This window comes from Streptomyces sp. NPDC001843, assembly GCF_042891955.1.
GTDB lineage: Bacteria > Actinomycetota > Actinomycetes > Streptomycetales > Streptomycetaceae > Streptomyces.
In genome coordinates, this window is sequence record NZ_JBIATQ010000007.1 from 1 (window position 1) to 225633 (window position 225633).

Consider the following 225633-nt stretch of genomic DNA (forward strand, 5'->3'; position numbering starts at 1 on the left):
ACGCCCGGTTACATTCCGAACCCGGAAGCTAAGCCTCACAGCGCCGATGGTACTGCAGGGGGGACCCTGTGGGAGAGTAGGACACCGCCGAACAAATATTGAGAGGGTTGGTCCCTGAACTTCGGTTCGGGGACCAACCCTTTTTTGGTGTCCGTCACTTGAAGTTAACGTTCCGCAACCAGCATCCTTGTCATGGGTACTGCTGCAATGCTCAGGGCCGCCGGCGTCGGAGTCGGTGACGAGGTCGTCGTACCGGCGTTCGGAAACGTCGAGGTCGCCGAGGCCGTGACCCTGGCGGGTGCGCTTCCGGTGTTCGCCGACATAGACCCGGCGACGTACTGCCTCGATCCCTCGGCCGTCGAGGCGTCCACAACTCCCCGCACCGCGGCGGTCGTTGTCGTCCATCGCTTCGGGCGACGGGCGGACGTGGCAAGGTTGCACACGGTCGGTCAGCGACATGGGCTGCTCGTGCTGGAGCAGGCTGAGTCCGAGGCGCCGTACGACGAAGTGGCCCAGCGCAGGGAGCGGGCCGCCTACCTCGACGCCAAGCTCAGGGGCGTACGCACGCCCGACGGCGGTGACGGGCACACCTACCAGCAGTACGTGGTGCGGGTCCCCGGCAACGGCCGGCCGGACCGGGACGCCTTCGCTCGGGCCATACGGGCCAAGGGCGTTGACTGCCGGCTTCCCGTGAAGACGCCCGTGCACCGGCTGCCGGAGTTCCGGCGGTGCGTGGCCCTGCCGGAGACCGAGCGGGCCTCGGACGAGACTCTCGCGCTGCCCGTGGACGCCTCGTTGACCAAGCGGGACATGCAGCGGATCGTGTCCGCCTGCAACGCTCTCGGAGGACTGCTTCAGCCTGCCTTCTGAGCGGGCCCTGAGCAGGCGGTGAGCGAGTTTGGGAACTCAGGTCTGTCCGGGGTATGATCTATTCCGTTGCCGCGAGGGAAACCTCGCAAGCGACAGGCCCCTATAGCTCAGTCGGCAGAGCGTCTCCATGGTAAGGAGAAGGTCAACGGTTCGATTCCGTTTGGGGGCTCCACAAAAGCACTCGAAAAACCCCGCCCTCTCGGGCGGGGTTTTTTCATGCCTACTCCGGGTGAATGCCCGGAACCCGCATCGCCAGGATGGCCATGTCGTCCGATGGCGCGTCGGACGCGAAGCGCTCCACCGCGCGCATGATCCGTGCGGCCACCGCACCCGCCGTGAGACCCGTGCACGTGGTGAGGACCTCGGCGAGGCCGTCGTCACCCAGCATGCGGGTGCCCTCGCGGCGTTCCGTCACGCCGTCGGTCACGCACAGCAGCACATCACCCGGATCCAGGGTGAACGTCTGCTCGTACAGCTCCAGTTCCTCGATGACGCCGAGGAGAGGCTGGGGCTCGGCCGCCGCCTCCACCGAGCCGTCCTGGCGCAGGCGCAATGGGAGCGGGTGGCCGGCGCACACCACCTTCAGCTCCGCGCTGCCGTCCTCCCGTGGCCGCAACTCGCCGTACAGCAACGTCAGGAAGCGGCTGCGGTCGCCCTCGTCGAGGATCGCCGAGTTCAGGCGCTCCAGGACCGCGGGACCGCTCAGCCCCTCCCGCGCCAGCAGGCGCAGCGCGTGCCGGGCCAGGCCGGTGACGGCCGCCGCGTTCGGTCCCGTACCGCAGACGTCGCCGATGGCGAAGCCGTACGTGTCGTCGTCGATCGGGAAGACGTCGTAGAAGTCGCCGCCGACCTCGTTGCCCTCGCCGGCCGCGCGGTAGATGACCTCGACCTCGACGCCTTCGATGTGCGGTTGTCCCGGCGGCAGGAGGCTGCGCTGGAGGGCCTGGCTGATGGCCGTGCGCTCCGAGTACAGGCGGGCGTTGTCCAGCGCCAGGGCTGCACGGCGGGACAGGTCCTCGGCGAGTTCCAGGATCTCCTGGCGGAAGTGCTCGTCGGTGGGCTTGCCCAGCGTGAGCATGCCGATGACGCGGTTGCGGGCGACCAGCGGCAGGACGACCGTCTCACCGCCGACCGCGGAGGCCGTGGCCAGCGTCGGGCCGATACCCGAGGACATGCGGTACGCGGAACCGCCGGTCAGGCCGAGGCTGCGCATGGAACTGCGCAGCGCCGCCTGGTGGGCCACCTCGCCGGGGGCCGACCAGACACGGGCGCCCGGCGTCGGCACCGGGTCGGGCGGGGAGATCTTCGACAGCAGGGACTTGATGCCGTCGATGAGTTCCTCGTCCTCGTGCAGCACATACGACAGGTACGGATCGGAGGCCTGGTCGGCGATGGTGTAGACGGCGCACCAGGTGGCCAGCGTGGGTACCGTCATCTGCGCCATCAGGGCGAGTGTCTGGTCGCGGTCGAGAGTGCCGGCGAGCAGGTCGGAGGCCTCCACAAGGAAGCTCAGGGAACCGCGGCGCAGCCGCTCCAGCTCGCCCAGGCGGGCCGACTCGACGGCCAGGGCGATCCGGTCGGCGGCGAACTGCAGCCGCAGCGCCTCCTCGTTGGAGTATCTGCCCGGCGCCTCCGCCGCGACGCCCAGGGAGCCGGTGAGGCGGCCCTCGACCTTCAGCGGGACCGTGACGACCGAGCGCATGCCCGTGTGGTTCAGGAGGGGCACGGCGCCGGGGACCGCCGTCAGGTCGTCGTGGACGGCCGGCATGCGGGCCGAGCCGTAGCGGCCCGGGCCCGCCTCCACGGGGACGCGGGCGAAGCGCTGGCGGGCGGAGGGCAGGCCGGTGGAGGCGCGCACCTCCAGCTCCGTCTCGTCGTCGGTGGCGAGCAGCAGGAAGGCCGCGTCGCCGTCGAGCATGTCGCGGGCGCGTTCCACAGTGCGCTGCAGGAGGCCGTCGAGGTCGTCAGGCGCGGGGGAGCCGATGAACACCTCGAAGGGGTCGGTGTTCTGGCCGTCGGCGGACGGGGCGGGGTCGGAGGAGGGCAGTCGGGATGGCGTCTGCAGGACGGCGCGCTCGTGGTCCCGTACCAGCAGGCAGACCGTGGAGGGTTCGCCGCCCGTGTCGCGGACCCGGAGATGGGAGGCGTACACCGGGGTCACCCGGCCGTCGGCGCAACGGATGCCGTAACTGCCCTCCCAGCGTGAGAGCTGGAGGGCCTCGGCGATGCCGGTGCCGGTGCCCGGGGTGTGCGGCCAGGCCGCGAAGTCGGTCAGCGGCCTGCCGGTGACCTGGCCGGCGGGGTGGCCGAAGAGTTCCTCGGCGTCCTCGTTCCAGGCCGAGATGGAGCCCTTGCGGTCGATCTGGACGACCGCGACGCGGACCCGGCCGTCGGCCAGCGGGAGCAGGTCCGCGGGCAGGGGAGGGCCGGCGGTACGGGTGCCGACCGGGCGTTCGGGCAGGTCGAGCTGGAACCAGACGTTCTTGTGCGTGGGCGTGTACTCCACGCCCCAGCGGGCGGCGAGGGCCGCGCACAGCTGGAGTCCGCGGCCGCCCTCCCGGTCGGGGCTGCCCATGGTGGCGGCCGGTCCCTGGAGGGGTACCTCGCGCTCCGGATAGCGGTCGGCGACCTCGATGCGCACACCGTCCTCGGTGCGCAGGCACAGCACGTCCGCGGCGGTACCGGCGTGCACCACCGCGTTGGTCACCAGTTCACTGGTGAGGACCACCGCGTCGTCAACGATGTCGGCGAAACCCCACCCCTGGAGGGTGTCGCGGACGAAGGACCGGGCGGTCGCGACCGATCGCCCGACGGGCTCGAAGCTGGCGGCCGCGCGCGCGGTGATCACAGAACTCCTCGACCTGTTGTCGACGTGCAGGGGTGCGGGACCGTCCGGCTCGCGGCGCTGATGCGGCATCCGCGTGCCCGTCGGCCGGGGGTCCGGGGGCTGTCCCCCAGGGATCAGTCCGGTGGTCATGGTCTGCGGTCGCCCCTCCGATGCCCGCTCGTTCTCGTGCCACCGCCCAGGCCGGACGAAACCGGCGCGGCTGGACAGCCGCATGCAAGGTTACTTACCTTCGCGGTCCGTGCGGATGCCGGTCGGCGGTGATTACGCCCCCAGAGTGTGCGGACGATGTGCGAAGCTGCCGAACTGTTATGGCCTGGTTCGGCCGGGGTGAAACACTGGGCAAGCTTCTGGTGAAGGTCCGGTCAGTCTGAGTGCGTTCCGTGCACGGAGGGCAGCAGCCCCTGGTGCGGGCTGATCTCGTCTGGCAGAAATACGCATCAGTAACCGCCATGCGGTACAGAAGCACCCGAGCACAGCAGTAACGGTCGATCCCTGCGGGAGGGACACAGTGGAGTCTGGCACAGCGACGCGGAGCACGAACACGCGCGCGAAGGGCGGACCGTCCCAGGGCAGGCGGCGGAGTGGGACCACTCAGGTGGACACCGCCGCCCTGGACCGGCTGCTGGTGGCTCTCGTGGCCATGCGGGACGGGAACTTCCGCAAGCGGCTCACGGTGTCCGGGGACGGCGTGATGTCCGAGATCGCGGCCGTGTTCAACGAGGTGGCCGACCGGAACATGCACCTGACGGGGGAGCTGTCCCGGGTGCGGCGCGTGGTGGGCCGTGAGGGGAAGCTCACCGAACGGCTGGAGGCGGGGGCCTGCGAGGGCTCCTGGGCGGTCGCCATCGACGCCTCGAACGCGCTGGTGGACGACCTCGTACGGCCTGTCTCCGAGGTGAGCCGGGTACTGACGGCGGTGGCCGAGGGTGACCTGTCGCCGCGGATGGAGCTCAGGACGCAGGCGCCGGAGGGCACCGGGCATCCGCTGCGGGGCGAGTTCCTGAAGGTCGGGCGGACGGTCAACAACCTGGTCGACCAGCTGTCGACGTTCACCGACGAGGTCACGCGGGTGGCCAGTGAGGTCGGTACCGAGGGCAAGCTGGGCGGTCAGGCCCGGGTCCGCGGTATGTCGGGTTCGTGGAAGGACCTGACGGAGTCCGTCAATACGATGGCGAACCGGCTCACCGCCCAGGTGCGCGACATCGCGCTGGTGACCACGGCGGTCGCGCGCGGTGACCTGTCCCGCAAGGTCACGGTGCACGTGGCCGGCGAGATGCTGGAGCTGAAGAACACCGTCAACACGATGGTGGAGCAGTTGTCCTCCTTCTCCTCCGAGGTGACCCGGGTCGCCCGTGAGGTGGGCACCGAGGGCATCCTGGGCGGTCAGGCGCAGGTGCCCGGGGTCGCCGGCGTGTGGAAGGAGCTCACCGACTCCGTCAACACCATGGCGGGCAGCCTCACCGCCCAGGTACGGGGGATCTCCCAGGTCACCACGGCCGTGGCCAACGGTGACCTGTCGCAGAAGGTGACCGTTCCGGCGCGCGGCGAGGTGGCGCAGCTGGCCGAGACGATCAACCAGATGACCGAGATGCTGCGGATCTTCGCCGATGAGGTCACCCGGGTGGCCAACGAGGTCGGGGCCGAGGGGCAGCTCGGCGGGCAGGCGAACGTGCCGGGCGCGGCGGGCACCTGGAAGGACCTGACGGACTCCGTCAACACCGTGTTCCGGAATCTCACCACGCAGGTGAGGGACATCGCCGCCGTGACGACGGCCGTGGCCAACGGTGACCTGTCGCAGAAGGTCACCGTCGACGTGGCCGGCGAGATGCTGGAGCTGAAGAACACCGTCAACGGGATGGTCGACCAGCTGTCGGCGTTCGGTGCCGAGGTCACGCGAGTGGCCCGGGAGATCGGCGTCGAGGGCGAGCTGGGCGGCCAGGCGCAGGTGCCGGGGGCGGCGGGTACGTGGAAGGACCTGACGGACTCCGTCAACACGGCGTTCCGCAACCTCACCGGTCAGGTCCGGAACATCGCCCAGGTGACGACGGCGGTGGCCAACGGCGACCTGTCGCAGAAGGTCACCGTGGACGTCTCCGGCGAGATGCTCAAGCTGAAGAACACCGTGAACACGATGGTGGACCAGCTCTCCAGCTTCGCCGACCAGGTGACGCGGATGGCGCGGGACGTGGGCACCGAGGGCCGTCTGGGCGGTCAGGCGCGGGTGGACGGCGTCTCGGGCACGTGGAAGGAGCTCACCGACTCCGTCAACTCCATGGCCGGGAACCTCACGTCGCAGGTGCGCAACATCGCCCAGGTGACGACTGCGGTGGCCCGGGGTGACCTGTCGCAGAAGATCGACGTCGACGCGCGCGGGGAGATCCTGGAGCTGAAGAACACCATCAACACGATGGTCGACCAGCTCTCTGCCTTTGCCGACCAGGTCACCAAGGTGGCGCGGGAGGTGGGTACCGACGGGCGTCTCGGTGGTCAGGCGCAGGTGCCCGGTGTGGCGGGTGTGTGGCGTGACCTGACGGACTCGGTGAACGGCATGGCCGGCAACCTCACGGCCCAGGTGCGCAACATCGCGCAGGTCGCGACCGCGGTGGCCCGGGGTGACCTGTCGCAGAAGATCACCGTGGACGCGCGCGGGGAGATCCTAGAGCTGAAGAACACGCTGAACACGATGGTGGACCAGCTGTCGTCGTTCGCCCAGGAGGTCACGCGCGTCGCCCGCGAGGTGGGTACCGAGGGCATGCTCGGCGGCCAGGCCGAGGTGCAGGGGGTCGCGGGCACCTGGAAGGACCTCACGCAGTCCGTGAACTTCATGGCGAACAACCTGACCATCCAGGTCCGCAACATCGCCGAGGTCACGACGGCGGTCGCCAAGGGCGACCTGTCGAAGAAGATCACCGTTGACGCCAAGGGCGAGATCCTCGAGCTGGTCACGACCGTCAACACCATGGTCGACCAGCTGTCCAGCTTCGCCGAGCAGGTGACCCGGGTGGCCCGTGAGGTGGGCACGGAGGGCATCCTCGGCGGTCAGGCGCACGTACCGGGCGTCACGGGCATCTGGAAGGACCTCAGCGACAACGTCAACCTGATGGCCAACAACCTGACCATGCAGGTGCGCAACATCTCCCAGGTGTCTGCGGCGGTCGCCAACGGCGATCTGACCCGGCAGGTCACGATCGAGGCGCGCGGCGAGGTCGCGCAGCTCGCCGACACCATCAACACGATGGTCAAGACGCTCAGCTCGTTCGCCGACCAGGTCACCAAGGTGGCCCGCGAGGTGGGCACGGACGGCATCCTCGGCGGTCAGGCGCGCGTGCCGGGTGTGGCCGGCACGTGGAAGGACCTGACCGAGTCCGTGAACGGGATGGCGTCCAACCTGACCGGCCAGGTCCGCAACATCGCCATGGTCACCACCGCCATCGCCAAGGGTGACCTGACGAAGAAGATCGACATCGACGCCCGCGGCGAGATCCTCGAGCTGAAGACGACGATCAACACCATGGTCGACCAGCTGTCCAGCTTCGCCGAGGAGGTCACCCGGGTGGCCCGCGAGGTGGGTACGGAGGGCCAGCTCGGCGGCCAGGCACGCGTGCGTGACGTCGACGGCACCTGGCGGGACCTGACGGAGTCCGTGAACGAGATGGCCGGGAACCTGACCCGGCAGGTGCGCGCCATCGCGCGCGTGGCGACCGCGGTGACTCGGGGCGACCTGAACCTGAAGATCGACGTCGACGCCTCCGGCGAGATCCAGGAGCTGCAGGACTACATCAACAAGATGATCGCCAACCTGCGCGACACCACCATCGCGAACAAGGAGCAGGACTGGCTGAAGGGCAACCTGGCCCGGATCTCCGCGCTGATGCAGGGCCGCCGGGACCTCGAGGACGTGGCCTCGCTGATCATGAGCGAGCTGACGCCGGTGGTCTCCGCGCAGCACGGGGCGTTCTTCCTGGCGATGCCGTTGGTGGACGGCAAGGACATGAGCGCCGAGAGTGAAGAGGCGTACGAGCTGCGGATGCTCGGGTCGTACGGCTATTCGATGGGCTCCATGCCGACGTCGTTCCGGCCGGGCGAGGCGCTCATCGGTACGGCGGCGGAGGAGAAGCGCACGATCCTCGTGGAGAACGCGCCCAGCGGCTACCTGAAGATCTCCTCCGGTCTCGGCGAGGCGCCGCCCGCCCAGGTGATCGTGCTCCCGGTGCTGTTCGAGGGCAAGGTGCTCGGCATCATCGAGCTGGCGTCCTTCACGCCGTTCACGCAGATCCAGAAGGACTTCCTCAACCAGATCGCCGAGATGATCGCGACCAGCGTCAACACCATCTCCGTCAACACCAAGACGGAGGTGCTGCTGCGGCAGTCGCAGGAGCTGACCGAGCAACTCCGGCTGCGGTCGGAGGAGCTGGAACAGCGTCAGAAGGCGCTGCAGGCCTCCAACGCCGAACTCGAGGAGAAGGCCGAACTGCTGGCCCAGCAGAACCGCGACATCGAGGTGAAGAACACCGAGATCGAGGAGGCGCGACAGGTCCTCGAGGAGCGCGCCGAGCAGCTCGCGGTGTCCATGCGCTACAAGAGCGAGTTCCTGGCCAACATGTCGCACGAGCTGCGTACGCCGCTGAACTCGCTGCTGATCCTGGCCAAGCTGCTCGCCGACAACGCCGAAGGCAACCTCTCCCCGAAGCAGGTGGAGTTCGCCGAGACCATCCACGGGGCCGGTTCCGACCTGCTCCAGCTGATCAACGACATCCTCGACCTGTCGAAGGTCGAGGCGGGCAAGATGGACGTCTCCCCGACGCGTATCGCGCTGGTCCAGCTCGTGGACTACGTGGAGGCCACCTTCCGGCCGCTGACCGCAGAGAAGGGCCTCGACCTGTCCGTGCGGGTCTCGCCGGAGCTGCCCGCCACCCTGCACACCGACGAGCAGCGGCTGCTCCAGGTGCTGCGGAACCTGCTGTCCAACGCGGTGAAGTTCACCGACTCCGGTTCGGTCGAGCTGGTGATCCGGCCGGCCGGCACGGACGTGCCGTTGGGCATCCGGGAGCAGTTGCTGGAGGCCGGGTCGCTGACCGACCCCGCCGGGCCGCTGATCGCGTTCTCCGTGACCGACACCGGCATCGGCATCGCGGCCAGCAAGATGCGGGTGATCTTCGAGGCGTTCAAGCAGGCGGACGGCACGACCAGCCGCAAGTACGGCGGTACGGGCCTCGGGCTGTCGATCTCGCGGGAGATCGCGCAGCTGCTCGGCGGTGAGATCCACGCACAGAGCGAACCGGGACGCGGGTCGACGTTCACGCTGTATCTGCCGCTGCACCCGAGCGAACTGCCGCCGCAGGGCTACCAGCAGTCCCTGCCCGCGCTGGAGGCGGGCGACCTGGTCGCCTCCCAGGCCCACTCCCTGGAGCTGTCCGCGGTGGAGGTCGAGACGCCGGCCGAGGTGAAGTCGTACCAGGAGACCCAGAACGGTGCCGCCGCGCTCTTCCGGCGCCGTCGCCGGGGCGCTCCGGCGACCGAGCAGCGCACCGAGCACTGGCCCGTCGCCGAGCAGCAGGAGGCCTCGCAGCCGGTGCACCGGCCGGTACGGTTCGGCGGTGAGAAGGTGCTGATCGTCGACGACGACATCCGGAACGTGTTCGCGCTCACCAGCGTCCTGGAGCAGCACGGGCTGTCCGTGCTGTACGCCGAGAACGGGCGGGAGGGCATCGAGGTCCTGGAGCAGCACGACGACGTGGCCGTGGTGCTCATGGACATCATGATGCCCGAGATGGACGGGTACGCGACCACCACGGCGATCCGGCGGATGCCCCAGTTCGCCGGGCTCCCGATCGTCGCGCTGACCGCCAAGGCGATGAAGGGCGACCGTGAGAAGGCGATCGAGTCGGGCGCGTCCGACTACGTGACGAAGCCGGTCGACCCCGACCACCTGCTGGCCGTGATGGAGCAGTGGATGCGCACGGAATGAGCGAGGAGCCGTCGCCGGATGGCCGAGACGGCGCGGTTCGGGTGAAAGTCGGGTGAAGGTGTCGGCAACCTTCGACGTAGATCGGGAGTTGGTGCCGCAGGGTGGCCACAAGGGTGTGGAAGTGCGGGAATCGGGGAACCTTCTGGTCTCCCGCCGCGTTTCTGCTACGTGCACAGTGACATCGCGGTGACAGGGTGTGGCGACAGGCGGGGTGCGGCTACCATGACCGGCACAAGGACGGGCGGCGAAAGGGAGTCGTCCCCTGGGGCGGCGCCCGGTGTACCGCCGGGGCGAGGAGGGCGGGCCATGGCGCAGAAGGCCAAGATCCTCCTGGTCGATGACCGGCCGGAGAATCTGCTGGCGCTGGAGGCCATCCTCTCTGCGCTCGATCAGACGCTGGTGCGGGCATCGTCCGGGGAGGAAGCGCTCAAAGCACTGCTCACGGACGATTTCGCGGTCATTCTGCTGGACGTCCAGATGCCAGGAATGGACGGTTTCGAAACCGCGGCGCACATCAAGCGGCGAGAGCGGACCCGGGACATCCCGATCATCTTCCTCACCGCCATCAACCACGGCCCGCACCACACCTTCCGGGGGTACGCGGCCGGCGCGGTGGACTACATCTCCAAGCCGTTCGATCCCTGGGTGCTGCGCGCGAAGGTCTCCGTTTTCGTCGAGCTGTACATGAAGAACTGCCAGCTCCGGGAGCAGGCGGCGCTGCTGCGGCTCCAGTTGGAGGGCGGCAACGGCAAGGGCGCCGTCGGCGGCGGCAAGGAGTCGGCCGGGCTCCTCGCCGAACTCTCCGCCCGGCTTGCGGCCGTCGAGGAGCAGGCCGAGGCCCTGTCCAAGCAGCTCGACGACGATTCGGCGGACGCGGCCGCGGTCGCCACCGCGGCGCATCTCGAACGGAAACTGACGGGGTTGCGCCGCGCACTCGACGCTCTCGAGCCGGGCACGGGCGGCGGCAGCGCCTCCATGCCGTCGCAGAACTGACCCTTGCGGCGGACGCGGTACCGGTGAGCGAGCGTCAGTTCCAGGTTGACCCGAGGACGACACGAACGGGTGAAGCTGTGGGCACACGTGTCCGCTGTCGTCTCCCCCGGTAATCTCACATCCATGGCCTCACGTCCCTCCGCAGCCAAGAAGCAGCCCGCCAGGAAGGCGGCTGTTCCGGCGAAGGCACCGGCGAAGAAGGCCGCCGCGAAGAAGGCCCCGGCCAAGAAGGCGCCCGCCAGGAAGGCCGCGGCTAAGAAGGCCGTGCCCGCGCCGAAGCCGGCCCCCAGCCCCACCGGGGGCGTCTACCGGCTGGTGCGCGCCCTCTGGCTCGGCCTGGCGCACGCCGTCGGCGCCGTCTTCCGCGGCATAGGGCAGGGCGCCAGGAACCTCGATCCGGCCCACCGCAAGGACGGCGTCGCGCTGCTGCTGCTCGCCATGGCGCTGATCGTCGCCGCCGGTACCTGGGCCGATCTGCGCGGCCCCGTCGGGGACCTCGTGGAGATCCTGGTGACCGGCGCCTTCGGCCGGCTCGACCTGCTGGTGCCGATACTGCTGGCGGTCATCGCCGTGCGGTTCATCCGGCACCCGGAGCAGCCGGAGGCCAACGGACGGATCGTCATCGGCTTGTCCGCGCTCGTCATCGGCGTGCTGGGTCAGGTCCACATCGCCTGCGGCTCTCCCGCGCGCAGCGCCGGCATGCAGGCCATACGGGACGCCGGCGGCCTCATCGGCTGGGGCGCGGCGACCCCGCTGACGTATGCCATGACCGATGTCCTGGCTGTTCCGCTGCTCGTGCTGCTCACGGTCTTCGGGCTGCTCGTCGTCACCGCCACCCCGGTCAACGCCATCCCGCAGCGGCTGCGCGCGCTCGGCGTACGCCTGGGCCTGCTGTCCGATCCGGCCGACGGCGAGTTCGACGAGTTCGACGAGTACACCGGCGACGACCAGCGGTACGACGACCAGTGGCGCGAGGCGCTGCCTGCGCGCCCCCGCGGGCGCCGGAGCGCCCCTCAGGGATACGACCCCGAAAGCGCCGAGCAGGAGGCCATCGCCAAGCGCCGGAGCCGCCCCAGGCGTTCCGCCGTGCCGCAGCCCGCCATGGACCGGCAGCTGGACGCCGTGGACATCGCGGCCGCCGCCGCGGCCGACCTCGACGGCGCCGTCCTGCACGGCATGCCGCCCTCCCGGATCGTCGCCGACCTCACCCAGGGCGTCAGCGTGGGCGACCGGGAGGGCGCGACGCCCACGCCCGTACCCGCCCCCACGCCGCCCTCGGAACCGGCCACGGCGCCCGTCCCGGGCCCCGCCGCACGCCCCAGGCAGGACAAGCGCGCCGACGGCGCGGTCCCCGACCTCACCAAGGCGGCCCCCGAGCAGCCCCGCGACCTGCCGGCGCGCGCCGAGCAGCTCCAGCTCTCCGGCGACATCACCTACGCGCTGCCGTCCCTCGACCTGCTCACCCGCGGCGGCCCCGGCAAGGCGCGCAGCGCCGCCAACGACGCGATCGTCGCCTCGCTCACCACCGTCTTCACCGAGTTCAAGGTCGACGCGGCCGTCACCGGCTTCACCCGCGGCCCCACGGTCACCCGCTACGAGGTGGAGCTCGGCCCCGCTGTGAAGGTCGAGCGGATCACCGCGCTGACGAAGAACATCGCGTACGCGGTCGCGAGCCCCGACGTGCGGATCATCAGCCCTATCCCCGGCAAGTCCGCGGTCGGCATCGAGATCCCCAACACCGACCGCGAGATGGTCAACCTCGGCGACGTGCTGCGGCTGGCGGAGTCCGCGGAGGACGACGACCCGATGCTGGTCGCCTTCGGCAAGGACGTCGAGGGCGGCTATGTGATGCACTCCCTGGCGAAGATGCCGCACATGCTGGTCGCCGGTGCCACCGGCTCCGGCAAGTCGTCCTGCATCAACTGCCTGATCACCTCGATCATGATGCGAGCGACCCCGGAGGACGTCCGGATGATCCTCGTCGACCCCAAACGCGTCGAGCTGACCGCCTACGAGGGCATCCCGCACCTGATCACGCCGATCATCACCAACCCCAAGCGGGCCGCCGAGGCTCTGCAGTGGGTCGTACGCGAGATGGACCTGCGCTACGACGACCTGGCGGCTTACGGCTACCGGCACATCGACGACTTCAACCGCGCGGTGCGCGAGGGGAAGGCCAAGCCGCCGGAGGGCAGCGAGCGGGAGCTTCAGCCGTACCCGTACCTGCTGGTGATCGTCGACGAGCTGGCCGACCTGATGATGGTCGCGCCGCGCGACGTCGAGGACGCGATCGTGCGGATCACGCAGCTCGCGCGCGCCGCCGGCATCCATCTGGTGCTCGCCACGCAGCGCCCGTCGGTCGACGTCGTCACAGGTCTCATCAAGGCGAACGTGCCTTCGCGGCTCGCCTTCGCCACCTCCTCGCTCGCCGACTCACGGGTCATCCTCGACCAGCCGGGTGCCGAGAAGCTGATCGGCAAGGGCGACGGCCTGTTCCTGCCCATGGGGGCGAACAAGCCGACCCGTATGCAGGGCGCCTTCGTCACCGAGGCCGAGGTCGCCGCCGTCGTACAGCACTGCAAGGACCAGATGGCGCCCGTCTTCCGGGACGACGTCACGGTGGGCACCAAACAGAAGAAGGAGATCGACGAGGACATCGGCGACGATCTCGACCTGCTGTGCCAGGCGGCCGAACTGGTCGTCTCCACGCAGTTCGGCTCGACCTCCATGCTCCAGCGCAAGCTGCGCGTCGGCTTCGCCAAGGCCGGCCGGCTGATGGACCTCATGGAGTCCAGGAACATCGTCGGGCCGAGCGAGGGTTCCAAGGCGCGTGACGTTCTGGTGAAACCCGATGAGCTGGACGGTGTGCTCGCGGTGATACGCGGCGAGTCTGAGGGGTAGGGATTCCTCCTACAAAGGAACGCGGGCTGTCCGGCGGCCGGGAAAGTGACCGGACGGCTGCACCGCCGTGATCCAGCCGTTAGAGACCGGCGGGCAACCGTTTCCCTTTGTCGCACGTCAAGTTGAGCGAGAGGACAGGTGGGGGCTCCAGACTGGGGTCCGCGTCTGGCCCGTCATCGGTATGTCGGGCCATACCGATGGCGTAAAAGGCCCTACTGCCCGGTTGCCCCACCCTTTCTGACCCGCCCTAGACTGAATCTCCAGCACAGGTGGCTAAACGCTCGAAAGGCGCCCCCGTGTCCATCGGCAACTCCCCTGAAGACGAGCGTCCGTTCTCCGACGTCTCCGAGGAAGCCCACACCTCCATCGGCCGCGCACTGCGGCAGGCGCGCGTCGCCGCCGGGCTCAGCGTCGACGACGTCAGCAGCGCCACCAGGGTCCGCATCGCCATCGTGCACGCCATCGAGGCGGACGACTTCACCCCCTGCGGCGGCGACGTGTACGCGCGCGGGCACATCCGTACCCTGGCCAGGGCCGTTCGCCTCGATCCCGCACCGCTGCTGGCCCGGTTCGACGCCGAGCACGGCGGGCGCCCCGCCCCGACCCCGGCCGCCCCGCTGTTCGAGGCGGAACGTATCCGCCCCGAGCGGCGCGGACCGAACTGGACCGCGGCCATGGTCGCCGCGATCGTCGTGGTGATCGGCTTCGTCGGGTTCACGGCGTTCAGGGGCGGCGACTCCAACGACGCCAAGGACCAGGTCGCCGACGGCGCCACGCCTGCCCCCAGCAAGGCAGAATCGCCCACGCCCAAGAAGGACACTCACGCCGGCCAGAAGCCAGAGCCGTCCGACAGCGCGATCGCGGCGGCCCCCCAGGACAAGGTGACCGTCCAGGTCAGCGCCGTGGACGGACGCAGCTGGATCTCGGCCAAGGACCACAACGGCCGCATGCTCTTCGACGGGCTCCTGAAGAAGGGCGAGTCCAAGACCTTCCAGGACAGCTCCAAGGTCAACCTCATTCTGGGTGACGCCGGCGCCATCCAGCTCTACGTCAACGGCAAGAAGATCGAGGACGACTTCCAGCCCGGCGCGGTGGAGCGGCTTACGTACACCAAGGGCGACCCCGAGGTCGGGTAGTCACCGACAGGGCGCGAACGGCCCGAAGAGGAGTCTGAGCACGGGGTTGGCCGGGATCGGCCAACCCCGTCGACGTGGGGTGTCAGCGGGACGAAGTACTCTTGAGCCCATGCCTGAACGCCGTACCGTCGCACTAGTCACTCTCGGCTGCGCCCGTAACGAGGTGGACTCGGAGGAGCTCGCAGGCCGTTTGGAGGCGGACGGCTGGCAGCTCGTCGAGGACGCCGCGGACGCCGATGTCGCCGTGGTCAACACCTGTGGCTTCGTCGAGGCCGCCAAGAAGGACTCCGTCGACGCCCTCCTGGAGGCCAACGACCTCAAGGACCACGGCAGAACCCAGGCCGTCGTGGCGGTGGGCTGCATGGCCGAGCGGTACGGCAAGGAGCTCGCCGAGGCCCTCCCCGAGGCCGACGGCGTACTCGGCTTCGACGACTACGCGGACATCTCCGGCCGCCTGCAGACCATTCTGTCCGGCGGCATCCACGCCGCCCACACCCCGCGCGACCGCCGCAAGCTGCTGCCGATCAGCCCGGCCGAGCGGCAGTCGGCGACCGACGTGGCCCTGCCCGGGCACGGCGCCCCCGCCGACCTGCCGGAGGGCCTGGCCCCTCAGTCGGGCCCCCGCGCGCCCCTGCGCCGCCGTCTGGACGGCTCCCCGGTCGCCTCGGTGAAGCTCGCCTCCGGCTGCGACCGGCGCTGCTCCTTCTGCGCCATCCCGTCCTTCCGCGGCTCCTTCGTCTCCCGGCGTCCGAGCGACGTGCTGAACGAGACACGGTGGCTGGCCGAGCAGGGCGTCAAGGAGATCATGCTGGTCTCCGAGAACAACACCTCCTACGGCAAGGACCTGGGCGACATCCGCCTGCTGGAGTCTCTCCTGCCCGAGCTGGCGGACGTCGACGGAATCGAACGGGTGCGCGTCAGCTACCTGCAGCCGGCCGAGATGCGCCCGGGCCTGATCGACGTGCTGACCTCCACACCCAAGGTCGCCCCCTACTTCGACCTGTCCTTCCAGCACTCCGCGCCCGCCGTACTGCGCGCGATGCGGCGCTTCGGTGACACCGACCGCTTCCTGGAGCTGCTCGACACCATCCGCAGCAAGGCCCCCGAGGCCGGTGTGCGCTCGAACTTCATCGTGGGCTTCCCCGGAGAGTCCGAGGCGGACCTGGCCGAGCTGGAGCGGTTCCTGAACGGCGCGCGGCTGGACGCCATCGGCGTCTTCGGCTACTCCGACGAGGAGGGCACGGAGGCGGCCGGCTACGAGCACAAGCTCGACGAGGACGTCGTCGTCGAGCGGCTGGCGCACATCTCCCGGCTGGCCGAGGAACTGGTCTCGCAGCGGGCCGAGGAGCGCGTCGGCGAGACGGTGCGGGTCCTCGTGGAGTCCGTGGACGAGGAGGAGGGCGTGTACGGGCGTGCGGCACACCAGGCTCCGGAGACGGACGGCCAGGTGCTGCTCACGACCGGCGCGGGTCTGACGGTCGGCCGTATGGTCGAGGCGAAGGTGGTCGGTACGGAAGGTGTCGACCTGGTGGCCGAGCCGCTGGACGGCTCGCTCGCGTGTACCGAGGAGGCGGGGAGATGACCGGAGTCCCGGCGTCCGCCGCGGGCGGCTCCTCCGGCGCGCAGGGCGCCGCGGGCTCCGCCGGCACTCCCGGTGCGGCGGCCGGCCCGGGCTCCGGTACGGCCGCTTCCGGCAGCGCCGGCGGTGCGCAGGGCGGGGCCAAGTCGGCCCGGGGCGGGAAGCTGGCGGCCGCGGCCGTCAACCAGGCGAGCGTCTGGAACGTCGCCAATCTGCTGACGATGCTCCGGTTGCTGCTGGTGCCCGGCTTCGTGGCCCTGATGCTGGCCGACGGGGGGTACGACCCCGCTTGGCGCTCGCTGGCCTGGGCGGCCTTCGCCATCGCCATGATCACCGACCTGTTCGACGGTCACCTGGCGCGCACGTACAACCTCGTCACCGACTTCGGGAAGATCGCCGACCCCATCGCCGACAAGGCCATCATGGGGGCGGCGCTGATCTGTCTCTCGGGGCTGGGTGATCTGCCGTGGTGGGTGACGGCGGTCATCCTCGGCCGGGAACTCGGGATCACGCTGCTGCGTTTTCTGGTCATACGCTACGGCGTCATTCCGGCGAGCCGGGGCGGCAAGCTGAAGACCCTCACCCAGGGCGTGGCCGTGGGCATGTACGTGCTGGCGCTGACGGGGTGGCTGGCGACCATGAGGTTCTGGGTGATGGCCGTGGCGGTCGTTCTGACCGTTGTGACCGGTCTCGATTATGTGAGACAGGCCATTGTGCTGCGTCGGCGGGGAATCGCCGAGCGACGGGCGGCGTTGGAGGAGTCGGAAGCGTGAGTTCCCCGGCCCCTGAAGTGGTGCGACTACTGACGGTGAAGGGCGAGACGGTCGCCGTCGCCGAGTCGCTCACCGGTGGCCTGGTCGCGGCGGAGATCACGACCGTCCCCGGGGCGTCCAAGGTGTTCCGCGGTTCGATCACCGCCTACGCGACCGATCTGAAGCACCGGCTGCTGGGTGTCGACGCCACTCTGCTGGCCCAGCGAGGGGCAGTGGACGCGCAGGTCGCGGCCCAGATGGCGGCCGGAGTACGGAAGGCCCTGGGCGCCGACTGGGGGCTGGCGACGACCGGAGTCGCCGGCCCGGACCCGCAGGACGGGCAGCCCGTCGGTACGGTCTTCGTGGCCGTGGAGGGTCCGTTCGGCACCGGTTCCGGTTCTGCCGGTGGCGGAAAAGTCGCGGCTCTGAGGTTGAACGGCAACCGTGCGGAAATCCGTATGGAGAGTGTACGGAGCGTACTCGCACTGCTCCTGGAGCGGCTTGCGAGCGAACACAGTGGGAATGAGCGGGCACAGGATACGGAACGGAACGGGGGGTTTTGATGTTTGCAGCCCTGAGTGAACACGACATCGCTCCCCGCACGGCCGCGGCGCGAGGCGGTACGGTGGGGCGAGAAGGATGCGGCTACGCGGTCCGAGGAGGGAGCCACCGATGATTCTGCTCCGTCGCCTGCTGGGTGACGTGCTGCGTCGGCAGCGCCAGCGCCAGGGCCGTACTCTGCGCGAAGTCTCCTCGTCCGCCCGAGTCTCGCTCGGCTATCTCTCCGAGGTGGAGCGGGGGCAGAAGGAGGCTTCCTCCGAACTGCTCTCCGCCATCTGCGACGCGCTGGACGTACGGATGTCCGAGCTCATGCGGGAAGTGAGCGACGAGCTCGCCCTCGCCGAGCTTGCCCGGTCTGCCGCGGCCACCGAGCCCGTGCCCACGCCGGTTCGTCCGATGCTGGGTTCCGTGTCGGTGACCGGTGTGCCACCGGAACGGGTGACGATCAAGGCGCCCGCCGAGGCGGTGGATGTCGTCGCCGCCTGACGCGACACGTGCGAGGCCCCGGCCGGGGCTGTCTCCGGGCTGACCCGGAGGGCCCGGCCGGGGTCTTCGTGCGCCTGACTCCGTTTGCCGGTACCCGCCGACGCGGTCATCGTGGAGAGACGTGACGGGGGCGAGGCATCGGAGGGTGCGCATGTCCGTCGTGAAGAGCCCGCTGTCCGACGCGGACCTGAAGACCGTGGCGGAGGCGTTGCAGGGCGCACTCGTGGACCTGGTGGACCTGGCGCTGGTCGCCAAGCAGATCCACTGGAACATCGTCGGTCCCCGGTTCCGTTCCGTCCATCTGCAGCTCGACGAGGTCGTCGACTCGGCGCGGACCCACTCCGACACCGTGGCGGAACGGGCGTCGACGCTGGGCGTCCCGCCCGACGGGCGCGCGGCGACCGTGGCCGCCGGCAGCGGCATCGAGGCGGCGCCCTCGGGCTGGGTCAAGGACGCGGACGCGGTGCGGACGCTCGTGGACGCGCTCGGCGCGGTGATCACGCGCATGCGGGGCCGGGTGGCGGCGACCGGGGACCCGGATCCGGTGTCCCAGGACATCTTCATCGTCATCACCGCGGACCTCGAGAAACACCACTGGATGTTCCAGGCCGAGAACGCGTAGCGGTCACCCCGACGGAGGCGGCCATGGTGGGGTGGACAATGCGCCGGGGGTTCGTCCTGGGGGCCGGGGCGGTGTGGTGGTGGGCCGTGGTGCGGCTCGCCCTGGGCGGCGGTGGCGTGGTCGAGGGGGCGATCGCCACCGGGGGATGGGGGCTGAGTCTGCTGCCGGTGCACTGCGTGCCGAAGCGGCGGGCGGCCGCAGGCGTGGGGGGCGGTCGGCGGGTGGCCGTCCGGCGCGTGGGACACCTCACCAGGGCATCGCGACGCCGCCGTTCGGACGCAGGATCTGGCCCGTCGTGAAGGACGAGGCGTCGGACGCCAGGTGCAGCACGGCGTGGGCGATGTCATCGGCCTCGCCGACCCGGCCGAGCGGGGACATCCGGGCCATCAGGGCCTCGGTGCGCGCCTGTGCCTCGTGGTCGTGGCGGTCCGTCATGGGCGTGCGGATCCAGCCCGGGGCGACCGCGTTGACGCGGATGCCGTGCCGGCCGATCTCGGACGCCAGCGTCTTGGTCAGCTGGACCACGGCCGCCTTCGCCACGCCGTAGCAGAGCAACCCCGGCCCGCCGGTGTCGATCGCGCCCGAGGCCATGGTGATGATGCTGCCCCGGATGCGCCGGGCGAGCATCAGCCGGGCCGCCTCCTGGCAGGCGTAGAGCACACCCTTGAAGTTGACGTCCAGCACCCGGTCGAGGTCCTCGTCCCGGGTCTCGAGGACCGGGCTGCTGTGCATGACGCCGGCGATGGCCGCCATCACGTCCAGCCGCTCGCAGGAGCGGACCGCCTCCCCGAGCCGGGCGCGATCGGTGACGTCGACGACGTGGGTGCGAGCGGTCCCACCGCGGTCCTTGGCCAGGGCCGCCGTCTCGTGCAGGCCCTGCGCGTCCCGGTCGGCGCAGTGCACCGTCGCCCCCGCCTCGGCGAGCAGGACGGCCGAGGCCCGGCCGATGCCACTGGCGGCGCCGGTGACGAATGCGGTACGTCCGGTGAGGTCGTACGCCTTGATGGGCATGCGTCGACGGTACGAGCGTTTCTGACGGGTCGTCAATCGGCTGTGCGGCGATAGCGGTCCCGCCACTTCTGCGGCGCTCCGGGCGCGGGGGCCGGGCCCCGCTGGCAGGTGGGGCACCAGTAGGTGGGGCGTTCCTGGGAGCCGTCGCCCTGGTCGGCCACACGGACCGGTGTGCGGCAGCGCAGACAGGGACGGGGGGCTCGGCCGTACACGAACAGGTCGTACCGGCGGAGGTCCGTGGTCTGCCGGACCGGACGGTCGCGGTTCGTCTCAAGGAGCTTCTTGGCGAGGACGGGCAGCCGGGCCGCACGGTCCTCGGGGAGCGCCCCGACGGGCAGCCACGGGGTGACGCCCAGCAGAAAGCAGAGCTCGCTCTTGTAGACGTTGCCGATGCCGGCGAGATTGCGCTGGTCGAGCAGGGCCTCGCCCAGCGGCCGGGCGGGGTCGGTGAGCAGGTTGGCCAGGGCGCGTTCGCCGTCCCAGTCCGGGCCGAGCAGATCGGGGCCGAGGTGGCCGACGACGCGCTCCTCCTCCGAGGTGCGCAGGAACTCCAGGACCGGGAGACGGTAGCCGACTGCCGCGTGATCGGCGGTGCCCAGGACGGCCCGGATCTGGTGCGCGGGGCCGCCCCGCCAGCGCTCGTCCGTGCCGTACACCTTCCAGGCGCCCTCCATGCGCAGGTGCGTGTGGAGCGTCAGGCCGCCCTCGATCCGGGTGAGCAGATGCTTGCCTCGCGGGACGGTGCTCAGGACGGTCCGGCCGACGAGATCGACCGTGGCGTACTTCGGCACCCGGAAGTCGCTGCGGGTCAGCACCTTGCCCGCCAGCGCGCCGTGCAGCCGCTTCGCGGCCTGCCAGACCGTGTCACCTTCGGGCATGCGTCAAGGGTGCCACGGTGGGGTGACGTGCGGCGGAGTGCGCGGTTGCCGTGCGGATCACGCTCTGAGCCTCAGGCCGCGCGGTGTGGCGATGAATCCGGCCCCTTCCAGGAGCGCGCCTATGGAGGAGGTGAGGGCCGAGGCGCCGTTGACGCGCTCCACCGTGACCGTGCCGAGGGTGCCCGCGCGGGCGGCCGCCGCCAGGGCGTCCGCGGCCGCGCGCAGGCGTGGGTCGTCGGCCGCCTCCGTGTCCGGTGCGCACGGCCAGGCCAGCAACGTCTTGCCGCCGCGCTCCATGTACAGCGTCAGCTCACCGTCGACGAGCACCACCAGGGAGCCCGCCTTGCGGCCCGGCTTGTGCCCCGCTCCGGCCGGCGGCTCGGGCCAGGACAGGGCCGCGCCGTAGGCGTTCGCCGGATCGGCGGCGGCCAGGACGACCGCGCGGGAGTCGGGGGCGGGAGCGGTACGGGCACGGGGCGTGCCGTAGCCGTACGGGGAGGCGGAAGGTACGGCAGGGCCGCCGCGGGGGCCTCCGTAGCCGGGCGAGGAGAAGTCGGCGGCGATGTCCCGGGGGGAGACGTAGTCACCGGGTGCGGTGCGGTGATCGGCCGGCCAGTCGAAGTCGTCGGTGAAGCCGGCTGTGCCGTGCTCGCTCTCGCCCTGGTCGAACGGGTTCGGGGACGTCTGGTCGGCCGCTCCGAAGTCCGCCGAGGGCAGGGTGTCACCGCGGTCGCGCGCGTTGGACACCGCTCGCAGACGGTCCACCGCTCCGTCCATCGCGAACTGCGCGGCGCCGAGTCCCTCCACCACGTAGCCGCGCCGTGCCTGACCGCTCTCCTCGAAGGCGGACAGGATCCGGTACACGGCCGAGAAGCCGCCCTCGACGCCCTCCGCGGCGACCGCGCCCCGGGTGACCACGCCGTGCCGGTCGAGGAGGGCGCGGGCCAGGGCGTGGGCGCGCACGGTCTGGTCAGGCTCCCGCTCGGGGAGCAGCGACCAGCGGCCCGCGACGGTCGGCGGCCCGCTGCGGGAAGCGGGGCGGGCGGCGGCCGTCAGCGAGCCGTAGCGCCCGCGCGGGACGGCACGCTTCGCCCGGTGCGCGGTCGCGCCCGCGGTACGGCCGGAGCCCAGCAGTGAGCGCATCGGGGCGAGAGTGTCGTTGGTGAGCCGCCCGGACCACGCCAGGTCCCAGACCGCGTCGGCCAGTTGCGGGTCGGTGACCTCGGGGTGGGTGGTGGCGCGGACCTGGTCGGCGATCTGACGGAAGAACAGGCCGTAGCCCCCCGACAAGGCGTCCAGCACGGACTGGTGCAGGGCGGTCAGCTCCAACGGGTGGGGTGGCGGCAGCAGCAGCGGGGCCGCGTCGGCCAGGTACAGGGACACCCAGCCGTCCTTGCCGGGCAGCGCGCCCGCGCCCGCCCACACCACCTCGCCGGCGGCGGTCAGCTCGTCGAGCATCGACGGGGTGTAGTTCGCCACGCGGGACGGCAGGACCAGTTTCTCCAGGGCGGAGGCCGGTACGGACGCGCCCTGCAACTGCTCCACGGCGCGCACCAGTCCGTCGACGCCACGCAGGCCATGGCCCTTGCCGATGTGCTGCCACTGCGGCAGGAACTGCGCCAGCGCGGCCGGCGGGACCGGCTCCAGTTCGTGCCGCAGGGCGGCCAGGGACCGGCGGCGCAGACGGCGCAGCACGGCAGCGTCGCACCACTCCTGGCCGATGCCCGCGGGATGGAACTCGCCCTGGACGACACGGCCGTTCCCGGCCAGGCGCTGCAGCGCGCCCTCCGTGACCGCCACGCCCAGACCGAAGCGGGCCGCCGCCGTGGCCGACGTGAACGGACCGTGGGTGCGGGCGTAGCGGGCCAGCAGATCGCCGAGGGGGTCCTTGACCGGTTCGGTGAAGGCCTCGGGGACGCCGACCGGCAGCGCCGTGCCGAGGGCGTCGCGCAAGCGGCCCGCGTCCTCGATCGCAGCCCAGTGGTCGGCGCCGGCGACGCGGACCCGGATGGCCCGGCGGGCACCGGCCAGCTCCCGTGCCCAGTGCGGCTCGGCGCCCCGCTCGGCCAACTCGGCGTCGGTGAGCGGCCCGAGCACCCTCAGTATGTCCGCGACGCCTTCCACGTCCTTGACGCGGCGGTCCTCGGTGAGCCACTGCAGCTCCCGCTCCAGCTCGGTCAGCACCTCCGCGTCGAGCAGCTCGCGCAGCTCCGCCTGGCCCAGCAGCTCGGCCAGCAGCCGCGAGTCCAGCGACAGCGCGGCGGCGCGGCGCTCGGCGAGGGGCGAGTCGCCCTCGTACAGGAACTGGGCGACGTACCCGAAGAGGAGGGAGCGGGCGAAGGGGGACGGTTCCGGTGTGGTGACCTCGACCAGGCGGACCCTGCGGGACTCGATGTCACCCATCAGCTCGACGAGTCCGGGGACGTCGAAGACGTCCTGGAGGCACTCGCGGACCGCCTCCAGGACGATCGGGAACGAGCCGAACTCACTGGCGACCTGCAGCAGCTGTGCGGCGCGCTGACGCTGCTGCCACAGGGGCGTGCGCTTTCCGGGGTTGCGGCGGGGCAGCAGCAGGGCGCGGGCGGCGCACTCGCGGAAGCGGGACGCGAACAGCGCCGAGCCGCCGACCTGGTCGGTGACGATCTGGTCGACCTCGCCCTTGTCGAAGGCCACGTCCGCCGCGCCCACGGGGGCCTGCTCGGCGTCGTACTCCGTGCCCGGGGAGGCGCCGGTCTTCGCCGGCTCCTGGTCGAGCAGGTCCAGGCCCATGAGGTCGGCGTCCGGCAGGCGCAGCACGATGCCGTCGTCGGCGTGCATGACCTGGGCGTCCATGCCGTACCGCTCGGACAGGCGGGCGCCGAGCGCCAGTGCCCAGGGTGCGTGCACCTGGGCGCCGAAGGGGGAGTGGACGACCACGCGCCAGTCGCCGAGCTCGTCGCGGAAGCGCTCCACGACGATCGTGCGGTCGTCCGGGACGTGACCGCAGGCCTCACGCTGCTCGTCCAGGTACGACAGGACGTTGTCCGCCGCCCATGCGTCGAGGCCGGCCGAAAGGAGCCGGAGCCGCGCGTCGTCCTTCGGCAGCGTGCCGACCTCGCGCAGGAACGCGCCCACCGCGCGGCCCAGTTCCAGCGGGCGGCCCAGCTGGTCGCCCTTCCAGAAGGGCAGCCTGCCGGGCACGCCCGGCGCGGGGGAGACAAGGACGCGGTCGCGTGTGATGTCCTCGATGCGCCAGGAGCTCGTGCCGAGCGTGAAGACGTCGCCGACCCGGGACTCGTAGACCATCTCCTCGTCGAGTTCACCGACCCGGCCGCCGCCCTTCTTGGGGTCGGCCCCGGCGAGGAAGACGCCGAAGAGCCCGCGGTCGGGGATCGTGCCTCCGGAGGTGACGGCGAGGCGCTGGGCGCCCGGCCGGCCGGTGACCGTGCCCGTCACCCGGTCCCACACCACGCGCGGGCGCAGTTCGGCGAAGGCGTCGGAGGGGTAGCGGCCCGCGAGCATGTCCAGGACGGCCGTGAACGCCGACTCGGGGAGCGATGCGAAGGGGGCGGCGCGGCGGACCATGGCCAGCAGGTCGTCGAACTGCCAGCTGTCCAGCGCCGTCATAGCGACCAGTTGCTGCGCGAGGACGTCCAGGGGGTTGGCGGGCACCCTCAGGGACTCGATGGACCCGGAGCGCATCCGCTCGGTCACCACGGCGGCCTGGACCAGGTCGCCACGGTACTTGGGGAAGACGACGCCGGTGGAGACCGCGCCCACCTGGTGTCCCGCGCGGCCGACGCGCTGGAGGCCGGAGGCCACCGAGGGCGGGGACTCGACCTGGACGACGAGATCGACGGCGCCCATGTCGATGCCCAGCTCCAGACTGGAGGTGGCGACCACGGCCGGGAGCCGGCCGGCCTTGAGGTCCTCCTCGACGAGGGCCCGCTGTTCCTTGGACACCGAGCCGTGGTGGGCACGCGCGATGACCGGGGGTGCGCCGTGGGCCGCGCCGGAGCCGCCCATGAGCTCGGCCGGCGAGTGGTGCTCGTCCAACGGCTCACCGGTCGCCCGCTCGTACGCGATCTCGTTGAGCCGGTTGCACAGGCGCTCCGCGAGCCGGCGGGAGTTGGCGAACACGATCGTGGAGCGGTGGGCCTGCACCAGGTCGGTGATTCGCTCCTCGACGTGCGGCCAGATGGACGGCCGCTCCGCGCCCTCGCTGCCGTCGGCGACCGGGGAGCCGCCCAGCTCGCCCAGGTCCTCGACCGGGACGACGACGGAGAGGTCGAACTCCTTGCCGGACTCCGGCTGGACGATCTCCACCTTGCGGCGGGGCGAGAGATAGCGGGCCACCTCGTCCACCGGGCGGACTGTCGCGGACAGGCCGATGCGGCGGGCAGGCCTTGGCAACAGCTCGTCCAGACGCTCCAGGGAGAGCGCGAGATGCGCGCCGCGCTTGGTGCCCGCGACCGCGTGCACCTCGTCCAGGATCACCGTCTCCACGCCGGTCAGCGCGTCCCGCGTGGCCGACGTCAGCATCAGGAACAGGGACTCCGGGGTGGTGATCAGGATGTCCGGCGGACGCGTGGACAGGGCGCGGCGCTCGGCGGCCGGGGTGTCGCCGGAGCGGATGCCGACCTTGACCTCGGGCTCGGGCAGGCCCAGACGCACCGATTCCTGGCGGATACCGGTCAGGGGGCTGCGCAGGTTGCGCTCCACGTCGACCGCGAGGGCCTTCAGCGGAGACACGTACAACACGCGGCAGCGCTTCCTGGGGTCGGCCGGGGGAGGCGTCGAAGCGAGCTGGTCAAGGGCGGCGAGGAACGCGGCCAGTGTCTTGCCGGAGCCCGTCGGCGCGACCACCAGCACGTCCGAGCCCTCCCCGATGGCCTGCCACGCCCCCGCCTGGGCCGCGGTGGGCGCGGAGAAGGCCCCCGTGAACCAGCCGCGGGTCGCGGGGGAGAAGCCGTCGAGGGCCCGATGTGCGGAGCTGACCATGCGTCCATCCTGCACCCCGCCTCTGACAATCGCCCTGACCTGGGCGGATACCCCGGCATCGGCCCCGCCCGGCGGTACCCGCCCGAGGCACGGAGGCATGCCGGAGAATGGGTGGATGGCGGGATCGGAAGAGCTGGCGCGGCACTGGCGGTATCCGGAGCTGCCCGGAGTCGATCTGCTGTGGGCGCGCTACATCCGCAAGAACTTCGTACGGCACACCCACGAGAACTTCGTGATCGCGGCCATCGCCGACGGCGTCGAGGTCTTCCATCACCGCGGTGCCGACCAGTACGCCGGCGCCGGGGCGCTCGCCCTGGTCAATCCGGACACGCCGCACACGGGGCGGGCGGGCGTCCCGGAGGGGTGGCGCTACGGGGCGGTCTACCCGGCACCCGAAGTGGTCGCGGGGATCGCTGCCGAGACGACGGCGATCCGGGGCACACCCGGTTTCGTCAGCCCGGTGCTGGACGATCCGTACACCGTTCGCCTGGTGCACCAGGTGCTGCGCGCGGCCGAGGAGGGCAACGCGCTGGCCGCCGACACACTGCTGCGGGTCGCGGTGACGCGGCTGCTGCGGTTGAACGGCGGGCCGGTGCCACGCCGCGAGGTGCGGACGGCGGGGTCCCGGATCGCGGCACGCGCGCGTGCCGTGCTGGAGGAGCGGATGGCCGATCCGCCGACCCTGGAGCGGCTGGCCACCGAGCTAAGCACCAGCCCCTTCGCCCTCCTACGGGCGTTCCGCGATGTCTACGGCATGCCGCCGCACGCCTGGCTGACCGACGCCCGGGTGCGCCGGGCGCGGCGCCTCCTCGACGAGGGGACGACGCCCGCCGAGGCCGCTCTCGTCGTCGGGTTCACCGACCAACCGCACCTCAACCGCCACTTCGCCCGGATCGTCGGGGTGCCGCCGGGGGCGTACCAGCGGGAGCGCAAGAACGTACAAGACCCTTCACCGCCGCCGCTCGTACCGTCGGACGTGTGGATGAACAGACAGCTCTCTCGGACAGGGGTGTCGACGGCGGGGCGAAACCGGACCTCGCCGTGGTCCGGGACGCCCTCGGGGTCGGAGTCGCCGTCGGACTGTCCGGGTTCGCCTTCGGGGTGACCTCGGCCGGCAGCGGGCTCGGACTGCTGCAGACGTGTGCGCTCAGCCTCCTGGTGTTCACCGGTGCTTCCCAGTTCGCCCTGGTCGGGGCGCTCGCGGCCGGTGGCAATCCGCTGACGGCCGCCGCGGGCGCCTTCTTCCTCGGGGTGCGCAACGCCTTCTACGGGCTGCGGCTGTCGCAGGTGCTGGCCCTCCCGCGCGCGGTGCGGCCGTTCGCCGCCCAGTGGGTGATCGACGAGACGACGGCGGTGTCGCTGGCACAGCCGACGCGGCGCGGCGCCCGCCTCGGGTTTGCCGTCACCGGGCTCAGTCTCTACCTGCTGTGGAACCTCACCACGCTGCTCGGCGCGCTGGGCGCCAAGGCCATCGGGGACACCGACGCCTGGGGCCTGGATGCGGCAGGACCCGCGGTCTTCCTGGCGCTGCTCGCCCCCATGGTGCGGAGCACCACCGAGCGGGCGGTCGCCACCCTGGCGGTGCTGCTGGGGCTCGGTCTGCTGCCCGTCCTGCCCGCCGGTGCGCCCGTACTGGTGGCCGCGCTCGCCGCACCTGCCGTCCTGTGGGCCCAGGGCCACCGCAGGGGACGTACCCACGACGACGTACCGGGAGGACACCGTTGACCACCTGGATGGCGATCGCTGCCACCGCCCTCGGCTGCTATGCCGTCAAGCTGGCGGGGCTCCTCGTGCCCGCGGGCACCCTCGAGCGGCCAGTGGTGAGGCGGCTCGCCGCGCTGCTGCCCGTCGCCCTCCTGGCCGCCCTCACGGCCCAGCAGACCTTCGCGGACGGGCGGACGCTCGTGCTGGACGCCCGGGCCGCGGGGCTGGCGGCGGCCGCCGTGGCGCTGCTGCTGAGGGCCCCCTTCCTGGTGATCGTCGCGGCCGCCGTGGTGGTGACGGCCGGTGTGCGGGCCGTGGGCGGGTGACAGGCACGCGGATCAGCCGACGTAACGGCCGTAAGCCCTCAGGGTCCGCAGGGCGTCGATCGTCACCATCGGGCGGGCCTCCAGGGCGATGCCCGGTGCCCACTGGCGCCACCGGACGGGCCAGCCGCCGTCGTCCTGCTGGGCGGCGGCGAGGAAGTCCAGGGACCGGGCCATCTCGTCGTCGGTGAACCACGCGCGCGCGAGGGAGTGCGGGGTCCGGGCGAAGTCGTGCGGGAAGTGGTGCTCGCCCGGGGCGTAGCCGGGCGCGACCGGGTACGCCCCGAGGTGCTCCGGGTCGAGCGCGGCGAGCCGCTGCTCGCGCACCAGACGGCCGAGGCGGTCGGCGGCCGCCGCCGCGCGCTCACGGTCGGGTGCCGAGTCCAGGAAGGCCACGGCGGCCTCGATCTCGTACGGGTGGGACTTCTCCAGGGACTCCACGGCCTGCCAGCAGAAGTCGGTGGCCCGGAACAGCCAGGCGTGCCAGACCGCGTTGCGGTGCAGCAGGCCCACCACCGGCCCGGTGGCCAGCAGCTCGCTGGGCGGGTCGTCGACGATCGGGATGAACGGGGCCGCCGGATAGCCGCGCTGGCCGGGGTGGACGGCGGGCAGGGCGCCGTCCGCGGTGGAGACGGAGGTCAGATAGCGGCACACACGCTCCACCCGCTGCCCGCCGCACCGCCCGATGGCGTCCAGGACGCGCAGGGCGTGGCCGGTGTGCAGAGGCTGGCTGACCGGTCCGCGCAGGTCGGGTTCCAGTGCGTGGCCGTACCCGCCGTCGTCGTTGCGGTACGCGTCCAGTGCCGTCTCCACCGGATCGGCGCCGCCGTTCAGGAAGTGGTACGCGAAGAGATGCTGTTCGAGCACGCGCGCGGTGAGCCAGACGAAGTGTTCGGCACGGAAGAGCGGGGAGCGCGCCGAGGGCGTGGGAGGGAGTGGGGAAGCTCCTGTTTCGGGCATGCGTCAGACCGTAGGGCGGAAAGCGGTCTCGGCGAGTGGTCCCGGTCAGGGCCCACCCCCAGGGGCGGGATACTGGAGTCATGCGGTTGACGGTCTTCTGGGAGCGGATGGCGGAGTACTTCGGTGCGGGGTACGCCGACACCTTCGCGCGCGACCACGTGATGTCGGAGCTCGGTGGACGCACCGTGCACGAGGCGCTGGCGGAGGGCTGGGAGGCCAAGGACGTGTGGCGCGTGGTCTGCTCCGTCATGAACGTTCCGGGGGAGAAGCGCTGATCCGTCACGAAGATCGCAGGGGGGTGCCGGGTTGTCGGCGCCGTGGGCGAGACTTGCACCGTGGCACCCACTGACGACACAGGGCAGACCGCCCAGCAGGCACCCCAGGCACCCCCGTCCGGTATGACGACCCCCGGCCCCCGGTCCCCGGCCGAGGGCGCCGCCGGGGTGGGCGCCCGCATGCCGCGCTGGCTGCCGCGCGCCATGGTGCTCGCTCTGGCCCTGGTCGCCGCCTTCCAGCTGGGCAGCTGGGCCTTCCACCAGCTGACCGGCCTGTTGATCAACATCCTCATCGCGTTCTTCCTGGCCCTCGCCATAGAGCCCGCGGTGAGCCGGATGGCCGCCCGCGGCATGCGCCGGGGGCTGGCCACCTTCCTGGTCTTCCTCGGTCTGATGATCCTGACCGCGGGGTTCGTCACCCTGCTCGGCTCGATGCTCGCGGGTCAGATCATCAAGATGGTCGAGGGGTTCCCGCAATACCTCGACTCGGTCATCCACTGGGTCAACCAGACGTTCCACACCAAGCTCAGGCGGGTCGACGTCCAGGAGGGCCTGCTGCACTCCGACTGGCTGCGCAAGTACGCGCAGAACAGTGCCGCCGGGGTGCTCGACGTGTCCGCCCAGGTGCTCGGCGGCCTGTTCCAGTTGCTGACGGTCACCCTCTTCTCGTTCTATTTTGCCGCCGACGGTCCGCGACTGCGCCGGGCGATCTGCTCCGTACTGCCGCCCGCCCGCCAGACCGAGGTGCTGCGCGCCTGGGAGATAGCCGTCGACAAGACCGGCGGCTATCTGTACTCGCGAGGCCTGATGGCGCTCATCTCGGGGATCGCGCACTACATCCTGCTCCAGGCCCTGGGCGTGCCGTACGCGCCCGTGCTGGGCGTCTGGGTGGGCCTGGTCTCCCAGTTCATCCCCACCATCGGCACCTACCTGGCGGGCGCGCTGCCCATGCTGATCGCGTTCACCGTGGCCCCCTGGTACGCGGTGTGGGTGCTGGTGTTCGTCGTGATCTACCAGCAGTTCGAGAACTACATGCTGCAGCCGAAGCTGACCTCGAAGACCGTCGACATCCACCCGGCGGTGGCCTTCGGCTCGGTCATCGCGGGCACCGCGCTGCTCGGTGCCGTCGGCGCGCTGATCGCCATCCCCGCCGTCGCCACGCTCCAGGCCTTCCTGGGCGCGTACGTGAAGCGGTACGCGGTCACGGACGATCCCCGGGTCCACGGGCATCGCAGACGGGGATCGGGCGGGCCGGGCCCGCTCACTCGTGCGCGGCGGCTGTGGTCGCGGCAAGCGGGGACGGAAGAGCGGGATCCGGGGACGGCGGATCCGGAGACGGGGGAGCCGGGGACGAGGGGCGCCGGGGAAGGCGGCGGCTCGTCGCTCAATACGTGAGGACCGCCCACACCCCCGCACCTGCCACGGCCGCCGCGTAGCAGCCCACCGCCGCAGTCACGATCCGCCGCCGGACCCGCTCGCTCCAGGAGGTGCGGGACAGCAGCCAGGCCAGCGCCGGCAGCACCAGGACGGCGTGCAGACTCACCCCGTGCAGCGGCTTGAGCGGGGCCGTCGAGTGGTAGGCCGCCTCCTGGTGGCCGGTCCGGGTGAGCACCACACCGCGAGCGATCATCGCGGCGCCCGAGGCCAGCGCCACGAGCAGGATGGCGAACCCGGACCGCACCGCGAGCGCCATGCCGGCGGGGCCGTCCGGCCGGTGCCGGAAGGACACGACGGCGAAGACCGTGAGCAGTGCCACCAGGACCGCGCCGCCGACCGCGAGCGTCATCGACACCGCCGTGTCGAAGGGCGTTTCCATGTTCATGTGCGAGGGCACCCGGCGCCATGCCTGAAGGGTGATGCCGCCGACCTCCACCACGCAGTCGGCGGCGAACACGGTGAGCAGGACGGTACGCAGCCGCGGATCGACGCGCAGGTACGACGTGACCCAGGTGACCGCGATCAGCGTCACCCCGAAGGACAGCCCGAAGGTGACGGGCTTGCGCCAGGAGACCGGTCCGTCCCAGGGCCCGCCGTCGACCGCGAACACCACCAGGTGCGCGAGACCGGAGAGGACGAGGAGCACACCGGTCGCATGCCACAGACGCTCGGCTGGACGGGGATTCTTCATGGCCCAAGGCTCCCGGGAGCACCGCACACGGTCGTCGTCCGGCCGGAGGCACCCCTCGTACGCCCTGCGGAGCAGACGGCGGGTTGCCGAGCGGTCAGCCCTGCGGCTCCTGCGGCTTCACCTCGGCCTCGCGCAGCCCCTGGTCCCTGAGTTCGGTGCGTGCCTCCGTCCGGTGGCCACGGGCGATGTAGTCACGAACGACCAGTTCGACGGCGTCCTGGGGGGACCCGACCCCCGCCAGGACCATCACCTCCACGACCAGTTCGGCATCGAGACTGATGTTGATCTTGGCCATGGCTCTCTCCTTCTGTCGCCTCGTACAGACGGTAGAGGTCTGCGCAGCCGCGTGGAGCGCTTGACACGAAAATCGAACATCCATTCTTATGAAGGCTCAGGCGAGGCTCCAGGTTGGGGATTTCGTCCCGTTAAGGGATGGGGTGTCCCCTTGTTATCCACAGGCCGGACCGGCGTCGGGGCGCATTGTCAGTGGCAGGCGTTAGCGTCTTTGACGTGAAGCGATCGACTCAAGCAAACCGGGTGGAACCCATGGCAGGAACCGACCGCGAGAAGGCGCTCGACGCCGCGCTCGCACAGATTGAACGGCAATTCGGCAAGGGCGCGGTCATGCGCATGGGCGAGCGGTCGAAGGAGCCCATCGAGGTCATCCCGACCGGGTCGACCGCGCTCGACGTCGCCCTCGGCGTCGGTGGCCTGCCGCGCGGCCGTGTGGTGGAGATCTACGGTCCGGAGTCCTCCGGTAAGACCACCCTGACCCTCCACGCGGTGGCGAACGCGCAGAAGGCCGGCGGCCAGGTCGCCTTCGTGGACGCGGAGCACGCCCTCGACCCCGAGTACGCGAAGAAGCTCGGCGTCGACATCGACAACCTGATCCTCTCCCAGCCGGACAACGGCGAGCAGGCCCTGGAGATCGTGGACATGCTGGTCCGCTCCGGCGCCCTCGACCTCATCGTCATCGACTCGGTCGCCGCGCTCGTCCCGCGCGCGGAGATCGAGGGCGAGATGGGTGACAGCCACGTCGGTCTGCAGGCCCGGCTGATGAGCCAGGCCCTGCGGAAGATCACCAGCGCGCTCAACCAGTCCAAGACCACGGCGATCTTCATCAACCAGCTCCGCGAGAAGATCGGCGTGATGTTCGGCTCCCCGGAGACCACGACCGGTGGCCGGGCGCTGAAGTTCTACGCCTCGGTGCGCATCGACATCCGCCGTATCGAGACCCTGAAGGACGGCACGGAGGCGGTCGGCAACCGCACCCGCTGCAAGGTCGTCAAGAACAAGGTCGCGCCGCCCTTCAAGCAGGCGGAGTTCGACATCCTCTACGGCCAGGGCATCAGCCGCGAGGGCGGCCTGATCGACATGGGCGTGGAGCACGGCTTCGTCCGCAAGGCAGGCGCCTGGTACACCTACGAGGGCGACCAGCTCGGCCAGGGCAAGGAGAACGCGCGCAACTTCCTGAAGGACAACCCCGACCTGGCCAACGAGATCGAGAAGAAGATCAAGGAGAAGCTGGGCGTGGGCGTGCGGCCGGAGGAACCCGCCGCCGAGCCGGGCACGGACGCCGCGGCCGGTGCCGCCACGGACGACGCCGCCAAGACGGTGCCCGCCCCGGCGGCCACCAAGGCCACCAAGCCCAAGGCCGCCGCCGCCAAGAGCTGACCTGTGACACGACGAACCGACTGGGCCGAGTACGAGTACGCCGCCCCTGGTGCCCCACGGGGGAGGGGCACCAGGGGCGACACGGGCGCAGCCCCGGACGGTGACGGCGGGTATGCGGACGACCTGGCCCACGAGGACGACGGCCCGCGCGGTGCCGGGTCCCGTGGGGGTCGTGGGCGCCGTCGGCGTGGCTTCGGCGAGTCGTCGGCACCCCGGGAAGACGAAGACGCCCCTTCCTCGTCGAGGGCCGAGCGGGGGGAGTCTTCAGGGGACCCGGTCGAGCGGGCACGGGCGATCTGCCTGCGCCTGCTCACCGGGACCCCGCGCACCCGCAAGCAGCTCGCGGACGCCCTGCGCAAGCGGGAGATCCCCGAGGACGTGGCGGAGGAGGTGCTGTCGCGGTTCGAGGAGGTCGGGCTGATCGACGACGGGGCGTTCGCGGACGCCTGGGTGGAGTCCCGGCACCACGGCCGGGGGCTGGCACGGCGCGCGCTCGCCCGGGAGCTGAGGACCAAGGGCGTCGACTCGGCCCTGATCGACGACGCGGTCGCACAGCTCGACTCCGAGCAGGAGGAGGCGACGGCCCGCGAACTCGTCGCGCGAAAGCTGCGTGCCACCCGCGGCCTCGACCGGGACAAGCGCATCCGCCGCCTCGCCGGCATGCTCGCCCGCAAGGGATACCCCGAAGGCATGGCCCTCAGAGTGGTCCGGCAGGCCTTGCAGGAGGAGGGCGAGGACACGGAGTTCCTCGAGGGCGAGAGCTACTGAGCGGCATTCGGCGGACGGCGGCGTACACCCGCGTGGTACCTCCTCGCGCAGCGCGGGCCGTCGCCGATCCCGTCGAGACGGCCCGATGTCCCGGCACGGGAGTGGGGTTAGCCCCCTTCAAAGACGCCGGAGCACCGCAGTGCGCGGTCACCGGTGCGTCGACGACCGTGTACGCATGATGCTGCGCTACGCCTTACGAACAGTCCGTGCCCGCAAGGCGGGCTTCCTCGGTCCCTTCCTCGCCCTGATGTGCGCGGCCGCCCTCATCACCGCCTGCGGCACCCTGCTGGAGACCGGACTGCGCGGCACGATCCGCACCGAGCGCTACACGTCGGCCCCCGTCGTGGTCTCCGCCGACCAGAACGTGCACCGGACCACCGTCAAGCACAAGAAGGGCAAGACGAAGGTCAAGCACAAGGCGAAACCCATCGCCGAGCGCGCCTGGCTGCCGGCGGGCCTGCAGCACACCCTGGCCCACACCCCCGGAGTGGCCCGCGTCGTCCCCGAACTCACCTTCCTCGCCGAGCCGCTGACGCCGTCCGGCACAGGCGGCCGTACCGCGTACGGGCACGCCTGGGACTCCGCCGCGCTGACGCCGTACCGGCTGACCTCCGGCACCGCACCGAAGGCCGGGACCGACCTCGTCATCGACACCTACCTCGCCGCCCGCGCCCGTCTGAAGCCCGGCGACCACCTCACCGTCCAGTCGGCCCGGGCCCCGCGCAGCTACCGGATCACCGGCATCGCCGCTCCGGCCGCGGACGTACGCCACCAGACGTCCCTGTTCTTCTCCGCCAACGAGGCCCGCCGCCTGGCCGCACACCCGGGGCAGGTCACCGCGTTCGGTGTGCTCCCGGCTCATGGCACCGACCCGGGCCGGCTCCGGCAGGCCGTGGCGGACGCGCTGCACGGCACCACCGCTCAGGTCAGCGCCGGTGACGCCCGTGGCCCCGGCGAGTTCCTGGACGCGGCCGCGGCGCGCGTCCGGCTGGTCAGCATGGGCGGCGCGATGGGCGGCACCTCGCTGCTGGTGGCGGTCCTCGTGGTCGTCGGGACCTTCGCCCTCGGCGTGCAGCAGCGCCACCGGGAGCTCGCCCTGCTCCGCGCCATCGCAGCCACGCCCGGGCAGATCCGCAAGCTGCTGGGCCGGGAGGCCCTGATCGTCGGTGCCGCCGCCGGCACGGCGGGCGCGCTCCTGGGACTGCCGCTCGGTGGCTGGCTGCACGCCAGGTTCGTCGCCAAGGGCGCCGTCCCCGCCACGCTCCAGCACACCGCCGGTGTCTTCCCCCCGCTGGCCGCCTTTGCCGCGACGCTGCTCGGCGCATGGGCCGCCGCCCGGGTCGCGTCCCGCCGGGTCACCCGTATCCGTCCGGCCGAGGCGCTGGCCGAGGCCAAGGTCGAGCGCGCCCGCCCCGCTTGGGGGAGGATCGTCGCGGGCCTGCTGCTGCTCGCCGGTGGCGTGGTCCTCGTGGCCGTACTCACCGGACTGCGCACCGAGCCCGCCTCGACGCCCGTGACCTTCCTGGCCGTCGTGGTGCTGTCCACCTCCGTCGCCCTGCTCGGCCCGCTGCTGGTGCGGGCGGCAACGTCGCTGCTGTCCCGTCCGCTGCGGCTCAGCGGCCCCGGCGGCCGGCTCGCCACCGCCAACCTGCGCGGCAACGCCGCCCGGATGGCCTCCGTCGTCACCCCCCTCACCCTGCTCATCGGCATGACCTGCACCGTCCTGTTCGTCCAGTCGACCCTCGGCGACGCCGCCCGCGCCCAGACCCGCGAAGGCGTCCGAGCCGACTGGGTGGTGGCGGCCCAGGGGCCGGGTGTCCCGGCCGAGGCCGCACGGCGGCTGCGCTCGCACCACGACGCGGTCACCGAGGTGGTCCGCACCACCGTCCGCGTCGGCCTGGACAAATACGCCGCCCAGGGCGTCACCCCGGCGGGCCTCACGCGCACCTGGGACCCGGACGTCACCGCCGGCTCCCTCGACGGGCTCTCCGCGCGCACGGTCACCATCAGCCAACTGGCCGCGGACCAACTGCACCTGAAGCCCGGCAGCACCCTGAAGCTCACGCTCGGCGACGGCACGCCCGCCACGCTCACCGTCACCGCCGTCTACCGCCGGGGCCTCGGCTTCGGCGATCTGACCTTCGCGCACGACCTCGTCGTCCACCACGTCGACAACCCGCTCGCCGCCTCCGTCCTCGTCGCCACGGACCGTACACAGCATCAACTCGCGAGCACACTCCGTGAGTACCCGGGGCTCCGGATCCTCTCCCCGGCCGCCGCGGACTCCCTGCAGGCCGAACGCCGTCAGGCCAACGCCGAGGCCAACTACCTGGCCATGGGGCTGGTCCTCGCCTTCACCGCCATCGCCGTGGTCAACACGCTCGCCATGTCGGTGTCCGAGCGGGTCCGGGAGTTCGCTCTGCTCCGGCTCGCCGGGGCGACCCGCCGGCAGGTGCTGCGCATGCTGAGGACGGAGGCGCTGTCGGTGCTGCTCCTCGCCACCTCGCTCGGCAGCGGCATCGCCCTCGCCGTCCTGACCGCGTTCAGCATCGGGATGACGGGCCGCGCCGCGCCCGCGGTCACGCCCCTGCTGTACGTCACCGTCGTCGCGACCGCAGCCCTCCTCGCCCTCGTGGGATCGTCCCTGCCGGGACGGGTGGCGCTCAGGGTGCCGGCGGTGACCGTCGCGACGGCGCAGGAGTAGCCCGCCGCGCTCCGCCCGTCACGCGGTGTCGGACACCACCGGCAGCCCCGCCGCCCGCCACGCCTGGAACCCGCCGACCAGATCGGTGGCCCGGTGCAGCCCCAGCTGGTGGAGGGAGGCGGCGGCCAGGCTGGACGCATAACCCTCGTTGCAGATCACCACGATGTTCAGATCGTGCCCGGTCGCCTCGGGGACGCGGTGGCTGCCCTGGGGGTCGAGCCGCCACTCGAGTTCGTTGCGCTCGATGACCAGGGCGCCGGGAATGAGGCCGTCCCGGTCGCGCAGGGCGGCGTACCGGATGTCGACCAACAGCGCCGCGCCCGACTGCGCCGCCTCGTACGCATCCCGTGCCTCGACGCGCCGGTAGCCCGCGCGCACCCGTTCCAGCACCTCGTCGATGCCGGACGGTCCCTCTCCCGCACTGCTCACTGCCAGTCCTCCGGGCGTTCCACCTGCTCCAGCCGCAGCAGCTGTCCGGTTCGACTGTAGCGACGGATCTGCGGCAGCGGCGGGTAGTAGGCGTGCACGGAGATCGCGTGCCGCTCGGTCGACTCGTTGAGCACCTCGTGGACGTGGTGGCGGCCGAAGGCACGGCCCTGACCGGCCGGCAACCGCCGCTCACGGTCCACGCCGTCGGTGAGCTCCAGGGTCTTCCAGCCGTCACTCGGCAGCCGGGCGGCGAGCGAGTTCTCCTTCAGCTCGCCCGACGCGGTGAGGAACGCGCCGACCGAGTCGGCGTGGTCGTGCCAGCCGGTGCCGGTGCCCGGGGGCCAGCCGATCAGCCAGGCCTCGCTCCCGCCGGGGCCCTCCAGCCGCACCCAGGTGCGGCCCTCGGGGTCGAGCGGAAGCGAGGCGATCAGCTCGGCGTCGGCGGCCGTACGCCGTACGAAGTCGAGGAGGTCCGCCTGCGTGGGTGCCGAAACGGCCGCGGACACGGGGGAGGAGACAGACACGTGCACCGTCCTGGAGAGCGTTCGCCGAAGGGGCGCCCGAGGGCGCCCGGAGAGAAAAGGGGGGATGAGACTTCAGCAGGACGGACGACACACGCAGCCCGCATAGCGGACGAGGTCCATATGGACCCTCCGCCACAGGCGCACATCGGTGTCGGTCATGGTTCGGAGTACACCATCGGCGGCACCCGCCGGTCAACTCACAGTCACTATGTGGACCGGAGTGTGACTGAATGTGCTCAACGCACGCCGGAGCCCGCCCTGGCCTGCGCTTTCGCGCCGGTGTCCGCCTCCGCCCCCGCTTCCGCCTGCGGCGGGCCGCCCACCGCCGTCTCCGCCGCCGAGTACAGATCGGCCGGCCGGACCCCGCTCAGCGCGGTCACCAGATGGCCGTCGGGGCGCACGAGCAGCACGCTGTGCGCGGGAGCGCCTGGATAGCCCTCGGCGACCAGCAGTTCGGCGGGGTGCGGCAGCGCCGTCACCGCGGCCGCGAGACGGGGCATGACGCCGGCGGTCACCCAGTGCTTGCGGTCCCACACCCCGGTGCCGGGAGCGATCAGCACGACCAGCAGCACACCGCGGCCGAGCCGGTCCCGGAGCCGTACGAAGGTGCCGTCCTCCGCCGTCACCCGTACATCGCTCACCTGTTCGCCGGGTGCGGTTTCGACGGCGATCTCCCCCTCGAGGTACCCCGGCGCGAGCGGCGAGTCGGCGTACGCCCCCGGCGCACCGAGCGCTCCTCGCCCCAGGTGACCGTCCGTGAGCAGCACGTCGTGCCCGCGTGCCGTGCCGGGCACGTACGCACGCAGCCCACCGCCGCCGCGCAGCACCGGCAGCGCCTGGTCGGCGGCGCGCAGCCGGGCGGCGATCACGGCGCGCCGCTCCGTCTGGTAGCTGTCGAGCAGCGGCTCGTGCGGGCCGTGATGCCAGACCCGTCCCAGCTTCCACGCGAGGTTGTCGGCGTCCCGGAGGCCTTCGTCCAGCCCGTGGGTGCCGAGCGCGCCGAGCAGGTGCGCCGCGTCCCCCGCGAGGAAGACCCGGCCGGCACGCCACCGGCGGGCCAGGCGGTGGTGCACCGTGTGGACTCCGGTGTCGAGGAGTTCGTACGGCGGCGTGGTGCCGTCCGTCCAGCCCGCGAGGGTCTCGCGGACGCGGGTCACCAGCAGCTCGGGCGTGACCAGGTCCTTGCCTGGCGGCAGCAGCCAGTCCACACGCCACACGCCGTCCGGGAGGGGGCGGGCGGTCACCTCTCCGGCCGACGGCCCGGACGTCCGCCACGGCGGCATACGGTGGAGGACCGCCCGGCCGGGCCACGGAAGTTCCGCGCGCAGGGCGGCGACGGCGTGCCGCTCCACCGCCGTACGGCCCGGAAAGCGGATGTCCTGGAGCTTGCGCACGGTAGAGCGGGGGCCGTCGCAGCCGACCAGGTAACTGCCGCGCCACCAGGTGCCCTGCGGCCCCCGGGTGCGCGCGGTCACGCCCGAGCGCTCCTGCTCGATCGCGTCGAGGCGGCTGTCCACGACGACCTGCACGAGCGGCTCGCGCGCGAGGGCGGCACGCAGTGCGCCGGTCAGCTCGTGCTGGGCGAGGTGCAGCGGGGCGGGGCCGGCGCCCTCGGCGCGGGCGGGTCCCTCTGCGGCGACCTCTTCGTTCTCGGCCAGGAGGTCGAAGACCGCCTCACGCATCACCTGCTTGCGCCGCAACGACCGCCATCCGGCCCAGCGGACCCCCCGCTCGCCGAGCGGGACGCCGGTCAGCCGCTCCATCAGCGCGGTGGTGTCCTCACGCAGCACGACCGTGCGCGCGAGGCGTGGTTCCTCCTTGCCCGGGCCCTCGTCGAGGACCACGCACGGCACCTCCTGGCGGGCCAGCGCCAGGGCGAGCGTGAGCCCGACGGGCCCCGCTCCGACGACGATCACCGGATCCACGACGCGGCGCCCCCTGCCCGTGGCTGTGCCCTGACGGGCGTAGGTGAACAGGAAGGTGGAGCGGGGTGCACGATCACAGAACGTATGCAACCCATTGGCGGTGTTTGCGTCAAGCGACAGGAGGCAGTGGCGATCATGCCACTGCCCCCGATGGGCCAAGCCGGTGACCTGTGGTCAGATCCCGCCGCCACCGGCGCCGGTCCCGGCTGTGCCCGCGATGTCCGCCACGGCGGACGGCGGAACCACCGCGCCCGTGGACTTCTTGCCGCGTCGGAGCCGGCCCTCCAGCCAGGTCGCGAAGCTCGTGAGCGAGAAGTTGATCACCAGGAAGATCAAGGCTACGACGATGAGGGACGGGATGGTGTTGCCGTAGTAGCCGATCATCGTGTTGGCCGCGGCCAGCAGCTCGGGGAAGGTGAGGACCGCGCCGCCCAGGGCCGTGTCCTTCACGATCACCACGAGCTGGCTGACGATCGCCGGGAGCATGGCGGTGACCGCCTGCGGCAGCAGGACGAGTCGCATCACCTGGTTCTTGCGTAGCCCGATCGCCATCGCGGCCTCGGACTGGCCCTTCGGCAGCGAAAGGATGCCGGCCCGTACGACCTCCGCGAGTACCGACGCGTTGTACAGCACGAGGCCCGTGACGACCGCGTACATGGGACGGTCGTCCGTACTGATGTCGGTGTAGTCGGCGTACAGGGCGTTCCCGAAGATCATCAGGACCAGCACGGGGATGGCCCGGAAGAACTCGACCACGACCGCGGCGGGTACCCGGATCCACACGTGGTCCGAGAGCCGGGCGATGCCGAAGACGGCGCCCAGCGGCAGCGCGATGACCATGGCCAGCGCCGCGGCCTTCAGTGTGTTCTGCAGACCCGGCCAGATGTATGTGGAATAAGCCTCGCCGTGGACGAACGGTTTCCACAGTGCCCACTCCAGCTGTCCTTTGTCGGAGAGGGAGCTGAGGACCCACCACGCGACGGCTGCGAAGGCGACCAGAAAGCCCGCCGTGTACAGGACGTTGCGCCGTTTGGCGCCGGGGCCCGGAGCGTCGTACAGGACCGAGGTCATCGCTTCACCGCCACCTTCTTGCCCACCCAGCCGAGGATCAGACCGGTCGGCAGCGTCAGGCAGCAGAAACCGAGGGCGATGACGGCGGAGATCGCCATCAGCTGCGCCTCTTTGTCGAGCATTTCCTTCATCAGGTAGGCCGCTTCCGCCACGCCGATCGCGGCGGCCACCGTCGTGTTCTTCGTCAGCGCGATCAGGACGTTGGTCAGCGGGCCGACGGCGGCCCGGAAAGCCTGCGGCAGGACGACCAGGCCCAGTACCTGAGTGAAGCTCAGGCCGATGGCCCGTGCCGCCTCGGCCTGTCCGACCGGGACGGTGTTGATACCGGAGCGGAGTGCCTCACACACGAAGGCCGCGGTGTAGGCGACCAGACCGAGCACGGCCAGGCGGAAGTTGACGATCTTGGGGTCGTCTCCGCCACCGAGTGTGACGTTCAGCGCCTGGTTGAGGCCGAGCGAGGTGAACAGGATGATCACCGTGAGCGGGATGTTCCGCACGATGTTCACGTAGGCCGTCCCGAAACCGCGCAGCAGCGGCACCGGACTGACCCGCATGGCGACCAGCAGGGTGCCCCAGATCAGGGAGCCCACGGCGGACAGCAACGCCAGCTGCACCGTCGTCCAGAAGGCTCCCAGCACGTCGTAACTGTCAAGAAAGTCGAACACGATCTCCCGCGCTTCCGCGTGTAGGGATGCCCCGGTGCGCCGCCGCCGGACGGCGCACCGGTGGGCACTGCCTCAGCTCTTGATGTCGCCGATCTTCGGGGCGGGCTCGTTCTTGTAGTTGGCCGGACCGAAGTTCTTGTCCACGGCCTTCTGCCAGGAACCGTCGGAGACCATCTCCTCCAGCGCCTTGTTGATCTTGGCCTTGAGGTCGCTGCCCTTCTTGACGCCGATGCCGTAGTTCTCGTTCGTCATCTTCAGGCCGCCGAGCTTGAACTTGCCCTTGAACTGCGACTGGGAGGCGTAACCGGCGAGGATCGAGTCGTCGGTGGTCAGGGCGTCGATGGCCTTGCTCTGCAGACCGGTCAGGCACGCGGAGTAGGTCGGGTACTCCTGGAGCTTCGCCTTGGGGGCGAGCTTGTCGTGCACGTTCTGCGCCGACGTGGAGCCGACGACCGAACAAAGCTTCTTCTTGTTCAGGTCCGAGGGCGACTTGATGCTGTTGTCGTCCGCGCGGACCAGCACGTCTTGATGGGCCAGCAGGTACGGGCCGGCGAAGTCGACCAGCTTCTGGCGCTCCGGCGTGATCGAGTACGAGGCGGCGATGAAGTCGACGTCACCGCGCTGCAGCATGGTCTCGCGGTCGGCGCTCTTCGACTCCTTCCACTCGATCTTGTCCGCGCTGTAGCCGAGCTTCTTGGCAACATACGTAGCCACGTCGACGTCGAAGCCCGAGTAACCCTGCGGCGTCTTCTGGCCGATGCCGGGCTGGTCGTACTTGATGCCGATGGTGATCTTGCCGCCGCCACCGGAGGAACCGCCGCCCTCCTTGTCCTTCTTGTTCTCGCCACAGGCCGTGGCGGACACGGCGAGAGCGAGCACGACGGCCGTGGCGGCGGTGACCTTGCGGAGCTTCATGGTGAACTTCCTTTGCGTGGTGAGGAGATGCGGGCCCTCGGCCCGGGTGATGCGGTTCGTGGGGCGCGAAGGGCGCCGTCAGTGGTGCAGGATCTTCGACAGGAAGTCCTTGGCACGGTCGCTGCGCGGAGCGCTGAAGAACTGCTCTGGCGCAGCCTCTTCGACGATGCGGCCGTCCGCCATGAAGACCACTCGGTTTGCAGCCGATCGTGCGAAGCCCATCTCGTGGGTGACGACGATCATCGTCATGCCGTCCCGGGCGAGCTGCTGCATGACCTCCAGCACCTCGTTGATCATCTCCGGGTCGAGCGCGGAGGTCGGCTCGTCGAAGAGCATGACCTTCGGGTCCATCGCAAGTGCCCTGGCGATCGCGACGCGCTGCTGCTGGCCGCCGGAGAGCTGCGCGGGGTACTTGTCGGCCTGGGTGCCCACCCCGACCCGGTCGAGCAGGGCGCGGGCCTTCTCCTCGGCCTGCTTCTTGTCCGCCTTGCGGACCTTGACCTGGCCCAGCATCACGTTCTCGAGCACCGTCTTGTGCGCGAAGAGGTTGAAGGACTGGAAGACCATCCCGACGTCCGCACGCAGCCGGGCGAGCTCCTTGCCCTCCTGGGGCAGGGGCTTGCCGTCGATCGTGATGGTGCCCGAGTCGACGGTCTCCAGCCGGTTGATGGTGCGGCAGAGGGTGGACTTGCCGGACCCGGAGGGCCCGATGACCACGACGACCTCGCCGCGGGTGATCGTCAGATCGATGTCCTGGAGCACGTGCAACGCGCCGAAGTGCTTGTTGACGCTCTTCAGGACGACCAGTTCGCCGGTCGCGGCCGTGTCTTGCTTGGCCACCGATACTTCGGTCATCGCTTTCAGGCTCCGTCCTCCTCGGTTTCGGAGGACAGTAGTGACGCCGAGTGACCTGCGTCATTACATCTGAGGGGAATCTGAGCATCACGATCCGATAGCAATCGGACACGTGTCGTAGCAGTTCCACGGGTGTGCGTATCGGCCGGGTAACGGAAGTCACGGGCAACCGGAACCCTCTTGACGCCGTTGTCGTCCATCAGCGTGACTGCCTTGGTGCACGCGCGCGTACGCGTGATTTCTACAGACCGAGACTACGACCGATCGAACCGGAGGGGGCCGGGATGAGACTGCTGCTCGTCGAGGACGACAACCACGTCGCCGCCGCGCTGTCCGCGGTCCTCAAACGACACGGTTTCGACGTCACCCACGCGCGCAACGGTGAGGAGGCCCTGCAGGCCCTCGTCCCCGAATGCGCCGGCTTCGGCGTCGTCCTGCTCGACCTGGGCCTGCCCGACCAGGACGGATACGAGGTCTGCGGCAAGATCCGCAAGCGCACCAGCACACCGGTGATCATGGTGACCGCCCGCTCCGACGTCCGCTCCCGCATCCACGGGCTCAACCTCGGCGCCGACGACTACGTGGTCAAGCCCTACGACACCGGGGAACTGCTCGCCCGGATCCACGCCGTCAGTCGGCGCACCGCCCACGAGGACGCCGAGACGGGCGGCGAGAGCACGCTGCGCCTGGGCCCGGTCCACATCGAACTGCCCACCCGCCAGGTCAGCGTGGACGGTTCCGTCGTCCAACTGACCCGCAAGGAGTTCGACCTCCTCGCCCTGCTCGCCCAGCGCCCCGGAGTGGTCTTCCGGCGGGAGCAGATCATCAGCGAGGTGTGGCAGACCAGTTGGGAAGGCACGGGACGCACCCTGGAGGTGCACGTGGCCTCCCTGCGCGCCAAGCTGCGCATGCCCGCGCTGATCGAGACCGTACGCGGCGTCGGCTACCGCCTCGTCGCACCGGCCGCCTAGCGGGGACGGGTTGCGCACCAGGCTTCTGCCGCTGCTCATCGTCCTGATGGCGGCCGTACTGCTCGCCCTGGGGTTCCCGCTCGCCCTCAGCGTGGCCGCGGCCGAGCAGCAGCGCGTGGTCGTCGACCGGATCGACGACACGGCCCGCTTCGCGGCGCTCGCCCAGTACGTCACCGACGGCCCCAGCACATCCCTGCGCACCAGCGTCGACGAGCGCGGGGAGACCCTGCGCCGGGAACTGGTGAGCTACTACGGCGTCTACGGCATTCGCGCGGGCGTCTTCTACCGCAACGGCTCCGCCATGGCCAACGCGCCCGCCGACTGGGTCCTGCCCGATCGGGGCGAGACGCGGGAAGCCTTCCAGGAGGCCCTGCTCAGCCGGCGCAGCCACGATCCGAAGCAGGTGTGGCCCTGGCAGCGCAGTCGCCTCGTCGTCGCCTCGCCGGTCATCCGGGACGGTGACGTCGTGGCCGTGGTGGTCACCGACTCGCCCACCGGGGCGATGCGCTCCCGGACCCTGCACGGCTGGCTGGTCATCGGCGCGGGCGAGGCCGCCGCGATGCTGCTGGCCGTCGGCGCCGCGCTGCGACTGACCGGCTGGGTGCTCCTGCCCGTACGGATCCTCGACGCCACCACCCACGACATCGCCACCGGGCGCCTGAAGTCACGGGTGGCGGTGGGTGGCGGCCCGCCGGAACTCAGGCGGCTAGCCCGGTCGTTCAACGAGATGGCCGACAACGTCGAGGACGTGCTGGAGCAGCAGCGCGCCTTCGTCGCCGACGCCTCGCACCAGTTGCGCAACCCGCTCGCGGCGCTGCTGCTTCGCATCGAACTGCTCGCCCTCGAACTGCCCGAGGACAACGAGGAGATCGCCTCGGTGCGGACGGAGGGCAAGCGTCTCGCACAGGTCCTCGACGACCTGCTCGACCTGGCGCTGGCCGAGCACGTCGAGGCGGACATCCGGCTGACGGACATCGGCCAGCTGGCCGCCGAGCGGGTGGCGGCCTGGGCGCCGGCCGCCGAGGCCAAGGGCGTCCGGCTGGCCGGCGACTGCCCGCCCACCACCGGCTGGGCCGACCCGGTCACGCTGTCCAGCGCGCTGGACGCGGTGATCGACAACGCGGTGAAGTTCAGCCCCGAAGGGGGCACGGTCGAGGTGACCGTCTCCTCCAGCGGCGACGCCTCGACGGTCGTCGTCACCGACACCGGCCCCGGCCTCACCGACGAGGAACTCGCCCGGGTCGGCGACCGCTTCTGGCGCAGCGGCCGTCACCAGAACGTCAAGGGCTCCGGCCTGGGCCTGTCCATCACCCGCGCCCTGCTCACGGCGGCCGGCGGCTCGATCGCGTACGCCCACCACGAGCCGCGGGGGCTCAGGGTCACGGTGACGGTGCCGAGAACCCGGCCCGGACTCTGAGCACCGGCGGCACCGGCGGCACCGGCGGCACCGGCGGCACCGGCGGCACCGGCGGCACCGGCGGCACCGGCGCCACCGGCCGCACCGGCGGCTACGGCTTCATCGACCGGTAGTAGCGCCGCGCACCCTCATGGAGGTCCAGGGGGTCGGTGTAGATCGCCGTGCGCAGATCGACGAGCTGGGCCGAGTGGACGTGGTTCCCTATGCGGTCACGACTCCTGATCACGACGCGGGTGATCCACTCGGTGAGCCGGGGATCCATGTCCTTGCGGGTCATCAGGACGTTGGACACCGCGATGGTCGGCACCGTGGAAGTCTGCCCGAGGGACCGGTAGGCCGACTCGGGCATGTTGGTCGTCCGGTAGTAGCGGGCGGCGTCCCCCTGGGCGTGCAGCCTGGTGACCACCTCGCCCTCGATCGGAATGAACCGGAAGGGGAACGCCCCGGCCAGCTTGACCAGCCCGTCGGTGGGCAGCCCACCGGACCAGAAGAACGCGTCGAGCTTGTGGTGCCGCAGCCGGTCGGGCCCGGTGTCGATGCCGTCGGACATCGGGGTGATGCCCCTGCCCGGGTCGATCCCCGCCGCCTTCAGGACCCGCTCGGCGATCAGGCGGACCCCCGATTTGGGCAGCCCGATGGCCACCCGCTTGTGCCGAAGGTCCGCGAGGGTCCTGATGTTCGAGTCGCGCGGCACGATCAGCTGCACGTAGTCGTCGTACAGCCGCGCCACGCCCCGCAGGTGCCCGGCGCCGCTGCCGTGGTGCAGCTCGTACGTCTCCACCGCGTCGGCCGCCGCGATGGTGAAGTCGGCCCTCCCGGTGGCCACGCGCTGCACGTTCTGCTGCGAACCGGCGCTGTTCAGCAGGTTCACCTTCAGTCCCGGCATGTCCTTGCGGAACTCGGTGCGCAGTTGTTCGCCGTACTCCTGGTAGACGCCCCGGGGCGTGCCGGTGCTGAAGACGATGGTCCCGCTCGGCGGGTCCTCGCCCAGAGGCAACAGCCACCACAGCAGCAGCCCGAAGACCACGAAGCCGGCTGCCGCGCCCTGCAGGGCCCGGCGCCTGCCGATACGGGGGAACACCTTGGACATGCGCGCGATCCTGCCAGCCCGCTCACCGTCCTGACCAGGGCGGGGCGGGCGGCGGGGACGGCCGTCCGCGGCCGTTAGAGTCGCCGTATGAGCTCTTCGCCCGCCGACCTCGTACGTCAGTTCCACCACGCCTTCGGTCTGGACGCCCGCGCCACGCCGACGCGGGTGTCCCCCGAACTGGCCGCGCACCGTGGGGAACTGCTCGCGGAGGAGGCCGCGGAGGTCGCCGAGGTGGCGGTCACCGGACCGCTCGACCGGCTCGCGCACGAACTGGCCGACGTGGTCTACGTGGCGTACGGCACCGCGCTGGTGCACGGGATCGACCTCGACGAGGTGATCGCCGAGATCCACCGCGCCAACATGAGCAAACTGGGCCCCGGCGGGCAGGTGGCCCGCCGTGCCGACGGCAAGATCCTCAAGGGCGAGCACTACCGCGCACCGGACGTGTCGGCCGTCCTGCGCCGCCAGGGGTGGTCCGCCGACGGCGCCTGACGAGGCTTCGCCGCGATCCGGCGGTATGGCTCCGGGCGATCCGGCGGTCATGGCTTCGTGCGGCGTCGCGGTCACCTGCGCAGCCGGTCGAAGCGGAAGGGAACGAGGGTCTCCGGGCGGTGGCCCGTGAGGATGTACTCGGTGAGCCTGTGGCCGGTGACGGGGCCGAGGGTGACGCCGAGCACGCCGTGGCCGGTCGCCGCGAAGGCGTTGCCGTGGCCCGGGACGCGGTCGATGACCGGGAGCCCGTCGGGCAGGAAGGGCCGCCCCCCGACCCACGGGTCGCGGATCAGACCGACCAGGTCGTCCGGGTCGTCGAACCACCGGCCCAGGTAGTGGCGGCCGGCGAGGGCCACGGCGACGATCCGGCGCCAGTCGAGGCGGTTGCAACCTCGTGGGGGCCTCGACCGCTCTGGACATCCACCGCAACACCGTCGTCTACCGGATGAACAAGATCGAGCGGCTCACCGGCCGCCCCCTGCGCGACCACCGCACCACGATGGCCCTCTACCTCGCCTGCCTGGCGGACCGACTGGGCGGCGCCGACCCCGGCCAGTGACCCCGGGGGAGCAAGGAGGAGCCAGGGAGGTCACCGACGCGATCGCCGCGGTCCTGGCCAGGACCGACGAACGCACCCGTGACCGCGGCGGCGGCGCCACCACGGCGGAGTTCACCGACAGGCTGCTCGTGCTGTGACCCCTCGGCCCCAGGAGCGCGGGGCCGAGGCGCTCCGGGGACCGCCTACCCTTGACGCATGACCAGCAGCAGCGACCGGAGCCCGGCAGTGGATGTTCGATCACCCAAGACGTACGAGGTCCGCACCTACGGGTGCCAGATGAACGTCCACGACTCCGAACGGTTGTCCGGGCTGCTCGAAGAGGCCGGGTACGTGCGCGCCCCCGAGGGGTCGGACGGGGACGCGGACGTCGTCGTCTTCAACACCTGCGCGGTCCGGGAGAACGCCGACAACCGGCTGTACGGCAACCTGGGCCGGCTCGCCCCGCGGAAGGCGAAGCGGCCCGGGATGCAGATCGCGGTCGGCGGCTGTCTGGCGCAGAAGGACCGGGACACCATCGTGAAGAAGGCGCCCTGGGTGGACGTCGTCTTCGGCACGCACAACATCGGAAAGCTGCCGGTCCTGCTGGAACGCGCGCGCGTGCAGGAAGAGGCGCAGGTCGAGATCGCCGAGTCGCTGGAGGCGTTTCCGTCCACGCTGCCCACGCGGCGCGAGAGCGCGTACGCGGCCTGGGTGTCGATCTCCGTCGGCTGCAACAACACCTGCACCTTCTGCATCGTCCCCGCGCTGCGTGGCAAGGAGAAGGACCGCCGTCCCGGCGACATCCTGGCCGAGGTCGAGGCCCTGGTCGCGGAAGGTGTCTCCGAGATCACGCTGCTCGGGCAGAACGTCAACGCCTACGGCTCCGACATCGGCGACCGTGAGGCCTTCAGCAAGCTGCTGCGGGCCTGCGGCACGATCGAGGGCCTGGAGCGCGTGCGCTTCACCTCCCCGCACCCGCGTGACTTCACCGACGACGTCATCGCCGCCATGGCGGAGACGCCGAACGTGATGCCGCAGCTGCACATGCCGCTGCAGTCGGGCTCCGACACGGTCCTGAAGGCGATGCGCCGCTCCTACCGTCAGGAGCGCTACCTGGGGATCATCGAGAAGGTCCGCGCCGCCATCCCGCACGCCGCGATCACCACCGACATCATCGTGGGCTTCCCCGGCGAGACCGAGGAGGACTTCGAGCAGACCCTGCACGTGGTGCGCGAGGCCCGCTTCGCCCAGGCCTTCACCTTCCAGTACTCCAAGCGCCCCGGCACCCCGGCCGCGACCATGGACGACCAGATCCCCAAAGAGGTCGTGCAGGCGCGTTACGAGCGTCTCGTCGCCCTCCAGGAGGAGATCTCCTGGGCGGAGAACAAGAAGCAGGTCGGACGCACACTGGAGCTCATGGTCGCCGAGGGCGAGGGCCGCAAGGACGGCGCCACCCACCGCCTCTCCGGCAGGGCCCCCGACAACCGCCTGGTCCACTTCACCAAGCCGGAGCAGGAGGTTCGCCCCGGTGACGTGGTCACGGTCGAGGTGACGTACGCCGCTCCGCACCACCTCCTCGCCGAGGGCCCCGTCCTCGCCGTGCGTCCCACCCGTGCGGGCGACGCCTGGGAGAAGCGCAACGCCAACGAGGCCGCCGAGCCGGCCGGGGTGATGCTGGGACTGCCGAAGATCGGCGTGCCGGCACCGCTGCCCGCCGCGACCAGCGGCTGCGGCTGCGACTGACGGCCCGACCGGCGTTACGCTGCCGGTCATGCTTGTCGCCGCCGCCGTATGCCCCTGTCCGCCGCTGCTCGTGCCCGAGGTCGCCGCGGGCGCCGCACCCGAGCTGGACGCGGCGCGCGCCGCGTGCACGGATGCGCTCGGTGTGCTCGCCGCCGCCCGTCCCGGTCTGCTGGTGGTCGTCGGGCCCGCCGAGCAGGACGGGCGCGGAGCGCACCCGCAGGGAACCCCGGGTTCGTTCCGTGGCTTCGGCGTGGACCTGGACGTACGGCTCGGTCCCGGCGCGGGGACGGCGTACGACCGTACGCTGCCGCCGTCGCTCGCCGTCGCCGCCTGGCTGCTGGAGCGCGCGGGCTGGGCGGCCGCGCCGATCGAGGGACTCGGCGTGGGGGAACCCCTCACGCCCGAGCGGTGTTTCGAAGCCGGCCGGCAGGTCGGCGCGCGGGTAGCACGGGTGGGGCTGCTGGTCATGGGTGACGGCAGCGCCTGCCGCACGCTCAAGGCGCCGGGCTACCTCGACGAGCGTGCCGCGCCCTTCGACGCCGAGGCCACGCGGGCGCTGGGCTCGGCGGACGTGGCGGCGCTGAAGGCGCTGGACAGGGAGCTGGCGTACGAGCTCAAGGTCTCGGGCCGCGCCCCGTGGCAGGTGCTGGCGGGTGCGGCCGAGGACGCGGAGCTGACGGGCACGCTGCTGTACGAGGACGCGCCGTACGGCGTGGGGTACGTGGTCGCGGCCTGGTCCTAGGCCCGGGCCGGCTCCGGCGGGTCCGGGCCCAGGGCCAGGCCGCCGCGTGCCGCGGACGGCGGACGGCCGGGAGCCGTCCCGCTCCGCGGCCGTCCGCCGATCGATGGCCGTTGCCGGTCAGGAAGCCGGCGGCGGCACGTCCGGACGTGTGCCGGTCCCGGTGTCGCCCGCCTCGGTACCGCCCATGTGGGCGAGCCGGTCCATGGCGTGCTTGGCCTTCCCGGTGCCGGTGTGGATCCTGTCGCTGTACTTGCCCTTGGTCCGCTCGTCGACGACCTTCGCGGCCCTGTCGATGCCGTGCTCGATCCGGTGCTCGATCCGGTCGATCGTGTCCCCGTGCTGGTGCGCGAAGTGCGTGACCTTGTCCCTGGCCGGCGCAAGCCTGACCTTCAGAGTGTGCAGAAGACCCATCGGTCCACCTTCCCTCGCGGAGGCGGTCACGTGCGGGCGCCGTCACCGGCCTCGTTGTCAGCGGCCTCCTCGGCGGACTGCTGCTTGGGGATCTCGGTGGCCTCGGCGGTACCCGTCTGGCCGGTCTCACCGCCTTCGGGGGCCTCTGCCTCCGTCGCCGCCGCCCCGCTCTCGGCCGCCGGCACCGCCGTCACCACCGGTTCCTCCGCCTCGCACCCGCCGGGCTCCGTCTCCGTCCGCGGCTCGGCGGCCGACGCGTCCTCTGTCGCCTTCGACCTCCGCAAAAGTCGTGCAAAAACACCCATATCCACTCCATACATTACTAATGCGGGAGAATCCCGCGCAGCCCGGTGCGCCCGTTTGCGCGACCCGGCTCACCGCCCCCGGACACAGGCGGCAGGTACCTCGCAACGGGCAACGACCCCGGACCCGGGTCGTCACGTAACTCGTTCGAGGCGCGGGGATGACGTTTGCGAGACTGGTGCGGTGAGCAGCGCACCCCCCACCCCCCGCGTCATCGCCGTCGTCGGTCCCACCGCGGCCGGAAAGTCCGATCTGGGCGTCTTCCTGGCCCAGGAGCTCGGCGGCGAGGTCGTCAACGCCGACTCCATGCAGCTCTACCGCGGGATGGACATCGGCACCGCCAAGCTGACGCCCGAGGAGCGCGGCGCCGTCCCGCACCACCTGCTGGACATCTGGGACGTGACCGTCACGGCATCCGTCGCCGAGTACCAGAAACTGGCCCGCGCGCGTATCGACGCACTGCTCGCCGAGGACCGCTGGCCCATCCTGGTCGGCGGCTCCGGCCTGTACGTGCGGGGAGCCGTCGACAACCTGGAGTTCCCCGGCACCGACCCCGAGGTCCGCGCCCGCCTGGAGGAGGAGCTGGCGCTGCGCGGTTCCGGCGCGCTGCACGCCCGGCTGACCGCCGCCGATCCCGAGGCCGCGCGCGCGATCCTGCCCAGCAACGGCCGTCGCATCGTCCGGGCCCTGGAGGTCATCGAGATCACCGGCCGGCCCTTCACCGCCAACCTCCCCGGCCACGACTCCGTATACGACACCCTGCAGATCGGCGTCGACGTGACCCGCCCCGAGCTCGACGAACGCATCGCACGCCGGGTCGACCGGATGTGGGAGGAAGGGCTCGTGGACGAAGTGCGCGCACTCCAGGCGCAGGGCCTGCGCGAGGGGCGTACGGCGTCGCGCGCGCTCGGCTATCAGCAGGTCCTCGCGGCGCTCGCAGGAGAGTGCACCGAGGAGGAGGCCAGGGCCGAGACCGTACGTGCCACCAAACGCTTCGCGCGCCGCCAGGATTCGTGGTTCAGGCGCGATCCCCGGGTGCACTGGTTGAGTGGGGCCGCGGCGGACCGCACGGAGCTCCCGCAGCTCGCCCTGGCATTGGTCGAACGACCGGTTACAGCCTGATCACGTCATGGCATCGGGATGCGCCGCCGGTCATCCCGGCCTCAGGTGCCGTGCCATCATCGAGCTTCGATCGACCAAGTGGAGTCCTAGTTGGGAGGGCGCGTGGCGATGGAGGCCGGCCCTCGCGACACCGCACGAAGCACCGAGTACGTCACCACCGACGGCGGCGAACCGGAACTGGGCGAGAACCTGCTCAGCCCCGACGGCCCGGACGAGACGCCGGACGGTGTGACCGCCGACGGCCCCGAGCCCGAGGAGATGTACGCGAGCGGCCCGGAGGTCGAGGTCGAGCTGCGCCCGCAGCGCCGGCTGCGCATCTGGCAGCTCGCACCCATCGTGGGGCTGGCCGCGGTGGGCTCCCTGATGTTCGCCTTCCCGCTGGCCTTCGACTTCGGGGACAGCGGTGCCGTCATCGCCATGCTGGGCCTGCTGATCTGCTCCTGCGCCGCGGGCTGGGGCATGATGGCCGCCCGCCGCGTCGGCCACACCTGGCCGGGACTGCCGCCCCGGGGCTCCGGCCGCCGGCCCGACTGGCGGGTCGTACTCGGGTACGTGCTGCTGGTGGCCGTGGTGGCGGTCCTCGCCGTGTGGCGGGTGGCAAGGCTTCGCTGAGGCGCCCCACGGCCGACACACGCGGGGATCCCACGCCCTTCCCGGCGGCGGGCACCACTCCATCGGCCCACCGGCGGAGCGCTCCCGTACGATCGAGGAATGAGCACGCGGATCGCCTTCCTCAAGGGTCACGGCACGGAGAACGACTTCGTGATCGTCCCGGACCCCGAGAACGTCATCGATCTGACCCCGGTCGCCGTCGCCGCCCTGTGCGACCGCCGCGCCGGCATCGGCGGTGACGGCGTGCTGCACGTCGTGCGGTCCGCCGCCCACCCGGAGGCCGGGGACATGGCGGCCGAGGCCGAGTGGTTCATGGACTACCGCAACGGCGACGGCTCCATCGCCGAGATGTGCGGCAACGGGGTGCGGGTCTTCGCGCGCTACCTTCAGCACGCCGGGCATGTGGCCGAAGGGGACATCGCGGTCGCCACACGAGGGGGCGTGAAGAGCGTCCACATCGCGAAGGACGGAGACGTCACCGTCGGCATGGGCAGCGCGCGCCTCCCCGAGGGGGACGTCACGGTGAGCGTCGGCGAGCGCAGCTGGCCCGCGCGCAACGTGAACATGGGCAATCCGCACGCGGTCGCCTTCGTCGACGACCTCGCGCACGCCGGGGACCTGCTCGCCCCGCCGCCCTTCAGTCCGGCCGCCGCCTACCCCGAAGGGGTCAACGTCGAGTTCGTGGTCGACCGCGGCCCCCGCCACGTCGCGATGCGCGTGCACGAGCGGGGTTCCGGCGAGACCCGCTCCTGCGGAACGGGCGCGTGCGCCGTCGCCGTGGCGGCCGCGCGCCGGGACGGCGCCGACCCGGCCGTCACCGGCTCCCCGGCGACGTACACCGTCGACGTGCCCGGCGGGCGACTGGTGATCACCGAGCGGCCGGACGGCGAGATCGAGATGACCGGCCCCGCCGTGATCGTCGCCGAGGGCGAGATCGACGCCGAGTGGCTGGAAAGCGCGGTCCGATGACCACGTGAACCGTGGTCTCACACCGGCCCGGACGTTGGGATCCGTGAATTCCCGCGGCCGGTTCGGCACGAAATCAAGGCCGGCCCCGGAACGCTTGGCGCAAAACCGTAAACCTCTTTTTCATCGCTCGAATGGGTGATCCGTTTCACGCTCGGCGAGAGGCGGTCAGTCGGGCGTGATGGGCTCGGTAGCATCAAGCACCGGCACGGACGGGGGGACGTCGCCATCCCTGAGCCGTGTATGCCCTGGGGCCCGTCCGCCGGTCAACGAGCCGGAGGTGCCCATGAGTACGGAGGCCACGAACCCTGCGACCCCTGGTCCTGTAGTCCCTACAGTGGCCCGCAGGAAGGCCCGCCCCCGGATCGACCTGCGCCGACTCGGCCGGGCCGCGCTGCTCGGCCCCGGCGCCCGCGACAAGCTGCCCGACGCCATCGGTCACGTCGCCGAGGCGCACCGCGCCCACTATCCCGACGCCGACCTCGAACCACTGCGCCGTGCCTACGTGCTGGCCGAGTCCTCGCACCGCGGCCAGATGCGCAAGAGCGGCGAGCCGTACATCACACACCCGCTGGCCGTGACCCTGATCCTGGCCGAACTGGGCGCCGAGACGACCACCCTGACGGCTTCTCTGCTCCACGACACCGTCGAGGACACCGACGTGACCCTGGATCAGGTGCGGGAAGAGTTCGGCGAGGAGGTCCGTTACCTCGTCGACGGGGTCACCAAGCTGGAGAAGGTCGAGTACGGGGCGGCCGCCGAGTCCGAGACCTTCCGCAAGATGTTGGTCGCGACCGGCAACGACGTGCGCGTGATGTCGATCAAACTGGCCGACCGGCTGCACAACATGCGCACCCTCGGCGTCATGCGCCCCGAGAAGCAGGCCCGCATCGCCAAGGTCACCATGGACGTCCTGATCCCGCTCGCCGAACGGCTGGGCGTCCAGGCCCTCAAGACCGAGATGGAGGACCTCGTCTTCGCGATCCTCCACCCCGAGGAGTACGAACACACGCGCGAGCTGATCGCCGACAACGCACGCCGTCCGGACGACCCCCTCGCGGAGGTCTCCGACGAGGCCCGCGCGGTCCTGCGCGAAGCCGGCATCCAGGCGGAAGTCCTCATCCGGCCCCGGCACTTCGTCTCCGTACACCGCGTCGCCCGCAAACGCGGGCAGTTGCGCGGCGCCGACTTCGGCCGTCTGCTCGTCCTGGTCAACGAGGACGCGGACTGCTACGGCGTCCTCGGCGAGCTGCACACCTGCATGACCCCCGTCGTGTCCGAGTTCAAGGACTTCATCGCCGTACCGAAGTTCAACCTGTACCAGTCGCTGCACACCGCCGTCGCACGCGCCGACGGGCAGGTCGTCGAAGTCCTCATCCGCACCCACCAGATGCACAAGGTCGCCGAGGCCGGGGTCATCGCACTCGGCAACCCGTACGCGCCTCCCGCGGAGGAGCAGGCCGCGGGGGACGGCGAGCGGGTCGACCCCACCCGCCCCGGCTGGCTCTCCCGCCTCCTCGACTGGCAGCGGGCGGCACCCGACCCCGACACCTTCTGGTCCACCCTGCGCGAGGACCTCGCCCAGGACCGTGAGATCACCGTCTTCCGGCCCGACGGCGGCACGCTCGGCCTGCCCGAGGGCGCCACGTGCGTGGACGCCGCGTACGCGCAGTACGGCGAGGACGCGCACGCCTGCATCGGCGCACGCGTCAACGGCCGTCTGGCGACCCTCAGCACCGTCCTGAAGGACGGCGACACCGTCCAGCTCCTCATGGGCCAGGACCCCGCCTCCGAGCCCTCCCGGGAGTGGCTCGACCACGCCCACACCCCGGCCGCCCGCATCGCCATCCAGCGGTGGCTCGCGGCCCATCCCGACGCCGGTGAAGCGACGGCGGGGGAGACCGGGGAAGAGGGCTGGAGCGGTGCGGAGGCACCCGGTGGGGACGGCGCCCAGGGACAGACCGAAGCGGTGGCCGGCAACACCTTCCGCTCGGGGAACGGCTCCTTCGCCGAGGCCCCGCCCGCCCGCCCCTCAGCGGCCAACGCCGTCGTCGACCGGCCGGGGGCTGCCGTGCGGCTCGCCGGGTGCTGCACGCCCGTACCGCCCGACGAGGTCACCGGTTTCGCGGTACGCGGCGGGGCGGTGACCGTGCACCGCGTGGAGTGCGCCGGAGTGGCCCGTATGAAGAGCACGGGGCGCGCCGAAGTGGGCGTGCGCTGGGGCGACGCCACCGAGTGCCGGGTCACGCTGGTCGCCGAATCGTTCGGCCGCCCTCATCTGCTCGCCGACCTCACCGAGGCGATCGCCCTCGAAGGTGCCGAGATCGTCTCCGCCACCGTCGCCCCGCCGACCCAGCAGCGCGTCCGCCACACCTACACCCTCCAGCTCCCCGACGCGGCCCACCTCCCGGCCCTCATGCGGGCGATGCGGAACGTACCGGGCGTGTACGACGTCGGCCGGGCGCAGCACCAGGGCCCTGAAGCCTGAGGAACCCGGCCACAGGGGACCCCATTCGGGTGGGCCGGTCGCGCGCCGTCACGGCGGGGCGGGTGCGTGCTGGTAGCCGTGGTCCATGCTGCCCACGCCCCGCATGCCGGATCGGCGATCCGGCGTTCACCGTGCCCGCCCCCGCAGGCGGACCACCGCCCTCCTCGGCTCCGCCGTCTGCGTCACCCTCCTCGCCGCGAGCGCCCCGGCCGCCCAGCTGGGCGTCGGCGACCGGCTCTTCCCGTACCTGGGCAACCCCGGATACGACGTGGTGTCGTACGACCTGTCCTTCACCTATCCCGGCCGCAACGACAGACCCCTCGAGGCCGTCACCACGATCGACGCCCTGACGACCGCCCCGCTGGAGCGGGTCAACCTCGACTTCGCGCACGGCACGGTCGAGTCAGTCCAGGTCGACGGCAGGCCCGCGGCCTTCGCCGGGGTCGGCGAGGACCTGGTGGTCACGCCCGAAAGGCCGCTGGCCGAGCGCAGCTGGACCCGGATCACCGTGCGGCACACCAGCGACCCCAGGGCCGTCCAGGGCCGGGACGGCGGCTGGCTGCGGACCGCCGACGGGCTCGCCATGGCCAACCAGGCCGACGCCGCGCACCTGGTGTTCCCGTGCAACGACCATCCCTCCGACAAGGCGATGTTCACCATCCGGATCACCGCGCCCAGCGACTACACAGCCGTCGCGAACGGTGTGCCGACCGGCGTGGACCGGGCCGGCGGCTCCACCACCTGGACGTACCGGACCCGGCACCCCATGGCCACCGAGCTCGCACAGGTGTCCATCGGCCGTTCCGCGGTGCTGCACCGCACCGGACCGCACGGCCTGCCGGTGCGCGACGTGGTGCCCGCCGCGGACCGCAAGTCGCTCGAACCCTGGCTCGCGAAGACCCCGGACCAGATCGCCTGGCTGGAGAGCAAGGTCGGGCCCTACCCCTTCGAGACGTACGGCGTGCTCATGGCCCAGGCCGCCACCGGCTTCGAACTCGAGACGCAGACGCTCTCCCTCTTCGAGAAGAGCCTGTTCACCGGGTCCGCCTACCCCAGGTGGTACATCGAGTCGATCATGGTGCACGAGCTGTCCCACCAGTGGTTCGGCGACAGCGTGAGCCCGCGCACCTGGTCCGACGTGTGGCTCAACGAGGGGCATGCCACCTGGTACGAGGCCCTGTACGCGCAGGAGAAGGCGCACCAGTCCATGGCCGACCGGATGAAGGCCGCCTACCGCTCCTCGGACCGCTGGCGGGCGGCCGGCGGACCGCCGGCGCTGCCCAAGCCGCCCGCACCGGGCCAGAAGATCAGCATCTTCCGGCCCAATGTGTACGACGGTGCCGCGCTGGTCCTCTTCGCCCTGCGCCAGGAGATCGGCCGCCCCGCCTTCGAACGCCTGGAGCGGACCTGGGTGCGCGGGCACCGCGACGGCACGGCGACCACGGCCGACTTCACCCGCCTCGCCTCGGAGATCGCCGGCCGCGACCTGACCGGCTTCTTCCAGGCCTGGCTGTACGGCGAGAAGACACCTCCCATGCCGGGCCACCCGGACTGGAAGACGACGACGCCGAAGCGATAGCGGCACCCGGGCGCCGTGCCCGACCGGCTCGGCTCGGTTCGGCGCCCGCCAGGCACCGGGGAATGAGGTGTCCCGGCACCAGGGAATAAGGCGGTGACGAGACGGGGCGTGCCGTGCGACCATCTTCGGGTCGGCGCGGCACGGGGCACGGGAATCTCCCGGGGTACTCGTGCGTTGTGAACATCGGCGGGCCGTGACCACCACAGCCACCGGCGCCGCCATCCGGATTCCTCAGGACGTAAGGATCAAATGACCTCCTCTTCTTCCGCTTCCCAGGACACCAAGCGCTTCGCGCAGACTTACCCCGAAGGTCTTCGGGCCGATGCCCTGATGGAAGAGGACGTCGCCTGGAGCCACGAGATCGACGGAGAGCGGGACGGCGACCAGTTCGACCGCTCCGAGCGCGCGGCCCTGCGCCGTGTGGTGGGCCTGTCCACCGAACTCGAGGACGTCACCGAGGTCGAGTACCGCCAGCTCCGGCTGGAGCGGGTCGTCCTCGTCGGCGTCTGGACCTCGGGGACCGCGCAGGACGCGGAGAACTCCCTCGCGGAGCTCGCCGCCCTCGCGGAGACCGCCGGTGCACTCGTCCTCGACGGCGTGATCCAGCGCCGCAACGAGCCCGACGCGGCGACCTACATCGGTTCCGGCAAGGCCGTGGAGCTGCGCGACATCGTCGTCGAAACGGGCGCCGACACCGTCATCTGCGACGGTGAGCTCAGCCCGGGCCAGCTGATCCACCTCGAGGACGTCGTCAAGGTCAAGGTCATCGACCGTACGGCCCTGATCCTCGACATCTTCGCCCAGCACGCGAAGTCCCGAGAGGGCAAGGCGCAGGTCGCGCTCGCCCAGATGCAGTACATGCTGCCGCGGCTGCGCGGCTGGGGTCAGTCCCTGTCCCGCCAGATGGGCGGCGGCAAGGGCGGCGGCCTCGCCACCCGCGGTCCCGGTGAGACCAAGATCGAGACGGACCGGCGCCGGATCCGCGAGAAGATGGCGAAGATGCGCCGGGAGATCGCGGAGATGAAGACGGGCCGCGAGATCAAGCGTCAGGAGCGCCGCCGCAACAAGGTGCCCTCCGTCGCCATCGCGGGCTACACCAACGCCGGCAAGTCCTCCCTGCTCAACCGTCTGACGGGCGCGGGCGTACTGGTCGAGAACGCCCTGTTCGCGACCCTCGACCCGACCGTGCGCCGGGCCGAGACCCCGAGCGGCCGCCTCTACACCCTGGCCGACACGGTCGGCTTCGTCCGGCACCTGCCGCACCACCTGGTCGAGGCGTTCCGCTCCACCATGGAGGAGGTCGGCGACTCCGACCTGATCCTGCACGTCGTGGACGGTTCGCACCCGAACCCGGAGGAGCAGCTGGCCGCCGTGCGCGAGGTGATCCGGGACGTCGGCGCCACCGACGTGCCCGAGATCGTCGTGATCAACAAGGCGGACGCGGCCGACCCGCTGGTGCTCCAGCGGCTCATGCGGATCGAGAAGCGCTCCATCGCCGTCTCGGCCCGCACCGGCCGGGGCATCACCGAGCTGCTGGCCCTCATCGACAACGAGCTGCCCAGGCCGTCCGTCGAGATCGAGGCCCTGGTGCCGTACACGCACGGCAAGCTCGTCGCCCGTGCCCACACCGAGGGCGAGGTGATCTCCGAGGAGCACACCGCGGAGGGCACCCTGCTCAAGGCGCGGGTGCACGAGGAACTGGCCGCGGACCTCGCACCGTACGTGCCCGCTCCCGCGCTCTGACGCACCACTGCTCCGACGCATCACCGCTCGAACGGCACCACCGCTCGAACGGCATCACCGCTCGAACGGCATCACCGCTCGGACGCACAACGGCGAAGGCCCGCCCCCGCTTGCCGCGGGGGCGGGCCTTCCGCACACCGGCGCCGGGCCGGCTCACCGAGCCCTACCGGCCGGCGAACTGCTTGCTGACCTTGTCGTACACGCCCTTGGCCACGTCACCCAGCCGCGGACCAGCCAGCCAGCCCGCGGACACCGGGCCGATGGACGTGTTGGAAACCAGCGCCGGCTTGCCGTCCGAGCCGGTCTCCACCCAGCCGCCGCCGGACGAACCACCCGTCATCGTGCACCCGATGCGGTACATCGTCGGATCCGACTTCTGGATCGACAGCCGTCCCGGCTTGTCCTGACACTGGTACGCCAGCTGGCCGTCGTACGGTGCCGCGGCCGGGTAGCCGGTCGCCGTGATGCTCTGGACCTTCGGCACGGCCGGCGCGTCGAAGTTCACCGGAAGCGCCGAACCGACCGTCTCCTCCAGGGACTTGCCGCTGTTGCCCTGCTCCGGCGTGACGTGGATGACGGCGAAGTCGTACGACGCGCCGTTCCCGCCGGTCTCGCCGCCCTGCGCGATCCACTGCTGCGAGGTCTGCGCCGCGTCGGCCCACCAGACGCCGTACGGGGCGACCTGGTCCCTGGTGGCGCCCTCCAGCTGCTTGGCCGTCATGGCCGTGTTGTTGTACGACGGCACGAAGGCGATGTTGCGGTACCAGCCGCCCTTCTTGCCGGCGTGCACGCAGTGGCCCGCCGTCCAGATGAGGTTGGACTTGCCCGGATGCGCCGGATCCTCCACGACCGTCGCCGAGCAGACCATCGTGCCCCCGGGGGCGTCGAAGAACACCTTGCCGGCCGTGGCCGCGTTGGTGTGGTACGGCGCCCGCACCGCCTGCGCCCTGACCGGCGCCGGCGTCGGGTCCGTCACACCCTGGTCACCGGAGATGTCGTTTTCGTCGACACCCTTGTCCGGGTCGTCGGCGTCCCGCATGCGGTCCGGGTTCCACAGGCCCTTGATGATCGGGTTGATGAAGTCGTTGGCCTCGCGCAGCCAGTCGTCCCGGTTCCAGTTCTTCCAGGCGCCGTGCTTCCACTTGTCGATGTCGATGCCGTGCTCTTTGAGCTTGTTCCTGATGTCGTCCGGGATCCTGATCTTGCCGTCACCGGACACCGAAGCGGACGCGGACGGCTTGGCGTCGGCGGTGTCGTCACCGTTGCAGGCGGTGGCGGTCAGCGCCAGCGCCGAGGCCAGGGCGACGGCCGCCAGTGCGGAGGAGGAGGTCCCGCGGGATCCGGCCCCCCTTCGGCGAACGGTGAACGGCGGCCGTATGGATCGCATGCTCTTGACTCCCCGTGACGTGACGGAACTCGGCGCTGCGCCCGTGCGATCCGGCGGAACTCATGCGGAGTTCACGCCGCTCTCACGGACGTCTGGGAACGGCATCACACACTATGCGCTCGCAGTGGGGGACTTCTGCCGGAACGGCTACGGTTCCGTCACGGTAATGATCTTGAAGCAACCCGTAACCCGTCGGCCGGTCCGCGGTTGGTAGCGGTGAGGGGGCCTGCTGCCTGTGCCGGGTCCTCCTGAGGGAGCAAGTCGCCTCTGGACAGCGGGAGGGCAAGGCCGTGACCGTGACGGAACCGGTGTCCGGGGGAGCGCGCGGCGCACACGAGGGCATCCTGCGGCGTCAGTCGGCGCGCGAGTCCGCGGCGCGCACCTACGCACGCGCCCTTCCCATCGTGCCGGTCCGGGCCCGCGGACTGACCATCGAGGGCGCCGACGGCCGCCGCTACCTCGACTGTCTCTCCGGCGCGGGCACCCTCGCCCTCGGTCACAACCATCCCGTCGTGCTGGACGCCATCCGCAAGGTCCTCGACTCCGGCGCCCCCCTGTCCGTCCTCGACCTGGCGACCCCGGTCAAGGACGCCTTCGTCACCGAGCTGTTCCGGACGCTGCCGCCGGGCCTCGCCGACCGGGCTCGCGTGCAGTTCTGCGGACCGGCCGGCACGGACGCGGTGGAAGCCGCGTTCAAGCTGGTGCGCGCCGCGACCGGGCGTTCCGGCATCCTCGCCTTCACCGGCGCCTACCACGGGATGACCACCGGCGCCCTGGCAGCGTCCGGCGGAGCCTGCGACGTACGGGTCGCCCGCCTGCCCTATCCGCAGGACTACCGCTGCCCGTTCGGCGTCGGAGGACCGCGCGGTGCCGAACTCGCCGCCCGGTGGACCGAGTACGTCCTCGACGACCCCAAGTCGGGTGTGCCACTGCCCGCCGGGATGATCCTCGAACCCGTCCAGGGCGAGGGCGGAGTGATCCCCGCCCCGGACGACTGGATGCGACGCATGCGGCAGATCACCGCCGCCCGGTCCATCCCGCTGATCGCCGACGAGGTCCAGACGGGAGTGGGGCGGACCGGCACCTTCTGGGCCGTGGAGCACAGCGGTGTCACCCCTGATGTGATGGTCCTGTCCAAGGCCATCGGCGGCAGCCTCCCGCTGGCCGTCGTCGTCTACCGCGACGACCTCGACGTGTGGGAACCCGGCGCGCACGCGGGCACCTTCCGCGGCAACCAGCTGGCCATGGCCGCGGGTACGGCCACCCTCGCCCACGTCCGGGAGAACGGCCTCGCCGAACACGCCGCCCGGGTGGGCGCCCGCATGCTGTCCCAACTGAAAGCGCTCAGGGGAGAGTTCCCCTGTGTCGGCGATGTGCGGGGCCGGGGCCTCATGATCGGCATCGAGGTGGTGGATCCGGAGCGGGACGGGGAGACGGACACGGACGGGCCGGGGGAGGCCCTTGCCGTGCCGGGACCGGCTGCCGGTCCGGACGGCGCCCCGGCAGCTCCGACGGCCGCACCCCGAAGTACCCGCACCCCACGGCCCGCCGCTCCCGAACTGGCCGCGGCCGTCCAGCGTGAGTGCCTGCGTCGTGGTCTGATCGTCGAACTCGGCGGCCGCCACGCCAGCGTCGTCCGGCTCCTCCCGCCGCTGACGATCAGCGACGAGCAGGCCACTGCCGTACTCGACCGTCTCACCGACGCGGTGGCGGCGGTGGCCCGCGGCGCCTCCCCGGCCCAGGCGGCCGGGACGCCCCGGCTCTGAGGCAGGCACTCTTCGCCCACCGCGCCGCCGATCGCCCCCGCCGAGCGCCCCCGCACGAACCCGGAGGACCAGACTTGAACGCCATTCCGGCACCAGACGGCCGTTCCCCCCTCCCGCACCTCCCCACCCAGCACCTCCCTTCCCCGCCCGTACCCGCCGCCGAGCCGGCGCCCCGGCACGCACCGCGGCCCCGGGAAGCCGAGCCGACGAGGGCAGCCCCGGCCGGCCTCCTGGAGCACCCGGAACCGCACATCGCCGCGCAGACCGCCGCCGTGGACAACCTGCTCCGCTGCTGGGCGCGGGAGACGGACCTCCGCGAACCGCGCACCGGTGTCCTGCGCATCCCGCTGCCCGCCAGCGGCACGGCGCTGATCGCCCCCGTGCACCACTGGTCCCCGGCCGGCTGGCACCGCTTCGGACCGCCCAGGTTCGCCGACGCCCCTGAGGGCGCCCCACCGCTCGACGCCGTGACGCTCACCGCCCTGATCAGCAGGGAGGCACAGGCTCGGGCCGACGGCACCGGTCCCAGCCCGGACGCCGCCGACGGAGGTGACCTAGTCGCCCGCGTGGCCGACTCCCTCCGCCGCACCGCCACCTTCATCAGCGACCGGCGCGCACACCCCGCCGACGGTCCCGACCACTTCCTCACCGCCGAACAGGCGCTGCTGCTCGGCCATCCCTTCCACCCGGCCCCGAAGAGCCGCGAGGGACTCACCGACTCCGAAGCCCGTCTGTACTCACCCGAACTGCGCGGCTCCTTCCCCCTGCACTGGATCGCCGTAGCCCCCTCACTGCTCGCCACCGACTCGGCCTGGACCGAGCGCGGCCGTTCCGTCCCGGCCGACCGGCTCACGGCCCGGCTCGCCGGCCCGGGACTGTCCCTGCCCGACGGTTACGCCGCCCTGCCCCTGCACCCCTGGCAGTGGCGCGAGACCCAGCACCGCGACACGACCGCCGCCCTCCTCGACGCCGGGCTGCTCAGGGCACTCGGCAGCCACGGCCCCCCGTGGCACCCCACCTCCTCCGTACGGACCGTCCACCGGTCCGGCGCACCCGCCATGCTCAAACTGTCCCTAGGCCTGCGCATCACCAACTCCCGCCGGGAGAACCTCCGCAAGGAACTCCACCGCGGCGTCGAGGTGCACCGCCTGCTGCGCGGCGGCGTGTCCCGGCAGTGGCAGGCCGCGCACCCGTCCTTCGACATCGTCCGCGACCCGGCCTGGCTGGCCGTCGACGACCCGGACGGCAGGCCCGTACCCGGACTCGACGTGATGATCCGGCACAACCCGTTCACCCCGTCCGACGACGTGTCGTGCGTCGCCGGACTCGTCTCGCCCCGGCCCCATGCCCACGCTGCCGGCGACGACGACCGCCCGCTCGCCGGCATGCCACCCGTGCGCTCCCGGCTGGGCGTGGTCGTCGCCCGGCTCGCCGAGCAAACCCGCCGGCCACGCGGCGCCGTCGCCACCGAGTGGTTCCTGCGCTACCTGGAACAGGTCGTACGGCCCGTGCTCTGGCTGGACGGTGAGGCGGGCATCGCCCTCGAGGCACACCAGCAGAACACCCTGCTCCTGCTGGACGGCGACGGCTGGCCCACGGGCGGCCGCTACCGCGACAACCAGGGCTACTACTTCCGCGAGTCCCGCCGTGCCGAACTGGAGGCGCGACTGCCCGGGATCGGCGTGCACAGTGACACCTTCGTGTCCGACGAGGTCACGGACGAGCGATTCGCGTACTACCTCGCCGTCAACAACGTGCTCGGCCTCATCGGTGCGTTCGGATCCCAGGGCCTGGCCGACGAACACCTGCTGCTCGCCGCCTTCCGCCGCTTCCTCCGCGACGTGGCCTCGGGGCCCGCCCCGCTGCGCACCTCCCTGCCCGCCCTCCTGCTCGACTCACCCGTGCTGCGCTGCAAGGCCAACCTGCTGACCCGGCTGCACGGCCTCGACGAACTCGTCGGCCCGGTCGACACCCAGTCCGTCTACGTCACCATCGCCAACCCCCTCCACTCCTGATCCCGCGCTTCCGGCCGTTCCGACAGCGCCACCACACCGACCCCATTCACCTCCGAGGAACATGCCCCGCCCCGCCTCCTGAGAGGAGCGCAAGTGCCTCCCATCGACGCGAGCACCGATGCCGACCGTGTCCCCACCCACCCCGACGGCCCCGAGCCGGCCGGGAACGGCGAGGACACACTGGACCTGCGGCTGCCCGACGAACTCGTCGCCCTCTTCGCCGCGGAGGCCACCGGCACCCGGGAGGCCGCGGACCCCGTACCCGGGTACCGGAAAGGCACGGGCCCGCGGATCCCACCCGCCGACGACCTTCTCGACGGCATCCAGTACTGGGGCCCGACCACGACGCCCGTGGGCACCTTCCAGCTGCGACCGGTCCGCATCGAACACGACCTGCCGCTCATCAGCCGCTGGATGAACGACCCGGCCGTCTCCGCGTTCTGGGGGCTGGCCGGCGCCCCGACGCGGACCGAGGACCACCTGCGCGCCCAACTCGACGGCGACGGACGCAGCGTCCCGTGCCTCGGCGTGCTGGACGGCACTCCGATGAGCTACTGGGAGGTGTACCGGGCCGACTTGGACCAACTGGCCCGCCACTACCCGGCCCGCCCGCACGACACCGGGCTCCACCTCCTCGTCGGAGCCGTCGCCGACCGTGGACGCGGACGGGGCTCGGCCCTGCTCAGAGCAGTGGCCGACCTGGTGCTGGACCACCGCCCGGCCTGCGCTCGCGTCGTCGCTGAACCCGACCTTCGCAACACCCCCTCCGTGGCAGCCTTCCTGGGCGCGGGCTTCCGGTTCGGCGCCGAGGTCGACCTGCCCGCCAAGCGGGCCGCCCTCATGATCCGGGACAGATCCCTGCGCCACCTGATGTAGCACTCCGTAACGACACCGTCACTCATGGAACGAAGGCCGAACCGGCCGGGTTCCCAGTCGCCGGACGAATGGGGAAAATTCTTGATGCAGCCCCGGGGTCCCCGTGGTCCCAGCCCTGGTTCCGCACTTGATCCGCCGTTTGTCAGTGCCTGGCCGTAGGGTTGTCGCGCTATGACTAAGCCCTCACTCCCCGAACTCCTGCACGCCGCCGTCACAGCCGTCGGCGGTACGGAGCGCCCCGGCCAGGTCACGATGGCCGAAGCGGTCGCCGAGGCGATCGACGACGGATCCCACCTGCTGGTCCAGGCCGGCACCGGCACCGGAAAGTCGCTCGGCTACCTGGTGCCCGCGCTCGCGCACGGGGAGCGCGTCGTCGTGGCGACCGCCACCCTGGCCCTGCAGCGCCAGCTGGTGGAGCGAGACCTGCCGCGCACGGTCGAGGCGCTGCACCCGCTGCTGCGCCGCCGCCCGGAGTTCGCCATGCTCAAGGGCCGGTCGAACTACCTGTGCCTGCACCGTCTGCACGAGGGCATGCCACAGGACGAGGAGGAGGGCCTGTTCGACCAGTTCGAGACCGCCGCCCCCACCAGCAAACTGGGCCAGGACCTGCTGCGACTGCGTGACTGGGCGGACGAGACCGAGAGCGGTGACCGCGACGACCTCACACCCGGCGTCTCGGACCGCGCCTGGTCGCAGGTGTCGGTGTCCTCCCGGGAGTGCCTGGGCGCCTCGAAGTGCGCGTACGGCGCCGAGTGCTTCGCCGAGATGGCCCGCGAGCACGCCAAGCTCGCCGAGGTCGTCGTCACCAACCACGCCCTGCTCGCCATCGACGCCATCGAGGGCGCGCCGGTGCTTCCCCAGCACGAGGTGCTGATCGTGGACGAGGCGCACGAGCTGGTCTCGCGTGTCACCGGTGTGGCCACCGGCGAGCTCACGCCCGGGCAGGTCAACCGCGCCGTGCGCCGCGCCGCGAAATTGGTCAATGAGAAGGCCGCCGACCAGTTGCAGACCGCGGCGGAGGGCTTCGAGCGGCTCATGGAGCTGGCCCTCCCGGGCCGTCTGGAGGAGATCCCGGAGGACCTGGGCTACGCCCTGATGGCCCTGCGGGACGCGGCCCGGACGGTCATCTCGGCGATCGGCGCCACCCGTGACAAGTCGGTGCAGGACGAGGACGCGGTCCGCAAGCAGGCACTCGCCTCCGTGGAAACGGTGCACGACGTGGCGGAGCGGATCGTGAACGGATCCGAGTGGGACGTCGTCTGGTACGAGCGCCATGACCGGTTCGGCGCCTCCCTGCGCGTCGCCCCCATGTCCGTCTCGGGCCTTCTGCGGGAGAAGCTCTTCGCGGACCGCTCCGTCGTCCTCACCTCCGCCACGCTCAAGCTGGGCGGTGACTTCAACGGGGTGGGGGCATCCCTGGGGCTCGCCCCCGAAGGCACGGACGACGAGGACGCCCCACAGTGGAAGGGCGTCGACGTCGGCTCGCCGTTCGACTACCCCAGGCAGGGCATCCTGTACGTCGCGAAGCACCTGGCCCGCCCGGCGCGCGACGGAGACCGTGCCGACATGCTGGACGAGCTGACCGAACTCATCCAGGCCGCCGGCGGCCGCACGCTCGGTCTGTTCTCCTCGATGCGGGCGGCTCAGCTCGCCGCGGAGGAGCTGCGCTCCCGCATCCCGGAGTTCCCGATCCTGCTCCAGGGTGAGGAGACCCTCGGCGAACTGATCAAGAACTTCGCGGCCGACCCCAGGACCTGTCTGTTCGGCACGCTGTCGCTGTGGCAGGGCGTCGACGTCCCCGGCCCCAGTTGTCAGCTGGTCGTGATGGACAAGATCCCGTTCCCGCGTCCCGACGATCCGCTGATGAGCGCCCGCCAGAAGGCGGTGGAGGACGCCGGCGGCAACGGCTTCATGGCTGTCGCCGCCACGCATGCCGCGCTCCTTATGGCCCAGGGCGCCGGCCGTCTCGTACGGGCGTCGGGGGACCGGGGCGTGGTGGCCGTACTGGACCAGCGGCTGGCCACCGCGCGGTACGGCGGTTATCTCAAGGCGTCACTGCCCGACTTCTGGTACACCACGGACCGTAATCAGGTCCGCAAGTCGCTCGCGGCCATCGACGCGGCGGCCAAGCAGGCGGAAGAAGAGTGATCGGGTGATCGAGGGCCGCCCCCGTTCGGGAGCGGCCCCGGGTACAGACAGAGCTGCCCGGTACCCGGCCCCGCGCAGCACAGGGCCCCGGAACCGGCGCAGAGGTTCCGGGGCCCGGTCAGTGGACGGGCCGCACCCAGCCGTCCGCCGCGGTGGTCACACGCGCCGCAGCACCGCGACCACCTTGCCCAGGATGGTCGCGTCGTCACCGGGGATCGGCTCGTAGGCCGCGTTGTGCGGCAGGAGCCAGACGTGGCCGTCCTCGCGCTTGAAGCGCTTGACGGTGGCCTCACCGTCGAGCATGGCGGCCACGATGTCGCCGTTCTCGGCGACCGGCTGGCGGCGGACGGTGACCCAGTCGCCGTCACAGATCGCCGCCTCGATCATGGAGTCGCCGACGACCTTGAGGACGAAGAGCTCGCCGTCACCGACCAGCTGCCGGGGGAGCGGGAAGACGTCCTCGACCGACTCCTCGGCGAGGATCGGGCCACCGGCGGCGATGCGGCCGACCAGCGGAACGTAGGACGCGGCCGGCTTGCCCGCGGTGTCGGTGGGCTGCACCGTGACCGACTGGTCGGATCCGCGCACCTCGTACGCGCGCGGACGGTGCGGGTCACGGCGCAGGAAGCCCTTGCGCTCCAGCGCCATCAGCTGGTGCGCGACCGAGGACGTGCTGGAGAGGCCCACGGCCTGGCCGATCTCCCGCATCGACGGCGGGTAGCCCCGCCGCTGCACGGAGTCCCGGATGACCTCGATCACCCGGCGCTGCCGGTCGGTGAGTCCGGAGCTGTCCGCCCGGATGCCTGGAGGTCGGCCCGGCAGGGATCGCTTGTGTCCCTCGGGATTCGTGGCTTCGTTCATCGCGTGCACCGGCTCGAGTCGGCCCTGGGAGCGGTCCTGGGCGGTGATGGTGGCGCTGTCTGCGGTGGTGGTCACGTCGGCCCCTCTCGATGGTCTCCCTGCTGGACAACGGTAGTTGCTTTCGAAAGGTTGCGCCAAACACACGTTCGAGTGAAAAAACGCCGTTCACCTGACGTTGTCGTGTGTGCGGGTGTATGGCTAACGCGGCACCTGGCGGACAAAAAGGCTCATTGTTGTACTCTTCACCGCCGGGGTGGCGACCTCGTGGGCTGCGTCCCCAGTCTGCCATCCGGAATCCCGTCAACCGGGCTACCGGAGCCCTTCTGTTCCGGAGTCCTACGTGACCTCCGTGCGGCGCCCACGGTATCTCCGTATCCGCGGCAGTGGTACATCTGCGACACGCGAGCGTGTTGGTGTATGGGCCAAGCCCCACATGTAGTGGTTGGATTGCTGCAGCTGCCCACAAGTTGTGGTCCCCCGGGTCGGCGATGCTCCGGTGATCCCCTATGCTTGTGGCTGCTCCGAGAGGCCCGTGAGGTCTCTGGGGCTGTTGAGTCTGCTGTGAGGAGGGTTGGAGATCATGCACTGCCCCTTCTGCAGGCACCCCGACAGCCGCGTGGTCGACAGTCGTACGACCGACGACGGCACGTCCATCCGCAGGCGCCGCCAGTGTCCCGACTGCTCCCGTCGTTTCACGACCGTGGAGACGTGCTCGCTCATGGTGGTCAAGCGGTCCGGAGTCACCGAGCCTTTCAGTCGTACCAAGGTCATCAACGGCGTGCGCAAGGCATGCCAGGGACGGCCTGTCACCGAGGACGCACTCGCCCAGCTCGGCCAGCGGGTCGAGGAGGCGGTGCGGGCCACCGGAAGCGCCGAGCTGACCACCCACGACGTGGGGCTGGCCATACTCGGCCCACTGCAGGAGCTCGACCTCGTCGCCTATCTGCGATTCGCCTCCGTCTACCGGGCGTTCGACTCGCTCGAGGACTTCGAGGCCGCCATCGCGGAACTCAGGGAGGGGACGCGAGGACCCGCCGCGGTCGACGAGGACGCGGGAGCGGGGAGCAAGGAAGACGATCGCGGGCCCGGAGGGACTTCGCAGGTCCCCGTGCCCGCCCACGCCGACTGACCGGCGGGCCGGAACGGGGCGGAGACACCGGTTCCGGCGGGACGGCGGCGACCAGAGGCCTGTTGCGGGCGGCAGCGTGAGGGTGTCCGCAACACAAGACAGATCACCGTGTCACGGGAACATCGTGGCATTTCAGGGCGTTTTCGCCCGTACAGGGAGGCGGCATGACAGAGACGGCGAGCGGTCCGGCACGAGGTTCCCGATCAAAGGGCGCCAAGGCCACCAAGGGCCTGCGTATCGAGCGCATCCACACCACCCCCGGCGTGCACCCGTACGACGAGGTGAGCTGGGAGCGCCGTGACGTCGTCATGACCAACTGGCGCGACGGCTCGGTCAATTTCGAGCAGCGCGGCGTCGAGTTCCCCGACTTCTGGTCGGTGAACGCGGTCAACATCGTCACCAGCAAGTACTTCCGCGGTGCCGTCGGCACCCCGCAGCGCGAGGTCAGCCTCAAGCAGCTGATCGACCGCATCGTGAAGACGTACCGGAAGGCCGGCGAGGACCACAAGTACTTCGCCTCGCCCGCCGACGCCGAGATCTTCGAGCACGAGCTGGCCTACGCCCTCCTGCACCAGATCTTCAGCTTCAACAGCCCCGTCTGGTTCAACGTGGGCACCTCGCAGCCCCAGCAGGTGTCCGCCTGCTTCATCCTGTCCGTCGACGACTCCATGGAGTCGATCCTCGACTGGTACAAGGAAGAGGGCATGATCTTCAAGGGCGGCTCCGGCGCCGGCCTGAACCTCTCCCGGATCCGCTCCTCCAAGGAACTGCTCTCCTCCGGCGGCAACGCCTCCGGCCCCGTCTCCTTCATGCGCGGCGCCGACGCCTCCGCCGGCACCATCAAGTCCGGTGGTGCCACCCGCCGCGCCGCCAAGATGGTCATCCTGGACGTCGACCACCCCGACGTCGAGGACTTCATCGAGACCAAGGTCAAGGAGGAGGAGAAGATCCGCGCCCTGCGCGACGCGGGCTTCGACATGGACCTCGGTGGCGACGACATCACCTCGGTCCAGTACCAGAACGCCAACAACTCGGTCCGCGTGAACGATGAGTTCATGAAGGCGGTCGAGCAGGGCGGCAAGTTCGGTCTGCGCGCGCGGATGACCGGCGAGGTCATCGAGGAGGTCGACGCCAAGACCCTCTTCCGCAAGATGGCCGAGGCCGCCTGGGCCTGCGCCGACCCGGGCATCCAGTACGACGACACGATCAACCACTGGCACACCTGCCCGGAGTCCGGCCGCATCAACGGCTCGAACCCCTGCAGCGAGTACATGCACCTGGACAACACGTCCTGCAACCTCGCCTCGCTGAACCTGATGAAGTTCCTCAAGGACGACGGCAAGGGCCACCAGTCCTTCGAGGTCGAGCGCTTCGCCAAGGTCGTCGAGCTCGTCATCACGGCGATGGACATCTCCATCTGCTTCGCCGACTTCCCGACCCAGAAGATCGGCGAGAACACGCGCGCGTTCCGCCAGCTCGGCATCGGCTACGCCAACCTCGGCGCCCTGCTGATGGCGACCGGCCACGCCTACGACTCCGAGGGCGGCCGCGCGCTGGCCGGTGCGGTCACCTCCCTCATGACCGGCACCGCGTACAAGCGTTCCGCCGAGCTCGCCGCGGTCGTCGGCCCTTACGACGGCTTCGCCCGCAACGCCGACGCGCACAAGCGCGTCATGACGCAGCACGCCGAGGCCAACGCCGTGGCCGTCCGCATGGACGACCTGGACACCCCGGTCTGGGCCGCCGCCACGGAGGCCTGGCAGGACGTGCTGCGCCTCGGCGAGCAGAACGGTTTCCGTAACTCCCAGGCGTCCGTCATCGCCCCGACCGGCACCATCGGTCTCGCGATGTCCTGCGACACCACCGGCCTCGAGCCCGACCTCGCCCTGGTCAAGTTCAAGAAGCTGGTCGGCGGCGGCTCGATGCAGATCGTCAACGGCACCGTCCCGCAGGCCCTGCGCCGTCTGGGCTACCAGGAGGAGCAGATCGAGGCGATCGTCGCCCACATCGCCGAGCACGGCAACGTGATCGACGCCCCGGGCCTGCGGCCCGAGCACTACGAGGTGTTCGACTGCGCCATGGGCGAGCGGGCCATCTCCGCGATGGGCCACGTCCGCATGATGGCCGCGATCCAGCCGTGGATCTCGGGCGCCCTCTCCAAGACGGTCAACCTCCCCGAGAGCGCCACCGTCGAGGACGTCGAAGAGGTCTACTTCGAGGCGTGGAAGATGGGCATCAAGGCCCTCGCCATCTACCGCGACAACTGCAAGGTCGGCCAGCCGCTCTCCGCCAAGACCAAGGAGAAGGAGAAGTCCGCGACCGACGCCGTCACGGAGAAGGCCGAGGCGACCATCCGCGAGACGGTCGAGAAGATCGTCGAGTACCGCCCGGTCCGCAAGCGCCTCCCCAAGGGCCGTCCCGGCATCACCACCTCCTTCACCGTCGGTGGCGCCGAGGGCTACATGACCGCCAACTCCTACCCTGACGACGGTCTCGGCGAGGTCTTCCTGAAGATGTCGAAGCAGGGCTCGACCCTCGCGGGCATGATGGACGCCTTCTCCATCGCCGTCTCGGTGGGCCTGCAGTACGGCGTGCCCCTGGAGACCTACGTCTCGAAGTTCACCAACATGCGCTTCGAGCCGGCAGGCATGACGGACGACCCCGACGTGCGGATGGCGCAGTCGATCGTCGACTACATCTTCCGCCGCCTGGCGCTGGACTTCCTGCCCTTCGAGACGCGCTCCGCGCTCGGCATCCACTCCGCCGAGGAGCGCCAGCGCCACCTCGAGACGGGCTCCTACGAGCCCACCGACGAGGAGGTCGACGTCGAAGGCCTGGCGCAGTCGGCGCCGCGCGCCCAGGAGCTGAAGGCCGTCGCCACACCGAAGGCCGAGGCAGAGGCGGCCAAGCCCGCCCCGAAGCAGGCCCACACCAGTGCCGAACTGGTGGAGATGCAGCTGGGCATCCAGGCCGACGCCCCGCTGTGCTTCTCCTGCGGCACGAAGATGCAGCGGGCCGGCTCCTGCTACATCTGCGAGGGCTGCGGTTCGACCAGCGGCTGCAGCTGATGACGGGCAGTGACTGAGGTAAGGGGCGCCGGCCATGGGCCGGCGCCCCTTACCGTTGTCCAGGCGCGCGCCCGGCCCGTGGTCTGCGCCCGCCGAGCGGGCGTCAGGGCTGGTGCATCCTGCCCATGGATCTGGTGAAGGTCGCGGGGTCGTCCTCAAAGCCGTGCACCCCGGGACGGAAGTTCCAGTTGCCGGACTCGTCGTGCGTGAACTCCGCGACCGCCGCCGCCGTCGCCCCGAGCACCGAGCCGAAGTCGTCCTCGGCAAGAACGTCGTAGCCTTCCCGGATGCGCACCGCCGGGTTCAGAACGCCGGCGAAGGTCCGGTCCACCAGGCGCTGCTGGATGACCACACCGACGACCACGCGCGCGTACCGGCCGTCGAGGCGGTCGAGTTCGAGGGTCATCACCTCGTCCCAGCCGAAGCCCCTGCCGTCGGTGCTGTCCCGGTTGAGAAAGATGGTGCCGTCGGGGGACCGGCTGTCGAAGTGCACCACATAGACCGGAGCGCCGTACGGGTCGCCCGCGGCGAACGTCGCGGCGACGATGTCGAGGTCGGTGGGCGGCTCGCCCGCCGGACTCGGGTCCCACTTGAGTGCGACCTCGACCTTGCGGATCCCCTTGCTGAAGCCGGTCACCGCGCGTCCCCTTCCCCCTGGAGGCCTCACTGCCTCAACTTCTGGGCAGCGACAGATCGTTGTCCATCGTGCCATGGGCACGGGGGCGCGTGCGCGGTCCGTCTCCGCCGGAGCGTGACCGGCGCCACGCCAGGTGGCCTTACCATGGCGCGGTGCTGGTCAAGTGGATTCGCTGCACCGTGGTGGACCGCCGCGGCTTCGAGCGGGGGCAGCGAAAGTGGGCGGGGCTTCTCGGGGAGCCGGGGTTTCGGGGGCAGGGCGGAGGATGGAGCCGGCAGCGGCCCGGCGTGGCGCACATCTTCGCCTTCTGGGAGAGCCGTGCCTTCTACGACTCCTTCATGGCCCGCTCCCACGACCGGCTGGCGGCGGCGCAGTCGGGCACGTTCAAGGACGTCCAGGTCAAGCTGTTCGAGTACCGCTTCGACGTGAAGACCGGCTTCGAACCGCGGTTCACGGACACCGACCTGATCCGCGTGGCCCTCTGCCGGATCCACGAGGAGCGCGTCGAGCACTTCACCCTCATGCAGGAGAAGGTCTGGAACCCCGCGATGGCCGGTTCGCCCGGCATGATCCGCGGTATGTTCGGCGAGGCACCGGGGCAGGAGTTCCTGGTGCTGTCGATGTGGCGGTCGGCCGCGGAGCACGGCAAGTACCGGACCGAGCGGGTGGAACGCCTGGCCCTGCGCGCACAGACGGAGGCGGACGTCGCGGCGCTCACCGGTGACATAGTGGAACTGGAGCCGAGCTGGACGGTCTGACATCCGGACCCGCGGATTCCGCGCCCTTGGGGCCTCTGCGGTGCAGGATTCGTGTGACCTACGCCGTATGGAGCCCGTACGGGTGCTCGACCGGCTCCCATTGGATCTAGGGTTTTGGCATGGCACGACCACGGCGCATCGTCCTTGTCCGCCACGGGGAGTCAACGGGCAATGTTGATGACTCCGTGTACGAGCGGGAACCCGACCACGCTCTGGCACTGACCGAGCGGGGCCGCCGGCAGGCGGAGGAGACCGGCAAGACTCTCCGCGACGTCTTCGGACGCGAACGCGTGAGCGTGTACGTGTCCCCCTACCGGCGTACGCACGAGACGCTCCGCGCCTTCCACCTCGACCCGGAGCTCATACGGGTGCGCGAGGAACCCCGGCTGCGCGAGCAGGACTGGGGAAACTGGCAGGACCGCGACGACGTGCGCCTCCAGAAGGCCTACCGGGACGCCTACGGGCACTTCTTCTTCCGCTTCCCTCAGGGGGAGTCCGGTGCCGACGTGTACGACCGGGTCGGCGGCTTCCTTGAGAGCCTGTTCCGCAGTTTCGAGGACCCCGACCACCCGCCGAACGTGCTGCTGGTGACCCATGGCCTGGCCATGCGCCTGTTCTGCATGCGCTGGTTCCACTGGACCGTCGCGGAGTTCGAGTCGCTGTCCAACCCCGGGAACGCCGAGATGCGCATGCTCGTTCTCGGGGACGACGGCAAGTACACCCTCGACCGGCCCTTCGAGCGGTGGAAGTAGGGCACCCTTCGAGTTTTCGGTGCTTCTGCCTGCCTGCCTGCCTGACTGACTGACTGAGCTGCGGCAAACGCGATATAGGGCTTCGATGACGGCACGGCCCGCTGGTGCGATGTCGACGGGCCGTGGCCGCACAGGGAACACCGCCGCAGTCGGTGCCGTCCCAGGCGCGGGTGGGAAGCGTGTGTGGAGTGTGGAGTGACGATCCGCGAGCGTCGTCGCGAGGTCTGCGGCGCGGTCCGGATCAGGTGCGGCCGAGGACGATGCGCTCGGCGCGGGTGGGGGCGTGCTGCTGCATCCGCCGGTGGGCGTCGAGGGCATAGCCAGGTATGCCAACTCCGTCAGCCGACGCACGGCGTTGCCCCTGTCGACGGAGGGCGGGATCGGCGGACTCCTCGGCCACGCGCTGTCCGCCGTCAACGAGGACCTCCCATGTCGGGGTGTGGCACGCACGTATCTGAGCGACGCGCTCACCGCGCTCCTCCTCGCCGCTTTCGCCGACACCACCCCCGAGCAGGTTCCCGTCGCCACCGGCCTCGTCGACCGTATCCGTGCCTACGCACTGGCCCACCTCGGCGACTCCCAGCTCGATGCGGAGCGAGTCGCGCGCCGGCACCGCATCTCCGTCCGGCACCCGCACGCGCTCTTCAAAGGCAGTGACCTGCCCTTCGCCGTGTGGGTACGGCACGAACGCCTGCTACGGATCCGCCGGGATCTTCTCGACCCCGCCTCCTCGGACGTCTCCACGGCCGCGATCGCCGCACGATGGGGAGTGCATGCTCCCGAACACCTTGGCAGGGCTCTCAAACGCGAGTTCGGCGAAACCGTCAGCGACCTGCGCCGCAGGTAACGGGACCGAGGATTCAACGGGGCGCTTACGTCCATCGACGGCTCGAGTGCCGGCGGGAACCGGTGCCCCACTGGATCAACGGCTAGAGTGGCAGGGCGATGACCGCTGACTCCTCACCTCCCGCGCGCCTGGAACGAGCCCTGACCAGCCTGCGTGGGCTTGCGGTGGGGGACGCGCTGGGCTCGCAGTTCTTCGTTCCGGCGCACTATCCCCTGCTGAAGCGCCGCGAGCTGCCCGCCGGTCCGTGGCAGTGGACCGACGACACGGAGATGGCCTGCTCGGTCGTCGCGGTGCTGGCCGCCCACCACCGCGTCGACCAGGACGCACTGGCCCACTCCTTCGCCCACCACCACGACTTCGACCGGGGCTACGGCCCGGCGGTCAACCGGTTGCTGCGCCTCGTCCGCGAGGGCGAGGACTGGCGGGAGCTGGCCGCCGGACTCTTCAAGGGGCAGGGCTCCTGGGGCAACGGGGCCGCGATGCGGATCGCGCCCCTGGGCGCCTGGTACGCGGGAGACCCGGAGCAGGCCAGTCACCAGGCGGAGATCTCCGCATATCCCACGCACCAGCACCGCGAAGCGGTGGTCGGCGCCATGGCCGTCGCCGCGGCCGCCGCACTGGTCGCGGCCCCGGACGGTCCGCCCAGCCCCGGGGAACTCCTCGACTCGGTGGTCGCTCTCGTCCCGAAGAGCGCGGTAGGCGCCGGGCTGCGGCGCGCCCGGGACATGCTCGACTACGACGACGCCGGCACCGTCGCGGCCGTGCTGGGCTGCGGGCGGCGTACGAGTGCCCACGACACGGTCCCCTTCGCTCTCTGGTCGGCCGCGCGGGCTCTCGGTGACTACGAGACGGCGTTCTGGACGACCGCCCAGGTGGGCGGCGACGTGGACACCACCTGCGCCATCGTCGGTGGCGTCCTCGCGGCCGGGGAGGCGGGTACTCCGCCCACCGAGTGGGTGGAGCGGACGGAGTCGCTGCCGGACTGGGTGCGCACGACCGCGTGACGCCTGTCCGCTCCGGAACCGGGGACCGGCGTACGAACACCACGAGCGCTGCGAACTCTGCGTGTTCGGTGGGAACTGTGCGTCACCTTCGCACGTTGTACTGACAGTCGCCGTGCGACGCGGAGGGCGCGCGGTCATCGAGTCATCGAGTCATGGGTCGTCGGGGCCGCGGGGGGTGGGGGCGTGACATACGTGCGGATGGCCGACCGGGCGCCCTTGCGGTCGTTCCCCCGGGCTCGGGCCGGCCATCCGCGGCCTTGTGCCGATCCGGTCGTCTCAGCCGATGCCCGGGCCCGCCGTGCCGGCGAGGGCTTCGAGGTCCTTCTTGCGCACCTTGATCACCAGGACGGCGGTGGCGAGGGCGAGCACGGCCATCGCGGCGGCCGGGATGAACGCGGTCGAGATCCCGTGGGCCAGCACCTCGTGTCCCCAGGGCGCGGGCAGTTGGTGCGTCTTGGTGAACTCGGCCTTCTGCGCGGGCGTGCCGTCGGCGAGGAACTTCGGCAGCTGCTTCTTCGCCTCGTCCTTGGCGGCGGAACCGAACACCGTGGTCAGGATCGACAGTCCCAGCGAACCGCCCACCTGCTGCGTGGCGTTGAGCAGTCCGGACGCCGCGCCCGCTTCGTGCTGGGCGACACCGGAGACCGCCGTGACCGTCGCCGTCACGAAGTTCAGGCCCATGCCGAAGCCGAACACCAGCATCGGCCCCAGCACTCCGCCGAGGTAGGAGCTGTCGGGGCTGATGAACGTCTGCCAGACCAGCCCGATCACCACGAGCGCCGAGCCTGCCGCCATGAACGGTTTGGGGCCGAGAGAGGGCAGAAAGCGCTGCGACAGCCCGGCGCCGACGACGATCGCGAACGTGACGGGGAGGAAGGCCACACCGGCCTTGATCGGGCTGTAGCCCAGCACGTTCTGAACGAACAGGACGATGTAGAAGAACATGCCGAACATGGCCGCGGCCAGGCTCAGCATGATCACGTACGTGCCCGACCGGTTGCGGTCGGCGAACATCCTCAGCGGGGTGATCGGCTCCTTGGCCCGCCTCTCGGTGAACGTGAAGCCCAGCAGCAGGACAACGGCGGCGCCGAAGGATCCGAGGGTCAGGCTGTCCCGCCAGCCCTCCTCGGCCGCCCGGATGAAGCCGTACACGAGCGTTGCCATACCGGCCGTGGAGGTGAGCGCGCCGGCGATGTCGAAGCGCCCGGGATGCCGTTCGGACTCGTTGATGTAGAGCGGCGTGAGAAACGCGATCAGCATGCCGATCGGTACGTTGACGAAGAGCACCCACCGCCAGTCCAGCCACTCGGTGAGCATGCCTCCCGCGAGCAGGCCGATGGCGCCGCCACCCGCGGAGACGGCGGCGAACACGCCGAACGCGCGGTTCCGTTCGGGGCCTTCGGGGAACGTGGTGGTGATGAGCGCCAGCGAAGTGGGCGACGCGATCGCGCCGCCCATGCCCTGCAGGGCTCGTGCCGCGAGCAGTTGCCACGGTTCCTGCGCGAGACCGCCGAGCAGCGACGCGAAGGTGAACAGCAGGATGCCGGTCATGAACACCCGGCGGCGGCCGAGGATGTCGCCGGCGCGTGCGCCGAGCAGCAGCAGGCCACCGAAGGTGAGCGTGTAGGCGCTGACCACCCAGGTCAGGTCTGTCGTGCTGAACTTGAGCGCGTCTTGAATGTGTGGAAGAGCGATGTTCACAATCGTCGCGTCGAGTACCACCATGAGCTGGCAGGCCGCGATGACGGTGAGCGCGATGCCGGGACGCCCCTCCCGGCGAGCCGTCTTCGGTTTGTCGTCCTCGATCAGTTGAGAGGTTGTCACCTTGGGTCCCCCACAAAGCCATTAGTGAACGATCGCGTTCACTGCCGTGTCCACGGTAGAGACTCCCCGATAAGGAACGCAAGCGTTCACTTGACTTGTCGCCGCCTCGCGTCCCCCGTTGCTGCCGTGCGGCGCCCTTCCCCGTTGCCTGTATCCCCGCCCCCCGCTCACTGGAGAAACTCGGATGGTTACCTCGCGCTGGACGGCCGCTCCCGCTCGGACGGCCTCCCCCCGCCGGCGCGGCGCCGTGCTCGAACGCGCGATCCTCGACGCCGCGCTGGAGCAGCTCAGTACCGTCGGCTGGAACGGCCTCACGATGGAAGGGGTCGCCGCTGCCGCGCAGACCGGCAAGGCGGCGGTCTACCGGCGCTGGCCGTCCAAGGAGAGCCTCGTCGTCGACGCGCTTCGGGCCGGACTGCCGAGCCTCGAAGAGGCTCCCGACATGGGTAGCGTGCGCGAGGACCTCCTCGAGCTGTGCTTCCAGGCCCGCCGGGCCATGTTCTCCCGCCCCGGTTTCGCGCTGCGTGCCATCATTCACGAATGCGATCCCGCGCAGGTTGAACGCTTCCACGAAGTGATCTTCGGCGGTGTGGTGGAGCCGACCCTCAGGCTGCTGCGTGACGTCATCTCCCGTGGTATAGAGCGAGGTGAGGTCCGTCCCGATGCGGCCAACGGCTATGTCTTCGACGCCATTCCGGCGATGATGATGTATCGATCAAAGGTTTGCGGAAGCGAATGGAGCGACCAGGATCTGGAAGACATGATCGACCAGCTGATGCTGCCGCTGCTTCGGCCGTACGGCTCCTGATCACTCGTTGCGGCGGCCTTCGCGCGGCTTGGGGCACCGGGGTGTCGCGCGGGGATCCCGGCGGCGTACCCTGAGTGCGCCATGCCGTACGAACCACCAACTCACACCGTCGAGCGCTCACTCCGCGCCACGACCGGAGCCAAGGTCATTGCCGGTGTCGACGAGGTGGGGCGCGGCGCGTGGGCCGGACCCGTGACCGTCTGCGCGGCGATCACCGGCCTTCGCCGCCCGCCCGTGGGCCTCACCGACTCCAAGCTGCTGACCGTCAAGCGGCGCACGGAGCTCGCCGAGGCGCTGCGGCAGTGGGTGACGTCCTACTCCCTGGGACACGCCTCGCCGCAGGAGATCGACGATCTGGGGATGACGGCCGCGCTGCGGCTCGCCGCGGTCCGTGCCCTGGAAGGCCTGCCCGTCCGTCCCGAAGCCGTGATCCTCGACGGGAAGCACGACTATCTCGGCGTGCCCTGGACGGTGCGCACCGTGATCAAGGGCGACCGGTCGTGCGTAGCGGTGGCGGCGGCATCGGTGATCGCCAAGGTTCAGCGCGACAAAATGATGGCCGAACTGGGTATCGACCATGCAGACTTCGGTTTTGCGGACAACGCCGGGTATCCGTCACCCGTGCACAAGGCCGCGCTGGCGGAGCGGGGCCCCACCCCGTACCACCGGTTGTCATGGGCGTATCTTGATGCGCTGCCCCAGTGGCGGCACCTCAAGAAGGCCCGCAGCTGGGCGGATGGAAGCGTTCCGGAAATCGAGGGCCAGCTCGGCTTCGATTTCTGACGGTTCCGCTCGCACTGATGTACCACCCGGTCGCGCGAGCCGCACCAACGTTTGATAAATAACAGCTCATGCCTCTCATTCCCGAGGAGCCTCAGATTCACGAGAGTGCCCAGGGTCCCCGCGCCACTCCGGCCAGTGGCCGTACCGCGCCGACCCCCCGTCCCGTACCCGGCCCCCGCCCCGCGGCTCCGTCGCGTCCCGGTCGTCCCGGCCCTCTCCGGCCCGCGCCCCCGGTGCAACGCACGCCGCGTGACACGGCCACTGCCAAGCCGGGCCCGGCGGGCCCGGCCGCTGCCGCCGTCACCGCGACCGCGACCCCGCAGATCCAGCTGATCCCCGCCTCCGCCGACGGCGCCCTCGACGCCGCCGAGGAAGCGGTGGACCTGCTCCTGGAATCGGGTCGTGCCCCTGGTGACGTGTTGGTGATCACCACCGGCGAACCGCACCCGTGGGCCGCCCACGAGTTGTCCTTCGGTGAAGCCTCCTACTGGGCGCAGCACGACGCGGGCGACGACGTCTTCTACACCGACGCCGTCGCGGCCTCCCGCGCCGCCTCCCGCCCTGTGGTCGTCGTCGCCGTCAACGGCGGTTCCGACGCCGATGCCGTCAAGGTCCTTCCGCTCGCCCGCACGCGGGCGAGCGCCCTGCTGATCGTCTGTGGTGACCCGCAGCGGATCAACTCGGCGCTGGTCGCGGGCGTCTGACCCGCGTCCGGCGCCGTCCGGGGTGCCGTGGGCGTCAGTAGTGCCGCCGCGGCGGCACGTGCCCGGAGCGGGCTTCGGCGTGCCCGTGTGACGGACGGGGACGCGGAGGGCCGGCCGGGCACCTCGGGTACCGAGTGGTGGACCCTGAACGGCCGCTCCGCGCGCCGCACCCCTGTGTGCCACGGCGCGGGGCGGCCCCGCGCTCCGCTTTGCCGCGCTGTGCGGCCCCTGCGCGGTCACCGTACGCCGCCCCGGCGCCGCACCGGACCAGTGCCTGGCCAAAACAGGCGCCTGCCGTGCGTCGCAGGGTGCGTGATGACGGTCTTCTTCGTGCCCGTACGGGCCGTTCTCAGCGGGCCGCCGCCCGGCGCAGGACGTCCGAGACGGCGCCACCGGTGCGGGGCAGCGGGGGCGGGGCGTCCGAAGTGGCGAAGGGCTCCGGTGCCGAGTCCGCGCTCGGGCGGCGTCCACCGCGGCCTTCGCCGAGCACCTGCCAGCCGTCCCGGGTCAGCGTGATGTACGCCCCGCAGCGCAGCCCGTGCAGGGTGCAGGCGTCACGCAGCCCCCACATCCACGCACCGTCCTCCTCCGTCCAACGCGCGTCGCCCTCACGGCAGTAGAGCAGTACCGCGGTGCGCACCGGGGTGCGGCGCCGCAGGTCGTGCGGAATGACGCGGCGGAGCTGAGCCAGCAGCGCGTTGCGGAACATCCAGCCGTCGGCGGGGGCCGGGCGGCGGGCGAACGAGGCACTGGCGCACAGCCGATCGTCCGGGTCCAGGACGGCCACGATCGCGGTGGCCGGTGTGGGACGGTGCCGGGCGTGCAGCCCGCTGACCACCTCGCGGGGGTTGCGCAGCAGCGGGATTCCGGCGGCGGCCCATTCCGCGGGCTCGAGCAGGCGGCTGGCGGAAGCGGCGGACGCGGACGTCGACAGCGATGCCGCCGAGGACGGAGCGAATCCGAAGGTCACGTTCCTCCCTTCGGCTACGCGCCCATACTGACGGGCGGGGTCGGATTTCAGGGGAGCGCGCACCGCAGCAAAGCCCAACCGGATCACGAGCGAGCCGTGCGGGGAGCGGACCTCAATTCTTCCTGTCGAACTTCGATGCGGCAACGAGCAATTGGGGCGGCAGACTGTTATCTGGTGGTGCGTGGCATATATCCCTACCCGCTGGGCCTCCGGTGACACGGGGGGAGTCAGCCTTGGACGGCCAGGACCAGCGGCAACACCCCCTGTGCGCCGGACCTCCGGAGCAGGCGGGACGCGATCGCCAGGGTCCAACCGGTCTCGGTGTAGTCGTCCACGAGGAGGACGGGGCCTCGGGCCTCGGCAAGTGCCGAGGCGAGCTCCGGCGGCACGGTCAGGGCGCCGTCCAGGGCCTTGAGGCGTTGCGCGCTGTTGCTGCGGGAGGCGCGCGGCACGTCACCGGCGTATTCCACGGAGCCGAGCAGGGGCAGCCGGCCGATCTCCGCGATACGGGCGCCCAGGGAGTGGATCAGCCGTGGCCGGGTGCGAGAGGCGACGGTGACGACACCCACCGGGCGGTCCTGCGGGCCGGACGCACCCGGGGCCCAGCCGCCGGGCCCCTTGGCCCAGTCGGTCAGCACGCCCACGACGGCTCGCGCCACGTCGTCCGGCACGGGCGCGTCGGCCGCCCCGGGTGAGAACATCGGCCGCAGCCGGTTGCCCCAGCCGATGTCCGACAGTCGTCCCAAGGCACGCCCGGTGGCGGCCTGTTCACCGGCAGGGATACGGCCCTTGAGGTCGATGCCGATCGCCGGAAGCCCCGTGGGCCACATACGGCGGGGTTCCACCTCCACACCCGCCCGGCCGAGATCGACACGCGCGGCGTCCAGCGCGGCCGTGGAGGTGTCCGCCGTGAAACGCGCGCCCGCGCAGTTGTCGCAGCGGCCGCAGGGCTTGGCGTCCTCGTCGTCCAGTTGGCGTTGCAGGAACTCCATCCGGCAGCCCGTGCCGGCGGAGTAGTCCCGCATCGCCTGCTGCTCGGCCTTCCGCTGGCGGGCCACCCAGTCGTACCGCTCGGAGTCGTACGTCCACGGTCGGCCGGTGGCGATCCAGCCGCCCTTGACGCGCTTGACCGCGCCGTCCACGTCGAGGACCTTCAGCATCGTCTCCAGCCTGGAGCGGCGCAGTTCCACCAGGGGCTCGAGGGCGGGAAGCGACATCGGGCCGTCGGCACGGGCGAGCACGTCGAGGGTGCGGCGCACCAGGTCCTCGGAGGGGAAGGCGAGTGATGCGAAGTACTCCCAGATCGCCTCGTCCTCCTTGCCGGGCAGGAGGAGCACCTCGGCGTGCTCGACGCCGCGGCCCGCGCGGCCCACCTGCTGGTAGTAGGCGATGGGGGAGGAGGGGGAGCCCAGGTGGACGACGAACCCGAGGTCGGGCTTGTCGAAGCCCATGCCGAGCGCCGATGTCGCGACGAGTGCCTTGACCCGGTTGGCGAGCAGGTCGTCCTCGGCCTGCTGCCGGTCGGCGTTCTCCGTCCTGCCGGTGTACGAGGCGACGGCGTGCCCCCGCTGCCGGAGGAACGCGGTGACCTCCTCGGCGGCGGCCACGGTGAGCGTGTAGACGATCCCGGAGCCCGGCAGGTCGTCGAGGTGGTCGGCGAGCCACGCCATGCGGTGGGCGGCGTCCGGCAGTCCGAGGACGTTCAGGGTGAGGCTCTCCCGGTCCAGCGGGCCGCGCAGCACCAGCGCGTCCGAGGAGTTCCCGGTGCCGAGCTGCTCCGCGACGTCCGCCGTGACGCGTGCGTTGGCCGTGGCGGTGGTGGCCAGCACGGGGACACCCGGCGGGAGGTCGGCGAGCATGGTGCGCAGTCGACGGTAGTCCGGACGGAAGTCGTGGCCCCAGTCGGAGATGCAGTGAGCCTCGTCCACCACGAGGAGCCCGGTCGCGGCGGCCAGTTTGGGCAGGACCTGGTCGCGGAAGTCCGGGTTGTTGAGCCGCTCCGGGCTGACCAGCAGCACGTCGACCTCCCCCGCGGTGATCTCGCCCTGGATGGTGTCCCACTCCTCGGTGTTCGAGGAGTTGATCGTCCGGGCGTGGACACCGGCCCGGGCCGCCGCCTCCACCTGGTTGCGCATCAGCGCCAGCAGCGGCGAGACGATCACGGTGGGGCCGCTGCCGCGGGCCCGCAGCAGGGAGGTCGCCACGAAATAGACCGCGGACTTGCCCCATCCCGTGCGCTGCACGACCAGGGCCCGGCGCCGGTCGGCGACCAGCGCCTCGATCGCCCGCCACTGGTCCTCGCGCAGCCGGGCGGCGCCGGTGGCGTCTCCGACGAGGCGGGCGAGGACGGCGTCGGCCTGAGTCCGGAGGTCCGCGTTGCTCGTGTGGTCCATGCGTTCCATACAACAGGACGGCACTGACAGACGGGCCGGCCGAGGTGCCCCGAGCGGTACGTGCTTGGCGTGTCCCTGCTCGGACTTATCCACAGGTCGAAGCGGAACTTCGTGATCCGCGAGATCGTCGACGCATGACGAACCACAGTGAAACGACCGGACCCTCCGAAAACGGAGACATCACCGCACCGGGAGCGTTGAACGCAGGCATCGCACACGACGGCCAGGTCACCCTGCGCACCCCCGCCGAGCTGGCCGACGCCCTCCCCTATCTGCTCGGGTACCGCCCCGAGGACAGCATCGTCCTGGTCGCCCTCCATGACCGCGACGGGCGCGGCAGGTTCGGCGGACGAGCCAGGCTCGGCATCCCCGCCGGTGCGGAGGACTGGGCCGCGGCCGCCCGGCAGCTGGCCCACGGCCTGGTGACCGGCAGCGAGCGCAGAGGTGCCCGCCCGGAGCAGATGGTGGCCTACGTCTGCCAGGAACCCGGAAAGGGAGAGTCGGGCAGCGAGGTCATGGAGCGTCTCCGTCCGCTCGCCCAACTGCTGCGCACCGAGTGCGGCACCCTCGACGTACCGGTGATCGAGGCGCTGTGCATCTCCGACGGCCGCTTCTGGTCGTACTGCTGCCCGAACCAGGACTGCTGCCCGGCGGAAGGGGTGCCGATGGGCCTGCCCGGCACCTCCGTGCTGGCGGCCGCGGCCGCCTACGCCGGAATCCAGGTACGCGGGACACTCGGCGAGTTGCATGCGAGGCTGCTGCCCTGGCAGACCGGGGCCGCGCTGGAGCAGGAGATCGTGCTGGACGCCGCGGGCATGTCCCTGGTGCCCCGGATCCTCGACGACGCGAGCCGCGCGGACGTGGCGGAGGAAACCCTCGCTCTCGCCGAACGGATCATGAACCGGTTCGCCGTGGCACCTTCCGTGTCCGGCACGCATCAGGCGGACCGCCGCGACGACGAACTGCTCGCTCACGACGAAGCCGCGGCGCTGATCCTCGGCCTGCAGGACCGCACGACGCGCGACCGCGCCGCCGCGTGGATGGAGGGCGACGACGCCGGTCCCGCCCTGCGCCTCTGGCGTGCTCTGGCCCGCCGCTGCGTAGGGCCCTACGGCGAGCACGCCGCCGCACCCCTCACTCTGGCCGGCTGGGTCGCATGGTCCGCGGGCGACGACATCGAGGCCCGCGAGGCCCTGGCCATGGCGCTGGGCGCGGACCCGGACTACCTCTTCGCCCGCCTCCTGCACCAGGCATGCAACGAGGGCCTGGACCCGGAGTCGATCCGCCGCTGTCTGCGCGCGCAGCGCGCGGGACACGCGCGACCGGACGACACGCCCGAGGCCGTCACGGAGGCGGACGTCACCACGGACGGCCGGGGCACACCGGAGACGGGAGGCCGCCGACGGCACCCCTCCCGTCGGACTGAGGGCCCCGCCCGCCCATGCCCGGACGCGGCATCGCCGGAGGCCGAGAGGGTTCGTCCGGCCGCCCCGGGCCGATCCCGCCCGGGCGCCTCGAAGCCGGAGAGTACGCGCACGCGAGCGGCGGGGAGGAGCAGGGCCCGAAAGGGCTGTGCCGCGCCGCAGCGCACACCGTCCGTGCACAACGGCACGGACGGGGACGGGTGAACCCGCCCTGGGCAGGACTGGGCGGCCGGGCAGGACTGGGCGGAGGACTCATCGGGACCTGCTGGAGGTGGCGGCCGGCCGTTCGCCGGCGAGGCCGTCGGCCCGCCCGCGGCGTCCCGCTGGGTTCCGGCGGCCTCGCACTCATTCGCCGGCACTGGCGCGGCGATCCGGACCGGGCGCCCGCCCTGCGGCCACACCGCCGTTCGGGCGGCTCACCCGGGGGGAGGCGTGACCCGGAGGAGCCCCGTTCCGTTCACCTGAGTGGCGGAACGCCAGGACGGGCCGTGCCGCCGGTCCCTCGTCCCTCCCGAGCCCTCCTCCACCCGGCGCCGGAGACGTCCCCGGCGCACAGAGCGCAGAAGAAGCCCGCCATGCATCAGCCGCCCCAGCCCTTCCCCGGCGACGGGCGTCCCTCCCCGGGCCGGCCCGTGCCGTCCCCGCAGGGCGCCGGTCCCGGCCATGCCTCGCCCCGCCGTAATGCCACCGCACGCGGACAACTCCCTGCGGCACGCCGTCCGGCCGACCTGCCGCCCACCCACAACGCCCTGGTCTGCGTCGCCCTGCCCGGCCTCGCCATCTCCACGGAGCAGGGACAGCTGACCGGGCGGGGCCTCGAGGGGTTCTACCGGGCGGGCCGCCGCCTGCTCTCCCGCTGCCAGGTCAGGGTGGCCGGCCGCGAACCGCTGCCGGTGCAGGCCAGGATGACCGAAGCCGGCCGGGCCCGATTCGTGGGCACAGTGCGCTCCTCCCCGGCAGCGGGACCCGATCCGGACGTCGTCGTCGAGCGGCTCCGCGACGCCGACGGCACCGAACGGATCATTGTGCACAGCTCCGCCCCGCGCCCACTGCGCCTGCCGGTCGAGGTCGCCCTGGCCACGGACCTCGCGGACCTGAGGGCCATCGCCTCCGGGAACACGGGGGGCGAACTGCCCGCCGACGTTCACGACTCCGGCCTGCGCTGGACCTGCCCCACCGGCGGCTCGTCGGTCACGGCCCATCCGCCGCCCGCCGACGCGCTGGCCTCCGCCGGACTCCTGCGCTGGGAACTGGAACTTCCACCGGGCGGTACGGCCACAGTGCAGCTGCGGGTGAGAGCGGACCGAGCAGGACCGGTCAGAGCCGTGGGGCGAGCCGCGACGAGCCCCCTGGCCCCTGCCCGCGCGACGGGTGACGACCGAAGGGTCCCCGCCCTGCTGCGCACGAGCATCGAGGACCTCAAGGCCCTGCTGCTGCGCGACCCCGCGCATCCTTCCGACACCTGCTTGGCGGCGGGAGTGCCCTGGCGCTGCGGCCCGGCCCCGGCCGAGGCGCTCGCCGCCGCGCGGATGACACTGCCGCTCGGCACCCGGCTCGCCGCGGGCACCCTGCGCATCCTCGCCCGCACCCAGCTCACGGGCCCGGGGCCACGGGCCGGTCTCGTCCCGGGACCGCGTCGGGACGCGGGAGCCCACCTGCCGCCCGGCTGCACGGCAACCGAGGCCACGCTGCTGTTCCCGGTCCTGTTGGCGGAGGCCCGCCGCTGGGGACTCCCGGAGCGGGAGACGGAGGAACTGCTCCCCGCGGCGGAGCGCTGCCTGACGTGGCTACGGAGCACCGCGGGAGAGGGCGCATACCTCTGCGATCCGCAGCCGGGAGGGCCGATACGCTGCGAGACACAGGCCCACGCGCACCGCGCGGCGCTGCTCGGCGCGGATCTCCTCGACGACTGCGGCAGACCGGGCGGCGAGGGGCTTCGGCAGTGGGCGCAGGAGCTGCGGACCGCCTTCCGGCGCGACTTCTGGACCGAGGATCGCGGAGGCGGCCGGCCGGTCGCCGCCCGCGGCCCGGACGGCCGCCCCCTTCCGCACCTCGGCGCCGCAACCGTCCATCTCCTGGACACGGGCCTGCTGGGCGCCGGAGAACTCGCGCCGGGTCTGCTGGACAAGGCGCAGACCGAGCAACTCGCCCGGTTGCTCGGCGGCCCGGCCATGGACTCCGGCTGGGGTCTGCGCGGGCTGAGCGCCAAGGAGGCGGGCCACAATCCGTTCGGCCACCGGACCGGAGCCGTCCGCGTCCATGAGACGGCACTCGCCGTCGCCGGACTGACCGCAGCGGGCCATGAGAAGGAGGCCGGCGGTCTGCTGCGCGGGCTGCTCGCCGCGGCCGAGCATTTCGGCCACCGGCTGCCCGAGATGTACGCCGGGGAACAGCGTGCCGAGGGGAGCGCTCCCCTGCCGCACCCGGCGGCCTGCCGCCCGGCCGCCACGGCGGCGGCCTCCACCGTGCTGATCCTCGTCGCGCTCACGGGTATCCGCCCCGACGCGCCGGCCCGTACGGTCACCCTGCGCCCCGCGCGCAGCACGCCGCTGGGCGAGATCGGTCTGACCGGACTGCGGGTCGCGGGCGCGCCCTTCTCCACCAGGGTCAGCAGACTCGGCCTGGCCATGGTCGAGGAGGCGGCGGACGGCCTGCAGCTGGGATCCTGACCGCGTAGGGGCGTGTTTATCGTCAGGAAGACGACTATGATCGCGGCATGCCCTACGACCCGTCAGCGTTCCCGCCCTTCGCCGTCACCGTGGACCTGGTCGTGCTGACCGTGCGCCGCCATGCCCTGTGCGCGCTGGCGGTACGCAGGGGCGAGGCGCCGTTCCAGGGGCGCTGGGCGCTGCCGGGCGGCTTCGTGCGGGAGGACGAGGACCTGGCACAGGCCGCGGCGCGGGAACTCGCCGAGGAGACCGGGCTGCGCGCCCATGACCCGCACGCCCCCGCCCACGACCAGGGCGCCCACCTGGAACAGCTGGCGACCTACGGCGACCCCAAGCGTGACCCGCGCATGCGCGTGGTCAGCGTCGCGCACCTGGCGCTCGCCCCCGACCTGCCCCCGCCCCGGGCGGGTGGCGACGCCAGCAACGCGCGCTGGGCGCCCGTCGAGGAGTTGCTGCAGCACGGCGGGTACGGCCGCGACGGCGAACCGGTGGCACCGCTGGCCTTCGATCACGCCCAGATCCTGGCCGACGGAGTGGAACGAGCACGCTCGAAGATCGAGTACTCGTCGCTGGCCACCGCGTTCTGCACGCCCGAGTTCACCGTCGGAGAGCTGCGCCGGGTCTACGAGGCGGTCTGGGGCGTCGCGCTCGACCCCCGTAACTTCCACCGCAAGGTCACCGGCACCCCTGGCTTCCTCGTCCCCACCGGTGGCACCACCACCCGCCAGGGAGGCCGCCCCGCCCAGCTCTTCCGGGCCGGCGGCGCCACTCTGCTCAACCCTCCGATGCTGCGACCCGAGGTCTGAGGCTCGGGCGGCGGGCGACTACACCGAAGCGGTACCCGAAAATCTGGACATATCGCGCTATCTTGCTGCGGGTGATCCAGGCCTTCGGACTGACCAGCAACGCCCGCAAGGGGAGCCCGCCTGCCGTCGACGACGTCTCCTTCGAGGCTCGGCCGGGCGGTGTCACCGCGCTTCTGGGCGCTCCGGGCGCGGGCAAGACGACAACGCTCCGACTGATGCTGGAACTTGAGCAGGGGCGCGGGATCACCTACTTCAAAGGGCGGCCCCTGCATCGCGTTCCCCATCCCTCGCGTGAGGTCGGCGTACTCCTGGGCGACGTGCCGGGACACCCGGCACGCACGGTCCGCGGTCACCTGCGCATGCTCTGCGCCGCGGCGGGAGTGCCCGTCCGACGCGCCGACGAGGTGCTCGAGGCCGTCGGTCTCGTCAGCCTGCGCGAGGAACGCCTGGGCACCCTCTCGGGCGGCATGGACCGTCGGCTCGGTCTGGCCTGCGCCCTGCTGCCCGACCCGCACACGCTCGTGCTGGACGATCCCGCCGACGGGCTCTCCGCCCGGGAGGGCCGCTGGCTCCACGGCATGCTGCGCGCCCACGCGGCACAGGGCGGCACGGTCCTGTTCACCACGGCCGACCCCAAGGAGGCCGCTCGCGACGCCGACCGGGTCGTCACCCTGGAGCGCGGCCGGCTCCTCGCGGACCAGGAGGCCGCGGAGTTCGGCCGCACCCGGCTGCGTCCCCGCGTCGCCGTCCGCAGCCCGCACGCCGCACGTCTGACCGCCGTCCTCGTGAAGGAGGCCCGTACGTCACGGCGCTCCGTCGAGGTCGTGCCGGAGGGCGGTAACCGCCTCTCCGTGTACGGCAGTACGACAGCCGAGGTCGGCGAGATCGCGTTCCGCCACGGGATCCTCGTCCACCAACTCGCGGACGAGACGGGCGACATGGGACCCGGTGCGGGCTCACTCGCGCCGGACGGGCATGAGTTCGCCGTCGACCGGCTGTCGCCGGAGGACGGATCCGGCGACGCGGACGAGCCACCGCCGACGGGCCGACGGCAGAACGCCGACGGACAGCCCGTGGTCGGGCAGCCGCGCAAGGGCGGGAGCCACGGAGCGGGCGACGCGTCCGCCCCGGGGCGCTCGGGGGCCGCCCACGAGGTGCCCGCCGCGGATCGCGCGCCGGCCACTCAGGATCTGCCGGCAGTGGACCGGGCCCCGGTCGTCGGCGCGCTGCGGAAGCAGGGCCGGCCGCCGACGGACGGCGACTCGCCCGCCGCCGACACCTCACCGTCGATCCCCGCCCCGTCCGCCGTGGCGATCACCGCCACCGCAACCGTCGCCCACTCGCCACAGCCCTCCGACGCCCCCACCGTTCAGTCGCAGGCGGAGACCTCCGACACGGCAGCGCCTGCCCGCGCGCCCCTCACGGAAGCATGCGACCCGCACGAACGGCGCGAGCCGACCGGTGACCGGCATGCCCCCCGGGGCTCAAGGAACGACGCCGCGACTGCCGTTCCCGACGCCCTGTCCGTTCTCCCGCCCCCCATCGCCGTATGTCCCGCCCCCAGCCCCCTGCGCCCGCTGCGCTACGAACTCCGCCGCGCCGCAGGCATCGGCACGGGTTTCCTCACCTGCGGAGCCGTGCTCATGGTCTCCGCCCTCACCGCCGTGCTGCTCGCCCGCCTCGGCCACACCCCGCAGGCACGGCTGTTCGCGGCGTGGCCGGCGGGACTCCCTCTGCCACCCGCGGCGCTCGGCTCGGCGCTGCTCGGCGCGCTGGCCTTCGGCGACGAGTTCCGCCATCCCGCCCTGGCCGCCGACCGCGGCACCGTGCCCCGCCGGCTGGGGCTGCTCACCGCCAAACTCCTCGTCTCGGGTGTCACGGCGGCGATGCTGGCCTTCCTCACCGTGGGCTGCGACGCCGAAGCGCTCTACGTCGTCTACGGACGGGAGCTCGCGCGGGTTCCGGCCGACTGGCTCTCCCTCGGAGCCGGTTGGTTCGGCCTGGTGGTGGGGTGCGCCTGGGCCGGCGTGCTGGCCGCCGGGGTCTTCCGGTCCACCTCGGCCGGGCTCGCCGCGGTCGTTGCGGTACCGGTCGTGGTCGTGCCTGTCGTGCAGAAGGCGCTCGAGGGGCCGGCCGTGCGCATGGCGGCGGACTTCCCGCTGCGCATGCACCGGGTCTTCCTGCTGCAGTGGCCCTTCGGCGGCGAGCGCTACCTGGTCGCCGCGGCCCGGGTCATCGCCCAACCCGTGGGCGGTGCGCTCACGTTGTCCCTGACCGCCCTGCTCTGCGCCTATCTGCTCGTGACCTTCAGGGGCGGACTCCGGTGACTACTGTCCGTGCACTTCCGAACCCGCCATGCGCACAACTCCCCACAGAAAGCCCATTTCTTTCCGATAAGGCGTCAATTGCGACGGCGTGAGCGATCACCCTTTCGTGTGCTTTTCACCAAAGACCTCAAGGGAGTTGGAGACGACGCCGACAAAGGATCCGTGAGTACCCTTGCGCACACCATGATGACCGCCGCCCGCTCCACCGACTCCGGTCTGTCCGGCCCGGGCGAACTCGACCGCTACCCCTACGCCGAGGCGCCCGCGCCCGACCGCGTCGGAGCGCCCGTCTGGGACGGCGCGGACCCCGAACTCGGTCGTGTGGGCCGACGCGCCGCGGGCAGCCGCGGCCGCGGTCTGCACGGCCAGCTCGTGCAACAGCTGGGTCAGATGATCGTCTCTGGGGACCTGGGCGCGGACCGCCCGCTGGTGCCCGAGGAGATCGGCCAGCGCTTCGAGGTCTCCCGCACCGTCGTCCGCGAGTCCCTCCGTGTACTGGAGGCCAAGGGGCTGGTCAGCGCCCGCCCGAACGTCGGCACGCGGGTGCGTCCCGTCAGCGACTGGAACCTCCTCGACCCGGACATCATCGAGTGGCGCGCCTTCGGGCCGCAGCGGGACGACCAGCGGCGCGAGCTGAGCGAACTGCGCTGGACGATCGAACCGCTGGCGGCGCGCCTCGCCGCCGGGCACGGTCGCGAGGACGTCCAGCAGCGCCTCTCCGACATGGTTCAGATCATGAGCCACGCCATGGCGCAGGGTGACGCACTCACCTTCTCGCGGGCCGACGCGGAGTTCCACGCGCTGCTCATCCAGATCGCGGGCAACCGCATGCTGGAGCACCTCTCCGGCATCGTGTCGGCGGCCCTGCAGGTCTCCGGGGGGCCGGTCACAGGCTGTGAGCGGCCGAACGACGCCTCCCTGGCCCAGCACGCCCGGATCGTCGACGCGCTCGGCACCGGGGACGGTGCGGCGGCCGAGGCGGCCATGCGTCAACTGCTCACCGTCCATCCCGAGGTCGAGCGCGTGGTGCCCGCCCCGCGCGAGCACTGACCCGGACCTCGGGCGGTGGGGTCGGGGTGTGCCGCGTTCTCGTGGCGTCGCCGGGCCCGGGAACCGTCTGCCGCCGGGCTCGCCGGGTCCTCAGGGCACCCGGCGTGTCCGGCGGGTTGGGTGACGCGACCACCCAAGACATCTTCTGTCTATGTCTGACCAATTTTGACTGCTTACGGGGTGTGACTCGGGCCACGCAGATTGGGCGTAACGCTTGCGGGAACAACGCGATGACCTAAGAGGTGACAGCCGCGGAGGGAATACGGACGCCATTCAAGGCGCTGTGCATCTTCCCGGCCCCCGCCCGCGCCGTCGGCCCATCCCCAAGCCGGCGGTCGGCTCCTGTCCGTCTTGGACGGGGCCGGAAGCCGTTTTCCAACGTTCCGAGAGGTTGTTCGTGTCGGCCAGCACATCCCGTACGCTCCCGCCGGAGATCGCCGAGTCCGTCTCTGTCATGGCGCTCATTGAGCGGGGAAAGGCTGAGGGGCAGATCGCCGGCGACGATGTGCGTCGGGCCTTCGAAGCTGACCAGATCCCGGCCACTCAGTGGAAGAACGTACTGCGCAGCCTCAACCAGATCCTCGAGGAAGAGGGTGTGACGCTGATGGTCAGTGCCGCGGAACCGAAGCGGACCCGGAAGAGCGTCGCAGCGAAGAGCCCGGCCAAGCGCACCGCCACCAAGACGGTCGCGGCGAAGACGGTGACCACCAGGAAGGCCACCGCCACCACGGCCACTCCGGCCGTGCCCGCCGACCCCGCCGTCGCCGATCCCGCCGAGGAAGCCGCACCCGCCAAGAAGGTCGCAGCCAAGAAGGCGACTGCCAAGAAGGCGGCCGCGAAGAAGACCGTCGCCACCAAGAAGACGGCGGCCAAGAAGACGACCGCCAAGAAGGACGACGCCGAGCTCCTCGAGGAAGAGGTGCTCGAGGACGCCAAGGTCGCCGACGAGCCCGAGGGCGCCGAGAGCGCGGGCTTCGTGCTGTCCGACGAGGACGAGGACGACGCTCCCGCGCAGCAGGTCGCCGCGGCCGGCGCCACCGCCGACCCGGTCAAGGACTACCTCAAGCAGATCGGCAAGGTCCCCCTGCTCAACGCCGAGCAGGAGGTCGAGCTGGCCAAGCGCATCGAGGCGGGCCTCTTCGCGGAGGACAAGCTCGCCAACGCCGACAAGCTGGCGCCGAAGCTCAAGCGCGAGCTCGAGATCATCGCCGAGGACGGCCGACGCGCCAAGAACCACCTCCTGGAGGCCAACCTCCGTCTGGTGGTCTCCCTGGCCAAGCGCTACACGGGCCGCGGCATGCTCTTCCTGGACCTCATCCAGGAGGGCAACCTCGGTCTGATCCGTGCCGTCGAGAAGTTCGACTACACCAAGGGCTACAAGTTCTCCACGTACGCCACCTGGTGGATCCGTCAGGCGATCACCCGCGCCATGGCCGACCAGGCTCGCACCATCCGTATCCCGGTGCACATGGTCGAGGTCATCAACAAGCTCGCGCGCGTGCAGCGTCAGATGCTCCAGGACCTGGGTCGCGAGCCCACTCCGGAGGAGCTGGCCAAGGAGCTCGACATGACCCCGGAGAAGGTCATCGAGGTCCAGAAGTACGGCCGCGAGCCCATCTCGCTGCACACCCCGCTGGGCGAGGACGGCGACAGCGAGTTCGGTGACCTCATCGAGGACTCCGAGGCCGTCGTCCCCGCCGACGCGGTCAGCTTCACGCTCCTGCAGGAGCAGCTGCACTCCGTGCTCGACACCCTGTCCGAGCGCGAGGCCGGCGTCGTCTCCATGCGCTTCGGTCTCACCGACGGCCAGCCGAAGACCCTCGACGAGATCGGCAAGGTGTACGGCGTGACGCGTGAGCGCATCCGCCAGATCGAGTCCAAGACCATGTCGAAGCTGCGCCACCCGTCGCGTTCGCAGGTGCTGCGCGACTACCTCGACTAGGTCGCACGCCGATCGCATCCCGGCAGTAGCACGTCGAAGGCCCGGCCCCCCCCCGCAAGGGGAGGCCGGGCCTTCGTGCTGCGCGCCGTGGCGCTCTGGATGACTCTGGGTTTCTCGATCGGAACCTGGAGTAAGGAGCGTTCATGCCTCGACCCTGGGCCCGGGCGTTGGCCCGGCCACTGTTCCTCGTGGCCCTCTCGGCCGCCATACCGTTGGCCGGAGCGGCGCCCACGTCCGCCGACAGCGTTGTCGTCGGGGGGTTTCCCGTCGATGTGTCCGTGAGCCCGTGGACGGTGGCGTTGTCCAGCCGTGACCGGTTCGGGGGTATGCGAGCAGGGCAGTTCTGCGGCGGGGCCGTGGTCGGCAGGACCACGGTGCTGACCGCGGCCCACTGCCTGACCGAGGACGTCCTGGGGGCACCACCCGACAAGATGCGGGACCTCAAGGTCATCGCCGGTCGAACGGACCTGCTGGCCGGTGGCGGCGAGGAGATCGCCGTTCGTGGGGTGTGGGTCAATCCCGGCTACGACGAGATCCGCAACTCCGGCGACTTCGCCGTGGTCACCCTGGCCGAGCCCCTGCCGCAGAGCTCGGTCGTGGCGATGGCGGCCGCCGGCGACCCGGCGTACGAGCCGCGGGCCAAGGCCCTGGTCTCCGGGTGGGGCGACACGACCGGCGCAGGCGACTACGCCCGGCGCCTGCACGCCGCACAGGTGCGCGTGCTGCCCGACGCCCTGTGCGCCCAGGCATATCCCGGCGGGCTGGACGGCACGTACCGGTCCGAGACCATGGTGTGTGCCGGTGAGGCCGAGGGCGGCCCCGACGCCTGTCAGGGCGACAGCGGAGGCCCTCTGGTGGCCCAGGGGCGGTTGATCGGACTGGTGTCGTGGGGGAACGGCTGTGGACGGCCGGGCAGCCCGGGCGTCTACACGCGGGTGTCCGACATCGTGCGGACGATAGGGCTGGGGAGCAAGGCGGGCGGTCTGCGGGCGCCCCACACAGGCGCCTGAGCGGCCCGGTGGGCCCCTGGTGCCGCGACGGCGGCGGGCCGACGGGTGTACCAACGCGAGCGGCCGCTCCTGTCAGCAGGAGCGGCCGCCCGTTCACCGGCCTGTGCCGGGGCTGGCTCGTCGTCTGTGCGAGATGTCAGCGCTCATCTTCGGACGTGCTCGCGGGAACGGACGTCAGCCGCTCCGTCTCGTCCTGTATCTCAGCGGCGATCTTCTTGAGTTCCGGCTCGAACTTGCGGCCGTGGTGGGCGCAGAAGAGCAGTTCTCCGCCGCTGAGCAGTACGACGCGCAGGTATGCCTGGGCGCCGCAGCGGTCGCAGCGATCGGCGGCCGTCAGGGGGCTCGCGGGGGTCAGAACAGTAGTCACGTCGCCTCTTCTCTAGCTCGACGAGCTGTCGTACCAGGGTCAACATCCAACCAGCCCGAAAACGTTCCCGCTCGTGGCCTTTCCTCGAAGAAATCTTTCCCGGGGCGGCTGTCTGCTGCCGGTTGGCGGCGAATGTGCCGTATTGCGTGTCTTAGGTGCTTACGGGTTCGCGCTGTCAGTGTTCGGTCTTAGGGTTTCCGTCCACCCGGCTGGCTTGCCGGTTGTTCATGAGGACGTGCCCGGAGCCTAAATGGTTCATGCCTCGAAGGGAACGTGATGTGTACTTCACTCCAACGAGGGATCGAACAAGTATGCGAGTCTGGACTAGGCTGAGTTCCCGGCGAGGGTGGCGGTACAACGGCTCTACCAGGCCTCGGTACCCTCGGAGCGGCGACCGAAGCCGGGCCCTTACCCAGACCGGGCCCAACTGAAATTCAGCGAGGAGCGAACCGCGTGACCGCCGAGACGTCCGTGCCGTCCACAGCACTGCTCGCAGGAGCAGACCGGGACGGCTCCAACTACACCGCGCGGCACTTGCTCGTCCTTGAGGGCCTCGAAGCCGTGCGCAAGCGCCCTGGTATGTACATCGGCTCGACCGACAGTCGTGGCCTGATGCACTGCCTGTGGGAGATCATCGACAACTCCGTGGACGAGGCCCTCGGTGGTTACTGCGACCACATCGAGGTGATCCTCCACGATGACAGCTCGGTGGAGGTCCGGGACAACGGCCGCGGCATCCCCGTGGACGTCGAGCCCAAGACGGGCCTTTCGGGCGTCGAGGTCGTCATGACCAAGCTGCACGCGGGCGGCAAGTTCGGCGGGGGCTCGTACGCGGCCTCCGGCGGTCTGCACGGCGTCGGCGCCTCCGTGGTGAACGCGCTCTCCGCCCGCCTGGACGTCGAGGTCGACCGCGCCGGTCACACCCACGCCATCAGCTTCCGGCGCGGTGTCCCGGGTGCCTTCGCGGGCAACGGCGCGGACGCCAGGTTCGAGGCCAAGGGCGGCCTGCGCAAGGCCAAGAAGATCCCCAAGACCCGCACCGGCACGCGCGTGCGGTACTGGGCCGACCGGCAGATCTTCCTCAAGGACGCGAAGCTCGCGCTGGAGACGCTGCACCAGCGCGCCCGCCAGACCGCGTTCCTGGTGCCCGGCCTGACCATCGTCGTCCGCGACGAGTACGGCCTGGGCGAGGGGGGCAGCAAGGGCGAGGAGTCGTTCCGCTTCGACGGCGGCATCAGCGAGTTCTGCGAGTACCTGGCCACCGACAAGCCGGTGTGCGACGTACTCCGCCTCACCGGTCAGGGCACCTTCAAGGAGACCGTCCCGGTCCTGGACGACCACGGCCAGATGACCCCCACCGAGGTCACCCGGGAACTCGGTGTGGATGTGGCGCTGCGCTGGGGCACCGGCTACGACACGACGCTCAAGTCGTTCGTCAACATCATCGCCACCCCCAAGGGCGGCACCCACGTCGCCGGCTTCGAGCAGGCCGTCACCAAGACGATGAACGAGGTGCTGCGCGCCAAGAAGCTGCTGCGCGTCGCCGAGGACGACATCGTCAAGGACGACGCCCTCGAGGGCCTCACCGCGGTCGTCACCGTGCGTCTGGCCGAGCCGCAGTTCGAGGGCCAGACCAAGGAAGTCCTCGGTACCTCGGCGGCCCGTCGCATCGTGAACAACGTGGTCAGCAAGGAACTCAAGGCGTTCCTGACCTCCACCAAGCGCGACGCCGCCGCCCAGGCCCGGGTGGTCCTGGAGAAGGCGGTCGCCGCCGCCCGTACGCGCATCGCTGCCCGCCAGCACAAGGACGCCCAGCGCCGGAAGACGGCCCTGGAGTCCTCTTCGCTGCCCGCCAAGCTCGCCGACTGCCGCAGCGACGACGTGGACCGCAGCGAACTGTTCATCGTCGAGGGCGACTCAGCGCTCGGTACGGCGAAGCTCGCCCGGAACTCCGAGTTCCAGGCGCTGCTGCCGATCCGGGGCAAGATCCTCAACGTGCAGAAGTCATCCGTGACCGACATGCTGAAGAACGCCGAGTGCGGCGCGATCATCCAGGTCATAGGGGCGGGGTCGGGCCGGACGTTCGACCTCGACGCGGCTCGCTACGGCAAGATCATCATGATGACCGACGCCGACGTGGACGGTTCCCACATCCGCTGCCTGCTCCTGACGCTCTTCCAGCGCTACATGAGGCCGATGGTCGAGGCCGGCCGGGTGTTCGCCGCGGTACCGCCGCTGCACCGCATCGAGCTCGTCCAGCCGAAGAAGGGCCAGGACAAGTACGTGTACACGTACTCGGACCGCGAGTTGCGTGACACGCTCATGGACCTGCAGAGCAAGGGCGTCCGGTACAAGGACTCCATCCAGCGCTACAAGGGTCTGGGCGAGATGGACGCCGACCAGCTCGCCGAGACGACGATGGACCCCCGCCACCGCACCCTGCGCCGGATCAACCTCTCGGACCTCGAGGCCGCCGAGCAGGTCTTCGATCTGCTGATGGGCAACGAGGTCGCCCCCCGCAAGGAGTTCATCTCCAGCTCGGCGGCGACGCTGGACCGGTCGCGGATCGACACGTAGGCGCCGTGCTCGGCTTGCCGCTCGGCTGCCGGCTCGGCTTCGGTCGGGCGGGCAGGGCACTCCGGGCGGGTTGAGCCGGGGTGCCGTGCGGGCCGGCGGGGCGTGCGGCCGGGATCGGCTGGGCAGTGGCGCCCGCTGAGCCGGTGCGGTGCGGTGCGGTGCGGTGCGGTGCGGTGGGGTGCGGTGCGGTGCGGTGGGGTGCGGTGGGGTGCGGTGGGGTGCGGTGCGGCTGGCGCGGTCGCGGTGTGGCTCCGACGCCCGGCGGCAACGCCCTGCCGCTGCCGCCCGGGCTGGCGACTGCCCGGCAATCGGGTTCGCCGGTGCTTCTCCACCCCTGGGTGGAGGCGACGGGGTGTGGCGGATCCACCTGCGATCCACCCCGGCTCCGATCTGCTGACCTGCGAATTTCCGTAGCGTCGAAGGCGTCGGCAGCGCTCGTTGCCGGCTCTCCCTTCCGCTCACGGAGGCTGTGATGCCCGGGCTCGTCAACGCGTTGGTGATCGTGGCCGTTGCCACGCTGGTGATCGTGCGCCAGTGCCGTGCCCGGGCGATCGACAGCGACCGACGGTGGTGGCTCATGCCCGTCGTCCTCGCGGCAGCGGCACTGCGCGAGCCCGGGATGGTCGATGCCCACCACCGCTGGGCATCCGTCCTGCTGCTCACCGTCGAACTGCTCATAGGCCTGGCCACCGGTGCCGGCTGGGCTTGGACCAGCCGCGTGTGGCGGGAGCCGGACGGGGTCGTGTGGAGCAGGAGCAGCAAGGCGAGCGTGGCCGTCTGGATCCTCGGTGTCGCCCTGCGCGCGGGTCTCTTCGGGCTCGGGGTGTTGCTGGGCGTCCACCAGGACAGCTCCGCTCTGCTCCTCGCCCTCGCGGGCACCCTGCTGGTGCGCTCCGCCATCCTGGCCTGGCGTGCTCAGTCCCTCCCCTCGGCGACCGGCCCGGCCGCGGCGTACGGTGACGCCATGCCGCGGCCCGCGTGGAAGGAGCGTGTGTGACGGACAACGCCTGGACACGCTGGCCCTCCCGCGAGGCGCTCGGCCGGGAAGGCGTCTCCGGACCGAGACGCATGCTCGCCTGGGCCGTCCGGCTGCTCGTCCTCGCCCTGCTGCTGTGGGGAGCCTTCGACGACCGTCACGTGCACGGGTGGGCGACGGTCGCGGCGGTGGGTGGCATCACCCTGGCCGGAGTACTCTCCTGGGCCTTCTTCCGCGCCACCTACCAGCACCGTCTGCTGACGTCGATGATCGTCGTCACGCTTCTGCTGGGGCTGGCGACCGTGGCTCAGGCGACCGGGTTCCGCGAGTCCGCCCTCGTCATATGGTGCGGCTGCGCTGTGAGCGCGCTGGAGCGGATGCCCCTCGGAGCGGCCCTGCCCGTCTCAGCTCTCGCCCTCACCGCCTTCTCCGCCGTCAACAACGACGCGTGGCTGACCACCGCGGCCACGGTCACGGGCATGGGCCTCGCCGGCTACGTCCTCCGGCTCGACGCCGAGGCCCGAGGCAACGCCCAGCGGCTGCTCGCCCAGGAGCGGGCCGCCCGGTCCGCGGAGGCGGAGTCCGCGGCACTGGCGGAGCGGGCCAGGATCGCGCGGGAGATCCACGACGTCCTGGCCCACAGTCTCTCCGCCCAGCTCGTGCATCTGGAGGCCGCCCGACTGCTGATCGAGCGGGGAGCGGACCAGGAGCAGATCCTCGAGCGGGTGGTGGCGGCGCGGGGAATGGCGCGTGACGGTCTGGCCGAGACCCGGCAGGCACTGTCCGCACTGCGCGGTGAGCTGACCCCGCTGGAGGACTTCCTGGCCGAGCTCGTCAGCGCGGCGGCCGGCGCGGAGGTCACCGTCACGGGTGATCGCAGACCGCTGCCCGCGGAGGCGTCCCAGGCCGTGCGCAGGGTCGCGCAGGAGGCGCTGACGAACGTGCGCAAGCACGCTTACGGGGCCAAGGTCCGGATCCGGCTGGAGTACGGCGAGCACGAAGTGACCCTGGACGTCAGGGACTCGGGCGGTGAGCCGGGGGAACTGACCGGCGCGGGCCAGCGATACGGTCTGCTGGGTATGCGGGAGCGTGCCGAACTGCTGGGCGGCTCGCTCGTGGCGGAGCCGGACGAGGAGGGGTTCGTGGTGACGCTGAAGGTACCCGTATGACGGAGGAGACCGGGAAGGTGTCGGCGCGGGTGATCGTCGTGGACGACCAGACCGTGGTCCGTGAGGGCATCGTGATGCTGCTCGGACTGCTGCCGGGCATCGAGGTCGTCGGGGCCGCGGGAGACGGCGAGGAGGCCGTGCGGCTGGTCGCGGAACTCGCGCCGGACGTCGTCCTGATGGACCTGCGGATGCCCCGCTGCGACGGCGTGGAGGCGACTCGGCGGATCCGGGCGGAGCACCCCGGGACCCAGGTCGTGGTGCTCACCACTTTCGCTGACGACGAGTCGCTCTTCCCGGCGCTGAGAGCAGGAGCACGCGGTTACCTCACCAAGGACGCGGGCGGCGACGAGATCGTCCGGGCCGTGGAGAGTGTGCTGTCGGGGCACGCGGGGCTGTCACCGCGAGTCCAACGGCGGCTGCTGGAACGGCTGTCGCAGCCCGAGCCACCCTCTGCACCCGAGGAGGCCCCGGACGGACTGACCGCTCGGGAGACCGAGGTGCTGGCTCTGATCGCGGAGGGGTTCAGCAATCAGGAGATCGCCCGCAAACTGCATGTCTCGACCGCGACGGTGAAGACACACATCAACAACCTCTTCGCCAAGGCGGGGCTCAAGGACCGTGCACAGGCCGTGCGTTACGCGTACGCGAAGGGACTGGCACGGCCACCAGCGGGTTGAGTCACCTGATGGGGTGAAGAGCCTGGCGAAGAACAGTCAGGGATCAGCCCGATCTGTCCATCCTTGGGCATGCAGCCAAACAACGGTCGTTACCGCCCAGACATGGGCGGTCCGGACAGGGCGGCCGAGAACCACGACGGTCACGGCACGGCCCCCCGCCACGCGGGGTACGAGGACCCCTGGTACGACGCGCTCGCCTCCGGGTGGGGCGAGCTGGACGGCACGGGCGTGCCCACTCCGGCCGCCGTGCCGGGTGCCCGCGCCGAGCGGCAGGGGCCGGAAGTCCGCGCCCGCGAGGTGTATCTGGAGGTGCAACGGAGTGCGACCTTCCAGGAGGTGCGTGGCCGGTACCGGAGGTTCGTGCTGCCCGGGGTCGTCCTCTTCCTCAGCTGGTACGTGGGGTACGTCGTGACGGCGACGGCCGCGCCCGGTCTGATGGCCAGGCCCGTGGTGGGCGCGGTGAACGTGGCGATGCTCGCCGGGCTCGGGCAGTTCCTCACGACCTTCCTGTTCACCTGGGCCTACTCCCGGCACGCGCGCCTGCGCAGGGACCGGGCGGCGCTGGACCTGCGCTGGGACACTCAGGAGCTGACGCGTGGCAGCAGGGGCGGTGCACTGTGACGGATCGCCATCAGACGCTGGCCTTCGGGCTGTTCATCGCGTTCGTGGTCGTCACCCTGGTGATCACGACGTGGGTGGGGCGCCACCGGCGAGGCTCCGCCGAGGAGTTCTATGTCGGAGGACGACTTTTCTCGCCCATGGAGAATGGTTTTGCCATCGCGGGTGACTATCTCTCGGCCGCCTCGTTCCTGGGCGTGGCCGGGCTGATCGCGCTGTTCGGCTACGACGGCCTGCTGTACGGGGTCGGCTTCCTGGTCGCCTGGCTGGTCGTGCTGTTCCTGGTCGCGGAACTGGTGCGCAACTGCGGCCGGTTCACCCTGGCCGACGTGATCGCCGCCCGGATGAGCGAGCGGCCGGTCCGGATCGCCGCGGGAACCTCCTCGGTCACCGTGTCCGTTCTGTATCTGGTGGCGCAGATGGTGGGTGCGGGCAGCCTGGTAGCGCTGCTGCTCGGTCGGACCGGCGCGGCGGCGCAGGCCTGGACCGTCGTCGGTGTCGGTGCGCTCATGGTGATCTATGTATCGCTGGGAGGGATGCGGGCCACCACCTGGATCCAGATCGTGAAGGCGGTCCTGATGCTCGGCGGCACTGTGGCGCTGACCGTGCTCGTCCTGGTGCGGTTCCACGGTGACTTCGACCGGCTGCTGGTCGCGGCCGCCGAGCGCAGCGGCCACGGGCGGGCCTTCCTGGCGCCCGGCCTGAAGTACGGCGGGGACTGGACCGCGCGCCTGGACTTCATCAGCCTGGGCCTCGCACTGGTCCTGGGCACGGCGGGTCTGCCGCACATCCTGGCGCGCTTCTACACGGTGCCGACCGCGCGGGCCGCGCGCCGTTCGACCGTCTGGGCGATCGGGCTGATCGGTGGCTTCTACCTGATGACGATCGTGCTCGGGTTCGGCGCGGCCGCGATCGTCGGGCCGGCGGAGCTGCGCAGTTCCAACGCGGCCGGGAACACGGCAGTGCCGTTGCTCGCCCTCGACCTCGGCGGAGGCCCGGACTCCACGGGGGGAACGGTCCTCTTCGCGGTCGTGGCAGCCGTCGCCTTCGCCACGATCCTCGCGGTGGTCGCCGGGATCACGCTCGCCTCGTCGGCGTCCGTGGCGCACGACCTGTACGCGACCCTGCGGCGCGGACGCGGCGAACCGCGCAGCGAGGTGGCCGTGGCACGGGTCGCGGCGGTCGGGATCGGGGTGGTCGCGATCGCGCTCGGTCTGCTGGCCCGCGACCTCAACGTCGCCTTCCTGGTGGGCCTCGCCTTCGCGGTGGCCGCGTCGGCGAACCTGCCGGTGCTGCTCTACTCGCTGTTCTGGCGTGGCTTCACCACGCGCGGCGCGGTGTGGGCCGTGTACGGCGGGCTGGTGCCGGCGCTGGTACTGGTCGCGCTGTCGCCGGTGCTGTCGGGCAGTCCGGGCTCCCTGTTCCCGGACGTCGACTTCCAGTACTTCCCGCTGCAGAACCCGGGCATCGTCTCCATCCCGCTCGGCTTCCTTGCCGGTTGGCTGGGCACGGTCACCTCGGACGAGGTACCTGACGAGGCCAAGTACGCGGAGACCGAGGTGCGGTCGTTGACCGGGGCCGGAGCCGTGTAGAGCGGGAGAGGGAGAGGGCGGAGCACCCGTCGCGGAGGTGAACCCTTACGGCGCCACCCACGCGTACCGGTGCTCCGGCCGGCCGGTGTCGCCGTACTTCAGGGAGAGGCGGAGCCGGCCGGCCTGTTCCAGGTGGCGCAGATAGCGCTGGGCGGTGGAGCGGCTCAGGCCGGTCTCGGCGGCGACCTCGTGGGCGGAGAGCGGGTGGTCGGCACGGTGCAGGACGCCGCAGATGAGGTCCGTGGTGGGCTCGGAATGGCCACTGGGCAGCCCCGGGGAGGCCGGTGCGGGCGCGGTCCGCAGCGCGCCGAAGATCCGGTCCACCTGTTCCTGGCCGGCCAGGCCGTGGCCACCGACCCGGTCGACCGTGCGGCGCAGCGCGGCGTAGGAGTCCAGGCGGGTGCGCAGCGCGGCGAAGGTGAACGGTTTGACCAGGTAGTGCAGTGCGCCCAGACGCATCGCCTTCTGCACCGTCGTCACGTCACCGGCCGCCGTGATCATGATGACGTCGGTGCCGTGTCCCTGCTCCCGCATGCGGTGCACCAGGTCGAGACCCGTCTGATCCGGCAGATAGTGGTCGAGCAGCACCAGGTCGATGGCTCCCCGTTCCACGGCGGCCAGCGCCTGGGCGGCGGAGTGCGCGCGGGCGGCCACCCGGAAGCCGGGAACCTTTCCCACGTACTTGGCGTTGATCTCGGCGACACGGAAGTCGTCGTCCACGACCAGGACGTCAATCATCAGGCCTCTCCTTCAAGGCCGGCGAGCGTTAAGCCCGTGTTTCGTGCTCCGCAGTTGTAACGCGAGCAAAATGAGCACAACAGGCTCTTGCGAGCAAAAGAATGGCTTGCGCTCAGAAGACTGATGCTGTGGCCCGGGCCACACCTACCGTCCCGGGCCATGAGCGCAGACACCAGCCCCGCCATCGAGCTACGGGGTGCGAGCAAGACCTTCAGGACCCCGTCGGGGGGGCTGCACACGGCCGTCCGTGACCTGGACCTCACCGTCGGGCGCGGTGAGTTCGTGGCCGTCGTAGGCCCCACCGGTTGCGGAAAGTCCACCACGCTGACCCTGGTCAGTGGCCTCGAGGAGCCCACCGAGGGCGATGTGCTGGTCGCCGGTGAGCCGGTGAAGGGCGTCGGCGACAAGGTCGGCTTCGTCTTCCAGCAGGACGCCACCTTCCCCTGGCGGACGGTGCTGTCCAACGTCATGGCCGGCCCCCGCTTCCGTGGCGTACCGAAGGCGGAGGCCAAGCAGAAGGCCCGCGAGTGGCTGGCCCGGGTCGGTCTCGCCGCCTTCGAGGACCGGTACCCCCACCAGCTGTCGGGCGGTCAGCGCAAGCGTGTCGCCCTCGCCGCCACCTTCGTCAACGACCCCGAGATCCTGCTGATGGACGAGCCGTTCTCGGCGCTCGACGTGCAGACCCGGGCGCTGATGTCGGACGAGCTGCTGGAGCTGTGGGAGGGCACGGGCGCCTCCGTCGTCTTCGTCACCCACGACCTGGAGGAGTCCATCGCGCTGGCCGACAAGGTGGTCGTGATGACCGCCGGGCCCGCGACCGTCAAGCAGGTCTTCGAGATCGACCTGCCGCGGCCGCGCAAGGTCGAGCAGGTACGCCTGGAGCCGCGGTTCATCGAGATCTACCGCGAGATCTGGGAGTCGCTCGGCGAAGAGGTCCGCATCACCCGCGAGAGGGGTGCCGCCAATGTCGCCTGAGGTCCTCAGCACGCCGGTCGTCGACACGGCGAAGGTTCCGGGCCGTGCGCAGTCGCGCGCCCAGGCCGCCCGCAGACGCAAGGTGGTCGTCAACGCCGCACGGGTGCTGGTCCTGGTGGCCGTCCTCGGTCTGTGGGAAGGGCTCTCCCGGTCCAAGATCATCGACCCGTTCAACTTCTCGATGCCCTCGCAGATCTGGGACCAGATCAGCACCTGGGTGATGCACGGAACGGCACAGGGCTCCCTGGGCGAGCAGATCTGGGCCACGCTGCAGGAGGCGCTGCTCGGCTGGGTCATCGGTGTCGTCGCCGGTGTGCTCTTCGGTATCGCCCTGGGGCGGATCGCCTTCCTCGCCGATGTGCTCGGCCCGTACGTGAAGGTGCTCAACTCCATTCCCAGGATCGTCCTGGCCCCGATCTTCGTGATCTGGTTCGGACTCGGCCCCGCCTCCAAGGTCGCGTCGGCCGTGGTGCTGGTGTTCTTCCCGGTGTTCTTCAACGCCTTCCAGGGCGCCCGTGAGGTCGACCACAACCTGGTCGCCAACGCCCGGATCCTCGGCGCCGGCGATCGCCGGGTGACGCTGCAGGTGGTCATCCCGTCCGCGACCTCCTGGATCTTCACCAGCCTGCACGTCAGCTTCGGCTTCGCCCTCATCGGCGCCATCGTCGGCGAGTACATCGGCGCCACCAAGGGCATCGGCCTGCTCGTCGCCCAGTCCCAGGGCACCTTCAACGCCGCCGGCGTCTACGCCGCGATGGTCATCCTCGCGGCCGTCGCACTCGTGGCCGAGGGCGCGCTGACCTTCGCCGAGCGCCGCATCTTCCGCTGGAAGCCGGCGAACTCCGGCCACTGAGTCCGGCCCGACCGGCACCGGCCCGAGCCCAAGCGCTCCAGGACACCCCCTCCCCCCCCCGCACCGCCCTCTCACAAGGACGTGAACCGCCATGCGCAAGACCGCCAGATACGCCTCGCTCGCCGTCTCCGGCCTGCTCGCCCTCTCCTCGCTCACCGCCTGCGCCAACGACGCGGCGAGCAGCACCTCCGCCGCCGGCAGCAAGGGCGACGGCAAGGGCACGAAGGTCAAGATCATGGTCGGCGGCCTGGACAAGGTCATCTATCTGCCGGCGATGCTCACCCAGCGGCTCGGCTACTTCGACTCCGAGGGCCTCGACGTGGAGCTGCTGAGCGAGCCCGCCGGTGTCCAGGCCGAGACCGCGCTCGTCTCCGGACAGGTCCAGGGTGCCGTCGGCTTCTACGACCACACCCTCGACCTGCAGACGAAGGGCAAGAGCGTGGAGTCCGTCGTGCAGTTCTCGCACGCGCCGGGTGAGGTGGAGGTCGTCTCCACCAAGAAGGCGGGCGACATCACCTCGCCCAAGGACTTCAAGGGCAAGAAGCTCGGCATCACCGGTCTCGGCTCCTCGACCGACTTCCTCACCAAATACCTCGCCGTCAAGAACGGCGTGAAGGTCAGCGACTTCAGCCCGATCGCCGTCGGTGCCGGACCGACGTTCATCTCGGCGCTTCAGCAGGGCTCGATCGACGCCGGTATGACGACCGATCCGACCGTCGCCACGATCCTGGACAAGAAGGCGGGCAAGGTCCTCCTCGACATGCGGACGCCCGAGGGCTCGCAGAAGGCGCTCGGCGGCCCGTACCCGTCGTCCAGCCTGTACATGCAGACGGACTGGGTGAACAGCCACAAGGACACCGTCCAGAAGCTGGCCAACGCGTTCGTCAAGACGCTCAAGTGGATGTCGACCCACAGCGCGTCCGAGATCGCGGCCAAGATGCCCGCCGACTACTCCCAGGGCAACAAGACGCTGTACGCCGAAGCCATCAAGAGCACCCTCCCGATGTTCACCGACGACGGCGTGATGCCCAAGGACGGCCCCGAGACGGTCGAGAAGGTCCTCAAGGCGTTCAACCCCAACATCAAGAACGCCAAGGTGGACCTGAGCAAGACCTACACGACCGAGTTCGTCGACAAGGCCGCCAAGTAGGCGGACCGACGGACCGTCCGACCCCGTCAGGCGCGGGTCGCCCACACGTAACGGTGTTCCGGGCGGCCCGCGTCGCCGTACTTGAGGGTCAGCCTGGCCCGGCCGGTGCGTTCCAGCAGCTTCAGATACCGCTGGGCGGTCTGCCGGCTCACCCCGGTACGGTCGGCGATCTCCTGGGCGGACAGCGGGCCCAAGGCGTTCATCAGGGCCTGACGCACCAGTTCGGCGGTGGTGGGGGAGTGCCCCTTGGGCAGCTCGGGCTCCGACGGCGCGGACAGCGCGCCGAAGATGCGGTCCACCTCGGCCTGTTCGGCCTCCCCACCGCCGTCCAGGGTGCGGCGCAGCCGCGCATAGGCCTCGAGCTTCGCCCGAAGGCCGGGGAAGGCGAACGGCTTCACCAGGTACTGCAGGGCCCCCTGCCGCATCGCGGCCTGTACGGTCGCCACGTCCCGGGCGGCCGTCACCATGATCACATCGGTCTGGTGACCCCGCCGGCGCATCTCCTGCACCACCGCCAGCCCTGTCTCGTCGGGCAGATAGTGGTCCATCAGGACCAGGTCGAGCCGTGGCAGCGTCTCCAGCCGGTGCAGCGCGTCAGCCGCGCTGTGCGCCTCCGCGGCCACATGGAAGCCCGGCACCTTCTCGACGTAGGCGGCGTTGACCCGGGCCACCCGTACGTCGTCGTCCACGACCAGGACCTCGATCATCGCGCCTCCTCCTCGTCGGCGGCCGGGCCGGATGCGGTGAGGGCCGGCTCCAGGCCCGCGTCCAGACCCGGCTCGGTCAGTGCCTCCGGCAGTACGACCGTGAACTCGGCGCCGCCGCCGTCCGCCTCGCTCACCGTGGCGCTCCCGCCCTGCCGCTCGGCGAACCGGCGGACCAGGGAGAGCCCGAGGCCACGCTTGCCGTGCGCCGGCGGCTTCTTGGTCGACCACCCGTCGGTGAAGACCAACTCCCGCTGCTCCTCCGGGATCCCCGGCCCGGTGTCGCGCACCCTGAGGACGGCCGTACGCCCCTCGGTGCGCAACTCGACCTCCACGCGCGCGTGCGGGGTCCCCCCGAGGGCGTCGAGCGCGTTGTCGACCAGGTTGCCCACGACCGTGACCAGCCCCCTCGGGTCGATCAGCCGGTCCGGCAGCCGGGTCCGGTCCGAGATCCACAGGGCCACCCCGCGCTCGGCCGCGACGGTCGCCTTGCCGACCAGCAGGGCGGCCAGCAGCGGATCCTTGATCTTCTCGGTGACCTGCTCCGCGGTGACCCGGTGGTCGCCGACCACCTCTCCCACGAACTCCACCGCGTCGTCGTACATCTCCAGCTCCAGCAGGCCCAGCAGCGTGTGCATGCGGTTGGCGTGCTCGTGGTCCTGGGCGCGCAGCGCGTCGATCAGGCCGCGCGTGGAGTCGAGTTCGCGGCCGAGCTGCTCCAGCTCGGTGCGGTCGCGCAGGGTGGCCACCGCGCCGCCGTCGTCGGTGGGCATGCGGTTGGCGACCAGCACCCGCTGGCCGCGCACGGTGAGCAGGTCGGTGCCGGTGACCCGGCCGGCCAGCACGTCGGCCGTACGGCCCGTGCCCAGCGCCTCGTCCAGCGACTGGCCCAGGGCTTCGTCACCGATGCCGAGCAGGCGCCGCGCCTCGTCGTTGAGCAGACGGATGCGGCCGGCGCGGTCGAGGGCGACGACGCCCTCCCGGATGCCGTGCAGCATCGCCTCGCGCTCGTCGAGCAGCGCCGATATGTCCGAGAAGGCCAGGTCCCGGGTCTGCCGCTGCACCCGGCGGGAGATCAGCCAGGCGGCCAGCGCGCCGACCGCGAGGGCGCCGCCCGCGTAGGCGAACAGCCCTGGTATCGCGCCGATCAGATTGGCGCGCACGCTGCTGTACTCGATGCCGACCGAGACCGCGCCGATGATCCGGTGGCGGGAGTCGTACAGCGGCACCTTGCCGCGCGCGGAGCGGCCCAGGGTGCCCTTGTCGATCTCCATGACCTCCTTGCCTTCCAGGGCGTCCTTCGGGGAGGTGGAGACCCGGCGGCCGATCTCGCTCGGGGTGGGGTGGGACCAGCGGATCCAGTGCCGGTCCAGGACCACGATGTACTCGGCGTGCGTGGCCCTGCGGATCCGCTCCGCCTCCTTCTGCACCGGGCCGTCGGCACTGGGCGGGGTGCTCAGGACTCCTTGGGCGATCTTCGGGTCCTGCGCCGTGGTCTCGGCGATGGCGAGCGCCCGGCGCATCGCCTCCTGGTCGAGCTGTTTGCTCAGCGGCGCCAGGAACAGCCCGGTGGCGAGCACCGCGACTCCCGCGGCGATCGCCACCTGCATCAGCAGCACCTGGGAGAAGACCCGCCGCGGCAGACCGAGGCGCCGGCGGCGTGCGGAGGGAGTGGGGCTCATACCCAAGACGGTACGTGGGCGGACGGGTGCTGCCGAAGGGGTGTGGCGTGGATCTCTTGACCAGTTCTTGGGGAAACCGTGAGGCCGCTTCCGGGGCCGCGCGGAGCGCTCAGCCCGCCAGTCCCGCCGCCGTCAGTTCCCGCACCGCCACCACGTCCATCCGGGCCGGTGAGCCGAACACGGAGGTGCCGCAGCTCTCCGGACGGTGCGGCAGGGAGGCGCCCTGGGCCACGGTCACCCGCCAGTGGCGGCCGTCGGCATGGGCGACGGTCACCTCCCAGCGTGGAGCGGCGCCCTGAGTCCGTACGACGCTCAGCGCGTCCGCCGCGTACTCGCCCGTCGCCGAGCGCACGGCCAGCTCGGCCGCCTGGCCGGGCCGCTCCCAGGCGGACCGCCCTCGGCACCCCTCGACCACCACACGGCCTTCCTGGGCGGCGTGCAGGACCTCCTTGACGGCGTGGGTCTCGGCCCGGCCGTAGGCGTATCCGTACGGCAGCACGAGCACGGTCGGTGAGAAGCGATGGCCACCCAGATGAGTGACCTCCCACGCGCCCCGCACACCGGACGAGGCGAGTTCGGCCGCGAGGGGGCGGCCGAGGAGGGCGCAGCAGCGGTCGCGTTTGCCGTTGGTGCAGACGAGGGCGAGCGGACCGTCCTCGTGCGGCCGGCCGCCGAGCGCCGCGCCGAAGCTGCGGTGGTCACCGGCGCCCAGGGCGGCGAAGTCGAGACCGAGCAGCTCTCGCGGATCACGGGTGGTGGCGTGGTGCAGCCACCCTTCTCCGGGGACCGTGTGGGCCACGTACACCTGGCGCACGGCAGGTGTCCCGGGGTCGGCGTGCCGGCCGGGGCGGCGGATGAGCGCGATCCGGACGCCCGTGCCCTCGGCGGCGGCCTCAAGGGCGCGGCCAAGCGCGGGGTCCAGGTGGCTCGAAGTGAGCGCCTTGGCACCCCACGGGCCGGACTGTTCCAGCAGCAGCCATGTCGTCGCCGTGGCCGCGGTACCGGACACGGGCTCCTCGAGGTTCCGGGAGACGGTCGCACACCTACTCACACAGGTGAGCCTAACCTGACTTTGCTGCAAGTGACTTCCGGCCGCCCCGTGCGGCTACCCGGGCAGGGGCTGGGGAGGCGGCGGACCGACGTAGTGGCCGCTCGGGCGCATGCGCAGCGGGCGCTCCCCGTACTCCTCCAGCGCGTGCGCGATCCAGCCGGCGGTCCGGGCGACGGCGAAGATCGTCTCTCCGGCGGTGGCGGGCATGCCGGTGGCCACGGTGAGCACGGCGAGGGCCAGGTCCACGTTGGCGTGCAGCGGGGTGTGGCGGGCGGTGGTGGCGACGATGTCCCGGGCCGCGAGGAGCGCGGACTCGGCGCGCGGGACCTGCTCCAGGAGGCCGAACAGGACACGCGCGCGTGGGTCCTCACCCGTGTAGAGCCGGTGGCCCAGTCCGGGGATGCGGCGCCCGGCCCGGAGTTCGTCGGCGATGACCGGTACGGCGGTGCCCTGGTCCAGTACGTCGAGCAGCAGCCGGTGGGCCAGGCCGCTGGCGGCGCCGTGCAGCGGGCCCTCGATGACCCCGAGCCCGGTGGAGACGGCCGCATACGGGTGCGCACGGGCGGAGGCGGCCACCCGCACGGCGAGCGTGGAGGCGGCGAGGTCGTGGTCGGCGAGCAGGGCGAGCGCCGTGTCCAGGACGCGCAGGGACGCCTCGTCGGCCTCGTGACCGGTCAGCCGGCTCCACAGCCGGCGGGCGAGCGGACCGTCGTCCGGCCGGGCGGCGGAGGGTCGCTGGGGCAGGGCCGCGACGAGGGTCGGGATGAGCACGCGCGCGGTGCCGAGCACGGCCTCCTCCGACAGGTCGAAGCGCATCGGGTCCTCGGCGGCGGCGGCGATGGCCGCGACCCGCAGCAGGTCGACGGGGGAGGTGTGCTCCGGCAGTGACCGCACCGCGCGGCGGGCGACGGCGACGGCCTGTTCGGGGGCCGCGAACGTGACGCCGGGACGCATCCGCCCCGTCCACAGCCACTCGGCGACCTCCTCGTAGGAGTGACGCGTGGCGAGTTCGGTGGCGTCGACCCCCCGGAAGAAGTACCGGTCCTTGTCGATCAGGGTGATCCGGGTCCGAACGGACAGTTCGCCCCCGGCCCCCGTACTGACGCCGCCCTCCCGCCTGTTGCGCCGGGCGAGCGCCGCCACCTCCTCCGCGTCGAAGGTACTGCCGCGGCCCCCCGGTGCCCGCCTGCTGCTGAGTTGACCGCGGCTGACGTACGCGTACACGGTCTCGGGCTTCACCCCGAGCAGCTCGGCGGTCTCCCTGGTGCTCAGCCGACGCTCCGCACGGCCGGAAGCGGGGTCTTGATCGCGCATGGAAGCCACGGTATCCGCCCCCTGAGCATTGATTCAATCAATATTGACACAGATGAATCAATCATCGATCGTCGGATCAAGACCAGGGAGGAAGAGACATGTCCGACAACAGGGCCGCAGCCACCGTCGTCGACGTGCCGCGTGGACTCGCGGGCGTCGTCGTCACCGACACCCGGATCGGTGACGTGCGGGGGCTTGAGGGCTTCTACAACTACCGCCAGTACTCCGCCGTCGACCTCGCTCGGACGCGCGGATTCGAGGACGTCTGGCATCTCCTGGTCCACGGCGAACTGCCGGACGCCGGGCGCGGCGCCGCCTTCGCCGCCGAGACCGCGGTGCTGCGCCGGCTGCCCGACGAGGTGCGCACGGCGCTGCCCGCTCTTGCGGCGGCGAGCCGCGCCTCCGGTCCGCTGGCCGGGGTGCGCACGGCACTGTCGCTCCTCGGCGCGGCGAAGGGGTTCCGCCCGGTGTACGACATTGACGCCGACCAGCGTCGCGCGGACACCGTCACCGCCTGCGCGGCCGTGCCCACCCTGCTCACGGCCCTCCACCGGCTCGGACGGGGGCTGGAGCCGGTGGACCCGCGGGAGGACCTCTCCTATGCGGCGAACTACCTCTACATGCTGACGGGTTCGGAACCGGACCCGCGGCGGGCCCGCGCGATCGAGCAGTACTTGATCTCAACCATTGATCACGGCTTCAACGCGTCAACCTTCACGGCCAGGGTCATCGCGTCGACCGGCGCGGATGTGGCGGCCTGCCTGGTGGGTGCCGTCGGAGCGCTGTCGGGGCCGCTGCACGGGGGTGCGCCGAGCCGTGCCCTAGACGCTCTGGACGCGATCGGGACGCCGGACCGGATCGACCCCTGGATCCGGGAGCGGGTCCTCGCGGGGGACCGCGTCATGGGCTTCGGGCACGCTGTCTACCGCACGGAGGACCCCCGTTCGCGGATGCTGCGCGACATCGCCCTGGGCTTCGGCGGGCCGCGCGTCGACTTCGCCGTCGAGGTCGAGCGCAGGGTCGAGGCGATCCTCGCCGAGCTGAAGCCCGGGCGTGAACTCCACACGAACGTCGAGTTCTACGCGGGCGTGGTCATGGAACTGTGCGGGCTGCCGCGCGAGATGTTCACGCCCACCTTCGCGGCCGGCCGGGTGGTGGGCTGGAGCGCCAACGTCCTGGAACAGGCGGCGGACTCGAAAATCATCCGTCCGGCGGCCCGGTACGTCGGACCCCGGGCGCCCGTCGCGGTGCCGACGGTGGCCTGAGGTCCGAGCGACAAGAGCTGCCCCCGGGGAGACCTCTGCCCGCCACCCGTCGCTCGCCCAAGTCACCGGGTGTCGTGGTGATCGGGCTCCCCGGTCGCCGTGCTGCTACGCGTCGGGGATGTCCGCTTTCGCGCGGACGAGGGTGTCGCGGCTGATCACCACGATCCGCTCGTAATCGGCACGAGCGGCGTCGGCGGGCAACTCGGCGTCCAACGCCGCCGTGCGGTCCGTCCCGATCACGGCGAAGTTCCCGTCCTGCAGTTCAAAGATGTCCGGGCAGGACTGCCCGGTCACGCTCCCTCTCTCACGAGGTGAGGTACCAATGCGGCGCACGATCTTCAAGTCGATCCCGGTCCTTGCTTGGGTCGGTCAATTGCTGGCCTCCTGCCGGCCGCCCGGAGAGGGGTGGGCCCCGGGGGCGGCAGCGGTCGGGCCTGCTGCGACGGCGGGTGTGCTCCAGTGCAGGCGACGCACAACCTAGCCTGACGAGATCGCGCGTGGGGCCAGACTCGTAGCCTGGGCGAGTGACATGGGTGCATCGCGCTGACCCGGCGCTGACACCATACGGTCCTGAGCGACGTGGGCCCCGACGTGTCAGTCCGCGGGGGAGTCGCCCACGACCCACCACTCGTCCGTGTCCGCCTCGTCCAGCTCCAGCAGCAACTCGTCCACCATCCGGCCGATCTCGGCTTCCTCGGAGTCGTCCCGCAGGCTCGCCCGGTGCGGCCGGGTGGCTTCCCAGTAGGCGCGCATGACGGGGTTCTGGAAGAGCATGCGGATGTGCCCACGCAGCTCACCACGGGTCAGCAGTCCCGTGCGGTAGCCGTTCAGCGCGTGCACGTAGAGGGCGTTGGCGAACAGGTACTGCTTCTGGGCCTGCGGGGAGAGGTCGGCCTCATAGGTGTCCAGCACGAGGAGCAGTTCCTGGTCCTCCATCGCCGCCCGCAGAAGCTGCCGGTGATCGCGCTGGTACTCGACGAGGTCCATGCGCCACCCGGCCCGTCGGCGCTGCTCCTCCAGGGCGTCCAGGCGCCGCAGCAGCTCGGTGTGCGCGCGGACGAGTGCCTCGACGGCCCGGCGGTGTGCCAGGAAGGAAGCCACGGTTCCGGTGACCGAAAGCGCGAGGGCCGCGGCCGCGGCGCAGCCGAGCCTCCGTATCCCAGTCCTCTGTGTGGCCATGTCAACCCCCGAATCAGGCAGCCGTACGCCGGTCGTCGGGATGCGGGTCGACTGCCGGGACTGGGTCGACTGGAGGGGACCGGCGAGCGGTGGGCGGCGCTTGCCGTCTCCCAGAGTGCCGAGCGGCTCTGATCGGCGGGGAGGCGGAGAGGCGGCGCACGGAGGGAAGTGGGGTCGCACACCTCGGCGCCATGCCCGACGTCTGCCCCGCGGAACCTGCTGACAATCGTTCACTTCGCGGTGTTTCCGACCACTCGTATCCTGGGTCGGCATTCCGTCCCCGTACCGTGCGCCGGGCCGTGAGCCGGTGCGCGCGTCCGCGTGAGAGAGGCCGCACGTTGGAGCACAGCCGCAGTCCGCAGCAGATCCCGGTCGTCGTACTCGCCGGTTTCCTCGGCTCCGGGAAGACCACGCTCCTCAACCACCTCCTGCACCACAGCGGAGGCAGCCGCATCGGGGCGATCGTCAACGACTTCGGGGCCATCGAGATCGACGCCATGGCGGTCGCGGGAGCGCTCGGCGACTCCACCGTCTCGCTCGGCAACGGATGCCTGTGCTGTGCCGTCGACGCGAGCGAACTCGACGTCTACCTGGAGCGGCTCGCGGGCCCCGCCACCGGCATCGACGTCATCGTCATCGAGGCCAGCGGACTCGCCGAACCCCAGGAACTCGTCCGGATGGTGCTGGCCAGCGAGCATCCCGGGATCGTCTACGGCGGGCTGGTCGAGGTCGTCGACGCCGCGGAGTTCGACGACACGCGCGCGAAGCACCCCGGGATCGACCGGCATCTCTCCCTCGCCGATCTCGTGGTGGTCAACAAGCTCGACCGGGCCGCGGACGGCGAGCACGTCCTCGGCCTGGTGCGCTCCCTCACCGACCGCGCAGCCGCCGTCCCCGCCACCTACGGCCGCATCGACCCCGGGTTCCTCTTCGACTGCCGGCCGAGCGAGGAACGCGTGGGCCAGCTGTCCTTCGACGACCTGCACGCCCACGAGGACGGCGACGACCACACCGGTCATCTGCACACCGGGTACGACAGCCTGTCCTTCGTCAGCGAACTCCCCCTCGACCCACGCCGGCTGATGGCCTTCCTCGACAGCCGGCCCGAGGGGCTCTACCGGATCAAGGGGTACGTCGACTTCGGCCCGTACGACACCCGCAACCGCTACGCCGTGCACGCCGTAGGCCGCTTCCTGCGGTTCTACCCGGAGCCCTGGAGCCCCGCCGACGCCCGCCTGACCCAGCTCGTCCTCATCGGCAGCGGCATCGACGCGCCCACCCTCCGCAAGGAACTCGAGGCGTGCGGGAACGACGCCCCGCACGCCGACGAGCACGCCATGTGGGGCATCCTGCGCTACGTACCCGACCCCGAGGGCCCGAAGGCCCCCGAGGACCCGCCGGCCTAGATCACCGCTCCCGCCACCACCGACACCGTCTTCGGCAGCGAGACACCCGAACCGTCCCGGCGCGGGTCCGGCTCCGGGAGCTCGACCGGGGTGCCGTCCTTCTGTGCCGCCCGCGCGGGGGCCGGTCCCGCCCACGCGAGGGACAGGCAGTCCTCGCCCTTCAGGAACCGCTGGCAGCGCACGCCGCCGGTGGCCCGGCCCTTGCGCGGGTACTGGTCGAACGGGGTGAGCTTGGCCGTGGTCTGCACGGAGTCGTCCAGCGTGCCGCGCGAGCCCGCCACCGTGAAGACCACCGCGTCCACCGCCGGGTCGACGGCGGTGAAGGAGATCACCTTGGCGCCCTCGGCGAGCTTGATGCCCGCCATGCCACCGGCCGGACGGCCCTGCGGTCGGACGATGGACGCCTGGAAGCGCAGTAGCTGAGCGTCGTCTGTCACGAACACCAGGTCCTCCTCGCCGGTGCGCAGCTCCACCGCGCCGACGATCCGGTCCCCGTCCCGCAGCGTGATGACCTCCAACTCCTCCTTGTTGGACGGATAGTCGGGCACCACGCGCTTGACCACACCCTGCGCCGTGCCCAGCGCGAGGCCAGGGGACGACTCGTCCAGCGTGGTCAGGCACACCACCGTCTCGTCGTCCTCCAGGGAGACGAACTCCGCCAGCGGAGCGCCCCCGGACAGGTTCGGCACCGTCGCCGTGTCGGGCAGTTGCGGCAGGTCGACCACGTTGATCCGCAGCAGCCGGCCGGCCGACGTCACCGCGCCCACCTCACCGCGCGCGGTGGCCGGGACCGCCGAGACGATCACGTCGTGCTTGGCGCGCCGGGCGTCGGCGTCCTCGGCGAAGGGCTCGCTGTTCGCCGTACGGGCCAACAGACCCGTCGAGGACAGCAGCACCCGGCACGGGTCGTCCGCCACCTGCAGCGGGACCGTCGCCACCGGGGTGCCCGCGGACTGCAGCAGGACCGTGCGCCGGTCGGTGCCGAACTTCTTGGCCACCGCCGCCAGTTCGGTCGAGACCAGCTTGCGCAGCTCGGCGTCCGACTCCAGGATCCGGGTCAGCTCCTCGATCTCCGCGCCCAGCCGGTCCTTCTCCGCCTCCAGCTCGATGCGGTCGTACCTGGTCAGGCGCCGCAGCGGTGTGTCCAGGATGTACTGGGTCTGGACCTCGCTCAGCGAGAAGTGCTCCATCAGGCGCTCCTTCGCCTGCGCGGAGTTCTCGCTGGAGCGGATCAGCCGGATGACCTCGTCGATGTCAACCAGGGCCGTGAGCAGGCCCTCCACCAGGTGCAGGCGGTCGCGGCGCTTGCCGCGGCGGAACTCGCTGCGCCGCCGCACGACGTCGAAGCGGTGGTCGAGGTAGACCTCCAGCAGCTCCTTCAGGCCCAGGGTGAGCGGCTGGCCGTCGACCAGGCAGACGTTGTTGATACCGAAGGACTCCTCCATCGGCGTCAGCTTGTACAGCTGCTCCAGGACGGCCTCCGGGACGAAGCCGTTCTTGATCTCGATGACCAGGCGCAGGCCGTGCTCGCGGTCGGTGAGGTCCTTGACGTCGGCGATGCCCTGCAGCTTCTTCGAACCGACCAGGTCCTTGATCTTGGCGATCACCTTCTCCGGGCCGACGGTGAAGGGCAGCTCCGTCACGACCAGGCCCTTGCGGCGCGCGGTGACGGTCTCCACCGCCACCGTGGCGCGGATCTTGAAGGTGCCGCGGCCCGTCTCGTACGCGTCCCGGACGCCGTCCAGGCCGACGATCCGGCCGCCGGTGGGCAGGTCGGGGCCCGGGACGTGCCGCATCAGGGCGTCGAGGTCGGCGTTCGGGTGCCTGATCAGATGGCGGGCGGCCGCGACGACCTCGCGCAGGTTGTGCGGCGGCATGTTGGTGGCCATGCCGACCGCGATCCCGGAGGCGCCGTTGACCAGCAGGTTCGGGAAGGCGGCGGGGAGGGCGAGCGGCTCCCGCTCCTGGCCGTCGTAGTTGGGGACGAAGTCGACCGTGTCCTCGTCGATCGACTCGGTCATCAGGCTGGTCGCCGCGGCCATCCGGCACTCGGTGTACCGCATGGCGGCCGGCGGGTCGTCGTTGCCCAGCGAGCCGAAGTTGCCGTGGCCGTCCACCAGGGGCACGCGCATGGAGAAGGGCTGCGCCATGCGCACCAGCGCGTCGTAGATCGACGCGTCGCCGTGCGGGTGGAGCTTGCCCATGACGTCGCCGACGACGCGGGCGCACTTCACGTACCCGCGCTCGGGACGCAGGCCCATCTCGTTCATCTGGTAGACGATGCGGCGGTGCACGGGCTTGAGTCCGTCGCGGGCGTCCGGCAGGGCACGCGAGTAGATGACCGAGTACGCGTACTCGAGGTAGGAGCCACGCATCTCGTCCACGACGTCGATGTCGAGGATCCTCTCCTCGTACGAGTCGTCGGGCGGCGGGGTCTTCGTGCTGCGGCGGGCCATCGCTGCCGGCTCCTCTTTTCTGGTCGCTCGCCTACGGGTCGCTCACCCTTCGGCTCGCTCTTGCTGAAGCGATTGACGGGATATGACGCTGACCATTGTGGACCGCGGCACTGACAGCGCGGGCCGTGACCCGGTGCCGGGCGGTCCGGTCCGGCCACCGGGGGAGTACCGGACAGGCCCCGTCCGCGGCAGGGCTGCCCGCAGGCTACGCGATCCGCTGTCGGCGTACGTCTCGCGGGAACTTCGCCCGGCGTGCGCACGCTTGCATATGGTGGCAGGACCGGCAGGAACACCGCGGTTTCACGACCGCCTCCGCGAGCGAAGGGACGTACATGCCCATGGGTCACACGACCACGGCCGAGGCAGGCTCCGGGGGCCTGACAGCGACCGAGCACCGGCTGGCCAACGGTCTGCGCGTGGTGCTCTCCGAGGACCACCTGACCCCCGTCGCGGCGGTCTGCCTCTGGTACGACGTCGGCTCCCGCCACGAGGTCAAGGGACGTACCGGTCTGGCTCACCTCTTCGAGCACCTGATGTTCCAGGGCTCCGGGCAGGTGAAGGGCAACGGTCACTTCGAACTGGTGCAGGGCGCCGGCGGCTCGCTGAACGGCACCACCAGTTTCGAACGCACCAACTACTTCGAGACCATGCCCGCCCACCAGCTCGAGCTCGCGCTCTGGCTGGAGGCCGACCGCATGGGCTCGCTGCTGACCGCCCTCGACGACGAGTCCATGGAGAACCAGCGGGACGTCGTCAAGAACGAGCGCCGGCAGCGCTACGACAACGTCCCGTACGGCACCGCGTTCGAGAAGCTGACCGCCCTGGCCTATCCCGAAGGCCACCCGTACCACCACACGCCGATCGGCTCCATGGCGGACCTGGACGCGGCGACGCTGGAGGACGCGCGCGCGTTCTTCCGCACCTACTACGCGCCGAACAACGCCGTCCTCTCCGTCGTCGGGGACATCGACCCCCAGCAGACCCTCGCCTGGATCGAGCGGTACTTCGGCTCCATCCCCTCCCACGACGGCAAGCCCCAGCCGCGCGACGGCTCGCTGCCGGAGGTCATCGGCGAGCAGCTGCGTGAGGTCGTCGTGGAGGAGGTCCCGGCGCGCGCCCTGATGGCCGCCTACCGGCTCCCGCACGACGGTACGCGCGCGTGCGACGCGGCCGACCTGGCGCTCACCGTCCTCGGCGGCGGCGAGTCCTCCCGCCTCTACAACCGGCTCGTACGACGGGACCGCACGGCGGTCACGGCCGGGTTCGGGCTGCTGCGGCTGGCCGGGGCGCCCTCCCTGGGGTGGCTGGACGTGAAGACCTCCGGCGACGTCGAGGTGCCGGTCATCGAGAGCGCGATCGACGAGGAGCTCGCCCGGTTCGCCGAAGAGGGCCCCACGCCCGAGGAGATGGAGCGCGCCCAGGCCCAGTTGGAGCGCGAGTGGCTGGACCGGCTGGGCACGGTCGCTGGCCGCGCCGACGAACTGTGCCGGTACGCGGTCCTCTTCGGCGACCCGCAGCTCGCCCTCACGGCCGTCCAGCGTGTCCTCGAGGTGACCCCCGAGGAGGTCCAGGAGGTCGCCAAGGCCCGCCTGCGCCCCGACAACCGCGCGGTGCTCGTCTACGAGCCGGTCTCCGCGGAGGCCGCCGAGGAGACCGAGGACGTGGACGTACCCGAGGACCCGGAGTCCGAGGCCACCGTGGAAGCGGACGCCGACCAGAACGCGAACGAGGAGGCCGGCAAGTGAGCGAGCTCGCCGCTATGGAGTTCCACCCGCAGCCCCAGGCGGGCGAGGCCAGGCCGTGGGCGTTCCCGGCCCCCGAGCGCGGCGCGCTCGACAACGGCCTGACCGTCCTGCGCTGCCACCGCCCCGGCCAGCAGGTCGTCGCCGTCGAGGTGCTCCTGGACGCGCCCCTGGACGCCGAGCCGGCCGGCCTGGACGGCGTCGCCACGATCATGGCCCGGGCCTTCTCCGAGGGCACCGACAAGCACTCGGCCGAGGAGTTCGCCGCCGAGCTCGAGCGGGCGGGCGCCACGCTCGACGCGCACGCCGACCACCCCGGCGTCCGCCTCAGCCTGGAGGTCCCGGCCTCCCGCCTGGCCAAGGGGCTCGGGCTGCTGGCCGACGCGCTCAGGGCGCCCGCGTTCGCCGACGGCGAGGTCGAGCGGCTGGTGCGCAACCGCCTCGACGAGATCCCGCACGAGCTGGCCAACCCCTCCCGCCGCGCCGCCAAGGAGCTGTCGCGGCAGCTCTTCCCGGCGACCTCGCGCATGTCCCGGCCGCGCCAGGGCACCGAGGACACCGTCGCCAAGATCGACTCGGCGGCCGTCCGCGCCTTCTACGACCGGCACGTGCGGCCCGCCACCGCCACCGCCGTGGTGGTCGGTGACCTGACCGGCATCGATCTGGACGCGCTGCTCGGCGAGACCCTGGGCGTCTGGCAGGGCTCCTTGGCCCAGCCCCGCCCGGTGCCGCCGGTGACCGCCGACGACACCGGACGCGTCGTCATCGTCGACCGTCCGGGCGCCGTCCAGACCCAGCTGCTCATCGGCCGTGTCGGCCCCGACCGGCACGACCGGGTGTGGCCCGCCCAGGTGCTCGGCACCTACTGCCTCGGCGGCACCCTCACCTCCCGCCTGGACCGTGTGCTGCGCGAGGAGAAGGGCTACACCTACGGCGTGCGCGCGTTCGGCCAGGTCCTGAGGTCCGGCCCCGAGGGCGAGGGCGCCTCGATGCTCGCCATCAGCGGCTCGGTGGACACCCCGAACACCGGTCCCGCGCTGCAGGACCTGTGGACGGTGCTGCGCACGCTCGCCGCGGAGGGGCTCACCGACGCGGAGCGCGACGTGGCCGTGCAGAACCTCGTCGGGGTGGCGCCGCTGAAGTACGAGACGGCGGCCGCCGTGGCGAGCACGCTGGCCGACCAGGTCGAGCAGCACCTGCCCGACGACTTCCAGGCGACGCTGTACCGGCAGCTCGCCGCGACCGGCACGGTGGAGGCCACCGCGGCGGTCGTCAACGCCTTCCCGGTGGACCGGCTGGTGACGGTCCTGGTCGGAGACGCGGCACAGATCAAGGAGCCGGTCGAGGCGCTCGGCGTCGGCGAGGTCTCCGTCGTGGCCGCCGAGTAACCGGCAAGGCCGGCAAGCCCGGCAGCCGTGCGACAGCGGCACGCGCGCGTGGGGCCCTGGTGACCGATGGATCGCCAGGGTCCCGCGGTGTTTCCGAAGTCTCTGCAGGATGTCCGAATTGGGGCAGAGGTTGCCTGTCTGCCCTGTGGGATGCGCTACAAAAACCGTGTTGCGTTTGAGGATTGAAAGGTGCGCCGCTTAGCGTCATCCGGGCTGTTCGTCAGGCATCGCGCCGCATCCGCGGCACCGGACAGTCATCGCCGAGTCCCCGTACGGCGCGAGCCAGGGGAGCCGGGGACCCACCGTCCCTTGGGGTGAATCGGACGCCCGCGCACACCGCGAGGGGGCCCGTAGGAGACCTTCCTGCTCCGAACCCGTCAGCTAACCCGGTAGGCGAGAAGGAAGGAAAGGACCAGCCACTTCATGGCGTTCACCCGCGCCACCGGGAAGCACCGCCGTCCCAGCCGGATGCACCGCACCACCGCCCGCGCCGCGGGCGTCGCGGCCCTCGCCACCACGGGCGCCATCGGCACCCTCGCCGCTCCGGCGCTCGCCGCCGAGCCCGCGCCCGCACCCGAGCAGACCGCCCTCACCCCGGTCATCACCATCAGCGACTCGGTGCCCCAGCAGATCGACGCCCAGGCCGACGCCCAGAAGGAGGCCGCCGAGCGGAAGGCGGCCGAGGAGGCCGCGCGCAAGAAGGCCGCCGAGCAGGCGCAGAAGGCGCGCGAGGCGGCCCAGGAGGCCAAGGCGCGGGCGGCCCGTGCGGCCGAGCGCAAGCGGCTGAACGCGTTCGTCGCGCCGATCACCGGCTCGTACGTCTCCACCGGCTACCAGGCCAGCAGCTCCCTGTGGTCGTCCGGCTCGCACACCGGTATCGACTTCCACGCCGCGAGCGGCACCGCCGTCCACGCGGTCGGCTCCGGCACCGTGGTGTCCACCGGCTGGGGCGGGGCGTACGGCAACGAGATCGTGATCAAGATGGCCGACGGCATGTACACCCAGTACGGCCATCTGTCGTCCATCGGTGTCTCGGTCGGCCAGAAGGTCACCCCGGGCCAGCAGATCGGTCTGTCCGGCTCGACCGGCAACACCACCGGGCCGCACCTCCACTTCGAGGCCCGCACCGGCCCCGACTACGGTTCGGACGTCGACCCCATCGCCTACCTCCGCAAGCACGGCGTGAACGTCTGACCCGGGATCGCCCCCCCAAGATCCCCCAAGCTCCACCCCCCACCCGAAGCCCCGGCCCCACAGCCGGGGCTTTCGTGGTTTCCGCGCCTCCGTGCAGGCCTCCGCTGTCCAAAAAAACTCCATGGATTCCGACCCGCCGTCGGAAATTCCCGCCCATTGCAATAGAGTCACGGAACGGGCGCCAATCGGCGGCGTTTCACGGGGATTATTGGCGGAGGTCGGTATGCGTATTCCGGCGCACTCGGTATGCACGGCGATCCGGGACGACATCGTGGCCGGTGTCTACGAGCGCGGCGGCCGGCTCACCGAGGAACTCCTCGCCCGCCGCTACGGCGTCTCGCGCGTCCCCGTCCGCGAGGCCCTGCGCACCCTGGAGGCCGAGGGCTTCGTGGTGACCCGGCGGCACGCGGGCGCGTGCGTCGCCGAACCGACCGAGCAGGAGGCCGCCGACCTGCTGGAGATGCGCGTGCTGATGGAGCCGCTCGGCGCCGCCCGCGCCGCCCAGCGGCGCACGGAGGCCCACCTCAAGGTGCTGCGCGGCCTGGTGAGACTGGGGCAGGAGCGGGCCCGCAGGGGCAGCAGCGAGGATCTGCGCTCCCTGGGCGGCTGGTTCCACGAGACGCTCGCCCAGGCGTCCGGCAGCCACGCACTGACCTCCGTGCTCACCCAGCTGCGGCACAAGATCGCCTGGATGTACGCGGTGGAGGCACCCGCCGACCCGGTGGAGTCCTGGGCGGAGCACGGCGCCATCGTGGACGCGGTGGCGCGCGGCGACGGCGAGCGCGCGCGGGCGATCACGGCGCTGCACACCGAGCGGGCGACGGCCGCCCACCGGCTGCGTTTCCCGGGTACCGCCGACCGCCCGGAACGTGTGAGGACTTCGCAACAAGCCGTAAACATGTCGAGCCTGCGGCATTAACACGGGCGCCGTATACAAAGAAGGGTAATTCGGCGAGGTGTATTTCCCCCTGCCCGAATTCGTGGTGCGCTCCGGAATTCCCGGAGAAACGGCGGAGCCGCGCCGCCCGAAAGGGGCGACGCGGCTCCGCCGTTCTGTGCGGTCCGGGGCTCAGACGGTCTCGGGCAGCTCCTCGAGCCCCTCGGAGACCAGCTTCGCCAGACGGTCCAGGGCGGCGTCCGCACCCTCGGCGTCGGAGGCGAGGACGATCTCCTCGCCGCCCTGGGCGCCGAGGCCGAGGACGGCCAGCATGGAGGCCGCGTTGACCGGAGTGCCGCCGGTCTTGGCGATCGTCACCGGCACGCCTGCGGCCGTGGCGGCTCGGACGAAGATGGAGGCGGGGCGGGCGTGGAGGCCCTCGGCCCAGCCGACGTTGACGCGGCGCTCAGCCATGTGTTGCTGCCCTTCAGTTCTCGGTGTTGCCTAGACCGCTCTGTTGTCTAGACCAGTTTCCCATATTCACGAAGCATCCCCGGACGGTGCTTCGTCCCGTCCGGAGCCGGCGTCGGATCGCGGCCTCGATCCGACGCCGTCCTCCACAGACTGCCTCGCGCCGTTGTCGGACGCGAGCCGTACTCTGGGGCCCATGCAGACCCCGGCGGACCGGCAGGACCGGCACGAGTACCCCGCCCACTGGGAGGCGGACGTGGTGCTGCGCGACGGCGGCACCGCGCGCATCCGGCCCATCACCGTCGATGACGCCGACCGGCTGGTCAGCTTCTACGAACAGGTCTCGGACGAGTCGAAGTACTACCGCTTCTTCGCTCCGTACCCGCGCCTGTCCGCCAAGGACGTCCACCGCTTCACGCACCACGACTTTGTGGACCGGGTGGGACTCGCGGCCACGGTCGGCGGCGAGTTCATCGCCACCGTACGCTATGACCGCATCGACGCCGACGGCATGCCCGCCTCCGCGCCCTCCGACGAGGCCGAGGTCGCCTTCCTGGTGCAGGACGCGCACCAGGGCCGCGGGGTCGCCTCCGCCCTGCTGGAACACATCGGGGCCGTCGCGCGCGAGCGCGGTATCCGCCGCTTCGCCGCCGAGGTGCTCCCCGCCAACACCAAGATGATCAAGGTGTTCACGGACGCCGGGTACACCCAGAAACGCAGCTTCGAAGACGGCGTCGTACGCCTGGAGTTCGACCTCGAACCCACCGACCGCTCGCTCGCCGTCCAGTACGCGCGGGAGCAGCGCGCCGAGGCGCGCTCGGTCCGGCGGCTGCTGGTGCCCGGGGCGGTCGCCGTGGTCGGTGCCGGGCGCACGCCCGGGGGAGTGGGGCGCGGAGTGCTCGGCAACCTCCGGGCCGCCGGCTACACCGGACACCTGTACGCCGTGAACCGGGCCTTCCCCGAGGACCTCAAGGAGGTCGACGGCGTGCCCGCGTACCGCTCGGTGCGGGACGTCGACGGCCCCGTGGACCTGGCGGTCGTGGCCGTGCCCGCCGAACACGTGCCCGAGGTGGTCGCGGAGTGCGGCGAGCACGGTGTGCAGGGCCTCGTCGTGCTCTCCGCCGGGTACGCGGAGGCCGGGCCCGACGGGCGCGAACGGCAGCGCGCACTCGTCCGGCAGGCCCGCACGTACGGCATGCGGATCATCGGTCCGAACGCCTTCGGGATCATCAACACCTCGCCGGACGTCCGGCTCAACGCCTCCCTCGCCCCCGAGATGCCGCGCCCCGGCCGCATCGGGCTGTTCGCCCAGTCGGGTGCCATCGGTATCGCGCTGCTGTCCCGGCTGCACCGGCGCGGCGGAGGCGTCACCGGTGTCACGGGCGTGTCCACCTTCGTGTCGTCCGGCAACCGCGCGGACGTCTCCGGCAACGACGTCCTGCAGTACTGGTACGACGACCCGGACACCGACGTCGTCCTCATGTACCTGGAGTCCATCGGCAACCCCCGCAAGTTCAACCGGCTGGCCCGGCGGACCGCCGCGGCCAAGCCGCTGGTGGTGGTCCAGGGCGCCGGCTCCGCTCCGCAGGGGCATGCGGTACGGGCCACCCGGCTGCCGCACGCGACCGTGTCCGCGCTGCTCAGGCAGGCCGGGGTGATCCGGGTCGACACGATCACCGAGCTGGTCGACGCGGGGCTGCTGCTCGCCCGGCAACCGCTGCCCCCGGGACCGCGGGTGGCGATCCTCGGGAACTCGGAGTCGCTGGGCCTGCTGACGTACGACCAGTGCCTCGCGGAGGGACTGCGGCCCTCGCGGCCGCTCGATCTGACGACGGAGGCCTCGGCGGAGGACTTCCACAGGGCGTTGTCCGAGGCGCTGGCCGACGACACGTGCGACGCGGTCGTGGTGACCGCGATACCGGCCATCAGGGAGGCGTCGCCCGGGGACGCGGAGCTGGCCCAGGCACTTCGGTCGGCTGCCGCCGGCGTACCGGGGAAGCCGGTGCTCGTCGTGCACGTGGAGCTCGGGGGCCTCGCGGAGGCGTTGTCGGCGGCGGCCAGTACGGCACCGGCCGCACCCGAGCGGGAAGACCCCCACCGGCCCGCCGGACGACCGCCCGCGGCGGCGGAGGTACGTCGGCCCGCACCGGCCGCGGTCACCGAGCAGAACTGCTCCCGCCTCATCCCCGCCTACCCCGCCGCCGAGCGGGCCGTCCGTGCCCTCGCCGAGGCCGTGAAGTACGCGCAGTGGCGCACGGAAGCCGTCGACCCGGGGAAGGTGCCCGAGTACGAGGACATCGACGAGAAGGGGGCGGCCCGGCTGATCGACGGGCTGCTCGCACGCGGGCAGGGCCTCACCCTCGGCGCGGAGGAGACCTGCGAGCTCCTCGGCAGGTACGGCATCCGGGTGCACCGCGCGCTGCCCGCCCCCGACCCGGACGCCGCCGCCGAAGCCGCGCGCACCCTCGGCTACCCCGTGGCGCTGAAGGCCACCGCCCCGCACCTCAGGCACCGCGCCGACCTGGGCGGCGTACGCCTCGACCTGGCGGACGAGGAGCAACTGCGCTGGGCGTTCGCCGAGTTGACGGGGCTGTTCGGCGGCCCCGACGAGCTGCGGCCGGTGGTGCAGACGATGGCACCGCGGGGCGTCGACACCGTCGTACGGGCCGTGATCGACCCCGCGGCCGGGGCGGTGCTCTCCTTCGGGCTCGCCGGAGCCGCCTCCCAGTTGCTCGGCGACATGGCGCACCGGCTGGTCCCGGTGACCGACCGGGACGCGACCTCCCTGGTGCGGTCGATCCGGACGGCGCCGCTGCTGTTCGGCTGGCGCGGCTCGACCCCCGTCGACACCCCGGCCCTGGAGGAACTGCTGCAGCGCGTGTCCCGCCTGGTCGACGACCACCCCGAGGTCGTCGCGGTCACCCTGGAGCCCGTCGTGGTCGCCCAGCGGGGTGTGAGCGTCCTGAGCGCCTCCGTACGCCTCGCGCCCCCGCCCGCCCGGGACGACCTCGGCCCGCGGACCCTGCCGGTCTACTGAGCCGGGAAGGACGCAGGGCACATGGAGATCGCCGTCGGCCGGACACTGCCCGAGGGAAGCTGGTGGGACTGGGAGGTGATCGCCTGGGACGCGGGCCGGCTGCGGCTGGCCGCCGGGTACGACCTCTCGTACCACCATGGCCTGGAGCTGGTCTTCACAGGCCCGGCGTTCGTGTCCTGCCCGCTCGCCTTCCAGGACCCCGAGTTCCGCGCCCCCACCGCCGCCGAGACGGCAAGGCTCCGGGGGTTCCTCGGCGGGACGCCGTCCGTGGTGGTCGCCTTCGAGGCCGACGCCGGCGGCACCGAGCCCGTCTCCTGCCTGATCGCGGCCGAGCGGCTCGACGTCGTGCCGGGGCTGGTGGTCGGGTACCCGACCACCGCCGCGGGCCCCGGCACGGCTGTCCCCGACTGGCCCGGACCGCCCCTGCCCACGGATTAGGATGGACGTCATGGCCAAGACCAGTACGACGACCCAGGGGCTGCGCGCGGCGATCGAGCGCAGCGGCTACTACCCGGCCCTCGTGGCCGAGGCGGTGGAGGCCGCCGTGGGCGGCGAGCCCATCCGGTCGTACCTGGTCCACCAGGAGACCACCTTCGACCAGAACGAAGTGCGGCGGCACGTCACCGTGCTGGTCCTCACCGGCAACCGCTTCATCGTCAGCCACACCGACGAGCAGGCCGCCGACAACACCTCTCCGACCCCGTACGCCACGACGTCCACCGAGTCGGTGAAGCTCGGCCGGATCTCGTCGGTCGTGGTCAGCCGTGTGGTCGCCAACCCGGAGCAGTACAAGCCGGGCACCCTGCCCCGCGAGGTCGTGCTGACCATCGGCTGGGGCGCCGTCTCCCGCATCGACCTCGAACCCGCCGCCTGCGGCGACCCCAACTGCGAGGCGGACCACGGCTACACGGGCAGCTCCACGGCGGACGATCTCAGCCTGCGCGTCAGCGAGGCCGGGGACGGCCCGGAGACGGTGCGTCAGGCGCTCGCCTTCGCGCAGGCCGTCTCCGAGGCGACCGCGGACGTCAGCCGCTGATGACCCAGTCCACGGCCGCGGCCTGGGACCACCCGGAACCGCTCTCCCTCGCCTCCGCCCCGCTGCCCGAGTACGGCACCGGGTCGCTCGCCGACCTGCTGCCCACCCTGGCCGCCGGGATGTCCGTACCCGGCATGACCGCGGCGATCACGGAACTGACTCCCGCCGACCGCAACTGCGTGTTCCTGATCGACGGCCTCGGCTGGGAGCAGATCAAGGCCCACCCGGACGAGGCCCCCTTCCTGACCTCGCTGCTGGGCAGCTCCCGCGGGGGCACCGGCCGCCCGATCACCGCCGGTTACCCGGCGACCACCGCCACCTCCCTGGCCTCGGTCGGCACCGGTCTGCCGCCGGGCGCGCACGGCCTGCCCGGTTACACGGTCCGCAACCCGGCGACCGGCGAGCTGATGAACCAGCTCCGCTGGAACCCGTGGACACCGCCCGCCGCGTGGCAGCCGTACCCCACCGTCTTCCAGCTGGCCCACGAGGCGGGTGTGCACGCCGCCCAGGTGTCGTCCCCCGTCTTCGAGAACACCCCGCTGACCCAGGTCGCGCTGAGCGGAGGCACCTTCCTCGGACGGCTGACCGGTGAGGAGCGGATGGACCTCGCGGCCGAGCAGCTGGCCGCCGCCGACCGCTCCTTGGTCTACACGTACTACGCCGAACTGGACGGCGCCGGGCACCGCTACGGCATCGCCTCCGACACCTGGCGCGGCCAGCTGATGTACGTCGACCGGCTGGTCCAGCGCCTGGCCGAGCAACTTCCCCCGCGCAGCGCGCTCTACGTCACCGCCGACCACGGCATGGTCGACATCCCGTTCGACGAGCAGCACCGCATCGACTTCGACGAGGACTGGGAGCTGCGCGCCGGGGTCGCCCTGCTCGGCGGCGAGGGGCGGGCCCGCCATGTGTACGCGGTGCCGGGCGCCGAGGGCGACGTCCTGACCGTCTGGCGCGAGGTGCTCGGCGAGCAGTTCTGGGTGGCTTCGCGGGACGAGGCCGTCGCGGCGGGCTGGTTCGGGGCGCACATCGACGACCGGGTGCGCGCGCGCATCGGCGACGTGGTCGCGGCGGCGTACGACGACGTGCTGCTCATCGCCTCCGAACGCGAGCCGAAGGAGTCGTCGATGGTCGGCAACCACGGCTCCATGACCCCTGCCGAGCAGTTGGTCCCCCTGCTCGAAGTACGCTCCTGAAGAATCGTCCGCCGGTCCGCGCCCACCCGCGGTCCCCGCAGCCTCCGCCGAAAGGTGCTCAATCCCCCATGCCCGAGCTGGTGTTCTTCTCCGGAACGATGGACTGCGGGAAGTCGACCCTGGCTCTCCAGATCGAGCACAACCGCTCCGCGCGCGGTCTCGCCGGAATGATCTTCACCCGTGACGACCGGGCCGGCGAGGGCAAGCTGTCCTCCCGGCTTGGCCTGGTCACCGACGCGGTCGAGGTCGAGGACGGGCAGGACCTGTACGTGTACCTCGTCGACCACCTCTCGCACGGCGGCCGCGCGGACTACGTGATCGCGGACGAGGCGCAGTTCCTGGCGCCGGAGCAGATCGACCAGCTCGCGCGCGTGGTCGACGACCTGGACATCGACGTGTACGCCTTCGGCATCACCACCGACTTCCGTTCCAAACTGTTCCCCGGCTCCCAGCGGCTGGTGGAACTCGCCGACCGGGTCGAGGTGCTCCAGGTGGAGGCGCTGTGCTGGTGCGGCGCCCGGGCCACCCACAACGCCCGTACGGTGGGCGGTGTCATGGTGGTCGAGGGCGCCCAGGTGGTCGTCGGCGACGTCAACCAGTCGGCCGACGAGATCGGTTACGAGGTGCTGTGCCGCCGCCACCACCGTCGCCGGATGACGGCGGCGTCGGCACGCGCGGCCGCCCTGTCCCCGGACGTCCTGCCGGTCTCCACCCCCTGAGCGGCCCCCGCGCGCCCCGCGCGGACTCTCAGCGCGGGTCCTGGACGACCGCGAACAGCGCGCCCTCCGGGTCCGCCACCTTCGCCACCCGGCCGTGCGCGCTGTCATGGGCGGGTTCGAGCACCCGTCCGCCCAGCTCGGCCACCCGCCGCAGCGCGTCGTCCGCGTCCTCGACCTGGAAGTACGTCAGCCAGTGCGAGCCCCGGTCCCGGGGCAGGGAGTGGCCGACGCCGTGCACGCCGGCGACCGGGACGCCGTCCAGACGCAGGGTCACGTAGTCCACGCCGGCGCAGACCACCTGCTCCTCCTCGTAACCGAACAGCGCCTTGTAGAACTTGGTGACGCTCGCGGTCTCGAAGGTGAGCAGTTCGGTCCAGGCGGGCGTGCCGTGGACGCCGATGACGGCGGTTCCGGTGCCCGGTACTCCCTGCCAGACGCCGAACACGGCCCCCGAGGTGTCGGAGCCGATCACGAGCCGCCCGGTGCCGCGGGCCTCCACGGGGCCCACGCCCACGGTGCCGCCGCACAGCCGTACCGTTTCCGCCGTCCGGTCGACGTCGTCCGTGGCGAAGTGCGGCGTCCAGGCGATGGGCAGATGGAGGTCCGGCGCCAGCTGGCCGATGCCCCCCACGCGGTGGCCGTCGAGCAGCGCCCAGGAATAGGGTCCGAGCTGCTGGGGGCCCGGTTCGAACTTCCAGCCGAAGAGCCCCCCGTAGAACCTCTCGGTCGCGGTCAGCCCGTGCACCATGAGACTCACCCAGCAGGGTGTGCCGGGCGCGCGCCGACCGTGCGTGCCGCCTCTCGGGCCGAACGGTCCCCGTGCCTCGGTCATCGTCACTCTCTCCCCGGCCCCTCACGTGGTGTTCATCGGATGTACACCACGTGCCCGACCCCGTACGTTCGGTGATCGAACCTGTCCGGCGGAGCAGATTAGCCGGACCTGGACGACGCGGCCACCCCTGAAAGGATGGACGCCATGAACGCCATCATCATCGCGACGGAGCTCGCGCACGACTTGACCGGAGCCAACCCGCCGGTGCTGCTCGACGTCCGCTGGCAGCTCAGCCTGGCCAGGGCGGCCGGAGAACCGGTCTTCGACGGGCGGGCCGAGTACGCGGCCGGTCACCTGCCCGGTGCCGTGTTCGTCGACCTGGACCGGGAACTCGCCGCGGCGCCGGGGGAGCGGGGCCGTCATCCGCTGCCCGACATCGCCGGGTTCGGCGCCGCGATGCGCAGGGCGGGTGTGTCGTCGGGCCGGCCGGTGGTCGTGTACGACGGCGGGCAGGGCTGGGCGGCCGCGCGGGCGTGGTGGCTGTTGCGCTGGACGGGCCACCCGGACGTGAGGGTTCTCGACGGCGGGTTGCCGGCCTGGGAGGGACCGCTGTCGACGGACGTACCCGCCCCGGCGCCGGGCGACTTCGAGCCCGTGCCGGCCGCCGGGGGACTGCTCGACGCGGACGCCGCCGCCGCGCTCGCCCGCTCCGGCGTACTCCTCGACGCACGGGCGGCGGAGCGGTACCGGGGGGATGTCGAGCCCATCGACCGGGTCGGCGGGCACATCCCGGGCGCCGTGTCCGCGCCGACGACCGAGAACGTGACGGCGGACGGCCGGTTCCTGCCCGCCGACGCACTGCGGGCGCGGTTCAAGAACCTCGGAGCGTCGGAGGGCACCGAGGTCGGCGTGTACTGCGGCTCGGGCGTCTCGGCGGCGCACGAGGTGCTGGCCCTCGCGGTCGCGGGTATCCCGGCCGCGTTGTACGTGGGCTCCTGGTCCGAGTGGTCCTCCGACCCGTCCCGGCCGGTGGCGACGGGGCCGGAGCCCGAATAGCGGCACACGAAAGGGGGCTTCCCGCCCGGAAGCCCCCTCATGTGCGACGGCCTGTACGGCCGTTGCACCGGTACGGCCGAACTCCGGTACGGCCGCTACTCCTGCTTCTTGCGCCGGGTCCCGAACACGATCTCGTCCCAGCTCGGCACCGCGGCCCGGCGGCCGGGGCGGACCCCGTCGGCCTCGGCCTGCCGGTCGGTGGCGCCGATCAGGCGGTCCCGGTGGCTCGTGACCGAGCGGGGCATGAGGACGTCGGCGTAGGCGGAACCCGCCGAGGCTGCCGGGGCGGGGGGTTCCTCCGCCTCCGGTTCGGTGTCCGGGGGCTCCTCGGAGGACTCCGCCGCAGGCAGCTCCGGGACCACCAGGTCGCCCCGGAAGCTGGGCACCGCCTCCAGGAGGCTGGTCAGCGAGTCGCGTTCGCCCGTGCTCTCCTCGGCCGGCTCGGGCGACTGCGAGGGCAGGGTGGGCCGGTCCCGGTCCAGGGCGCCCAGGGTGCGCTCGCGCGGCAGGCGGGCGATGCGCGGCACGAACGGGAAGCTCGGCTCGGGCGCGCCGAGGTCGTCGGACTCCCCGATCAGGGAACGCGCCTCGTCGTCGACGGCCTGGACGAGCCGCCGGGGCGGGTCGTACGTCCAGCTCGCCGAGTGCGGCTCGCCCGCGACCCGGTAGACCAGCATGACCTCCCAGGTGCCGTCGTCGCGGCGCCAGGAGTCCCACTGCACGGTGTCCTTCTCGGCGCCGCGCAGCAACAGGCGTTCCTGGACGGCCTCGCCGAGCAGCGGACCGGAGTTCTCGCCGGGCCGCCGGACCGGGGTCTTGCGTGCCCGCTCGGCCATGAAGGCGCGCTCGGCCAGTACCGGGCCCTCGAAGCGCCGCACCCGGTCGACGGGGATGCCAGCGAGTTGCGCGACCTCTTCCGCGGTCGCGCCCGCTCGTATCCGCGCCTGGATGTCACGGGGGCGGAGATGGCTCTCCACCTCGATCTCGATCTGACCGAGGCGGGGCCGGTCGCCGCGCACGGCGGCGCGCAGCCGTTCGTCGATCGGAAGTGTGTACTCCGTTGCGTCGGCAGCCTTCAGCACCAGCCGTGTGCCGTCATTCGAGACGGCCACGACACGCAGTTCGGGCATGGGGACCTCCCGGGTGGTGCCTGCTGCCGACGTCACGTGCGTCGCTGCTTCCGCTAGTCGAGTGTGGCCTGCCCGGGTGCAGCCTGCCACAACCTTGCCGAGTTGCCCGGCGTGTCGGGCGCGGGCCCTGGAACGCCGTTATGGCACGGTTACCTGTTCGCAACGCTAAGTGACCAACTCCGTCACCCTGTGCAACTAGCCCCCTCCCGGCGCTCCTGCAAGGCTCCGGACACCCTGGCGGGAGACCGATACCCAGGGCTCGCAACAGTACTCCATTTGGACCATGTGCGTGGATGGGCGCGCCGCCGAACTTCTGTCGAGGGTCCCGCCCCGGCCGTCCGCAAGCGCTTTCCGCGATCTTGGACGTGGCGTACCTCACGCGGCCCTCGGAAGCGGACCCTTCTGTCTTTTCCCCCCTGGCCGATGGGCGCTCTTCCCCCGGCCGGCGGGGGCCTTACGCCCCCAGCACCCGCCGCAGGTAGTCGTTCTGGAACCGCCGGTCCGGGTCCAGCCGGTCCCGAAGGGCCGTGAACTCGGCGAACCGGGGGTAGGCCTCGGCGAAGTACGCGGTGTCCCGCGTGTGCACCTTGCCCCAGTGCGGCCGTCCCTCGTGCGCGGTGAAGATGCGCTCGGCGGCGGTGAAGTACGCCTGGTAGGGGGTGCCCTTGAACATGTGGACGGCGACATAGGCGCTGTCCCGCCCGGAGGCGGTGGACAGGGTGATGTCATCGGCCGGGGCGGTGCGCACCTCGACCGGGAAGCTGACCCTGAGGTTCGAGCGGTCGACCATCGCCTTGAGTTCCCGCAGCGTGTCGCCCAGCGCCTCGCGCGGGACGGCGTACTCCATCTCCACGAACCGCACCCGGCGGGGCGAGGTGAAGACCTTGTACGGGATGTCCGTGTAGGTCCGGGCGGACAGCGCCCGGCTGGAGATCCGGGCGATGGCCGGGATGGTCGCCGGCGCCGCGCGGCCGACCCAGTTGGCCACCTGGAAGACGCCGTTGGAGAGGAACTCGTCCTCGAACCAGCCGGTCAGCTGCCCGACCGGCTTCTCCGGTCCGGCGCTGCGGTTGTTCCGCTTGGTGTTGGTGTTGCCGGTGTGCGGGAACCAGTAGAACTCGAAGTGTTCGTTCTCGGCCCAGAGTTGGTCGAACTCGGAGAGGACCCGGTCGAAGGGCATCGGTTCCTCACGGGCCGTGAGCAGGAAGAGGGGTTCGACTGCGAAGGTGATCGCGGTGACGATGCCCAGGGCGCCCAGGCCGATGCGGGCGGCCGCGAAGACCTCCGGATTCTCCTTCTCCGAGCAGGTGAGCACCGACCCGTCGGCCGTGACCAGCTCGAGTCCCCTGATCTGGGCGGCGATCGAGGCCGACTCGCGGCCGGTGCCGTGCGTGCCGGTGCTGGTCGCCCCGGAGACCGTCTGCTCCATGATGTCGCCCATGTTGGTCAGCGACAGGCCCTCGCGGGCCAGGGCGAGGTTGAGCCTCTTCAGCGGGGTGCCGGCCTCGACGGTGACCGTCATGGCGTCCCGGTCGATGGCGCGGATACCGGTCAGCAGTTGAGGCCGTATCAACACGCCGTCGGTGGCCGCGATGGCCGTGAAGGAGTGCCCGGTGCCGACGGCCTTCACCTTCAGGCCGTCCTCGGCGGCCTGCCGTACCGCCGCGGCCAGTTCCTCCACCGAGGCGGGCGTCACCTCCCGCGCGGGACGGGCGACGACGTTGCCTCCCCAGTTACGCCAGGTGCCGCTCTGCCCGCTCGCTGTGGTGCTCAAGGGTGCCTCCCCGACCCGGAGCCGGCCTGCTGAGCCGGCGGTACCCGAGGAAACCGACCGCGACCGCGACGGCCCCGGACACCGCCGGAACCCCGTACCCGGCGCGCGCCCCGGCTGCGTCGATCACCCAGCCGGCCACGGAGGAGCCGAGCGCGACCCCGACCGCCAGGCCGGTGCTCACCCAGGTCATGCCCTCGGTGAGCTGCGCGCGAGGTACGTGCTCTTCGATGAGGGACATCGTCGTGATCATCGTCGGCGCGATGGACAGACCCGCAACGAACAGCGCCACGGCCAGAAGCGACAAGTTTCCGACCAGTAGGAGGGGGATCATACTCACGGACATCGCACACACGCCCAGCAGCCACCGGCGTTCCGGCGCCCCCGCCGGGCGCAGCAGCCCGAAGACCACTCCGGCCGCGCAGGAACCCGCCGCGTACAGCGCGAGGACCACACTGGCCGCGCCCTTGTGCCCGCGCTCGTCGGCGAAGGCGACGGTGGCCACGTCGACCGCCCCGAAGATCGCCCCGGTCGCGACGAACGTCGCCACCAGCACCCGCAGGCCGGCCGAGCGCAGCGCCGTACCGCCACCGTGGTGCTCGCGCGGGTGCGGCGCGGGCTCCGTGGCGCGCTGGGCGGTCAGCCAGAAGACACCGGCCGCCAGGAAGCAGGCGGCCAGCAGCGGGCCCGCCTCCGGGAACCACGCCGTGGACAGGCCGATGGAGATGATCGGCCCGAAGATGAAGCAGACCTCGTCCACCACCGACTCGAACGAGTAAGCGGTGTGCAGCTTCTCGGTGCCCCGGTACAGCGCCGCCCAGCGGGCCCGGATCATCGCGCCCAGGCTCGGTACGCAGCCGATGCCGGCGGCGCACACGAACAGCACCCAGTCCGGCCACCGGAGGTGCGCCGCGAGCAGCAGTCCGGCCGACGCGGCGAGCGCTCCCAGGGTGGCCGGGCGCAGCACCCGGCGCTGGCCGTACTGGTCCACCAGCCGGGATATCTGCGGCCCGATCGCGGCGGCGGACAGCGCGATGGCGGCCGACAGTGCGCCCGCGAGCCCGTACCGCCCGGTGAGCTGGGAGACCATCGCGACCACGCCGATGCCCATCATCGACAGCGGCATCCGGCCGACGAACCCCGCGGCGGAGAACCCCTTGGTGCCGGGGGCGGCGAACAGGGCGCGATAGGGGCTCGGCACGGGGGGTCTCCGGTCTTCGGGCGTAAGGCGTAAGGCGCGAACGCGGCCGATACAGCTTACGAGTAAGCGAACCCTGATGCATCCGGGAATACAGCCGGGCCCACAGGAGGGAAAACCGGCCGAAAGCCGACCGGAACCCGACTCTTCACCCCACTGTTTCCGGGCGGTCAGTGCCGGGTGGCAGGATCGAGCCATGCCAGACGCGCTCGATGCCACCCCCTACGACGCCCTGCTCCTGCTCTCGTTCGGCGGCCCGGAAGGCCCGGACGACGTGGTCCCCTTCCTGGAGAACGTGACCCGCGGGCGCGGCATCCCCAAGGAACGCCTCAAGGAGGTCGGGCAGCACTACTTCCTGTTCGGCGGGGTCAGCCCGATCAACGACCAGAACCGCGCCCTGCTGGACGCCCTGCGCAAGGACTTCGCCGGGCACGGCCTGGACCTGCCGATCTACTGGGGCAACCGCAACTGGGCCCCGTACCTGACGGACACCCTGCGCGAGCTGGCCGCCGACGGCCGCCGCCGCGTCCTGGTGCTCGCCACCAGCGCCTACGCCTCCTACTCGGGCTGCCGCCAGTACCGCGAGAACCTCGCGGACTCCCTGGCCACCCTGGAGGCCGAGGGAGTGGACCTGCCCCGGGTCGACAAGCTGCGGCACTACTTCAACCACCCCGGCTTCCTCCAGCCCATGATCGACGGGGTGCTCGAGTCCCTCGCCGACCTCCCCGAGGAGGTCCGGGCCGGCGCCCACCTCGCCTTCACCACCCATTCCATCCCCACCGCGTCCGCCGACACCTCTGGCCCCGTCGAGGCCCACGGCGAGGGCGGCGCGTACATGGAGCAGCACCTGGACGTGGCCCAGCTGATCGCCGACGCCGTCCGCGAGCGCACCGGCGTCGACCACCCCTGGCGGCTCGTCTACCAGTCCCGCTCCGGCGCCCCGCACATCCCCTGGCTGGAGCCCGACATCTGCGACCACCTCGAGGAGCTGCACGCGGCCGGGGCCCCGGCGGTGGTCATGGTCCCCATCGGCTTCGTCTCCGACCACATGGAGGTCCTCTACGACCTCGACACCGAGGCCAAGGCGAAGGCGGAGGAACTGGGCCTGCCCGTGCGCCGCTCGGCCACCGTCGGCGCCGACCCCCGGTTCGCCGCCGCGGTCCGCGAGCTGATCCTGGAGCGTGCCGCCGTCGAGCGCGGCCAGGACGTCGTGCCGTGCGCCCTGGGTGCCCTCGGCGCGAGCCATGACGTCTGCCCCGTCGGCTGCTGCCCTGCCCGCGCCCCCCGCGCGGCCGCCGCGGGCGCCGACAGCCCCTACGCGTGAGGAGCCCCGTGACCGACAGCCTGCACACGGACCTGCTGAAGCTCGCCCAGGAGGCGGCCCGCCGGGCGGGGGAGCTGCTGCGCGACGGCCGGCCGGCCGACCTCGCGGTCGCCGCGACCAAGTCCAGCCCGATCGACGTCGTCACCGAGATGGACATCGCGGCCGAGAAGCTGATCACCGATCTGATCTCGGCCCACCGTCCCGACGACGGCTTCCTGGGCGAGGAGGGGGCGGCCACCGAGGGCACGAGCGGCGTCCGCTGGGTGATCGACCCGCTCGACGGCACGGTCAACTACCTGTACGGGCTCCCCACCTGGTCGGTGTCCATCGCGGCCGAACAGGACGGCGAAACCGTGGTCGGGGTCGTCGCCGCCCCGATGCGCGGCGAGACGTACCACGCGGTACGCGGCGGCGGCGCCTGGGCCACCGGCGCCTGGGACGGCGAACGCGCGCTCGCCTGCCGCCCCGCGCCGCCCCTGGAGCACGCGCTGGTCTCCACCGGCTTCAACTACGTCACCGAGGTCCGCACCCACCAGGCCGAGGTGGCCGCGAGGCTGATCCCGCTGCTGCGCGACATCCGGCGCGGCGGCTCGGCCGCGGTCGACCTGTGCGACCTGGCCTGCGGCAGGCTCGACGGGTACTACGAACGCGGGCTCAACGCCTGGGACGTGGCCGCGGGCGACCTGATCGCCCGGCAGGCGGGCGCCCTGACCGGTGGACGGCCCGGAGAGCGGCCCTCACGCGATCTCACGGTCGCGGGCACCCCGGGAGTCTTCGAGCCCCTCCAGCGGCTGCTGGAGGACTTCGGGGCCTGGCACGACTGACCGGCCCCCGGTGACCGACCTGAGGACGCAGCAGGGCCCCGGCGCTGGATTCGCCGGGGCCCTGCTGACGTACGGGTCGTGCGCGGCCGTACGGGTGTCACCGGCCGATCAGACGCTGGGCGCGCCGACCTCCACACCGTGTTCGGCGGCGAGGCGGCGCAGGTCGTCGAGCTCTGCCAGCTCCACATCGACGAGGAAGTCGTCGCCCTCGTCACGCGCCCGCGTCAGGTCGGTCTCGGTCGCCCTTATGCGCTGCAGAAGTCCTGCGGTGAATGCGTCCATGCTGCGCCCCCTCGTCCAGGGTCGTGGGTCGGTGGCACGGGGGTGTGCCGATTGGGAAGGGGCGATCACGTCTCCTGCAGGTGCCCAGCGCTGCCCAGGCTGGGCGGCGACGGTGCCGGACACCCACGCCCGCTCTGCGACAAGCGGATCGCGGCGTGCCACATGGTGCTGCGGCACATGCAGAGCGTGATCGCGGGGTGTAAAGCCGTCCTCCCCCCGCTCCCTTACGCGGAAACCTGACCGGAGGAGAAAATCTGGTATTCCCCCGCCGGGCGTTCGATCCTCCGGTGATCCTCCGGTGCCACCGACGTCTTACAGCCGACTTATGGCGGAAAAGGGCAGGATGGAGGTCACACAATCCCGTACAGACCCCTGCCCGCGCGCGCTTCGGCGCGCTACGCGGGTGGACAGAGGAAGGACAAGCGACGTGCGCGTACTCGTCGTCGAGGACGAGCAGCTGCTCGCCGATGCGGTGGCCACCGGACTGCGCCGGGAGGCCATGGCCGTCGACGTCGTGTACGACGGTGCGGCCGCCCTGGAGCGCATCGGCGTCAACGACTACGACGTGGTCGTCCTCGACCGCGACCTCCCGCTGGTGCACGGCGACGACGTCTGCCGCAAGGTCGTCGAGCTCGGCATGCCCACGCGCGTGCTGATGCTCACCGCCTCGGGAGACGTCAGCGACCGCGTCGAGGGCCTGGAGATCGGCGCCGACGACTACCTTCCCAAGCCGTTCGCGTTCAGTGAGCTCATCGCGCGCGTGCGCGCCCTCGGCCGGCGCACCAGCGTGCCGCTGCCGCCGGTGCTGGAACGCGCCGGCATCAAGCTCGACCCCAACCGCCGCGAGGTGTTCCGTGACGGCAAGGAGATCCAGCTCGCGCCGAAGGAGTTCGCCGTCCTGGAGGTGCTGATGCGCAGCGAGGGCGCCGTCGTCTCGGCCGAGCAGCTGCTGGAGAAGGCCTGGGACGAGAACACCGACCCGTTCACCAACGTGGTGCGCGTGACCGTGATGACGCTGCGCCGCAAGCTGGGCGAGCCGCCCGTCATCGTCACCGTCCCCGGCTCCGGCTACCGGATCTGACGGCCGTGGCCGCCGCCCCCACGCCTCCGCAGGCGCCCCCGAAGCCCACCTGGGACCCCAGGAGGCCGGAGCCCCCGTTCCCCTGGCTGCGCCCGACCATCCGGATACGGCTGACGCTGCTGTACGGAGGCATGTTCCTGATCGCCGGCATCCTGCTGCTGTCGATCATCTACCTGCTGGCCGCGCAGGCGATCAGCACGGGCAACCAGCCGCCCTTCAAGATCGTGAGCGCCAGCGACAAGATCGAGGTGTCCAGCCCCGACTGCCCCGCGATCAACAACCCCGCCGGCCTGACGCTCACCCAGTTCAACTCGGCTGTCGGTGAATGTATCGACCACGCGCGCAACGTCGCCCTGGACAATCTGCTCAGCCGCTCGCTGCTGGCCCTGCTGGGCCTCGCCGTGATCGCGTTCGCGTTCGGCTACGCCATGGCCGGCCGGGTGCTGTCACCGCTCGGCCGGATCACCCGCACGGCCCGCGCGGTGGCCGGGTCGGACCTGTCCCGCCGGATCGAGCTGGACGGCCCGGACGACGAGCTGAAGGAGCTCGCGGACACCTTCGACGACATGCTGGAGCGGTTGCAGCGGGCCTTCACGGCGCAGCAGCGCTTCGTCGGCAACGCCTCGCACGAGTTGCGCACGCCCCTGGCGATCAACCGCACGCTCCTGGAGGTCCACCTGTCGGACCCGGGCGCGCCCGTGGAGCTGCAGCAGCTCGGCAAGACGCTGCTGGCCACCAACGAGCGCAGCGAGCAGCTCGTGGAGGGCCTGCTGCTGCTCGCCCGCAGCGACAACCAGATCGTCGAACGCAAGCCCGTGGACCTGGCGGAGGTCGCCTCGCAGGCCATCGACCAGGTGCACGCCGAGGCCGAGGCCAAGGGCGTCGAGATCCGGGGCGAACGCAAACCGGCGGTCGTCCAGGGCAACGGTGTGCTGCTGGAGCGGATCGCCCTGAACCTGGTGCAGAACGCCGTGCGGTACAACGTGCCCGAGGAAGGCTGGGTGGAGGTCACCACGCAGGTGCAGCACGGGCACGCCGTGCTGGTGGTCTCGAACACCGGCCCGGTCGTGCCGGCCTACGAGATCGACAACCTCTTCGAGCCGTTCAGACGACTGCGTACCGAGCGCACGGGCAGCGACAAGGGAGTGGGCCTCGGCCTGTCCATCGTCAGGTCCGTGGCGCGGGCACACGGCGGTCACATCTCGGCGACGCCGAGGGAGGGCGGCGGGCTCGTGATGCGGGTCACGCTGCCGATCTGACCGACTTGTGACACACGCGGGGATGTTCGCTTTGGGCGGAATCCTCCGAGGGCGCGACGGACGTCACCGTGTGTGATCGATCACATGGGCGCCTTTCCGGCCGCCCACTCTGTGTGATCATGAACGCCGACGGAAAGCCGGGAAAGTCCGGGTTTTCGGGGGTCCTGATCACGGGAAGTACACGGTGAGATGCCTTTGAGGTGCGGCACCCGGACCGTGTACGGTCCCCATCGCCATCCCAGCCGATCACTCTTGAGGGGGCCGGTTGGGTGTCGATTGAGTAACAGACCTTGATGTGAGGCAAAATCTCCGCCTCAGGTCGGGCACAAGTCCGGCCTCTCACGCGTTACGTGCGCTGGAGACACCGCAGACACCCAGAGGGGGAGAGCGACAATGGCAACCGACTACGACACCCCACGCAAGACCGACGACGACGTCGATTCGGACAGCCTCGAAGAGCTGAAGGCCCGGCGCAACGACAAGTCCGCGTCGGCCGTAGACGTCGACGAGTTCGAGGCCGCGGAAGGCCTGGAGCTGCCGGGCGCAGACCTCTCGAACGAGGAGCTGGCCGTCCGAGTGCTGCCGAAGCAGCAGGACGAGTTCACCTGCATGAGCTGCTTCCTGGTGCACCACCGCAGCCAGCTGGCTCGCGAGAAGAACGGTCAGCCGATCTGCCGCGACTGCGACTGAGGACGGGTCGGCCGTGACTGGCTCGACCCCTCCCAGGAAGCGCCGCTCCCACCTCATGGGAGCGGACCACGGGCCGTCCGACGGTCCGCACGGCACGCGTGACGACGAGCGGGGCTCACCCGGGACGGGAGCCTCGCTCGAACCGGCGGCCGACCGGGACGAGCTCCCGGCGTCCGCCAGGTCGGCCACGCCCGTCGCCCGGCGCATGGCCGCGGCGATCCGGGAGCGGGCCCGGCAAAGGGGCCGCGAAGGCCCCAGCAAGGGCGGCAGCCGGACCAGGGCGGGGCTCGCCTATCTGACCGAGCGGATCATCGAGATCGCCCCGCGGATCCCCGTACGCGACCTCGCCGCACTGCGCCGACAGTTCCCGGGTCTCGGGCCCGAGGAACTCGCCGACAAGCTCGTGACGGGCGCGGCGAACGGCACCTCCACGGTCGGGGCCGGGATCGGCGCGGCGGCGATGCTGCCGGTGCCGCCCGCGATGCCCACCGAGCTGGCCGCGGAGATCACCGGGGTCGCGGCGATCGAGCTGAAACTCATCGCCGAGCTCCACGAGGTCTACGGCGTACGGCCGCCGGGCGGCCTCAGGGCCCGCAGCACCGCGTATCTGTCCTCCTGGTCGGGGGAGCGCGGCATCGACGTGATGAAGCCGTCCACGCTCAACACGGCCCTCGGCGGGCCGATGAAGCGCGAACTGCGCCAGCGGATCACCAAGCGCATGGTGCGCAACATGCCCAACCTGATGCCCTTCATGGTCGGCGCCGTCGTCGGAGCGACCATGAACCGCCGCGACACCAAGAGACTGGCGGCACGGATCCGGGCCGACCTCCGCAAGGTCCAGGTGCCGTGGGACGCACTCCCCGAACTGCCCCCGCTCGAGGCCCCGGCACACCCGCTGACGCTCGGGGACGTCGCCGAGGGGCTGGAGGACTGACCGGCGCCGGGCCCCGAGACCCTAGGCCACCGCTTCCCGCGCCGTCGCGATCGCGGCGGCGAGTTCCTCCGGGTTCCGGGTGGACAGGTACAGGTACGGCGTCGGGTCGGCCGGGTCGGTGACCTCGACGCGCAGCGCCGTCGGGATGTAGGCGCGCAGGAGGAGGAAGGCGCGGGTGTCGGCCTTGTAGGTGCGCCAGGCCCGGGCCTCCTCCCGGTCCAGGACCTCCGCGGCACCGAGCGCCGTAACCGGGATCTTCGCCTCGCCCGCGATCAGGGAGTCGCCCACGACACGGATCCGGACGGAGCCGTACGAGCTGGCGACGACCGCGGCGGCCGCCGTGCCGCCGACCAGGCCGCCGAGCAGCGGCAGGGGGCCGAACGGCAGCAGGATCAGGGCGAACGAGACCCCCACCAGGAAGCTGATCAGCCACCAGGAGCGGGGGGCGGTGAGGCGTTCGTCGTACGGGGCGGCGGAGAGCTGCATGGAGCCAAGCTTGGCACGGTGAACGGACACCCCCGACGCGCGGGTAAGGTCTGCGGCTGTGAGTGGTGGTTCCCCAGTTCTTCAGCCTCCCGCCGACGCCGTGAAACCCGTTCGGCACCCCGACGCCCCCGCACCCGGTGAGCTGCTCGGTGCGCACTACGGCCAGTGCTTCGGCTGTGGCGGCGAACAGCCGCACGGGCTGCGCCTCGCGGCCCGCGCGGGCGAGGGCGTCTCCCTCACCGCCGAGTTCACCGTGCAGCCCGCCCACCAGGGCGCCCCCGGCCTCGCGCACGGCGGAGTGCTCGCCAGCGCCCTCGACGAGACGCTCGGCTCGCTGAACTGGCTGCTGCGCACCGTCGCCGTGACCGGACGGCTGGAGACCGACTTCGTACGGCCCGTGCCGGTCGGGACCACGCTCCACCTGGCGGCCGAGGTGACCGCCGTCGCCGGGCGGAAGATCTACTGCACCGCCACCGGCCGGATCGGCGCCCCGGACGGCCCCGTCGCCGTCCGCGCCGAAGCGCTCTTCGTCGAGGTCGACGTCCAGCACTTCGTCGACAACGGGCGCCCCGAGGAGATCCAGGCCGCCCTGCACGACCCCGACCGCATCCGCCGTGCCCGCGCCTTCGAGGTGAACCCATGAACCCCGCGCGCCCCGAGCCCCCCGCCGAGCGCGACCCCGTGCGCGTGCTGATCCGCCGAGTCGACCCCGACGTACCGCTTCCGGTGTACGCGCACCCCGGTGACGCTGGAGCCGATCTGCGCACCACCGAGGCCTGCGAACTCGCACCAGGTGAACGCGCCGTCCTGCCCACGGGAGTGTCCATCGCCCTCCCGGAGGGGTACGCGGCCTTCGTGCACCCGCGATCCGGTCTCGCCGCCCGCTGCGGTGTCGCGCTCGTGAATGCCCCGGGGACGGTTGATGCCGGGTACCGTGGGGAGATCAAGGTGATCGTGGTGAATCTCGACCCGCGCGACAGCGTGCGGTTCGAGCGCTTCGACCGGATCGCCCAACTGGTCGTCCAGCAGGTCGAGAGGGTCCGCTTCCAGGAGGTGGCGGAGCTTCCCGACTCGGCGCGGGCCGAGGGGGGCTTCGGGTCCACCGGCGGTCATGCCGCGGTGGGCGGCGACAGCGGCACAGAAAGCGGCACAAGCGGTCGGGCCGTCGACGACGGCCGGACGGGTGGGAATCGATACGCTTCGGTCGTATCCGACCGGGAAGGACAGTGACGTGTTCGGACGTCGCAAGAAGAAGGGTGCCGCCGAGGACGCGGCCGGCGAGGCCGAGCAGGTCGTCGACAACGTCGACACCGAGGCGGACGAGGAAGTGGAAGAAGAGCGCGAGCGGATCCGGCTGGAGCCGGAGCCGCGGCCCGACGGGCCGTGGGACAGCACCGAGGTGCGCGACCCGGGCGAGGGCCGGGTGGACCTCGGCGGCCTGTTCGTGCCGGGCGTCGACGGCATGGAGCTCAGGGTGGAGGTCGCGGGCGACGCGATCGTCGCCGCGACCGTCGTACTGCGCGACAGCGCCGTCCAGCTCCAGGCCTTCGCCGCGCCCAAGCGGGAGGGCATCTGGGGCGAGGTACGCGACGAGATCGCGGCCGGCATCACCCAGCAGGGTGGCATCGTCGACGAGGTCGAGGGCCCGCTCGGCTGGGAGCTGCGCGCCCAGGTACCGGTGCAGCTGCCGGACGGCACGGGCGGCTTCCAGGTCGTGCGGTTCGTCGGCGTGGACGGTCCCCGCTGGTTCCTGCGCGGGGTGATCTCGGGCCAGGGCGCGGTACAGCCGCAGGCGGCCGGGCTGCTCGAGCAGATCTTCCGGGACACGGTCGTGGTCCGCGGCGAGGGCCCGATGGCGCCTCGCGACCCGATCGTCCTGAAGCTGCCGAACGACGCCCAGATGGTCCCCGAGGGGGTCCAGCAGGATGAGGGCTCCTCCCGCTTCTCCGGCGGCATGGGGCAGTTGCAGCGCGGACCGGAGATCACCGAGGTCCGCTAGACGGAGCGTGAGGGGCCGCACCCGGGTTCGGGGGTGCGGCCCTTCACGCGTTTCACGCGTGCGGCGTCGAACCCGGCCGCGCGGTGCGCCGGTTGGCCTCCGGCATGTCCGCTCAAGGGGTGGTGGGGCCGGTCGGTCGGACACCGTCCTGTCCGGCACGCCGGGCAGAGGGGCCTGGACGGGCGGGCAGAGGGGCAGAGTCCGACCGCGCACCGTGGGCGGCACCGCAGGGCACGCCGGGGACCGCGTCGTCCGGTCCGCCGGCAGGCGCGCCGCTGGGCCGCCCAAGGGCAGGCGGCCATCAGAGTTGTGTCAAAGATGCCCCGCCCACCGTTCCTCGTCCCGTTCGCCGGGTTCGGGAGCCGTAGGGTCGACGCTGCGTAGGCGGCAGTCACCGGAAGACAATGAGGCCATGGCACGCGGCAAGCTTCGAATCTACCTCGGCGCGGCGCCGGGCGTGGGCAAGACCTACGCCATGCTGTCCGAGGCGCACCGCCGTGTCGAGCGGGGCAAGGACTGCGTCGTGGCCTTCGTCGAGCACCACGACCGGCCGCGCACCGAGGTGATGCTGCACGGGCTGGAACGGGTTCCGCGCGCCGAGCTGGACTACCGGGGCGCCCGCTTCACCGAGATGGACGTGGACGCCGTCCTCGCGCGCCGCCCCCAGGTCGCCCTGGTCGACGAGCTCGCCCACACCAACATCCCCGGCTCCCGCAACGCCAAGCGCTGGCAGGACGTGGAGGAGTTGCTGGCCGCCGGGATCGACGTGGTGTCCACCGTCAACATCCAGCACCTGGAGTCGCTCGGCGACGTCGTGGAGTCCATAACGGGCGTACGGCAGCAGGAGACCGTTCCGGACGAGGTCGTACGGCGGGCGGACCAGATCGAGCTGGTCGACATGTCCCCGGAGGCACTGCGCCGCCGGATGGCGCACGGCAACATCTACCAGCCCGACAAGGTGGACGCCGCGCTCTCCAACTACTTCCGGCCGGGCAACCTCACCGCCCTGCGCGAGCTGGCGCTGCTGTGGGTGGCCGACCGGGTCGACGAGTACCTGAAGCAGTACCGCAGCGAGCACCGGGTCTCGGCGATATGGGGCTCCCGGGAGCGGATCGTGGTCGGCCTGACCGGCGGCCCGGAGGGCCGGACCCTGATCCGGCGGGCCGCACGGCTGGCCGAGAAGGGCGCCGGCGGCGAGGTGCTCGCCGTGTACATCTCCCGCAGTGACGGGCTCACCTCGGCCTCCCCGAAGGAACTCGCCGTCCAGCGCACCCTCGTCGAGGACCTCGGCGGCACGTTCCACCACGTCGTCGGCGACGACATCCCGGCGGCCCTGCTGGACTTCGCGCGCGGGGTCAACGCCACCCAGATCGTGCTGGGCTCCTCGCGGCGCAAGACCTGGCAGTACGTCTTCGGGCCCGGCGTCGGCACCACGGTCGCCCGGGACTCCGGCCCCGACCTGGACGTGCACATCGTCACCCACGAAGAGGTCGCCAAAGGGCGTGGACTGCCCGTGGCCCGGGGCGCCCGCCTCGGCCGTTCGCGGGTGGTGTCGGGCTGGCTGGTCGGCGTGATCGGCCCGGCGGTCCTGGCGGTGCTGCTGAACACCGTCCACCTGGGCCTCGCCAACGACATGCTGCTGTTCCTGACGGTGACGGTGGCCGCGGCCCTGCTCGGCGGCCTGTTCCCCGCGCTGGCGTCGGCGGCGGTGGGCTCCCTGCTGCTGAACTACTTCTACACACCGCCCCTGCACCGCTGGACCATCGCCGACCCGAAGAACATCGTCGCCATCGTGATCTTCGTCGGCGTCGGCGTCTCGGTGGCCTCCGTGGTGGATCTCGCGGCCCGGCGCACCCACCAGGCGGCCCGGCTGCGCGCCGAGTCGGAGATCCTGTCCTTCCTCGCGGGGAACGTGCTGCGCGGCGAGACCGGCCTGGAGGAGCTGCTGGAGCGGGTCAGGGAGACCTTCGGCATGGAGTCGGCGGCCCTGCTGGAGCGGGCGAGCGACGTCGACCCGTGGACGTGCGCCGGCCGGGTGGGTGTCGGCCGGCCCGTGGAGCGGCCGGACGAGGCGGACGTGGACATGCCGGTCGGGGACCACATGGCGCTCGCGCTGACCGGCCGTGTGCTGCCCGCCGAGGACCGCCGGGTGCTGGCCGCCTTCGCCGCCCAGGCCGCCGTCGTACTGGACCGCAGGCGCCTGGTGGAGGAGGCCGACCAGGCCAAGGAGCTGGCCGAGGGCAACCGCATCCGCACCGCTCTGCTGGCCGCCGTCAGCCATGACCTGCGTACCCCGCTGGCCGCGATCAAGGCGGCGGTGTCCTCGCTGCGGTCGGACGACGTGGCGTGGTCCGAGGAGGACCAGGCGGAGCTCCTGGAGGGCATCGAGGACGGCGCCGACCGGCTCGACCACCTGGTGGGCAACCTGCTCGACATGTCCCGGCTGCAGACCGGCACGGTCACCCCGCTGATCCGGGAGATCGACCTCGACGAGGTGGTGCCGATGGCGCTGGGCGGGGTGCCGGAGGGCAGCGCCGAGCTGGACATCCCCGAGACCCTGCCCATGGTGGCCGTCGACCCGGGACTGCTGGAGCGGGCGGTGGCCAACCTGGTGGAGAACGCCGTCAAGTACAGCCCGCCGGACCGGCCCGTCCTGGTCGCCGCCAGCGCGATCGCCGACCGGGTCGAGGTGCGGGTGGTGGACCGCGGGCCCGGCGTCCCCGACGAGGCCAAGGACCGTATATTCGAGCCCTTCCAGCGGTACGGGGACGCCCCGCGCGGCGCCGGGGTCGGGCTCGGCCTCGCGGTCGCGCGCGGCTTCGCCGAGGCCATGGGCGGCACCCTGAACGCCGAGGACACACCTGGCGGCGGCCTCACCATGGTCCTCAGCCTCGGCGCGGCTGGATCGCGTCCCGAGCTCCTCCCCGCGGGTGAAGGCACCGCACACCGTGAAAGGCGGATTTCATGACCCGGGTCCTGGTGGTCGACGACGAGCCGCAGATCACACGCGCCCTCGTGATCAACCTCAAGGCGCGGAAGTACGAGGTCGACGCCGCCCCCGACGGCAAGACCGCCCTCGACCTCGCCGCCTCCCGCCACCCCGACGTGGTCGTCCTCGACCTGGGCCTGCCCGACATGGACGGCGTCGAGGTCATCAAGGGCCTGCGTGGCTGGACCCGGGTGCCGATCCTGGTGCTGTCCGCCCGCCACTCCTCCGACGAGAAGGTCGAGGCGCTGGACGCGGGCGCCGACGACTACGTCACCAAGCCCTTCGGCATGGACGAACTGCTCGCCCGGCTGCGGGCCGCCGTCCGCCGGGCCGAGCCCGTGGGGTCCGGCGAGGACGACGTGACCATGGTGGAGACCGAGCAGTTCACCGTGGACCTGGCCGCGAAGAAGGTCAACCGGAACGGGAAGGACGTCCGCCTGACGCCGACCGAGTGGCACCTGCTGGAGGCGCTGGTCCGCAACACCGGCCGGCTGGTCGGCCAGAAGCAGCTCCTGCAGGAGGTGTGGGGGCCGTCGTACGGGACGGAGACGAACTACCTGCGCGTGTACATGGCCCAGCTCCGCCGCAAGCTCGAGGCGGACCCGTCGCACCCGAAGCACTTCATCACGGAGCCGGGGATGGGGTACCGGTTCGAGCGGTAGGGCGTGGTGGGGCGGTCGGCCGGGGGTCCGGGGGTTGTCCCCCGGGGGATGCGGCATCACGGAGCCGGGGATGGGGTACCGGTTCGAGCGGTAAGGCGTGGTGGGGCGGTCGGCCGGGGGTCCGGGGGTTGTCCCCCGGGGGATGCGGCATCACGGAGCCGGGGATGGGGTACCGGTTCGAGCGGTAGGGCGTGGTGGGGCGGTCGGCCGGGGACCGACCCAGGTGGCGGGCGGACGTTACGTCGGCGGCAGTGCACCCCGGTACGCTTCACGGTATGAGTGCTGTGCCTCGATCCCAAAAGTCGGCCGGCCGGTTCCGGCGCATGCTCGACCGGCTGTCCTCCTCCCAGGAGGACCTGGAGTCCGAGGAGCTCAGGGAGGACGCCGACACCGCCGGCTGCACCCGGATCGGCGACTGCCACGACCGGCAGATCGTCACCGTAACTGGTACCTTGCGCACCGTCACCCTGCGGCCGCGCGCGGGAGTCCCCGCGCTGGAGGCCGAGCTGTTCGACGGCTCCGCCGCGCTGGACGTGGTGTGGCTGGGCAGGCGCTCCATCGTGGGCATAGAGCCGGGGCGCAGGCTCATCGCATCGGGCCGGATCTCGATGAGCCGGGGCCGCCGGGTGCTGTTCAACCCGAAGTACGAACTGCGACCCCTCGGACGGGAGTAGCCGGTGACGTCACTCGACAAGCCGACCGAAGACACACAGGCCGACGACGCTCGGACGGACGACGCGCGGGCGGTGACCGAAGCCGCGCTGTTCGAGGCGTTCGGCGGTGTCCGGGGCATGGTCGAGACCGTCGTGCCCGGTCTCCTCTTCGTCACCATCTTCACGATCAACAAGGACCTGCACTGGTCGGCGATCGCCGCGCTGGCCGTTTCCCTGGTCCTGGTCGTGGTCCGGCTGGTGATGAAGGACACCGTCAAGCACGCCTTCAGCGGTGTCTTCGGCGTCGCCTTCGGTGTCGTCTTCGCGATGTTCACCGGCAACGCCAAGGACTTCTACCTCCCTGGCATGCTGTACACGCTGGGCCTGGCCCTGGCGTACATCATCACGACCCTCGCCGGAGTGCCCCTGATCGGTCTGATCCTCGGCCCGGTCTTCAAGGAGAACCTCTCCTGGCGCACCCGCAACCCCGGCCGCAAGAAGGCCTACGCCAAGGCCAGCTGGGCCTGGGGCCTCATCCTGCTCGCCAAGTGCGCGGTCCTCTTCCCGCTGTACTGGTGGGCCAACACCGCCCAGCTCGGCTGGGTGCTGGTGGCGCTGAAGATCCCGCCCTTCCTGCTCGCGGTCTGGCTCACCTGGGTCTTCCTCGCGAAGGCGCCCGCGCCGATCGACGTGTTCGCGGAGATGGAGGCCGAGGAGAAGGCCGAGGAGGAGCGGAAGGCAGCCGCGGCCGCGGCTGCGGCGGAGCGCGGCGAAGCGGCGGGCGGCGCCCGGCACCGTCGGGAGGCGTAGACAGCAGCGGTACGTGGATGGGGGGCGCCCGGAGATACCGGGCGCCCCCCATCCACGTAACCCACGGGAAGGGTCAGCTGCCGTCCCGCCGCACCGACAGCAGGTCCTCCAACTGCTCCTCGCGGGCCTGCGCGGCCACGAACAGCAGCTCGTCGCCCGGCTCCAGTGAGTCCTCCTTGGACGGGGTGAGGACGCGGGTGCCCCGGATGATGGTGACCAGGGAGGTGTCCTCGGGCCACTCGACGTCGCCGACCTGGGTGCCGGCCAGAGCCGACTCCTCGGGGAGGGTCAGCTCGACGAGGTTGGCGTCGCCGTGGCTGAAGCGGAGCAGGCGGACCAGGTCGCCGACGCTCACCGCCTCCTCGACGAGCGCGGACATCAGACGCGGCGTGGAGACGGCGACGTCGACGCCCCAGGCCTCGTTGAACAGCCACTCGTTCTTGGGGTTGTTCACCCGGGCCACGACGCGCGGGACGCCGTACTCCGTCTTCGCGAGCAGCGAGACGACCAGGTTGACCTTGTCGTCGCCGGTCGCGGCGATGACGACGTTGCAGCGCTGGAGCGCCGCCTCGTCCAGGGAGGTGATCTCACAGGCGTCGGCCAGCAGCCACTCCGCCTGCGGCACCCGCTCCACCGAGATGGCGGTCGGCGCCTTGTCGATCAGCAGGACCTCGTGGCCGTTCTCCAGCAGCTCGCCCGCGATCGAGCGGCCGACCGCGCCGGCACCGGCAATGGCGACCCTCATCAGTGACCGCCCTCCTCTTCCGGGCCCCCGGCGAACGCCGCCTCGACCTTCTCGACGTCGTCCGTCCGCATCATCACGTGCACCAGGTCGCCCTCCTGCAGCACCGTCTGCGAGCTGGGCACGATGGCCTCGCCCAGGCGAGTCAGGAACGCCACGCGGACGCCCGTCTCCTCCTGCAGCTTGCTGATCTTGTGCCCGATCCACTTCGGTGAGGCGTGCACCTCGGCGAGCTGGACGCCACCGGTGGGATCGCGCCACAGCGGCTCCGCGCCGGACGGCAGCAGGCGGCGCAGCATCTGGTCGGCGGTCCAGCGGACCGTGGCCACGGTGGGGATGCCCAGACGCTGGTAGACCTCGGCGCGGCGGGGGTCGTAGATGCGCGCCGCCACGTTCTCCACACCGAACATCTCGCGGGCCACGCGCGCGGAGATGATGTTCGAGTTGTCACCGCTGGAGACCGCGGCGAAGGCGCCGGCCTCCTCGATGCCCGCCTCGCGCAGCGTGTCCTGGTCGAAGCCGACGCCGGTGACCCGGCGCCCGCCGAATCCCGGGCCCAGCCTGCGGAAGGCGGTGGGGTCGTGGTCGATCACGGCGACCGTGTGCCCCTGCTGCTCCAGGGTCTGGGCGAGAGCGGAACCCACTCTCCCGCAACCCATGATCACGATGTGCATGGCTCTACATCACACTTCCGATAGGCCTTCCGGCCTGCGCAAACGTCCCGCTCATTGTCCTCTTCCGGCTCGTCGGGCGACACTCGCGGCCTTCGGGACGGCCGCCGGGCATCATCATGCCCGTCCCCAACGTATCGGCTCCTCCACAGGCGCTCGAAACCCGATCGACGCGCGTATCCAGTACGGCTCGGGTGCCTTGAGCGGGGCGGGCGTCGACAGTCGTGGCCGCGGAGGGTGACACGCCTCGTACAGACGGGGTTTGGCATCCGGCCACGGCGGGCAACCGGACCACGGAATCCGCAGTTCCGACCGTCTGTGGGTCCACTCGTCGGGAATAACCGAGACGGCGGGTGGGCGACAGCCAGTTCGAAGGCTTACGATCCTCTCTCGTGTCCAAACTGACCGACGTGCCCAAACGGATCCTGATCGGGCGCGCACTGCGCAGTGACCGGCTGGGCGAAACACTCCTGCCGAAGCGCATCGCACTCCCCGTCTTCGCCTCCGACCCGCTGTCCTCCGTGGCGTACGCCCCCGGCGAGGTGCTGCTGGTCCTGTCCATCGCGGGCGTGTCGGCGTACCACTTCAGCCCCTGGATCGCGGTGGCGGTCGTCGTGCTGATGTTCACGGTGGTCGCCTCCTACCGCCAGAACGTGCACGCCTACCCGAGCGGCGGCGGCGACTACGAGGTCGCCACCACGAACCTGGGCCCGAAGGCCGGGCTCACCGTCGCCAGCGCGCTGCTCGTCGACTACGTCCTCACCGTCGCCGTCTCCATCGCCTCCGGCATCGAGAACCTCGGCTCCGCGATCCCCTTCGTCGTCGAGCACAAGGTGTTCTGCGCGATCGCCGTGATCGTGCTGCTGACCCTGATGAACCTGCGCGGCGTGAAGGAGTCCGGCAAGCTCTTCGCGATCCCGACGTACGTGTTCGTCGGCGGCGTGTTCGTCATGGTCGCGTGGGGTGCCTTCCGCGGACTGGTCCTCGGCGACACCATGCGAGCCCCCACCGCCGACTACCACATCAAGGCCGAGCACCAGGGCCTGGCGGGGTTCGCCCTCGTCTTCCTGCTGCTGCGCGCGTTCTCCTCCGGCTGTGCGGCGCTCACCGGCGTCGAGGCGATCTCCAACGGCGTGCCCGCCTTCCGCAAGCCCAAGTCGAAGAACGCGGCGACCACGCTGGCGATGATGGGCCTGCTGGCGGTCACCATGTTCTGCGGCATCATCGCCCTGGCCATGGTGACCAAGGTCCGCATGGCCGAGAACCCGGCCACCGACCTGATCCACAACGGCGTCGCACTCGGCTCCGGCTACGTGCAGAACCCGGTGATCTCCCAGGTCGCCGAGGCGGTCTTCGGCAAGGGCAGCTTCCTGTTCGTCGTGCTCGCCGCCGCCACCGCCCTGGTGCTGTTCCTCGCCGCGAACACCGCGTACAACGGCTTCCCCCTGCTCGGCTCGATCCTCGCCCAGGACCGCTACCTCCCGCGCCAGCTGCACACCCGCGGCGACCGCCTGGCCTTCTCCAACGGCATCGTGCTGCTCGCCGGCGCGGCGGCCCTGCTGGTCGTCATCTACGGCGCCGACTCCACCCGCCTGATCCAGCTCTACATCGTCGGCGTGTTCGTGTCCTTCACGCTCAGCCAGACCGGCATGGTCCGGCACTGGAACCGCCATCTGGCCACCGAGCAGGACCAGAACAAGCGCCGCCACATGATGCGCTCCCGCGCGATCAACGCCTTCGGCGCCTTCTTCACCGGCCTGGTCCTGGTGGTCGTCCTCGTCACGAAGTTCACCCACGGCGCCTGGGTGGCGCTGCTGGGCATGTGCATCTTCTACGTGACGATGACCGCGATCCGTAAGCACTACGACCGGGTCGCCGAGGAGCTGGCGGCTCCCGAGAGCCCGAGCGACGACAGCGTACGGCCGTCCCGGGTGCGCTCGGTCGTGCTGATCTCCAAGATCCACCGCCCGGCCCTGCGCGCCCTCGCCTACGCCAAGCTGATGCGCTCGGACTCCCTGGAGGCGCTCACCGTCAACGTCGACCCGGCGGAGACGAAGGCGCTGCGCGAGGAGTGGGAGCGGCGCGGCATCGACGTACCGCTGAAGGTGCTGGACTCGCCCTACCGGGAGATCACCCGCCCGATCATCGAGTACGTCAAGGGCCTGCGCAAGGAGTCGCCGCGCGACGCGGTCTCGGTGATCATCCCCGAGTACGTGGTCGGCCACTGGTACGAGCACCTGCTGCACAACCAGAGCGCGCTGCGCCTCAAGGGCCGCCTGCTGTTCACGCCGGGCATCATGGTGACCTCGGTGCCCTACCAGCTGGCCTCCTCCGAGGCGGCGCGGAACCGGGCCCGCAGGCGCCAGGAGTGGAACGCGCCGGGTGCGGTGCGCCGGGGTCCGGCCGAGCAGCGGGCGCACACCGAGAAGGAGCCCAGCGCCAAGGACTGACGGGGCGGGAGGAGGACCGGGCGGCGGCACGTAGACTGGTCGGCTGTTGTCGGGCCCCCGCCGGGGCCGCCCCCGTCCCTCCCCGATCTGGAGTCACCCCACCATGCAGGAAGTACCGAGGAAGTCGCTGGTGGGGGAGGAGTACGAGGTCGAGATCGGCCCCGTCGCCCACGGTGGTCACTGCATCGCACGCACCTCGGAGGGCCAGGTCCTGTTCGTCCGGCACGCGCTGCCCGGCGAGCGCGTCGTGGCCCGGGTGACGGAGGGCGAGGAGGGCGCCCGCTTCCTCCGCGCGGACGCCGTCGAGGTCCTCGAGGCCTCCAAGGACCGCATCGACGCCCCCTGTCCCTACGCCGGCCCGGGCCGCTGCGGCGGCTGCGACTGGCAGCACGCCAAGCCGGGCGCCCAGCGCCGCCTCAAGGCCGAGGTGATCGCCGAGCAGCTGCAGCGGCTGGCCGGACTCACGCCGGAGGAGGCCGGCTGGGACGGCACCGTCCTGCCCGCCGAGGGCGACAAGCTGCCCGCGGGCGAGGTGCCGCAGTGGCGGACCCGGGTTCAGTACGCGGTGGCCCCCGACGGCCACGCCGGTCTGCGGCGCCACCGCTCGCACGAGGTCGAGCGGATCGACCACTGCATGATCGCCGCGGCGGGCGTCAGCGAGCTGGGCGTCGAGAAGCGCGACTGGACCGGCATGGACGTGGTCGAGGCGATCGCGGCGACCGGCTCCCAGGACCGCCAGGTGGTCCTCACCCCGCGCCCCGGCGCCCGCCTCCCGCTGGTCGAACTGGACAAGCCCGTCTCGGTCCTCCGGGTCGACGAGCGCTCCGGCGGCGTGCACCGCGTCCACGGCCGCCCCTTCGTCCGCGAACGCGCCGACGGCCGTACGTACCGCGTCGGAGGCGGCGGCTTCTGGCAGGTCCACCCCAAGGCCGCCGACACCCTGGTCACCGCGGTCATGCAGGGCCTGCTGCCCCGCAAGGGCGAGACGGCCCTCGACCTCTACTGCGGCGTCGGCCTCTTCGCCGGCGCCCTCGCCGACCGCCTCGGCGAGACCGGCGCGGTCCTCGGCATCGAGTCCGGCAGGCGCGCGGTCGAGGACGCCCGCCACAACCTCGCCGACTTCCCCCGCGTCCGCATCGAACAGGGCAAGGTCGAGTCCGTCCTCCCCCGCACCGGCATCACCGAGGCCGACCTCATCGTCCTCGACCCCCCGCGCGCGGGAGCCGGCCGCACGACGGTGGCCCACCTCGCGTCCCTGGGCGCCCGCCGGATCGCCTACGTGGCCTGCGACCCGGCCGCGCTGGCCCGGGACATCGCGTACTTCCGGGACGGGGGGTACCGGGTGCGGACGCTGCGGGCGTTCGATCTGTTTCCGATGACGCATCATGTGGAGTGCGTGGCGATTCTGGAGCCCGCCGCAAAGGGCCTGTCCTGACGCTCGAATGACGCCCGATTGACGCCCGATTCGTGAGACTGAGGCAGGGCCGCGTTGCTCGGCCGGCGATGGGCGAGCGGGGCTGGCAGGTTGCCCTCGTTCGTGCCGCGTCGGCGTGACCGCCGCCCACGAGGGACAGCCGACCGTCGGCTTGCGCAAAGGGCGCAAGCCGGTGATCGGTCATAACCTCGCCCGGCTCCATCGGTGACGACGGAGCACATGACGGGGGAGTCTCACAGCCGCTCCCGGGCCGTCCGGTCGCGGACGCCCAGGACGTCACCCGTACGGACTCGGCGCGACTCGTGCGCGGCCGTCCCGGGTGCTCCGATCCGCTTCAGCCGCCGATGGGCGTGGCCCTGAGGGAGCCGGGACCAGTCGGTACCCGCCGTCCTCGCGTCGCACGCGTCCGGCAGTCGGCGGCGGGAAGTGGCTCCCCAGCAGGAGAGTTGACGTACCGGCCAGTGAGCCGAGCACCTGGTGCCGGGTCCTGGCCGCGAGTTCGGGAGCGACGTCCACACAGCTGCGGAGCTCCGGATGCGCCATCTGGACCGGGTGGTGGATGCTGTCGCCGGTGACCAGTGCGGTCTCGCCACGGCTGCTCAGTTCCACCGCTACCTGCCCCGGTGTGTGGCCGGGGGTGGGCAGCAGACGGATGCCCGGCGCGACGTCCGTGCCCTCGTCCGCGACATCGATGAGGTCGAACAGACCTGCTTCCCGGACGGGATGGACCGAGTCCCGGAACATCTGTCGACGCGCCTCCTCCATGTCGACACCCGCCCAGTAGTCCCACTCGGTGCGTGAGGTGAGATAGCGCGCGTTCGGGAAGGTGGGCACCCAGGCGTCGCCCTCGGCACGCGTGTTCCACCCCACGTGGTCGGCGTGGAGGTGGGTCGGGACCACGACGTCAACGCTCTCCCGCACCATGATGCGAGACGCCTGGGCTCGGATGTTCGACGGAATCGACGTCCTCGCCGCGCCGACGGTGCCGATGACCGCCGCCGAGGCGGGGCAGGAAGCCGTCGAATGGGCCGATGGCACGACCGGGCCGTGTCGGACAGCTACGTCCGCCTCCGTGCCCCGCCAACATCACCGACGTCCCGGCCCTCACCCTGCCGGTCGGTCACGACCACGCCGGACTGCCGATCGGATTGCAGCTGATGGCGCGCCCGTTCCGCGACGCGACGGTGCTCCGTGTGGGCCGGGTCTACGAGGAGTCGGTGGCCGGCGCGGGGCGGCTTGCTCCCCTCGCTGTCTGAGGGAAGGCGGACGTTCCCCCCCCGACATGCGGTTGCGTCGTCGCAGGGGCGTCCACCGTGCGCGGGCGTCCGGATACGCAGCCCTGCGGGTCGCCGACGCCGGCCATCGGCTAGAAGCAACAAATTCGCATTAAGGTGGATCGCATGAGTCCCAAGCCCATGGTCCGCCCCGGCGGGCGCAGCGCACGCGTACAGGAGTCCGTCCATGCGGCGGTACGTGAACTCGTAGGGGAGGTGGGCCGCGACGCGCTCACAGTCCCGATGGTGGCCACTCGGGCGGGCGTGACCCCCTCCACGATCTACCGTCGTTGGGGCGACCTGCAGGAACTCCTGTCCGACGTGGCCGTCGAACGACTGCGCCCGGAAACGGATCCGGCCGATCTCGGAAGCCTGCGGGCCGATCTCGACGCGTGGGCGGAACAGTTCCTCGACGAGATGGCCTCGCCGCCCGGGCGTGCCTACATCCGGGACGCCCTGCTCGGCGATCCCGACGGCAGCAATGCCGGTCAGTGTTCGGCGTATGCCGCGGAGCAGATCGACGCCGTGTTGGCCCGTGCGGTGCAGCGGGGGGAGCCGGTGCCCGAGACGGAACTGCTGATCGACCGTGTCGTGGCGCCGATCATGTACCGCATCCTCTTCCGCCCTGGCAGACTGGACGCCGCATACGCGCGTGAGCTTGTGACGAACGCCTTGTACGCCCTGCAGATCGAGGCCGGCGCCCGCCCCGCCCAGGCCGCCGCCCCGCGGCGCTCGAAGAAACCCGACAGCTGATCACTTCGCTCATCGGGCGGTCTGGGCACCGGGCCGTGGAGGCCGGCCCTCTCGCCCTCACCTCGGCCTCGGCGGGTTGGGTCGACCTGTTTGCGCGGGTGCAAGGGGTGGAGCCCGCCGCATGTACAACGACGCGGGCAAAGTCGTTCCTGGCCGTCACCGACGACCCGGACGAGTAGATCCGCGTCACAGCCCATGCCTTCCACCCAGCCCGCCCGTCGGCAAACCGAGTGCGCGTACGCACCCGACCACCGGTCCGACCATGACAGGTCAGTGCACTGCAACACCTCGCCGAGTGCTGTGTGTTGAGCTCCCGGCGCACGTCCAGACAGCGGAGGGGCGCCGGGCTGCCGCGGATCCCGTGCCGTACGGTCTGATGTCGCGGTCGCCCACCGTCCGCAACGGATCTCACCGAACCCGGCGGTGCCGCCGGTGCGGCTGAAGGATCTGACCCAGTACCGGGATTCAGGCCGCGACGAGCTCCTGCTCGCGGCTCGGTGTCTTGACCATGGGCTCCTTGTTCGGCAGCGAGAGCCGGAAGACCTTGCGCCACGCGGAGAAGACCTGCTTGGGCAGCGGTCCGGTGACGTACTCCAGCTCGTACTTCTCGAACAGCGCGCGCACCTTCACAGCGACCTCGGCGTACCGGTTGCTGGGCAGGTCCGGGAACAGGTGGTGCTCGATCTGGTGCGACAGGTTGCCGGTCATGAAGTGCATGGCCCTGCTGCCGCTGATGTTCGCCGAGCCCATCATCTGGCGCAGGTACCACTGGCCGCGCGTCTCGTCCTTGATCGACCGGCGCTCGAAGACCTGTACGCCCTCGGGGAAGTGCCCGCACATGATCACCGAGTGGGACCAGATGTTGCGGACCAGGTTCGCGGTGAACGTGGCGGCGAGCGTGGTGAGGAACGACGGGCCGGACAGCAGCGGGTGGATCACGTAGTCCTTGAGCACCTGCTTGCGGATCTTGCGGCCCACGGCCTTGGCCCGCGCGCGGAACTCCGGGTTCTTGCGGCGGCGCTTGTGCAGGTTCTTGCCGAGCTCCAGGTCGTACGCCGCGATGCCGTACTCGAAGAAGCAGGCGTTGATGAAGTTCCACAGCGGCTGGCCGAGGTGGATCGGGTGCCACTTCTGGTCCTCGTCGACGCGCATGATGCCGTAGCCGAGGTCGTTGTCCTTGCCGATCACGTTGGTGTACGTGTGGTGCAGTTCGTTGTGCGAGTGCTTCCACTGGTCGGCCGGTGAGACGTGATCCCACTCCCAGGTGGTGGAGTGGATCTTCGGGTCCCGCATCCAGTCCCACTGGCCGTGCAGGACGTTGTGGCCGATCTCCATGTTGTCCATGATCTTCGCCACGGACAGTCCGGCGGTGCCGAGCAGCCACGCCGGTGGGAAGATCGAGAACAGCAGCACGCCCCTGCTGGCCAGCTCGAGCTTGCGCTGCGCCGAGATGACCTTACGGATGTAGGCGGCGTCTTTCTCCCCGCGGCCGGCGATCACCTCGTCGCGGATCGCGTCCAGCTCGCGGCCGAGCTCCTCGATCTGCTCCGCGGTCAGGTGGGCGGTGGGGTCGATGGCGGTCAAAGTGCTCCTACCGTTCGATGTCGCAGGGTCCCGCCGCAGCGGAGACGCAGGTCTGAATGAGGACGCCCGGCTCGGCCTCGGTGATCTCGCCGGTGCGCAGGTCGCGGACGGCGCCCGCCTTGAGCGGCGTGACGCAGCCGAAGCAGATGCCCATGCGGCACCCGGAGGGCATGAGCACGCCGGCCTCCTCGCCGACGTCCAGCAACGGCGTGGCGCCGTCCGCGTCGACGGTCCTGCCGGTGGCGCTGAACGTGACCTCTCCTCCGCCGTCGTCGCCGGCGACGACGATGCCGGGGCGGAAGCGTTCGGTGTGCAGGCGCTCTCGTACGCCGTGCTCGGTCCAGTGCTCTTCGGCGGCGTCGAGCAGGCCCGCGGGTCCGCAAGCCCAGGTCTCGCGCTCGGCCCAGTCGGGCACGAGTTCGTCGAGACGGGCGATGTCGAGCATGCCGTCCATGGCGGTGTGCACCTCGGTGAGCCGCAGCTTCTCGCCCGCGACCAGGTCGTGCAGTTCGCTGCGGAAGATCACGTCCTGCGGTTGTGGCGCGCAGTGGACCATGACGACGTCGTCGAACTCGGTGTCGCGCAGCATGCCCATCACGGGCGTGATGCCACTGCCGGCCGTCAGGTAGAGCACCTTGGCGGGCTTGGCCGGCGGCAGCACGAAGTCTCCGGTCGGCTGGTCGAGCTGGATCAGCGTGCCCGGCTTCGCCCTGCGGACCAGGTGGTTGCTGACCTTGCCGTCCGGGATCGCCTTCACGGTGATCGTGACGCGGCCGTCCTGGCGGTTCGTCGGCGAGGTGAGGGAGTAGGCACGCCACAGGCGCACGCCGTCGACGTCGACCCCGATCCGCACGTACTGACCGGCTGTGTGGCCGCGCCAGCCCCGTCCCGGCCTGATCACGATGGTCGCGGCGTCACCCGTCTCGGGGTGCACGGCCTCGATGCGCCCACGCAGGTCGGCGCCCGCACGCAGCGGGCTGATCAAGTCGAGGTAGTCCGACGGCAGTACCGGCGTCGTGACCATCTCCAGCAGTTTCCACGCCCTGCTGCGCAGGGCCGTACTCTTCATTACTCCAGCTTGCTGCGCCTCAGGGCGTAAAGTCCTGACCGCAGGACGTAAATCTGGCCGACTGAATTGTTCGCAGGGAACAAAAACATGAGTCATGCAATCCGGAGGGCCAGCGAACTGAACCTGGATGAGACGACGGTCACCGCACTGAGGGCAGCGCTGAAGACCACCGCCGACGAGGTCGTCCAGGCGATCATCGACGAGGTGCCTCCCTACACCAACGCCCTTTCGGGCCACATGGGCGCCACCATCCGCCGAGCCGTCCGCACCGCCCTGGGGCACTACCTGGACCTCGCGAGCGGGACCGCAACAGGCGGCGACGCCGGTGACGCGGCCTACGAGCTGGGCCGTGGCGAGGTGCGCGACGGCCGTTCGATGGACGCCCTGCTCAGCGCCTACCGCGTCGGCGCCCGCGTGGCCTGGCGATGCCTGGCAGCGGGTGCCGTACCCGCAGGTCTCCCCGCCGCCGAGGTCGCCAAGTTCGCCGAGCTGACCTTCGCCTACATCGACGAGCTCTCCGCCGCGAGCGCCGCGGGCCACGCCGACGAACTGGCCGCCCGGGGCAGGGCCCAAGAACGCCACCTGGAACACCTGGCCCGCGACCTCCTCGCCGGCGCGAGCCCGGACGTGCTGCTGACCTCCGCTCAACGGGCCGGGTGGCAACCTCCGGTGTCGCTGACCGCGGTCCTGCTGCCCGCCGCCCAGGCCCGGCCTGCCTGCCGCGCACTCGACCCGGGCACCCTCGTCCTCGACGATCTGCCGGACGCCACCGGTGTGCTGCTCGTCCCCGATGCCGACCGATCACATCTCTTGCGGCAGCTGACCGACCGCACCGCCGTGGTCGGCCCGGCCCGGCCATGGACTCGTGCGTCCGCCTCGTACGCACGAGCCGTACGCGCGCGCTCCCTCTCCTCTGGTATTCGCGACACCGAGGACCACCTGCCCGAGCTGGTGCTGAGCGCCGACGGGGACGCGTTCGCAGACCTGCGTGCCCGAGCCCTCGCACCGTTGCGGACCTTGCCTGTCGCTACCGCACGGCGGTTGGAGGAGACGTTGCGGGCGTGGCTGCTGCACCAGGGCAGGCGGGACGAGGTGGCGGCGGCGTTGTTCGTCCATCCCCAGACAGTCCGGTACCGGATGTCGCAGCTGCGGGAGCTGTTTCCGGATCTCGCGTCGCCACACCGGGTCCTTGAACTGACGCTGGCGGTCGGTCTTCGGGTCGGCTGAGGCGTACGTCGACCGTCCACGAACGTCCGGCGGATCCCGGCATCATGCGCGCGGTCGCCCGCGAGCACCGCGTCCGTCCACCGTCACCGCCTCGGCGGGTGCCGGATTCACCGCGCCGAGCACCCCGGTCGCGAGGGTCGCCGCCACCACGGCGGCGACCCGGGACCGTCGACGATGTCCTTCCGGAGGGGCGGGAGAAGCCGTGTGCCAGGTCCCCTCAGGTGCGGGTCCAGCGTTGGTTGTTGCCGTTCGAGCAGGTGTAGAGCTGGATGAGGGTGCCGTTGGCGGTGCCGCCTGAGACGGCGTCGAGGCAGAGGCCGGACTGGACGCCGACGATGGATCCGTCGGAGTTGAGGCGCCATTTCTGGTTGTCGCCGCCCCAGCAGCTGTAGATCTGGACTTTGGAACCGTTGCCTGTGCCGGCGGCGTCAAGGCATTTGTTGCCGTAGACCCTGAGCTCGCCGGCGTCGGTGTACGTCCACTGCTGGTTGGTGCCGCTGTGGCAGTCCCACAGCTGGAGCTGTGTGCCGTCGGTGGTGCCGGCTCCGGGCACGTCCAGGCAACGGCCCGAACCGACGCCCTTGATCTGTCCGCCAGTCGTAGGGGGCGTCGTGGAGCCGCCGCCGTTGAGGGCGTTGAGGACGGCGGTGTAGGCAGGCTTCTTGCTGCCGTCGCCGTTGAACAGCAGCGGCGTGTCCCCCGATCGCCAGGAGTCGGTGTCGCGCACACCCCAGACGGTGATGCCGAGACAGCGCGGTACGGCCAGGCAGTCGTTGGTCACGTTGCCGTAGGTCGTGGGCGAGGCACCCTGGATGTCGAGTTCGGTGATGGCCACGTCGACCCCGAGGGCGGCGAAATTCTGCAGCGTGGTGCGGAAGTTGCTGTTGTAGGGGCTGCCGCTGTTGAAGTGCGACTGGAACCCGACGCAGTCGATCGGCACACCACGCTGCTTGAAGTCCCGGACCATGTTGTACACGCCCTGGGTCTTGGCCCAGGTCCAGTTCTCGATGTTGTAGTCGTTGTAGCAGAGCTTGGCCGCCGGGTCGGCGGCGCGCGCGGTGCGGAAGGCGACCTCGATCCAGTCGTTGCCCGTGCGTTGCAGGTTGGAGTCCCGCCGACCTCCCGAATTTCCGTCGGCGAAGGCCTCGTTCACGACGTCCCACTGGGCGATCTTGCCCTTGTAGTGGCCCATGACGCCGTTGATGTGGTCGATCATCGCCTGGCGCAGTGAGCTGCCGCTGAGGCTCTGCATCCAGCCGGGCTGCTGGGCGTACCAGGCCAGTGTGTGGCCACGCACCCGCTTGCCGTTCTGCACCGCCCAGTTGTAGACGCGGTCGCCGGCGCTGAAGTTGAACTGGCCCCGCTGTGGTTCGGTGGCGTCGATCTTCATCTCGTTCTCGGCCGTCACCATGTTGAACTCACGGCCCGCGATCGACGTGTACGCCGAGTCGCCCAGCCTGCCCGCGGCGATGGCGGTGCCGAAGTAGCGGCCGCTCTGTGCCGCCGCGGCGCCGAGCGTGTTCTCGGCGGCGTGTGCGGTCGGCGGCGCGGCCAGTGCGGTGACCGCACCGAGGACGCCGACGACGAGCGCCAGCAGCAGGCCGCGGATCTTCCGGTGGATAACGGATCTGGGAAGGGCGTACGAGCCCATGACTGTGCCTCCGAGGTAGAAATCGCTGATCGACTGAAGCGCAGGGGATTGCGTCGTCCGGCCCGTCCGGCAGGCGGACGGGGCGGGCTGGAGCCCGGGCAGCACGGAAACACCGGACACCGCAGTCATCGGGACCGGGATGACGCCAACCGGCACGTGCGCCGCACCCGGTCGGCCGTCGGGCGACGTACGGCGGGCGGTGGGCGTGTTCCGCGTCTCGACACAGGCATGGGGTACTCCATCGCGGCTCAGCCGGGGGACCGTCACACGGCGTCGCATACCTCTCCGACTGCGGGAGGAGCCAGGATGCGCTGGTGCGAACCTCTCCGGAACGAAACGGGGGTGGCGCAGGTGATGTGGTGCGCAGGTCTGCCGTGCAGCTGGTCGCTGATCTGCCGTGCAGCATGGATAGCCCAGACCGATACAGCCCGGAATCTCCAACCACGGCCGGTTTCTCAGACAGGAATGATTGAGGCGTGACCGTGGATCGTCAATAGCCTCCGCCCAAGAAATTTCCGATTGCCGTACGAAACTTTCGCTCGCGGGTGACCGGCCGACGGCCTCAGTGCTGCCCACGGCGACGTGCGGGAAAGTCCGTGTACCACGGACATTGGAGGCAGGGTCGCCCGAGTGTCTGCACCGTCCGCACGTCACTCCGTTCCGGGGACAAGTCGCTCGCGAGCCAGCCATCTGACGGTGTGGCGCGCGCTGGTCGGCGTGCGGTGGGGCGAATGTTTCGGTGCCGACGGCGATCCATGCGAGAGGTATTGACGCCGTTCACCGGTTCTCTATCATCGGGTTGCTCGGCATCTTCCCCTCTGCCTTCACCGCTGTACTTCGAACACCTCCCGGACGGCCTCGGCACCGGCGTCCCCGCCCCGCCTCACCTGGACGCTCCCTCCTGGTACCGGCCGTCAGGAGGCGTACGAGCTGGAACTGGACCGCTCTCATAGAGCAGCCCTGTTTCTGTGACTATGAAAAGCCCGGGCGCACGCTGACCGTGCGCCGGGCACCCTCGGCACCACTGAGTCCCGCGGCGTCCTACGCTCCGCAGATCGGGCTCACGTCGGCGTGGACGCCGTGCCCGTCGAGCCGCGTCCTGCCCAGCCTTGAGCGGGACGGTCCCTCGGCCTTGCCGCCCGTTTGCCGCTCTGGGCGTCTGACCTGCTGTTCCTATGATGTCTTGACGCTCGTTCGACACTGGTTCTGACGCAGCGTGACGCGGTCGTCCTGGGTCAGACGGCGCGGGTCGATCGCCAGCGGGCCGTGACGTCCCGGGAACCGGCGGACTACGGGGCGGCCAGGGGCGCAGCGCCTGTGGTCGGTGGTACTTCGTCGAGGCTGTCCTTCACGCAACCATGGCCGGGGCCAAAAGTCGTCGGTTGATTTCTTGAGGGCAGAGGGCGCGAAATGGATGTTCGGCAGCTGGAGTACTTCCTCGCGATTGTCGACCGCGGTGGGTTCAACCGTGCGGCCTCGGCTCTGTACGTGTCGCAGCCGTCGCTGTCACAGGCCGTGCGGGCACTGGAGCGGGATCTCGGTTCCGAGCTGTTCCATCGCATCGGACGCAGGGCGGTGCTGACGGAGGCCGGAAGGGCCCTGATCGAGCCTGCACGGGAGGCCGTGCGGAGTCTGCAGACGGCGCGGGCCAGTGTTGCGGCGGTGCACGAACTGCGCGAGGGGCGCCTGGACGTGGCATCCGTGCCGTCGCAGGCGGTGGAGCCGCTGACGAGTTTGGTGAGTGCCTTCAGCCACCGGTACCCCGGTGTCTCCGTGGCCATCAAAGCGGCGTTCACCGTGCGTGATGTGGTCGACATGGTGCGCACGGGTGCCGTGGAACTGGGGCTTTTGGCCTCCACCGGGCCGTTCTCCGACAAGGAGGTCGTCTCCCATGCGCTGGAGCGGCAGCGCTTCGTGCTGTTGGTGCCGGCCGACGGTCCGTTCGCCGGTCGGACGGCGGTGGAGTGCCGGGAGCTCGCAGGACAGCGGCTGATCGTCGGGCAGCCGGGTACCGGGATGCGCGCCTACGTCGACGCGCTGCGCGATCAGGGCATCGAGTTCACCATCGCCGCCGAGACGGAGCACCGGGTGTCGCTCATGCCCTTGGTACTGGCCGGGGTAGGGCTCGCGGTGGTCATGGATTCCTGGCGGGACCTCGCCCGGCGGCTGGGCGCCCGCGTCCTGGACATCGAGCCGGAGACCAGCTTGGACATCGCTCTCGTCAGCCGCCGCGGCAGCCTGTCGCCGGCAGCCGCCGCGTTCGTCACGACCGCCACCTCCGCCGCCGACGGATGATAGCCACCGCTTATAAGAGATATCCGCTTTGCGTCTTGGACGCCCCACGGACCGCCTTGCTGCAATCGACGGCATGACGACGAACCACCGCATTGCCCTGATCCCCGGCGACGGCATCGGCGCTGAGGTACTGCCCCCAGCACAGCAGGTGCTCGATGTCCTCGGCCGCCGCCACGGCTTCCGCCTGTCCTACACGTCGTACGACTGGTCGTGCGAGCGGTATCTGCGCGAGGGCGCCATGATGCCCGCCGACGGGATCGACCAGCTGCGTGAGAAGGACGCCATCCTGCTGGGCGCCGTGGGATACCCGGGGGTGCCCGACCACGTCTCGCTGTGGGGACTGCTGATCCCGATCCGGCGCAGCTTTCGCCAGTACGTCAACCTCCGGCCCGTCCGTGTCTTCGAAGGCATCGACAGTCCGGTGCGCGGCGCACGTCCGGGCGAGGTCGACATCGTCATCGTGCGGGAGAACGTCGAGGGCGAGTACAGCGAGATCGGCGGACGGCTGAACCAGGGCACGTCCGAGGAACTTGCTGTCCAGGAAGCGGTGTTCACCCGGGCCGGGGTGACCCGGATCGCCGACTACGCGTTCTCGCTCGCCGCCCGTCGTCGAGGGAGGCTCACCTCCGCCACCAAGTCCAACGGCATCATCCACACCATGCCGTTCTGGGACGAGCTGATCGCCGAACGGGCCGCCGAGCACCCCGGCGTCACCTGGGACCAGGAGCACATCGACGCGCTGGCGGCCAAGTTCGTCCTCGACCCCTCCCGCTTCGACGTCGTCGTCGCCTCCAACCTCTTCGGCGACATCCTCAGCGACCTCGCGGCCGCGGTCGCCGGATCCATCGGTATCGCCCCGGCGGCCAACCTCAACCCCGAGCGGGACTTTCCCTCGATGTTCGAGCCGGTGCACGGCTCCGCGCCCGACATCGCGGGCCAGGGCATCGCCAACCCGCTGGGCGCGATCTGGTCCGCGGCCATGATGCTCGACCACCTCGGCCATTCCGCCGCGGCCAGGGACGTCACGGACGCGATCGCGACGGTCCTGGCCAAGAGCGATACCCGCACTCGTGACCTGGGCGGAACCGCGACCACCACCGAGTTCACCGACAAGCTGATCGAGCTCCTCTGAGCCGTCTCCCTCCGCGGTGGGCGGCGGGGACGACGCCGCCCACCGGTCGTCGGGCACTCCCGCGCCCTCCGCCCTTTCCCGAGCCGCCTGCCACCGGCCCCGTGGCAGGGGCCGTTCCGCGTCCCGGTTGCGCCGCGTTCCTCCTCATCGGCGACGGGGTCATGCCCCCGGAACAGGAGCCTCACCCGCGTCCAGGACCAGCACCGCGACATGCAGGGACGTGCGCTGCAGACCTGATTCCAGGTCGCAGCCGAGGAGCCGTTCGATGGTGTGCAGGCGCTGGTAGTACGCCTGCCGGGACATACCGACGTGTTTCGCCGCGACCGACTTGTTCCCGGCCGCCGCCAGATAGGCGCGCAGCGCCGGGAGGAGATCGCCGCTGTTGCGGTCGTCGTGCTCTATGAGGCGGGTCAGCTGCCGTTCCGCGTACTGCTGAAGACGGGTGTCCTCCCGCAGGACGCCCAGCAGATCCGGCAGCCGGACGTCGGCGGGCACGTAGAACCACCGCTCCGGGGAGGCCGGTGTGATGGCATCGGCCGTCTGCTCGGCCTCCTGCCACGACCGGGCGATCCCGCCCAGGTCGGTCACCCCGGGGCCGACGGCGACGACTGCCCGCGGTCCGAGCTCTTCCCGGGTCAGACGGCCGATCCGCTCGGCGACCGGCTGCCAGGCGCTCGCCTGTGCCAGTGCCATGAGTACGCCGATCCGACCGGGGGCCGTCTCGCCGACCAGGGCGCGCACGCCCGTGTGCGTCAGCGCCTTCGCGATCCGTTCGTCGAGGTGCTCATCCGCAGTGCCGGTGCCGGTGCACGGGTGTCGAATGACCACGGCGAAGAGCCGGTGTCCGAAGGTAGGGAGCCCCAGCGCCTCCGTGCGGGCACGTGCGTCGGCGGGGGAGCGGAAACGCCGTTCGTACAGGTCTCGCAGTACGGAGCGGTGGGCCCGGCGCTCCCACCAGGCTTGACCCGCCAGGCGCGCCATGGTCAGCGCGACCGCCGCACTTTCCAGCACAAGAACGTGTTCCGGGTCGGGCTCGGCGTTCAGCCGGCCCTCCAGCAGGACCAGCCGCCCCCACGTCCCGCGGTGGTCCTGCACCGGCGCGATCAGCCACCCCTCCGGGCCGCTCGGCGCGATCCTCTCCGGCGTCGGTGCGGCCCGCGAACGCCGCGACCAGGCCGACACCACCGGCTCGTACGGCCGACCGAGCAGCTCGCACATGAGGACCCGGTGGGTGAGATCCTCCAGCACCACGGGGGCTCCGGTGAGCTCCGCGGTGGTGTGCACCAGTTCCTCGGGGCCGGCGCCCCGCAGCGTCAGGGCGGTGAAGATGTCCTGAATGTCCCTCCCGCGGCGCAGCAGGGCCCCTTGGGCGTCGAGGATGAGCGCGTGCACCGTCTGCGTGACGTCGATGAACCGGACGCCGCGGGCCAGCTCGACCAGCGGCACGTCACGAGCACGGCACGCCGCCACCAGCTCGTGGGGCACCTTCTGGTACCGGTAACCGAGCTCTACGATCAGGCCGGCCGTGCCGACATCCGCCAGCTGGTCGACGTAGCCGCGCAGCTCGGAGGCGTCCTCGGGATGCGGCATGCCGGTCGTCAGTACCAGCTCGCCGCCCTCCAGGAAGTCCGCGGGGTTGAGCAGCTCGGTGACATGCACCCAGCGCACCGGGCCGTCCAGTTGTGACTCGCCGGCCAGCACGCGCGGCATCCCTTCGGCGAGCACGGGCAGGCCCAGTACCTCCCTGAGGGTAGGGAAGTGCCCGGTTGCGTGGTGTCTGGGCGGCATAGGGGGTCTTTCATCCGAGGGAACCGGGCTCACCTTCGCACCGGCCACTCATCGTGACAAGAGGAGAGCCCTCATTCGCGCAGTCCGGCCGTCCGCAGTGACAGACCGTCTCGAGAAGGCCCCGAGTCGGAACACAGTGTGGGTTGACCTGCAGGTTCCGCCGGGCGGAAAGTGAACGCCATCCCCAGCAGGATCCGGACCGGAAAGGTCCGCACGGTATCCGCGCCGTGCTGGGACCCGACTGCCACCCAGACCACACCATCGAGAGGAGCGACCTCATGCGCATCCCCAAGCGGGTCGCCGTGATCGGTGCCGGCAGCATGGGCAGCCAGGCCATGTGGCGACTGGCCGCCCGCGGAGCCGAGGTCATCGGCTACGACCGGTACGCACCGGGTCACGACCGCGGCGCGGCCGGGGGCGAGAGCCGCATCTACCGAGCCGCCCACCTCGGCGAGCCCGCGTACGTTCCTCTGCTGCGGCTCGCGGACCGGATGTGGGAGCAGCTCCAGGCGGAGACGGGCCGGTCGCTGCGACGCCGCAGCGGCGGCCTGGTGATGGGAGAGGCCTCCTCGCCGTCCATGAGCCTCCTCCTCTCCACCAGCGCCGCCCAGGGGCTGGATCATGAGGTACTGGACCGGGAAGAACTAGCCCGCCGCTACCCACAGCACCGGCTCCCGGACGGACACACCGCCGTCCTCGACCGGTTGGGCGCCGTCATCAGGCCGGAGGCGTCCGTCCAGGCCGCCGCCGCCCGTGCCGAGCACCTGGGCGCCCGGCTGCACCGCTACACCACGGTGCGCGAGGTCGTCCCCGCGGCGGGTGGCGGGGTGCGGGTCGTCACCGACCAGGGCACGGACCACGTGGACGCCGCCGTGGTGACCGTGGGCCCCTGGATCAACACCCTGCTCCCGGACCTTCCCCGAACCATCGACGTCCGCCGGGTGGTCTGCTCCTGGCACCTGCCCACCCGCCACGACTGGTTCGCGGGCGGTGCTCCTCCCTTCGTGCGCGCCGCACCCCATGACTGCTTCGGAATCCCGTCGCCCGACGGCATCTCCGTCAAGCTCGGCCTCTCCTTCAAATACCATGCGGCGGTGCCCGAGCCCGAACGGTTCGACCGTACGGTCCGCCCCGAGGAACTCGGCACCTTCCGCGAGCTCATCGGCGAACTCATGCCCGACCTGAACCCCGACCCCATCAGGATGTCGGCCTACATGGAGGGCTACACGCAGTCCGGAAACCCGCTCGTCGGTCATCTCCCCGGCGAGGACGACATCATCGTGATGGCCGGGTTCTCGGGCAGCGGCTTCAAGATCTCGCCCGCGATGGGAGAGATCGCCGCCGACCTGGCGCTCGACGGCACCACGCAGCACCCCGTCGCCTTCCTCGCTCCGGCAGGAGTCGGCGCCGCCTGATCCCCGGCGTCGTCGGCGTCATCACCCCCCACTCCCGACATCTCTGTCATGAGCATGCAGAAAAAGGCCCATGTCGGCCCTGACCAGTACCCCGAAGCAAGAAGTGGAGCACTTCCATGCCCATTCCCTCGTTCCAGTTCCGCCCGAAGTACGTCTCGTTCGACTGCTACGGCACGTTGATCGAGTGGCCGATGACCCCCATCACGCGTGAACTCGTCGGCGACCAGATCCCGGCCGAGCACTGGGACCAGTTCGTCAAGGAGTTCCGCGGCTACCGCTACGACTCGGTCCTTGGCAAGTACTACCCCTACGAGCAGACTCTGCAGGACGCCTTCGAGGGGGTCTGCCGCAAGTGGGGCGTGAAGGCCGCTCCGGACGCCGGCAAGCGGTTCGCCGACGGCGTGCGCAGCTGGGGCCCGCACGCCGACGTGCCGGAACCCCTGAAGAAGATGGGCGAGAACTACAAGCTGGTGATCCTCTCCAACGCCGGCGACGCGTTCCTCGAGGAGAGCGTGCCCCGGCTCGGGGCGGACTTCCACGCGGTCTTCACCGCGGAGCAGGCCGGCTACTACAAGCCCCGGTACGCAGCGTTCGAGTACATGCTCGACCAGCTCGACGCGTCCCCCGAGGACTTCGTGCACGTCTCCTCGCACACCCGCTACGACCTGATGCCGATGCACGACATGGGCTTCCGCAACCTCGTCCTCCTGGACCGCGGCTGCGACCCGGTCACCCACGGCTACGACTACGTGACCGTCAAGTCGCTGAACGAGCTCAACCAGATGCTGGGCATCTGACGCGCTACGACGACGTCCCACCCCCCGGTCCGATCCGCACATCGTCCCTCGCATCACGGATTCCCCGCATCACGGATTCCCCGCATCACGGACTCCCCGTATCCGCCGTATCCCCAGCGTTCTCCAGGAGGCCCCGCCATGGAAAGCAACCGGACAAGCCGCAGAACCGTACTCCGCACCGCAGGCGCCCGGGCTGCCGCCCTGCAGGTCAACAGACACTTGAGCATCCCGATCGTCACGACCGCCCTGGCCCTCGCGCTCGCCGCGTGCGGGGCGAGCGGCACCCAGCAGAGCGTGGGGGCGAAGAGCACGGAGCAGGGCGGAGGATCCGGCTCGTCGGCCGAGCACACCGACGACATCTCGGTCGGCGTGAAGCCGGATGCCAAGGCCGTGAAGCTGCTGCCCGCGGCGGTGAAGGCCAAGGGCACGCTCTCGGTGGCCATGGACCTGACGTACCCGCCCACCACGTTCATGGCATCGGACAACAAGACCCCGATCGGGTTCAACCCGGACATGGCCCGGCTGATCGCCGCCAAGCTCGGCATGAAGCTGCAGATCGACAACGTCAAGTTCGACACCATCATCACCGGACTGCAGGCCGATCGGTACGACTTCACCGCCTCCACCATGGGCGCCACGAAGGACCGGCTGAAGGTGCTCGACATGGTCGACTACGTCAACTCCGGGACCGGAGTGTCCGTCCCCTACGGCAACCCGCAGAAGCTGGGCACCCACACACTGTGCGGGCACCGCGTCGGTGTCACCTCCGGCAGCACCCAGGAGCTGCAGTGGCTGCCCCAGCTGTCCAAGCAGGACTGTACGAGCAAGGGCAAGCCGGCCATCAAGCCGGTGACCCTGCCCAGCGTGAACGACGCTCTCACCCAGCTGGTCTCCAAGCGGATCGACGCGGTGATGTACGACTTCATCTCGCTCGGGTGGGCGGCCGAGCAGCAGCCCAAGACGTTCGACGTCCTGCAGCCCATGGTGACCACCAAGCCCGCGACCCTCGCCCTGAAGAAGGACTCGCCGCTGACCCCCGCGGTGCAGGCTGCCATCCAGTCGATCATCGACAGCCCCAAGTACGACCAGGCGCTGGGCCGCTGGGGTCTCAAGGGCCTCGGGATCAAGACCGCGGCCATGGCCGTCCCGCAGGACTGAGACGCCGATGGACGTGATCGAGACCACGACGACCAGGAGCCGACCGGTGCCCCCACTGCTGGCCGAAGAGAAGAAGCGGATCACGCCGAAGCGTCCGCGCGACTACGTCGCCTGGGCCGTCGCGATCACGATCGTCGCCGGCCTGGTGTGGACCGCGGTGACGAACGAGAACTATCGCTGGCCGGTGGTGTTCAGCTACTTCACCACTCAGACCATCCTCAACGGCCTGCTGATCACGCTGCTCCTGACCGTGGTCAGCATGGCCCTGGGCACGCTGCTGGGGCTGGTGCTGGCGGTGATGCGCATGTCGCACCAGCGGCCCGTCTCCGGGCTGGCCCAGCTGTACATCACCTTCTTCCGCGGCACCCCGGTGCTCGTGCAGTTGATCTTCTGGTTCAACATCGCGGCGCTCTACCCGAACCTGTCGATCAGTGTGCCGTTCACCGACGTCTCCACGCCGGTGAACGTGAACGCGATCATGACGCCGATGACCGCGGCCATCGTGGGGCTGACGCTCAACCAGGCCGCGTACATGTCCGAGATCATCCGCGGCGGGTTCGCCTCGGTCAGCCGCGGACAGCACGAGGCCGCGGACTCCCTGGGCATGTCCGGGTTCACCAAGCTCCGGCACGTGATCATCCCGCAGACCATGCCTGCGATCATCCCGGCCACCGGCAATCAGGTGATCGGCATGCTCAAGGAGACCTCGCTGGTGAGCGTGCTCGGCGTCGCCGACCTGCTGCAGAGCGCACAGGCGATCTACGCCCGCAACTACCAGACGATTCCGCTGCTGATCGTGGCCAGCCTCTGGTACCTGATCATGACGCTGGTGCTGAGCGTGCCGCAGTCCATGATCGAGCGCCGTTTCTCCCGCTCGACCCGGGCACGGCTGACCCCGGCCGCCATCGCGGCCGAGCCCGGGGCCGGCCAGCCAGTTCCCACCGCGAGGGAGTCGCTGCTGTGAACGCCGACGGAACGATCGTCGCACGCAAGCTCTGCAAGAGCTTCGGACGTCACCAGGTCCTGCACGACATCGACCTGAACGTCGCGGCCGGGGAGATCTCCTGCATCATCGGTCCGAGCGGCTCGGGCAAATCAACGCTGCTGCGGTGTGTCAATGGGCTGGAGACCGTCGACCGCGGAGTCCTGCGGGTCAACGGAGAGGACTTCGGCTACGTCGAGAAGGACGACGCCTACCACGCCGTCCGACCGCAGCGGCTGGCCGAGCAGCGCGCCCGCGTCGGCATGGTCTTCCAGCAGTTCAACCTGTTCCCCAACATGACCGCCGAAAGCAACGTCATGTCCGGACCGGTGCTGGTGCAGAAGAAGGACCGCGCCGCCTGCCGGGAGCGGGCGCGGGAACTGCTGGCCAGGGTCGGCCTGGAAGGGTGCGGCCACAAGTACCCCGCCCAGCTCTCCGGCGGCCAGCAGCAGCGCGTGGCCATCGCCCGCGCGCTCGCGATGGAACCCACCATCATGCTGTTCGACGAACCCACCAGCGCGCTGGACCCCGAGCGCGTGGGCGAAGTCCTCGCCGTCATGCGCGACCTCGCCGGCAACGGCATGACCATGCTGCTCGTCACCCACGAGATGGCCTTCGCCCGCGAGGTCGCCGACGAAGTGCTGTTCATGGACGAAGGCATCGCAGTCGAACGCGGCGACGCACGCGAAGTGCTGGCCAATCCGCGGGAGAAACGAACCCAGGAGTTCCTCGAAAGGGTGCTCTAGAAGCAGCCCGGACATGCGGTGGCGGCTCCGGCCTCCGGGCGTGCCGGTCCTGGTCTGCAACGCCCTCCAGTGACGTCGATCCGACCGTCACAGCGCTGACAGCGCGGTCGGCCGGGCCCCTGTGGGCGCCGGGTCGCCCACACTTCGAAACTCCCCGCCAAAGGACCCCGAATGAAGACGATTCCCTACTGGATAGAAACCGCCGGGGCGTTTCCCGACCGATCCGGCAAGCCGCTGACCGAGGACACCGACCTGGTGGTCGTCGGCGCCGGCCTGACGGGCCTGTCCACCGCCCTGCACTCCGCCCGCAAGGGCGCCCGCGTCACCCTCGTCGAGAAGGGCCAGATCGGCTCCGGTGCCTCCGCACGCAACGGCGGCATGGCCAACCTGGGCTTCACCATCGGCGTGGGCCAGGCCATCCACCGGTACGGACTCGAACGGGCCCGCGAGATCTACAACTCCTACGGCGAGGCCGTGGACACCGTCGAGCGGCTCGTGAACGAGGAGTCCATCGACTGCCAGTTCCGCCGCGTCGGACGCCTGGGCGTCGCGTCCCGCCCCGCCCACTTCGAGAGCAAGAAGGCCCAACAGCACGACCTGGCCAAGTACTTCGGCCACGAGACCACTCTGATCGGCAAGGCCGAACTGCGGTCCGAGATCGGCTCCGACGCCTACCACGGCGGCCTGCTCGACCCGTTCAGCGCCGCCCTGCACGTCGGCCGCTTCGTGCGCGGTATGGCCGAGGCGTGCGAGCGCACCGGTGTCGAGATCCACGAGCGCAACGCGGCCATCGGCGTGCGGCGTACCGCCGCCGGCCGGTTCGAGGTCAGTACCGAGCGCGGTGTGATCCGTGCCGCGCAGGTCATGATGGCCACCGACGCCTACACCGACAAGAACTTCCCGTGGCTGCGCCGCCAGCAGGTCTGCGTGGGCAGCTTCATCATCGTCACCGAGCCGCTCGGCGAGGAACTCGCCCGGGACATCATCCCCAAGGCCCGCCTCATCGTCGACTCCAACAAGGTCTGCCACTACTTCCGGCTCACCCCGGACAACCGGCTGCTGTTCGGAGGCCGCGCCCGCTTCGCACCGTCCGACCCCACCTCGGACAAGAAGAGCGGGGCCGTCCTGTTCCGCGAGATGTGCGGGATCTTCCCCCAGCTCTCCCGCACCAGGATCGAGTACGTGTGGGGCGGCTCCGTCGGCTTCGCCATGGACCGCATCGTGCACGCCGGGCAGACCGAGGACGGCGTCTACTACTCCATGGGATACGCCGGCCACGGCGTGCAGATGGCCACCCACATGGGTCAGGTCATGGCCGAGGTGATGGACGGCCACCCCGAGGTCAGCCCCGTCCGCGACATCGCCCCGCCCCGCATCCCCCTCTACAACGGCACCGCCTGGTTCCTGCCCTTCGCGGGCGCCTACTACAAGACGCTCGACCGCATCCGCTGACCGGTCGGCAGCCTCCGTACACCTACAAGGAGATACCCACGATGACTGTCGTCCGTGATGTTCCCAAGCAGCTGTTCATCGGCGGCGATTGGCAGGACGCGGAGTCCGGCCGGACCCTGACCGTCGACAACCCGGCCACCGGCGAGGAACTGTGCCAGGTCGCCGACGCCTCACCCGGCGACGGCCGGCGTGCCGTCGAGGCGGCGGTCGCCGCGCAGGCCGCCTGGGCGGCCACCCCGCCGCGTGTGCGCAGCGAGATCCTGCGCCGCGCCTACGACATCATCATCGCGCGCACCGAGGACCTCGCGCTGCTGATGACCTTGGAGATGGGCAAGCCCCTGGCCGAAGCGCGTGCCGAGGTCGCCTACGCGGCGGAGTTCTTCCGCTGGTTCTCCGAGGAAGCCGTCCGTATCGACGGCGGCATGATGACCGCCCCCGACGGCAGGAACCGACTGCTGGTCACCCGTCAGCCCGTCGGCCCCTGTCTGCTCATCACTCCCTGGAACTTCCCCCTGGCGATGGGCACCCGCAAGATCGGCCCCGCCATCGCCGCCGGCTGCACCATCGTCCTCAAACCGGCCCCCCAGACGCCCCTGTCCAGCCTCGTCCTGGCGGAGATCCTCACCGAAGCGGGTCTGCCTGCCGGTGTGCTGAACGTCGTCACCACCGCCGATGCCGCCGGCGTCGTCGAACCCCTCCTGCGCGGCGGGCAGGTCCGCAAGCTGTCCTTCACCGGCTCCACCCAGGTCGGCCGGATCCTGCTGGCCCAGTGCGCCGACACCGTCATCCGCACCTCCATGGAACTGGGCGGCAACGCCCCCCTCATCGTCTTCGACGACGCCGACCTCGACGTGGCCGTCGAGGGCACCATGGTCGCCAAGATGCGCAACATGGGCGAGTCCTGCTGCGCGGCCAACCGCATCTTCGTTCACACCTCCGTCGCCGAGGAGTTCGCCTCCCGCCTCGCCGCACGCATGTCCTCCCTCACCGTCGGACCCGGCACCGAACCCGGCACGGACGTCGGCCCCCTCATCGACAACGCCGGCCGCAGCAAGGCCCACGACCTGGTGCGGGACGCCGTCAAGCGGGGCGCCACCGTCCTGACCGGCGGTGAACTCCCCGAGGGACCGGGCTGCTTCTACCCGCCCACCGTCCTCACCGGTATCGCCCCCGACTCCGCGATCATCGACACCGAGATCTTCGGCCCCGTCGCCGCGATCCGCACCTTCGAGACCGAGGACGAGGCCGTCGCCGCGGCCAACGACACCGAATTCGGTCTGGCCGCCTACCTGTTCACCCAGAACCTCGATCGTGCCCTGCGTGCCGCCGAGCGCCTCGAAAGCGGCATGATCGGCATCAACACCGGGCTGGTCTCCAACCCCGCCGCGCCCTTCGGCGGCGTCAAGCAGTCCGGCCTGGGCCGCGAAGGCGGACGCGTCGGCATCGACGAGTTCCTGGAGTACAAGTACCTGGCCGTCCCCGTCGGAGGCTGACATGCGCGACCGACTCGTCGTCCTCTACCGCGGCAACCGGCCTCCCGCCACCGCACGCATCGAAAGCCTCGCGGACACCGTCTACGCCACCGAGGAGGAATTGCCGTACCTCCTCCCCGGCGCCGACGTCCTCCTGGCCTGGGTGACCATCACCCCGGCCATCCGGGAGGCGTGGCCCGACGATCCGCGGAAGGCGCCCCGCTGGGTCCACGCGTCCTCCGCGGGCGTGGACTCCTTCCTGTTCCCCGCCCTGGTGGACGATCCGCACGTTGTCCTGACCAACGCCCGCGGGGTCTACGAGCAGCCGACCGCCGAGTACGTCCTGGGCCTGATCCTCGCCCTCGCCAAGGACTTCCCCGGCACGTGGGAGCACCAGCGGCGCCGCGAGTGGCGTCCGCGCCCCAGTGACGGCATCACCGGACGCACCGTGCTGGTCTGGGGGACGGGGCCGATCGGCCGGGCCATCGCCCGGCTGTTGCGCGCCGTCGGGATGCGGGTGAGCGGTGCGGGCCGCGAGTCCCGCACGGACGACCCCGACTTCGGCACGGTCCACGGTGCGACGACCCTGCGCTCCGCCCTGACAGAAGCGGACTACGTCGTCCTGGCCGCCCCCCTCACCCAGGACACCCGGGGCATGGTCGACGCCCCCGTGCTCGCCGCCATGAAGCCGGGGGCGCGGCTGATCAACGTAGGCCGGGGCGGACTCGTCGACGAGGAGGCGCTGGTCGACCACCTCTTCGCCGGACGGCTCGCCGGCGCAGCCCTGGACGTGTTCGCCCGGGAACCACTGCCTGCCGAATCATCTCTGTGGAACATGCCCGGCGTGATGATCTCCCCGCACACGGCGGGCGAGACCACCAGCGAGCGGGAGGCGCTTGTCGAGGTGTTCCTCGACAACTTCGCCCGCCGCCTCGAGGGCCGACCGCTGCGCAACGTGGTGGACAAGCAGCGCGGATACGTGGTCGACGACGCACACCGCGCCTGAAGTCGATCAGCGCGGGGCGGAGTGCGTGGTGATTCCGGAGCCCTTACGGAAGGCCTGACGGGTGGGACGCCACCGGCTTCGGTGCCGTCCGCCCGCAAGTCTCACGTGCCTCTCTCACTTGTCGACCAGGGACATGTGGTGCTCGTTGTAGCGGTCGCCCCGTACGCCCACCCGGCCGGCCAGTTCATTCAGGTCGGCCAGTTCGTCGGCGGAGAGCGGCAGTCGAGTGGCGCCGGTGTTCTCCTCCACGCGGGACAGGCGTCGTGTGCCTGGGATCGGGACGATCGACGGGTGCTGGGCGAGGAGCCAGGCGAGGGCTACCTGGCCGGATGTGGCGCCCTTGGCCCGGGCGAGCGTCGCGACATGGTCCACGAGAGCCTGGTTCGCCGCGCGGTTCTCGGCGGTGAAACGGGGGATGGTGGTGCGGACGTCGCCGTCCGTGAACGACGTGGACGCGTCGACCGTCCCGGTCAGGAATCCCTTGCCGAGCGGGCTGAACGGCACGAAGCCGATGCCGAGGGCCGCACACGTGGGCAGCACCTCCGGCTCGGGGTCCCGGGTCCACAGCGAGTACTCGCTCTGCACCGCCGTCACCGGGTGCACCGCGTGGGCGCGGCGGATGGTCCGCGCACCGGCCTCCGAGAGCCCGAAGCAGCGGACCTTGCCCTCCTGGACCAGTTCGCCCACCGTGCCGGCGACGTCCTCGACCGGCACGTCCGGGTCGACGCGGTGCTGGTAGAACAGGTCGATCGTGTCCACTCCGAGACGCCTGAGGGAGGCGTCGGCCACGGCACGGATCTGCTCGGGGCGGCTGTCGAGACCGGCGGGCGCGCCGTTCTCGATGCGGAAACCGAACTTGGTGGCGATCACCACCTGGTCGCGCAGCGGGGCGAGGGCCTCTCCGACGAGTTCCTCGTTGACGTACGGGCCGTACACCTCCGCGGTGTCGAAGAACGTGACGCCGCGTTCGACGGCGCCGCGGAGTACGGCGATCATGTCCTTGCGGTCACCGGGGTTCGGGCCGTAGCTCTGGGACATGCCCATGGCGCCGAGCCCGATCGCGGAGACGCGCAGATCCCGTCCAAGCGTTCGTGTGTGCATCGTGCTCCTCCTCGCAGTCACCTGTCGTGGTCGAAGGTCAGGACGACGCGTTCCCGCAGAGCGCCCTGTTCGAGCCGTGTGTGCGCGGCCGCCGCGTCGTCCGCGTCGAAGGGCAGGGCGGCGCGCAGGGAGATCGTGCCGTCCTCGGCCTGGTCGCGAAGCCGTACGAGCGCGTCGCGGTCCCCGTCCCGTTCCCGCACATTGAGGTGCTTGACCCAGATGCCGCGCCCGGGGTCGCCGTCCCAGAAGCGCAGGACCCCGACCTGGCCGCCGTCCCGAACGGCGGGAGCGATCCGCTCGTGCAGCAGGGCCGCGTCCGCCACCGCGTCCACCGGGCCGCCCAGTTCCTTCAGTACGCGCTCGGCGATGTCGGGGCCGCGGGGCACGAGTGTCTGCGCGCCGAGCGAACGGAGCAGGTCCGCGTCGTCCTCCGCCGCGACGGCTACGACGTGCAGGCCCTCCGCGGCGCCGAGTTCGACCAGGTAGCCGCCGACCGAGCCGGCGGCGCCGGTGACCAGGAGGCTGCCGCCCGGGGGCAGGCGGAAGGCGTCGAGCACGTTCCGGGCGGTGAGCGCGTTGTTCAGGAAGCCGGCCGCCGCGGCGGCGGAGGCGCCTGTGGGGGCCAGGACCACGGACCGTGCGGAAAGCGCGAGATGTGAGCTGTAGCCGCCGTGGCTGCCCAGATTGTCCACGAACCCGACGACGCGGGCACCGGCCACCAGGCCCCAGCGGGGATCCACCCCGCTGCCGACCTCCTCGATCGTGCCGGCGACCTCCATCCCGGGGACGAACGGGGGAGTGAGCCCCTGGTACATCCGCTGCAGCTGCCCGGAGCGGAGCATCGCGTCGACGGGGTTCACACCGGCGGCGTGGACCCGCACCAGCACCTCCTGCGCTCCGGGGTGCGGGTCGGGGATGTCGAACGGCCGCAGCACTTCCGGGCCGCCGTATTCGGTCAGTCCTATGACTTTCATCGGGAGATCCTCACCTTCCTGTGTTCGCCGGACTACCAGGCGTACGCTTCGGGAGCTTCGCCTCCGGGCCCCGGCCAGATCTCGTCGAGCGCACGGAGCGTCTCGGGCGACAGGGCCAGGTGCGGGGCTCGCAGCGACTCGGTCAGTTGCTCGGGGGTGCGCGGCCCGACGATGGTGGTGGCGACTGCCGGGTTGTGCAGGAGCCAGGCCAGTGCGACGTCCGCAGGGCGCTCCCCGAGGTCCGCGCACAGGGCTTCGTACTTCTCGAGCCGCGGCCGATACTGCTCGACGGTGGCCAGGAAGGCGGGAGACGAGCGCCGGCCGGTGTCGGCCTTGTGCAGGGCGCCGCCGAGCAGGCCGCCGCCCAGCGGGCTCCACGGGATCAGACCGAGGCCGTAGTGACGCAGGGCGGGAATCAGTTCGAGCTCGACGGTGCGGGCGTTGAGGTTGTACAGGCTCTGCTCGGACACGAGCCCCAGGAAGTGCCGCTTGCTCGCTTCCTGCTGGGCGGTGGCGACGTGCCAGCCGGCGAAGTTGCTGCTGCCGACGTAGGTGACCTTGCCCTCGCGGACGAGTTGCTCCATGGCCTGCCAGATCTCGTCCCACGGGGTCGAGCGGTCGATGTGGTGCATCTGGTACAGGTCGACGTGATCGGTCCGCAACCGTCGGAGGCTGGCCTCGGCGGCCCTGCGGATCTTGTAGGCCGACAGGTACTTGTCGTTCGGACCGGTGCCCATGGGCTGGTAGAGCTTGGTGGCCAGCACGATCCGGTCGCGTCGGCTGCCGTCCTGGGCCAGCCAGCGGCCGATGATCTCTTCGGAGAGACCGTAGCCCTGTGTCATGTCGGGTGACTGCGGTCCGCCGTACACGTCGGCGGTGTCGACGAAGTTGACGCCCTCCTCCACGGCCCGGTCGAGGATGGCGAAGCCGGTGGGCTCGTCGGTGACCCAGCCGAAGTTCATGGCTCCCAGGCCGAGCCTGCTGACCTTCAGGCCGGTCCGGCCGAGTTGGTTGTAGGTCATCGTCATGGGTGGTTCTTCCCATCCGGTAGGGGTTGTGGTCCGCTGTGCGACTGCTGGTTCAGGCATGCCAAGCTGTGCGTGTGCAACGTGACCCGAGCCTGGACGAACTGGGGGCCTTCCTGAAGGCACGCCGTGCACAGCTGGGGCCCCGCGACGTCGGCCTGCCCGGCACCGGTGAGCCGCGGCGCGTCCCCGGTCTGCGCCGGGAGGAGGTCGCTCAGCTGGCCGCGATCAGCACCGACTACTACACCCGCCTCGAACAGGGGCGCCTCCAGGCGTCCGCAGCCGTTCTCGACGCCCTGGCGACGGCGCTCCGTCTCGACATCATGCAGCGGGAATACCTGATGACCCTCGCGGGGAAGGCTTCCCTGCCTCCGGCCGACGGGAGAGCCCGGCAGCAGGTGCAGCCACAGCTGCGGTGCCTGCTGGACGACCTCGCCCTGACGGCGGGGTTCGTGATCGGACGCAACACCGACCTCCTGGCGTGGAACGCCATGGCGGCCGCCCTGGTGATGGATTTCGGCCGCGTCCCGGAGGAGGAGCGCAACTACGTGCGCCTGGTGTTCACCGAGCCCGCGATCCGCGAGCTGTACCGGGACTGGGAGCACATGGCCCGCCTCGCCCTGGCCCACCTGCGCATGGACAGCAGGCGCAACCCGCACGATCCCCGGCTCAGGGCGCTGGTGGATGAACTCTCCGCACGCGATCCGCGGTTCCGGCTCTGGTGGACCTCGCACGATGTCGCCGTGCGGGCCGGCGGCACCAGGCTGCTGCGGCACCCGGTGGCAGGCGACCTGACCCTGCAGCGGTCCACCTTCACGTGCGCCGAGGACCCCGAACAGCAGCTCGTCGTGTGGACCGCCGAGCCCGGCAGCCGGACCCACGCGGCGCTGCGCGACCTGGCCGCGGGGATCGAGGCGGTGCGGCGGGGCAGGGACGGTGCCGCCTGAGGTGATCCGGCCGGGACCGGTACGGACGTCGTGGGAGATCACCGTGACCTCCCCGGGAACAGGTGCTCGGCGTTGGCCGTGGTCAGGGAACGCCACGTGGCTCCTTCGACTGGTGATTCGGCCGCGTCGATCGCCGCGATGTGGGCGTCGGCCAGTGCGGGAGGTGTCCAGCAGTAGTCGCTGCCGAACAGCACGCGGTCCGGTTCGACGAGGTTCAGCAGCGCGGGGACCTGGCGGGGGAAGGCGGTGCCTGCCGTGTCGTAGTACAGGCCGCGAAGCGGACCCAGCCCGCCGGGGGCCGGGGGCTCCTGCGCCGGCAGGAACGACCGCATGAACTCGTCGATGCGGTCGGCGAGGACGGGCAGCGCGCCGCCGCAGTGCGGAACGATCACCCGCAGATTCGGGTGACGTGTCAGGACACCCGCCATCAGCAGATCCGTGACGGTGCGCGCCGTGTCGAAGATGTACTCGACCATCGGCCGCGGCCGGCCGAGCGCGGACCGTTCCCAGCCCGCCGGTGAGGTGGGATGCAGGAAGACCACGGCCCGCCTGCGGTCGAGCTCGGCGAAGACCGGTTCGAGGCGCTCATCGCCCAGGTACACGCCGTGCGTGTGGGTGAGCAGGGTCACGCCGTCGGCGCCCAGTGTGTCGAAGGCGAAGCCGATCTCTTCCAGCGCGCCGTCCACGTCCGGGAGGGGCAGCGACACGAAGTTGCCGAAGCGTTCCGGGTGTTCGCGGGTCAGTTCGGCGGTGTACTCGTTCACGCGCCGGGCGAGGAGGCGGGCCGCCTTGTCGTCGCCGAAGTGGACGCCGGGGGAGGACATGGACAGCATCGCGGTCGTGATGCCGTTTCGGTCCATGAGGTCGAGATGGGCTTCCACCGACCAGGACGGCCAGCTCCCCATCCCGTCGGGGTGGGCGTGTCCCGCCGCTGTCGCCTGCTCGACGTAGAAGTCGGGGAGGAGGTGGGCGTGGACGTCGACGAGGCCGGAGGGCATGACCGGGGTCCTCTCTCGTGGGTTTCGTGCCGGGGGCGGTGGCGCAAGCTCACTCCGCCTCCGTGGGTCCGGCCAGCCGGACCTCTTCGTAGTCCAGGGCGGCCTGGAGGCGGCGCAGCACGGTGTCGTCGATCCGTTGCTCGTCACGCAGCCGGACCACGGTCGCGCGCTTGTGGGCGATGAGGGCGAGCCGCAGGTCGGTGTAGTGGCGGTTGTGCAGCAGGGCGGGATCGCCGTCGGTACCCGATCCTCTGGCCCGGGCGGCGGCCAGTTGGGCCTCGTACTCCTGGCGCAGCCACTCCGCGACCTTCGGGGTGGTGCCCAGGTCGGCGGCGAGCCGCGGCAGCGCCTCGACGGCTTCCTCGGTCGCCGTCGTCTCGGCGAGGACCTGTTCCTCCTCGACGGACGTGTCGCGTGGCAGCCGGGCCCAGCGCACCACGCCCGGCAGCAGCAGTCCCTGGACCACGAGTGTCACGACGATGACGCCGGAGGTGACGAAGACGATGAACGGGCGGCCGGGGAACGGTGAACCGGAGTCCAGGGTCTCCGGCACCGACAGCGCCACGGCGAGCGACACCGCGCCCCGGAAACCCGCGAACGCGCTGACGGTGCGCGCCCTGTTGCTGATTCTGCGCAGCCGCTGCTCCGGGCGCCGGTCGATCGCGCGGATCAGGTAGGCGGAGGCGAAGAGGAACGCGAACCGTACGGCCACCAGGACGACGCTGACCACGCCGACCGCGAGCAGGGCGTCCTTGAGGTCGATTCGACTCATCTGGCCCAGCGCGTACTGGAGTTCCACACCGACCAGCACGAACAGCGCGCCGTTGATGATGAACGTCGCCAGCGGCCAGAAGGCCAGCGCCTGGCGGCGGTGCTCGGCCCTGATGAGGGTCGGCGCGACCTGTGCCATGATCAGCCCGCTGACGACGACCGCGAGGACACCGGAGGCGTGGATCAGCTCGGCGAGCAGGTAGGCCGTGAACGGCGCAAGGATCATGACGAGGTTGCCCGGCAGCGGGTCCTGAAGGCGGCGCCGCAGGTTCATGTTGACCCAGGCGACCGTCACGCCGACCGCGGCTCCGCCGCCGTACGCCAGGAGGAACAGCGCTCCGACGTGGGGGAGGGTGAGGTGTTCCCCGCCGACGGTCAGACCGACCGCCAGGCCGTAGACGACCAGGGCGGTGCCGTCGTTGACGAGGCTCTCCGCGCGCAGCACCGTGACCTGGCGGCGCGGCAGGGACCCGGCCAGTGCTCCCACCGCCGTGGCGTCGGTGGGAGCCACGGCCGCGCCCAGCACCCACGCCGGTCCCCACGGCAGCCCGAGCGCGTGACCCGCTGCCGCCACGGCCCAGGCGGTGAGAATCACCAGGACCGTGCTGAGCAGGACGATGCCGCGCAGGTTCGAGCGGATCTCCCTGCTGGAGGTGGTCAGGCTCTCCCAGTACAGCAGCACGGGAAGGAAGAGCAACAGCACGACTTCAGGCGGCAGTTGGGTCTGGCGGACGGCTGGTACGAGGCCGAGGAGCGCGCCCACGGCCAGCAGCACGACGGGCGGTGCGATGCCGAGGCGCTGCCCGAGGACGTTGCCCGCCAGCACGGCCACGCCGAGGAGTACGACGAGTTCGAGACCGAGCATGGGGACTTATCTCGGGACCAGGCGGAAGGTGGTGGCGCGGGAGGCGACCATGGGGTCGACGTACGCGCCGCCGTAACGGCCGTACTTGGCGCGGTACGCGGCGTCGACGCGGTCGTTGGTCCCGTCGTCCGGTACGTCGACGAAGGCGACGTCCTTGTCCACGCCACCGGAGCGGATGTGCCCCTCGTGGGTCGCGCGTGCCGTACGCCACCAGGCGCCGTCGGTGCCGCGGAAGGACCGGACGTACAGGTCGTCGCCGTCGCGGACGACCCAGATCGGCACCGGGCGGCGCAGGGTGCCGTCACGCCGGAGCGGCGCCATCTCCAACTCCTCCGCGGCGCCGATGCGGGCGAGCTCGTCACTCGTCCACGTCGTCATCGGTGGCTCTCCCTTCTCCAGTCCGGGTGGGTGTGCGCCGGGCTCGGGGTCACGGACGCAGCAGGGCCTTGATGGCGCGGCGCTCGTCCATGGCCTTGTATCCCTCGGCGACCTCGTCCAGGGACAGGGTGAGGTCGAAGACCCTGCCCGGGTTGATACGGCCGCTGAGGACGCGGTCGATCAGGTCGGGCAGGAAGGCGCGCACGGGGGCGGGGCCGCCGCGCAGGCCGACGTGGGAGAAGAACAGTTCCTGTCCGTCGATGGCCACATCGTGGGGGAGGCCGACGAAGCCGACGTTTCCGCCCGGGCGGGTGGCCAGCAGGGCCTGGTGCATGGACTGCTGGGTGCCGACGCATTCGAGGACCGAGTCGGCGCCGATGCCGTCCGTCAGCTCCTTGACGCGCGCCACGCCCTCCTCGCCGCGCTCGCTGACGACGTCGGTGGCGCCGAACTCCAGGGCCAGCTTCTGTCGGGACTCGTGCCGGCTCATGGCGATGATCCGCTCGGCGCCGAGTTCCTTGGCGGCGATGACACCGGACAGGCCCACCGCGCCGTCCCCGACGACCACGGCCGTCGAACCGGGCTCGACCTCGGCCGCCCTGGCCGCGTACCAGCCGGTGCCCATGACGTCGGACAGGGTCAGCAGGCTCGGGATCAGCTCCTCGGCCGGCTGCTCCGGCGTGGCGACGAGGGTGCCGTCGGCGAGGGGTATGCGTATGTACTCGGCCTGGCAGCCGTTGGGGAAGTCCCGGTGCATGCAGGAGGTGTGGTAGCCGGCCCGGCAGATCGGACAGGTGTTGTCGGAGGCGATGAAGGAGCCGATGACGAACTGGCCGGGCCTGACGGTCGACACGGCACTGCCGACCTCCTCCACTACGCCGACGTACTCGTGGCCGATGGGGTGCGGCTCGGTGACCGGGTTGATGCCCCGGTAGTCCCACAGGTCGGAGCCGCACACGCAGGTGGCGACGGTCCGGATGATCGCGTCCGTCGGTGCCGTGATCGTCGGCTCGGGAGCGGTCTCCACCCGGATGTCACCTGGTGCGTGGATGATGGTTGCTCGCATGATGGTGCCTCAGGTCTTTCCGGTCTGTCGGGCGTCGGGTACGGGTACGGGTGCTGACGCGCGGGCCGTCGTACTGGCTCGACCGGGCTGTTACGCCTCGTCCACGATCGCCTTCAGCTGGGTCATCGCCGACATGGCGTTGGGCCATCCGGTGTAGAAGGCCAGATGGGTGATGGCCTCGACCAGCTCGTCCTTGGTCACACCGTTCTCCAGCGCCTTGCCGAGGTGGAAGCCGAGCTGGTCGGTGCGGTAGAGCGCGGCAAGAGCAGTGACGGTGACCAGGCTGCGGTCGCGTGGGGACAGACCCGGCCGCTCCCAGATGTCGCCGAACAGCACCGTGTCGGTCACCTCGGCGAGCTTCGGTGCGAACTCCTGGATCGCCGGCGGCGCGAACTTCTTCCGTTCGGTCATGGGGGTGGTGCTCCTCGCGTGTCTTCGATGCGTGTGCTCGGTGGATTTCGAACTGCCCGCACCGGTGCCGAACGCTGGTTGCGGGGCTCGAATGCGGCTCGCCGAAATGGCCTGCGTGAAATCCGGTGGCAGTCGGAACGCGATCCCGAACCGGTCGCGTCATCGACGCTGCCACCTTCACGAAGGCTCGCAAAGGGGAGAGTTCCAGCCTGGACAAGGCTTATCCAGGGAGAAATCCTTCCCCCCTTCACCAGCGGCAGCCGGTGCGACACTGGCTGCCATGACCAGCGACGCGCACGTGAACGAGCTGGGACAGTTCCTCAAGGCGCGCCGGGGCGCATTGCGCCCGCGAACCGTCGGCCTGCCCGACGGCGGTGCCCGGCGGCGGGTGAGCGGCCTGCGGCGGGAAGAGGTCGCCCTGCTCGCCGGCATCAGCACCGACTACTACACGCGGCTGGAACAGGGCCGCGTCCAGCCGTCCGCGCCGGTCCTGGCGACTCTGGCACGAGCCCTGCATCTGAACGACGACGAACGCGACCACCTGTTCCAACTGGCCGGGCGCCGGACGGTACGGTCCCGCCGCGAGGCCGTACAGCAGGTGCAGCCGCACTTGCGTCGCCTGCTCGACGACCTCACCGTGACTCCCGGCGTGGTGATCGGACGCCGCATGGACGTCCTGGCGTGGAATCCGCCGGCCGCCGCCCTGCTCACCGATTTCGCGAAGGTTCCGAGGAACAAGCGGAACTACGTGCGCATCCTCTTCACCGACCCGCGCTTGCGAACGCTCCACGCGGACTGGCGGACGGACGCCCGCGACGCGGTGGCTCAGCTGCGCACGCTGGCGGACAGGCACCCGGACGATCCGCGCATGTCCGGGCTGGTCGGTGAACTCTCCGTGCTGGACGAGGACTTCGGGCAGTGGTGGGCCGGCCGTCACAAGCCCCCGCGCGGCACGGGCACCAAGCGGTTCCGCCACCCTGACGCCGGTGACCTCGTCCTCGACCGGGACACGCTGACCTGTGGTACCGACCCTGATCAGGCGCTCGTCGTCTGGACGGCGGAACCCGGCAGCGCCTCCCACGACGGCCTGCGCCGCCTGGCCTCGCCTGCCGCCGGTCCGGCCTGACGGAAAAGCGAAATCCATTGCCGGTATCCGGGGAGAAAACTCTCCCCCTCTCTTTTCCGTAATCCCCTGCCAGGCTAGCTGCTATGTACAGCAAAGCACCTTCGTCCGAACTGGGGGATTTCCTGAAGGGGTGCCGCGCACGCGTCAGCCCGCGCACCGTGGGTCTGCCCGAGTCCGGAGCATCCCGGCGGGTGGCCGGTCTGCGGCGTGCGGAGGTCGCCCAGCTCGCGGGGATCAGCACCGACTGCTACACCCGTCTGGAGCAGGGACGTGCCACCGTGTCCGGCTCGGTACTCGCCACGCTCGTCCGCGTCCTGCGCCTCGACGACGACGAGCGCGACCGCCTGTTCGAGCTCGCCGCGCGGGACGAGTGCGCTCCGAGCCGCCGGCCGGCGCGGAAGGTCCACCCGCAGCTGAGGCGTCTCCTCGACGAGCTGAGCACGACCCCCGCGCTCGTCCTGGGCCGACGCATGGACATCCTGGCCTGGAACGCTCTGGCCGCCGCTTTGCTCACCGACTTCGACCGCATCCCGGCGAAGAAGCGCAACTATGTGCGGTTGCTCTTCACCGACCCGCGGTTCAAGGAGATGTATCCCGACTGGCAGACGATCGCCCGGAGTTGTGTCGCGCACCTCCACGTGGAGGCTGCCACGTGCCCCGGCGACCCGGAACTGGCCGCTCTCGTCGGCGAGTTGTCGGTGGCGGACGTCGACTTCCGGCAGTGGTGGGCCGGCCGCCAGCCGGCGGGCCTGCGGGTCGGCAGCAAGCGGCTGCGGCACCCCGTGGCCGGTGACCTCACGCTCGACTGGGACACCCTGACCTCACCGGCCGATCCTTCCCAGCACTTGCTGATCTGGACCGCCGAGCCCGGTACCCGGTCGTACGACGGACTGCGGTTCCTCGCGTCGTGGGTGTGACGCGGGGTCCGGGGCGGTGCGGGCGGAGCCGGACGGTCCGATGCGGGACGCCGTGGGTCAGGCGCTGGTGTCGGACGCCGTCCGCCTGCGGTCGGCGTCCCACGACGCCAGGAGACGCAATGCGTCGTGGGAGGGGGAACCAGGGGCGGCCGTCCACACGATGATGCTCTGCTCGGGGTCCGTGGCACAGGTGAGGGCGTCCCAGTCGAGCGTCAGCTCACCCACCACCGGGTGGCGCAGCTTCTTGGTGCCCTTGCCGCGCATCGCCACGTCGTATTCGGTCCACCACTGCCGGAACTGCTCGTCGCGTGCGGAGAGCTCGTCGACGAGGGCGGCCAGGCGTGGATCACCGGGGTAGCGGGCGCTCTCCATGCGCAGCTGGGCGATGGCCAGGCGGGTGACCTCCTCCCAGTCCGCGTAGAGCTCACGCATCCAGGGCTCGGTGAACAGGAGCCGGACGAACACCCGCTCCCGCTCCGGGTAGCGTCCGAAGTCGGTCCACAGGGCGGCGGCGAGCCGGTTCCAGGCCAGGATGTCGGTGCGCCGGCCTATGACGAAGGCCGCAGTGGCGGTGAGGTCGTCCAGCATGCGCTGCAGCTGGGTGTCCACCCGCTGGCGGTCGGCGGGCGTGGCCGGCCGTACGTTGTCCTTCGCCGCGAGCTCGAAGAGGTAGGTGCGCTGGTCGTCGGTCAGCCGGAGCACCTGGGCGATCTCGTTCAGGAGCGGAGCCGACGCCTGCAGTCGGCCCTGCTCGATACGGGCGTAGTACTCGGTGCTGATCGCCGCGAGAAGGGCGACTTCCTCGCGGCGCAGTCCGCGGACCCGCCGGCGTTGTCCGCCGCGCAGCCCCACGTCGGAAGGGCTGAGTTCGGCACGGCGGGCTTTGAGGAACTCGCCCAGCTCGTTCAGATGCGGGTTCCGGTTCACGATCTCCAGCCTCGCACGGAAGCCCGGCACTGTGAGGGGGAAGGATTCTTCCTACGTTGGAGCGGCATGGCCCCCGCGAGAATCAGGCAGATCAGCTCAGTGCCTTGAGTACCTCCTGGGCCAGCGGGACCGCCGAGCCCGGATTCTGGCCGGTGAACAGGGTGCGGTCGACCTCGACGTGCGGGGTGAACGGGTCGGCTTCGCGGTAGTCGGCTTCGAGGTCGCTTACGAGCCGGTCCTGCAGCAGCCACTTCGCGCGGTCCGCGAGACCGTTCTGCTTCTCCTCGGCGTTGGACAGGCCGGTCAGGCGGTAGCCGGTGAACGGGGAGGTCCCGTCGGGGCCGACGGTGGCGAGCAGTGCCGCGGGGCCGTGGCAGACGAGGGACACCGGCTTGCCGGAGGCGAGCCACTCGGTGAGCAGCCTGCCGGACTCGGCGTTGTCGGGCAGGTCCTCCATCGGGCCCCAGCCGCCCGGGTAGAAGACGGCCGCGTAGTCGTCGATGCGCACGTCCTCGATGCGCAGCGGACGCGCCAGCTCGGTCGCCTCGCGCAGCGCGGTCCGCATACGCTCCGCGCCTTCCTCACCGCCGTTGAAGTCGGGGCTGAGGCTGAGGGCGTCCGCCGTGGGCGGCACCCCGCCGGGGGTCGCCGCCGCGATCTCGTACCCGGCCGCCTTGAAGACGGCGTACGGGCCGAGGGCTTCTTCGGCCCAGAAACCGGCCGGCTGGCGGGTTCCGTCGGCCAGCGTCCAGTGGTCGGACGCCGTGATCACGAAGAGTATCTTCGCCATGGGTGGTCTCCCGGTGGTGGTCTCAGCCCTTCAGGGCCTCGTGGATGAGGTGGCTGTCCGCTGCCTGTCGCAGCTGTACGGCCTTGTCGTCGCGGACGGTCCACAGGTGGATGAACCGGGCGTCGACCTCGTTCCCGGTCCTGGCCCTGCCGTGGTAGTGCCCGTACACGAAGACGTGGCCGGAGTCGTCCGCGAAGTACTCCTCGGGGACCGCGCCGAAGGACTCGAAGTTCGGCGCGAGCCTGCCGAAGAAGTCCCTCCCCGCGCTGCTCCAGCCGTGGTACACGCCGCCGTACGGAAATCCCGGGGTGATGTCCCAGACGAGATCCTCGGCCATGACCTCCGCGGTGACCTCCGGGGCCATGCCGGACTCGTACAGGCGCTTGATCAGGGTGATGTTCGGGGATTCGGGCATGGTGAATCCTTGCGGTGGATGAATGGGATGGAATGCGGGCCGGGCGAGAGAAAGAGCCTGGTCAAGTGGTCTTTGCTCGGTGCGTTATCCAGCATTGCATCCGGACAGCCCAGTGTGAGGGGGAAGAAAGTTTCCCGGGCATGCCCTGATCCAGGTCATCGGAAGCGGCCCTTCATGCCGGTGGCATGAAGCACCGCGTCGGAGTATCGAAGGGGGGCGGTAGCACGTATATACGGGGCCGCGAGCGGAGTCAGCTTTCCGGTGCGTTCCACAGGTCCCGGAGCTCCTCCCATTGGGGACCTGGGCGGTGCAGGGCCGTGGGCGGATCGGGGTCCGGGTTGCGCAGCCCGGCGAGCACCAGGTCGAGGTAGCGCAGGTGCAGCGCGGTGGCACGCTCGCCGGTGACGGGGATCCGGGGGGTGAGGTGCTCGAGCAGCATCGGGATGTCGGCGGACGTGAAGTCGGCGCGCAGCACGCCCGCCCGGTGGGCGCCGTCCACCAGGTCGTCGAGGGCGGCGCGCAGCCGCTCGGCGGCGGCCAGCACCTCGTCCGTGGCCGGCAGCCGGCCGCCGACCAGGGGCAGGAGCGGACCGCCGCTCCCTTGGTCGGTCAACGCGTCGCGGAAGAAGCGGACGAGGGCGGCCCATGGGTCGAGCTCCTCGGCGAGCGCCGTGCGCGCCTGCGTGACGAGTTGCTCCATCCCCGCGATGCGCATGTGCTGGGCCAGCAGCTCCTTGCTGGGGTAGCGGCGGTAGAGACTGCCCATGCCGATGCCTGCGCGACGGGCGATCTCGGAGACGGGGGCGTCCCAGCCGCGCTCGGCGAAGACCTCGCGGGCGGCTTGGAAGAGGCGTGCGTCGTTGCGGTCCGCCTCCCGCTGCCGGCCCCGGGGTCTGCCTGCGTACGTGTCACCCATGGCACGGCATTCTCCCTCAGCGGCGTCCCACGCCGTGACCGCCGTCGACGGTGACGACAGCCCCGGTGACGAACCCGGCGTCCTCGCCGGCGAGCATGGCGATCGCCCGGGCCACGTCCTCCGGTTCCGCGACCCGCCCGAGCGGGGTGTGCTCGGCCAGGCGCTGCTGGAACTCGGCCGGCTGCCGGGCGCTGGCTTCGGTGCGCACGAAGCCGGGCGCGACGACGTTGACGTTCACGCCGAGAGGTCCGGCCTCGTGGGCGACGAAGCGGGCGAAGGTGTTGAGCGCGGCCTTGGCGGTGCCGTGCGCGACCATGCCCACGGTGGGCGGGCCGTCGGCCACGGCGCTGGAGACGTACACGATCCGGCCCCCGCCCTGGGCGTCCATGAGGGCCAGCGCCCGCTGGGTGAGGGCGTAGACGGACGCGAGCTCGTTCGTCACCTTGGCGTGGAAGTCGTCCCAGGACAGACCCGGGAGCGGGGTCGGGGTGAAGCGGGCACCGGCGTTGCAGACGAGGACGTCCAGCCGGCCGTCGAGCAAGGAGCGCTCCAGCAGTTCGGCCGCCTGCCGGGGGTCATGCACATCGGCCTGCACGGCGACGGCTTCGCCGCCGTCGGCCTCGATCTCCTTGACCACCTGGTCGGCGGCCTCGCGGTTCGAGAAGTAGTTGACGGCCACGCGGTACCCGCGGGCCGCCAGCTCACGCGAGGTGGCCGCGCCGATACCCCGGCTGCCACCGGTGACCAGGGCGGTCGGCTTGCTCGTCGTCTTCATGGGTCCTCCGAGTCGGCCGGATGATATGTTCTACATCCAACCTATCGGAGCGGAGCGCTCCGCTCAAAACAGAGGACCACGTCGCAGACGGTGGGAGATCGGTCGGCTCGGTCGACGTGCAGGCGTGTGCGGCACCCTGTCGTGTCCGATCCGGCGGGTCGGCTGCGACACCCGGCAGGAGCTTGCCCGGATCGTGCACCACCCGGACCGAAGCGCGAGGTTCAGAGGACGGAGAAGAAATCCACCATCTTGGTGATCGCCTGGTCCACGTATTCGGGCACGTCGTACATGGCGATGTGTGTCGCGCCTTCGACGACGAACAGCTCTTTCGGGCCCCGGGAGAGCTCGTAGGCCTGGTCGCTGAAGATCTTGGTGTCCGCCTTGCTTCCCGCGATGAGGAGCATGGGCTGGGTCAGCAGTTCGGGAATCTGGTCGAACGCCGAGAAGGCGTACATCCTGTCCAGGCTGGTCAGCAGGAAACGCCCCTTCGAGCGGGGGTGCTGACCGCGAGGGGTCCGGTAGTAGTCGTATCCCTCGCGCAGGAGGTCCGGCGTGTTCTCGTCGATCTCCTCCGCCGTTTCGGGGACGAACGGGGCGTACAGCGGCGCCGCCCCGCCCGCTTCCGCCGTGCGCTGCTGAGCGACCGTCTCCAGCGTCTTGATCTGCTCGGTCACCGGGGACGGGTTGCCCAGGAAGGCCCGGGAGCCCTCACCCATGGGGGCGGCGCTGACGGTGGCCACGGCCTTGAAGCGACGTTCGGTCTGGGCCACGCTGATCGCGTAGCCGCCCCCGGCGCAGATGCCGAAGACGCCCATCCGCCCGGTGTCGACGAACGGAAGGGTGGTGAGGAAGTCGGCCGCGCAGCGGGCGTCCTCCACCCTGGTCGTCGGGTCCTCCAGCAGGCGGGGTTCACCGCCGCTTTCCCCCTGGTAGGAGGAGTCGTAGACGACGGTGACGAATCCGTGGGCGGCCAGCCGCTTCGCGTAGAGACCGATGGTCTGTTCCTTCACCCCTCCCGCGGGATGGATTCCGACGAGTGCCGGATATTTCTTGCCCTCGCTGAAATCGTCCGGCAGGTGAAGATGTCCCGCGATTTCGACTGCCTTGTTCCTGAAAGAAACAGCCTCGACCATGGCTCCTGCTCTCTTTTTCCTGAACCGTCGACGGACGGGCCGAAAACCATGCTCCGCGCAGGCTTGACCGATGTCCATGTGAGGTGAGGGGGAAGAAACCCTCCCCTGGATACGGCATTACCGGGCAGAGCGATCTGCTCCGGTGCACGGGTGGGAGGCTGTGCCGAGAGGGGTCATGACAGGGACCCCCACTGATCGCCTCGCCTTCCTGCGCCGGGGTTCATGGCAGCGGGCGGGGCTGCCGGTGTGCGGGCACCGTCGGGTGCCCGGGCTGCGCCGCGGTGAGGTCGCGATGCTCGCCGGGGTGAGCGTGGAGTACTGCACGCGTATGGCATCCGCCCTTGGGCCGGGGGGGGCGGGCCCCGGCCACCGGGATCGCCCGCCGGGGTCCCCCAGGCTTCCTCGCCGAGGGTCTCGTCGTTGGAGTCGAACTGATGGCTGTCGGCGGGCAGATCGGGGAAGTATGAGCTTTCGGACTCTCCCGTCAGGACGGTCAGGAGAAAGGAAACGCACTGAGTGGTGTGGTGCTCCCACTTGGGACCGCGCCCCCCGTTGAACAGCACGGTCCACTCGTCCGGGCTCTGCCCCGGCCTGGCGAGCCAGTAGAGCATCGCTCCGCTGTCCTCGATGTAGGCCCAGGGCACGACCCGCGTACTACTGACCTCATGACGACCGCCGAGTCCCACCGACCCACCAGGGAGAAACCGCACGCCATGACCTCACCCTTCGACCTCACCGGCCGAGTCGCCTTGATCACCGGTTCCAGCCGGGGCATCGGCCTCGGCATCGCCGAGGGACTCCTGGACGCGGGCGCCACGATCGTCCTCAACGGCGTGGACCCGGACCGTCTGGAGGCGACGCGAGCCGCACTCGCCGAGCGGTTCGGGGACGACCGGGTCGCGGCACGGGCCTTCGACATCGTCGACGAGGACGCGGTCGCCCGCGCCGTCGAGGCCGTCGAGTCCGAAGTGGGCGCCGTCGACGTCCTGGTGAACAACGCCGGTGTCCAGCACCGCGAACCCCTCGTCGAGGTCAGCCTCGACGACTGGCGGAGGGTCGTCGACATCGATCTCACCGGTGCGTTCGTGGTGGGCCGGCAGGTCGCCCGGCGCATGCTGCCGCGCCGCGCCGGCAAGATCATCAACATCTGCTCGGTCCAGACCGACCTCGCCCGCCCCACCATCGGCCCCTACACGGCGGCGAAGGGTGCCCTGCGCAACCTCACCCGGGTCATGACGGCGGAGTGGGCCGGTGAGGGGCTCCAGATCAACGGCATCGCGCCCGGCTACATCCACACCGAGATGACGCAGAACCTCGTGGACGACGAGAAGTTCAACGCGTGGATCCTCGGCCGCACCCCGGCCCGGCGCTGGGGGACGGTGGCCGACGTGGTCGGCCCCACCGTGTGGCTCTCGTCCAGCGCGTCCGACTACGTCAACGGCCAGGTGATCTTCATCGACGGCGGTATGTCGGTCGTCGTCTGACAGCGGCCTCCCGAGAGCCACCACCAAGAACGGAAAGGCCCATGACGTCAACCCCGAGCACCACGACCGCGGTCGTCGCCCACGGCGCCGACGACCTTCGTGTCGAACGGATCGCCCTACGGCCACCCGAACCCGGCGAAGCCGTCGTCGCCGTCGCCTACGGCGGCATCTGCGGCTCCGACCTGCATTACTGGCGGCACGGCGCGGTCGGGGAGTCCGTCCTGCGGGCACCGATGGTGCTCGGGCACGAGGTGGTCGGAACCGTCCTGTGGGCCGCGGCCGACGGCACCGGCCCCGCCGCGGGCACCCGGGTCGCGGTCCACCCGGCCGCGCACGAGCACACCGACGTCCGGTTCCCCGAGAACCGTCCCAATCTCTCTCCCGGGGTCCGCTACCTGGGCTCGGCCGCGCGCCTGCCGCACACGCAGGGCGCTTTCGCCGCCGAGGTCGTGCTGCCCGCCGCGATGCTGCGCGCTCTGCCCGAGGGAACCGACCTCCGGGTGGCGGCGCTCGCGGAGCCGGCCGCCGTCGCCTGGCACGCCGTTTCGCAGGCGGGTGACCTCGACGGCAAGCGGGTCCTGGTCGTGGGCTGCGGACCCATCGGCGCGCTTGCCGTCGCGGTGGCCAAACGCGGCGGCGCCGCCGAGATCGTGGCGGTCGACCTACACGACAAGCCGCTCGGCATCGCGACCGCCGTCGGAGCCACTCGAACCCTCAGAGCCACCGACACCGAGGCCATCGCCGCTGCGGACGCGGACGTGGTGATCGAGTCCTCCGGCCACCACCGCGGCCTGGCGTCCGCCATCACCGGCGCGACCCGCGGCGGAACGGTCGTCATGGTCGGCCTCCTGCCGAACGGCGACCAGCCCGTCCCCGTCGCGCACGCCATCACCCGGGAACTCCGTCTCATCGGCTCGTTCCGGTTCAACGACGAGATCGACGAGGTGATCGCGGCGCTCTCCGACGGCTCCCTGCCGATCGCGCCGATCGTCACCCACACCTTCCCCGTCGCCGACGCGCTGGAAGCCTTCGCCGTCGCCTCCGACGCCTCCGTCTCGGGCAAGGTGCTCCTCGCGTTCGGGAACGCTGCCGGGCGAGGCACCGCCCGCTGAACGCCGCTGCTCAGGCATCTCGGAGCTGCGGCCAGTGAGGGTCGACACCCGGGCAGAGACCACGGCCGATCAGCCCGTCCAGGCGAAGAGCTACCGGTGGTGCAGGAGCACGTACAGGGCGAGGGCGGGGTGGGCGACGAGGGTGATGCGTGCTCAGGCGGTGGTGGTGCGGCGGGAGCGGGCCCGCAAAAGGAGCGCGATGCCGGCTGCTGCGGTGAGGAGTACGCCGCCGGCGGCCCAGGCCAGGGTGGGTGTGCGCGATGACCTCATTGAGTGCTGCGCCAGGCACTTGGTTCCGGGGGCGGCGGGGGCGATGCGGAGTCGGGCCCAGGGTTTGTCGGGGCCGGTCTGGTCGACGTCGTGCCGGTAGATGACGTAGATGCCGGGTAGGGGCTGGCAGGTCAGGGTGGTGGTGGCGGTCAGGACGGCTTTGGCGCCGCGCAGTACGGGGTGGTCGGTGAAGGCGCGGGACGTGAGGGTGATGTCTCCGTCCGATCCCTCGTCGTCGTTGTCCGTGATCGTGATGCGGCTGCCGGCCCGGAATGTCCGCACGTCCCATTCCGACTGGGGCCACGTTCTGTCCGGAGCCCAGCGTTCCTCCAGCTTGGGCGGAGGCAGTTTCCTGACCTTGTTCCGGCAGGCGCGGCGTGCCGCCTCGTCGGCGGGTTCCACGTGCACCCGTGCCCATCGGAACGGATGCTCGTCCGGACCTACGTCTCCGGCGCCGCGCCGCGTCACCGAGTAGGTGCCAGGGCGGGCGTCGCAGGCAATGGTGACGGTGGTGGTCAGCACCGGATGCAGCATGCGCAGCTTCCCTGCCGCAACGAATGCGGGGGAGTTGATGGTTGCGAGGTAAGTGACGTCGCTGGCCTTGTCATTGACCGTCAGTGTGTCGCCGGGGTGCACCGAGCGGACGCTTCCGAACGGGAGCGAGGGTATGGGGGGCGATGCCGACGCCGGCCCGGCTGCCAGGAAGGGGAATAGGAGGGGGAGTGCCGCCCACACGGTCTTGCGGAGTCGGCCCATCGCTACACCCTGTCCTCTTATTGCTGGCATATCAGCTGTTATCTGGTAGTACGCTATCGGCATCTGATCGAACGTATGTGCGAGTTCGGGTAGTTGGCCCGCTCACGTTCGGCCCTCTCCAAGACGGAAAGGCATCTTCTTGCGTTCCAGACACAGATGGATTCCGGCCCTTGCTCTAGGACTGGGTGCAGGGATTCTCGGCACCGGGGCGGCATGGGGTGGGACAGGCGATCCGTCACCAGTGCTCTCCGCCCCGCCGACGGTCTCTGCGTCGCCGGATACTTCGGTCGCCGGGCCTCAGGTCCCGCCGACGCTGCCCGCGCCCTCGCCGTCGTCGACAGTCGCGGGGGCCGTCGACCCGACCGGCTCCGCCACCCCCTCGGCCTCCTCGACGCGGCCCGCCGAACCAATCCCCTCTCCCTCCCCCTCGGGGCCGAGTCTGAGCGAGGAGGAGAAGTACTGGACGGCGGAGCGCATGGCCGACGCCGTCCCGGTCGATTCCATGCCGGACCCCGCTCAGGCCGCCTCGAAGCACGGCATCACCGCAGGAAATGCCGTCACGAAACGGCCGCCACCATCGGGCACCCCCACCCCAGAACACTTCCCCGGCCACCCGATGATCGGCACGTTCTTCTTCGACGAGAAGCCGCTGGGCGGCAAAAAGACGTACTGCACGGGCAGCGTCGTGCACACGGCCGTCAAGGACATCATCCTGACCGCCGGGCACTGTGGTCTCGGCCTGAAGTCAGCCACCCACCGCATCTTCGTGCCGCGGTACCGCATCGGCAAGCCCGCCGCCGAGCAGCCGGACGGCGTGTTCCCGGTGTCCCAGCTCTACATAGACCCGCGCTACGAGAGGAACAGCAAGAAGGCGGTCTCCGACCTCGACCTGGCCTTCGCTCAGGTCGGCTCCAACAGCCGGGGCAAGGTGGAGGATGTCACGGGAGCCCTGACGTTCACGCCGACCACCGGCTACCACCACAAGGTCACCGTCATCGGCTATCCCGACGACGTCAGCGTCAACCCCGACCATGTGCCGGTCCGCTGCCCCGTCAGCACCTCCCAGCTGCCGGGCTTCAGGCAGATGCGCATGACCTGTCAGGGCTTCTACGGCGGTGTCTCCGGCGGCCCGTGGATCGAGGACTACGACAGCACCACCGGCACCGGCAAGGTCATCGGCAACACAGGCGGATACAACGGCGGCGGAAACGACGCCAACGACGACTGGGTGACGTACGCGCCGGTTTACGGCAAGGACGCCCAGGACCTGTTCGCCGACGCCGCCGCGCACCGGGACGTGGATGACCACAAACCGCCGTACCAGGCGTCCGGGGACCCCTGGCTGCCCGGTTCCGCATCCACTTGGCAGCACGCCAGGCTGCTCGCCTCGGGAGACTTCCGCCAGACCGGCCACAGCGACATGATCGTCGTCTGGACCGACGGCGAGGTCTCGCTCTACCCCGGCAACGGACACGGCGGCTACGACGCCGAGCGGCAACTGCTGGCCCCCAGCAGCACGTGGACCCACGCGGCAACCATCACCGCCGGTGACTTCACCGGGTCCAACCAGTTCGACCTGATGGTCCGGTGGTCCGACGGAGAGGTGACCCTCTACGGCGACGTCGGCTCCAAGGGACTGAACTGGGCCGGCACCCAGATGATCAAACCCAACGACACCTGGAAGAACGCCGTCCAGATCGCGGCGGGCCGATTGAACGCCTCCCAGTACGTCACCGACCTGATCGTGCGCTGGGCCGACGGCGAACTGACCCTCTACACCAACGTCAGCGCCGGCACCTTCGGCCAGGAACACCAGCTGAAGCCGAAGAACGACACCTGGAAGGACGCCACACTCCTAACCGCCGGTGAGTTCTCCGGCAACCAGAAGTGGGACCTCATGGTGCGCTGGACCGACGGTGAACTCGACAACTACGCCGGCACCACCACCTCCGGCCTCGGCACCGAGCAGCGCATCCTGAACACCAACGAGACCTGGTCCCCCGACACGGCCATGACCACCGGCGACTACACCGGCAACAACCGCACTGACGACCTCGTCATCCGCTGGTCCGACGGCGAGACCACCATGTACACCGATACACTCGCCGACCACCTCGGAACCGAGCACATGCTCGTCGCCCCCACCTCCTGAACCGACCGGCACTGCCCCGGGCCGGACGCGGAACACCGCGCGAAGCCCGGGGGGACCGAGGTACCGGAGCAACGGCCAGACTGGGCTGGCGCCGGCAACGCCCTCTACCAGCGCATCGGACAGGTCCGCAGCAGGGCAGTGATCCTCGCGGCGCTCCAGGTGAATCCCGCAGCAGGTCGCGGGGGGCGATGGCGTCTTCCCGGGCGGGCTTGAGCGGGATGCCGGAGGCCTCCAGATACATCACGCCGGTCGCCGCGGCGACCGAGAGCCCTGCCGTCCTTGATCGGGCGGCAGGGCTCTCGCTTTCCGTAGGACCGTCAGGCCTCCCCGACGAATCCGGCCCACACCTCACGTGACACACGGATGACGGGTCCGGCCACGGTCTTGGAGTCACGGATGTGTACGACTGCCGTGTCGGCCGCGACCTCGACGCAGTCGCCGCCCTCCGCTCCGCTGTAGCTGCTCTTGAACCAGGCGAGGTCGGACGCGACGGCCGAGGACTCAGCGGTGTTCATAGCTCTCCCAGCAACCTCTCGATGAACTTAGCGGTAGTTGTAGTAGCTTTTGCCGCCCACCAGGACCGAAGTGACATACATGGGCAGGCCGTCGGAGTCCCGCTCGACCTCTTGCGAGGTCTGCCGGGTGAAGCCGAGCGACACTCCGGGGATCACCGGGTACTCGGGCTGCGACGTGTCGACCCTCCAGCCCCGCTCGGCGGCCCGCTGGAAGAGGCGGGCGGTCGGGGTGGTGAAGACCTCGTCACCCTCCAGGAGGACGCGCGTGCTGGAGGTGCGCCCTTCGCCGGGCCACCACAGTTCGACGGCGGTGACGTGCGTACCGCCTTCGACCAGGGCCTGTACGCCGACATGGTCGAGGGTCCACGAGGCCTTTGCCGAGTTGCGGCTGGGGCGGCGCAGCACCCGCGGCTCGCCCCAGTCCTCGGGTACCGCGGCCAGCGCTTCGTCGAGCGTCATGCCCAGCAGGATCGGGGCGACTCCGCGCGGCGGGTCGAGAACCAGATCCATCGCCGTCCTCACTCCTCTTTGATCTACCACCACGTGAACCGTGACAGCTTCGTCCTGGTCCAGTACAAGAAGACGCAACAGATGGGGGCGGGGCGTAGCCGGTGGGGGTACCGCCCCGACACTGATCTGGATGAGCAGCTGCAGCGCATGAGTGAGGTAGAGGAAGCGTGCGCGAAACTCGATCAGGATCCGCCCCTCGACTACGGCCTCGCGTGCCGGCCTTGCTGGATCAAGTTCTGCAAGGCCGAGCAGACGGCGCCCAAGGGAGACGCCCTGATCGGTGGGATGTACTTGGCGCGGGAGCACGTCGAGTGGCTGCGTGACCGGCCCGGCGTTGCCACGGGACCGCGAGGGGGCGAAGTGTTCGGATATCACACTGTGCCCCGCTACTTCGACAACACAACTTTCACTCAACTTGTCCAGGACGGTTGGGTCGGCGCCCGTGGCAAGGCGAGTGCGATGGTTCGGGACCAGATCGAAGCCAGTCTGAGCGGTTCGCGTGCTCTGGTGTTCGCAGCCCTCATCGGTGACAAGTCGACTCAGGCCGAGCGCACGAGGGAGCGAAGAGGCGGTTCGGCGGCTGACCGCTTTCCGCCTGCCGGAGAACAGCCCTACGTCTACTGGTACCGCGAGTGACTCGACGGCGACTCCCCACATGGATGCCATGGTGTTCTGGCAGTGCCTCACGTGAAGGCGCGGGCCGCGCCCTCGCCTGCGGCGGTCACCGGGGGCCGACCGGCGCCCCGCCCCGCCCGCGGCGGCGCTGCGGGGCCGGGGCGGGCGGCAGGTGGCCTCAGAGGGTGAGGAGGACCTTGGTGGCGCGGCGCTCGTCCATGGCCTTGTAGCCCTCGGGGGCCTCATCCAGGGGCAGGGTGAGGTCGAAGACCTTGCCCGGGTCGATCTTGCGGTCCCAGATGAGCTGGATCAGGTCCGGCAGGAACCGGCGGACCGGGGCCGGGCCGCCGAGGGTGTGGATGCCGGCGAAGAACAGCTCTATCCCGGGGATCTTCACGTCGTAGTTCACGCCGACGTAGCCCAGGTGGCCGCCGCCGCGGGTGGCGCCGACGGCCTGCATGAAGGCCTCCTGGGTGCCGACCGCCTCGATCACCGAGTGCGCGCCGAGCCCGTTCGTGAGTTCCTTGATCTTCGCGATACCCGCCTCGCCGCGTTCTTCGACGATGTCGGTCGCGCCGTAGTAGCGGGCCAGCTTCTGCCGCTCGGGGTGGCGGGACATGGCGATGATCCGCTCAGCGCCCAGCTGCTTGGCGGCGAGGATCGCCATCAGGCCGACCGCGCCGTCACCGACGACCGCGACGGTCTTGCCGGGCCCGGCCTCGGCGGCGACGGCGGCGAACCAGCCGGTGCCGAGGACGTCGGAGGCGGCGAGCAGTGCGGGGACCAGCTCGGGGTCGGGCTGTCCCGGGGTGGCGACCAGGGTGCCGTCGGCGTGCGGGATGCGGGCCTTCTCGGCCTGGGTGCCGATGCCCGCGTGGACGAACTCGGCGTGCACGCACTTGGACTGGAATCCGGCCTGGCAGATCTCGCAGGTGTTGTCGGAGATGACGAACGAGCCGACCACGAAGTCTCCGGGCTTGACGTTCCTCACCTCGGAGCCGACTTCCTCGACCACGCCCACGTACTCATGGCCCATGAGCGTGTGGTCGGCGGGCTCGATGCCGCGGTACGGCCACAGGTCGGAGCCGCAGATGCAGGTCGCGGCCAGCTTCACTATCGCGTCGGTGGGCTCGATGATCTTCGGGTCCTCGCGCTCCTCGACCCGGACGTCGCCGGCCTTGTACATCACTACTCCACGCATGCTGCGTTCTCCTTGTGCTGTGTGCTGTGTGCTGTGTGCTGTGTGCTGTGTGCTGTGTGCTGTGTGCTGTGTGCTGTGTGCTGTGTGCTGTGTGCTCTGCGACGGCGCACGGAGGCGCCGGTTTCCTGCCTCAGGAAGGCACCGGCGTCCCGCGGCTTCCCTTGTGCCCGACGCCGCGGCCGTCGACCGGCCGGTCGGTGCAAACCCTGGTAAACGTCGGGCAACGCCAGGGCATCCGCCGCTGCCCCCTAGGCCGGGGACGGCGTCCGGTCGCGCCGGGTGCGGGCGATGCGGGCGATGGCGATCGTGGGGATCAGGGTCAGCGCGGCGACGGCCGTACCGACCGCGGCAGGGCCCACCGGACCCAAGGGGGAGTCGAGAGCGAACCCGGCGGCCCAGGAGCCGGCCGCGGTGCCGAAGTTGAACGCCGACACGGTGAGCGCGGAGGCCAACGTGGGCGCCCGGCCCGCGAAACGGACGGCGAGTGAGATCAGCACCGGGTTGGCGCCGAGCCCGAAGAAGCCGAGCAGGACGACCAGCGCGACCATGGGCACGGCGTACCCGGACAGCAGGCAGATCGCCAGCAGTACGACCGTGGTCGCTACGGCGGCCGTGCGGGTCGTCGCGTGCGGGCGGTGGTCTCCGAGGCGGCCGCCCAGGAGGAAACCGGTCAGGGCACCGGCGCCGAAGCCGACGAGCACCAGGGGTACGAGGCCGCCGGCCAGGCCGGTCCGGTCGGTCAGCAGCGGTGCGATGTAGGTGTACGTCGACAGCACGCCGCCCGTCGTGGTCGCGCAGGCCGCCAGCGCCAGCCACAGGCGGCCGGAACGCAGCCCGGACAGCTCGGACCGGATCGACACCGCCCGGGGGCCGCCCCCGTCGTCCGGGACGTAGCGGGCGATCAGCCCCATGGCCGCGGCACCCAGGGCCGCGAGGGCCCAGAACGGTCCCCGCCAGCCCATGAGCTGCCCGGCGAAGGCGCCGAGCGGTACGCCCACGACGTTGGCGAGCATGGCGCCGGAACCCACCACGCCCACGGCGCGGGAACTCGCGGCCGGGCCGGCGGCACGGGTGGCCACGACGTTGGCGACCGCCCAGAACGCGCCGGTCGCCAGCGCGGTCAGGAACCTCGCCGCCAGCAGCACCGGGAAGCTGGAGCCGAACGCGACGATGACATGTCCGGTCGAGAAGACGCCCAGGGCGAGCACCAGGGTCCACCGCGCGGGCAGCCGCAGCGTCAGCATCGACATCAGCGGCGCGCCGACGATCATCCCGACCGCGAAGACAGTGATCATCAGGCCCGTCCGGGCCACGCTCACCTGCAGGTCACCGGCGATCATCGGCAGCAGACCCGCCACGACGAACTCGGTCGTGCCCATCAGGAAGGTGCCCAGAGCGAGCACGTAGACGACGAGCGGAAGCCGGGTGGGCGGACGTTCACGGTCACGGACATCGGCGGGGGCGTGGAGGGTTCCTCCTCGCGTGGTCATGCTTTCGTCTCCGCAGGGTCGACATCAGGTGCGCATCCCAGGAAACCGCTCCCGCCACCCGCGTGGGAGGCTGCGTTCATGGGGGGTACAAGCTCAACCCCCCTTCCGGAGATGTGAGGTCCTAGCGTGGAGAACATGGAACGCCGCCTGGACAACCGCGCCGACATCCGTGACTTCCTCGCCCGCCGACGCGCCCAGCTCACTCCCGAGCAGGTCGGGCTGCCCGCCAGTGGGCGGCGCCGGGTCCCCGGGTTGCGGCGCGAGGAAGTCGCCGTCCTGGCCGGGGTCAGCACCGAGTGGTACACGCGGCTGGAGAGGGGCCACATCAGCGGCGTCTCCGAAGAGGTCCTGGACGCGGTCGCCCGCACCCTGCAGCTGAACGAGGACGAGCGGACCTACCTGTTCGACCTGGCCAAAGCCGCCCAGCCCAGCCCGGCCACCCGGCGCCGCCGCAAGGCCGTGACCCTCCCGCCCCGCGTCCAGTGGCTGCTCGACTCCATGACGCTGTCCGCGGCGCTCGTCACCAACGGCCGCCTGGACATCGTGGCCACCAACGCCCTTGCCCGAGCCCTGTTCGCGCCGATGTTCGACAGCCACACGGTGAACGAGCACGGTCGCCCGAACTCCGCCCGCTTCTACTTCCTCGACGACGCCTCGCACGACTTCGCCGACGACTGGGAAGGCGCCGCGGACATCACCACCGCCCTGCTGCGCGCCGAGGCCGGCCGCTACCCCAGCGACAAGGCGCTGCGCGAACTCGTCGGTGAGCTGTCCACGGTCAGCGCCGCGTTCCGCACCCGCTGGGCCGCCCACAACGTGCGTATCCACCACGGCGGCGTCAAACGCCTCCACCACCCCGAAGCCGGCCCGCTAAAGCTCATCTACCAGCCGCTGGACCTGCCCGTGTCCGCCCGGGAGGCGCACTCCCTGACCATCTACACCGCCGAACCGGGCACCTCCGACGAAGACCGGCTCAAACTCCTCGCCAGTTGGGCAGCGACCCGTCTTCCGTAGACGTGCCGCCGTCGACGGGACCGGATCGTCCCTTCAACGGGCGAACTTCTCGATGGCCGCCGGTGTGACAGGGGTGAAGAAGTTGACGAGGTTGCCGTCGGGGTCCCGGAACAGCAGTGACCGGTTGCCCCAGGGCATCGTGGTGGGACCGCTGACGAAGTCGGTGACGAAGCCGGTCAGGTTCCGGTGCACGCGGTCCACGTCGTCGACGAGGAACTCGGTGATCACGCTGTGGTTGTCCGCCGGGCGGGCGGAGCCCGGGGCGAACATCGGGACGGTGCGGGTGCCGGCGATCGCGAGGGTGGCGTGGGGGGTCCTGAGTTCGGCGAAGTCCTCGGTGGCCCACATCGCCCGCACCCCTGTGGCGCGCTCGTAGAACTCGACGAGGCGCGCCACGTCACCGGTGATGATGCGGATCGAGACGAAGTCCATGGAGATCTCCTTGACTGAGGTGGAGTCGTGCGCTCCGCAGGCTAGGAGAAATAGTGGACAGAACCAGTCCTGTATTCGCATTAGGCTGCGAACATGCCTCGATCCACCGGCCGCGTGCTGACGCTCCTGGAGCTGCTGCAGTCGGGCGGCACCCGGACCGTGGCCGAACTCGCAGATCGGCTCGGCGTCGACGGGCGCACCGTGCGGCGGTACGTGGACCAGTTGGTCGACCTCGACGTGCCCGTGGAGTCGGTGCGCGGCCGCTACGGCGGGTACCGCCTCGCCCCCGGATACCGCTTGCCTCCGCTCATGCTCAGTGACGACGAGGCGCTGGCCGTGCTGCTCGGCCTGGTCGCCGGTCGCCGGGCAGGGCTGATGGCAGCGGGACACACGGCGAGCGAGACGGCGTCGGCGAAGATCCGGCGGGTACTGCCCAAGCACGTCGCCCATCGGCTCGACACGCTCCTGGAGGCTCTCACCTTCACGGACCAGCCCGGTGACTTCGACACCCCGGACGCCGGGGTCCTGCTCACCATGGCCGATGCGGTGCGTCACCGCCGACCGGTCTCGATCAGGTACACCGACCGCGACGGACGGCGCAGCGAGCGCACGCTGCACGCGTACGGGATCGTCGCCCACGCGGGCCGGTGGTACGTCACGGGCAAGGACGAGCGGATCGGCGAGGACCGGACCTTCCGGCTCGATCGCATCGCGGACGCGCGGACCCTGCCCGGCTCTTTCGAAGCGCCCGTGGGGCCCGGTCCCGCACAGCGCGTGTTGTCGGGGTTCGCCACGGCCGAGTACCGGCATGAGGTGACCTTGCGGATCCACGGGACGGTCGATCAGATCCGTGCTCGCCTTCCCGCCGGCGTCGCGAGCCTGGAGGAGCACGAGCCCACGGTCGGCGAGGACCGGGCGGCCGAGCGCTGGCGGCGCGTCGAGCTACGGGCGGAGCGGCTCGACTGGTTGCCTCCGGTACTCGCCTCACTCGACCGGCCGTTCGTCGTCGAGCGCCCCGGTGAACTCCGCGACCTCGTCAGCGCGTTCGCCGATCGCCTCGCGTCCTACGCCCGCCAGGCCTGACAGCGCGGAACCGAGCCTGCCGCAGGTCGAACCGGCCCCGTCAGCCACCCGCCGACCCCTCGTACGCCGACCCCAGTGCGGCCGTCCCCTTTTCAGGGAGCGGAGCCACCGGTCACGCGGTCCACCAGATCGCGCCAACCCCGCTCCAGCCGCCGTAGGGACACCCCGCACTGCCGGGTCAGATGGTGGACCAGGACCGGGTTGAGGTAGCCCAGCAGAGCGTGGGCGAGGAGATCGTGGTCCGCGTCCGGCAGGGCCTGGCGCAGCAGCAGCGCCACGTGACTGTGGTGGACACGGCGGACAGGCACGGAGTACCGGCGCTCCGGGCCGGGCTCGGCCGCCAGTCGCAGGTCCATTTCGTCGACGCAGCGCCGCAGCACGGTGACACCGAACGCGCGCAGCCGCTCCACGGGCGGCGCGCCGGGTCCGAGCGGCGGGGGGCCGGTCAGGATCGCGGCCTGCATCTTCTGCTCGGAGTCGTCAAGGAGCGCCGTCAGCAGACCGGTACGGTCGCCGAAGCGACGGAAGACCGTCCCTTTGCCCACCTGCGCCGCGGCCGCCACCGCCTCCATCGTCACCCCGGCCGCGCCGTGCTCGGCGATCAGCCGGGCGGCGGCGTCCAGCAGACGGGCCCGGTTGCGCGCCGCGTCGGCGCGCAGGCACGGCTCGTCGCCGACGGACTCCGGCCCAAGCAGCGCCTGTGGCTCGCTGGTGCTCTCCTCCGGTTCCGGACGGGGCGGCACTAACACATCGTCTGCGCTGGACATGAAGTCACCGTAGATCAGGGGGAGTAGCACGGGATCGCGATCCGGTCACAGCGGCCGCCGGCCGGTGCGGTCAACGGCCCATGCCGTGCCCCCAAGAAGACAGAAGACGGCAAGCGTCGCTTCCTGGAAGCGCTGGACACGGCCCGACCGCGCGCACTGACACGGCCGTCGCCGTCGTGGGAACATGCGTGCATACGTGTGTCGAGCCGGGGTAAGCGGCTGATCGTCGGTGAGCGGACCGACGGGGAGAGACCGAACGACTGGGAGGGGCGCATCATGGCGACGACGACCGTGCAGACTACCGAGCAGGCGGTGGAAGTACCGGAGATCGCCGACCCGTCCCAGGTCAGCCCCAAGGACGCACGGGAGCTGTCGAAGCTGTTCTTCGACCAGCTCGCGGTGCTGGAGGAAGGCACCCCCGAGTACAGTTACGCTCGCAACACGCTGATCGAGATGAACATGTCCCTGGTCCGCTACGCGGCTGGCCGGTTCCGCAGCCGCGGCCCGGAGGAGATGGAGGACATCGTCCAGGTCGGCATGATCGGACTGATCAAGGCGATCGACCGGTTCGAGCTGTCCCGCGAGGTGGAGTTCACCTCCTTCGCCGTGCCCTATATCGTCGGCGAGATCAAGCGGTTCTTCCGCGACACGTCCTGGGCCGTGCACGTGCCCCGCCGACTGCAGGAGGCCCGCGTCCAACTGGCGCGCGCCAAGGAGGAGCTGAGCAGCCGGCTGGGCCGGACGCCGACCACCAAGGAACTCTCCGAGCTGATGAGCCTGCCGGAGGACGAGGTGGTGGAGGCGCAGCTGGCCTCCAACGGCTACCGGTCGGCCTCCCTGGACGCGGCGATCAGCGGCAGCGAGGACGGCGAGGCCGCGCTCGCGGACTTCATCGGCGACCAGGACCCGGCGCTCGGCCTGGTCGAGGACTTCCACGCCCTCGCACCGATGATCGCCGAACTCGACGAACGCGACCGCAAGATCATCCACTGGCGCTTCGTCGAGGAGCTCACCCAGGCCCAGATCGGCGAGCGCCTCGGCGTCTCCCAGATGCACGTCTCCCGACTGATCAACCGCCTCCTGGCCCGGCTGCGCGAGGGCATGCTCAGCACCCGCTGAGCCGCCCTTCCCGGCTCACCGCCCCTCATGGGGGCGGCCATGTGTCTCGGCGGTGAGCCGTACTTCACCTACTTCACCTGCTTCACCTGCTCAGCCGCCCAAGCCGCCCACTCCCGCCGCATCTCGTAGAACCGCAGGCCGTACTCCAGGGCGATGCGGCCGTAGACCGAGAGGTTGTCGTCGTCCCAGTCGACGGCGTCGACGAGGCGGCGGAGTTCCTCGTACAGGTCGGCGGACTGGTCGGTCAGGTCGGTCAGATAGGCGTGGGCCTGGCCGGGTTCGAGGACGCCGAGGAAGAAGACGCGCAGGAGGACGTCGCTGCGGGTGGTCCGCTGGGGTTTCGTCTCCGTGAGCCAGTGCCGCAGCTCGGCCAGGCCCTCGTCGGTGAGGGCGTATTCCTTGCGGCCGCGCGGGCCCTCCGCGGCCACCGTGATCAGGCCGGTGTCCGCGAGCTTCGTCAGCTCCGTGTAGATCTGGCTCTGGGTCGCCGGCCAGACGTTGGCCAAAGACGTCTCGAAGCGCTTCAGCAGGTCGTAGCCGCTCGCGGTGCGCTCCGTGAGCAGGCCGAGGAGTGCGTGTCTGAGGCTCATGCCCCCACTCTACATTCCACTATTGACATGTCGCTAGTGGACCTTCTAGTTTTGACATGTCGAGAGAGGAACCCGGCAGCGACCGGGACACTCATGGGGAGAGAGCAATGTCCTACCTGCGCACGTTCCTGCCGTGGATCGTCTTCGCCGTACTGCCCTCCGGCAGCTGGCAGTGGGGCGCCCTGGCCGCGCTCGTCGTCGCCGTAGTGGTCATCGCCCAGCAGCGGCGGACCGGAACCGGATGGGACGCGCTGATCATCGAGCTGGGCTCGGCCGTCTTCTTCGCGGTGTTAACGGTCATCGCCTTCGCCGACCCGCACTCCGGCGTCCACGACTACTCCGCGGCCCTCTCCTCCGGCACCCTCGCCGTCATCGCGGGTGTCTCGCTGGCCGTCGGCAGGCCGTTCACCCTCGGCATCGCCAAGCGGACCACCCCGCGCGAGGTGTGGGGACTCAAGCCCTTCTTCCGGACCAACGTCGTCATCACCGCGGTGTGGACCGCCGCCTTCGCCGTGACCGCCGTCGTCCTCGCGCTCGTCGCGCACTCCGGACACGCCCACTCGGCCACCGCGACGATCGTCCAGATCGCCGGCTTCGTCGTCCCGATGGTCTTCACCGTCCGTTACGTCGCCCACGTCCAGGCCAAGGCCGGGCAGGTGGCCCGGTGAGCAGCCCCACCCCCCGCCACCTCGCCGGCAACTACGCCCCGGTCCCCGAGGAACTCACCGCCCACGACCTGCCCGTCACCGGCACACTCCCGCCCGCCCTGAACGGCTGGTACGTGCGCAACGGGCCCAACCCGGCCGACGCGGCCTCCGGGCACTGGTTCTTCGGGGACGGCATGGTCCACGGCGTGCGCATCGAGGACGGGCGAGCGGTCTCGTACCGCAACCGGTGGGTCCGCACCAGCAGCCTCACCGACGGGGCGCGGATGTACGACGGCCAGGGGCACCGCGACCTCACCGCCGGACCCGCCAACACGCACGTCGTCCGGCACGCCGGACGCACCCTCGCCCTCGTCGAGACCGCCCTGCCCTACGAGCTCACCCGCGACCTGGACACCAAGGGCCCCTACGACTTCGGCGGCCGGCTGCACACCGCCATGACCGCGCACCCCAAGACCTGCCCGGCCACCGGCGAGCTGCACTTCTTCGGCTACGGCATCCTGGAGCCCACCCACCTCACCTACCACCGCGCCGACGCGAGCGGCGAACTGGTGATCAGCAGGCCGGTCGAGGTGCCGGGCGCGACCATGCTGCACGACTTCTGCCTGACCGCCGAACACGTCGTCTTCCTCGACCTGCCCGTCGTCTTCGACCTCGACCTCGCCCTGTCCGGACGGACCATGCCCTACTGCTGGGACGACGGATACGGCGCCCGGCTGGGCGTGCTGCGCCGCGACGACCCGTACGGCGAGGTGCGCTGGTTCGACATCGACCCCTGCTACGTCTTCCACTCGCTCAACGCCCACGACGCGCCGGACGGCACCATCGTGCTCCACGTGATGCGGTACGCCGACATCTGGCGGCGCACCGAACACGGCCTCACCCCGCCGCGCGAGGCCGTGCTGTGGAAGTGGACGATCGACCCCGCGACCGGGACGGTCCGGGAGGAGCAGATCGACGACCGGCCGGGGGAGTTCCCCCGCGTCGACGACCGGCTCACCGGACTCACCGCCCCACACGGCCACATCACCAGCGACAACACCCTGGTCCGGTACGACCTGGGCACCGGCGCGGTCACCGCATACGACTTCGGGCCCGACCGCACCCCCGGCGAGGCGGCCTTCGCCCCCGCCGACGACGTGGCCGGCGGTCCCGGCTGGCTCATGACGTACGTGTACGACGCCACCACCGACCGAAGCGACCTGGTGGTCCTGGCCGCCGACGACCTCGCGGCGGGGCCGGTCGCCACCGTCCACCTGCCCGCCCGGGTGCCGTTCGGGTTCCACGGCAACTGGCTCGCGGACTGACCGGTCGGCGCGCGCCCCGCCGCGCCCGGTGCGTGGGCCCGGCATGTCCGGCTGGTCCGTGCAAGCGCCCCTTTAGGCAGCCGCAGGAAGATCCTCGGCGACATGGGTACCGCGCGCCATGCGCGACATGCGAGGGGGATGCAGTTGTCACGCTTCGCCACTTTCACCGACCTCGTCCGGGCGCGGTGCGCCGAGTCCGCGGGCGATGACGTACACATCCAACTCCGCGACACCGAGGACGGTCCGGTCGCCGAGCGGCTGACCTACGGGGAACTGGACCGCGCGGCGCGCCGCATCGCCGGGGCGCTGCGCGCGCACGGGGTCGAGGGGTGTCCCGTGCTGCTGATGTACCCCGGCAGCCTCGAGTTCCTGAAGGCGTTCACCGGCTGCCTGTACAGCGGGGCCGTGGCCGTGCCCGCCCCGCTGCCCGAGGGCGGTGCGAAGGGGCGGCTCGGGCGCGGTTCGGCGATGCTGCGCGACTGCGGGGCCAAGGTCGTGCTCACCGACCGGGCCAGCGCGCCGGACGTCGCCCTGTGGCTGGCCACCGAGGGCCACGCCGACGACGTGGTGTGCGTGGCGACCGACGCCCTGCCGGACGGGGACGACGCCTGGGAGGCGCCCGCCACCGGGGCCGACGACCTCGCCTTCCTGCAGTACACCTCCGGGTCGGTGTCCGAGCCGCGCGGGGTGATGGTGACCCACCGCAACCTGATGGCCAACCAGGCCGCCCTGCAACGCGTGCTGGGCACCACCTCCGCCGACCGGTTCGGCGGATGGCTGCCGCTCTACCACGACATGGGGCTCATCGCGCACCTGCTGCACCCCGTGTGGCTGGGCAGCGCGTCCGTGATGATGTCGCCGACCGCGTTCATCAAGCGGCCCGTTCGCTGGCTGCAGGCCATCGACGAGCACGGCGTCACCATCGGTGGCGGCCCCAACTTCTGCTACGACCTCGCACTGCGCCGGGTCGGCGACACCCAGCTCGCCCGGCTCGACCTGTCCCGCTGGCGGCTGGCGCTGAACGGGGCCGAGCCGGTGCGCGCCGACACACTCGACGCCTTCGCCCGCCGGTTCGCCGCCGCCGGACTGCGGGCCGAGGCCATGTACCCGTGCTACGGGCTCGCCGAGGCCACCCTCGTGGTCTCCGGCGGCGTGGGCGGCCGGCCGTACCGGCGGTTCGAGGCCGACGCGGCCGCCCTCGCGCGGGACGTGTTCGCGCCCGCCGGGCCGGACACGGAGTCCCGGACCCTCGTCGGCAGCGGGCGGGTCACCGACTTCGACGTCCGCATCGTCGACCCCGTCGGCTACCGGGAGCTGCCGGCGGGCGCCGTCGGGGAGATCTGGCTGCGCGGCGACAGCGTCGCCGCCGGGTACTACGGCAGGCCCGAGGAGAGCGAGGCCACCTTCCAGGCCGTGCTGGACGGCGGCGAGGGCGGCTTCCTGCGCACCGGGGACCTCGGGGTGCTCGACGACGGGCAGCTGTACGTCACCGGGCGGCTGAAGGAAGTCGTCATCCTCAACGGGCGCAACGTCTACCCGCAGGACGTGGAGTACGCCGTCAAGGCGCTGCACCCCGCGCTCGCCGCGGGCAACGGCGCAGCCTTCTCCGTGGAGGCGGGGCGCGAACAGCTCGTCCTCGTGCAGGAGGTCAGGGGCGAGCAGCTCGACGGTCCCGAGCTGCGCGAACTCGCCCAGCGCATCCAGCAGCTGATCGGCAAGGAGTTCCACGTGCCCGCCGGCAACGTGCTGCTCGTGCGGCCCGGCACCGTGCGCCGCACCACCAGCGGCAAGGTCCGGCGCACCCTCATGCGGCGGGAGTTCCTGGCCGGCGAGGTGCACGGCGAGTACGAGGTGTTCGACCCGGCCGTCCGCGCCCTCGCCCGCGCCGGGGACGTGCTCCTCGGCGAGGGGCTGCTGCAGTCCACCGCCGGCGGTGGCGCATGGTGAACCTCGCCGCCGCACCCGTGCGCGAGGCCGAGGTGCAGCGCCGGGTGGCCGCCGTGGAGGACCTCCTCGGCGATCCCGGCGACCCCGCCAACCCGTGCGGCTACGCGGCCCTGCTGGAGGCCGACCGGGACGCCGTGCGCAGCGTGCCCGGCGAGGACGCCCTCGACCGGTCCGGCATGCACCACGAATACGTGCCCGTCGCCCTAGGCGGCCGGCTCACCTCGATGGACACCCTGGTCCGCGTCATGCGCCCGGTCTTCCGGCGTGACGTGGGCCTCGGCATGGGGTACGGCGCCATGTCCTTCATGGCCGCCGTCGACGTGTGGATGGCCGGCACCGAGGACCAGCGGAGCGCCCTGGCCCGGCGCATGCTGCGCGGCTCCCGTGCCGCCATCGCCCAGCTGGAGACCGCCCACAGCAACGACTACGTCCGCAGCCAGGTCACCGCCCGGCCCGGACCGCGCGGCGGGCTGCTGCTCAGCGGCCGCAAGCCCGTCATCAACAACCTCGACCGGGCCGACGCCCTGGTGCTGTTCGCCCGCACCGACCCCGATCCCGGCCGCCGCAGTCACACCGCGGTCCTCCTCGACCCGTCCCGGTTCCCCGAGGGCCGGGCCCGGCGCCTCGGCCGGCACACCTCGCTCGGGCTGCGCGGCTGCGTCTTCGGCGGGGTCGACTTCGACGACTGCCCGGTGCCGGACGGCGCCCTGCTCGGACCGGCCGGCGACGGCGTGCCGATCGCGCTGCGCTCCTTCCAGGTCACCCGCACCGTCATCTCCTCCATGGTGCTCGCGGCCGTCGACACCAGCCTGCGCACCGCGGTCGCCTTCGACCACGAGCACCGCGGCGGCGGCTGGTCCACCGGCGGCTCCGACTCCCAGCGCACCACCGCCACCATCACCGGCGCGTTCGTCAACCTGCTGCTGTACGACGCGTTCGCCACGGTCGCCACCCGCGCCATCCACGTCCTGCCGGAACAGACCAGCGTGTACTCGGCGGCCGTGAAGTACCTGCTGCCGCGCCTCCTGACCGAGACGATGTACGACCTGTCGATCGTGCTCGGCGCCGGGCTCTACACCCGCGAGGGCACCCTCGGCATCTTCCAGAAGCACCTGCGGGACGTGCCCGTGGTCACCCTCGGACACGCCGGGTCCGTCGCCTGCCAGGGCACGATCATCCCGCAACTGCCGCACCTGGCCCGCCGGTCCTGGTTCGTCGCCGACGAGGCGCCCGCCACGCTGTTCCGGCCGCGCGACCCGCTGCCGCCCTTCGACCCGGACCGGCTCGCGCTGGCCTGCGGGCAGGACAGCCTCAGCGCCACGCTGCTCGCGGTGGCCACCGAGACCCCGGGCACCGGCGCCGTCGAACGCACGCTGCGCGACCTGGCGCTCGGCCTCGTCGACGAGTTCCGCGACCTGCGCGCCCGAGTGCTCGCCCTCGGCCCGGAACCGGGCGCCGCGCCGTTCCCGCTGATGGACCGCTACGCACATCTGCTCGCCGCCGCCGCCGTGCTCGGCGTGTGGCGGCACAACCAGGACGGCTCCGACCCGTTCCTCGCCGACCCGGCCTGGGCCGCCGCCGCCCTGCACCGCCTCGCGCGCCGCCTCGGCGCCCCGGCACCCGACCTGCCGGCCGAGTGCGAGCTGCGGGTCCGGCACGAAGTGCAACTCCGCTTCAGCGACCGGCGCAGCTACGACCTCTACGACACCCCGCTGCCGGGATGAGCGCGCCCCATGCCCAGCATCCCGGTCCGGCGAATCCCAGCGAAAGGCGTTCGGCCATGAACGTACCGACCACCCGGCAGTCCCCGTCCTCCATGTCCGCCAAGTCGTCGACGTCCGCGGCGTCCGGCCCCGTGCTGCCACGCGGCTGGCTGCTCGACCGGGTCGCGCTCTACCTCGGCAGGGACGCGCAGACCATCGACCCGACCGTGCCGCTGGCCGAGTACGGCATGGACTCGGTGTGCGCGCTGAGCCTGTGCGGCGACCTGGAGGACGAGTTCGGGCTCGTGGTCGAGCCGACCCTGCTGTGGGACCACCCCACCGTGCAGAGCCTGCTGGCCTTCCTGGCGACCCGGTTGCCGGCGGCCGGCGCGAACGGGGAGCGGTGATGGAGCGGGAACCGGACCACCGCGACGGCGTCGCGATCGTCGGGATCGACTGCGCCTTCCCGCTGGCCCGGGACACCGACGCCTACTGGGAGCTGCTGCTGCGCTGCGGCGACGCGATCGGCGACGTACCGGCCGAACGGTGGGACCAGGCGGCCGACGGGGCCGGCGGGCCCGGGCTCGCGCGCGGCGGCTTCCTCGACGGCGCCGACGTGTTCGACCACGCGTTCTTCTCCGTGCCGCCGCGCGAGGCCGCCGCCATGGACCCCCAGCAGCGGCTGCTGCTGCACTGCGCCTGGCGGGCCGTGGAGGACTCCGGCGTGGCGCCCGGCAGGCTGGCCGGCAGCGGCACCGGTGTCTACATCGGTGTGATGGGTGGCGAGTGGGGGCGGCTGCACCTGGGCGACTACGACCGGGTGACCCCACAGCTCGGCGCGGGCAGCAGCGCGGGCATGACCGCCAACCGGATCTCCTACCACCTCGGCTTCACCGGCCCCAGCATGGCCGTCGACACCGCCTGCTCCTCCTCGCTGGTGGCCGTGCACCTCGCGGTCGGGGCGCTGCTGTCGGGGGAGTGCGACACCGTGCTCGCCGGTGGCGTCAACCTCGTCCTGTCGCCCACGCTCGGGCTGGTCTACCAGCAGTTGGGGCTCGCCGCGGACGACGGGCGCTGCAAGCCGTTCAGTCTGCGCGCCGACGGCATCGGACGCGGTGAGGGCGTCGGCCTGGTCGTGCTGCGCCGGCTCTCCGACGCGGTCGCCGACGGACAGCGGATCTACGCCGTGATCCGGGGCACCGCCGTCAACCAGGACGGCCGCAGCAACGGCATCACGGCGCCCAATCGCTGGTCCCAGGAACAGGTGGTGGCCACCGCCTGCCGGCGAGCCGGAGTCCAGCCGCGCGAGGTGACCTTCGTCGAGGCGCACGGCACCGGCACCGTCCTCGGCGACACCATCGAGTGCGCCGCCCTCGGCAGCCTGCACGGCGAGGGCCGCGACGAACCGCTGGCGATCGGCTCGGTGAAGGGCAACCTCGGGCACACCGAGGGCGCAGCCGGGATCGCCGGGCTGATCAAGGTCGCCCTCGCGCTGCATCACCGGATCGTGCCCGCCAGCCGGTTCGCGGACCGCGAGAACACGCAACTGCGGCTCGGCGAGCGGGGCCTGAGGCTTCTGAAGTCACCGCTGCGACTGCCGCCCGCCCCGGTCCTCGCCGGGCTGTCCAGCTTCGGCATGGGCGGTACCAACGCCCACGCCGTCCTCGGCTCCGCGCCCCGCCCCGCACCCCGGACCACGGCCCGGCGCGGCCGGCCCGGCGCCGGTGTGTTCACCCTCACCGCCGACACCCCGGGCGCCCTGGTCCGCAACCTCAAGGAGCAGGCCGACGCACTGGCCCGCCGCCCGCGCGCCTTCGCGGCCGCGCTGTGCCGGCAGAGCAACCGTGTCAAGACCGGACTGCCGTACCGTTTCGCCGTCACCGCCCGGGACACCGAGGAACTGGCCGCCGCGCTGCGCGAAGCGGCCCGGGAGGGACTGCCCGAGCAGGTCGCGCACCGGCCCTGGAGCGTGCCGACGGTGGCGTTCCTGTTCTCCGGCCAGGGCGCCCAGTACCCCGGTATGACCGCAGGCCTGTACCGGGACTCCCACGCCTACCGGCAGGCCCTGGACGCGGCCGACGCGGCGCTGCGCCCGTACCTCGACGCCTCCGTGTGCGAGGTGCTCCTGTCCGGCGACGAGCACGGTGCGGCCGGGGAACTCACCCAGCCCGCCCTGTTCGCCGTCGAGTACGCCCTCGCCACCACCCTCACCGCGCTCGGCGTGCGGCCCGCGGCCGTCCTCGGGCACAGCGTCGGCGAGTTCGCGGCGGCCGTCACCGCCGGCGTGCTCACCCTCGACGAGGCCGCGCACCTGGTGGCCACCCGCGGCCGGCTCATGCACACGCTGCCCGCCGGCGGGGCCATGCTCTCCGTACAGGCCGGACCCGACGCGCTGCGCCAGCTCCTCGCCGAGGAGCCGCAGGCACACCTCGCGGCCGTCAACGGGCCCCGGGACACCGTTCTGTCCGGCACCGCCGAGGCCCTCGACCGGATCGCCGAGACCCTGCGGGAGGCCCAGATCCGCACCCGCGACCTCGAGGCCCCCGTCGCCTTCCACTCGCCGCTGGTACGGCCCGCGCTCGACCGGCTCCGGTCGGCCGCGGCAGGAACCGAGCCGAGGACACCCGAGGTCCCCGTCTTCTCCACCCGCTACGGCCGGCTCCTCGACGCCGCGGAGCGCATGGACGCCGACTACTGGGCCGCCCAGGCCGAGTCGCCGGTGCTGTTCGCGGACGCGCTCGCCGACCTGGAGACCGTCTGCGCCCCCACCCACCTCGTGGAGCTCGGCCCGCGCCCGCAACTGCTGCCCCTCGCCGGGCGGGCCGGGCTCGGCGCGCAGGTGGAGTTCCTGCACCCGGCACCGGGGCCGGAGGCCGGCGGGACGGACCTCGCCGACCTCGTCGCCACGCTGTACCGGGCCGGACTCGACCCGGACTGGGAGCGGCTGTACGACCCCGACGTCACCACGGGCACCACCGAGAAGCTGCGCGGTTACTCCTTCTCCACCGCACACCGCTACTGGACCGCCCCGGCGGGGCCGCGCACGGAGCAGGGCCCGCGGCCCCGGCCCGCCTCCACCCCGCCCCCGTCCTCCGCGACCGCGGCCCCGGCGACCAGCGATCCGGTCTCCAGGGACCGCGACCCGGTGCTCGCGGCCGTCGTCGACGCGGTCACGGAGGTCGGGTCGTACCCGCCGGAACAGGTCGTGGCCACCGCCCGGTTCTACGAGGACCTCGGCTTCGACTCCGTGATGATCATGCAGCTCAAGGACCGCATCGAGGCCCGGCTGCCGCACCTCGGCGAGGTGTCCGTGCAGCAACTCCTGCCCGCGCTGCGGTCGGTGGGCACCCTCGCCCAGTTCCTCGGCGGGCACCTCACCGAGGGGGCCGGGGCATGAGCGGGCGCCGCGGGGCCGTCACGACACGTTCGCTGCTGTGCCGCTCCGGAGTAACCCACGCCGTATCGTTCGGCTTTCAACTGGAAGGAGCCCGGGCGTGAGCGCCACCGCCTATCTCGCGGCGACCGGCAGCGCGCTGCCCGGCCCGCCCGTCGACAACGCGGACCTCGGCAGGGTGCTCGGGGTCAGCGAGGAGTGGGTCGACATCTTCGTGGGCACCCGCACCCGCCACTTCGGCTGGGACCTGCACACCGGGCAGGTCCGGCACACCCTCGCCGACCTGTGCGCGCAGGCCGGGGGAGCCGCCGTCGACGCCGCCGGACTGGACCCCGTCGACATCGAGTTCGTGCTGCTCGCCACCGCGACCCCGGACACGCTGCTGCCGACCACGGCCAGCGAGGTCGCCGACCGGCTCGGCCTGATGTACCTGCCCGCCTTCCAGATCCAGTCCGGCTGCTCGGGCGCCGTGCAGGCCCTGGACCTCGGCCGCACCCTGATCCGCGGCGGCGCCCGGGCCGGGCTGGTGATCGGCGGCGACGTCACCCACCGCCACCTCGACGCCCGGCGGGACGTGGCCCGCATGCCCACCGAGGAACTCGTCAACTACGTGCTGTTCGGCGACGGCGCCGGCGCGGCCGTCCTGACCGCCGAACCGGTCGCCGAACGCGTCGCGATCAAGGGCCTGCTCAACCGCTTCACGGGCCTCGGCCGTCCGGCCGGGCAGACCGTCGACTGGTACGGCATCAGCGACCGGCACAGCGAACGCCCCATGGTCGTCGAGGACTACAAGGCCATCGAGGAGTCCGTGCCGGCCATGGCCCGCGAGATCCTCTGGGAACTCCTCGACCAGCTCGAGTGGACCCCCGACGACCTGGACTTCCTCCTGCCGCCGCAGCTGTCGGGCCGGATGACCGAGCGGATCACCGAACACCTGGACGTGTCCGGCGCCAAGGAGGTCTCCTGCGTCGCCGAGACCGGGAACACCGGCAACGCCCTGGTGTTCCAGCAACTCGCCCGGCTGCTGCCCGATCTGCCCACCGGCGGGAAGGCGCTCGCCATCGCCGTGGAGTCGAGCAAGTGGATAAAGAGCGGGCTCGGCCTGGAGAAGGTGTAGGAGATGGCGGTAGCGCAGCACGCGGCCACGCGCGCCGAGCCCCTGCGGCGGTTGCGGGAGCTGGCCGCCGAGGGGCGGCTGGAGGAGGCGTACGACGAGGTCGCGCCGCTCCTCGCCGAGCTGGCCGACGACCCCGCGGCCCCGCCGGGCTGGGCCCGCAAGGCCGGGCGGCTGCTGGCCCGGGCCGACCGGGACGCCGTACTCGCCCGGCACCCCGGCATCACCCCGGTGACCGTGACGGTCACCGGGCAGTCCACGGCCGCGGACGTCGTCGAGCCGCTCACCGGCGAACTCGCCCGCCACGGGCTGCTGTCGCACACGGTCGTCGGCGACCACGGCGCCTGGCTGAGGGACCTCACCGACCCCGGCGGCGCCTTCCGGGGCGTCACCGCGGACCTCACCCTGTGCCTGCTGGACGACTCCACCGTCTTCGCCGAGGTGCCCGCCGTCTGGGGCCCCGGTGACGTCGAGCAGGCCGCCGGGGAGGTGGCGGAGCGCATCGAGGGCCTCGTACGGCGGCGTACGGGGCCAGGCACCCTGGTGCTCAACACCCTTCCGCTGCCCCGGGAACGGGCCCAGCAACTCGTCGACCACCCCTCCCGGGCCCGGCTGGGCGTCGTGTGGCGGGAGTTCAACGCCCGGCTGCTGCGGCTCGGCACGCGGGCGGCGGACGTCGTCGTCATCGACCTCGACCCGCTGCTCGCCGCCGGCGGCCCGGTCAACGACCCGCGCCTCGCCCAGTACGCCGGCGCCCGCCTCGGAGCCGAACTGCTCGACGCCCTCGCCCGCGAAGTCGCCCATCTGGCCCGGGCGCTGACCGGCCGTACCCGCAAGTGCCTGGTGCTGGACCTGGACCACACGCTGTGGGACGGCGTGCTGGGCGACGACGGGCCCGACGCGATCGCCGCCGCGGGCACCCTGCGCGGAGAGGCCTTCGGCGCCTTCCAGCAGGCCGTGCGGCAACTCGCCGCCCAGGGCGTCCTGCTCGCCGTCAGCAGCAAGAACGACCGCGCGGCCGTCCTGCGGACGCTGCGCACCCACCCCGACCTCCGCCTGCGCGAGGACGACTTCGCGGCGGTGCACGCCGACTGGGAACCGAAGAGCGGACACCTCGCCGCCGTCGCCGAGGCGCTCGGCATCGGGGACGACGCCCTGGTGTTCGCCGACGACTCGCCCGCCGAGCGCGCCGAGGTCCGCCACTCGGGCCTGCGCGCCGCCGTCGTGCCGCTGGACGACGAGCCCGCGCTGCACGTCCGGCGGCTCCTCGCCGACGGCTGGTTCGACACGCTCGCCGTGACCGACGAGGACCGCGCCCGCACCGCGCACTACCGCGCCGCGGGCGCCCGCGCGGCACTGCGCGTCGAGGCGGGCTCGCACGAGGAGTTCCTGCGCGGCCTCGGCGTCACCCTCGACCTGTCCGCACCCGAGGCCCACGAACACGAGCGGCTCGCCCAACTCACGCAGCGCACCAATCAGTTCAACTTGACCGGGGTACGCCTGGCCCCGGCCGACGTGGTGCGCGTCGCCGCCGACCCGGGCCGGCTGCTGCTCGCCGCGCGCACCGCCGACCGGTTCGGCGGCAACGGGCTGACCGGCGCCGTCCTCGCCACCCGCGAAGGGCGGACGCTGCGGCTGGACAACGTCTGGCTCAGCTGCCGCGTACTGGCCCGCGGCATCGAACAGGCCCTGCTGGCCACCGTGCTGGCCCACGCCCGGCACACCGGGCACCACACGGTGCTCGCCGAGTTCCGGCCCACCGCGAAGAACGCGCGGGCCCGCGAGGTGTACCCGTCGCTCGGCTTCACACCCGAGGGCGAGCGGGACGGGGCGCTGCTGTTCCGGCACGACCTGCTCGGGACGCCCGCCCCGCCGGAGCACGTGCGGATCACCGGGCCGCTCACCAGCGGCCTCGACAGGAGGAAGCACACATGAGCGCGGTCGACACCCTCGACGGGTTCCTCGCACTGCTCAAGGACGAACTGGGCCTGGAGGCAACGCCGGACGAGGCCGGGCGGAGCCTGGCCGACCTGCCCCGCTGGGACTCGCTATACCTGCTGAGGGTCGTCGCCCTCATGGAGGACGAGACCGGCCGGCGGCTGTCGCTGGCCCCCGTCCTGCAGGCCCGCACGCTCGCCGAGATCCACACCGTCGTCGTACAGCAGGCACAACCCCAGCACACCGCGGAGGCACAGGCATGACCGTCCCCGGCAACTCCACGCTCGGTCCGCCGCTCGGCGCACCCGTCGAGGTGGGCGCCGACGAGGCCGCGTGGGACCGGGTCAGGGAGGACCTCCGCAGTTGCGGAACCGCCCTCCTCTACGCCCACCGGCCCGTCCTGCAGCCCCAGTTGCCCTCCGGCGACGGGCTGCGCCGGCTGCTGGGCCGGGACTGGTCGCGCTACCTCGGCCTCGCGCACGCCGACGTCCGCGACCGGTACGCGGCCTCCCGGGTGCTGCTGAAGTCCGCGGCGGCAGCGGTGCTGCACGGCGACCCGGAGGCCCTGGAACTGGCCTACGGGCCGACCGGGCGGCCGTACCTGCGCGGCTGCGACCAGGTCGACATCAGCCTCAGCCACACCGACGACCTGCTCTTCGTGGGGCTGACCACCCGGGGACTGATCGGCGTGGACGCCGAGCGCGCCGACCGCCAGATGTACGGCGGGGGCCTCGGCCGGCATGTGTGCACCCCGTACGAGATGGTGACGCTGGCCGCGCTGCCGGAGGAGCAGCGCAATCCGTCCCTGGTGCGGCTGTGGACGCTGAAGGAGGCCTACAGCAAGGCGATAGGGCAGGGCATGCAGTTCCGGTTCACCGAGTTCGGCTTCGGGCCGGACGGCAAGCCGGTGCGCGTGCAGCGCCCCGACGGCAGCGCCGGCACCGGCGCCGAATGGGCCTTCCGTACGTTCCCGCTGGCCACCGGCTACTGCGTGAGCGCGGCCGTCTACGACGCCGGGTTCGGCCGGCCGGGCGACACCGACATCACGACCATGCTGGACGCGGACTGCGTGGAGACGATCGAGGGGGCGCTGGGGGAGGGGTGAGCGTCGGTCGTGACCCCGGGGGTCGGCCCGGGTGCCGCTCAGCGCTCGGCTAGTCGTCCAGCATGCGGGACAGCGCCGCGTTGTACCCCGCCTGGAAACGGCTCGTGGCCTCCAGTTCCTCGGTGATCTCCGAGATGTGCCGGCGGCAGGTGCGCACCGACATGCCCAGCCGCCGCGCGACCATCTCGTCCTTGTAGCCCTTGGCCATCAGACGCAGGATGGACTGTTTGAGGTCGTCGGCGACGGACGGGGTCCGTGAGGTGTCCGGGACGAACGGCGTCGCGCCGTCCCACAGGTGCTCGAAGACGCTGCAGACGAACGCGACCAGGGTGGGTTCCCGGACGACGATCGCGCCGTTGCCCACCCGCTCCTCCTCCGCCCCGTCACCCGGCTCGCGTGTGGGCAGGAACACCGTCTCACGGTCGTAGATGAGGATGCGGTCGATGACCTGGTCGGCGGTGCGCACCTCCACACCCGCCGCCGTCACATCGCGCACGTAGGCGCGGGTGGCGAGGTCGCTGCGGGCGGTGTGCTGGTAGATGGTGCGGATGGCGACGCCCCGCTCCCGCATGCTCAGCGACGACTTGCGGGCGGCCTGCAGGAGTCCGCCGGGGCGGGAGCCGCCCGGGGCGACGGAGGCCATCTCGTGCCGGCAGTGGGCGCTGAGGTGGTCGAGCATCGACTGCACGGTGTCGCGGTCGGTGATGAGGTCGAAGGCCTCGAGCCGGTTGCGCAGCCGGCGGCCCTCGAAGTAGACCGGCGTCAGCGACATCAGGCGGCCGCGCACGTCGGTCACCGCCTGCTGGAGGTCGCGGATCTGTGTCTCGGCGGAATTGACGAGGTCGGCCGTGGCCACGTCGGGGGCCACGGGCACGAGCACGCCGGGGTCGCCCGGCATCGGCTGCAGCAGGCGCAGCAGCAGCAGCACCTTCTCGGCATGCTCGATCTCGGCCGGGGAAAGCGCCAGGCGTACGGCTATGTCCTCGCGTATGAAGCGACCCAATTCAACGGCGTGTCCATATGCCGCCGCGCTTACGTCGTCCAGCTCGGTGAATCCGGAATGGGAGTAATTCATTCCGCGCATCCAGCGGATCTCGAGTCGGGGTGTAGTTGTTGCCGTGCAGCTTTGGGCCATCGTTCGGCGCTTGGGGTGGACCCCGTGGATTCGAGATGGTGTTCCCGGCGCCGGGAGGGGCCGGCGGTGGGGAGGGGGATCTCCGGGTTCATGACGACCCTTCCCGCTCGGTACGCCGACACATCGAACTCGCAGGGGGAAACGTGCACGCCATGACAAACATGATCAACATCGTCGCTCGTAGTGCAGCTTTGGGCAGTGCTCTTGGTGTGTTGTTTACCGGCGCCATACTCTTCGGCCAGCACGGCGACGTGCACCAGGCCGCGGCGCGGAGCGGACCGGTGGTGACCGCTTCCGTCGTCGTCCACGACGGCGACGACCAGTGGTGACCGCTTCCATCGTCGTCCGTTACGGCGACGACCAGTGGGCATGAACCCCGTGCTCCGCCGCAGGCGCCTCCCGCTCACACGAGCTGGGGGGCGCCTGCCGTCGTCCGTGCCGGTGTCGCGTGCCGCACGGCCGGCACCGCGATGGCGCTCAGCACCAGCCCGGCGGTGGCCGAGAAGCGCCCGGTCAGAATCCGCCGCGGCGCCCCCGGAGCGGCCGCCGGGTCCCTGAGCAGCGCCGCCCGGAACGTGCCGCGCCCGGCGTCCACCGTGAGCAGCGCGTCCTCGAACTCCAAGGTCTGTCCCGTCAGCGGGAAGTAGGCCTTGTACACCGCCTCCTTCATGGAGAACAGCAGCCGGTCCCAGCAGACCTCCGGCAGGGTGCGCCGCAGCCGCGTCACCCACGACCGCTCCTGCGGCAGCCCGATCGACTCCAGGATCCCCTCCGGCAGCGGCTGGTTGGGCTCCGCGTCGATGCCCAGCGCGGCGATCTCCTCGGCCCGGGCCAGCGCGGCACCCCGGTAGCCGGCGCAGTGCGTGACCGAGCCGACCAGCCCCGGCGCCCACTGCGGCGCGCCCCGCAGCCCCGGCAGCACCGGCACCGCCTGCTGCCCGAGGGCGGCCATCGCGCGCCGTGCGCACCAGCGGGCGGTGGTGAACTCCCGGCGCCGCGCCTCGACGGCCCGGGCGATCTGCGCCTCCTCGGCCGGGAAGAGGGTCACGTCGTCGCGGTCGACGGTCGTGTCGACGGCGGCGACCTCGGCCGGGAGCAGTGTTTCGATCATGGCGATCACCCTCGTGGACGGGCCGCGGCCGGGTGAGCCGCGGCGATGCACCCACCGTGGCGCCGCGCCGGCTGCGGCTCCACGCGTGACCGGGTCGCCGGTCCGCATCGGTGTCTCCGGAGCGGGGGAAAGCGGCTGTCCTCTGCTAGGTGGCGGGTGTTCGCAGCGGGTGCTGCCATACGGTTGCCATGCGCCCGCGGGCCGGTGGGGGCTTGGCGCGCGGTTCCCCGCGCCCCTGGTGGGTCTTCCCTTAGGGGGCTACAGGGGTACTGCCCGCTCGGCGGTGGGCCCTAGGGTCGGCCGAATGGTGCACGGACAGCTGATGGCCATCAGTGATCTGCACGTGGCGTTCGAGGAGAACCGGCGGGTCCTGGAGGGGGTACGGCCCGAGGCGTCGGGGGACTGGCTGCTCGTCGCGGGGGACGTGGGCGAGTTGCTCTCGGACGTCGAGTGGGCGCTCGGGATGCTCGCCGAGCGGTGGGCCCGGGTGGTGTGGGTGCCCGGCAACCACGACCTGTGGACCGCCCATGAGGATCCGGTGCAGCTACGGGGCGACGCCCGCTACCGCCGGCTCGTGGAGATCTGCCGAGGCCTCGGCGTGCACACCCCGGAGGATCCGTACCCGGTGTGGTGCGGCCCCGGCGGGCCCGCCGTCGTGGCGCCGCTGTTCCTGCTGTACGACTACTCGTTCCGCACCCCCGCCGCCGCCACCAAGAAGGAGTCGCTGGAGCAGGCCTACGCGGCCGGGGTGGTGTGCACCGACGAGTTCCTGCTGCACCCGGACCCCTACCCGAGCCGCGACGCCTGGTGCCGGGCGCGCGTCGCCGAGACCGAGCGCCGGCTCGCCGAGTGCGACCCGGCGCTGCCGACCGTGCTGGTCAACCACTTCCCGCTGGTGCGCACCCCCACCGACATCCTGCGCCACCCGGAGTTCGCCCAGTGGTGCGGCACCGAACTGACCGCCGACTGGCATCTGCGGTTCCGCGCCACCGCCGTCGTCTACGGCCATCTGCACATCCCGCGCACGACGTTCCACGACGGCGTGCGCTTCGAGGAGGTCTCCGTCGGCTACCCGCGCGAGTGGCGCAGACCCGGCCACCCGAGGAACGTCCCGAGGCGGATTCTGCCCTCTTGACACTCTCCCCCCGGCCTGGGCGGGTGACTTGCTGCCGTGCAGCTTTCGGCCACCGGTGGGCTCCGACATGCTTCGTAGACTGGGGCCTTGAAGGACGGTTGCCCCGCGCCGAGGAATTCCTTTGCGCTTTCTTGGGGGAAACATGGGGACGTCTGCAGGAAGTCGTGAAGAAGTCCCACGCAGTACTCCTGATGGGTCCGGTGGATTTCGGCTTCCTGAACAACGGGGGAAGTGAGGCAACGGCCATGCATATAGACCGGAAAAAACAAATCCGCTTGTTGGAAAGCGCTGTCGGAGAGGCGGCCGGGGGAGTCGCCCGTATCGTGCTCGTGGAGGGCGCGGTCGGCTGCGGAAAGACAGAACTGCTTGAATCCGCGACAGAAATAGCCGTACGGGCTGAGGCCCTGGTGCTGCGCGCAGAGGGAACGCGGGCTGAACGGAACATTCCATTCGGAGTGATCGGCCAGCTCGCGGCGGCCGCCCCCGAGGGCGCGTTCGACACCGTGCCGGACCCGGCCGCAGCCGGCGGGATCGCGGCCCGCCAGGCCTTCGTCACCGCGGTCCAACGGCTCGCCACGCGCACCCCCGTGGCGATCTGCGTCGACGACCTGCACCTCGTCGACGAGCCCTCCCGCCGCCATCTCCTGCATCTGGCGGGCCGCTTACGGCAGGCCCCGGTGCTGCTGGTGCTCGCCGAGTCGCTGCACGAGCGCACCGATGACCCGGAACTCGGCACCGACCTGCTGCGCAGACCGGGCTTCACCCGGATCGAACTGGCACCGCTCACCCGGGAAGACGTCGCGGCGGCCCTGACGTGGGCCGGGGACACCGGCCGCGACGCCGCCCAGGCGCACGCGCTGACCGGGGGGAACCCGCTGCTGCTGCGGGCGCTGACCGAGGACGGCGGGCCCGGACGGGCCTTCGTCCAGGCCTTCCTGGCCTGCCTCAGACGCAGCGGCAGCCGTACCGAGGACGTCGCGGGGGCGGTCGCGGTACTCGGCACACTCGCCGACCCGGTTACCGTCGCCGGCCTGCTGGACATGCCCGAACCCGACGTACGCGCCCGCCTGGACTCGCTGCGCCGGGCCGGCCTCCTCGACGGCAACCGCTTCCGGCACCCGGCCGCGCGCACCGCCCTGCTCGACCAACTCCAGCACCCGGTCCGCGCCCAGCGGCACCGCCGGGCCGCCGAACTCGCCCACGCCCAGGGGCACTCCGCCACCGACGTCGCGGCACTGCTGCTCGCGGCCGGGGGGCCGGCGCCCGCCTGGGCCGGCCCGGTGCTGCGGGCCGCGGCGGACCGGCTGCTGGCCGACGGGCAGCACCGGCGCGCCCTGCAGTGCCTGGAGACGGCCCTGGCCGGCGCCCAGGACGAGGCCGAGAGCGCCGAGCTGCGCACCGCGCTCGCCGCCGCCCAGCTCGCCATCGACCCGGCGGCCGCGGAGCAGCAACTGGCCGGGCCGCTGGCCGCCGTGCGCGCCGACCGGCTCCCGCCCTCCGTCGCGGCCCGGCTCGCCCGCCTGCTGGTCACCCAGGGCCGCGTCGACGAGGCCGGCGAGGTGCTGCGGCAACTCGGTGTCGACACCGCCGGCGCCGGGGAGGGCGGCACCTTGGACGAACTGCGGGGCGTACCGCTGCTCGACGGGCTGTCCGCGTTCCCGTACCGGTCCGCGCGGCCGGCACCGCCCGCCGTCGCGGCCCGCCCGAGGGAACACCACCGGGCCGCCCCGGCGCACCAGGCGCCCGCCGCCCGGCAGGGGCCGGGCTGGGCGGCGGCGTTCTGGGGCGTGCCCGAATGGGAGCGTTCCACCCGCGGCGCCGAGATCGCCGAGGCGCTGCTGAGGCGCACCAGCCCCGCCGAGACCACCCTCGCCCCCGTCCTGCAGGCGCTGCGCGCGCTGCTGCACCTCGACGGGCCACGCCGCGCGCTGCCCTGGACCCAGACCTACCTGGACGAGGCGGCCCGCCGGGGCGCACCCGGCTGGCAGGCCGTGTTCGCCCTCACCCGCGCCGAGGCGCTGCTGCGCCAGGGCGACCTGCCCGGCGCCGAGCAACTCGCCCTGCAGGCCCGCAACCTGGTGCCCGAACACGACGACAGCCTGTTCCACAGCTGGGCCGGCGCCACCCTGGCCGCCGCCCGCACCCCCATGGGCCGGCACGACGACGCCGGACGCGAGGTGTGCCGACCGCAGCCCGAGCGGCTGGCGGGCAGCCTCCAACTGCTCGCCCATCTCAAGGCGCGCGGCACCTACTACTTCGCCACCAACCGCTACCAGGCCGCGCTCGCCGACTACCTGGACATCGGACGGGCCATGCGCCGCTGGGG

Annotated in this window: 193 protein-coding genes, 1 tRNA gene, 1 rRNA gene, 4 pseudogenes and 1 riboswitch (1 of these 200 only partly in view); of the genes and pseudogenes, 125 read left to right on the plus strand and 74 right to left on the minus strand. The window is 71.2% G+C overall.

All coding sequences use genetic code 11. From position 1 onward, the window contains the following. The 3 genes from rrf to ACFYZQ_RS18740 all read left to right on the plus strand — a co-directional run. Window positions 1-93: ribosomal RNA gene (rrf, locus tag ACFYZQ_RS18730) — 5S ribosomal RNA — on the plus strand; the annotation flags it as partial. Between the two features lie 114 nt (window positions 94-207). Beyond that, on the plus strand, window positions 208-870 hold the full coding sequence (locus ACFYZQ_RS18735; protein WP_389149454.1) for a DegT/DnrJ/EryC1/StrS family aminotransferase: 663 nt from the start codon (window positions 208-210) through the stop codon (window positions 868-870). A gap of 96 nt (window positions 871-966) precedes the next feature. Then, a tRNA-Thr gene (locus ACFYZQ_RS18740) sits at window positions 967-1042 on the plus strand. Between the two features lie 48 nt (window positions 1043-1090). On the opposite strand, the gene ACFYZQ_RS18745 is transcribed toward ACFYZQ_RS18740, so the two are convergent. Beyond that, window positions 1091-3847 carry a SpoIIE family protein phosphatase gene (locus tag ACFYZQ_RS18745; RefSeq protein WP_389148512.1) on the minus strand — a complete coding sequence of 919 codons (2757 nt, stop codon included), beginning with the start codon at window positions 3845-3847 and terminating at the stop codon, window positions 1091-1093. A 379-nt stretch (window positions 3848-4226) separates the two neighbouring features. Here ACFYZQ_RS18745 and ACFYZQ_RS18750 point away from each other — a divergent pair, with 379 nt between their 5' ends. From ACFYZQ_RS18750 to ACFYZQ_RS18790, 9 genes are all read left to right on the plus strand, one after another. Further along, window positions 4227-9686 (plus strand): HAMP domain-containing protein, encoded by a 5460-nt coding sequence (locus tag ACFYZQ_RS18750; protein ID WP_389148515.1) that lies wholly within the window; start codon window positions 4227-4229, stop codon window positions 9684-9686. 306 nt (window positions 9687-9992) lie between these two features. Beyond that, entirely contained in the window at window positions 9993-10679 is a 687-nt protein-coding gene (locus ACFYZQ_RS18755) for a two-component system response regulator (RefSeq protein ID WP_389148518.1), read from the plus strand. Window positions 10680-10802: 123 nt separating this feature from the next. Continuing rightward, entirely contained in the window at window positions 10803-13580 is a 2778-nt protein-coding gene (locus ACFYZQ_RS18760; protein ID WP_389148521.1) for a DNA translocase FtsK, read from the plus strand. 296 nt (window positions 13581-13876) lie between these two features. After that, window positions 13877-14716, plus strand: coding sequence for a helix-turn-helix domain-containing protein (locus ACFYZQ_RS18765; RefSeq protein ID WP_389148524.1), 840 nt, complete (start codon window positions 13877-13879; stop codon window positions 14714-14716). Between the two features lie 109 nt (window positions 14717-14825). After that, entirely contained in the window at window positions 14826-16298 is a 1473-nt protein-coding gene (gene rimO / locus ACFYZQ_RS18770) for a 30S ribosomal protein S12 methylthiotransferase RimO (protein ID WP_389148527.1), read from the plus strand. Beyond that, window positions 16295-17068 carry a CDP-diacylglycerol--glycerol-3-phosphate 3-phosphatidyltransferase gene (pgsA, locus tag ACFYZQ_RS18775; protein WP_389148530.1) on the plus strand — a complete coding sequence of 258 codons (774 nt, stop codon included), beginning with the start codon at window positions 16295-16297 and terminating at the stop codon, window positions 17066-17068. The genes rimO and pgsA overlap by 4 nt, the downstream gene beginning before the upstream one ends. Next, window positions 17065-17610 carry a CinA family protein gene (locus tag ACFYZQ_RS18780; protein ID WP_389148532.1) on the plus strand — a complete coding sequence of 182 codons (546 nt, stop codon included), beginning with the start codon at window positions 17065-17067 and terminating at the stop codon, window positions 17608-17610. Before pgsA ends, ACFYZQ_RS18780 begins: the two co-directional genes overlap by 4 nt. A gap of 109 nt (window positions 17611-17719) precedes the next feature. After that, complete coding sequence (locus tag ACFYZQ_RS18785; RefSeq protein WP_361454779.1) at window positions 17720-18094, plus strand: helix-turn-helix transcriptional regulator; 375 nt, start codon at window positions 17720-17722, stop codon at window positions 18092-18094. A 151-nt stretch (window positions 18095-18245) separates the two neighbouring features. Then, window positions 18246-18716, plus strand: coding sequence for a Dps family protein (locus ACFYZQ_RS18790; protein ID WP_389148535.1), 471 nt, complete (start codon window positions 18246-18248; stop codon window positions 18714-18716). A 246-nt stretch (window positions 18717-18962) separates the two neighbouring features. On the opposite strand, the gene ACFYZQ_RS18795 is transcribed toward ACFYZQ_RS18790, so the two are convergent. From ACFYZQ_RS18795 to ACFYZQ_RS18805, 3 genes are read right to left on the minus strand one after another with little or no spacing between them, the layout of a single operon-like run. After that, window positions 18963-19727 (minus strand): SDR family NAD(P)-dependent oxidoreductase, encoded by a 765-nt coding sequence (locus ACFYZQ_RS18795; RefSeq protein ID WP_389148538.1) that lies wholly within the window; start codon window positions 19725-19727, stop codon window positions 18963-18965. Window positions 19728-19759: 32 nt separating this feature from the next. Next, window positions 19760-20605, minus strand: a complete 846-nt coding sequence (locus ACFYZQ_RS18800) for a DNA-formamidopyrimidine glycosylase family protein (RefSeq protein WP_389148540.1) — start codon at window positions 20603-20605, stop codon at window positions 19760-19762. A 57-nt stretch (window positions 20606-20662) separates the two neighbouring features. Continuing rightward, a complete protein-coding gene (locus tag ACFYZQ_RS18805) occupies window positions 20663-25585 on the minus strand; it encodes a DEAD/DEAH box helicase (RefSeq protein WP_389148542.1) in 4923 nt (1640 codons plus the stop codon). Window positions 25586-25700: 115 nt separating this feature from the next. Between ACFYZQ_RS18805 and ACFYZQ_RS18810 the strand changes: the two genes are divergently transcribed. Genes ACFYZQ_RS18810 through ACFYZQ_RS18820 form a run of 3 tightly spaced genes read left to right on the plus strand, consistent with a single transcriptional unit; the run spans window position 25701 to window position 27615 of the window. After that, window positions 25701-26690 carry an AraC family transcriptional regulator gene (locus ACFYZQ_RS18810; protein ID WP_389148545.1) on the plus strand — a complete coding sequence of 330 codons (990 nt, stop codon included), beginning with the start codon at window positions 25701-25703 and terminating at the stop codon, window positions 26688-26690. Next, the gene (locus tag ACFYZQ_RS18815) at window positions 26627-27310 is read left to right on the plus strand and encodes an AzlC family ABC transporter permease (protein WP_389148547.1); all 684 of its coding nucleotides are present in this window, start codon (window positions 26627-26629) and stop codon (window positions 27308-27310) included. Before ACFYZQ_RS18810 ends, ACFYZQ_RS18815 begins: the two co-directional genes overlap by 64 nt. Next, window positions 27307-27615, plus strand: a complete 309-nt coding sequence (locus ACFYZQ_RS18820) for an AzlD domain-containing protein (RefSeq protein WP_389148550.1) — start codon at window positions 27307-27309, stop codon at window positions 27613-27615. The genes ACFYZQ_RS18815 and ACFYZQ_RS18820 overlap by 4 nt, the downstream gene beginning before the upstream one ends. A 12-nt stretch (window positions 27616-27627) precedes the next feature. Here the strand turns inward: ACFYZQ_RS18820 and ACFYZQ_RS18825 are convergent, their stop codons facing one another. Beyond that, window positions 27628-28572 carry a hypothetical protein gene (locus tag ACFYZQ_RS18825; RefSeq protein ID WP_389148553.1) on the minus strand — a complete coding sequence of 315 codons (945 nt, stop codon included), beginning with the start codon at window positions 28570-28572 and terminating at the stop codon, window positions 27628-27630. Between the two features lie 80 nt (window positions 28573-28652). Between ACFYZQ_RS18825 and ACFYZQ_RS18830 the strand changes: the two genes are divergently transcribed. Then, a complete protein-coding gene (locus ACFYZQ_RS18830) occupies window positions 28653-28847 on the plus strand; it encodes a DUF3046 domain-containing protein (RefSeq protein ID WP_388799767.1) in 195 nt (64 codons plus the stop codon). 60 nt (window positions 28848-28907) lie between these two features. Continuing rightward, the gene (locus ACFYZQ_RS18835; RefSeq protein ID WP_389148555.1) at window positions 28908-30242 is read left to right on the plus strand and encodes an AI-2E family transporter; all 1335 of its coding nucleotides are present in this window, start codon (window positions 28908-28910) and stop codon (window positions 30240-30242) included. On the opposite strand, the gene ACFYZQ_RS18840 is transcribed toward ACFYZQ_RS18835, so the two are convergent. Both ACFYZQ_RS18840 and ACFYZQ_RS18845 read right to left on the minus strand, forming a co-directional pair. Beyond that, window positions 30232-30975 (minus strand): hypothetical protein, encoded by a 744-nt coding sequence (locus tag ACFYZQ_RS18840; RefSeq protein ID WP_389148558.1) that lies wholly within the window; start codon window positions 30973-30975, stop codon window positions 30232-30234. The genes ACFYZQ_RS18835 and ACFYZQ_RS18840 overlap by 11 nt on opposite strands. Before the next feature lie 94 nt (window positions 30976-31069). Beyond that, window positions 31070-31270: a type II toxin-antitoxin system VapB family antitoxin gene (locus tag ACFYZQ_RS18845; protein WP_389148561.1), complete on the minus strand. Its 201-nt coding sequence runs from the start codon at window positions 31268-31270 to the stop codon at window positions 31070-31072. A gap of 251 nt (window positions 31271-31521) precedes the next feature. Here ACFYZQ_RS18845 and recA point away from each other — a divergent pair, with 251 nt between their 5' ends. The 3 genes from recA (at window position 31522) to ACFYZQ_RS18860 (ending at window position 36121) form a co-directional block, all read left to right on the plus strand. After that, the gene (gene recA / locus ACFYZQ_RS18850) at window positions 31522-32649 is read left to right on the plus strand and encodes a recombinase RecA (protein ID WP_389148563.1); all 1128 of its coding nucleotides are present in this window, start codon (window positions 31522-31524) and stop codon (window positions 32647-32649) included. A 3-nt stretch (window positions 32650-32652) separates the two neighbouring features. Next, a complete protein-coding gene (gene recX / locus ACFYZQ_RS18855; protein ID WP_389148566.1) occupies window positions 32653-33417 on the plus strand; it encodes a recombination regulator RecX in 765 nt (254 codons plus the stop codon). Between the two features lie 175 nt (window positions 33418-33592). Continuing rightward, complete coding sequence (locus ACFYZQ_RS18860; RefSeq protein ID WP_389148568.1) at window positions 33593-36121, plus strand: FtsX-like permease family protein; 2529 nt, start codon at window positions 33593-33595, stop codon at window positions 36119-36121. 18 nt (window positions 36122-36139) lie between these two features. Here ACFYZQ_RS18860 and ACFYZQ_RS18865 read toward each other — a convergent pair whose 3' ends face one another. The 8 genes from ACFYZQ_RS18865 to ACFYZQ_RS18900 all read right to left on the minus strand — a co-directional run bounded on the left by ACFYZQ_RS18865 (window position 36140) and on the right by ACFYZQ_RS18900 (window position 42505). Continuing rightward, window positions 36140-36550, minus strand: a complete 411-nt coding sequence (locus tag ACFYZQ_RS18865) for a rhodanese-like domain-containing protein (RefSeq protein WP_389148571.1) — start codon at window positions 36548-36550, stop codon at window positions 36140-36142. Continuing rightward, the gene (locus ACFYZQ_RS18870) at window positions 36547-37080 is read right to left on the minus strand and encodes a cysteine dioxygenase (protein ID WP_389148574.1); all 534 of its coding nucleotides are present in this window, start codon (window positions 37078-37080) and stop codon (window positions 36547-36549) included. Before ACFYZQ_RS18870 ends, ACFYZQ_RS18865 begins: the two co-directional genes overlap by 4 nt. A gap of 66 nt (window positions 37081-37146) precedes the next feature. After that, a complete protein-coding gene (locus ACFYZQ_RS18875) occupies window positions 37147-37233 on the minus strand; it encodes a putative leader peptide (protein ID WP_311605579.1) in 87 nt (28 codons plus the stop codon). A gap of 77 nt (window positions 37234-37310) precedes the next feature. Further along, window positions 37311-38999 (minus strand): FAD-dependent monooxygenase, encoded by a 1689-nt coding sequence (locus tag ACFYZQ_RS18880; protein ID WP_389148576.1) that lies wholly within the window; start codon window positions 38997-38999, stop codon window positions 37311-37313. 174 nt (window positions 39000-39173) lie between these two features. Next, complete coding sequence (locus tag ACFYZQ_RS18885) at window positions 39174-40070, minus strand: amino acid ABC transporter permease (RefSeq protein ID WP_389148579.1); 897 nt, start codon at window positions 40068-40070, stop codon at window positions 39174-39176. After that, the gene (locus ACFYZQ_RS18890; protein ID WP_389148581.1) at window positions 40067-40735 is read right to left on the minus strand and encodes an amino acid ABC transporter permease; all 669 of its coding nucleotides are present in this window, start codon (window positions 40733-40735) and stop codon (window positions 40067-40069) included. The genes ACFYZQ_RS18885 and ACFYZQ_RS18890 overlap by 4 nt, the downstream gene beginning before the upstream one ends. Window positions 40736-40807: 72 nt before the next feature. Then, on the minus strand, window positions 40808-41650 hold the full coding sequence (locus ACFYZQ_RS18895) for a glutamate ABC transporter substrate-binding protein (RefSeq protein ID WP_389148584.1): 843 nt from the start codon (window positions 41648-41650) through the stop codon (window positions 40808-40810). A 78-nt stretch (window positions 41651-41728) separates the two neighbouring features. Then, window positions 41729-42505: an amino acid ABC transporter ATP-binding protein gene (locus ACFYZQ_RS18900; protein WP_388799734.1), complete on the minus strand. Its 777-nt coding sequence runs from the start codon at window positions 42503-42505 to the stop codon at window positions 41729-41731. A 284-nt stretch (window positions 42506-42789) separates the two neighbouring features. Here ACFYZQ_RS18900 and ACFYZQ_RS18905 point away from each other — a divergent pair, with 284 nt between their 5' ends. Both ACFYZQ_RS18905 and ACFYZQ_RS18910 read left to right on the plus strand, forming a co-directional pair. Further along, window positions 42790-43476 (plus strand): response regulator transcription factor, encoded by a 687-nt coding sequence (locus ACFYZQ_RS18905; protein WP_389148587.1) that lies wholly within the window; start codon window positions 42790-42792, stop codon window positions 43474-43476. Between the two features lie 10 nt (window positions 43477-43486). Further along, window positions 43487-44893 carry an ATP-binding protein gene (locus ACFYZQ_RS18910; protein WP_389148590.1) on the plus strand — a complete coding sequence of 469 codons (1407 nt, stop codon included), beginning with the start codon at window positions 43487-43489 and terminating at the stop codon, window positions 44891-44893. Window positions 44894-44984: 91 nt separating this feature from the next. Here ACFYZQ_RS18910 and ACFYZQ_RS18915 read toward each other — a convergent pair whose 3' ends face one another. Next, window positions 44985-45983, minus strand: coding sequence for a TAXI family TRAP transporter solute-binding subunit (locus ACFYZQ_RS18915; protein WP_389148592.1), 999 nt, complete (start codon window positions 45981-45983; stop codon window positions 44985-44987). Window positions 45984-46070: 87 nt separating this feature from the next. On the opposite strand from ACFYZQ_RS18915, the gene ACFYZQ_RS18920 reads away from it, so the two are divergent. Further along, window positions 46071-46475: a MazG nucleotide pyrophosphohydrolase domain-containing protein gene (locus tag ACFYZQ_RS18920; protein ID WP_389148595.1), complete on the plus strand. Its 405-nt coding sequence runs from the start codon at window positions 46071-46073 to the stop codon at window positions 46473-46475. 71 nt (window positions 46476-46546) lie between these two features. Here ACFYZQ_RS18920 and ACFYZQ_RS18925 read toward each other — a convergent pair whose 3' ends face one another. Continuing rightward, window positions 46547-46831, minus strand: a complete 285-nt coding sequence (locus ACFYZQ_RS18925; protein WP_389148598.1) for an FAD-dependent oxidoreductase — start codon at window positions 46829-46831, stop codon at window positions 46547-46549. Window positions 46832-46869: 38 nt separating this feature from the next. On the opposite strand from ACFYZQ_RS18925, the gene ACFYZQ_RS18930 reads away from it, so the two are divergent. From ACFYZQ_RS18930 to ACFYZQ_RS18945, 4 genes and pseudogenes are all read left to right on the plus strand, one after another. After that, window positions 46870-47034, plus strand: coding sequence for a helix-turn-helix domain-containing protein (locus ACFYZQ_RS18930; RefSeq protein WP_389148600.1), 165 nt, complete (start codon window positions 46870-46872; stop codon window positions 47032-47034). A gap of 26 nt (window positions 47035-47060) precedes the next feature. After that, a pseudogene (locus ACFYZQ_RS18935) lies at window positions 47061-47171 on the plus strand (tartrate dehydrogenase); the annotation flags it as partial. A 58-nt stretch (window positions 47172-47229) separates the two neighbouring features. Further along, a complete protein-coding gene (gene miaB / locus ACFYZQ_RS18940; RefSeq protein ID WP_389148603.1) occupies window positions 47230-48756 on the plus strand; it encodes a tRNA (N6-isopentenyl adenosine(37)-C2)-methylthiotransferase MiaB in 1527 nt (508 codons plus the stop codon). Window positions 48757-48784: 28 nt separating this feature from the next. Then, complete coding sequence (locus ACFYZQ_RS18945; protein WP_389148606.1) at window positions 48785-49498, plus strand: class III extradiol dioxygenase subunit B-like domain-containing protein; 714 nt, start codon at window positions 48785-48787, stop codon at window positions 49496-49498. 117 nt (window positions 49499-49615) lie between these two features. Here the strand turns inward: ACFYZQ_RS18945 and ACFYZQ_RS18950 are convergent, their stop codons facing one another. Together ACFYZQ_RS18950 and ACFYZQ_RS18955 are read right to left on the minus strand one after the other, a co-directional pair. Then, on the minus strand, window positions 49616-49909 hold the full coding sequence (locus tag ACFYZQ_RS18950; protein ID WP_389148609.1) for an antitoxin: 294 nt from the start codon (window positions 49907-49909) through the stop codon (window positions 49616-49618). A 26-nt stretch (window positions 49910-49935) separates the two neighbouring features. Beyond that, on the minus strand, window positions 49936-50103 hold the full coding sequence (locus ACFYZQ_RS18955) for a gliding motility protein (protein WP_389148612.1): 168 nt from the start codon (window positions 50101-50103) through the stop codon (window positions 49936-49938). A gap of 292 nt (window positions 50104-50395) precedes the next feature. Between ACFYZQ_RS18955 and miaA the strand changes: the two genes are divergently transcribed. The 6 genes from miaA to hflX all read left to right on the plus strand — a co-directional run bounded on the left by miaA (window position 50396) and on the right by hflX (window position 58722). After that, window positions 50396-51334, plus strand: coding sequence for a tRNA (adenosine(37)-N6)-dimethylallyltransferase MiaA (gene miaA / locus ACFYZQ_RS18960; protein ID WP_389148615.1), 939 nt, complete (start codon window positions 50396-50398; stop codon window positions 51332-51334). 108 nt (window positions 51335-51442) lie between these two features. Next, on the plus strand, window positions 51443-51946 hold the full coding sequence (locus tag ACFYZQ_RS18965; protein WP_389149457.1) for a hypothetical protein: 504 nt from the start codon (window positions 51443-51445) through the stop codon (window positions 51944-51946). Between the two features lie 99 nt (window positions 51947-52045). Continuing rightward, window positions 52046-52915, plus strand: a complete 870-nt coding sequence (dapF, locus tag ACFYZQ_RS18970) for a diaminopimelate epimerase (protein ID WP_389148617.1) — start codon at window positions 52046-52048, stop codon at window positions 52913-52915. 283 nt (window positions 52916-53198) lie between these two features. After that, the gene (locus tag ACFYZQ_RS18975; protein ID WP_389148621.1) at window positions 53199-55400 is read left to right on the plus strand and encodes a RelA/SpoT family protein; all 2202 of its coding nucleotides are present in this window, start codon (window positions 53199-53201) and stop codon (window positions 55398-55400) included. A gap of 85 nt (window positions 55401-55485) precedes the next feature. After that, complete coding sequence (locus ACFYZQ_RS18980; protein ID WP_389148624.1) at window positions 55486-56979, plus strand: M1 family metallopeptidase; 1494 nt, start codon at window positions 55486-55488, stop codon at window positions 56977-56979. A gap of 249 nt (window positions 56980-57228) precedes the next feature. Beyond that, window positions 57229-58722 (plus strand): GTPase HflX, encoded by a 1494-nt coding sequence (gene hflX, locus ACFYZQ_RS18985; protein WP_389148627.1) that lies wholly within the window; start codon window positions 57229-57231, stop codon window positions 58720-58722. A gap of 163 nt (window positions 58723-58885) precedes the next feature. Here the strand turns inward: hflX and ACFYZQ_RS18990 are convergent, their stop codons facing one another. Beyond that, window positions 58886-60109 carry a trypsin-like serine peptidase gene (locus ACFYZQ_RS18990; protein ID WP_389148630.1) on the minus strand — a complete coding sequence of 408 codons (1224 nt, stop codon included), beginning with the start codon at window positions 60107-60109 and terminating at the stop codon, window positions 58886-58888. 290 nt (window positions 60110-60399) lie between these two features. Here ACFYZQ_RS18990 and ACFYZQ_RS18995 point away from each other — a divergent pair, with 290 nt between their 5' ends. The 4 genes from ACFYZQ_RS18995 (at window position 60400) to ACFYZQ_RS19010 (ending at window position 66914) form a co-directional block, all read left to right on the plus strand. Then, entirely contained in the window at window positions 60400-61875 is a 1476-nt protein-coding gene (locus ACFYZQ_RS18995) for a diaminobutyrate--2-oxoglutarate transaminase family protein (RefSeq protein WP_389148633.1), read from the plus strand. A 74-nt stretch (window positions 61876-61949) separates the two neighbouring features. Continuing rightward, entirely contained in the window at window positions 61950-63890 is a 1941-nt protein-coding gene (locus ACFYZQ_RS19000; protein ID WP_389148635.1) for an IucA/IucC family protein, read from the plus strand. Window positions 63891-63983: 93 nt separating this feature from the next. Further along, window positions 63984-64766: a GNAT family N-acetyltransferase gene (locus ACFYZQ_RS19005; protein ID WP_389148638.1), complete on the plus strand. Its 783-nt coding sequence runs from the start codon at window positions 63984-63986 to the stop codon at window positions 64764-64766. Between the two features lie 171 nt (window positions 64767-64937). Continuing rightward, window positions 64938-66914: an ATP-dependent DNA helicase gene (locus ACFYZQ_RS19010; protein ID WP_389148641.1), complete on the plus strand. Its 1977-nt coding sequence runs from the start codon at window positions 64938-64940 to the stop codon at window positions 66912-66914. A 156-nt stretch (window positions 66915-67070) separates the two neighbouring features. Here the strand turns inward: ACFYZQ_RS19010 and lexA are convergent, their stop codons facing one another. Next, the gene (gene lexA, locus ACFYZQ_RS19015) at window positions 67071-67850 is read right to left on the minus strand and encodes a transcriptional repressor LexA (RefSeq protein ID WP_389148643.1); all 780 of its coding nucleotides are present in this window, start codon (window positions 67848-67850) and stop codon (window positions 67071-67073) included. A 505-nt stretch (window positions 67851-68355) separates the two neighbouring features. On the opposite strand from lexA, the gene nrdR reads away from it, so the two are divergent. After that, the gene (nrdR, locus tag ACFYZQ_RS19020) at window positions 68356-68904 is read left to right on the plus strand and encodes a transcriptional regulator NrdR (RefSeq protein WP_389148646.1); all 549 of its coding nucleotides are present in this window, start codon (window positions 68356-68358) and stop codon (window positions 68902-68904) included. Window positions 68905-69068: 164 nt separating this feature from the next. Beyond that, window positions 69069-71972: a vitamin B12-dependent ribonucleotide reductase gene (locus tag ACFYZQ_RS19025; protein ID WP_389148649.1), complete on the plus strand. Its 2904-nt coding sequence runs from the start codon at window positions 69069-69071 to the stop codon at window positions 71970-71972. 103 nt (window positions 71973-72075) lie between these two features. Here the strand turns inward: ACFYZQ_RS19025 and ACFYZQ_RS19030 are convergent, their stop codons facing one another. Continuing rightward, complete coding sequence (locus ACFYZQ_RS19030) at window positions 72076-72609, minus strand: TerD family protein (RefSeq protein ID WP_389148652.1); 534 nt, start codon at window positions 72607-72609, stop codon at window positions 72076-72078. Window positions 72610-72761: 152 nt separating this feature from the next. Between ACFYZQ_RS19030 and ACFYZQ_RS19035 the strand changes: the two genes are divergently transcribed. The 4 genes from ACFYZQ_RS19035 to ACFYZQ_RS19050 all read left to right on the plus strand — a co-directional run bounded on the left by ACFYZQ_RS19035 (window position 72762) and on the right by ACFYZQ_RS19050 (window position 75970). Continuing rightward, window positions 72762-73367 (plus strand): YdbC family protein, encoded by a 606-nt coding sequence (locus ACFYZQ_RS19035; RefSeq protein WP_389148655.1) that lies wholly within the window; start codon window positions 72762-72764, stop codon window positions 73365-73367. 119 nt (window positions 73368-73486) lie between these two features. Continuing rightward, window positions 73487-74119 (plus strand): histidine phosphatase family protein, encoded by a 633-nt coding sequence (locus ACFYZQ_RS19040; protein ID WP_389148658.1) that lies wholly within the window; start codon window positions 73487-73489, stop codon window positions 74117-74119. Window positions 74120-74402: 283 nt separating this feature from the next. Beyond that, on the plus strand, window positions 74403-74966 hold the full coding sequence (locus tag ACFYZQ_RS19045; RefSeq protein ID WP_389148661.1) for a helix-turn-helix domain-containing protein: 564 nt from the start codon (window positions 74403-74405) through the stop codon (window positions 74964-74966). Between the two features lie 98 nt (window positions 74967-75064). After that, window positions 75065-75970, plus strand: a complete 906-nt coding sequence (locus tag ACFYZQ_RS19050; protein ID WP_389148663.1) for an ADP-ribosylglycohydrolase family protein — start codon at window positions 75065-75067, stop codon at window positions 75968-75970. Window positions 75971-76246: 276 nt separating this feature from the next. On the opposite strand, the gene ACFYZQ_RS19055 is transcribed toward ACFYZQ_RS19050, so the two are convergent. Beyond that, entirely contained in the window at window positions 76247-77794 is a 1548-nt protein-coding gene (locus ACFYZQ_RS19055) for an MFS transporter (protein WP_389148665.1), read from the minus strand. Between the two features lie 184 nt (window positions 77795-77978). On the opposite strand from ACFYZQ_RS19055, the gene ACFYZQ_RS19060 reads away from it, so the two are divergent. From ACFYZQ_RS19060 to ACFYZQ_RS19070, 3 genes are all read left to right on the plus strand, one after another. Further along, window positions 77979-78602, plus strand: coding sequence for a TetR/AcrR family transcriptional regulator C-terminal ligand-binding domain-containing protein (locus ACFYZQ_RS19060; RefSeq protein ID WP_389148668.1), 624 nt, complete (start codon window positions 77979-77981; stop codon window positions 78600-78602). An 81-nt stretch (window positions 78603-78683) separates the two neighbouring features. Then, on the plus strand, window positions 78684-79385 hold the full coding sequence (locus ACFYZQ_RS19065; RefSeq protein ID WP_389148670.1) for a ribonuclease HII: 702 nt from the start codon (window positions 78684-78686) through the stop codon (window positions 79383-79385). 68 nt (window positions 79386-79453) lie between these two features. Further along, window positions 79454-80089: a hypothetical protein gene (locus ACFYZQ_RS19070; protein WP_389148673.1), complete on the plus strand. Its 636-nt coding sequence runs from the start codon at window positions 79454-79456 to the stop codon at window positions 80087-80089. A 349-nt stretch (window positions 80090-80438) separates the two neighbouring features. Here the strand turns inward: ACFYZQ_RS19070 and ACFYZQ_RS19075 are convergent, their stop codons facing one another. Together ACFYZQ_RS19075 and ACFYZQ_RS19080 are read right to left on the minus strand one after the other, a co-directional pair. Further along, window positions 80439-81059: a hypothetical protein gene (locus ACFYZQ_RS19075; RefSeq protein ID WP_389148675.1), complete on the minus strand. Its 621-nt coding sequence runs from the start codon at window positions 81057-81059 to the stop codon at window positions 80439-80441. A gap of 227 nt (window positions 81060-81286) precedes the next feature. Continuing rightward, window positions 81287-83452, minus strand: coding sequence for a RecQ family ATP-dependent DNA helicase (locus ACFYZQ_RS19080; protein ID WP_389148678.1), 2166 nt, complete (start codon window positions 83450-83452; stop codon window positions 81287-81289). Window positions 83453-83649: 197 nt separating this feature from the next. On the opposite strand from ACFYZQ_RS19080, the gene ACFYZQ_RS19085 reads away from it, so the two are divergent. The 7 genes from ACFYZQ_RS19085 to ACFYZQ_RS19115 all read left to right on the plus strand — a co-directional run bounded on the left by ACFYZQ_RS19085 (window position 83650) and on the right by ACFYZQ_RS19115 (window position 94680). Beyond that, on the plus strand, window positions 83650-85080 hold the full coding sequence (locus ACFYZQ_RS19085; RefSeq protein WP_389148681.1) for a DUF4192 family protein: 1431 nt from the start codon (window positions 83650-83652) through the stop codon (window positions 85078-85080). 371 nt (window positions 85081-85451) lie between these two features. Continuing rightward, on the plus strand, window positions 85452-87545 hold the full coding sequence (locus ACFYZQ_RS19090) for a glycogen debranching N-terminal domain-containing protein (protein WP_389148683.1): 2094 nt from the start codon (window positions 85452-85454) through the stop codon (window positions 87543-87545). Between the two features lie 47 nt (window positions 87546-87592). Further along, entirely contained in the window at window positions 87593-88351 is a 759-nt protein-coding gene (locus tag ACFYZQ_RS19095; RefSeq protein WP_389148686.1) for an NUDIX domain-containing protein, read from the plus strand. Between the two features lie 71 nt (window positions 88352-88422). Then, window positions 88423-90678, plus strand: coding sequence for an ATP-binding cassette domain-containing protein (locus ACFYZQ_RS19100; RefSeq protein ID WP_389148689.1), 2256 nt, complete (start codon window positions 88423-88425; stop codon window positions 90676-90678). 162 nt (window positions 90679-90840) lie between these two features. After that, complete coding sequence (locus ACFYZQ_RS19105; protein WP_389148691.1) at window positions 90841-91728, plus strand: FadR/GntR family transcriptional regulator; 888 nt, start codon at window positions 90841-90843, stop codon at window positions 91726-91728. 397 nt (window positions 91729-92125) lie between these two features. Beyond that, on the plus strand, window positions 92126-93670 hold the full coding sequence (locus ACFYZQ_RS19110; RefSeq protein ID WP_389148694.1) for an RNA polymerase sigma factor: 1545 nt from the start codon (window positions 92126-92128) through the stop codon (window positions 93668-93670). Window positions 93671-93813: 143 nt separating this feature from the next. Beyond that, complete coding sequence (locus tag ACFYZQ_RS19115; RefSeq protein ID WP_389148697.1) at window positions 93814-94680, plus strand: S1 family peptidase; 867 nt, start codon at window positions 93814-93816, stop codon at window positions 94678-94680. 136 nt (window positions 94681-94816) lie between these two features. Here ACFYZQ_RS19115 and ACFYZQ_RS19120 read toward each other — a convergent pair whose 3' ends face one another. After that, window positions 94817-95047 carry a hypothetical protein gene (locus ACFYZQ_RS19120; RefSeq protein WP_159670677.1) on the minus strand — a complete coding sequence of 77 codons (231 nt, stop codon included), beginning with the start codon at window positions 95045-95047 and terminating at the stop codon, window positions 94817-94819. A gap of 453 nt (window positions 95048-95500) precedes the next feature. On the opposite strand from ACFYZQ_RS19120, the gene ACFYZQ_RS19125 reads away from it, so the two are divergent. The 6 genes from ACFYZQ_RS19125 (at window position 95501) to ACFYZQ_RS19150 (ending at window position 102656) form a co-directional block, all read left to right on the plus strand. Continuing rightward, a complete protein-coding gene (locus ACFYZQ_RS19125) occupies window positions 95501-97624 on the plus strand; it encodes a type IIA DNA topoisomerase subunit B (RefSeq protein WP_389148699.1) in 2124 nt (707 codons plus the stop codon). 472 nt (window positions 97625-98096) lie between these two features. Beyond that, window positions 98097-98621, plus strand: coding sequence for a DUF1453 domain-containing protein (locus ACFYZQ_RS19130; RefSeq protein WP_389148702.1), 525 nt, complete (start codon window positions 98097-98099; stop codon window positions 98619-98621). Next, window positions 98618-99769: a sensor histidine kinase gene (locus tag ACFYZQ_RS19135; RefSeq protein ID WP_389148705.1), complete on the plus strand. Its 1152-nt coding sequence runs from the start codon at window positions 98618-98620 to the stop codon at window positions 99767-99769. The genes ACFYZQ_RS19130 and ACFYZQ_RS19135 overlap by 4 nt, the downstream gene beginning before the upstream one ends. Further along, the gene (locus ACFYZQ_RS19140) at window positions 99766-100446 is read left to right on the plus strand and encodes a response regulator (RefSeq protein ID WP_389148708.1); all 681 of its coding nucleotides are present in this window, start codon (window positions 99766-99768) and stop codon (window positions 100444-100446) included. The genes ACFYZQ_RS19135 and ACFYZQ_RS19140 overlap by 4 nt, the downstream gene beginning before the upstream one ends. 69 nt (window positions 100447-100515) lie before the next feature. Continuing rightward, a complete protein-coding gene (locus ACFYZQ_RS19145; RefSeq protein WP_389148711.1) occupies window positions 100516-101067 on the plus strand; it encodes a DUF485 domain-containing protein in 552 nt (183 codons plus the stop codon). Then, window positions 101064-102656: a cation acetate symporter gene (locus ACFYZQ_RS19150; protein ID WP_389148714.1), complete on the plus strand. Its 1593-nt coding sequence runs from the start codon at window positions 101064-101066 to the stop codon at window positions 102654-102656. The genes ACFYZQ_RS19145 and ACFYZQ_RS19150 overlap by 4 nt, the downstream gene beginning before the upstream one ends. Before the next feature lie 45 nt (window positions 102657-102701). On the opposite strand, the gene ACFYZQ_RS19155 is transcribed toward ACFYZQ_RS19150, so the two are convergent. Further along, window positions 102702-103394 (minus strand): response regulator, encoded by a 693-nt coding sequence (locus tag ACFYZQ_RS19155; RefSeq protein ID WP_388799606.1) that lies wholly within the window; start codon window positions 103392-103394, stop codon window positions 102702-102704. A gap of 159 nt (window positions 103395-103553) precedes the next feature. On the opposite strand from ACFYZQ_RS19155, the gene ACFYZQ_RS19160 reads away from it, so the two are divergent. From ACFYZQ_RS19160 to ACFYZQ_RS19170, 3 genes are all read left to right on the plus strand, one after another. Continuing rightward, window positions 103554-104369: an ABC transporter ATP-binding protein gene (locus ACFYZQ_RS19160; protein ID WP_389148717.1), complete on the plus strand. Its 816-nt coding sequence runs from the start codon at window positions 103554-103556 to the stop codon at window positions 104367-104369. Continuing rightward, the gene (locus tag ACFYZQ_RS19165; protein WP_389148720.1) at window positions 104359-105222 is read left to right on the plus strand and encodes an ABC transporter permease; all 864 of its coding nucleotides are present in this window, start codon (window positions 104359-104361) and stop codon (window positions 105220-105222) included. The genes ACFYZQ_RS19160 and ACFYZQ_RS19165 overlap by 11 nt, the downstream gene beginning before the upstream one ends. Before the next feature lie 91 nt (window positions 105223-105313). Continuing rightward, window positions 105314-106372: an ABC transporter substrate-binding protein gene (locus tag ACFYZQ_RS19170; RefSeq protein ID WP_389148724.1), complete on the plus strand. Its 1059-nt coding sequence runs from the start codon at window positions 105314-105316 to the stop codon at window positions 106370-106372. 26 nt (window positions 106373-106398) lie between these two features. Here ACFYZQ_RS19170 and ACFYZQ_RS19175 read toward each other — a convergent pair whose 3' ends face one another. From ACFYZQ_RS19175 to ACFYZQ_RS19190, 4 genes are all read right to left on the minus strand, one after another. After that, complete coding sequence (locus ACFYZQ_RS19175) at window positions 106399-107079, minus strand: response regulator (protein ID WP_389148727.1); 681 nt, start codon at window positions 107077-107079, stop codon at window positions 106399-106401. After that, window positions 107076-108758 carry an ATP-binding protein gene (locus ACFYZQ_RS19180; protein WP_389148730.1) on the minus strand — a complete coding sequence of 561 codons (1683 nt, stop codon included), beginning with the start codon at window positions 108756-108758 and terminating at the stop codon, window positions 107076-107078. Before ACFYZQ_RS19180 ends, ACFYZQ_RS19175 begins: the two co-directional genes overlap by 4 nt. Before the next feature lie 109 nt (window positions 108759-108867). Further along, complete coding sequence (locus ACFYZQ_RS19185; RefSeq protein WP_389148733.1) at window positions 108868-109809, minus strand: sucrase ferredoxin; 942 nt, start codon at window positions 109807-109809, stop codon at window positions 108868-108870. A 54-nt stretch (window positions 109810-109863) separates the two neighbouring features. Then, complete coding sequence (locus tag ACFYZQ_RS19190; protein ID WP_389148736.1) at window positions 109864-111123, minus strand: citrate synthase family protein; 1260 nt, start codon at window positions 111121-111123, stop codon at window positions 109864-109866. Between the two features lie 98 nt (window positions 111124-111221). On the opposite strand from ACFYZQ_RS19190, the gene ACFYZQ_RS19195 reads away from it, so the two are divergent. Next, the gene (locus ACFYZQ_RS19195) at window positions 111222-112388 is read left to right on the plus strand and encodes a citrate synthase (RefSeq protein ID WP_389148738.1); all 1167 of its coding nucleotides are present in this window, start codon (window positions 111222-111224) and stop codon (window positions 112386-112388) included. Between the two features lie 105 nt (window positions 112389-112493). Here ACFYZQ_RS19195 and ACFYZQ_RS19200 read toward each other — a convergent pair whose 3' ends face one another. Beyond that, on the minus strand, window positions 112494-112730 hold the full coding sequence (locus tag ACFYZQ_RS19200) for a hypothetical protein (RefSeq protein ID WP_389148741.1): 237 nt from the start codon (window positions 112728-112730) through the stop codon (window positions 112494-112496). 252 nt (window positions 112731-112982) lie between these two features. Then, entirely contained in the window at window positions 112983-113567 is a 585-nt protein-coding gene (locus tag ACFYZQ_RS19205) for a DUF6082 family protein (protein WP_389148744.1), read from the minus strand. A 338-nt stretch (window positions 113568-113905) separates the two neighbouring features. Between ACFYZQ_RS19205 and ACFYZQ_RS19210 the strand changes: the two genes are divergently transcribed. Next, a complete protein-coding gene (locus ACFYZQ_RS19210) occupies window positions 113906-114973 on the plus strand; it encodes a CobW family GTP-binding protein (RefSeq protein WP_389148746.1) in 1068 nt (355 codons plus the stop codon). Here the strand turns inward: ACFYZQ_RS19210 and ACFYZQ_RS19215 are convergent. Continuing rightward, a complete protein-coding gene (locus ACFYZQ_RS19215) occupies window positions 114970-117429 on the minus strand; it encodes a DNA topoisomerase (ATP-hydrolyzing) subunit A (RefSeq protein WP_389148749.1) in 2460 nt (819 codons plus the stop codon). The genes ACFYZQ_RS19210 and ACFYZQ_RS19215 overlap by 4 nt on opposite strands. A gap of 332 nt (window positions 117430-117761) precedes the next feature. On the opposite strand from ACFYZQ_RS19215, the gene ACFYZQ_RS19220 reads away from it, so the two are divergent. The 4 genes from ACFYZQ_RS19220 to ACFYZQ_RS19235 all read left to right on the plus strand — a co-directional run bounded on the left by ACFYZQ_RS19220 (window position 117762) and on the right by ACFYZQ_RS19235 (window position 122672). Beyond that, complete coding sequence (locus ACFYZQ_RS19220; protein WP_389148752.1) at window positions 117762-119174, plus strand: M16 family metallopeptidase; 1413 nt, start codon at window positions 117762-117764, stop codon at window positions 119172-119174. Continuing rightward, window positions 119171-120559, plus strand: a complete 1389-nt coding sequence (locus ACFYZQ_RS19225; RefSeq protein ID WP_389148755.1) for a M16 family metallopeptidase — start codon at window positions 119171-119173, stop codon at window positions 120557-120559. The genes ACFYZQ_RS19220 and ACFYZQ_RS19225 overlap by 4 nt, the downstream gene beginning before the upstream one ends. 248 nt (window positions 120560-120807) lie before the next feature. Beyond that, a riboswitch (cyclic di-AMP (ydaO/yuaA leader) is annotated at window positions 120808-120969 on the plus strand. A gap of 13 nt (window positions 120970-120982) precedes the next feature. Further along, the gene (locus tag ACFYZQ_RS19230) at window positions 120983-121753 is read left to right on the plus strand and encodes a M23 family metallopeptidase (RefSeq protein ID WP_389148757.1); all 771 of its coding nucleotides are present in this window, start codon (window positions 120983-120985) and stop codon (window positions 121751-121753) included. 223 nt (window positions 121754-121976) lie between these two features. After that, window positions 121977-122672: a GntR family transcriptional regulator gene (locus ACFYZQ_RS19235; RefSeq protein WP_389148760.1), complete on the plus strand. Its 696-nt coding sequence runs from the start codon at window positions 121977-121979 to the stop codon at window positions 122670-122672. A gap of 150 nt (window positions 122673-122822) precedes the next feature. On the opposite strand, the gene ACFYZQ_RS19240 is transcribed toward ACFYZQ_RS19235, so the two are convergent. After that, the gene (locus ACFYZQ_RS19240) at window positions 122823-123104 is read right to left on the minus strand and encodes an HPr family phosphocarrier protein (protein WP_361799811.1); all 282 of its coding nucleotides are present in this window, start codon (window positions 123102-123104) and stop codon (window positions 122823-122825) included. 193 nt (window positions 123105-123297) lie between these two features. On the opposite strand from ACFYZQ_RS19240, the gene ACFYZQ_RS19245 reads away from it, so the two are divergent. The 5 genes from ACFYZQ_RS19245 to ACFYZQ_RS19265 all read left to right on the plus strand — a co-directional run bounded on the left by ACFYZQ_RS19245 (window position 123298) and on the right by ACFYZQ_RS19265 (window position 129089). After that, window positions 123298-126138, plus strand: coding sequence for a GNAT family N-acetyltransferase (locus ACFYZQ_RS19245; protein WP_389148763.1), 2841 nt, complete (start codon window positions 123298-123300; stop codon window positions 126136-126138). 21 nt (window positions 126139-126159) lie between these two features. After that, window positions 126160-126576, plus strand: a complete 417-nt coding sequence (locus tag ACFYZQ_RS19250; protein WP_389148766.1) for a hypothetical protein — start codon at window positions 126160-126162, stop codon at window positions 126574-126576. Between the two features lies 1 nt (window position 126577). Next, window positions 126578-127174 (plus strand): DUF5998 family protein, encoded by a 597-nt coding sequence (locus ACFYZQ_RS19255; protein WP_389148769.1) that lies wholly within the window; start codon window positions 126578-126580, stop codon window positions 127172-127174. Then, a complete protein-coding gene (locus ACFYZQ_RS19260) occupies window positions 127174-128370 on the plus strand; it encodes an alkaline phosphatase family protein (RefSeq protein ID WP_389148772.1) in 1197 nt (398 codons plus the stop codon). Before ACFYZQ_RS19255 ends, ACFYZQ_RS19260 begins: the two co-directional genes overlap by 1 nt. A gap of 68 nt (window positions 128371-128438) precedes the next feature. Next, a complete protein-coding gene (locus ACFYZQ_RS19265; RefSeq protein WP_389148775.1) occupies window positions 128439-129089 on the plus strand; it encodes a thymidine kinase in 651 nt (216 codons plus the stop codon). 28 nt (window positions 129090-129117) lie between these two features. Here ACFYZQ_RS19265 and ACFYZQ_RS19270 read toward each other — a convergent pair whose 3' ends face one another. Further along, a complete protein-coding gene (locus ACFYZQ_RS19270) occupies window positions 129118-129921 on the minus strand; it encodes a VOC family protein (protein ID WP_389148778.1) in 804 nt (267 codons plus the stop codon). A 144-nt stretch (window positions 129922-130065) separates the two neighbouring features. Here ACFYZQ_RS19270 and ACFYZQ_RS19275 point away from each other — a divergent pair, with 144 nt between their 5' ends. Next, window positions 130066-130917 (plus strand): sulfurtransferase, encoded by an 852-nt coding sequence (locus ACFYZQ_RS19275; protein WP_389148780.1) that lies wholly within the window; start codon window positions 130066-130068, stop codon window positions 130915-130917. Between the two features lie 95 nt (window positions 130918-131012). On the opposite strand, the gene sepH is transcribed toward ACFYZQ_RS19275, so the two are convergent. The 3 genes from sepH to ACFYZQ_RS19290 form a co-directional block, all read right to left on the minus strand. Continuing rightward, entirely contained in the window at window positions 131013-132047 is a 1035-nt protein-coding gene (gene sepH, locus ACFYZQ_RS19280) for a septation protein SepH (protein WP_389148783.1), read from the minus strand. A gap of 454 nt (window positions 132048-132501) precedes the next feature. Continuing rightward, on the minus strand, window positions 132502-133821 hold the full coding sequence (locus ACFYZQ_RS19285; RefSeq protein WP_389148785.1) for a D-arabinono-1,4-lactone oxidase: 1320 nt from the start codon (window positions 133819-133821) through the stop codon (window positions 132502-132504). Beyond that, a complete protein-coding gene (locus ACFYZQ_RS19290; protein WP_389148788.1) occupies window positions 133781-135019 on the minus strand; it encodes an MFS transporter in 1239 nt (412 codons plus the stop codon). Before ACFYZQ_RS19290 ends, ACFYZQ_RS19285 begins: the two co-directional genes overlap by 41 nt. Before the next feature lie 193 nt (window positions 135020-135212). Here ACFYZQ_RS19290 and ACFYZQ_RS19295 point away from each other — a divergent pair, with 193 nt between their 5' ends. Both ACFYZQ_RS19295 and ACFYZQ_RS19300 read left to right on the plus strand, forming a co-directional pair. After that, window positions 135213-136340 carry a ferrochelatase gene (locus ACFYZQ_RS19295; protein WP_389148791.1) on the plus strand — a complete coding sequence of 376 codons (1128 nt, stop codon included), beginning with the start codon at window positions 135213-135215 and terminating at the stop codon, window positions 136338-136340. An 8-nt stretch (window positions 136341-136348) separates the two neighbouring features. After that, window positions 136349-137164, plus strand: coding sequence for an inositol monophosphatase family protein (locus ACFYZQ_RS19300; RefSeq protein ID WP_389148794.1), 816 nt, complete (start codon window positions 136349-136351; stop codon window positions 137162-137164). Between the two features lie 108 nt (window positions 137165-137272). On the opposite strand, the gene ACFYZQ_RS19305 is transcribed toward ACFYZQ_RS19300, so the two are convergent. Continuing rightward, a complete protein-coding gene (locus ACFYZQ_RS19305) occupies window positions 137273-137446 on the minus strand; it encodes a hypothetical protein (RefSeq protein WP_388799533.1) in 174 nt (57 codons plus the stop codon). A 427-nt stretch (window positions 137447-137873) separates the two neighbouring features. On the opposite strand from ACFYZQ_RS19305, the gene ACFYZQ_RS19310 reads away from it, so the two are divergent. The 4 genes from ACFYZQ_RS19310 (at window position 137874) to ACFYZQ_RS19325 (ending at window position 141410) form a co-directional block, all read left to right on the plus strand. Continuing rightward, the gene (locus ACFYZQ_RS19310; protein WP_360148195.1) at window positions 137874-138527 is read left to right on the plus strand and encodes a response regulator transcription factor; all 654 of its coding nucleotides are present in this window, start codon (window positions 137874-137876) and stop codon (window positions 138525-138527) included. Between the two features lie 5 nt (window positions 138528-138532). Then, window positions 138533-139786 (plus strand): sensor histidine kinase, encoded by a 1254-nt coding sequence (locus ACFYZQ_RS19315; protein ID WP_389148798.1) that lies wholly within the window; start codon window positions 138533-138535, stop codon window positions 139784-139786. 393 nt (window positions 139787-140179) lie between these two features. Beyond that, a complete protein-coding gene (locus ACFYZQ_RS19320; RefSeq protein ID WP_003993510.1) occupies window positions 140180-140476 on the plus strand; it encodes a DUF4193 domain-containing protein in 297 nt (98 codons plus the stop codon). A gap of 13 nt (window positions 140477-140489) precedes the next feature. After that, the gene (locus tag ACFYZQ_RS19325) at window positions 140490-141410 is read left to right on the plus strand and encodes a hypothetical protein (protein WP_389148801.1); all 921 of its coding nucleotides are present in this window, start codon (window positions 140490-140492) and stop codon (window positions 141408-141410) included. A 21-nt stretch (window positions 141411-141431) separates the two neighbouring features. Here the strand turns inward: ACFYZQ_RS19325 and ACFYZQ_RS19330 are convergent, their stop codons facing one another. Further along, on the minus strand, window positions 141432-141896 hold the full coding sequence (locus tag ACFYZQ_RS19330) for a DUF3093 domain-containing protein (protein WP_388799524.1): 465 nt from the start codon (window positions 141894-141896) through the stop codon (window positions 141432-141434). A gap of 58 nt (window positions 141897-141954) precedes the next feature. Here ACFYZQ_RS19330 and ACFYZQ_RS19335 point away from each other — a divergent pair, with 58 nt between their 5' ends. The 7 genes from ACFYZQ_RS19335 to ACFYZQ_RS19365 all read left to right on the plus strand — a co-directional run bounded on the left by ACFYZQ_RS19335 (window position 141955) and on the right by ACFYZQ_RS19365 (window position 149009). Further along, window positions 141955-142539, plus strand: coding sequence for a PaaI family thioesterase (locus ACFYZQ_RS19335; protein ID WP_389148804.1), 585 nt, complete (start codon window positions 141955-141957; stop codon window positions 142537-142539). Continuing rightward, on the plus strand, window positions 142536-143126 hold the full coding sequence (dut, locus tag ACFYZQ_RS19340; RefSeq protein ID WP_389148807.1) for a dUTP diphosphatase: 591 nt from the start codon (window positions 142536-142538) through the stop codon (window positions 143124-143126). The genes ACFYZQ_RS19335 and dut overlap by 4 nt, the downstream gene beginning before the upstream one ends. 1 nt (window position 143127) lies before the next feature. Then, window positions 143128-143895 carry a DUF3710 domain-containing protein gene (locus ACFYZQ_RS19345; protein WP_389148809.1) on the plus strand — a complete coding sequence of 256 codons (768 nt, stop codon included), beginning with the start codon at window positions 143128-143130 and terminating at the stop codon, window positions 143893-143895. A gap of 412 nt (window positions 143896-144307) precedes the next feature. Continuing rightward, window positions 144308-146863 carry an ATP-binding protein gene (locus ACFYZQ_RS19350; protein ID WP_389148812.1) on the plus strand — a complete coding sequence of 852 codons (2556 nt, stop codon included), beginning with the start codon at window positions 144308-144310 and terminating at the stop codon, window positions 146861-146863. Then, complete coding sequence (locus ACFYZQ_RS19355) at window positions 146860-147546, plus strand: response regulator (protein ID WP_389148815.1); 687 nt, start codon at window positions 146860-146862, stop codon at window positions 147544-147546. Before ACFYZQ_RS19350 ends, ACFYZQ_RS19355 begins: the two co-directional genes overlap by 4 nt. Window positions 147547-147821: 275 nt before the next feature. Then, window positions 147822-148220, plus strand: a complete 399-nt coding sequence (locus tag ACFYZQ_RS19360) for an OB-fold nucleic acid binding domain-containing protein (protein ID WP_388799508.1) — start codon at window positions 147822-147824, stop codon at window positions 148218-148220. Between the two features lie 3 nt (window positions 148221-148223). Next, window positions 148224-149009 (plus strand): DUF3159 domain-containing protein, encoded by a 786-nt coding sequence (locus tag ACFYZQ_RS19365; RefSeq protein WP_389148818.1) that lies wholly within the window; start codon window positions 148224-148226, stop codon window positions 149007-149009. Between the two features lie 73 nt (window positions 149010-149082). Here the strand turns inward: ACFYZQ_RS19365 and ACFYZQ_RS19370 are convergent, their stop codons facing one another. Together ACFYZQ_RS19370 and ACFYZQ_RS19375 are read right to left on the minus strand one after the other, a co-directional pair. Beyond that, window positions 149083-149754: a potassium channel family protein gene (locus ACFYZQ_RS19370; RefSeq protein WP_389148821.1), complete on the minus strand. Its 672-nt coding sequence runs from the start codon at window positions 149752-149754 to the stop codon at window positions 149083-149085. After that, window positions 149754-150425 (minus strand): NAD-binding protein, encoded by a 672-nt coding sequence (locus tag ACFYZQ_RS19375; RefSeq protein ID WP_389148824.1) that lies wholly within the window; start codon window positions 150423-150425, stop codon window positions 149754-149756. Before ACFYZQ_RS19375 ends, ACFYZQ_RS19370 begins: the two co-directional genes overlap by 1 nt. A 389-nt stretch (window positions 150426-150814) precedes the next feature. On the opposite strand from ACFYZQ_RS19375, the gene ACFYZQ_RS19380 reads away from it, so the two are divergent. Together ACFYZQ_RS19380 and ACFYZQ_RS19385 are read left to right on the plus strand one after the other, a co-directional pair. After that, window positions 150815-152872, plus strand: coding sequence for an APC family permease (locus ACFYZQ_RS19380; RefSeq protein ID WP_389148827.1), 2058 nt, complete (start codon window positions 150815-150817; stop codon window positions 152870-152872). 103 nt (window positions 152873-152975) lie between these two features. After that, window positions 152976-154307, plus strand: a complete 1332-nt coding sequence (locus ACFYZQ_RS19385; RefSeq protein ID WP_389148830.1) for a class I SAM-dependent RNA methyltransferase — start codon at window positions 152976-152978, stop codon at window positions 154305-154307. Window positions 154308-154583: 276 nt separating this feature from the next. Here ACFYZQ_RS19385 and ACFYZQ_RS19390 read toward each other — a convergent pair. Next, a pseudogene (locus ACFYZQ_RS19390) lies at window positions 154584-155222 on the minus strand (MBL fold metallo-hydrolase); the annotation flags it as partial. Between ACFYZQ_RS19390 and ACFYZQ_RS19395 the strand changes: the two are divergent. Both ACFYZQ_RS19395 and ACFYZQ_RS19400 read left to right on the plus strand, forming a co-directional pair. Further along, window positions 155221-155563, plus strand: a pseudogene (locus ACFYZQ_RS19395) (amidase family protein); the annotation flags it as partial. The pseudogenes ACFYZQ_RS19390 and ACFYZQ_RS19395 overlap by 2 nt on opposite strands. 144 nt (window positions 155564-155707) lie before the next feature. Continuing rightward, window positions 155708-156334 carry a TetR/AcrR family transcriptional regulator gene (locus ACFYZQ_RS19400; protein ID WP_389148832.1) on the plus strand — a complete coding sequence of 209 codons (627 nt, stop codon included), beginning with the start codon at window positions 155708-155710 and terminating at the stop codon, window positions 156332-156334. Window positions 156335-156799: 465 nt separating this feature from the next. Here the strand turns inward: ACFYZQ_RS19400 and ACFYZQ_RS19405 are convergent, their stop codons facing one another. Continuing rightward, window positions 156800-157918 carry a fatty acid desaturase family protein gene (locus ACFYZQ_RS19405; protein ID WP_389148835.1) on the minus strand — a complete coding sequence of 373 codons (1119 nt, stop codon included), beginning with the start codon at window positions 157916-157918 and terminating at the stop codon, window positions 156800-156802. Between the two features lie 7 nt (window positions 157919-157925). Beyond that, window positions 157926-158987: a ferredoxin reductase gene (locus tag ACFYZQ_RS19410; RefSeq protein WP_389148838.1), complete on the minus strand. Its 1062-nt coding sequence runs from the start codon at window positions 158985-158987 to the stop codon at window positions 157926-157928. Window positions 158988-159074: 87 nt separating this feature from the next. Between ACFYZQ_RS19410 and ACFYZQ_RS19415 the strand changes: the two genes are divergently transcribed. After that, window positions 159075-160214: a PucR family transcriptional regulator gene (locus tag ACFYZQ_RS19415; RefSeq protein WP_389148840.1), complete on the plus strand. Its 1140-nt coding sequence runs from the start codon at window positions 159075-159077 to the stop codon at window positions 160212-160214. A gap of 217 nt (window positions 160215-160431) precedes the next feature. Here the strand turns inward: ACFYZQ_RS19415 and ACFYZQ_RS19420 are convergent, their stop codons facing one another. Continuing rightward, the gene (locus tag ACFYZQ_RS19420) at window positions 160432-161865 is read right to left on the minus strand and encodes an endo-1,4-beta-xylanase (RefSeq protein WP_389148843.1); all 1434 of its coding nucleotides are present in this window, start codon (window positions 161863-161865) and stop codon (window positions 160432-160434) included. Between the two features lie 1410 nt (window positions 161866-163275). Between ACFYZQ_RS19420 and ACFYZQ_RS19425 the strand changes: the two genes are divergently transcribed. Together ACFYZQ_RS19425 and ACFYZQ_RS19430 are read left to right on the plus strand one after the other, a co-directional pair. Further along, a complete protein-coding gene (locus ACFYZQ_RS19425) occupies window positions 163276-164160 on the plus strand; it encodes a LysR family transcriptional regulator (protein ID WP_389148846.1) in 885 nt (294 codons plus the stop codon). Window positions 164161-164233: 73 nt separating this feature from the next. Next, window positions 164234-165292, plus strand: coding sequence for a tartrate dehydrogenase (locus tag ACFYZQ_RS19430; RefSeq protein ID WP_389148848.1), 1059 nt, complete (start codon window positions 164234-164236; stop codon window positions 165290-165292). A 159-nt stretch (window positions 165293-165451) separates the two neighbouring features. Here the strand turns inward: ACFYZQ_RS19430 and ACFYZQ_RS19435 are convergent, their stop codons facing one another. Then, window positions 165452-167080, minus strand: a complete 1629-nt coding sequence (locus ACFYZQ_RS19435; protein ID WP_389148852.1) for a PucR family transcriptional regulator — start codon at window positions 167078-167080, stop codon at window positions 165452-165454. A 278-nt stretch (window positions 167081-167358) separates the two neighbouring features. On the opposite strand from ACFYZQ_RS19435, the gene solA reads away from it, so the two are divergent. The 8 genes from solA to ACFYZQ_RS19475 all read left to right on the plus strand — a co-directional run bounded on the left by solA (window position 167359) and on the right by ACFYZQ_RS19475 (window position 176108). Next, on the plus strand, window positions 167359-168495 hold the full coding sequence (gene solA / locus ACFYZQ_RS19440) for an N-methyl-L-tryptophan oxidase (RefSeq protein WP_389148855.1): 1137 nt from the start codon (window positions 167359-167361) through the stop codon (window positions 168493-168495). Window positions 168496-168611: 116 nt separating this feature from the next. Then, a complete protein-coding gene (locus tag ACFYZQ_RS19445; protein WP_232652161.1) occupies window positions 168612-169292 on the plus strand; it encodes a haloacid dehalogenase type II in 681 nt (226 codons plus the stop codon). A gap of 219 nt (window positions 169293-169511) precedes the next feature. Further along, window positions 169512-170450 carry an ABC transporter substrate-binding protein gene (locus ACFYZQ_RS19450; protein WP_389148858.1) on the plus strand — a complete coding sequence of 313 codons (939 nt, stop codon included), beginning with the start codon at window positions 169512-169514 and terminating at the stop codon, window positions 170448-170450. Between the two features lie 7 nt (window positions 170451-170457). Further along, window positions 170458-171414 (plus strand): amino acid ABC transporter permease, encoded by a 957-nt coding sequence (locus ACFYZQ_RS19455; protein WP_389148861.1) that lies wholly within the window; start codon window positions 170458-170460, stop codon window positions 171412-171414. Next, window positions 171411-172178 (plus strand): amino acid ABC transporter ATP-binding protein, encoded by a 768-nt coding sequence (locus ACFYZQ_RS19460; protein ID WP_389148864.1) that lies wholly within the window; start codon window positions 171411-171413, stop codon window positions 172176-172178. The genes ACFYZQ_RS19455 and ACFYZQ_RS19460 overlap by 4 nt, the downstream gene beginning before the upstream one ends. Window positions 172179-172349: 171 nt before the next feature. Further along, the gene (locus ACFYZQ_RS19465) at window positions 172350-173630 is read left to right on the plus strand and encodes an NAD(P)/FAD-dependent oxidoreductase (protein WP_389148867.1); all 1281 of its coding nucleotides are present in this window, start codon (window positions 172350-172352) and stop codon (window positions 173628-173630) included. Window positions 173631-173671: 41 nt separating this feature from the next. Continuing rightward, window positions 173672-175123 (plus strand): NAD-dependent succinate-semialdehyde dehydrogenase, encoded by a 1452-nt coding sequence (locus ACFYZQ_RS19470; protein ID WP_389148870.1) that lies wholly within the window; start codon window positions 173672-173674, stop codon window positions 175121-175123. Between the two features lies 1 nt (window position 175124). Beyond that, window positions 175125-176108 carry a D-2-hydroxyacid dehydrogenase gene (locus tag ACFYZQ_RS19475; RefSeq protein ID WP_389148872.1) on the plus strand — a complete coding sequence of 328 codons (984 nt, stop codon included), beginning with the start codon at window positions 175125-175127 and terminating at the stop codon, window positions 176106-176108. 114 nt (window positions 176109-176222) lie between these two features. Here ACFYZQ_RS19475 and ACFYZQ_RS19480 read toward each other — a convergent pair whose 3' ends face one another. The 3 genes from ACFYZQ_RS19480 to ACFYZQ_RS19490 are packed head-to-tail and all read right to left on the minus strand — an operon-like array spanning window position 176223 to window position 179205. After that, on the minus strand, window positions 176223-177209 hold the full coding sequence (locus tag ACFYZQ_RS19480; RefSeq protein ID WP_389148875.1) for an aldo/keto reductase: 987 nt from the start codon (window positions 177207-177209) through the stop codon (window positions 176223-176225). Between the two features lie 17 nt (window positions 177210-177226). After that, window positions 177227-178183, minus strand: a complete 957-nt coding sequence (locus ACFYZQ_RS19485) for a zinc-binding alcohol dehydrogenase family protein (RefSeq protein ID WP_389148879.1) — start codon at window positions 178181-178183, stop codon at window positions 177227-177229. 32 nt (window positions 178184-178215) lie between these two features. Beyond that, a complete protein-coding gene (locus ACFYZQ_RS19490) occupies window positions 178216-179205 on the minus strand; it encodes an aldo/keto reductase (protein WP_389149460.1) in 990 nt (329 codons plus the stop codon). A gap of 80 nt (window positions 179206-179285) precedes the next feature. On the opposite strand from ACFYZQ_RS19490, the gene ACFYZQ_RS19495 reads away from it, so the two are divergent. Next, entirely contained in the window at window positions 179286-180155 is an 870-nt protein-coding gene (locus ACFYZQ_RS19495; RefSeq protein ID WP_389148882.1) for a helix-turn-helix domain-containing protein, read from the plus strand. A 38-nt stretch (window positions 180156-180193) separates the two neighbouring features. On the opposite strand, the gene ACFYZQ_RS19500 is transcribed toward ACFYZQ_RS19495, so the two are convergent. From ACFYZQ_RS19500 to ACFYZQ_RS19520, 5 genes are all read right to left on the minus strand, one after another. Beyond that, complete coding sequence (locus ACFYZQ_RS19500) at window positions 180194-181153, minus strand: amidohydrolase family protein (protein ID WP_389148885.1); 960 nt, start codon at window positions 181151-181153, stop codon at window positions 180194-180196. A 49-nt stretch (window positions 181154-181202) separates the two neighbouring features. Continuing rightward, complete coding sequence (locus ACFYZQ_RS19505; protein WP_389148888.1) at window positions 181203-182789, minus strand: Na+/H+ antiporter; 1587 nt, start codon at window positions 182787-182789, stop codon at window positions 181203-181205. Window positions 182790-182795: 6 nt separating this feature from the next. Next, window positions 182796-183167, minus strand: a complete 372-nt coding sequence (locus ACFYZQ_RS19510) for a DUF2255 family protein (protein WP_389148891.1) — start codon at window positions 183165-183167, stop codon at window positions 182796-182798. A 49-nt stretch (window positions 183168-183216) separates the two neighbouring features. Next, entirely contained in the window at window positions 183217-184233 is a 1017-nt protein-coding gene (locus tag ACFYZQ_RS19515) for a zinc-dependent alcohol dehydrogenase family protein (protein ID WP_389148894.1), read from the minus strand. 90 nt (window positions 184234-184323) lie between these two features. Beyond that, a complete protein-coding gene (locus ACFYZQ_RS19520; RefSeq protein ID WP_389148897.1) occupies window positions 184324-184644 on the minus strand; it encodes a carboxymuconolactone decarboxylase family protein in 321 nt (106 codons plus the stop codon). Window positions 184645-184924: 280 nt separating this feature from the next. On the opposite strand from ACFYZQ_RS19520, the gene ACFYZQ_RS19525 reads away from it, so the two are divergent. Together ACFYZQ_RS19525 and ACFYZQ_RS19530 are read left to right on the plus strand one after the other, a co-directional pair. Beyond that, window positions 184925-185770 carry a helix-turn-helix domain-containing protein gene (locus tag ACFYZQ_RS19525; protein ID WP_389148900.1) on the plus strand — a complete coding sequence of 282 codons (846 nt, stop codon included), beginning with the start codon at window positions 184925-184927 and terminating at the stop codon, window positions 185768-185770. 83 nt (window positions 185771-185853) lie between these two features. Continuing rightward, window positions 185854-186687 (plus strand): helix-turn-helix transcriptional regulator, encoded by an 834-nt coding sequence (locus ACFYZQ_RS19530; RefSeq protein WP_389148903.1) that lies wholly within the window; start codon window positions 185854-185856, stop codon window positions 186685-186687. Between the two features lie 57 nt (window positions 186688-186744). Here the strand turns inward: ACFYZQ_RS19530 and ACFYZQ_RS19535 are convergent, their stop codons facing one another. From ACFYZQ_RS19535 to ACFYZQ_RS19560, 6 genes are all read right to left on the minus strand, one after another. Then, entirely contained in the window at window positions 186745-187614 is an 870-nt protein-coding gene (locus tag ACFYZQ_RS19535) for a helix-turn-helix domain-containing protein (protein WP_389148906.1), read from the minus strand. A gap of 91 nt (window positions 187615-187705) precedes the next feature. Beyond that, window positions 187706-188404: a type 1 glutamine amidotransferase domain-containing protein gene (locus ACFYZQ_RS19540; protein ID WP_389148909.1), complete on the minus strand. Its 699-nt coding sequence runs from the start codon at window positions 188402-188404 to the stop codon at window positions 187706-187708. 22 nt (window positions 188405-188426) lie between these two features. Then, a complete protein-coding gene (locus tag ACFYZQ_RS19545; RefSeq protein ID WP_389148912.1) occupies window positions 188427-188819 on the minus strand; it encodes a nuclear transport factor 2 family protein in 393 nt (130 codons plus the stop codon). 250 nt (window positions 188820-189069) lie between these two features. Then, entirely contained in the window at window positions 189070-189735 is a 666-nt protein-coding gene (locus ACFYZQ_RS19550; protein ID WP_389148915.1) for a TetR/AcrR family transcriptional regulator, read from the minus strand. Window positions 189736-189751: 16 nt separating this feature from the next. Beyond that, window positions 189752-190510, minus strand: a complete 759-nt coding sequence (locus ACFYZQ_RS19555; RefSeq protein WP_389148918.1) for an SDR family NAD(P)-dependent oxidoreductase — start codon at window positions 190508-190510, stop codon at window positions 189752-189754. A 221-nt stretch (window positions 190511-190731) separates the two neighbouring features. Beyond that, complete coding sequence (locus ACFYZQ_RS19560; protein ID WP_389148921.1) at window positions 190732-191643, minus strand: alpha/beta hydrolase; 912 nt, start codon at window positions 191641-191643, stop codon at window positions 190732-190734. Between the two features lie 713 nt (window positions 191644-192356). Between ACFYZQ_RS19560 and ACFYZQ_RS19565 the strand changes: the two genes are divergently transcribed. Both ACFYZQ_RS19565 and ACFYZQ_RS19570 read left to right on the plus strand, forming a co-directional pair. Further along, the gene (locus ACFYZQ_RS19565) at window positions 192357-193127 is read left to right on the plus strand and encodes an SDR family oxidoreductase (RefSeq protein WP_389148924.1); all 771 of its coding nucleotides are present in this window, start codon (window positions 192357-192359) and stop codon (window positions 193125-193127) included. Window positions 193128-193168: 41 nt separating this feature from the next. After that, window positions 193169-194239, plus strand: a complete 1071-nt coding sequence (locus ACFYZQ_RS19570; RefSeq protein ID WP_389148927.1) for an L-idonate 5-dehydrogenase — start codon at window positions 193169-193171, stop codon at window positions 194237-194239. 153 nt (window positions 194240-194392) lie between these two features. Here ACFYZQ_RS19570 and ACFYZQ_RS19575 read toward each other — a convergent pair whose 3' ends face one another. Further along, a complete protein-coding gene (locus tag ACFYZQ_RS19575; RefSeq protein ID WP_389148930.1) occupies window positions 194393-195043 on the minus strand; it encodes a hypothetical protein in 651 nt (216 codons plus the stop codon). 519 nt (window positions 195044-195562) lie between these two features. Then, window positions 195563-195769: a hypothetical protein gene (locus ACFYZQ_RS19580; RefSeq protein WP_389148933.1), complete on the minus strand. Its 207-nt coding sequence runs from the start codon at window positions 195767-195769 to the stop codon at window positions 195563-195565. A gap of 112 nt (window positions 195770-195881) precedes the next feature. On the opposite strand from ACFYZQ_RS19580, the gene ACFYZQ_RS19585 reads away from it, so the two are divergent. Continuing rightward, complete coding sequence (locus ACFYZQ_RS19585; RefSeq protein WP_389148936.1) at window positions 195882-197417, plus strand: trypsin-like serine peptidase; 1536 nt, start codon at window positions 195882-195884, stop codon at window positions 197415-197417. Between the two features lie 104 nt (window positions 197418-197521). Here the strand turns inward: ACFYZQ_RS19585 and ACFYZQ_RS19590 are convergent. From ACFYZQ_RS19590 to ACFYZQ_RS19600, 3 genes and pseudogenes are all read right to left on the minus strand, one after another. Further along, window positions 197522-197691 (minus strand): annotated as a pseudogene (locus ACFYZQ_RS19590) (fic family toxin-antitoxin system, toxin component); the annotation flags it as partial. 43 nt (window positions 197692-197734) lie between these two features. Then, window positions 197735-197932 (minus strand): DUF397 domain-containing protein, encoded by a 198-nt coding sequence (locus tag ACFYZQ_RS19595; protein ID WP_389148939.1) that lies wholly within the window; start codon window positions 197930-197932, stop codon window positions 197735-197737. Between the two features lie 27 nt (window positions 197933-197959). Next, window positions 197960-198442, minus strand: coding sequence for a hypothetical protein (locus ACFYZQ_RS19600; protein ID WP_389148943.1), 483 nt, complete (start codon window positions 198440-198442; stop codon window positions 197960-197962). A gap of 33 nt (window positions 198443-198475) precedes the next feature. Here ACFYZQ_RS19600 and ACFYZQ_RS19605 point away from each other — a divergent pair, with 33 nt between their 5' ends. Further along, the gene (locus ACFYZQ_RS19605; RefSeq protein ID WP_389148946.1) at window positions 198476-199078 is read left to right on the plus strand and encodes a hypothetical protein; all 603 of its coding nucleotides are present in this window, start codon (window positions 198476-198478) and stop codon (window positions 199076-199078) included. A gap of 157 nt (window positions 199079-199235) precedes the next feature. On the opposite strand, the gene ACFYZQ_RS19610 is transcribed toward ACFYZQ_RS19605, so the two are convergent. Both ACFYZQ_RS19610 and ACFYZQ_RS19615 read right to left on the minus strand, forming a co-directional pair. Further along, a complete protein-coding gene (locus tag ACFYZQ_RS19610; RefSeq protein WP_389148949.1) occupies window positions 199236-200258 on the minus strand; it encodes a zinc-dependent alcohol dehydrogenase family protein in 1023 nt (340 codons plus the stop codon). A gap of 248 nt (window positions 200259-200506) precedes the next feature. Next, window positions 200507-201748: an MFS transporter gene (locus ACFYZQ_RS19615; RefSeq protein WP_389148951.1), complete on the minus strand. Its 1242-nt coding sequence runs from the start codon at window positions 201746-201748 to the stop codon at window positions 200507-200509. 135 nt (window positions 201749-201883) lie between these two features. Between ACFYZQ_RS19615 and ACFYZQ_RS19620 the strand changes: the two genes are divergently transcribed. After that, entirely contained in the window at window positions 201884-202762 is an 879-nt protein-coding gene (locus ACFYZQ_RS19620; RefSeq protein WP_389148954.1) for a helix-turn-helix domain-containing protein, read from the plus strand. A 33-nt stretch (window positions 202763-202795) separates the two neighbouring features. Here ACFYZQ_RS19620 and ACFYZQ_RS19625 read toward each other — a convergent pair whose 3' ends face one another. Then, the gene (locus ACFYZQ_RS19625; protein ID WP_389148957.1) at window positions 202796-203194 is read right to left on the minus strand and encodes a VOC family protein; all 399 of its coding nucleotides are present in this window, start codon (window positions 203192-203194) and stop codon (window positions 202796-202798) included. A 93-nt stretch (window positions 203195-203287) separates the two neighbouring features. On the opposite strand from ACFYZQ_RS19625, the gene ACFYZQ_RS19630 reads away from it, so the two are divergent. Further along, the gene (locus ACFYZQ_RS19630; RefSeq protein ID WP_389148959.1) at window positions 203288-204277 is read left to right on the plus strand and encodes a helix-turn-helix transcriptional regulator; all 990 of its coding nucleotides are present in this window, start codon (window positions 203288-203290) and stop codon (window positions 204275-204277) included. Window positions 204278-204369: 92 nt separating this feature from the next. On the opposite strand, the gene ACFYZQ_RS19635 is transcribed toward ACFYZQ_RS19630, so the two are convergent. Beyond that, on the minus strand, window positions 204370-205044 hold the full coding sequence (locus tag ACFYZQ_RS19635) for a TetR/AcrR family transcriptional regulator (protein WP_389148962.1): 675 nt from the start codon (window positions 205042-205044) through the stop codon (window positions 204370-204372). Between the two features lie 276 nt (window positions 205045-205320). Between ACFYZQ_RS19635 and ACFYZQ_RS19640 the strand changes: the two genes are divergently transcribed. After that, on the plus strand, window positions 205321-206163 hold the full coding sequence (locus tag ACFYZQ_RS19640) for an RNA polymerase sigma factor SigF (protein ID WP_389148965.1): 843 nt from the start codon (window positions 205321-205323) through the stop codon (window positions 206161-206163). 68 nt (window positions 206164-206231) lie between these two features. Here ACFYZQ_RS19640 and ACFYZQ_RS19645 read toward each other — a convergent pair whose 3' ends face one another. Next, a complete protein-coding gene (locus ACFYZQ_RS19645) occupies window positions 206232-206753 on the minus strand; it encodes a PadR family transcriptional regulator (RefSeq protein WP_389148967.1) in 522 nt (173 codons plus the stop codon). A gap of 107 nt (window positions 206754-206860) precedes the next feature. On the opposite strand from ACFYZQ_RS19645, the gene ACFYZQ_RS19650 reads away from it, so the two are divergent. From ACFYZQ_RS19650 to ACFYZQ_RS19695, 10 genes are all read left to right on the plus strand, one after another. Further along, window positions 206861-207421 carry a hypothetical protein gene (locus ACFYZQ_RS19650; RefSeq protein ID WP_389148969.1) on the plus strand — a complete coding sequence of 187 codons (561 nt, stop codon included), beginning with the start codon at window positions 206861-206863 and terminating at the stop codon, window positions 207419-207421. Next, window positions 207418-208725 (plus strand): carotenoid oxygenase family protein, encoded by a 1308-nt coding sequence (locus tag ACFYZQ_RS19655; protein WP_389148971.1) that lies wholly within the window; start codon window positions 207418-207420, stop codon window positions 208723-208725. Before ACFYZQ_RS19650 ends, ACFYZQ_RS19655 begins: the two co-directional genes overlap by 4 nt. 138 nt (window positions 208726-208863) lie before the next feature. Then, window positions 208864-210672, plus strand: coding sequence for a fatty acyl-AMP ligase (locus ACFYZQ_RS19660; RefSeq protein WP_389148973.1), 1809 nt, complete (start codon window positions 208864-208866; stop codon window positions 210670-210672). Further along, entirely contained in the window at window positions 210666-212396 is a 1731-nt protein-coding gene (locus ACFYZQ_RS19665) for an acyl-CoA dehydrogenase (protein ID WP_389148975.1), read from the plus strand. Before ACFYZQ_RS19660 ends, ACFYZQ_RS19665 begins: the two co-directional genes overlap by 7 nt. Before the next feature lie 56 nt (window positions 212397-212452). Further along, complete coding sequence (locus tag ACFYZQ_RS19670; RefSeq protein ID WP_389148978.1) at window positions 212453-212782, plus strand: acyl carrier protein; 330 nt, start codon at window positions 212453-212455, stop codon at window positions 212780-212782. After that, window positions 212782-215772: a type I polyketide synthase gene (locus tag ACFYZQ_RS19675; RefSeq protein ID WP_389148981.1), complete on the plus strand. Its 2991-nt coding sequence runs from the start codon at window positions 212782-212784 to the stop codon at window positions 215770-215772. The genes ACFYZQ_RS19670 and ACFYZQ_RS19675 overlap by 1 nt, the downstream gene beginning before the upstream one ends. Before the next feature lie 97 nt (window positions 215773-215869). Then, on the plus strand, window positions 215870-216886 hold the full coding sequence (locus tag ACFYZQ_RS19680; RefSeq protein ID WP_389148983.1) for a 3-oxoacyl-ACP synthase III family protein: 1017 nt from the start codon (window positions 215870-215872) through the stop codon (window positions 216884-216886). 3 nt (window positions 216887-216889) lie between these two features. After that, the gene (locus ACFYZQ_RS19685; RefSeq protein WP_389148985.1) at window positions 216890-218818 is read left to right on the plus strand and encodes an HAD-IIIC family phosphatase; all 1929 of its coding nucleotides are present in this window, start codon (window positions 216890-216892) and stop codon (window positions 218816-218818) included. Further along, entirely contained in the window at window positions 218815-219084 is a 270-nt protein-coding gene (locus ACFYZQ_RS19690; RefSeq protein ID WP_389148989.1) for an acyl carrier protein, read from the plus strand. The genes ACFYZQ_RS19685 and ACFYZQ_RS19690 overlap by 4 nt, the downstream gene beginning before the upstream one ends. Next, the gene (locus tag ACFYZQ_RS19695; protein WP_389148993.1) at window positions 219081-219926 is read left to right on the plus strand and encodes a 4'-phosphopantetheinyl transferase family protein; all 846 of its coding nucleotides are present in this window, start codon (window positions 219081-219083) and stop codon (window positions 219924-219926) included. The genes ACFYZQ_RS19690 and ACFYZQ_RS19695 overlap by 4 nt, the downstream gene beginning before the upstream one ends. Window positions 219927-219975: 49 nt before the next feature. Here ACFYZQ_RS19695 and ACFYZQ_RS19700 read toward each other — a convergent pair whose 3' ends face one another. After that, the gene (locus ACFYZQ_RS19700; protein ID WP_389148996.1) at window positions 219976-220929 is read right to left on the minus strand and encodes a LuxR C-terminal-related transcriptional regulator; all 954 of its coding nucleotides are present in this window, start codon (window positions 220927-220929) and stop codon (window positions 219976-219978) included. Between the two features lie 293 nt (window positions 220930-221222). Here ACFYZQ_RS19700 and ACFYZQ_RS19705 point away from each other — a divergent pair, with 293 nt between their 5' ends. Then, window positions 221223-221390: a hypothetical protein gene (locus ACFYZQ_RS19705; RefSeq protein ID WP_389148999.1), complete on the plus strand. Its 168-nt coding sequence runs from the start codon at window positions 221223-221225 to the stop codon at window positions 221388-221390. A 74-nt stretch (window positions 221391-221464) separates the two neighbouring features. On the opposite strand, the gene ACFYZQ_RS19710 is transcribed toward ACFYZQ_RS19705, so the two are convergent. Then, a complete protein-coding gene (locus tag ACFYZQ_RS19710; RefSeq protein WP_389149002.1) occupies window positions 221465-222172 on the minus strand; it encodes a 4'-phosphopantetheinyl transferase in 708 nt (235 codons plus the stop codon). A gap of 304 nt (window positions 222173-222476) precedes the next feature. Here ACFYZQ_RS19710 and ACFYZQ_RS19715 point away from each other — a divergent pair, with 304 nt between their 5' ends. After that, window positions 222477-223307 carry a metallophosphoesterase family protein gene (locus ACFYZQ_RS19715; RefSeq protein ID WP_389149005.1) on the plus strand — a complete coding sequence of 277 codons (831 nt, stop codon included), beginning with the start codon at window positions 222477-222479 and terminating at the stop codon, window positions 223305-223307. 245 nt (window positions 223308-223552) lie between these two features. Then, window positions 223553-225633 carry the 5' portion of an AAA family ATPase gene (locus tag ACFYZQ_RS19720; protein WP_389149008.1) on the plus strand. It continues 634 nt past the right edge of the window, so the window shows 2081 of its 2715 coding nt (coding positions 1-2081); its start codon is at window positions 223553-223555; the stop codon falls past the right edge of the window.

Excerpts from the sequence above, each read along its gene's own strand:
- ACFYZQ_RS18735 (WP_389149454.1), top strand. The coding sequence starts at position 208 with ATGCTCAGGGCCGCCGGCGTCGGAGTCGGTGACGAGGTCGTCGTACCG.
- ACFYZQ_RS18745 (WP_389148512.1), bottom strand. The coding sequence starts at position 3,847 with ATGACCACCGGACTGATCCCTGGGGGACAGCCCCCGGACCCCCGGCCG.
- ACFYZQ_RS18755 (WP_389148518.1), top strand. The coding sequence starts at position 9,993 with ATGGCGCAGAAGGCCAAGATCCTCCTGGTCGATGACCGGCCGGAGAAT.
- ACFYZQ_RS18760 (WP_389148521.1), top strand. The coding sequence starts at position 10,803 with ATGGCCTCACGTCCCTCCGCAGCCAAGAAGCAGCCCGCCAGGAAGGCG.
- rimO (WP_389148527.1), top strand. The coding sequence starts at position 14,826 with ATGCCTGAACGCCGTACCGTCGCACTAGTCACTCTCGGCTGCGCCCGT.
- pgsA (WP_389148530.1), top strand. The coding sequence starts at position 16,295 with ATGACCGGAGTCCCGGCGTCCGCCGCGGGCGGCTCCTCCGGCGCGCAG.
- ACFYZQ_RS18785 (WP_361454779.1), top strand. The coding sequence starts at position 17,720 with ATGATTCTGCTCCGTCGCCTGCTGGGTGACGTGCTGCGTCGGCAGCGC.
- ACFYZQ_RS18790 (WP_389148535.1), top strand. The coding sequence starts at position 18,246 with ATGTCCGTCGTGAAGAGCCCGCTGTCCGACGCGGACCTGAAGACCGTG.
- ACFYZQ_RS18795 (WP_389148538.1), bottom strand. The coding sequence starts at position 19,727 with ATGCCCATCAAGGCGTACGACCTCACCGGACGTACCGCATTCGTCACC.
- ACFYZQ_RS18800 (WP_389148540.1), bottom strand. The coding sequence starts at position 20,605 with ATGCCCGAAGGTGACACGGTCTGGCAGGCCGCGAAGCGGCTGCACGGC.
- ACFYZQ_RS18805 (WP_389148542.1), bottom strand. The coding sequence starts at position 25,585 with ATGGTCAGCTCCGCACATCGGGCCCTCGACGGCTTCTCCCCCGCGACC.
- ACFYZQ_RS18810 (WP_389148545.1), top strand. The coding sequence starts at position 25,701 with ATGGCGGGATCGGAAGAGCTGGCGCGGCACTGGCGGTATCCGGAGCTG.
- ACFYZQ_RS18825 (WP_389148553.1), bottom strand. The coding sequence starts at position 28,572 with ATGCCCGAAACAGGAGCTTCCCCACTCCCTCCCACGCCCTCGGCGCGC.
- ACFYZQ_RS18830 (WP_388799767.1), top strand. The coding sequence starts at position 28,653 with ATGCGGTTGACGGTCTTCTGGGAGCGGATGGCGGAGTACTTCGGTGCG.
- ACFYZQ_RS18840 (WP_389148558.1), bottom strand. The coding sequence starts at position 30,975 with ATGAAGAATCCCCGTCCAGCCGAGCGTCTGTGGCATGCGACCGGTGTG.
- ACFYZQ_RS18845 (WP_389148561.1), bottom strand. The coding sequence starts at position 31,270 with ATGGCCAAGATCAACATCAGTCTCGATGCCGAACTGGTCGTGGAGGTG.
- recA (WP_389148563.1), top strand. The coding sequence starts at position 31,522 with ATGGCAGGAACCGACCGCGAGAAGGCGCTCGACGCCGCGCTCGCACAG.
- ACFYZQ_RS18860 (WP_389148568.1), top strand. The coding sequence starts at position 33,593 with ATGATGCTGCGCTACGCCTTACGAACAGTCCGTGCCCGCAAGGCGGGC.
- ACFYZQ_RS18875 (WP_311605579.1), bottom strand. The coding sequence starts at position 37,233 with ATGACCGACACCGATGTGCGCCTGTGGCGGAGGGTCCATATGGACCTC.
- ACFYZQ_RS18885 (WP_389148579.1), bottom strand. The coding sequence starts at position 40,070 with ATGACCTCGGTCCTGTACGACGCTCCGGGCCCCGGCGCCAAACGGCGC.
- ACFYZQ_RS18895 (WP_389148584.1), bottom strand. The coding sequence starts at position 41,650 with ATGAAGCTCCGCAAGGTCACCGCCGCCACGGCCGTCGTGCTCGCTCTC.
- ACFYZQ_RS18900 (WP_388799734.1), bottom strand. The coding sequence starts at position 42,505 with ATGACCGAAGTATCGGTGGCCAAGCAAGACACGGCCGCGACCGGCGAA.
- ACFYZQ_RS18905 (WP_389148587.1), top strand. The coding sequence starts at position 42,790 with ATGAGACTGCTGCTCGTCGAGGACGACAACCACGTCGCCGCCGCGCTG.
- ACFYZQ_RS18915 (WP_389148592.1), bottom strand. The coding sequence starts at position 45,983 with ATGTCCAAGGTGTTCCCCCGTATCGGCAGGCGCCGGGCCCTGCAGGGC.
- ACFYZQ_RS18920 (WP_389148595.1), top strand. The coding sequence starts at position 46,071 with ATGAGCTCTTCGCCCGCCGACCTCGTACGTCAGTTCCACCACGCCTTC.
- miaB (WP_389148603.1), top strand. The coding sequence starts at position 47,230 with ATGACCAGCAGCAGCGACCGGAGCCCGGCAGTGGATGTTCGATCACCC.
- ACFYZQ_RS18945 (WP_389148606.1), top strand. The coding sequence starts at position 48,785 with ATGCTTGTCGCCGCCGCCGTATGCCCCTGTCCGCCGCTGCTCGTGCCC.
- ACFYZQ_RS18950 (WP_389148609.1), bottom strand. The coding sequence starts at position 49,909 with ATGGGTCTTCTGCACACTCTGAAGGTCAGGCTTGCGCCGGCCAGGGAC.
- ACFYZQ_RS18965 (WP_389149457.1), top strand. The coding sequence starts at position 51,443 with ATGGAGGCCGGCCCTCGCGACACCGCACGAAGCACCGAGTACGTCACC.
- dapF (WP_389148617.1), top strand. The coding sequence starts at position 52,046 with ATGAGCACGCGGATCGCCTTCCTCAAGGGTCACGGCACGGAGAACGAC.
- ACFYZQ_RS18975 (WP_389148621.1), top strand. The coding sequence starts at position 53,199 with ATGAGTACGGAGGCCACGAACCCTGCGACCCCTGGTCCTGTAGTCCCT.
- ACFYZQ_RS18980 (WP_389148624.1), top strand. The coding sequence starts at position 55,486 with ATGCTGCCCACGCCCCGCATGCCGGATCGGCGATCCGGCGTTCACCGT.
- hflX (WP_389148627.1), top strand. The coding sequence starts at position 57,229 with ATGACCTCCTCTTCTTCCGCTTCCCAGGACACCAAGCGCTTCGCGCAG.
- ACFYZQ_RS18990 (WP_389148630.1), bottom strand. The coding sequence starts at position 60,109 with ATGCGATCCATACGGCCGCCGTTCACCGTTCGCCGAAGGGGGGCCGGA.
- ACFYZQ_RS19010 (WP_389148641.1), top strand. The coding sequence starts at position 64,938 with ATGACTAAGCCCTCACTCCCCGAACTCCTGCACGCCGCCGTCACAGCC.
- nrdR (WP_389148646.1), top strand. The coding sequence starts at position 68,356 with ATGCACTGCCCCTTCTGCAGGCACCCCGACAGCCGCGTGGTCGACAGT.
- ACFYZQ_RS19025 (WP_389148649.1), top strand. The coding sequence starts at position 69,069 with ATGACAGAGACGGCGAGCGGTCCGGCACGAGGTTCCCGATCAAAGGGC.
- ACFYZQ_RS19040 (WP_389148658.1), top strand. The coding sequence starts at position 73,487 with ATGGCACGACCACGGCGCATCGTCCTTGTCCGCCACGGGGAGTCAACG.
- ACFYZQ_RS19050 (WP_389148663.1), top strand. The coding sequence starts at position 75,065 with ATGACCGCTGACTCCTCACCTCCCGCGCGCCTGGAACGAGCCCTGACC.
- ACFYZQ_RS19060 (WP_389148668.1), top strand. The coding sequence starts at position 77,979 with ATGGTTACCTCGCGCTGGACGGCCGCTCCCGCTCGGACGGCCTCCCCC.
- ACFYZQ_RS19065 (WP_389148670.1), top strand. The coding sequence starts at position 78,684 with ATGCCGTACGAACCACCAACTCACACCGTCGAGCGCTCACTCCGCGCC.
- ACFYZQ_RS19070 (WP_389148673.1), top strand. The coding sequence starts at position 79,454 with ATGCCTCTCATTCCCGAGGAGCCTCAGATTCACGAGAGTGCCCAGGGT.
- ACFYZQ_RS19080 (WP_389148678.1), bottom strand. The coding sequence starts at position 83,452 with ATGGACCACACGAGCAACGCGGACCTCCGGACTCAGGCCGACGCCGTC.
- ACFYZQ_RS19090 (WP_389148683.1), top strand. The coding sequence starts at position 85,452 with ATGCATCAGCCGCCCCAGCCCTTCCCCGGCGACGGGCGTCCCTCCCCG.
- ACFYZQ_RS19095 (WP_389148686.1), top strand. The coding sequence starts at position 87,593 with ATGCCCTACGACCCGTCAGCGTTCCCGCCCTTCGCCGTCACCGTGGAC.
- ACFYZQ_RS19115 (WP_389148697.1), top strand. The coding sequence starts at position 93,814 with ATGCCTCGACCCTGGGCCCGGGCGTTGGCCCGGCCACTGTTCCTCGTG.
- ACFYZQ_RS19130 (WP_389148702.1), top strand. The coding sequence starts at position 98,097 with ATGCCCGGGCTCGTCAACGCGTTGGTGATCGTGGCCGTTGCCACGCTG.
- ACFYZQ_RS19140 (WP_389148708.1), top strand. The coding sequence starts at position 99,766 with ATGACGGAGGAGACCGGGAAGGTGTCGGCGCGGGTGATCGTCGTGGAC.
- ACFYZQ_RS19145 (WP_389148711.1), top strand. The coding sequence starts at position 100,516 with ATGCAGCCAAACAACGGTCGTTACCGCCCAGACATGGGCGGTCCGGAC.
- ACFYZQ_RS19155 (WP_388799606.1), bottom strand. The coding sequence starts at position 103,394 with ATGATTGACGTCCTGGTCGTGGACGACGACTTCCGTGTCGCCGAGATC.
- ACFYZQ_RS19160 (WP_389148717.1), top strand. The coding sequence starts at position 103,554 with ATGAGCGCAGACACCAGCCCCGCCATCGAGCTACGGGGTGCGAGCAAG.
- ACFYZQ_RS19165 (WP_389148720.1), top strand. The coding sequence starts at position 104,359 with ATGTCGCCTGAGGTCCTCAGCACGCCGGTCGTCGACACGGCGAAGGTT.
- ACFYZQ_RS19170 (WP_389148724.1), top strand. The coding sequence starts at position 105,314 with ATGCGCAAGACCGCCAGATACGCCTCGCTCGCCGTCTCCGGCCTGCTC.
- ACFYZQ_RS19175 (WP_389148727.1), bottom strand. The coding sequence starts at position 107,079 with ATGATCGAGGTCCTGGTCGTGGACGACGACGTACGGGTGGCCCGGGTC.
- ACFYZQ_RS19180 (WP_389148730.1), bottom strand. The coding sequence starts at position 108,758 with ATGAGCCCCACTCCCTCCGCACGCCGCCGGCGCCTCGGTCTGCCGCGG.
- ACFYZQ_RS19190 (WP_389148736.1), bottom strand. The coding sequence starts at position 111,123 with ATGCGCGATCAAGACCCCGCTTCCGGCCGTGCGGAGCGTCGGCTGAGC.
- ACFYZQ_RS19195 (WP_389148738.1), top strand. The coding sequence starts at position 111,222 with ATGTCCGACAACAGGGCCGCAGCCACCGTCGTCGACGTGCCGCGTGGA.
- ACFYZQ_RS19205 (WP_389148744.1), bottom strand. The coding sequence starts at position 113,567 with ATGGCCACACAGAGGACTGGGATACGGAGGCTCGGCTGCGCCGCGGCC.
- ACFYZQ_RS19215 (WP_389148749.1), bottom strand. The coding sequence starts at position 117,429 with ATGGCCCGCCGCAGCACGAAGACCCCGCCGCCCGACGACTCGTACGAG.
- ACFYZQ_RS19220 (WP_389148752.1), top strand. The coding sequence starts at position 117,762 with ATGCCCATGGGTCACACGACCACGGCCGAGGCAGGCTCCGGGGGCCTG.
- ACFYZQ_RS19230 (WP_389148757.1), top strand. The coding sequence starts at position 120,983 with ATGGCGTTCACCCGCGCCACCGGGAAGCACCGCCGTCCCAGCCGGATG.
- ACFYZQ_RS19235 (WP_389148760.1), top strand. The coding sequence starts at position 121,977 with ATGCGTATTCCGGCGCACTCGGTATGCACGGCGATCCGGGACGACATC.
- ACFYZQ_RS19240 (WP_361799811.1), bottom strand. The coding sequence starts at position 123,104 with ATGGCTGAGCGCCGCGTCAACGTCGGCTGGGCCGAGGGCCTCCACGCC.
- ACFYZQ_RS19245 (WP_389148763.1), top strand. The coding sequence starts at position 123,298 with ATGCAGACCCCGGCGGACCGGCAGGACCGGCACGAGTACCCCGCCCAC.
- ACFYZQ_RS19250 (WP_389148766.1), top strand. The coding sequence starts at position 126,160 with ATGGAGATCGCCGTCGGCCGGACACTGCCCGAGGGAAGCTGGTGGGAC.
- ACFYZQ_RS19255 (WP_389148769.1), top strand. The coding sequence starts at position 126,578 with ATGGACGTCATGGCCAAGACCAGTACGACGACCCAGGGGCTGCGCGCG.
- ACFYZQ_RS19260 (WP_389148772.1), top strand. The coding sequence starts at position 127,174 with ATGACCCAGTCCACGGCCGCGGCCTGGGACCACCCGGAACCGCTCTCC.
- ACFYZQ_RS19265 (WP_389148775.1), top strand. The coding sequence starts at position 128,439 with ATGCCCGAGCTGGTGTTCTTCTCCGGAACGATGGACTGCGGGAAGTCG.
- ACFYZQ_RS19270 (WP_389148778.1), bottom strand. The coding sequence starts at position 129,921 with ATGACCGAGGCACGGGGACCGTTCGGCCCGAGAGGCGGCACGCACGGT.
- ACFYZQ_RS19275 (WP_389148780.1), top strand. The coding sequence starts at position 130,066 with ATGAACGCCATCATCATCGCGACGGAGCTCGCGCACGACTTGACCGGA.
- sepH (WP_389148783.1), bottom strand. The coding sequence starts at position 132,047 with ATGCCCGAACTGCGTGTCGTGGCCGTCTCGAATGACGGCACACGGCTG.
- ACFYZQ_RS19295 (WP_389148791.1), top strand. The coding sequence starts at position 135,213 with ATGCCAGACGCGCTCGATGCCACCCCCTACGACGCCCTGCTCCTGCTC.
- ACFYZQ_RS19305 (WP_388799533.1), bottom strand. The coding sequence starts at position 137,446 with ATGGACGCATTCACCGCAGGACTTCTGCAGCGCATAAGGGCGACCGAG.
- ACFYZQ_RS19320 (WP_003993510.1), top strand. The coding sequence starts at position 140,180 with ATGGCAACCGACTACGACACCCCACGCAAGACCGACGACGACGTCGAT.
- ACFYZQ_RS19330 (WP_388799524.1), bottom strand. The coding sequence starts at position 141,896 with ATGCAGCTCTCCGCCGCCCCGTACGACGAACGCCTCACCGCCCCCCGC.
- dut (WP_389148807.1), top strand. The coding sequence starts at position 142,536 with ATGAACCCCGCGCGCCCCGAGCCCCCCGCCGAGCGCGACCCCGTGCGC.
- ACFYZQ_RS19350 (WP_389148812.1), top strand. The coding sequence starts at position 144,308 with ATGGCACGCGGCAAGCTTCGAATCTACCTCGGCGCGGCGCCGGGCGTG.
- ACFYZQ_RS19355 (WP_389148815.1), top strand. The coding sequence starts at position 146,860 with ATGACCCGGGTCCTGGTGGTCGACGACGAGCCGCAGATCACACGCGCC.
- ACFYZQ_RS19360 (WP_388799508.1), top strand. The coding sequence starts at position 147,822 with ATGAGTGCTGTGCCTCGATCCCAAAAGTCGGCCGGCCGGTTCCGGCGC.
- ACFYZQ_RS19370 (WP_389148821.1), bottom strand. The coding sequence starts at position 149,754 with ATGAGGGTCGCCATTGCCGGTGCCGGCGCGGTCGGCCGCTCGATCGCG.
- ACFYZQ_RS19375 (WP_389148824.1), bottom strand. The coding sequence starts at position 150,425 with ATGCACATCGTGATCATGGGTTGCGGGAGAGTGGGTTCCGCTCTCGCC.
- ACFYZQ_RS19385 (WP_389148830.1), top strand. The coding sequence starts at position 152,976 with ATGCAGGAAGTACCGAGGAAGTCGCTGGTGGGGGAGGAGTACGAGGTC.
- ACFYZQ_RS19400 (WP_389148832.1), top strand. The coding sequence starts at position 155,708 with ATGAGTCCCAAGCCCATGGTCCGCCCCGGCGGGCGCAGCGCACGCGTA.
- ACFYZQ_RS19410 (WP_389148838.1), bottom strand. The coding sequence starts at position 158,987 with ATGAAGAGTACGGCCCTGCGCAGCAGGGCGTGGAAACTGCTGGAGATG.
- ACFYZQ_RS19415 (WP_389148840.1), top strand. The coding sequence starts at position 159,075 with ATGAGTCATGCAATCCGGAGGGCCAGCGAACTGAACCTGGATGAGACG.
- ACFYZQ_RS19420 (WP_389148843.1), bottom strand. The coding sequence starts at position 161,865 with ATGGGCTCGTACGCCCTTCCCAGATCCGTTATCCACCGGAAGATCCGC.
- ACFYZQ_RS19425 (WP_389148846.1), top strand. The coding sequence starts at position 163,276 with ATGGATGTTCGGCAGCTGGAGTACTTCCTCGCGATTGTCGACCGCGGT.
- ACFYZQ_RS19430 (WP_389148848.1), top strand. The coding sequence starts at position 164,234 with ATGACGACGAACCACCGCATTGCCCTGATCCCCGGCGACGGCATCGGC.
- ACFYZQ_RS19435 (WP_389148852.1), bottom strand. The coding sequence starts at position 167,080 with ATGCCGCCCAGACACCACGCAACCGGGCACTTCCCTACCCTCAGGGAG.
- solA (WP_389148855.1), top strand. The coding sequence starts at position 167,359 with ATGCGCATCCCCAAGCGGGTCGCCGTGATCGGTGCCGGCAGCATGGGC.
- ACFYZQ_RS19445 (WP_232652161.1), top strand. The coding sequence starts at position 168,612 with ATGCCCATTCCCTCGTTCCAGTTCCGCCCGAAGTACGTCTCGTTCGAC.
- ACFYZQ_RS19455 (WP_389148861.1), top strand. The coding sequence starts at position 170,458 with ATGGACGTGATCGAGACCACGACGACCAGGAGCCGACCGGTGCCCCCA.
- ACFYZQ_RS19465 (WP_389148867.1), top strand. The coding sequence starts at position 172,350 with ATGAAGACGATTCCCTACTGGATAGAAACCGCCGGGGCGTTTCCCGAC.
- ACFYZQ_RS19470 (WP_389148870.1), top strand. The coding sequence starts at position 173,672 with ATGACTGTCGTCCGTGATGTTCCCAAGCAGCTGTTCATCGGCGGCGAT.
- ACFYZQ_RS19475 (WP_389148872.1), top strand. The coding sequence starts at position 175,125 with ATGCGCGACCGACTCGTCGTCCTCTACCGCGGCAACCGGCCTCCCGCC.
- ACFYZQ_RS19480 (WP_389148875.1), bottom strand. The coding sequence starts at position 177,209 with ATGCACACACGAACGCTTGGACGGGATCTGCGCGTCTCCGCGATCGGG.
- ACFYZQ_RS19485 (WP_389148879.1), bottom strand. The coding sequence starts at position 178,183 with ATGAAAGTCATAGGACTGACCGAATACGGCGGCCCGGAAGTGCTGCGG.
- ACFYZQ_RS19490 (WP_389149460.1), bottom strand. The coding sequence starts at position 179,205 with ATGACCTACAACCAACTCGGCCGGACCGGCCTGAAGGTCAGCAGGCTC.
- ACFYZQ_RS19500 (WP_389148885.1), bottom strand. The coding sequence starts at position 181,153 with ATGCCCTCCGGCCTCGTCGACGTCCACGCCCACCTCCTCCCCGACTTC.
- ACFYZQ_RS19505 (WP_389148888.1), bottom strand. The coding sequence starts at position 182,789 with ATGCTCGGTCTCGAACTCGTCGTACTCCTCGGCGTGGCCGTGCTGGCG.
- ACFYZQ_RS19510 (WP_389148891.1), bottom strand. The coding sequence starts at position 183,167 with ATGACGACGTGGACGAGTGACGAGCTCGCCCGCATCGGCGCCGCGGAG.
- ACFYZQ_RS19515 (WP_389148894.1), bottom strand. The coding sequence starts at position 184,233 with ATGCGAGCAACCATCATCCACGCACCAGGTGACATCCGGGTGGAGACC.
- ACFYZQ_RS19520 (WP_389148897.1), bottom strand. The coding sequence starts at position 184,644 with ATGACCGAACGGAAGAAGTTCGCGCCGCCGGCGATCCAGGAGTTCGCA.
- ACFYZQ_RS19525 (WP_389148900.1), top strand. The coding sequence starts at position 184,925 with ATGACCAGCGACGCGCACGTGAACGAGCTGGGACAGTTCCTCAAGGCG.
- ACFYZQ_RS19530 (WP_389148903.1), top strand. The coding sequence starts at position 185,854 with ATGTACAGCAAAGCACCTTCGTCCGAACTGGGGGATTTCCTGAAGGGG.
- ACFYZQ_RS19540 (WP_389148909.1), bottom strand. The coding sequence starts at position 188,404 with ATGGCGAAGATACTCTTCGTGATCACGGCGTCCGACCACTGGACGCTG.
- ACFYZQ_RS19545 (WP_389148912.1), bottom strand. The coding sequence starts at position 188,819 with ATGCCCGAATCCCCGAACATCACCCTGATCAAGCGCCTGTACGAGTCC.
- ACFYZQ_RS19550 (WP_389148915.1), bottom strand. The coding sequence starts at position 189,735 with ATGGGTGACACGTACGCAGGCAGACCCCGGGGCCGGCAGCGGGAGGCG.
- ACFYZQ_RS19555 (WP_389148918.1), bottom strand. The coding sequence starts at position 190,510 with ATGAAGACGACGAGCAAGCCGACCGCCCTGGTCACCGGTGGCAGCCGG.
- ACFYZQ_RS19560 (WP_389148921.1), bottom strand. The coding sequence starts at position 191,643 with ATGGTCGAGGCTGTTTCTTTCAGGAACAAGGCAGTCGAAATCGCGGGA.
- ACFYZQ_RS19565 (WP_389148924.1), top strand. The coding sequence starts at position 192,357 with ATGACCTCACCCTTCGACCTCACCGGCCGAGTCGCCTTGATCACCGGT.
- ACFYZQ_RS19570 (WP_389148927.1), top strand. The coding sequence starts at position 193,169 with ATGACGTCAACCCCGAGCACCACGACCGCGGTCGTCGCCCACGGCGCC.
- ACFYZQ_RS19575 (WP_389148930.1), bottom strand. The coding sequence starts at position 195,043 with ATGCTGCATCCGGTGCTGACCACCACCGTCACCATTGCCTGCGACGCC.
- ACFYZQ_RS19580 (WP_389148933.1), bottom strand. The coding sequence starts at position 195,769 with ATGGAATCGACCGGGACGGCGTCGGCCATGCGCTCCGCCGTCCAGTAC.
- ACFYZQ_RS19585 (WP_389148936.1), top strand. The coding sequence starts at position 195,882 with ATGATCGGCACGTTCTTCTTCGACGAGAAGCCGCTGGGCGGCAAAAAG.
- ACFYZQ_RS19595 (WP_389148939.1), bottom strand. The coding sequence starts at position 197,932 with ATGAACACCGCTGAGTCCTCGGCCGTCGCGTCCGACCTCGCCTGGTTC.
- ACFYZQ_RS19600 (WP_389148943.1), bottom strand. The coding sequence starts at position 198,442 with ATGGATCTGGTTCTCGACCCGCCGCGCGGAGTCGCCCCGATCCTGCTG.
- ACFYZQ_RS19610 (WP_389148949.1), bottom strand. The coding sequence starts at position 200,258 with ATGCGTGGAGTAGTGATGTACAAGGCCGGCGACGTCCGGGTCGAGGAG.
- ACFYZQ_RS19615 (WP_389148951.1), bottom strand. The coding sequence starts at position 201,748 with ATGACCACGCGAGGAGGAACCCTCCACGCCCCCGCCGATGTCCGTGAC.
- ACFYZQ_RS19620 (WP_389148954.1), top strand. The coding sequence starts at position 201,884 with ATGGAACGCCGCCTGGACAACCGCGCCGACATCCGTGACTTCCTCGCC.
- ACFYZQ_RS19625 (WP_389148957.1), bottom strand. The coding sequence starts at position 203,194 with ATGGACTTCGTCTCGATCCGCATCATCACCGGTGACGTGGCGCGCCTC.
- ACFYZQ_RS19630 (WP_389148959.1), top strand. The coding sequence starts at position 203,288 with ATGCCTCGATCCACCGGCCGCGTGCTGACGCTCCTGGAGCTGCTGCAG.
- ACFYZQ_RS19635 (WP_389148962.1), bottom strand. The coding sequence starts at position 205,044 with ATGTCCAGCGCAGACGATGTGTTAGTGCCGCCCCGTCCGGAACCGGAG.
- ACFYZQ_RS19640 (WP_389148965.1), top strand. The coding sequence starts at position 205,321 with ATGGCGACGACGACCGTGCAGACTACCGAGCAGGCGGTGGAAGTACCG.
- ACFYZQ_RS19645 (WP_389148967.1), bottom strand. The coding sequence starts at position 206,753 with ATGAGCCTCAGACACGCACTCCTCGGCCTGCTCACGGAGCGCACCGCG.
- ACFYZQ_RS19650 (WP_389148969.1), top strand. The coding sequence starts at position 206,861 with ATGTCCTACCTGCGCACGTTCCTGCCGTGGATCGTCTTCGCCGTACTG.
- ACFYZQ_RS19660 (WP_389148973.1), top strand. The coding sequence starts at position 208,864 with ATGCAGTTGTCACGCTTCGCCACTTTCACCGACCTCGTCCGGGCGCGG.
- ACFYZQ_RS19665 (WP_389148975.1), top strand. The coding sequence starts at position 210,666 with ATGGTGAACCTCGCCGCCGCACCCGTGCGCGAGGCCGAGGTGCAGCGC.
- ACFYZQ_RS19670 (WP_389148978.1), top strand. The coding sequence starts at position 212,453 with ATGAACGTACCGACCACCCGGCAGTCCCCGTCCTCCATGTCCGCCAAG.
- ACFYZQ_RS19675 (WP_389148981.1), top strand. The coding sequence starts at position 212,782 with ATGGAGCGGGAACCGGACCACCGCGACGGCGTCGCGATCGTCGGGATC.
- ACFYZQ_RS19685 (WP_389148985.1), top strand. The coding sequence starts at position 216,890 with ATGGCGGTAGCGCAGCACGCGGCCACGCGCGCCGAGCCCCTGCGGCGG.
- ACFYZQ_RS19690 (WP_389148989.1), top strand. The coding sequence starts at position 218,815 with ATGAGCGCGGTCGACACCCTCGACGGGTTCCTCGCACTGCTCAAGGAC.
- ACFYZQ_RS19695 (WP_389148993.1), top strand. The coding sequence starts at position 219,081 with ATGACCGTCCCCGGCAACTCCACGCTCGGTCCGCCGCTCGGCGCACCC.
- ACFYZQ_RS19705 (WP_389148999.1), top strand. The coding sequence starts at position 221,223 with ATGATCAACATCGTCGCTCGTAGTGCAGCTTTGGGCAGTGCTCTTGGT.
- ACFYZQ_RS19710 (WP_389149002.1), bottom strand. The coding sequence starts at position 222,172 with ATGATCGAAACACTGCTCCCGGCCGAGGTCGCCGCCGTCGACACGACC.
- ACFYZQ_RS19715 (WP_389149005.1), top strand. The coding sequence starts at position 222,477 with ATGGTGCACGGACAGCTGATGGCCATCAGTGATCTGCACGTGGCGTTC.